At 67.7% G+C, this 192342-nt stretch carries 172 protein-coding genes and 3 tRNA genes (1 of these 175 running past the window's edge); 124 read left to right on the top strand and 51 right to left on the bottom strand.

The features are described from left to right. Positions 1-850: the 5' portion of a glycosyltransferase family 2 protein gene (locus tag ACIQK7_RS08850; protein WP_403023463.1), read on the bottom strand. The gene continues 29 nt to the left of window position 1, outside the view; 850 of the gene's 879 nt are visible here — the first part of the coding sequence; it begins with the start codon at positions 848-850; the stop codon falls past the left edge of the window. An 81-nt stretch (positions 851-931) separates the two neighbouring features. On the opposite strand from ACIQK7_RS08850, the gene ACIQK7_RS08855 reads away from it, so the two are divergent. From ACIQK7_RS08855 to ACIQK7_RS08890, 8 genes are all read left to right on the top strand, one after another. Further along, the gene (locus tag ACIQK7_RS08855; RefSeq protein ID WP_403023466.1) at positions 932-1768 is read left to right on the top strand and encodes an ABC transporter permease; all 837 of its coding nucleotides are present in this window, start codon (positions 932-934) and stop codon (positions 1766-1768) included. Beyond that, positions 1765-2499, top strand: a complete 735-nt coding sequence (locus ACIQK7_RS08860) for an ABC transporter ATP-binding protein (RefSeq protein WP_403023469.1) — start codon at positions 1765-1767, stop codon at positions 2497-2499. Before ACIQK7_RS08855 ends, ACIQK7_RS08860 begins: the two co-directional genes overlap by 4 nt. A 73-nt stretch (positions 2500-2572) precedes the next feature. Beyond that, positions 2573-3184, top strand: a complete 612-nt coding sequence (locus tag ACIQK7_RS08865; protein WP_403023472.1) for a dTDP-4-dehydrorhamnose 3,5-epimerase family protein — start codon at positions 2573-2575, stop codon at positions 3182-3184. Continuing rightward, positions 3184-4056, top strand: a complete 873-nt coding sequence (rfbA, locus tag ACIQK7_RS08870) for a glucose-1-phosphate thymidylyltransferase RfbA (protein ID WP_403023474.1) — start codon at positions 3184-3186, stop codon at positions 4054-4056. The genes ACIQK7_RS08865 and rfbA overlap by 1 nt, the downstream gene beginning before the upstream one ends. A 196-nt stretch (positions 4057-4252) precedes the next feature. Continuing rightward, entirely contained in the window at positions 4253-6127 is a 1875-nt protein-coding gene (locus ACIQK7_RS08875) for a hypothetical protein (protein WP_403023476.1), read from the top strand. Positions 6128-6176: 49 nt separating this feature from the next. Next, complete coding sequence (locus ACIQK7_RS08880) at positions 6177-7076, top strand: glycosyltransferase (RefSeq protein ID WP_403023478.1); 900 nt, start codon at positions 6177-6179, stop codon at positions 7074-7076. A gap of 8 nt (positions 7077-7084) precedes the next feature. Next, positions 7085-8185: a glycosyltransferase gene (locus ACIQK7_RS08885; protein ID WP_403023480.1), complete on the top strand. Its 1101-nt coding sequence runs from the start codon at positions 7085-7087 to the stop codon at positions 8183-8185. 23 nt (positions 8186-8208) lie between these two features. Beyond that, positions 8209-9711, top strand: coding sequence for a DUF2142 domain-containing protein (locus ACIQK7_RS08890; protein WP_403023483.1), 1503 nt, complete (start codon positions 8209-8211; stop codon positions 9709-9711). On the opposite strand, the gene ACIQK7_RS08895 is transcribed toward ACIQK7_RS08890, so the two are convergent. Then, a complete protein-coding gene (locus ACIQK7_RS08895; protein WP_403023486.1) occupies positions 9695-10984 on the bottom strand; it encodes a nucleotide sugar dehydrogenase in 1290 nt (429 codons plus the stop codon). The genes ACIQK7_RS08890 and ACIQK7_RS08895 overlap by 17 nt on opposite strands. A gap of 118 nt (positions 10985-11102) precedes the next feature. Here ACIQK7_RS08895 and ACIQK7_RS08900 point away from each other — a divergent pair, with 118 nt between their 5' ends. The 10 genes from ACIQK7_RS08900 (at position 11103) to ACIQK7_RS08945 (ending at position 22152) form a co-directional block, all read left to right on the top strand. Beyond that, entirely contained in the window at positions 11103-12263 is a 1161-nt protein-coding gene (locus ACIQK7_RS08900; RefSeq protein WP_403023488.1) for a glycosyltransferase, read from the top strand. After that, positions 12260-13444 (top strand): glycosyltransferase family 4 protein, encoded by a 1185-nt coding sequence (locus tag ACIQK7_RS08905; RefSeq protein ID WP_403023491.1) that lies wholly within the window; start codon positions 12260-12262, stop codon positions 13442-13444. The genes ACIQK7_RS08900 and ACIQK7_RS08905 overlap by 4 nt, the downstream gene beginning before the upstream one ends. A 22-nt stretch (positions 13445-13466) precedes the next feature. Continuing rightward, complete coding sequence (locus ACIQK7_RS08910) at positions 13467-14132, top strand: glycosyltransferase family 2 protein (RefSeq protein WP_403023493.1); 666 nt, start codon at positions 13467-13469, stop codon at positions 14130-14132. 5 nt (positions 14133-14137) lie between these two features. Beyond that, on the top strand, positions 14138-14518 hold the full coding sequence (locus ACIQK7_RS08915; protein WP_403024029.1) for a DUF2304 domain-containing protein: 381 nt from the start codon (positions 14138-14140) through the stop codon (positions 14516-14518). Continuing rightward, positions 14515-16293 (top strand): ABC transporter ATP-binding protein, encoded by a 1779-nt coding sequence (locus tag ACIQK7_RS08920; protein WP_403023496.1) that lies wholly within the window; start codon positions 14515-14517, stop codon positions 16291-16293. The genes ACIQK7_RS08915 and ACIQK7_RS08920 overlap by 4 nt, the downstream gene beginning before the upstream one ends. A gap of 97 nt (positions 16294-16390) precedes the next feature. Continuing rightward, entirely contained in the window at positions 16391-17563 is a 1173-nt protein-coding gene (locus ACIQK7_RS08925) for an N-acetyl sugar amidotransferase (RefSeq protein WP_403023498.1), read from the top strand. Continuing rightward, positions 17560-18165 carry an imidazole glycerol phosphate synthase subunit HisH gene (gene hisH, locus ACIQK7_RS08930; protein ID WP_403023501.1) on the top strand — a complete coding sequence of 202 codons (606 nt, stop codon included), beginning with the start codon at positions 17560-17562 and terminating at the stop codon, positions 18163-18165. Before ACIQK7_RS08925 ends, hisH begins: the two co-directional genes overlap by 4 nt. Continuing rightward, positions 18162-18950, top strand: a complete 789-nt coding sequence (locus tag ACIQK7_RS08935) for an AglZ/HisF2 family acetamidino modification protein (protein WP_403023503.1) — start codon at positions 18162-18164, stop codon at positions 18948-18950. The genes hisH and ACIQK7_RS08935 overlap by 4 nt, the downstream gene beginning before the upstream one ends. Further along, complete coding sequence (locus ACIQK7_RS08940) at positions 18947-20098, top strand: glycosyltransferase (RefSeq protein WP_403023505.1); 1152 nt, start codon at positions 18947-18949, stop codon at positions 20096-20098. The genes ACIQK7_RS08935 and ACIQK7_RS08940 overlap by 4 nt, the downstream gene beginning before the upstream one ends. A 23-nt stretch (positions 20099-20121) precedes the next feature. Beyond that, the gene (locus ACIQK7_RS08945; RefSeq protein ID WP_403024032.1) at positions 20122-22152 is read left to right on the top strand and encodes an acyltransferase family protein; all 2031 of its coding nucleotides are present in this window, start codon (positions 20122-20124) and stop codon (positions 22150-22152) included. A gap of 7 nt (positions 22153-22159) precedes the next feature. Here ACIQK7_RS08945 and ACIQK7_RS08950 read toward each other — a convergent pair whose 3' ends face one another. The 3 genes from ACIQK7_RS08950 to ACIQK7_RS08960 are packed head-to-tail and all read right to left on the bottom strand — an operon-like array spanning position 22160 to position 24854. Then, positions 22160-23137 (bottom strand): Gfo/Idh/MocA family protein, encoded by a 978-nt coding sequence (locus ACIQK7_RS08950; protein ID WP_403023508.1) that lies wholly within the window; start codon positions 23135-23137, stop codon positions 22160-22162. Continuing rightward, the gene (locus tag ACIQK7_RS08955; RefSeq protein WP_403023511.1) at positions 23137-24213 is read right to left on the bottom strand and encodes a DegT/DnrJ/EryC1/StrS family aminotransferase; all 1077 of its coding nucleotides are present in this window, start codon (positions 24211-24213) and stop codon (positions 23137-23139) included. Before ACIQK7_RS08955 ends, ACIQK7_RS08950 begins: the two co-directional genes overlap by 1 nt. Beyond that, complete coding sequence (locus ACIQK7_RS08960) at positions 24210-24854, bottom strand: acyltransferase (protein WP_403023514.1); 645 nt, start codon at positions 24852-24854, stop codon at positions 24210-24212. Before ACIQK7_RS08960 ends, ACIQK7_RS08955 begins: the two co-directional genes overlap by 4 nt. A 94-nt stretch (positions 24855-24948) precedes the next feature. On the opposite strand from ACIQK7_RS08960, the gene ACIQK7_RS08965 reads away from it, so the two are divergent. The 5 genes from ACIQK7_RS08965 (at position 24949) to ACIQK7_RS08985 (ending at position 32968) form a co-directional block, all read left to right on the top strand. After that, on the top strand, positions 24949-27429 hold the full coding sequence (locus ACIQK7_RS08965) for a glycosyltransferase (RefSeq protein ID WP_403023517.1): 2481 nt from the start codon (positions 24949-24951) through the stop codon (positions 27427-27429). Positions 27430-27509: 80 nt separating this feature from the next. Then, entirely contained in the window at positions 27510-28682 is a 1173-nt protein-coding gene (locus tag ACIQK7_RS08970; RefSeq protein ID WP_403023519.1) for an acyltransferase family protein, read from the top strand. Between the two features lie 62 nt (positions 28683-28744). Then, positions 28745-29809, top strand: coding sequence for an NAD-dependent epimerase/dehydratase family protein (locus tag ACIQK7_RS08975; protein ID WP_403023522.1), 1065 nt, complete (start codon positions 28745-28747; stop codon positions 29807-29809). 7 nt (positions 29810-29816) lie between these two features. After that, complete coding sequence (locus tag ACIQK7_RS08980) at positions 29817-31103, top strand: hypothetical protein (RefSeq protein WP_403023525.1); 1287 nt, start codon at positions 29817-29819, stop codon at positions 31101-31103. Next, complete coding sequence (locus tag ACIQK7_RS08985; protein WP_403023528.1) at positions 31100-32968, top strand: hypothetical protein; 1869 nt, start codon at positions 31100-31102, stop codon at positions 32966-32968. The genes ACIQK7_RS08980 and ACIQK7_RS08985 overlap by 4 nt, the downstream gene beginning before the upstream one ends. Here the strand turns inward: ACIQK7_RS08985 and ACIQK7_RS08990 are convergent. The 4 genes from ACIQK7_RS08990 to ACIQK7_RS09005 form a co-directional block, all read right to left on the bottom strand. Beyond that, positions 32958-34388 carry a DUF2142 domain-containing protein gene (locus ACIQK7_RS08990; RefSeq protein ID WP_403023530.1) on the bottom strand — a complete coding sequence of 477 codons (1431 nt, stop codon included), beginning with the start codon at positions 34386-34388 and terminating at the stop codon, positions 32958-32960. The two genes, ACIQK7_RS08985 and ACIQK7_RS08990, sit on opposite strands and share 11 nt — an antisense overlap. Positions 34389-34446: 58 nt before the next feature. Next, entirely contained in the window at positions 34447-34809 is a 363-nt protein-coding gene (locus tag ACIQK7_RS08995; protein ID WP_403023533.1) for a DUF2304 domain-containing protein, read from the bottom strand. Beyond that, positions 34806-35507, bottom strand: a complete 702-nt coding sequence (locus tag ACIQK7_RS09000; RefSeq protein WP_403024035.1) for a glycosyltransferase family 2 protein — start codon at positions 35505-35507, stop codon at positions 34806-34808. The genes ACIQK7_RS08995 and ACIQK7_RS09000 overlap by 4 nt, the downstream gene beginning before the upstream one ends. Positions 35508-35594: 87 nt before the next feature. Further along, entirely contained in the window at positions 35595-36515 is a 921-nt protein-coding gene (locus ACIQK7_RS09005) for a glycosyltransferase (RefSeq protein ID WP_403023535.1), read from the bottom strand. 115 nt (positions 36516-36630) lie between these two features. Between ACIQK7_RS09005 and ACIQK7_RS09010 the strand changes: the two genes are divergently transcribed. Next, on the top strand, positions 36631-37575 hold the full coding sequence (locus tag ACIQK7_RS09010; protein WP_403023538.1) for an NAD-dependent epimerase/dehydratase family protein: 945 nt from the start codon (positions 36631-36633) through the stop codon (positions 37573-37575). Beyond that, complete coding sequence (locus ACIQK7_RS09015) at positions 37572-38753, top strand: DegT/DnrJ/EryC1/StrS family aminotransferase (protein WP_403023541.1); 1182 nt, start codon at positions 37572-37574, stop codon at positions 38751-38753. The genes ACIQK7_RS09010 and ACIQK7_RS09015 overlap by 4 nt, the downstream gene beginning before the upstream one ends. A gap of 27 nt (positions 38754-38780) precedes the next feature. On the opposite strand, the gene ACIQK7_RS09020 is transcribed toward ACIQK7_RS09015, so the two are convergent. Next, the gene (locus tag ACIQK7_RS09020) at positions 38781-39878 is read right to left on the bottom strand and encodes a glycosyltransferase family 4 protein (protein WP_403023543.1); all 1098 of its coding nucleotides are present in this window, start codon (positions 39876-39878) and stop codon (positions 38781-38783) included. A gap of 44 nt (positions 39879-39922) precedes the next feature. Between ACIQK7_RS09020 and ACIQK7_RS09025 the strand changes: the two genes are divergently transcribed. Both ACIQK7_RS09025 and galE read left to right on the top strand, forming a co-directional pair. Further along, on the top strand, positions 39923-40912 hold the full coding sequence (locus ACIQK7_RS09025; RefSeq protein WP_403023546.1) for a glycosyltransferase family 2 protein: 990 nt from the start codon (positions 39923-39925) through the stop codon (positions 40910-40912). Between the two features lie 25 nt (positions 40913-40937). Continuing rightward, the gene (gene galE, locus ACIQK7_RS09030) at positions 40938-41918 is read left to right on the top strand and encodes a UDP-glucose 4-epimerase GalE (RefSeq protein WP_403023549.1); all 981 of its coding nucleotides are present in this window, start codon (positions 40938-40940) and stop codon (positions 41916-41918) included. Positions 41919-41926: 8 nt separating this feature from the next. On the opposite strand, the gene ACIQK7_RS09035 is transcribed toward galE, so the two are convergent. Further along, positions 41927-43219: an O-antigen ligase family protein gene (locus ACIQK7_RS09035; protein ID WP_403023552.1), complete on the bottom strand. Its 1293-nt coding sequence runs from the start codon at positions 43217-43219 to the stop codon at positions 41927-41929. Positions 43220-43315: 96 nt separating this feature from the next. Between ACIQK7_RS09035 and gmd the strand changes: the two genes are divergently transcribed. Next, complete coding sequence (gene gmd / locus ACIQK7_RS09040) at positions 43316-44299, top strand: GDP-mannose 4,6-dehydratase (protein WP_403023555.1); 984 nt, start codon at positions 43316-43318, stop codon at positions 44297-44299. Positions 44300-44302: 3 nt separating this feature from the next. Here the strand turns inward: gmd and ACIQK7_RS09045 are convergent, their stop codons facing one another. Then, positions 44303-45679, bottom strand: coding sequence for an O-antigen ligase family protein (locus tag ACIQK7_RS09045; RefSeq protein ID WP_403023558.1), 1377 nt, complete (start codon positions 45677-45679; stop codon positions 44303-44305). 95 nt (positions 45680-45774) lie between these two features. On the opposite strand from ACIQK7_RS09045, the gene manA reads away from it, so the two are divergent. Next, positions 45775-46899, top strand: coding sequence for a mannose-6-phosphate isomerase, class I (gene manA, locus ACIQK7_RS09050; RefSeq protein ID WP_403023561.1), 1125 nt, complete (start codon positions 45775-45777; stop codon positions 46897-46899). A 9-nt stretch (positions 46900-46908) separates the two neighbouring features. Here the strand turns inward: manA and ACIQK7_RS09055 are convergent, their stop codons facing one another. Then, positions 46909-47862, bottom strand: a complete 954-nt coding sequence (locus ACIQK7_RS09055) for a GlxA family transcriptional regulator (RefSeq protein WP_403023563.1) — start codon at positions 47860-47862, stop codon at positions 46909-46911. A gap of 380 nt (positions 47863-48242) precedes the next feature. Here ACIQK7_RS09055 and ACIQK7_RS09060 point away from each other — a divergent pair, with 380 nt between their 5' ends. From ACIQK7_RS09060 to ACIQK7_RS09070, 3 genes are all read left to right on the top strand, one after another. After that, positions 48243-48569: a WhiB family transcriptional regulator gene (locus ACIQK7_RS09060; protein WP_403023565.1), complete on the top strand. Its 327-nt coding sequence runs from the start codon at positions 48243-48245 to the stop codon at positions 48567-48569. Between the two features lie 71 nt (positions 48570-48640). After that, the gene (locus ACIQK7_RS09065; RefSeq protein ID WP_403023568.1) at positions 48641-51496 is read left to right on the top strand and encodes a glycosyltransferase; all 2856 of its coding nucleotides are present in this window, start codon (positions 48641-48643) and stop codon (positions 51494-51496) included. Continuing rightward, the gene (locus ACIQK7_RS09070; protein ID WP_403023569.1) at positions 51489-53072 is read left to right on the top strand and encodes a DUF5719 family protein; all 1584 of its coding nucleotides are present in this window, start codon (positions 51489-51491) and stop codon (positions 53070-53072) included. The genes ACIQK7_RS09065 and ACIQK7_RS09070 overlap by 8 nt, the downstream gene beginning before the upstream one ends. 29 nt (positions 53073-53101) lie before the next feature. Here the strand turns inward: ACIQK7_RS09070 and ACIQK7_RS09075 are convergent, their stop codons facing one another. Further along, a complete protein-coding gene (locus ACIQK7_RS09075; protein ID WP_403023572.1) occupies positions 53102-53536 on the bottom strand; it encodes a metallopeptidase family protein in 435 nt (144 codons plus the stop codon). A gap of 24 nt (positions 53537-53560) precedes the next feature. On the opposite strand from ACIQK7_RS09075, the gene ACIQK7_RS09080 reads away from it, so the two are divergent. The 3 genes from ACIQK7_RS09080 to ahcY are packed head-to-tail and all read left to right on the top strand — an operon-like array spanning position 53561 to position 56652. Continuing rightward, positions 53561-53767 (top strand): DUF3499 family protein, encoded by a 207-nt coding sequence (locus ACIQK7_RS09080; protein ID WP_147720613.1) that lies wholly within the window; start codon positions 53561-53563, stop codon positions 53765-53767. Next, positions 53764-55182 carry a phosphomannomutase/phosphoglucomutase gene (locus ACIQK7_RS09085; RefSeq protein WP_403023575.1) on the top strand — a complete coding sequence of 473 codons (1419 nt, stop codon included), beginning with the start codon at positions 53764-53766 and terminating at the stop codon, positions 55180-55182. Before ACIQK7_RS09080 ends, ACIQK7_RS09085 begins: the two co-directional genes overlap by 4 nt. A gap of 9 nt (positions 55183-55191) precedes the next feature. Next, a complete protein-coding gene (gene ahcY / locus ACIQK7_RS09090) occupies positions 55192-56652 on the top strand; it encodes an adenosylhomocysteinase (RefSeq protein WP_403023578.1) in 1461 nt (486 codons plus the stop codon). Here ahcY and ACIQK7_RS09095 read toward each other — a convergent pair. Further along, complete coding sequence (locus ACIQK7_RS09095) at positions 56649-57512, bottom strand: RDD family protein (RefSeq protein WP_403023581.1); 864 nt, start codon at positions 57510-57512, stop codon at positions 56649-56651. The genes ahcY and ACIQK7_RS09095 overlap by 4 nt on opposite strands. A 16-nt stretch (positions 57513-57528) precedes the next feature. Here ACIQK7_RS09095 and ACIQK7_RS09100 point away from each other — a divergent pair, with 16 nt between their 5' ends. Then, a complete protein-coding gene (locus ACIQK7_RS09100; RefSeq protein ID WP_403024038.1) occupies positions 57529-58524 on the top strand; it encodes a stage II sporulation protein M in 996 nt (331 codons plus the stop codon). A 27-nt stretch (positions 58525-58551) separates the two neighbouring features. Here the strand turns inward: ACIQK7_RS09100 and ACIQK7_RS09105 are convergent, their stop codons facing one another. The 8 genes from ACIQK7_RS09105 to ACIQK7_RS09140 form a co-directional block, all read right to left on the bottom strand. Continuing rightward, a complete protein-coding gene (locus tag ACIQK7_RS09105; RefSeq protein ID WP_403023584.1) occupies positions 58552-58812 on the bottom strand; it encodes a hypothetical protein in 261 nt (86 codons plus the stop codon). A gap of 544 nt (positions 58813-59356) precedes the next feature. Next, positions 59357-60034 (bottom strand): response regulator transcription factor, encoded by a 678-nt coding sequence (locus ACIQK7_RS09110; protein WP_403023587.1) that lies wholly within the window; start codon positions 60032-60034, stop codon positions 59357-59359. Continuing rightward, a complete protein-coding gene (locus ACIQK7_RS09115) occupies positions 60035-61492 on the bottom strand; it encodes a sensor histidine kinase (RefSeq protein WP_403023590.1) in 1458 nt (485 codons plus the stop codon). Positions 61493-61540: 48 nt separating this feature from the next. After that, positions 61541-62881 carry a DUF58 domain-containing protein gene (locus tag ACIQK7_RS09120; protein ID WP_403023592.1) on the bottom strand — a complete coding sequence of 447 codons (1341 nt, stop codon included), beginning with the start codon at positions 62879-62881 and terminating at the stop codon, positions 61541-61543. A gap of 34 nt (positions 62882-62915) precedes the next feature. Then, entirely contained in the window at positions 62916-63911 is a 996-nt protein-coding gene (locus ACIQK7_RS09125; RefSeq protein ID WP_403023595.1) for an AAA family ATPase, read from the bottom strand. 35 nt (positions 63912-63946) lie between these two features. Next, a complete protein-coding gene (locus ACIQK7_RS09130) occupies positions 63947-65122 on the bottom strand; it encodes a DUF4350 domain-containing protein (protein ID WP_403023598.1) in 1176 nt (391 codons plus the stop codon). Then, positions 65119-65769, bottom strand: coding sequence for a DUF4129 domain-containing protein (locus ACIQK7_RS09135; RefSeq protein WP_403023601.1), 651 nt, complete (start codon positions 65767-65769; stop codon positions 65119-65121). Before ACIQK7_RS09135 ends, ACIQK7_RS09130 begins: the two co-directional genes overlap by 4 nt. After that, on the bottom strand, positions 65766-66965 hold the full coding sequence (locus ACIQK7_RS09140) for a hypothetical protein (RefSeq protein WP_403023604.1): 1200 nt from the start codon (positions 66963-66965) through the stop codon (positions 65766-65768). Before ACIQK7_RS09140 ends, ACIQK7_RS09135 begins: the two co-directional genes overlap by 4 nt. Positions 66966-67083: 118 nt before the next feature. Between ACIQK7_RS09140 and mtrA the strand changes: the two genes are divergently transcribed. The 7 genes from mtrA (at position 67084) to ACIQK7_RS09175 (ending at position 76398) form a co-directional block, all read left to right on the top strand. After that, a complete protein-coding gene (gene mtrA / locus ACIQK7_RS09145) occupies positions 67084-67764 on the top strand; it encodes an MtrAB system response regulator MtrA (RefSeq protein ID WP_403023607.1) in 681 nt (226 codons plus the stop codon). Next, positions 67751-69379: an MtrAB system histidine kinase MtrB gene (gene mtrB / locus ACIQK7_RS09150; RefSeq protein WP_403023610.1), complete on the top strand. Its 1629-nt coding sequence runs from the start codon at positions 67751-67753 to the stop codon at positions 69377-69379. Before mtrA ends, mtrB begins: the two co-directional genes overlap by 14 nt. Next, positions 69372-71057, top strand: coding sequence for an LpqB family beta-propeller domain-containing protein (locus ACIQK7_RS09155; RefSeq protein WP_403023613.1), 1686 nt, complete (start codon positions 69372-69374; stop codon positions 71055-71057). Before mtrB ends, ACIQK7_RS09155 begins: the two co-directional genes overlap by 8 nt. A gap of 90 nt (positions 71058-71147) precedes the next feature. Then, positions 71148-71876 (top strand): ComF family protein, encoded by a 729-nt coding sequence (locus tag ACIQK7_RS09160; RefSeq protein ID WP_403023616.1) that lies wholly within the window; start codon positions 71148-71150, stop codon positions 71874-71876. A gap of 105 nt (positions 71877-71981) precedes the next feature. Beyond that, on the top strand, positions 71982-72665 hold the full coding sequence (gene hpf / locus ACIQK7_RS09165; protein WP_403023619.1) for a ribosome hibernation-promoting factor, HPF/YfiA family: 684 nt from the start codon (positions 71982-71984) through the stop codon (positions 72663-72665). Positions 72666-72835: 170 nt separating this feature from the next. Next, complete coding sequence (secA, locus tag ACIQK7_RS09170; RefSeq protein WP_403023621.1) at positions 72836-75658, top strand: preprotein translocase subunit SecA; 2823 nt, start codon at positions 72836-72838, stop codon at positions 75656-75658. A gap of 176 nt (positions 75659-75834) precedes the next feature. After that, complete coding sequence (locus ACIQK7_RS09175) at positions 75835-76398, top strand: hypothetical protein (protein ID WP_403023623.1); 564 nt, start codon at positions 75835-75837, stop codon at positions 76396-76398. Positions 76399-76404: 6 nt separating this feature from the next. Here ACIQK7_RS09175 and ACIQK7_RS09180 read toward each other — a convergent pair whose 3' ends face one another. Continuing rightward, positions 76405-76899 (bottom strand): Rv3235 family protein, encoded by a 495-nt coding sequence (locus ACIQK7_RS09180; protein ID WP_403023626.1) that lies wholly within the window; start codon positions 76897-76899, stop codon positions 76405-76407. 182 nt (positions 76900-77081) lie between these two features. Here ACIQK7_RS09180 and ACIQK7_RS09185 point away from each other — a divergent pair, with 182 nt between their 5' ends. After that, on the top strand, positions 77082-77681 hold the full coding sequence (locus tag ACIQK7_RS09185) for a hypothetical protein (protein WP_403023628.1): 600 nt from the start codon (positions 77082-77084) through the stop codon (positions 77679-77681). A 7-nt stretch (positions 77682-77688) separates the two neighbouring features. Here the strand turns inward: ACIQK7_RS09185 and ACIQK7_RS09190 are convergent, their stop codons facing one another. Further along, on the bottom strand, positions 77689-77967 hold the full coding sequence (locus tag ACIQK7_RS09190; RefSeq protein WP_403023631.1) for a helix-turn-helix domain-containing protein: 279 nt from the start codon (positions 77965-77967) through the stop codon (positions 77689-77691). Between the two features lie 114 nt (positions 77968-78081). On the opposite strand from ACIQK7_RS09190, the gene ACIQK7_RS09195 reads away from it, so the two are divergent. Together ACIQK7_RS09195 and ACIQK7_RS09200 are read left to right on the top strand one after the other, a co-directional pair. Further along, on the top strand, positions 78082-78717 hold the full coding sequence (locus ACIQK7_RS09195) for a hypothetical protein (protein WP_403023633.1): 636 nt from the start codon (positions 78082-78084) through the stop codon (positions 78715-78717). A gap of 1 nt (position 78718) precedes the next feature. After that, a complete protein-coding gene (locus tag ACIQK7_RS09200; RefSeq protein WP_403023635.1) occupies positions 78719-79960 on the top strand; it encodes a CpaE family protein in 1242 nt (413 codons plus the stop codon). A 9-nt stretch (positions 79961-79969) separates the two neighbouring features. On the opposite strand, the gene ACIQK7_RS09205 is transcribed toward ACIQK7_RS09200, so the two are convergent. After that, positions 79970-81529 (bottom strand): DUF5671 domain-containing protein, encoded by a 1560-nt coding sequence (locus ACIQK7_RS09205; protein WP_403024041.1) that lies wholly within the window; start codon positions 81527-81529, stop codon positions 79970-79972. A gap of 56 nt (positions 81530-81585) precedes the next feature. Further along, a complete protein-coding gene (locus ACIQK7_RS09210) occupies positions 81586-82104 on the bottom strand; it encodes a hypothetical protein (RefSeq protein WP_403023638.1) in 519 nt (172 codons plus the stop codon). 65 nt (positions 82105-82169) lie between these two features. Here ACIQK7_RS09210 and ACIQK7_RS09215 point away from each other — a divergent pair, with 65 nt between their 5' ends. Genes ACIQK7_RS09215 through ACIQK7_RS09230 form a run of 4 tightly spaced genes read left to right on the top strand, consistent with a single transcriptional unit; the run spans position 82170 to position 87043 of the window. Next, positions 82170-83396 (top strand): cytidylyltransferase domain-containing protein, encoded by a 1227-nt coding sequence (locus ACIQK7_RS09215; RefSeq protein WP_403023641.1) that lies wholly within the window; start codon positions 82170-82172, stop codon positions 83394-83396. Beyond that, positions 83393-84316, top strand: a complete 924-nt coding sequence (locus ACIQK7_RS09220; protein WP_403023642.1) for an N-acetylneuraminate synthase family protein — start codon at positions 83393-83395, stop codon at positions 84314-84316. The genes ACIQK7_RS09215 and ACIQK7_RS09220 overlap by 4 nt, the downstream gene beginning before the upstream one ends. Before the next feature lie 11 nt (positions 84317-84327). Beyond that, positions 84328-85545 carry a DUF6716 putative glycosyltransferase gene (locus tag ACIQK7_RS09225; protein WP_403023645.1) on the top strand — a complete coding sequence of 406 codons (1218 nt, stop codon included), beginning with the start codon at positions 84328-84330 and terminating at the stop codon, positions 85543-85545. Positions 85546-85549: 4 nt separating this feature from the next. Continuing rightward, complete coding sequence (locus ACIQK7_RS09230) at positions 85550-87043, top strand: sensor histidine kinase (RefSeq protein WP_403023648.1); 1494 nt, start codon at positions 85550-85552, stop codon at positions 87041-87043. Positions 87044-87108: 65 nt separating this feature from the next. On the opposite strand, the gene ACIQK7_RS09235 is transcribed toward ACIQK7_RS09230, so the two are convergent. After that, positions 87109-87357, bottom strand: a complete 249-nt coding sequence (locus ACIQK7_RS09235; RefSeq protein WP_147720661.1) for a WhiB family transcriptional regulator — start codon at positions 87355-87357, stop codon at positions 87109-87111. 231 nt (positions 87358-87588) lie between these two features. Between ACIQK7_RS09235 and ACIQK7_RS09240 the strand changes: the two genes are divergently transcribed. Then, on the top strand, positions 87589-87981 hold the full coding sequence (locus ACIQK7_RS09240) for a hypothetical protein (protein WP_403023652.1): 393 nt from the start codon (positions 87589-87591) through the stop codon (positions 87979-87981). Positions 87982-88010: 29 nt separating this feature from the next. Here ACIQK7_RS09240 and bcp read toward each other — a convergent pair whose 3' ends face one another. Next, the gene (bcp, locus tag ACIQK7_RS09245) at positions 88011-88481 is read right to left on the bottom strand and encodes a thioredoxin-dependent thiol peroxidase (protein ID WP_403023655.1); all 471 of its coding nucleotides are present in this window, start codon (positions 88479-88481) and stop codon (positions 88011-88013) included. Between the two features lie 101 nt (positions 88482-88582). Here bcp and ACIQK7_RS09250 point away from each other — a divergent pair. Then, positions 88583-88658 (top strand) — tRNA-Lys (locus ACIQK7_RS09250). 50 nt (positions 88659-88708) lie between these two features. On the opposite strand, the gene ACIQK7_RS09255 is transcribed toward ACIQK7_RS09250, so the two are convergent. The 3 genes from ACIQK7_RS09255 to ACIQK7_RS09265 all read right to left on the bottom strand — a co-directional run bounded on the left by ACIQK7_RS09255 (position 88709) and on the right by ACIQK7_RS09265 (position 90557). Further along, entirely contained in the window at positions 88709-89293 is a 585-nt protein-coding gene (locus ACIQK7_RS09255) for a flavin reductase family protein (RefSeq protein ID WP_403023658.1), read from the bottom strand. A 95-nt stretch (positions 89294-89388) separates the two neighbouring features. Further along, positions 89389-90372 (bottom strand): aldo/keto reductase, encoded by a 984-nt coding sequence (locus ACIQK7_RS09260; protein ID WP_403023661.1) that lies wholly within the window; start codon positions 90370-90372, stop codon positions 89389-89391. After that, the gene (locus tag ACIQK7_RS09265) at positions 90369-90557 is read right to left on the bottom strand and encodes a hypothetical protein (RefSeq protein WP_403023664.1); all 189 of its coding nucleotides are present in this window, start codon (positions 90555-90557) and stop codon (positions 90369-90371) included. Before ACIQK7_RS09265 ends, ACIQK7_RS09260 begins: the two co-directional genes overlap by 4 nt. A 158-nt stretch (positions 90558-90715) precedes the next feature. Between ACIQK7_RS09265 and ACIQK7_RS09270 the strand changes: the two genes are divergently transcribed. The 16 genes from ACIQK7_RS09270 to serA all read left to right on the top strand — a co-directional run bounded on the left by ACIQK7_RS09270 (position 90716) and on the right by serA (position 107873). After that, positions 90716-92200, top strand: coding sequence for a trehalose-6-phosphate synthase (locus tag ACIQK7_RS09270; protein ID WP_403023667.1), 1485 nt, complete (start codon positions 90716-90718; stop codon positions 92198-92200). Then, positions 92197-92979 carry a trehalose-phosphatase gene (otsB, locus tag ACIQK7_RS09275; protein ID WP_403023670.1) on the top strand — a complete coding sequence of 261 codons (783 nt, stop codon included), beginning with the start codon at positions 92197-92199 and terminating at the stop codon, positions 92977-92979. The genes ACIQK7_RS09270 and otsB overlap by 4 nt, the downstream gene beginning before the upstream one ends. Before the next feature lie 101 nt (positions 92980-93080). Next, complete coding sequence (locus tag ACIQK7_RS09280) at positions 93081-96014, top strand: Na+/H+ antiporter subunit A (protein ID WP_403023673.1); 2934 nt, start codon at positions 93081-93083, stop codon at positions 96012-96014. Then, positions 96011-96481, top strand: coding sequence for a Na(+)/H(+) antiporter subunit C (locus ACIQK7_RS09285; RefSeq protein ID WP_325211028.1), 471 nt, complete (start codon positions 96011-96013; stop codon positions 96479-96481). Before ACIQK7_RS09280 ends, ACIQK7_RS09285 begins: the two co-directional genes overlap by 4 nt. Continuing rightward, positions 96478-98073: a Na+/H+ antiporter subunit D gene (locus tag ACIQK7_RS09290; RefSeq protein ID WP_403023677.1), complete on the top strand. Its 1596-nt coding sequence runs from the start codon at positions 96478-96480 to the stop codon at positions 98071-98073. Before ACIQK7_RS09285 ends, ACIQK7_RS09290 begins: the two co-directional genes overlap by 4 nt. Beyond that, complete coding sequence (locus ACIQK7_RS09295; protein WP_403023679.1) at positions 98073-98636, top strand: Na+/H+ antiporter subunit E; 564 nt, start codon at positions 98073-98075, stop codon at positions 98634-98636. The genes ACIQK7_RS09290 and ACIQK7_RS09295 overlap by 1 nt, the downstream gene beginning before the upstream one ends. Next, entirely contained in the window at positions 98633-98944 is a 312-nt protein-coding gene (locus tag ACIQK7_RS09300; RefSeq protein WP_403023682.1) for a monovalent cation/H+ antiporter complex subunit F, read from the top strand. The genes ACIQK7_RS09295 and ACIQK7_RS09300 overlap by 4 nt, the downstream gene beginning before the upstream one ends. Continuing rightward, positions 98941-99327 carry a monovalent cation/H(+) antiporter subunit G gene (gene mnhG / locus ACIQK7_RS09305; RefSeq protein ID WP_403023685.1) on the top strand — a complete coding sequence of 129 codons (387 nt, stop codon included), beginning with the start codon at positions 98941-98943 and terminating at the stop codon, positions 99325-99327. The genes ACIQK7_RS09300 and mnhG overlap by 4 nt, the downstream gene beginning before the upstream one ends. A gap of 48 nt (positions 99328-99375) precedes the next feature. Beyond that, complete coding sequence (gene ilvD / locus ACIQK7_RS09310; protein WP_403023688.1) at positions 99376-101070, top strand: dihydroxy-acid dehydratase; 1695 nt, start codon at positions 99376-99378, stop codon at positions 101068-101070. 70 nt (positions 101071-101140) lie between these two features. After that, positions 101141-102931, top strand: a complete 1791-nt coding sequence (locus ACIQK7_RS09315) for an acetolactate synthase large subunit (protein ID WP_403023691.1) — start codon at positions 101141-101143, stop codon at positions 102929-102931. 4 nt (positions 102932-102935) lie between these two features. Further along, positions 102936-103442, top strand: a complete 507-nt coding sequence (gene ilvN / locus ACIQK7_RS09320) for an acetolactate synthase small subunit (RefSeq protein WP_147720690.1) — start codon at positions 102936-102938, stop codon at positions 103440-103442. A 65-nt stretch (positions 103443-103507) separates the two neighbouring features. Beyond that, positions 103508-104533 (top strand): ketol-acid reductoisomerase, encoded by a 1026-nt coding sequence (ilvC, locus tag ACIQK7_RS09325; RefSeq protein ID WP_325211035.1) that lies wholly within the window; start codon positions 103508-103510, stop codon positions 104531-104533. 115 nt (positions 104534-104648) lie between these two features. Continuing rightward, complete coding sequence (locus tag ACIQK7_RS09330; RefSeq protein WP_403023695.1) at positions 104649-105347, top strand: dienelactone hydrolase family protein; 699 nt, start codon at positions 104649-104651, stop codon at positions 105345-105347. 35 nt (positions 105348-105382) lie between these two features. Next, a complete protein-coding gene (locus ACIQK7_RS09335) occupies positions 105383-105772 on the top strand; it encodes a hypothetical protein (RefSeq protein ID WP_403023697.1) in 390 nt (129 codons plus the stop codon). Position 105773: 1 nt separating this feature from the next. After that, a complete protein-coding gene (locus ACIQK7_RS09340; RefSeq protein WP_403023700.1) occupies positions 105774-106148 on the top strand; it encodes a hypothetical protein in 375 nt (124 codons plus the stop codon). A 132-nt stretch (positions 106149-106280) separates the two neighbouring features. Beyond that, positions 106281-107873: a phosphoglycerate dehydrogenase gene (gene serA, locus ACIQK7_RS09345; RefSeq protein ID WP_403023703.1), complete on the top strand. Its 1593-nt coding sequence runs from the start codon at positions 106281-106283 to the stop codon at positions 107871-107873. Between the two features lie 65 nt (positions 107874-107938). On the opposite strand, the gene ACIQK7_RS09350 is transcribed toward serA, so the two are convergent. Then, a complete protein-coding gene (locus tag ACIQK7_RS09350; RefSeq protein ID WP_403023706.1) occupies positions 107939-108310 on the bottom strand; it encodes a hypothetical protein in 372 nt (123 codons plus the stop codon). 81 nt (positions 108311-108391) lie between these two features. Here ACIQK7_RS09350 and ACIQK7_RS09355 point away from each other — a divergent pair, with 81 nt between their 5' ends. From ACIQK7_RS09355 to ACIQK7_RS09365, 3 genes are read left to right on the top strand one after another with little or no spacing between them, the layout of a single operon-like run. Then, positions 108392-109495, top strand: a complete 1104-nt coding sequence (locus tag ACIQK7_RS09355) for an ABC transporter permease (protein WP_403023709.1) — start codon at positions 108392-108394, stop codon at positions 109493-109495. Beyond that, on the top strand, positions 109492-110187 hold the full coding sequence (locus ACIQK7_RS09360) for an ABC transporter ATP-binding protein (RefSeq protein ID WP_403023711.1): 696 nt from the start codon (positions 109492-109494) through the stop codon (positions 110185-110187). Before ACIQK7_RS09355 ends, ACIQK7_RS09360 begins: the two co-directional genes overlap by 4 nt. 7 nt (positions 110188-110194) lie before the next feature. After that, positions 110195-110767: a TetR/AcrR family transcriptional regulator gene (locus ACIQK7_RS09365; protein WP_403023714.1), complete on the top strand. Its 573-nt coding sequence runs from the start codon at positions 110195-110197 to the stop codon at positions 110765-110767. A 71-nt stretch (positions 110768-110838) separates the two neighbouring features. Here the strand turns inward: ACIQK7_RS09365 and ACIQK7_RS09370 are convergent, their stop codons facing one another. Continuing rightward, positions 110839-111099 (bottom strand): DUF6458 family protein, encoded by a 261-nt coding sequence (locus ACIQK7_RS09370; protein WP_325211044.1) that lies wholly within the window; start codon positions 111097-111099, stop codon positions 110839-110841. Between the two features lie 167 nt (positions 111100-111266). Here ACIQK7_RS09370 and ACIQK7_RS09375 point away from each other — a divergent pair, with 167 nt between their 5' ends. Both ACIQK7_RS09375 and ACIQK7_RS09380 read left to right on the top strand, forming a co-directional pair. After that, positions 111267-112328 carry a 3-isopropylmalate dehydrogenase gene (locus ACIQK7_RS09375; RefSeq protein ID WP_403023717.1) on the top strand — a complete coding sequence of 354 codons (1062 nt, stop codon included), beginning with the start codon at positions 111267-111269 and terminating at the stop codon, positions 112326-112328. Between the two features lie 20 nt (positions 112329-112348). Next, the gene (locus ACIQK7_RS09380; RefSeq protein ID WP_403023720.1) at positions 112349-113455 is read left to right on the top strand and encodes a branched-chain amino acid aminotransferase; all 1107 of its coding nucleotides are present in this window, start codon (positions 112349-112351) and stop codon (positions 113453-113455) included. 3 nt (positions 113456-113458) lie between these two features. Here ACIQK7_RS09380 and putP read toward each other — a convergent pair whose 3' ends face one another. Beyond that, positions 113459-114964: a sodium/proline symporter PutP gene (putP, locus tag ACIQK7_RS09385; RefSeq protein ID WP_403023723.1), complete on the bottom strand. Its 1506-nt coding sequence runs from the start codon at positions 114962-114964 to the stop codon at positions 113459-113461. Positions 114965-115090: 126 nt separating this feature from the next. On the opposite strand from putP, the gene ACIQK7_RS09390 reads away from it, so the two are divergent. Then, a complete protein-coding gene (locus tag ACIQK7_RS09390) occupies positions 115091-115864 on the top strand; it encodes a fumarylacetoacetate hydrolase family protein (RefSeq protein WP_403023726.1) in 774 nt (257 codons plus the stop codon). On the opposite strand, the gene ACIQK7_RS09395 is transcribed toward ACIQK7_RS09390, so the two are convergent. From ACIQK7_RS09395 to ACIQK7_RS09405, 3 genes are all read right to left on the bottom strand, one after another. Then, on the bottom strand, positions 115861-117060 hold the full coding sequence (locus tag ACIQK7_RS09395; RefSeq protein WP_403023729.1) for an MFS transporter: 1200 nt from the start codon (positions 117058-117060) through the stop codon (positions 115861-115863). The genes ACIQK7_RS09390 and ACIQK7_RS09395 overlap by 4 nt on opposite strands. A gap of 157 nt (positions 117061-117217) precedes the next feature. Next, complete coding sequence (locus ACIQK7_RS09400; protein WP_403023731.1) at positions 117218-117646, bottom strand: TA system VapC family ribonuclease toxin; 429 nt, start codon at positions 117644-117646, stop codon at positions 117218-117220. After that, positions 117643-117891 carry a hypothetical protein gene (locus tag ACIQK7_RS09405; protein ID WP_325211051.1) on the bottom strand — a complete coding sequence of 83 codons (249 nt, stop codon included), beginning with the start codon at positions 117889-117891 and terminating at the stop codon, positions 117643-117645. Before ACIQK7_RS09405 ends, ACIQK7_RS09400 begins: the two co-directional genes overlap by 4 nt. Positions 117892-117948: 57 nt before the next feature. Here ACIQK7_RS09405 and gltX point away from each other — a divergent pair, with 57 nt between their 5' ends. From gltX to ACIQK7_RS09440, 7 genes are all read left to right on the top strand, one after another. Then, a complete protein-coding gene (gene gltX / locus ACIQK7_RS09410; protein ID WP_403023736.1) occupies positions 117949-119424 on the top strand; it encodes a glutamate--tRNA ligase in 1476 nt (491 codons plus the stop codon). After that, on the top strand, positions 119421-120425 hold the full coding sequence (locus ACIQK7_RS09415) for an NAD(P)/FAD-dependent oxidoreductase (RefSeq protein ID WP_403023737.1): 1005 nt from the start codon (positions 119421-119423) through the stop codon (positions 120423-120425). The genes gltX and ACIQK7_RS09415 overlap by 4 nt, the downstream gene beginning before the upstream one ends. 73 nt (positions 120426-120498) lie before the next feature. After that, a tRNA-Gln gene (locus ACIQK7_RS09420) sits at positions 120499-120573 on the top strand. A gap of 252 nt (positions 120574-120825) precedes the next feature. Further along, a complete protein-coding gene (locus tag ACIQK7_RS09425; RefSeq protein WP_403023739.1) occupies positions 120826-122415 on the top strand; it encodes an ATP-binding cassette domain-containing protein in 1590 nt (529 codons plus the stop codon). Between the two features lie 246 nt (positions 122416-122661). Continuing rightward, positions 122662-123447, top strand: coding sequence for a hypothetical protein (locus ACIQK7_RS09430; protein WP_403023742.1), 786 nt, complete (start codon positions 122662-122664; stop codon positions 123445-123447). A gap of 101 nt (positions 123448-123548) precedes the next feature. Continuing rightward, positions 123549-123776, top strand: a complete 228-nt coding sequence (locus ACIQK7_RS09435) for a DUF2795 domain-containing protein (RefSeq protein WP_325211056.1) — start codon at positions 123549-123551, stop codon at positions 123774-123776. An 84-nt stretch (positions 123777-123860) separates the two neighbouring features. Further along, positions 123861-125144, top strand: a complete 1284-nt coding sequence (locus ACIQK7_RS09440) for an MFS transporter (protein ID WP_403023744.1) — start codon at positions 123861-123863, stop codon at positions 125142-125144. Between the two features lies 1 nt (position 125145). On the opposite strand, the gene ACIQK7_RS09445 is transcribed toward ACIQK7_RS09440, so the two are convergent. Further along, a complete protein-coding gene (locus tag ACIQK7_RS09445; protein ID WP_325211058.1) occupies positions 125146-125781 on the bottom strand; it encodes an MBL fold metallo-hydrolase in 636 nt (211 codons plus the stop codon). Positions 125782-125841: 60 nt separating this feature from the next. Here ACIQK7_RS09445 and ACIQK7_RS09450 point away from each other — a divergent pair, with 60 nt between their 5' ends. Both ACIQK7_RS09450 and ACIQK7_RS09455 read left to right on the top strand, forming a co-directional pair. Continuing rightward, the gene (locus tag ACIQK7_RS09450; RefSeq protein ID WP_403023747.1) at positions 125842-126774 is read left to right on the top strand and encodes a diacylglycerol kinase family protein; all 933 of its coding nucleotides are present in this window, start codon (positions 125842-125844) and stop codon (positions 126772-126774) included. 76 nt (positions 126775-126850) lie between these two features. Then, positions 126851-126923, top strand: a tRNA-Glu gene (locus ACIQK7_RS09455). Positions 126924-127021: 98 nt separating this feature from the next. On the opposite strand, the gene ACIQK7_RS09460 is transcribed toward ACIQK7_RS09455, so the two are convergent. Beyond that, the gene (locus tag ACIQK7_RS09460; protein WP_403023750.1) at positions 127022-127444 is read right to left on the bottom strand and encodes a GIY-YIG nuclease family protein; all 423 of its coding nucleotides are present in this window, start codon (positions 127442-127444) and stop codon (positions 127022-127024) included. A 53-nt stretch (positions 127445-127497) separates the two neighbouring features. Next, a complete protein-coding gene (locus ACIQK7_RS09465; RefSeq protein WP_403023752.1) occupies positions 127498-128193 on the bottom strand; it encodes a TIGR00645 family protein in 696 nt (231 codons plus the stop codon). Between the two features lie 15 nt (positions 128194-128208). Here ACIQK7_RS09465 and ACIQK7_RS09470 point away from each other — a divergent pair, with 15 nt between their 5' ends. From ACIQK7_RS09470 to ACIQK7_RS09545, 16 genes are all read left to right on the top strand, one after another. Next, complete coding sequence (locus ACIQK7_RS09470) at positions 128209-129414, top strand: MFS transporter (protein WP_403023753.1); 1206 nt, start codon at positions 128209-128211, stop codon at positions 129412-129414. A gap of 192 nt (positions 129415-129606) precedes the next feature. After that, positions 129607-130650, top strand: coding sequence for a TerC family protein (locus ACIQK7_RS09475; protein WP_403023755.1), 1044 nt, complete (start codon positions 129607-129609; stop codon positions 130648-130650). 60 nt (positions 130651-130710) lie between these two features. Then, positions 130711-131553 (top strand): PP2C family protein-serine/threonine phosphatase, encoded by an 843-nt coding sequence (locus ACIQK7_RS09480; protein WP_403023757.1) that lies wholly within the window; start codon positions 130711-130713, stop codon positions 131551-131553. Positions 131554-131562: 9 nt separating this feature from the next. Next, entirely contained in the window at positions 131563-132675 is a 1113-nt protein-coding gene (locus ACIQK7_RS09485) for an FHA domain-containing protein (protein WP_403023759.1), read from the top strand. Next, positions 132675-134333 (top strand): serine/threonine-protein kinase, encoded by a 1659-nt coding sequence (locus tag ACIQK7_RS09490; RefSeq protein WP_403023762.1) that lies wholly within the window; start codon positions 132675-132677, stop codon positions 134331-134333. Before ACIQK7_RS09485 ends, ACIQK7_RS09490 begins: the two co-directional genes overlap by 1 nt. Next, a complete protein-coding gene (locus tag ACIQK7_RS09495) occupies positions 134330-135046 on the top strand; it encodes a hypothetical protein (protein WP_403023765.1) in 717 nt (238 codons plus the stop codon). The genes ACIQK7_RS09490 and ACIQK7_RS09495 overlap by 4 nt, the downstream gene beginning before the upstream one ends. A gap of 116 nt (positions 135047-135162) precedes the next feature. Next, a complete protein-coding gene (locus ACIQK7_RS09500) occupies positions 135163-140748 on the top strand; it encodes an Ig-like domain-containing protein (RefSeq protein ID WP_403023767.1) in 5586 nt (1861 codons plus the stop codon). A gap of 38 nt (positions 140749-140786) precedes the next feature. Beyond that, complete coding sequence (locus ACIQK7_RS09505) at positions 140787-141755, top strand: AAA family ATPase (RefSeq protein WP_403023770.1); 969 nt, start codon at positions 140787-140789, stop codon at positions 141753-141755. Positions 141756-141760: 5 nt separating this feature from the next. Continuing rightward, positions 141761-142999: a DUF58 domain-containing protein gene (locus ACIQK7_RS09510; RefSeq protein ID WP_403023773.1), complete on the top strand. Its 1239-nt coding sequence runs from the start codon at positions 141761-141763 to the stop codon at positions 142997-142999. Then, the gene (locus tag ACIQK7_RS09515) at positions 142996-145347 is read left to right on the top strand and encodes a transglutaminase domain-containing protein (protein ID WP_403023776.1); all 2352 of its coding nucleotides are present in this window, start codon (positions 142996-142998) and stop codon (positions 145345-145347) included. Before ACIQK7_RS09510 ends, ACIQK7_RS09515 begins: the two co-directional genes overlap by 4 nt. Positions 145348-145494: 147 nt before the next feature. Continuing rightward, positions 145495-146079, top strand: coding sequence for an FHA domain-containing protein (locus ACIQK7_RS09520; RefSeq protein ID WP_403023779.1), 585 nt, complete (start codon positions 145495-145497; stop codon positions 146077-146079). Between the two features lie 92 nt (positions 146080-146171). Further along, positions 146172-147701, top strand: a complete 1530-nt coding sequence (gene leuC, locus ACIQK7_RS09525) for a 3-isopropylmalate dehydratase large subunit (protein ID WP_403023782.1) — start codon at positions 146172-146174, stop codon at positions 147699-147701. Continuing rightward, positions 147701-148315: a 3-isopropylmalate dehydratase small subunit gene (gene leuD, locus ACIQK7_RS09530; RefSeq protein WP_403023784.1), complete on the top strand. Its 615-nt coding sequence runs from the start codon at positions 147701-147703 to the stop codon at positions 148313-148315. Before leuC ends, leuD begins: the two co-directional genes overlap by 1 nt. A 38-nt stretch (positions 148316-148353) precedes the next feature. After that, positions 148354-149679, top strand: coding sequence for a UDP-N-acetylglucosamine 1-carboxyvinyltransferase (gene murA, locus ACIQK7_RS09535; RefSeq protein ID WP_403024044.1), 1326 nt, complete (start codon positions 148354-148356; stop codon positions 149677-149679). Positions 149680-149698: 19 nt separating this feature from the next. Then, positions 149699-150460: a lysophospholipid acyltransferase family protein gene (locus ACIQK7_RS09540; protein ID WP_403024046.1), complete on the top strand. Its 762-nt coding sequence runs from the start codon at positions 149699-149701 to the stop codon at positions 150458-150460. Next, positions 150457-151497 (top strand): NAD(P)H-dependent glycerol-3-phosphate dehydrogenase, encoded by a 1041-nt coding sequence (locus tag ACIQK7_RS09545; RefSeq protein ID WP_403023787.1) that lies wholly within the window; start codon positions 150457-150459, stop codon positions 151495-151497. The genes ACIQK7_RS09540 and ACIQK7_RS09545 overlap by 4 nt, the downstream gene beginning before the upstream one ends. A 6-nt stretch (positions 151498-151503) precedes the next feature. Here ACIQK7_RS09545 and ACIQK7_RS09550 read toward each other — a convergent pair whose 3' ends face one another. Further along, positions 151504-152349, bottom strand: coding sequence for an SMP-30/gluconolactonase/LRE family protein (locus tag ACIQK7_RS09550; protein WP_403023790.1), 846 nt, complete (start codon positions 152347-152349; stop codon positions 151504-151506). A gap of 126 nt (positions 152350-152475) precedes the next feature. On the opposite strand from ACIQK7_RS09550, the gene ACIQK7_RS09555 reads away from it, so the two are divergent. The 4 genes from ACIQK7_RS09555 to ACIQK7_RS09570 all read left to right on the top strand — a co-directional run bounded on the left by ACIQK7_RS09555 (position 152476) and on the right by ACIQK7_RS09570 (position 157482). Beyond that, positions 152476-153897 (top strand): glucose-6-phosphate dehydrogenase, encoded by a 1422-nt coding sequence (locus tag ACIQK7_RS09555; RefSeq protein ID WP_403023793.1) that lies wholly within the window; start codon positions 152476-152478, stop codon positions 153895-153897. Between the two features lie 39 nt (positions 153898-153936). Then, the gene (locus ACIQK7_RS09560) at positions 153937-154674 is read left to right on the top strand and encodes an alpha/beta fold hydrolase (RefSeq protein ID WP_403023796.1); all 738 of its coding nucleotides are present in this window, start codon (positions 153937-153939) and stop codon (positions 154672-154674) included. After that, positions 154671-156236 carry a Mur ligase family protein gene (locus ACIQK7_RS09565; protein WP_403023798.1) on the top strand — a complete coding sequence of 522 codons (1566 nt, stop codon included), beginning with the start codon at positions 154671-154673 and terminating at the stop codon, positions 156234-156236. The genes ACIQK7_RS09560 and ACIQK7_RS09565 overlap by 4 nt, the downstream gene beginning before the upstream one ends. A gap of 103 nt (positions 156237-156339) precedes the next feature. Next, positions 156340-157482 carry a hypothetical protein gene (locus ACIQK7_RS09570; RefSeq protein WP_403023801.1) on the top strand — a complete coding sequence of 381 codons (1143 nt, stop codon included), beginning with the start codon at positions 156340-156342 and terminating at the stop codon, positions 157480-157482. A gap of 62 nt (positions 157483-157544) precedes the next feature. On the opposite strand, the gene ACIQK7_RS09575 is transcribed toward ACIQK7_RS09570, so the two are convergent. Beyond that, complete coding sequence (locus ACIQK7_RS09575; protein WP_403023804.1) at positions 157545-158030, bottom strand: DUF3515 family protein; 486 nt, start codon at positions 158028-158030, stop codon at positions 157545-157547. Between the two features lie 24 nt (positions 158031-158054). Here ACIQK7_RS09575 and thiL point away from each other — a divergent pair, with 24 nt between their 5' ends. Next, complete coding sequence (gene thiL / locus ACIQK7_RS09580) at positions 158055-159023, top strand: thiamine-phosphate kinase (protein WP_403023807.1); 969 nt, start codon at positions 158055-158057, stop codon at positions 159021-159023. A 13-nt stretch (positions 159024-159036) separates the two neighbouring features. Here thiL and ACIQK7_RS09585 read toward each other — a convergent pair whose 3' ends face one another. Further along, positions 159037-161310, bottom strand: a complete 2274-nt coding sequence (locus ACIQK7_RS09585; RefSeq protein WP_403023810.1) for a hypothetical protein — start codon at positions 161308-161310, stop codon at positions 159037-159039. Positions 161311-161360: 50 nt separating this feature from the next. Continuing rightward, positions 161361-161918: a 16S rRNA (guanine(966)-N(2))-methyltransferase RsmD gene (rsmD, locus tag ACIQK7_RS09590; protein ID WP_403023812.1), complete on the bottom strand. Its 558-nt coding sequence runs from the start codon at positions 161916-161918 to the stop codon at positions 161361-161363. Between the two features lie 70 nt (positions 161919-161988). Between rsmD and ACIQK7_RS09595 the strand changes: the two genes are divergently transcribed. The 15 genes from ACIQK7_RS09595 (at position 161989) to mutM (ending at position 178157) form a co-directional block, all read left to right on the top strand. After that, the gene (locus ACIQK7_RS09595) at positions 161989-164151 is read left to right on the top strand and encodes an ATP-dependent DNA helicase RecG (RefSeq protein ID WP_403023815.1); all 2163 of its coding nucleotides are present in this window, start codon (positions 161989-161991) and stop codon (positions 164149-164151) included. Between the two features lie 27 nt (positions 164152-164178). Next, positions 164179-164670: a pantetheine-phosphate adenylyltransferase gene (gene coaD, locus ACIQK7_RS09600; protein ID WP_325211085.1), complete on the top strand. Its 492-nt coding sequence runs from the start codon at positions 164179-164181 to the stop codon at positions 164668-164670. Positions 164671-164721: 51 nt separating this feature from the next. After that, entirely contained in the window at positions 164722-165684 is a 963-nt protein-coding gene (locus ACIQK7_RS09605) for a siderophore-interacting protein (RefSeq protein WP_325211086.1), read from the top strand. 1 nt (position 165685) lies between these two features. Continuing rightward, entirely contained in the window at positions 165686-166753 is a 1068-nt protein-coding gene (locus ACIQK7_RS09610; protein WP_403023818.1) for a FecCD family ABC transporter permease, read from the top strand. Next, positions 166750-167799: a FecCD family ABC transporter permease gene (locus ACIQK7_RS09615; RefSeq protein ID WP_403023821.1), complete on the top strand. Its 1050-nt coding sequence runs from the start codon at positions 166750-166752 to the stop codon at positions 167797-167799. The genes ACIQK7_RS09610 and ACIQK7_RS09615 overlap by 4 nt, the downstream gene beginning before the upstream one ends. Next, on the top strand, positions 167796-168629 hold the full coding sequence (locus tag ACIQK7_RS09620) for an ABC transporter ATP-binding protein (protein WP_403023824.1): 834 nt from the start codon (positions 167796-167798) through the stop codon (positions 168627-168629). The genes ACIQK7_RS09615 and ACIQK7_RS09620 overlap by 4 nt, the downstream gene beginning before the upstream one ends. 61 nt (positions 168630-168690) lie before the next feature. Next, the gene (locus ACIQK7_RS09625; protein ID WP_403023827.1) at positions 168691-169683 is read left to right on the top strand and encodes an iron-siderophore ABC transporter substrate-binding protein; all 993 of its coding nucleotides are present in this window, start codon (positions 168691-168693) and stop codon (positions 169681-169683) included. A 73-nt stretch (positions 169684-169756) separates the two neighbouring features. After that, on the top strand, positions 169757-170755 hold the full coding sequence (locus tag ACIQK7_RS09630; RefSeq protein ID WP_403023830.1) for an AAA family ATPase: 999 nt from the start codon (positions 169757-169759) through the stop codon (positions 170753-170755). A 9-nt stretch (positions 170756-170764) separates the two neighbouring features. Beyond that, positions 170765-172048 (top strand): DUF58 domain-containing protein, encoded by a 1284-nt coding sequence (locus tag ACIQK7_RS09635; protein ID WP_403023833.1) that lies wholly within the window; start codon positions 170765-170767, stop codon positions 172046-172048. A gap of 31 nt (positions 172049-172079) precedes the next feature. Next, the gene (locus ACIQK7_RS09640) at positions 172080-174263 is read left to right on the top strand and encodes a transglutaminaseTgpA domain-containing protein (protein WP_403023836.1); all 2184 of its coding nucleotides are present in this window, start codon (positions 172080-172082) and stop codon (positions 174261-174263) included. Positions 174264-174315: 52 nt separating this feature from the next. Further along, a complete protein-coding gene (locus tag ACIQK7_RS09645; RefSeq protein ID WP_403023839.1) occupies positions 174316-175650 on the top strand; it encodes an aspartate aminotransferase family protein in 1335 nt (444 codons plus the stop codon). A gap of 81 nt (positions 175651-175731) precedes the next feature. After that, positions 175732-176280, top strand: a complete 549-nt coding sequence (locus tag ACIQK7_RS09650; RefSeq protein WP_403023842.1) for a YceD family protein — start codon at positions 175732-175734, stop codon at positions 176278-176280. 2 nt (positions 176281-176282) lie between these two features. After that, a complete protein-coding gene (gene rpmF, locus ACIQK7_RS09655; protein WP_147720795.1) occupies positions 176283-176486 on the top strand; it encodes a 50S ribosomal protein L32 in 204 nt (67 codons plus the stop codon). A 21-nt stretch (positions 176487-176507) separates the two neighbouring features. Then, positions 176508-177218, top strand: a complete 711-nt coding sequence (gene rnc / locus ACIQK7_RS09660) for a ribonuclease III (protein ID WP_403023845.1) — start codon at positions 176508-176510, stop codon at positions 177216-177218. Positions 177219-177224: 6 nt separating this feature from the next. Next, positions 177225-178157 carry a bifunctional DNA-formamidopyrimidine glycosylase/DNA-(apurinic or apyrimidinic site) lyase gene (gene mutM / locus ACIQK7_RS09665; protein WP_403023848.1) on the top strand — a complete coding sequence of 311 codons (933 nt, stop codon included), beginning with the start codon at positions 177225-177227 and terminating at the stop codon, positions 178155-178157. A gap of 79 nt (positions 178158-178236) precedes the next feature. Here the strand turns inward: mutM and ACIQK7_RS09670 are convergent, their stop codons facing one another. From ACIQK7_RS09670 to ACIQK7_RS09680, 3 genes are read right to left on the bottom strand one after another with little or no spacing between them, the layout of a single operon-like run. Then, positions 178237-178689: a MaoC family dehydratase gene (locus ACIQK7_RS09670; RefSeq protein ID WP_403023850.1), complete on the bottom strand. Its 453-nt coding sequence runs from the start codon at positions 178687-178689 to the stop codon at positions 178237-178239. A gap of 23 nt (positions 178690-178712) precedes the next feature. Continuing rightward, a complete protein-coding gene (locus tag ACIQK7_RS09675) occupies positions 178713-179591 on the bottom strand; it encodes an amidohydrolase family protein (RefSeq protein WP_403023853.1) in 879 nt (292 codons plus the stop codon). Between the two features lie 8 nt (positions 179592-179599). Beyond that, positions 179600-180508 carry an SDR family oxidoreductase gene (locus ACIQK7_RS09680; RefSeq protein WP_403023856.1) on the bottom strand — a complete coding sequence of 303 codons (909 nt, stop codon included), beginning with the start codon at positions 180506-180508 and terminating at the stop codon, positions 179600-179602. A 103-nt stretch (positions 180509-180611) separates the two neighbouring features. On the opposite strand from ACIQK7_RS09680, the gene ACIQK7_RS09685 reads away from it, so the two are divergent. Together ACIQK7_RS09685 and ACIQK7_RS09690 are read left to right on the top strand one after the other, a co-directional pair. Next, complete coding sequence (locus ACIQK7_RS09685) at positions 180612-181079, top strand: MarR family winged helix-turn-helix transcriptional regulator (RefSeq protein WP_403023859.1); 468 nt, start codon at positions 180612-180614, stop codon at positions 181077-181079. Between the two features lie 62 nt (positions 181080-181141). After that, positions 181142-182128, top strand: a complete 987-nt coding sequence (locus ACIQK7_RS09690; protein WP_403023862.1) for an ABC transporter substrate-binding protein — start codon at positions 181142-181144, stop codon at positions 182126-182128. Between the two features lie 71 nt (positions 182129-182199). On the opposite strand, the gene ACIQK7_RS09695 is transcribed toward ACIQK7_RS09690, so the two are convergent. Then, positions 182200-183255, bottom strand: a complete 1056-nt coding sequence (locus ACIQK7_RS09695; protein WP_403023865.1) for a GNAT family N-acetyltransferase — start codon at positions 183253-183255, stop codon at positions 182200-182202. A 161-nt stretch (positions 183256-183416) separates the two neighbouring features. Between ACIQK7_RS09695 and smc the strand changes: the two genes are divergently transcribed. Further along, positions 183417-187037, top strand: coding sequence for a chromosome segregation protein SMC (gene smc, locus ACIQK7_RS09700; protein WP_403023868.1), 3621 nt, complete (start codon positions 183417-183419; stop codon positions 187035-187037). Positions 187038-187069: 32 nt separating this feature from the next. Further along, on the top strand, positions 187070-188305 hold the full coding sequence (locus ACIQK7_RS09705; RefSeq protein ID WP_403023870.1) for an MFS transporter: 1236 nt from the start codon (positions 187070-187072) through the stop codon (positions 188303-188305). A gap of 1 nt (position 188306) precedes the next feature. On the opposite strand, the gene ACIQK7_RS09710 is transcribed toward ACIQK7_RS09705, so the two are convergent. Next, positions 188307-189983 carry an alpha-amylase family protein gene (locus tag ACIQK7_RS09710; protein ID WP_403023873.1) on the bottom strand — a complete coding sequence of 559 codons (1677 nt, stop codon included), beginning with the start codon at positions 189981-189983 and terminating at the stop codon, positions 188307-188309. Continuing rightward, positions 189980-190975 (bottom strand): TIGR03885 family FMN-dependent LLM class oxidoreductase, encoded by a 996-nt coding sequence (locus tag ACIQK7_RS09715; RefSeq protein ID WP_403023876.1) that lies wholly within the window; start codon positions 190973-190975, stop codon positions 189980-189982. The genes ACIQK7_RS09710 and ACIQK7_RS09715 overlap by 4 nt, the downstream gene beginning before the upstream one ends. Before the next feature lie 91 nt (positions 190976-191066). On the opposite strand from ACIQK7_RS09715, the gene ftsY reads away from it, so the two are divergent. Then, a complete protein-coding gene (gene ftsY, locus ACIQK7_RS09720; RefSeq protein WP_403023879.1) occupies positions 191067-191942 on the top strand; it encodes a signal recognition particle-docking protein FtsY in 876 nt (291 codons plus the stop codon). Positions 191943-192342: the final 400 nt, after the last annotated feature.

Consider the following 192342-nt stretch of genomic DNA (forward strand, 5'->3'; position numbering starts at 1 on the left):
GAGCGGAGCGCATGCTGAGCCCCGCGCGGAGCGCGAGCCGCACGGGCAGGAGGAGCGGCCCCGAGTACTTCTTGTCGAGGAAGCGGCGGGCGCTGTCGTGGTGCGCCTGGATCATCGCGCCGGAGTCTGAGGTTGTGGAGTGGGCGCCCGTGTGGGTGACGACTGCGGCGGGCTCGTAGACGTTGCGGTAGCCGTGGCGGCCCAGACGGTAGCCGAGGTCGACGTCCTCGAAGTACATGAAGAACTCGGGGTCGAAGCCACCGACCTCGTCCCAGGCGGAGCGGCGCACGAGCAGGCAGGAGCCGGAGAGCCAGCCGGCGTCCGAACGCACGCTCGTGTTGACAGTGTCGTCACGGTAGCGGCGTGTCCAGGGGTTGCCGACCCAGAGGTTCGCAAAGAGGGCGTGCCCAACTCCCGTGCGGAGTGACGGCACCGCTCGTGCCGAGGGATACAACTCGCCCTCCGCGGTCAAGGTCGCCGGGCCGACCGCGCCGATGCGGGCATCCTCGTCCGCTGTCGTGACGAGCGTGTCGATCGCGCCGGCGCTCATCACGAGGTCGGGGTTGCTCACGAGCACCCATTCGACGGATGCGTCGAGGGACTTCACCGCGGCGTTGATCGCCGCGCCGTACCCCACGTTGGTGGGGAGGGCGATATGACGGGCGCCGTGCTGCGCGACCAGCGCCGCGACATCCTCTGGTCCGTTCGCCTTGTTGTCCGCCACGACGACCTCGATGTCACCTGTGACCGCATCTGGAATGGAGTCAAGGAAGGCTGGAAGCACATCGGCCGAACCGTAGCTCACCGTCACGACGGCGACGCGGGGTCGGAAGGAGGGCGAGGTGGACATGACCGACCCATCCTAGACGGCTCCACGGCTGGCTTAGGCTAGATTGTTCGATGGCCGACCCGGGCCCTCAAGTGGGGATGCATGAACTATCTGAAGGAGATGCTCGCCTCTCGCGAGCTGCTCATCAACCTCACGATGCGCGAGGTGAAGGGCAAATACAAGCGCACCGTGTTCGGCCAGTTGTGGTCGCTCGCGAACCCGCTCGCGCTCATGCTCATCTACACCTTCGTGTTCGCGTTCATCATTCGCATCGAGTTGCCGCCTGGCGACCCGAGCGGACTCAACGTCTTTGCCATCTGGTTGCTCTGCGGCCTACTGCCGTGGATCTTCTTCGCCAACGTGCTGAACTCGGGCGTGACGTCACTCGTCTCCAATGCTGGCCTGATCCAGAAGGTTGCCTTTAGCCGGGTCGTGCTTCCGCTCTCGCAGGTGGCGTCGGCCGCCTACAACTGGCTCTTCGAGATTGCGGTGCTCGTCGTCGTGCTGAGCATCCTTGGCGCTTTCGTGTTGCCGTGGCTTCCGCTCGTGGTGGTGGCGATGGTGCTGCTCGCCGTGTTCGCCTCGGGCCTTGCGCTCATGCTTTCGATTGCGAACGTCTACTTCCGCGACACGCAGTGGTTCCTCTCGATCATCCTGCAGCTCGGCATGTACCTGAGCCCCGTCATCTACCCGGTGACGATGGTGGCGGATGCGTCGGCGGGCGTCGGCGGGATCTGGGGCACCCCCGTGACGATCCTCGATCTCTACCACCTGAACCCGATGGTCCACTTCCTCGAGGTGTTCCGTAATCTGCTCTACGACAACCGCTGGCCAGACCCGACGGCGTGGCTTGTCTGCCTCGCGTGGGCGGTCGGTGCGCTCGTCGTTGGACTCTGGGTGTTCCGGCGCAACGAGAAGAACCTGGCGGAGGCACTGTGAGCGACGTCGCGGTCCGCGTGGACCATGTCAGCAAGAGCTTCCGCATGTATCACGAGCGAAACCAGACGCTGAAGTCGGCCATCATGCGCGGGCGCACCTCGGTGCACGAGGACTTCTGGGCCCTGCAGGATGTGAGCTTCGATGTGCCCGAGGGCTCGACCTTCGGGCTCATCGGCAGCAACGGCTCGGGCAAGTCGACCCTGCTCAAGTGCCTCGCCAAGATCTACCACCCCAACAAGGGCACGATCACGCACTACGGCAAGCTCGCCGCCATGCTGGAGGTCGGTTCAGGCTTCCACCATGAGCTCTCCGGCCGCGAGAACATCTACCTCAACGGCTCAATCCTGGGGATGTCGCGCAAGGAGATCGACCGCAAGTTCGACGACATCGTGGGCTTCTCGGGCGTCGAGCAGTTCATCGACCAGCCCGTGAAGAACTACTCCTCGGGAATGTACGTGCGCCTCGGCTTCTCCGTCGCGATTAATGTCGACCCTGACATCCTCGTTGTCGACGAGGTCCTGGCCGTTGGTGACGCAGAGTTCCAGAAAAAGTGTTTCGACAAGTTCGCTGAGTTCAAGCGGTCGGGCAAGACGGTGATCCTGGTGAGCCACTCGATGGACTCGGTGCGCTCCATGTGTGATCACGCAGCCTGGCTCAACAAGGGAACGCTCGAGGCCGTCGGTGAGGCGCAGCCGACGATCGAGGCATACGAGGCGTCACTCAACGACTGAGCGGATCGAGCTCGTTTTCTGCGGGGTGCGCCCGTCGAAGTCCCCCGGGGCCGCCTCTGGGTAGGATCGTCGGGTGCAGATCCGAGAACTCTCCGTGCCCGACTCCTACGAGATCACCCCCAAACAGTTCGGCGACGACCGCGGCGTGTTCCTCGAGTGGTACCGCTTCGACCGTCTCGAGGAGGCGATCGGTCACCCCATCGACCTGCGGCAGGCCAACACCTCCGTCTCCAAGCGCGGGGTCGTTCGCGGCATCCATTTCGCGGATGTTCCGCGCGGCCAGGCCAAGTACGTGACGGCCACTCACGGGGCAGTGCTCGACTATGTCATTGACATCCGTGTCGGGTCGCCGACGTTCGGGCAGTGGGATTCAGTGCTGCTCGACGACAAGGATCGTCGCGCCATCTACATCGCTGAGGGTCTCGGTCACTGCTTTGTCGCGCTGACGGATGATGCGACGGTGAGTTATCTCGTGAGCGACGTGTTCAACCCCAGCAAGGAGCACGGCATCAACCCGCTCGATGAGCAGGTCGGCCTTGTCTTCCCGCCTGAGGCGGGGGAGCCCCTCCTTTCGCCCAAGGACACGGATGCCCCAACCCTCGCCCAGGCTGCCGGGCAGGGGCTCCTACCCCAGTACGACGACATCCGTCGCTACTACGACCTCCTCAACCAGAAGGACGCGTGATGCGCGGAATCATTCTCGCCGGCGGTTCCGGCACCAGGCTCTGGCCCATCACCAAGGGCATCTCGAAGCAGCTCATGCCGATCTTCGACAAGCCCATGATCTACTACCCGCTGTCGACGCTCATGATGGCGGGCATCAACGAGATCCTCATCATCACGACACCCGAGTACAACGCGCAGTTCAAAGCGCTCCTCGGCGATGGCAGCGAGCTGGGCATCCGTCTCGAATACGCCGTGCAGCCTTCCCCGGACGGTCTCGCGCAGGCGTTCATCATTGGCGAGGAGTTCATCGGCGACGAGAGCGTGGCCCTCGTGCTCGGTGACAACATCTTCCACGGTGCGGGCCTCGGCTCGTCGCTGCGCAACCACGGCGAGGTCGAGGGCGGCCTGATCTTCGCGTACCACGTGTCAAACCCGACCGCGTATGGCGTCGTCGAGTTCGATGACGCCATGAAAGCCGTCTCGATCGAGGAGAAGCCGGCAAAGCCGAAGAGCAACTACGCGGTGCCGGGCCTCTACTTCTATGACAACGATGTGGTCGAGATCGCGAAGACGATTGAGCCGAGCGCGCGCGGCGAACTCGAGATCTCGACCGTCAACGAGAGGTACCTCGAGGCGGGCAGACTGCAGGTGCAGGTGCTTGACCGGGGTACAGCGTGGCTCGACACGGGCACGTTCGAGTCGATGATGCAGGCATCCGAGTACGTGCGCGTAATCGAAGATCGCCAGGGCTTCAAGATCGGATGCATCGAGGAGATCGCATGGCGCGCCGGTTGGATCGATGATGCCCAGTTGCGGGCGCTGGGGGAGTCGCTCGTGAAGAGCGGTTACGGCACGTATCTGCTGGGACTGCTCGGCGAGAACGAGGGGTAGCTTCAGTCGGAAAAACCGGCGTTCTTGTTGCCTGCGATTCGGGCGCGAGTCCGTTACCCTTGTAAATCGATGCCCTCGAATGGGCGCGGTAGGGGTGTGTTACGTGCGTAGGTTTGCGGCGGGTTTTCGTTCTCGGGCGGTGACGGTTCTTGCCGTCTTGGCAGTGGTCGCATCTGGCCTCACAGTTGGAGCGGTATTGACTCCCGCTCAGCCGGCTGACGCAGCGAGCGGTTCCCTCTTCAACCCGGGGTACATCATCAGCGACGCGGAGTTCTTCAACCCGAACGGGATGACCGAGGCGCAGATCCAGAACTTCCTCAACTCGGCCGCTCCTGGCGCCTGCGGGCCGAACGGTTGCCTCAAACAACTCGTGATGGATACGACGAACAAGCCGCAGTACTTCTCCGACTCGTCCGGCAAGGTGGAGTGCACCGCCTATCCGGGTGCACTTGGCGAGTCGGCGGCACGCATCATCTTCAAGGTGCAGCAAGCCTGCGGCATCAGCGCGAAGGTGTTGCTGGTCACCCTGCAGAAGGAGCGCGGCCTCGTCGGCAAGACCAACCCGATCCCTGCCGATTTCACGGTGGCGATGGGCTACGGCTGCCCCGACACTGCAGCCTGCGACGTCAACTACTACGGTTTCTTTAATCAGGTCTGGTCGGCTTCGCGTCAGTTCAAGGCCTACAAGGCCTCGCCGCAGTCGTTCAACTTCCGTGCCGGTGTTACCCGCAACGTTCAGTGGCATCCGAATGCTGCATGCGGTTCTGCCCCGGTCTATATCGCCAACGCCGCAACGGCAGCGCTCTACAACTACACCCCGTATCAGCCCAACCGCGCGGCGCTTGCAAACATCTACGGCACCGGCGACGGGTGCAGCTCCTACGGCAACCGCAACTTCTTTGCGTACTACAGCGACTGGTTCGGTTCCACTGGGGCGCCGGCCAACCTCAACCCCGTCGGCGACGTGAACGCCGTGACGTCCCGCGCTGGAGGCGTCACCATTCGTGGCTGGGCCTTCGACCCTGAGACGACCGACCCCATCTGGGTCGACGTGTACGCCAACGGCGTGTACAAGAAGTCCCTGCGAGCTAACCAGTCGCGGCCCGATGTGAAGGTCGCATATCCCTACCAGTCGGCAAGTCACGGCTACCTGGGCGACATCGACCTGCCGGCGGGCGCCCACAATGTGTGCGCCTATGCGATCAACATCGGCGGCGGCTCGGTGAACCCCCTGCTCGGGTGCCGCACGGCGACCGCCGGAGCCGCGACGACTCCGACGCCAACCCCGACTCCGACGCCAACCCCGACGCCAACCCCGACGCCGACACCAACGCCCACGCCGACGCCTGACCCCAGCGTGCCGGTCCAGCCGAAGCCCTCCCCAGACCGGGGATACGTGCCGCGGGGGGACGTCAACGACATCAAGCTCTCGGGAACCTCTGCAACCGTGCGGGGTTGGGCATTCGACGCTGACACCCCCCTCCCGATCTTCGTGGACGTCTGGGTGAACGGAAAGTGGAAGTCGTCGATCTTCGCGAACGTCGCTCGCCCAGACGTGAAGGCGGTGTTCCCCGCCCAGGGCAACAACCACGGATTCTCGTCCGCAGTGACCCTCGGGGCAGGCTCGAACAAGGTCTGCGTCTATGCGATCAACGCGGGCGCGGGCGTGAACCCGCTCATCGAGTGCCAGACGGTCACGGTGGGAGCAGCGACGCCGACACCCACCCCGACGCCGACGCCGAACACTGGGACTGCGGTGCCACGCAGCGACCTCAACCATGTCCGTTCCGCTGGCGCGGGCGTCGTGAACATCAAGGGGTGGGCGTTCGATCCCGACACGACGGCTCCCATCTACGTCGACATGTGGGTGGACGGTGCCTGGAAGGCGAGCATCCTCGCCAACGTGGCACGCCCAGATGTGAAGGCGGCGTTCCCGGCTCAGGGCGACAATCACGGGTTCCTCCAGAACGTGGCAGTGCCGAGCGGTGCTCGCTCGATCTGCCTCTATGCCATCAACACCGGCGTGGGTGGACACCCGTTGATCGGGTGCCAGACCGTCAGCGTCCCCTGACGCTGCGCCCCCGGCGGGCGCAGAAAGTTGGGTCGGTAGGATGTTCTCCGTGCATCCCCCGAGCCTTGTGATCCAATCCGTCCTGTACGGCAACGAGAGCGCACTCATCGAGCGGGCGGTCGAAGCCGTGGCCAATTCGGCCCGCACTGCAGTGGCGTCAGGCGCCCTTGGCGAATGGGGCGTGAGGCTCGGCGACGCGTCGCCGGAGCCCGTGCTCGACGCCGATCTCGCGGCGCGGTTGGGTGATGCCGTCGAGGCAGCCGGGGGCACATTCGACTACGTCCTGTTCGGCTTCAACAGTGGGCACGGCCAGGGACACAACCTGCTGGCGGCCGACTCGACGTCAGACCTGCTGCTGTTCCTCAACCCCGACTCCCTCATCGCTCCCGAGACGCTCGCCGAACTCATCGCAGTCGCCTCCGCCGAGGGGGTCGGGGTGGTCGATGGCCGGCAGCTGCCCCTCGAGCACCCTAAGGACTTCGACACGGTGACCGGCGAGACGAGCTGGTCCTCTGGGGCCTGCTCCATGACGCGACGCAGCGTCTTCGTCGAGGTGGGCGGCTTCGACCACGAGACATTCTTCCTGTACTGCGACGACGTCGACTACTCCTGGCGGGTGAAGCTGGCCGGCCACGGGGTTCGGCACGCCCCGGCTGCACGACTTTTCCATGACAAGCGCCTCACCCGCCACGGCGACATGGTGGCGAGCGAGGCCGAGCACTACTACTCCGCTGAGGCCGCGCTGCTACTCGCATACAAGTACTCCCGCGACGACATCGTTGAAAACATCGTCGCCGCATTCCGGCGCGAGCCAGCCGACAGCCATGTAGGGCGCGCACTCGTGGAATTCACGCGTCGACGGCAGGCGGGCCTGCTGCCACAGCGGCTCGACCCGAGCCATTCCGTTGGCCAGTTCATCAACGGCAACTACGCCGTCCACCGGTTCTAGGGGCATCCATGATCACCGCAAATTCCGGATCGGCATCCACGCCGCCGACGCGAAGCTCCTTCTCACAGCTGCTCGACCAGCTGCTGGCGGAGCCGGCGATCACGCCGTCGATCGCCGAGCATCTCGCAGCCGTCCGGGCCGAACTCGACGCACCTCCACAAGCAGACGCGCCGTTCCTCTCAGTGCTGATGCGCACGCAGGGAAAGCGTATCGAGCCCATCAAGGACGCGATGCTCTGCCTCGCGGCGCAGGTCGATGAAGATTTTGAGCTGATCCTGCTGGCTCACAACGTCGACGCGGACACCATCTCGCAGCTCGAGCAGATCGTCGCCGCCTACCCGGCGAGGTTCTCGAACCGCGTCCGGGTGATCGACGTGCAGGGCGGTGGCCGTGGACGGCCGTTGAATGTCGGCCTCGAAGAGGCCCGGGGCGACTATGTCGTGGTGTTCGACGACGACGACATCGTCATGGCCGACTGGGTGGAGCGTTTCCACGAGGCCGCCACGATCAGTCGCGGCCGTGTTCTCAGGGCGGATGCCGCGCTTCAGAAGGTCAATGAGACGAGCTGGCCCGACGGGCGCTCCGGGTTCCTCACACACTCCCGGGCGGATGCCGCCTACCGCAAGGATTTCGATTTCGCGCGGAACTACGAGGCCAACCAGACCCCGTTCATGGCCCTCGCGTTCCCGGCATCATTGTTCAAGAAGCTCGGCAGCAGGGTGGACGAATCGCTGCCGGTGTGCGAGGACTGGGACCTCATCGTGCGCGCGTCGTCGACCTGCGGGGTCACCGAGGTTCATGCGCTCACGTCGGTCTATCGACGCTGGGATTCGGTGGGGCACTCCTCCTACACCGTGCATGCGGCGGAGGAGTGGCAGGATGCTGAGGCCCGCATCATCGAGAAGGCCAACTCCTCGGTGCAACTGTTCCCCCCGGGGATCGTGGTTCGGTTGAGTTCGATGCTCAAGCATGAGGGTGCCGCTCCCGTGCTCGACCAGCTCACCTCGACGCTCAGCTGGCGCGTTACCAAGCCACTGCGCACCGTGCGCGGTGCGCTCGGGCGTGCGCTCGGGCGTGCTCGCGGGCGGCTCCGCAGGTTCAGCCTGTGACGGCCCGCGATCGTTCGCCTCGGATGACCCGCGTCATCCGGCGCATCCGCCCCCTGCACCTAGCGCCGCTGCTGGCACTGCTCGTGCTGGGCGCGTGGGTGTTCGCCTCGCCGCTCGGTTCGAGCCCCGACGACGACTACCACCTCACGAGCGCGTGGTGTGCTGATAGCCCGAGCGCTGACTGTGAAGCGGGCGACAACACCGCTGTGCGCGTGGCACCCGAAGAGGTCGTGGAGGCGGGGCACTGCTTCCGCTGGGACGCCACCGACAGTGCCGCCTGCCAAGACCAACTGCTCGATGGCGACGTCACGGCGGACACGGTGACGACGCGCGGCAACTTCAATCCCAGCTATCCGCCCGTCTATTACTCGGTCATGAACGTCTTCGTCGGGGATGACGTGGAGGCCGCCGCACTCACCATGCGCTTCGTCTCAGTGGCGGTGTTCATCACCTTGACATCGGCCCTCTTCGCGCTGCTGCGCCCCGAGCGTCGTCCCATGCTGTTGTTGGCCTGGGTCGTCACCACGATGCCCCTAGGCCTGTTCCTCATCGCGTCGAACAACCCGAGCGGGTGGGCGGTGATCGGTCTCGGCACCGTGTGGATCTCGCTGCTGGGGTTCTTCGAGAGCCACGGCTGGCGGAAGGTCGCGCTCGGCGCGATCACCGTGATCGCCGCCGTGATGAGTGCGGGTTCCCGCGGTGATGCGGCGATGTACACGATCATCGCGCTGGGCGTCGGCAGTGTGCTCGGCTTCGCGCGCACCCGTCGCTACGCTCTCGGCCTAATTCTGCCGGGCGTGCTCGCGGCGCTCTCTGTGGCGTTCTTCTTATCGGCGCGCCAGGTGCGATCGGGGATATCCGGCTTCACTGGAGCGGTCAGCGCGGAAGCCATCGTTGAGCGCCACGCTTCGGTCGACAAGGTCCAGCTCGCCATCTCGAACTTCTTGGAGGTGCCGTCCCTGTGGGCGGGGATCTTCGGGGGCGACTACGGCCTCGGCTGGCTCGACACGAAGTTCCCGGCGATCGTGACGTTCGCGGGCATCCTTGCTTTCCTCGTTGTGATCGTCGCCGGCCTGGGTCGAATGACCTGGCGCAAGGGGCTCATGCTGTTGGGGCTCGTCGCCGTGCTGTGGCTGCTGCCGGTATGGGTGCTCACGCAGGGGGCGTTCCCCGTCGGCGAGCAGGTGCAACCGCGGTACCTGCTGCCGCTCATCGTCGTGTTTGCAGGCGTCGCCGCATATGGGGCGGGCGATCTGCGCCTGACCCGGCTGCAGATGTGGCTGCTAGTGGGTGCGCTGTCGTTCGCGCACGCGATCGCTCTGCATAACAACATGCGCCGGTACATCTCGGGCGACGCGAACTTCGGCTGGAATCTCAACACGGCGGTGGAGTGGTGGTGGAGCTTCATGCCCTCGCCCATGATCGTGCTCATGGTCGGCGCGCTGGCCTACCCGTTGCTGTTGGCGATGCTCATGCAGGCCATCGCCCGCACATCGCAGGCTGTCGCCGTCACGGCTGCCCGATAGTGCGATAACCGACGCCGGCCCACACGGCGGGGTTGGTCACCCTGCGCCCGTCGACGAGAGTACGAATGCCTGGGATCGTCGATGGTGCGAGCGTGCGGTATTCGACGTGGTCGGCCTGGATGACGGCCGCGTCTGCGGCCTCACCCGGCGTGTAGGGCGCGAAGCCCAGCGCGGCGAGCTCCTCGTCGCTGTAGAGCGGGTCGTGCACCCTCACCTCTGCCCCGCGGGCCTTCAGCGCGTCGACGGTGGCGAAGACCCCGGAGAACGCGGTCTCCTTGACCCCGCCGCGGTATGCCGCACCGAGCACGACGACGGATGCCCCCGCGAGCGGACCGTGTTCCTGTTCGAGCAGGTTGACGGCGTACTCGGGCATGCCGGCGTTGGCCTCACGGGCCGCGCGCACCACCGTCGCATCCGGGTCGTTCCACAGGTAGAGACGGGGGTACACGGGAATGCAGTGGCCGCCGACGGCGATTCCGGGCTGGTGGATGTAGCTGTACGGTTGCGAGTTCGTCGCCTGGATCACTTGGTAGATGTCGATGCCCTGGGTCGCTGCATAGCGGGCGAACTGGTTGGCGAGGCCGATGTTGACGTCGCGATACGTCGTCTCGGCCAGCTTCGCCATCTCGGAAGCCTCGGCGCTGCCCAGGTCCCAGACGCCATTGGGCTGAGGGAGGTCGGTGCGGTCGTCGAAGTCGAGCACGGCGTTGTAGAACTCGACCGCCTTTGCGGCGCCCTCGGGGCTGAGCCCGCCGACGAGCTTCGGGTACTTGCGCAGGTCTTCGAAGACCCGGCCGGTGAGCACCCGCTCCGGCGAGAACACGAGGTGGAAGTCGGCGCCCTCGGTGAGGCCGGAGACCTCTTCGAGCATGGGCTTCCAGCGCGTGCGGGTGGTGCCGACGGGAAGCGTGGTCTCGTAGGAGACGAGCGTGCCGGGGGTGAGGTGCTCGCCGAGCGAGCGTGTCGCGGCATCCATCCACCCGAAGTCAGGGCGCGCCTCGTCGTCGACGAAGAGCGGCACGACGAGCACGACCGCGTCGGCGCCGGGCACGGCAGCCGCGTAATCGGTGGTGGCCCGCAGCCGTCCGGCCGGGACGAGCTCCTCGAGCTTCTGCTGCAGGTGGGCCTCGCCCGGGAACGGCTCCTGTGCCGCATTCACCATGTCGACGGCCCGTGGGTTGACGTCGACGCCGACCACCTCGTGGCCCTTCGATGCGAACTGGACGGCGAGCGGCAGGCCGATCTTGCCGAGGGCGATGACAGCGATCTTCACGATGGGTATATTCCTCGTAGGCTCGGGCGACGCGACGTAGCTCGCGTACTCCCTAGATTCTAGACGGGGCTCGTCGAAGCAGCCTGGGCACAGGCGCACGCGCCGTAGCATGGGGAATATGTCTGCTCGCCCACGGATCCTGTGCATCTCGTTCTCCGAGTTCGTGGCAGATGCCCGTGTTCTGCGCCAGCTCGATGTTCTTGCGCAGTACGGCGATGTGGTCACAGTCGGCTATGGCCCTTCTCCCGAGCGCGCTTCCGCTCATCTCGAAATCCCCGTGGAGCAGGCTTCGCTACCCCAGACACCAGCCGGCGTGATGCGCCTGATTCTGCGACGTTTCCGAGCCGTCGAACTCACCGCTCCTGCGGTCCGCACGGCGCGGGAGCTCATCGGCAACCGAGACTTCGACCTCGTGGTAGCTAACGAGGCAAGGGCCCTGCCGCTTGCTTTCGCAGTCGCCAATGGCGCTCCCGTCTGGGGCGACATGCATGAGTGGGCGCCCGGTGAGCGCACTCATGTGCTCTCGTGGCGACTCCTCGTCGCCCCCTTCATGCGCAATGTGTGCCGCGTCTACCTGCGGAAGTGCGGAGCGGTCTCAACCGTGAACAGGTCGATCGCCGATCTCTACGAGCGAGAGTTCGGTGTGACAACCGCAGTGGTCAGGAATGCGCTCGCGCTCCAAGACCTCGTGCCCTGCGGCGTGAAGGAGGATCGAATAAGGCTGGTCCACTCGGGAGCCGCAGTGCCGGGGCGCAATATCGAGACGCTGATCGACGCTGCTCTCCTTGCGGGCGAGCGGTTCACACTCGATCTCTACCTTGTTCCCGCGCGCGACGGTGGCCGGTACCTCCGTGAGCTTCGCGCTCGATCACGCGGGAGCGAACGCATCACCTTCCATGCGGCCGTCGATCCCTCCGCCCTGCCAGCGACCCTCAACGCCTACGACGTGGGAGTGTTCTCGCTTCCTCCGCGCACCATCAACCACCGCTACATGTTGCCGAACAAGTTCTTTGACTTCGTGCAGGCGCGGGTCGCGATCGTCTTCGGGACATCCTTCGAGACGGATCGTCTCATCACCGACCACTCATTGGGCCTCATCGCGCGCGATTTCCATGCTGAGACACTCGCGGAGGTGCTGCGCGGTCTGAACGCGGAGTCGGTGCGCCGATTCAAGGCCTCAGTCCACGCGGCCGCACAACTACTCTCTTCTGAGCAAGACGAGGCGGCCCAGCGTTCGATCATCGAGGGACTCCTGTCGAGTACGGGGGAGGCTCGATGACTGGACTTCGGGTGGCGATCGTATCCCGCATTTTCACGCCGGAGCCTGCGGCCGCGAGTTTTCGCCTGGCTGCGCTGGCTCGCCGGCTCAGTCATGCGGGTGCAGCCGTCCGCGTCGTGACTTCTACCCCGCCGAAGGGTCTCGCGGTGGACGGCGCCGACCTGCCCCAGATCTCCATCCGTCGTGCCCCCGTGCTTCGTGATCGCGACGGCTACGTCAGGGGTTATCTGAATTATCTCAGTTTCGACATCCCGGCCTTCTTCAGGATTCTTTGCGGCCCTAAAGCTGATGTCGTTGTCGTTGAGCCGCCGCCCACGACGGGCGTGCTGATGCGTGTTGCCTGCGCACTCCGTCGAGTTCCCTACGTCTATTACGCGGCGGATGTCTGGGCCGACGCCGTCGTGGCGGTAGGTGTCCCCAGCATCGTCTCCACGACACTTCGCGTCATGGAGAGGTTCGCTGTGAACGGGGCGAGCGCCGTGCTTTCGGTGTCCGAATCCGTCACTTCGCGCCTGCGTGACCTCGGTTCGCGCAGTGACGTCGTCACGATCGGCAACGGCGTCGACACGAGCGTATTCGCAGCCTCCGGCAGGGCGATTGACCTGGGCGCCCCCTACTTGCTCTACGCGGGGACGGCGTCGGAGGTCCACGGTGCCACGATCTTTCTCGACGCATTCGAGATCGTGCTGGCGACACATCCAAATGCGCGGCTGGTATTCATTGGGCAAGGGGCCGACTTCGATGCGCTTCGAGATCGGGCTGCGTCGTTGCCGGAGGATGCCGTGCGGTTCCACGCGCGCATGCCGGGCGCTGAGGTTGGCGAGTGGATGCGAGGCGCAAAAGCGACCCTCGCGAGTGTTCGTCCCGACGTGTATGCGATCGCGTTCCCGACCAAGCTCTACGCGTCCATCGCCTGCGGAACACCCGTCGTATACGCGGGCGAGGGGGAGGCGAGGAGTTTCGCAGCAGCCAACGGAGTCGGATGGTCGGTCGACTATTCGACAGATTCGGTCGCTCGCGCGATGTCGGCTGCGCTGGATGCCGCGTCCGTTCCGGAGTCCCGTGCACAACTCGCCGCGTGGGCTGCGCGCGAGGTATCACTTGACGGTGTGGCCGATCGCGCCGCCGCCGCGGTGCTCTCCCGCTGCTCCGACGAAAGCCGTTCGGAGCCGCGCCAGTGATTCATGTGGGAAACTGAACTCCATGTCTCGCGCGTGGGTGGTGATCCCGATGTACAACGAGGCCGGGATGATCGCTTCGGTCATCTCCTCGGTGCGTGGAACATTTCCGCATATCGTCTGTGTCGATGACGGTTCCTCTGACGGCACGGCGGAGGCGGCGGCCGCTGCGGGCGCCGTGGTCGTCAGGCACCCGATCAATCTGGGCCAGGGCGCGAGCCTACAGACCGGCATCGACTACGCCCTACGGGATCCGCAGATGACGGAGATCATCACCTTCGATGCCGACGGTCAGCATCAGGTGGGTGATGCGGCCGCGATGGTCGAACGAATGCGCAAGGATGCTCTCGACATCGTCGTCGGTTCCCGTTTCCTCGACGACCGCACGCAGATAGGGCGCGCCAAGCGACTGGTCCTCAAGACGGCTGCCTTCTACTCTCGCCTCGCCACAGGCATGGCCCTCACCGATGCGCACAACGGCCTGCGAGTGATTTCTCGCTCGCTCGCAGAGCGCATCGAATTGCGCCAGAACCGGATGGCTCACGCCTCTGAGCTGATCGACCAGGTGGGCGCGCTCAAGGTGCCCTGGGCGGAGCATCCAACACACATCATCTACTCGGACTATTCACGGGCGAAGGGGCAATCCCTGCTCAACTCCGTCAACATCCTCGTGGACCTACTCTTCAGGTGACCGACATGCAGATCTTCTTCCAAATCACAGCGGCGGCCGTCATCGTCATCGCTGCCGTATTCACGCTGCGCGGCGGTGGCGACCGGCATCAAGCGATCCGGCGGGTCGCCCTCATGCTGTTCATCCTCGCGGCAGCCTCGTCGGTGTTCGTTCCGGGCATTTGGACATGGATGGCGCAGCTCGTCGGAGTCGGCCGGGGCGCTGACCTGCTCTTGTACCTGCTCGTGCTCACGTTCCTCGGTTTCGTGGCGACCACGTACCGCCACTTCCGCTCGCTCGAAACTCGGGTGACTCTGCTTGCGAGGGAGCTCGCGCTCAGTCAGTCCCCGCCGCCCCATGATGCGGGTGCCAGCACCGAGTCTCCTGGCAGCGAGCCTCGACAGTGAAGACGGTGCTTGAGGTATACCGCGACTTCATCGCTGTGCTTCCCTCGAATGCACGGCGTTTCGTCAACTTCTACTCCGTCGCGCAGGCGTTGCTCGCGCTGCTGGACGCTGCGGCACTCGGGTTACTGGCGCTCGTGATCGCACCTCTCAGCACGGGCGCCGCGGTGACACTGCCGCTGATCGGTGCACTCGACGATACCGGCGCGATCATGGCCATCGGTTCGGTCTGCGTTCTCATCATCGCCAAGGGGGTGCTTTCGTCACTTCTCCTCTGGTGGGCCACACGTCGCCTCGCGCGGTACGAGCTGGAGATCGGGACGCGCCTGTTCAGGTCGTACATGGCGGCGCCGTGGACAGAGCGGCTGAAGAAGAACTCCTCCGACATCGTCCGGCTTGCCGACTCGAGCGTTAACGCCGCGGTCATCAGCTTCATCCTGCCGGGAGCGACGATACTTGGCGAGATCGCCAGTCTCGTCGCAGTGCTGACCGTACTCGCGATCGTGCAGCCGGTCATTGCCGCCGTGACATTCGTGTACCTGGGCATCATCGGCGTGGTGTTGTACTTCTGGATCGCCCAGCGTGCCCGAGTGGCTGGGCGAGTCAATCTCCAGTACACGCTCCAGACCGGCCGTTTCATCACTGAGATGGTCGGGGCGATGAAGGAGATCACGCTTCGGAACAAGAACGCTGAGGTCGTCGAAGTTGTCGAGGATTCGCGGATCCACAGCACGAGGGCCCGCGCCAACGCATATTTCCTCGGCCAGGTGCCGCGCTTCGTGCTCGAGTCCGGCATCATCGGTGGCTTCGTGCTCGTGGGAGTTGTGAGCTATTTCATGGGAGGCGCGCCCATGGCGATCAGCGCAGTCGCCCTGTTCGGACTCGCTGGCTTCCGCATGGCTCCCTCCGTGATCAGGCTCCAGTCCGTGTTGTCGCAGATGCTCTCGGCTGCACCACACCCCAAGGCAGTGATCGAAGAGATCCACTCGGCCGAACGCGCGGCGCGATCGGTGACTTCATCGGCGAGCTCGACCCTGCCACAGGATCCCAGAGGTCTCGAACTCGACAGCGTCACCTTCCGCTATTCAGATGATGCCCCGAGCGCCGTGGAGTCCGTCTCCCTCATCGTGCCATTCGGCTCGACTGTCGCGCTCGTCGGCCAGTCCGGGTCAGGCAAGTCGACGCTCGTCGACCTGATGCTGGGCCTCATCGAGCCGAGCGACGGGCGCATCTCGATCTCAGGCGTCGATTTGAACGAGCTCACTGCTGCCTGGCGTTCGCGCATCGGGTATGTCCCGCAAGACGTGATCCTGTTCGACGGCACGATCGCCCAGAACGTGGCGCTGAGCTGGAAGGGCGAAATCGACAGGGACCGTGTGCGCCGCGTGCTGGACCAGGCGCAGCTCCTCGACCTGGTCGAGCGTCGCGAAGGTGGAATCGACGCCCGAGTGGGGGAGCGAGGGCTGGCGCTTTCCGGTGGGCAGAGACAGCGGCTTGGCATCGCCCGTGCACTTTACGGCGAGCCGCTCGTGCTTGTGATGGATGAGGCGACCAGTGCGCTCGATACCCAGACGGAAGCGGCCGTGATCGAGGCCATCGGCGCTCTCGACGATGACCTCACCATCATCCTGGTGGCGCATCGCTTGGCCACCGTGCAGGAGGCCGAACATGTCGTTTATCTCGAGGACGGACGCGTCGTGGGGGCAGGCACGTTCCGTGAGGTCGTCGCTGCGGTTCCGAAGTTCGCGCAGCAGGCGGCCCTTGCAGGCCTGCTCTGACGTCGACCATGACCCGGCGCGCAGACGTCCATCTTGCGGGTGTTATGTTGGGTGGTTGAAACGCGCGCCTCACTGAAATAAAACGGTGGGGCCGGCAATGATCTCCCGGAAGGCAGGCCGCATGGTCACGGAGCAGCGGCACTATCAGATGTGCGTCCGCACCGTTATGGACACGACGGACCCGGAGATCAGCTTCGACGAAGACGGCGTCTCCTCCCACGCGCTGCGGTACGACCGAGAGTTTGCACCGATTGTCCAAGCTGCGATGCGTGGTGATCGGCTGAGTGAGCTCGATGCCGTCGTCGCCGAGATCAAGAAGGCGGGGGAGGGCAAGCCCTATGACTGCATCGTCGGCGTGAGCGGCGGTGTCGACAGCACGTACTTGATCCTCCAGGCCGTCAAGCGCGGACTGCGCCCGCTCGCCGTCCACTTCGACAGCGGCTGGAACTCCGAGCTGGCGGTCAGCAACATCCACAACATCGTCAGCAAGCTGGAGCTTGACCTCCACACAGACGTTGTCGACTGGCGTGAGATGCGGGACCTTCAGCTCGCGTTCTTCAAAGCATCAGTGCCCAACTGTGACATCCCGACCGATCATGCGTTCTCCCGCGTTGCGTTTCAGCAGGCCGAGAAGTACGGCATCAAATACATCCTCGGCGGAAGCAATCTTGCGAGCGAGTCGATCCTTCCGCAGTCGTGGGGATACAACGCGGCCGACGCCCGCCACCTCAAAGCCATCCATCGTCGCTTCGGTAGCGTGCGCTTGAAGACATACCCCGTGCTCGGGCTCTTCAAGCGTCACATCTGGTACGAGGCCATCCGCGGGATCAAGACGGTGAAGTTCTTGAACTACCTACCGTACGAGTACAAGGAAGCCAAGATCGCGATCACGCAGGAGCTGGGCTGGCGTGACTACGGCGGCAAGCACTACGAGTCGGTCTTCACTCGGTACTTCCAGGGCTACTACCTGCCGATGAAGTTCGGATTCGACAAGCGACTCGCGCATTATTCCTCCCTCATTCTTTCGGGGCAGATGTCCCGCGATGAGGCGCTGGCGCTGCTCGAAACCAGCAACTATCCAGAGGACCTGCGTCGTCAGGATCATGAGTTCATCGCGAAGAAGCTCGGCCTGTCGACGACGCAACTTGAAGAGATCTACGCGCGTCCCAAGGTGGACCACATGGAGTATCCGAACTCCAAGTGGGCGTGGGACCAGACGCTGAAGCTCGCGCGTTTCGCAGCGCGCATTGTCAAGAGATTCCGCCGATGACCGTCACCGTGATCGACTATGGCGGCGGCAACATCGGGTCCGTGGTGAACATGCTGAAGCGGGTGGGTTCCGACGTCGCGGTCGTGCGCGAGCCGGCGGAGATCGCCTCGAGCGAGCGCATCCTCCTGCCGGGGGTCGGAGCATTCGACCGGGGCGTGTCGCTCCTGAAGGAGACCGGATTCTTCGAACCGATCCGTGCTTTCGCCGTGTCTGGCCGCCCGGTACTGGGCATCTGCCTGGGCATGCAACTTCTCGCTGACTCCAGCGAAGAGGGCGAGCTGAGGGGCCTCGGTCTGATACCCGGCGCTGCGCGGCGCTTCGCGGCAAAGCCCGGACTGCGCATCCCCCACATGGGCTGGAACGCCGTCGTGCCGCGCGATCATGAGCCGCTCCTCGACGGCATCGCCGAGGAGAACCGCTTCTACTTTGTGCACAGCTACCATGTTGAGCCGGCAGACGAGTCGCACGTCGCAGCGACGACCGGTTACGGGTCAAGCTTCGTGTCGATGATCCGCCGCGACAACGTGGTCGGAGCACAGTTCCATCCAGAGAAGAGCCATGATTTCGGCAAGACTCTTCTCAAGAATTTCGCGGCAGCATGAACGTATTCCCGCGGGTCATCCCTGTCCTCCTCGTCAGTGACGGCTATCTCGTGAAGCCCGTCAAGTTCGGGGCGGCGAAGTACATCGGCGATCCGATCAATGCCGTCCGCATTTTCAATGAGAAGCAGGTCGATGAGCTGGTCATTTGCGACATCGATGCGTCTCCCAAGGGCAATGGCGTCAACTTCTCCCTCATAGAGGAGGTTGCGAGCGAAGCCTTCATGCCGGTCAGTTACGGCGGCGGAGTCGCGTCCGTCGCGGATGCTCGTCGAATCGTCGAGATCGGCATCGAGAAGGTTGTGGTGAACTCTGTGCTGGGGCGCCATCCCGAGGTGGTCACCGAGATCGCCGAAGCCCTCGGTAGCTCGAGCACCGTCGTGAGTATCGATGGCAAGAAGAAGCTACTGGGCGGTTACGAGGCGTTCGTGTCGAGGGGCTCACGCAAGCTGGGGATGACGCCCGTCGAGGCAGCGCAACGCGCGGAGGCTCTCGGCGCCGGCGAGGTGATCATCTCGTCGATCGACCGTGAGGGGACTTTCTCTGGGTATGACATCCCATTGATCTCCGCAGTGACAGAGTCCGTATCGATACCCGTCACCGCTCTCGGAGGGGCCTCGGGCATCTCCGACCTCGCGCAGGCATTCGAGGCGGGAGCATCCGCCGCTGCCGCGGGCAGCATGTTCGTGCTCAACGGACGGCATCGTGCAGTGCTCATCAGCTATCCCCAGCAGTCGGAAGTGCGTGGGCTGGCCGAGCACCTGCCTGGCGATGGTGGCCGCGCATGACCTCGACCCGTGCACGTGTGCTCGTGCTCACCTACACTCCCATCGCCCGTGAGCCCAGGGCACTCAAGCAGATCAATCACTTGGCAGAGCGGTTCGAGGTGACGAGCGCGGGGTTCGGCGAAGCACCAGTCGACGGGGTTGAGCACCTGGAACTCGAATCGTCTCCGCGCGCCCGAGGCATCGCCGCCCTGCCCGGTCTCTACACGCTCCTGCTCGCGTTCCGCATCTACCCCCTCCTGCAGCGGTGGAACTCTCGCAACCAAGCCGCTTTGCGGCGTCTCGCCGGCCGCGAGTGGGACGTCATCATCGCCCACGATGTTCATACACTCTGGCTCGCCAACCAACTGCGTCCTCGGCGGGGGATCCTGGTCGATCTGCACGAGTATGCGCCACGGCAGAACGAGCATTCCTTCCTCTGGCGCCTGCTGATCGGGCCGTATTTTCGCTGGATTTGTCGCCACCAAGTGACGAAGGCATCTGCGGTCACGACGGTGGGACAGGGCATCGTCGACGAGTACCGTCGCGAGTTCGGCTTCAATGCCTCACTCGTCGTCAATGCGACTCCGTTCCAGCCGCTGTCCCCGGTTCCCACGGCGCATCCGATCCGCCTCGTGCATAGCGGCATCCCAGGGCGTGCCCGCAAGCTCGAGATCATGATCGAGGCGGTGCGCTCCACCACGGCGGATGTCACCCTGGATCTCTTCCTGATCAAGGACGGGTCCGAGTACTACGACGAGCTTGTGGAACTCGCTGGCGACAGCGACCGCATCCGCTTCATGGATCCCGTCCCCTATGCAGACCTCGTCACGACTCTGAACGGATATGACCTGGGGCTCAGCGTCATTGCCCCGACAACCTTCAACCTCACGTGGTGCCTGCCCAACAAGTTCTTCGACTTCGTCCAGGCGCGACTCGGGGTCATCATCGGCCCGTCGGCGGAGATGGTCAGCTTCGTCGAGAGGTATGAGATCGGCGCAGTGGCCGATGACTTCACGGCCCAGTCATTAGGTCGCCTGCTGGAGACGATCACCCCCGCCCAGATCGAGGCGTGGAAGTCCAACTCCGACCGCTACGCGCGTGAGCTCTCGAGCGAGGAACAAGTGAAGATCTGGGGACGGATCGTCGAGGACATCGTGTCGTCCCGATAGATATGGTGACGCTGAGCCAAGGTATCCCACAGGGGGCGCCGAGAAGTCGCGATGCGTCGCGGACCCACCGCACCGACATCCAGGGGCTGCGCGCGATCGCTGTGCTCTCTGTCGTGCTGTACCACTCCGGAGTCGCCACCCTTTCGGGCGGGTACGTCGGCGTTGACGTGTTCTTCGTGATCTCGGGCTTCTTGATCACGGGCCACCTTCTCACCAACCTCGAGAGGCAAGGGCGGATCGACTTCGCACGCTTCTACGCGCGCAGGATTCGCCGAATCATTCCCGCGTCGATGGCTGTCATGGTGCTCACCGCCGTGGCGGCCTGGTTCTTCGTCCCCTCCGCGCTGCTTCCGAAGGTGCTCGGCGACGCGGCAGCCACGGCGATGTATGTCCCGAACGTCGCCTTTGCGATCCAAGGTACCGACTACCTCGCTGAGACCGCACCGTCTCCGTTCCAGCACTACTGGTCCCTCGGAATCGAAGAACAGTTCTATCTGTTCTGGCCGCTGGTCCTGTTGCTCCTGTGGACGATACTTGCCCGCGGGCATCGACCCCGCGCCCTGGCGGTTGTCGTCGCAATCCTCGTGGGCCTTTCCCTCATCGCGGGTGCGGTGTTGACGCTCCGATCCCAGCCATGGGCGTTCTTCAGCCTGCCAACGCGGGCGTGGGAGCTCGGGGTGGGAGCCTTGATCGCACTCATCGGTCCGACGATTGCGAAGAGACTGCCGCGTCCGGCGGCAACCGCCGGAGCCTGGCTCGGGTTGGCGCTGATTCTCGTGTCGGTACTCCGCTTCGACGCTGGCACGCATTTCCCGGGCGTGGCCGCCCTTGTCCCCGTCTCGGGAGCGGCTCTCGTGATCTTCTGCGGCCAGGCTCCGACGGGCAGGGCCCTCACCCTGGTGCTCGGCAACCAGGTCATGCAGTGGATAGGGCGGATCTCCTACTCCCTGTATCTCGTTCATTGGCCGCTGCTTGTCCTGCCCGCCCTCGCTGCGCCTCAGGGACTCCTCCCACTCGAGGCCACCCTCGCCCTGGGTGCGCTCTCAGTGCCGCTCGCCTGGCTGCTTCACCACGCTGTCGAGGAGCCCTTCCGGGAACGCCGGGGCGGGTGGCGCCTTCAACCCAGAGTCGTCATCGGAAGCGCCATCGTGCTTGCTCTGATCGTCTCTGCTGGTGCGATCGGGCTCGCGCGAGTGGTGGAAGCCCGCCCGACCCATACCGATTCAGCCGTCACGTCGGCCGGAGAGCTGACTTCACCGCCTGATTTCACCGGTTTCGTGCCCTCCAACCTCAGCCCGAACCTGCAGGAGGCAGACGGAGACCTGCCCGCGGTCTACGCGAATGGGTGCCACCTCGACGCAGGTGCCGCGCAACCGCAATCGTGCAGCTTCGGAGACATCGGTTCGGACACACGCGTCGCGCTCTTCGGAGACTCGCACGCGGCATCCTGGTTTCCCGCTCTCAACGCATTGGCCGAGAATGAGGGATTCCGGCTCGATGTGTACACGAAGTCATCGTGTCCCTCTGCCGAGGTGCCCATTCTGCGCGACGGCAACCCCTACGCGGACTGTGCGGATTGGCGCAGCGCCGTGATCGACAGGCTGGTCGAGAGCCCGCCGGACACCGTCATCATGTCCAACCTCGCCAACTATCCGGGCCAGGGTGAGGGGTTCACGCGGAAAGTTTGGTCGGACGGCGTTGGGCTCACTGTCGCCCGCCTGGCCGATTTGTCGCGGGTCGTGGTCATCTCAGACACTCCTGCCTTCCCGCAGACCCCTGCCATCTGCCTGTCCTCGCATCTCACCGACGCGACGGCGTGTGACACAGCCGTGGGTGAGGCGATCGACCCTGAGTGGCTGGACGCAGAGGCCGCGGCCGCGACGGCGGCAGGCGGACGGGTCGTGACCCTCAACGACTATTTCTGCGACGAGGAACGGTGCGGCGCCATCATCGGCTCGACGCTCGTCTATCGCGACGCCACACACTTCACGGCGACATTCAGCAGGCAGATGGCAGACCCTCTCTGGGAGCGGCTGAGCCCTCTCCTGCGCTGACGCGGCCTCAGAGCTTGTAGTTCATCCCGTCCAGCGCCATGCGCTCCGCGATCTCGACGACGCGCGAACCCTCCTCGAGCGTCACGATGCCCTGCGGGTCACCGGCGAGCACGGCATCGCGGAACGCCTCATGCTCTGCGAGGAGGGGCTCCTTGCGGTTGAGCGCGAAGCGGGTCATGTCACCTTCGGTGACCCCGCGGAACGTCGACGCCTGCTCCCACGTGTTCTCGATAACCCCGTTCTGGTAGTGCGTGAGGTCGGCGGTGAGGGTGTCCGCGACGAGCGCACCCTTCTCACCCGTGATGATCGTGGTGCGCTCCTTGAACGGCGTCAGCCAGTTCACGGTGTGCGAGGCGATCGTGCCACGGCTCAGCGTGCCGATCGCGATCACCATGTCCTCGTGGTCCCTGCCGCTGCGGTGCGCCGTGCGGGCATTCACCGACACGTACTCCTGCTGGGCCACCCACGCGGTGAGGTCGATGTCGTGCGAGGCGAGGTCCTTGATGACCCCGACATCCGCGATCCGTCCCGGGAAGGGCCCCTGCCGACGCGTGGCGATCTGGTAGATCTCACCGATCAGGCCATCTTCGATGCGCGCTCTCGCCGACTGCAGGGCGGGGTTGTAGCGCTCGATGTGGCCCACGCCGCCGATCAGGCCCGCCGCGGCGAAGAGCGCCCGCAGCTCAGTCGCCTCGTCAGACGTCGAGGCGACCGGCTTCTCGATGAGGGCGTGGATGCCGCGTTCCGCGAGCGAGCGCGCGATGTCGAGGTGGTACACGGTGGGAGCAGCGACGACGCAGTAGTCGAAGCCCATGTCGAGGAACTCGTGCAGGTCTTTCACGACCGGCTTACGCTCGATCGTCGCTGGCACGGAGTCAGCGGGGTCGTAGACGCCCACGAAGTCGACGCCTTCGAGCCCGTTGAGCACCCGACTGTGGTGGCGGCCCATCACTCCGAGGCCGAGTACGCCTGCGCGCAGCGCCATCAGGCACCCGCCTTGGCAACGTCGTTGACTGCAGAGACGATCGTCTCGAGGTCGCCCTGCGAGAGACTCGGATGCACCGGCAGCGAGATCACCTCGGCCGCCGCCTTCTCGGTCTGCGGCAAGTCCAGCTCAAGTTCGAACGACGGCAGGCGGTGGATCGGGGTGGGGTAGTAGACACCGTTGCCGACTCCACGCTCCGTGAGTTCGGCGGCGAAGGCGTCGCGGTCGCGGCCGTCCACTCGGATCGTGTACTGGTGGTAGACGTGCACGGCGCCGTCAGCCACGCTCGGCGTGATCACGCCCGTGATGTGCTCGGTGAGGAAGGCGGCATTCGACTGACGCTTGGCCGTCCATCCGGCCAGCTTCGTGAGCTGGACGCGGCCGATCGCGGCGTGCAGGTCGGTCATGCGGGTATTGAAGCCGACGATCTCGTTCGCGTAGCGCTTCTCCATTCCCTGGTTGCGCAGCAGTCGGATCACGCGTGCTGTCTCCTCCGACGGGGTCGTGACCATTCCGCCCTCGCCGGAGGTCATGTTCTTCGTCGGATAGAAGGAGAAGCACGCGGCGTCGCCCCAGGCCCCAACTGAGACGCCGTCGAGTGCCGCCGCGTGAGCCTGCGCGGCGTCCTCGATGAGCTTGAGGCCGTGCTTCTTTGCGAGCTTGGCGAACTGCACCATCGCGGCTGGATGTCCGTAGAGATGCACGGGCATGATCGCGCGGGTGCGTGGAGTGATGGCGGCCTCAGCGGCGCGCGGGTCGAGGCAGAACGAGTCGATGTCGATGTCGGCGAAGATGGCCGTAGCGCCAGCGAGATGCACCGCGTTCGCAGTTGCGGCGAAACTGAACGACGGCACGATTACTTCGTCGCCCGCGCCGACCCCCGCCGCGATGAGAGCCATGTGCAGCGCGGAAGTGCCCGAGTTGACCGCCACCGAGTACCGGCCGTCGACGATACGCGAGAACTCGTCTTCAAACGCCGCGACCTCCGGGCCCTGTGCGAGCATGCCGGAACGCATGACCCGATCGACGGCCTCCCGCTCTTCGTCACCGATGATGGGCTTCGCTGCAGGGATCATGCGTCAACTTCCGTGAGGGTGTTTGCTTCGGTCTGCCGGTACTTCGCGCCGGTCTTAGGGCAGGTCCACTCGCCAGCGCCGGCATCGACCAGGGGGTGGCCGGCCCGCCCCACCCAGCCGATGCGACGAGCGGGATTACCGACGACGAGTGCGAATGCCGGGACATCTTTCACCACAGTCGAGCCCGAGCCGACGAGCGCCCATTCGCCGATGGTGAGCGGGGCGATGCACACGCTCTTTGCGCCGATGGAGGCGCCGCGGCGCACCGTGACACCCACCGCGTCCCAATCCGACGCCGACTTGGGGGATCCGTCTTCGTTGATCGCCCGCGGGAACTGGTCGTTCGTGAACACGACGGCTGGTCCAACGAAGACCCCGTCCTCAAGCACAGCCGGTTCGTAGACGAGGGCGTGGTTCTGAACCTTGCAGTTGTCGCCCATGGTGACGCCGGATCCGATATAGGCGGCGCGCCCGACGATGCAGTTCTCGCCGATCTGAGCATTCTCGCGCACCTGCGCGTAGTGCCAGATTTTCGCGGAAGGAGCAATGCGCGCGGAGTCGGCGACGTCCGCCGTCTCATTGATGAGGCCGGTGCTCGAAGACATGGAACTCCACTGGGAAAGGGAAAACGTCGTGCCCATGGTATCCGCAGAGTCAGAGAGAGGCTTCAGGTGCTCGGCGAAACCAGCGTTGCTAGACTCCGGAGGTCCCTTTTCTTCTCCCCGAAAGGCGCCCATGCCCAAGCTCCGACCGGGTGTCGTCTCTGTTGTCCTCGTGAACTTCCGAGGCGCTGACGATACGATCGAGGCCATCGGGCACCTCGGCAGGCTCGACTGGCCGCAGGAGCGGCTTGAGATCGTTGTCGTGGAGAACGGTTCCGGCGACGACAGCGCCGAGCGCATCCGGGCCGCCGCACCCCACGTAAACCTGGTCGTCTCGAAGACGAACGACGGCTTCGCCGGGGGATGCAACAGGGGAGTGGCCGCCTCAAGCGGCGAGTACATCGCACTCTTGAACAACGACGCACGCCCGGACGAGAAGTGGGTGCGCGCCGCCGTCGAGAAGTTCGAGACATCCGACAAGATCGGTGCCGTCGCGAGCCGCGTGCTCGACTGGGAGGGCGAGAAGGTCGACTTCATCGGCTCCGCCATGACCTGGTACGGCATGGGCTACAAGCCGTTCACGGCCGAGCCGATCCCCAAGACCCCGGATGTGCCGCAGGACGTGCTCTTCGGCACCGGCTCCGCGATGTTCGTTCGGCGCGACGTCTATGACGCACTCGGCGGCTTCGACGAGCGCTACTTCATGTTCTTCGAAGACGTCGACCTTGGCTGGCGTCTCAACCTGCGCGGATGGCGTTACGCATACGAGCCCACCTCCCTCGCGTACCACAAGCACCACGCGTCGATGGCGGAGTTCGGCCCCTACAAGGAGACCTACCTCCTCGAACGAAACGCACTCTTTACCCTCTATAAGAACCTCGAAGAGGACGGCCTGCGCGAAGCGCTACCCGCCGCGACGATGCTCGCCATCCGTCGGGGCATCACGCGCGCGGGACTCGACTCCACCGCATACGACCTGCGGAAGCCCGGGGGCGACGACACCGACACCGACACCGTCTCCAAGCAGGCGGTCGCAGCGATGTTCGCGATCGACCAGCTCGTCGAGAACCTGCCGTCACTGCGCAAGAGCCGCGACGAGATCCAGACCACGCGCACCGTCAGCGACGGCATGCTCTGGCGCCTCTTCGGCCAAGTGGATGCTCCGGTGTACCAAGAGGAGAAGTACCTCGACGGCTACACCGACATCGTCAGTGCCTTCGACGTCCTCGAACCCACCGAGCGCACCCGCGTCGTGATCGTCACCGGCGACCCGATCGGCAAGAAGCTCGCCGGCCCCGCCATCCGTGCCTGGAACATGGCCGAGCTACTCTCCCGTGACAACGACGTCTGTCTCGTCACCCTTTCGGGCGCGGAGGAGATGGACGCTCCCTTCCGCATCGAGCACGTGCGCCCGGGTGACGACGGCAAGTTCGGGCCGCTCGAGAAGTGGGCGGATGTCATCGTCTTCCAAGGGCACGCGATGGCCGTCTTCGAGTCGATCCGCACGAGCTCCAAGATCCTCGTCGTCGACATTTACGACCCCATGCACCTCGAACAGCTTGAGCAGGGGAGGGAGCTGCCGGCCGCCCAGTGGACGCAGCAGGTGGCCGAGGCGACGGAGGTGCTCAACGAGCAGTTGCAGCGGGGAGACTTCTTCCTCTGCGCATCCGATCGGCAGAAGATGTTCTGGCTCGGCCAGCTCGCCGCACTCGGGCGCATCAACCCGCTCAACTACGACGGTGACCCCGATCTTGATGGGCTCATCAGCATCGCTCCGTTCGGGCTTTCCGCGACGCCGCCCACGCACGAACGCGAGGTGCTCAAGGGTGTCATGCCGGGCATCGACCGTGACGACAAGGTGCTGCTGTGGAGCGGCGGCCTCTACAACTGGTTCGACCCCAAGACGCTGATCCGCGCCGTTGCCGATCTCTCCCAGCGCCGCGAGGGCGTGCGTCTCTTCTTCCAGGGCACCAAGCATCCGCACCCCGGCGTGCCCGAGATGCGCATCGTGAAGGAGTCCCGCGCGCTCGCCGAGGAGCTTGGCGCACTCGACACCTCAGTCTTCTTTAACCCCTCGTGGGTCGACTACGCCGACCGGCAGAACTACCTCACCGAGGCGGATGCCGGCGTCAGCACGCACTTCTCGCACATCGAGACCACCTTCTCGTTCCGCACCCGCATCCTCGACTACCTCTGGGCTGAGCTGCCCATGGTCGTCACCGAGGGCGACCACTTCGCCGAACTGATCGCCGCCGAGAACCTCGGTGTCGTCGTCAAGGCAGAGGATGTCGCGGGGCTGTCGGCCGCGCTTGAACGGGTGCTCTTCGACGAGGAGTTCATTGCCGAGGCGAAGGCTAACATCCGCCGGGTGCGCGAGCGGTACTTCTGGGAGGCGGCCCTCGCCCCGCTCGTCGACTTCGTCGCTGACGCAGAGCACGCGGCCGACCACCGCGGCCTGACCGCCGCCCAACTCGCCGCGGCGGCCCAGGGGCGCAAGCAGCGTCGCCGCTCCGGGCTCATGCACGACATCGGTCGCGCCGCCTTCTACCTGCGTACGGCGGGTCCCTCCGCGGTCGCAGGCAAGGTCGCGAAGCGCCTGAAGAGGCGCGGATGACTTCTTCCAGCCCGGCCGAACAGCTTCCGGAGTCCACACCGCGACCACGCGTTCGCGTGCGCCAATCGCTGTCTGGGGGTATGGCTGGTCACCACAACTCTTTGGGATTGCTGCGCCTAGTTCTTGCCTCGGCCGTGATTTTCTCCCACGCCTTCCCGCTTGGAGGCTGGGGCAACGACCCCATGCCGCTCATCGTGAGGAATCAGGAGACGATCGGCGGAATCGCCGTCGTCGGCTTCTTCGCCATCAGCGGCTACCTCATCGCCAAGAGCGGTGCGGGCTCCGACATCGTGCAGTTCCTGTGGCGACGCGTGTTGCGCATCTTCCCGGCCTTCTGGCTGGTGCTCGCCGTTGGCGCCTTCGTCGTCGGCCCGATCGTATGGCTGCTGGATGGCAACCCGCTTCGTGCGTACTTCACGGTTGGGGGTGGCGGTCCGGTGAGCTACATCGTTGCCAACGCCGACCTCACCATGCGGGCCTGGGGGGTGCAGGACGTCTTCGCCGCGACGACGCCCTACGGCGAACTCGCCGGAACCAGCGTGCTCAACGGCTCCCTCTGGACCCTGGCCTACGAATGGTCCTGCTACCTGCTCATCGCCCTCTTCTTGGTCATCGGCGCGCTGAGGCACGCACGTTGGTTGGTTGTGCTCGCGACCCTCGGTTTCCTTGCCGTCTCACTCTCGAACACCTTCTTGCCAACTCTCGTGCCCTCGATCATTCCGATGCTGGGCGATCCATACCGAGTCAATCTCACCTACATCTTCCTGATCGGGGCCTGCCTGGGTCTCTACTCCAAGGCGATCCCGCTCAATAACGTGCTGGGCATCACCAGCGGTGCCGTCGTCATCCTTACGCTCGCCTTTGGCGGGTGGGTGCTGATCGGTTACCCAGCCTTCGCTTATCTTCTGCTGTGGGCCGCGGCGAAGCTGCCGGCGCGTGTGCAGTGGATCGGCGCCAAGAATGACTACTCCTACGGCATCTACGTCTACGGCTTCCTTGTGCAACAGTTCACCGCCTACCTGGGCTGGCACAATTGGGGATACGTCGGATGGGTCGCCACGACGCTCATCGTCACCTTCGGGTGCGCGTGGCTGAGCTGGCATGGCCTCGAGAAGCGCGCCATGACGCTCAAGGACCTCGGGCCGGGACGGGGCATCCGCTGGTGGTTCCGCTGGGCACGTGACCGCCTCCGCGGCCCGCAACCCCCTGCGGAAACCGGTGCAGAGCATCCGGCACCCGCACGCGCCGAATAGCGCTGACCCGCTGCGCGCTCGCTAGAGTCGAACAATCCCTTATTACCGCAAGGAGACACCTCTTGGCCGCCACTGACATCGGCACCGTCCTGGTCACAGGAGGGGCAGGCTTCATCGGCTGCGCCCTTTCGCAGCGTCTTGCCGCACGCGCGGACCGCTGGGTCGTGCTCGACAACCTTCACCCTCAGGTGCACCCGAGTGCCGAGCGTCCGGCCGAGCTGCACGCGGCCGCCGAACTCGTCAAGGGCGACGTCACGAGCCCCGACGACTGGAACGCCCTGCTCGCCGACGTGAAGCCTGACATCATCATCCACCTCGCGGCGGAGACGGGCACGGCACAGTCGCTGCACGAGGCGACCCGCCACGCTGAAGTGAATGTCGTCGGCACCACGCAGATGTTGGATGCGCTGGGCCGGGCCGGGCACACGCCACGCCAGTTCTTGCTGAGCAGCAGCCGCGCCGTCTACGGCGAGGGCGAGTGGCGTCGCGAAGACGGCACGGTGTTTGCGCCCGGTCAGCGATCGCACGCACAGTTCGAGCGTCACGAGTGGGACTTCGAAGGAGCGCGGCCACTGCCGAGCGAGGGCTCGCGGACCCGTCCCGCCCCCACGAGCGTTTACGGCGCAACGAAGCTGGCCCAGGAGAACATCCTGTCGGCCTGGACCTCCTCGCACGACGTGGCCCTCACCATACTGCGGTTCCAGAACGTCTACGGGCCCGGCCAGTCGCTCATCAATCCCTACACGGGTATCGTCTCCCTCTTCTCGCAGATGGCGATGCGCGGCGAATCGATCCCCGTGTACGAGGACGGTCTCATCACGCGAGACTTCGTCTACATCGAGGATGTCGCGGCATCGCTCGAGAGCGTGATCGGCGACCTCGAGACCGGCTCGACTCCCTTCGACGTCGGTTCGGGTGTCGGCACGACCATCATGCAACTCGCACAGCACATCGCCGACTTCCACGGCGCACCTGCACCCCATGTGACGGAGCAGTTCCGCGACGGAGACGTGCGCCACGCGGAGTGCACGATCGAACGGACCACGGCCGAGCTCGACTGGGAACCCGAATGGTCAGTGGAGCGCGGCATCGCGAGCCTGCAGCAGTGGATCGCCGCCCGGGTCTGACCCCACGATGAGCGAGGGGGCGGGCGCGCCGGCGCACGAGAACAGGGGAACGGGCGGGGGCGCGACGCAGATCGTCGCCGCAACCGTCGTCGCTGGCGTCGCTGGCTACCTTGTCACCTGGCTCGTCTACCGGGTGGTCGGCCCGGCGCCGTACGCCCTCTTCGCGATCTTCTGGGCGACCATCTATCTCGTAGTGGGCGCGCTCTCCGGTATCCAGCAGGAGGTGACGAGGGCGACGCATGCCATCGCTCCCGGCAGCCGACACCGCGCGAGTCGGTCGCGCGACTTCGGCGTGCTCGCGGCCAGTCTCGTGGTGATTCTCACGGTTGCGACAGCGCCCCTTTGGGTCGACGCTGTGTTCCCGGCCCAGGGGTGGGCGCTCGTGTGGCCGCTCGCCGTGGGAACGGGAGCCTATGTGCTTGTCGCCACCCTGAGTGGCACCCTCTACGGCGTCAGCCAGTGGCGGTCGCTCGCCCTCATGATCTCAATCGACGGTGTGCTGCGCCTCCTGCTCGTCGGAGTAATGCTGACGGTCGCAGACGATATCGTGGCACTCGCGTGGGCGGTGGCTCTCCCTTTCCCTCTTGCCATCATGCTGCTGTGGCCAGTGATCCGCCGGGGGGTCGTCGGCCGCACCGACATCGACGTAGGGTTCGGGCGACTCTCGTGGAACGTGGCGCGCACGATGCTCGCTGCGGTCTCGACCGCTGTGCTCGTGAGCGCGTTTCCCCTCCTGCTCGGGGTCACGTCGCGCGGTGCCGATGCCGCGCTGATCGGTGAACTCGTGTTCACCATGACTCTCACCCGCGCGCCACTCGTCGTCTCGGTCATGGCACTTCAGGGCTACTTCATCGTGCAGTTCCGCGAGAGGCTCGAAGGCTGGGTGCGCTTCCTCCTCATCATCCTGGGCGTGCTGCTGCTCGGGGGCCTCCTGCTGGCCTTGGCCGGCTGGTGGCTCGGACCCGCCGTGTTCCAATTCGTCTCCGGCGCCCCCGTCACCCTTGACGGCGGCGTGATCGCCATCATGGTGGCCTCCTCCGTGCTCGTCGGTGCGCTCAGCGTGAGCGGCTCGGCGGTGCTCGGCAGGGGCGGCCACCTCGCCTACTCGACCGGATGGCTTCTCGCTGCCCTCGCGACGGTCGTGATCATGGCGCTTCCGATCGACGACATCATTCTCCGTGTGTGCGCGGCGACCCTCGTGGCGCCGCTTGTGGGCCTCGCAACGCACGCGGCCTGGCTGCTCGCGACAGCGGGACGGATGCCGCGCCGCACCTCCAGCGAGGTCCTGCCGTGACCCGCACGCAGCGACTGCGCTCAGGTCGCAGCGTCTGGCCCTCGGTGATTCCGGCGGTCTTCGCGTTCCTCGTCGTGGCCGCAGCAGCGGGGACCCTTTTCGGCCTTCCCCTGTGGCCCCTTCTCGCGGCGGCTGCCGTGCCGTGGACAGTCGCGGCATCCGCCCGCATGGGATCCTTCGCGGCGATCATGGGTGCGGTCGTCGTCACCCTGTGGCTCGTCGTCGGGGTACTGATGCTCTCGCCGCTCACCCCCGTGCCGATGCACATCACGGTGACCGCCGTGTGGACCCTGGTCGGTCTTGCGGGCGCCGCCATGCATCTTGGCCGGGACATCGTGATCGCCCGCCCGCGTCATACCACGGTCGTCACCTGGGCGCCTGCCGCAGTCGGCGGCGCCTTCTGGATCGTCCTGTCCCAGGTGAGCGCCCAGCTGCCGGGGGCCTCACGATTGTCTCTCGTCGTGCACGGCGATTCCGCCAACAACGTGCTGTTTGCCCGGAGGGTGCTCTCGGACAACGGGATCGCGGCCGGGCCGGAGGAGAACCCCGTTCCTCTGCCAGCGGCGCTCCTCGCCCTCGCGATGGCGCCCGGTCGCTCGGCCGTCGAACCGGGGGAGCTCCTCCGCCACGACCTCACCGCGTTCACGGGTGTGTGGGCCATGGTCATCGCTGGAGTCTGCCTGCTGGCCGGTGTGCTTGCCGCCGCGATCACCTCCAGGGCGGGTGGCGGCGACCTGACCGTGGCGGCGGTCGGAGCGGTTGTCTCCTTCGTGCCGCTCAGTTGGATCGTGACGGGGTATCCGCTCGAGTTCGGCTTCTTCAACGCCCACATCGCACTGCTCGTCGTCCTGGCAGCGTTTGCGGGATATCTCGTCGAGGAGCGAAGTCCAGCCCACTCCCTCGCGCTCCTGTGCCTGACCGCGACGCTCCTTCTCACGGTGTGGAGCCCCTTCGTGCTGCTTCCCGCCGCACTCGCGCTCGTCGTCTTTCTCAGGCACCGCCGCACCCTGCCCTCGGTGCGGGGCTGGTCTGCAGTCTTTCTCCTCGGTTCTTTCGCGCAACTCATGCTCTACGGCCTGTTGGTCGTGCTTCCCAGCTTCCTGGCCCTCTCCGGCTTCCTCTCCGCGCCCGGCGGTGCCCACTCGGTGCCCCGATGGATTCTCGGCGCCGTCATCATCTGCACGATCGTGCTGGCGATCGCTGCCTTCAGGAGCCCGCGGCATCCGGTCGTCTTCGGCGTCGTCGCCGTCTCCGGGGGTGGCCTGCTCGGCTTGGCCCTGCTGCTGTTCATCTCGCGGAACGAGTCGACACCGTGGACGTATTACCCGCTCAAGTACATGTGGCTGATCACGGTGGTCATGGTGCTCCTCTTGCTCGGCGTCGTCGCGGCGGCGATCGTGCATCGCATCCCACAGCGGCCGTTTCGCATCGTCGCATTCCTGGCGGCGGCTGGGATGCTGTTCGTCTTCCTCGATTGGGTTCCGGTGGGGACTACACGTGAGCGGCAGGCCGGGCCAGTCGTCAAGCTTCTGCGTGGCGAGTTCCTGGGCCACGGCGACGACGTGGTCGATGAGATCACGAGCCTCGCTGACCCCGGGCAGTCCCACGTGCTGTGGCGTTCCGGTTCGGCACACGAAAGCACCATCAACTTCTGGCTGATGCAGATGTGGGCCGATTCCCTCGAAGGTGACGACGAGCTTCGCAACGCCGCCTATGGCCTGTATGACACCAATCAGGTTGCCGACCTTTGCAGCATCGTCGATCTCATGGGCGGCGGCACCATCGTGCATTCGGCCGACACCAGGCTCGGTGCGGAACTCGCTGGAGCCTGTCCCGAGGTTGAGGCGGTTGTCGTCAGGCGCTGAGCGCGCGGGTTCGGGATACCGCGACTATCCACGCGGCGCCGCCAGCCACCACGGCTGCGAAGCCAAGCAGCGACAGCCAGAGCCCGCCCGGGGGAACCCAGTCGGCGGCCGTGAGCATGTCCGCCCAGCTGGCGTCGAGTCCCACGCTGTAGCGACGCAATGCTGTTGCGAAGGCGTGCAATTGCGCGGCACCCCATAACACCGCGATGGTGACGGTGAGTCGCCTCAGCGGCGAACCGGCCGCGGGCAGCACGTCCGAGAGCACGGCGGCCACGCCGAGCACCGCGCAGACGAGGACCGGCAGGATGTAGCGGCCCTGCCAGATGATCCCCCCGCCCGTGATGTAGACGGCCTGCATGAGGGGAGGCAGCGCGATGGTGGCTCCCACGAGCAGCACCGCGAAGACGAGGGCACGTCCCCTGAGCAAGGCCGCTGCGAGCAGGAGCAGCCCGCCCATGAGAGTGGCCCATACGGCGAAGACGAAGAGGGGGGAGGGGGTGTCGAGCCAGCCGAAGATCCCGATGGCGCCCTGCAGGTAGTCGATGGTGGCCTGGAAGGTCCACCAGGCGCCGTAATACCAGGGCGCGCCGACCCCTGGGGCGATCGTCTCGGTGAGGGGATCGTCGACGGCGGCGCCGAGCGAGTTGGTGCCGAACAGCCACGCCGCAGCCGCGATGAAGGCGATGGCGGCGCCCGCGATCACCACCAGCACAGCTCGGCGGCGAAGGAGTGCCGTGAGTTCGTCGAGTCGCAATAGGACGAGGGGTACCAGTAGCGCTACGACCAGCCACAGGATCGACAGCCCGCGCATGTTGCCCGCGACGGCCGCTCCCGCGAGCACGATGGCCGCGCTGGGCGCGATCGGCAGGTGTCTCTCTCGAATGATGGTCAGCATCCCCGTGAAGGCGGCCAGGGTTGCGGTGATCTCCAGAGCGTTCGGATTGACGGTGCCGCCGAGGAAGAGCACCATCGGGGTCGTCGCGACCGCGAGTCCGATCAGAGGCAGCACGCGACGGCGCCACGACCAGACAAGCCCGAACGCGAGAGCCAGGAAGCCGGACACGACCACAGCGCTCGCCAGGCGCATCCCATAGATGCCCGTGCTATCGCCGAAGAGCAGTGAGGGCCATCCGCTCAGCAGGTAGTAAAGAGGGTTGTAGAGTCCTGCCGTCGTCGAGCCTTCGACAACCTCGTCCGTCGGCACAGGCACTTCGGGGGCGCAGTCTGCTTCTTCGCGACCGTCGAAGGCGTAGCAGGTCTGGGCATGTGTATGAGAGACGTAGCGAGGGACGTCGACGATGTGGCCGAAGCTTCCCTGGTCACCGATGAACTCGCCTCTCACGACCGACGCCGCCTTGACCAGGTGGGCGGGCTCATCGGGTGCCGCACCGATCGGAGTCGCGATCGCCCACAGCGACATGAGAAGACCGATGACTACCCATGCGGCAGTGAACGGCCGCCAGAGGCGAGGCCGCGGTTCAGCGGCCGTCACTGTTGCCCGACTTCGATGCCAACTCCATCTCGATGAGGGCGACGCGCTCGGCGAGGGTGCGGGTGCGGGCCTCGAGCTTGGTGAGTTCGGCGGATGCCTGCAAGCACACGAAGAAGAGGATCGTAATGCTCACGAAGAACACCAGGTTGATGGGCACCTCGATGCCGATGACATCCGCCGCCCACTCGAGTGTCGAGGGGAAGATGCCGGCGATGAGAGCCATGACGCCCGCGACGAACCACCAGATGGCGTGGCGTTCCCGAAGCAGATGTCTGCGCAGCATCTCGATGACCACCACAAGGATGAGGAGCGCGGAGGCGATGCCGAAGATGTAGCTGGTGACTGTCACAGTGCGCTCCCGACACGGTAGGTGGAACGGGGGCGGATGAAGGCGACAACGAGCGCGACGGCGGCCCTGCCGAGGTATGCGGCCGCCTTGAAGGGATTGTGGGAGGGCACGCCGCCAGCACGAACGCGCATGGCAACAGGAACCTGTCGCACGACGAGGCCGGAGCGGGATGCGATCACGAGCGCCTCGATTGTGTCTCCGAGGTATTCGGCGGGGTAGTGCTGGGCGAAGAGACGGATGGCTCGGGGGCCCGATGCGCGGAATCCCGAGGTGGTGTCGGTGAGCTTCGTGCGTGAGGTCCGGCTGAGTACGAGGGCGAGCACCTTCATCGCCCACTGGCGGGGACCACGCACGCGATAGTCGCCTTCGCCCGCGAACCGGGCGCCCAGGACGAGGTCGGCGTGCTGGAGTTCACGCAGAAGCGCGGGCACTCCGTCTGGGTCGTGCTGGCCATCCGAGTCCACCTGCACGACGGCGTCAAAGCCGCGCTCGAGGGCGTAGCGGAATCCGACGCGCATAGCGCCCCCGACGCCGAGGTTGTAGGGAAGCGTGGCCACGAGCGCGCCGGCCTCGCGGGCGACGGTGCTCGTCGCATCCCGCGATCCGTCGTCCACGACGAGGACGGTGGCTCCGGGCAGCTTCGCCTGCACCTCGCGTACGACGTCGCCGACGGACTCCTCCTCGTTGAAGGCGGGCATCACGATGAGCGTGCGCGGGTGATCTGGGGACACGCCCACGATTCTATCGACGCGCCGGTGGTCGGCTTTGCGCTACGCCGTTCGCCGTCAGTAGGGAAGCCCGAGCACGTGCCGGGTGAGCGTGCGGATGCCCGTCTTGTTCTGCTTGGCGACCGCGCCTGGCAGTTCGGTGAGCGCGTGCAGGCGTGAGGTCAGGTGATTGCGTGCCGCCCGCGCCGCCCTCGGCCAGCCGAGAGACTTGGCCGTCTCCTCAGCCTCGCGGAACAGCGTGCGCTCCTGTCGGAACTTGGAACCATCCGGGCCGGTCACGGCCGAGACGCTCGCTGAGTGCCGACGGTAGGCGAAGACGACCTCATCATCGAGCACGAGCGAGCCACCCTGAGCAGCGATCTGGAACATCATGGCGAGATCCTGCGTCACGTCGAGGTCCGTGCGGAATCCGGATGCCACGCGAGAGACCCGCCAGGTGACGCTCGGAAAGTACGGCCAGAAGCCCCGCAGCAGACTGGTCGCCAGCTCTTCGCCCCGGTACTGCCGTGCTCCCGTGCCACGGAAACGGTAGAGCGCCTTGACGCGGTCGGCGAGCGGCTCGACCGGCTTGCCGTTCTCGTCGATGACGGTAACCCCCGGTTGGATGATGTCGGCATCCGGGAACTCGGCGATGAGTTGCCGGATGCGACCCACGTATCCGGGAAGCATGACGTCGTCGCAGCCCATGATCGTCACGAACTCGCTCTCGGCCAGCCCCACGCTCTTGTTGTAGTTGCGGCTGGGGCGCAGGTTCTCCTCGTTTCGAATGTAGGAGACTCGGGGGTCATCGATCGACTTCGCCCACTCGCCGGCCGACAGGTCCGGATAGACGTCGTCGACGATTGTCAAGCGCCAGTTGGGGTCCTCTTGGCGCAGCACGCTCTCGACGGCGATCATGAAGTGGTCGACGCTGCCCCAGAAGGGCATCATGATGTCGAGTGGCTCACCGGCTGCTGGACTCTGCTGGGCTGCGTTCACGGTCACCCAGCCTACCCAGCCATCAGGTCTGGCGACGCTGCTCGACTAAGCTCAGTGGCATGTGTGTTGGCGCTCCAGACCTCCGCGTGCTCCGCCCGATCGGGCGGGCCCACTGATGCGCGTCGTCGTCACGGGCGCGGCAGGCATGCTCGGTTCGAGCATCGTGCAGCAGTGGCCGAGCCTGCGCCCCGATGACGAGTTGGTCGCACTCACACGGGCCGAGGTCGACCTTCGCGATGCTTCCGCGACCGCCGAGGTGATCGCACAGCTCCGGCCCGACGCCATCATCCACGCTGCTGCAAGGGTGGCGGGCATCGCCGACAAGCTCGAGCGACCGGCAACGTTCCTGCAGGAGAACATCCAGCTCGACAGCAGCATCATCTCGGCGGCGATCGCCGCTGAGGTGCCCGAGTTCCTCTACGTTTCAAGCGGAGCAATTTATCCGGCGGATGTGCGCCAGCCCATCGTTGAGGATGACCTCCTGGGCGGGCCCCTCGAGGGGGCGAACGAGGGCTATGCGCTCGCGAAGATCACCGGCACGAAACTCTGCGAGTACGCGAGTCGACAGTACGGCTGGGCGTATCGCGCTGCTGTTCCCAGCAACCTCTACGGGCCCGGTGACGACTTCCGCCCTGGTCGTTCGCACCTTGTTGCCTCTACGATCGCGAAGGCCTATGACGCAGTGCGCGCCGGCGACAAGTCACTACCGGTGTGGGGCGACGGCACGGCGCGGCGGGAGTTCACCTACGCTCCGGACCTGGCGGCGTGGCTCGTCACCGAAGTGGGCGAGCTGGAAGCATGGCCCGCCATGCTCAATCTCGGCGTCGGCGTCGACCACTCGATTCGTGATTACTATGAGGCAGCCGCACGGGCGGTCGGGTTCACGGGCGAGTTCGACTACGACACTTCCAAGCCGTCTGGCGTCATGCAGCGGCTCCTCGATTCGAGCAGGGCGCGAGCCCTCGGCTGGAACCCGACGACCACTCTCGACGAGGGCTATGCCGCGACGACCGCGGCATACCTCGCGTCGCACAACCCCGAGCAAGGATCCACGCAATGACCGAAGCATCCCAGGGTTTCCCCCTCGCTACCTCCAGCTGGGACGAGGCGGAATATGCCGCCATCCAGCGCGTCGTTGACAGCGGCCGCTTCACGATGGGCCCGCTGGTCAAGCAATTCGAGGCAGAGTTCGCCGCACACTTCGGCGCGGGTTTCGGCGTCATGGTCAACTCCGGAAGCAGCGCAAACCTCTTGGCGGTGGCAGCAGCCGTGCTCGACCCTCGGATCGACCTGAACGCTGGAGACGAGGTGCTCGTGCCGGCTGTGTCGTGGGCGACGACGTACTACCCGCTCCACCAGTACGGCTTGATCCCGCGTTTCGTTGACATCGACATCGACACCCTCAATATGGACCTCGACCTCGCCGAGGCAGCGGTTGGGCCGAAGACCAAGGCGATCTTCGCGGTCAACCTCCTTGGCAACCCGAACGACTTCACGCGCTTGACGGCTCTCGCCGAGAACCGCGGCCTCGTTCTGCTCGAAGACAACTGCGAGTCCCTCGGCGCGCGCCACGAGGGCACATGGGCGGGCGCGGCGGGGCTCATGGGCACGTTCAGCGCCTTCTTCTCGCACCACATCTCCACCATGGAGGGCGGCGTCATCCTCACCGATGATGAGCAGCTATACCAGGAGCTCACGTCGCTCCGCGCTCACGGCTGGACCCGCGAACTGCCCGAAAAGAACTTCGTGCACGACAAGACGGGCGACCGCTTCGACGACCTCTTCCGCTTCGTGTTGCCCGGCTACAACGTGCGGCCGCTCGAGATGTCTGGGGCGATCGGCATCGAGCAGCTGAAAAAGGTTCCGTCCTTGGTCGAAGGCCGCCGACGCAACGCAGAATACTTCGTCTCCAAGTTCGCCGGCCTCGACACGGTGCGCCTGCAGCGTGAGACCGGCGAGAGCAGCTGGTTCGGATTCTCCCTCGTGCTTGAAGGCGCTCTCGCGGGACGTCGGGCCGATGTGGCGCGCGCCCTTGAAGCTGCCGGTGTTGAGGCGCGGCCGATTGTGGCCGGCAACTTCGCGAGGAACCCAGTGATGCGCTACCTTGACGCGGTCGTGCCCGAGGAGCTACCCGCTGCAGACAAGGTGCACGTGGACGGGCTGTTCGTCGGCAATCATCACTACCCGGTCGAGCCGGGCATCGACCTCGTGTTCGAGACCCTCTCCGCCCTCTCCTGAGCGCCTTCAGGAGTCGGATGCTGCGGCTCAGCCGCGCTGAAGGGCCTTCCTGAACGACTCAAGGGTCTGCTCTGCGACCTTCTCCCACGAGAACTGCGCTGACCGCTCGAGACCGAGCCTCGTCAGTTCCCGCTGACGCTCGGGGCGAGAGGCGAGGCTCCGTACTGCCCGCGCCAGGTCGGCGGGATCTCCCGCGGCGAAGTAGTCGGCCGCATCCGCCCCCACCTCGCGGAAGACCTCGGTGTCGGCGAGGATCACGGGCAGGCCGATTCCCATGGCCTCGAGGGTCGGGAGCGAGAAGCCTGTCGCGAGTGTCGAGTCGATCAGCGCCGTTGCGGTGGCGAACAGTTCAGTGAGCTCCTCGGTCGGCACCCACGACTTGAGTTCGACCCAGCGCTCTAGGCCGAGTTCGCGCACGAGCGGAATGAGTGGGTCGTCTCCGTGGCTTCCGGTGATGACGAGGCGAGGTCGCTCGTTCTCGGGAATCTGTGCCCACGCCCGCACCACGGTCCCGAAGTCCTTATAGGGGCTGCGCTGGCCGATCGCAAGGAAGAGGTCTGACGCCCGGGTGAGACCGACGCCCACGGAGGGGTCCGGTGCGCGCCCCGCGAGAGGGATGACATCGATCCGGTCGTCATCGAATCGGAGGTATCGGCGGATGGCGCTCGCCGAGTACTCGCTGATCGTGATGAGCCGCGAGGCTGCCGCGGCACCCCGCTTCTCCATCCACTTGACGGGCTCGGTGAAGAGCTTCGTCTGCATGAGTTCCGGGTGCGAGAAATACAGCAGGTCATGCACGGAGATGACGAGCGGCGCGGGCGGACGAAGCGGCCCGAACATCGCGGGGCCGTGGATGAGGTCGGCGCCCGCCCGCTTGGCTGCCCGCGCGACGCTGAACAGTTCGCCGAAGGCCCAAGTGACTCGGTTCTCGCCGCTGATGCCAGAGTCGATGACCTCGCCGGGGAACCACGAGTGATCGCGCTCCATGAGTTCGGTGCTCGCGTATCCCACGAACGTGAACTCGCCCGGCTGTTCGCCGAGCCTGCGGTAGAGCTCACGAGCATAGATCTCAATACCGCCCTTCGTGCCGGTCGACTGCAGGAGGTTCACGAACACGAGAGGCATGCGCCCATGCTAGCGAGCGTGCTGGCGCCGCTAGGCTCGACGGCGTGACGACCATCTCCGTGGCTCTTGCGACCTACAACGGCGAGCGTTTCGTCGCTGAGCAGGTGGAAAGCATCCTTGCCCAGTCGCGGCGCCCCGACGAGCTGGTCGTTGCTGACGACGGGTCGACGGATGCGACGCTCGACATCATCCGCGCCACCCACGAGGCCGCGCGAAGCGGGGTGAGCCTCCGAGTTCTCGACCCCGGAGGGCGCCGCGGCGTGACGAAGAACTTCGAGCGCGCCGTCAGCGCCTGCGAGGGCGAGCTCATCGTGCTCAGCGATCAAGATGACAGGTGGCATCCCGATCGGCTCGAGCGGGCCGCAGCATCCTTCGAGGCCCGACCAGGTCTCCTGCTGCAGCACTCGGATGCCCGACTCGTCGACGCCGCCGGCCGACCACTCGACGTGGGACTGTTCGAAGCGCTCTGGGTGTCGCCTGCTGAACGTCAGGCGATCCATGGGGGAGAGGCGTTCTCGGCGTATCTCCGCCGCAATCTGGTGACGGGGGCGACAGTCGCGTTCCGCGCAACGCTGCTGGAGTACGCCATGCCGTTTCCCTCGACATGGGTGCATGATGAGTGGCTCGCGGCGATCGCCGCCGCTATTGGCGAGGTTGAGCTCGTCGAGGAACCGCTCATCGATTACCGACAGCACGGGGCCAACCAGATCGGGGCCACCAAACCCACGCTCCGTTACCGCATCTCGCGCATGCTGGAGGAGCGTGGCGATCGCTACGAGATACTCGCGGTGCGTGCTGAGGCGCTCGCCGACCGGCTTGCTCAACTTCCCGTGCCCGAGGCGATCCTCGCGGCGGCGCGCGACCGTGCGCGCTTCGACCGCGTGCGGGCGGGACTGCCGCGGCGGCGCCTCGCCCGGCTCGGCACCGTGCTGGACGAGCACAGGGCGGGTTCCTATCGGCGCCTGTCGAGCCAGGGCGCCCTCGACGTGTTCCGGGACATCCTGCAGCCCGCCCGTGATGGAATGAAGCCATGAACGTCACGATCCGGGAGTGTGCGGCATGACGGTACTGGTCACCGGTGGAGCCGGCTACATCGGATCGCACGTCGTGCGCCTCCTGCGTGAACGAGGCACTTCGGTGGTGATCGCCGACGACGTCAGCAACGGCGTCCGCGCGCGCACAGAGGGAATCCCCACGCTCGAGATCGATCTCGCGACGGATGTGACGCCCAAGGTCCTGCGCGACTTCGTCACCGAACACTCGGTCGACTCCGTCATCCATTTCGCCGCCCGCAAGCAGGTCGGCGAGTCCGTGCAGCGCCCGGCCTGGTACTACTCGCAGAACGTCGGCTCCCTCGCAAACGTGCTGATGGCGATTGAACAAACCTCCGTCGAGCGCGTCGTTTTCTCCTCGTCCGCTGCCGTCTACGGCGAACCCGACACGGGGGCGGTTGCAGAAGACGCTCCCACGAGGCCCATCAACCCCTACGGTGAGACCAAGCTTGCCGGTGAGCAACTCCTTGCCGATTCGGTCACGGCACTTGGCATTTCCGTCACGTCCCTGCGGTACTTCAACGTCGCGGGCGCTGGATGGCCGGACCTCGGTGACACAGCGGTGCAGAACCTCGTGCCCATGGTCTTCGAGCGTCTGGATGCGGGCGACCAGCCGAAGATCTTCGGCGACGACTACCCGACGCCGGACGGCACCTGCATTCGCGACTACATCCATGTGCTCGACCTCGCCGAAGCGCATCTCGCCGCCTTGGACCACCTGGATGCCCGTCGGGGCGCGGGCGAGCGGCCTGCAGCATCCGCGTTCAATGTCGGAACCGGGGAGGGCAGCAGTGTGCGTGAGGTTGTCGACGCGATTGCCCGTGCCTCGGGTATGGCCCTTGAGCCCGAGGTGCTGCCTCGGCGCGCGGGCGACCCGCCCAAGCTCATTGCGGACCCCACACGGATCCGGGAGGTGCTCGGCTGGCAGGCGCGTCACGGGCTCGATGAGATCGTCGCCTCCGCCTGGCGAGCACACATCGCGGGCTAAATTTTCGCTTAGGCGACCGTGCTGGCGTCCCTCGGGAGTCGCGTGCGCCAACTGAGGTTTCGTGATGCCATGACGCAGCAGATCACCAGCGTGAGCCAGCCGAAGCCGACCAACAGGGAGCTCTCTGCGAGCGAGGTCACGGCCAGCACCAGGAGCACCAGCGCGGGCCAGACATAGATGATGGTGCGGCGACGGGTCGCGAGCAGCCACGACCTGACGAGCGCGAGACCCAGGAGGGCAACGAAAGCAGCGAGGCCCACGAGCCCGAGCTGGAGCGCGGCGTCGACGAATCCGTTGAGTGCCGAGGCGTGTCCGCGCCCGGCCACGAGGAACCACGAATACGGCGGCACATCGCGAGGCCAGATCCCGACCCATCCGAAACCCTCGATCGGGTGCAGGCGACTCAGCCCCAGCACCTGCATCCAAAGCGTGTACCGCAGCTCGAACTCGCTCCCCGCGTTGAGCAGGTCGATGATGCGCTGGCGTGCGACCCATACGATCACGAGTGTCGCGCCCACCACGACGACGAGCGCGATGTTGAGCGCCTGCCGCAGCGGCACGCTCGCACGACGGATGCCGAAGAGCACGGCGGTCGCGACCGCCAGGACGGCGAGCACTCCAATGGTGACAGGGGACTGTGTCAGCACGACGACGAGGAGCGCTCCCGCGAGGGAGGTCGCCGAGACCCAACGGCTCACCGAGCGGGTGGCCACCTCGACGAAGAAGGTCATGACGGCGATCGCGGCCACGACTCCGAACTGGTTGCGGGTCTCCATGAGCCCCTCGAGCGGACCCCCGAGGGGCAGATTGCCCGAGATGCCCAGGAACGGGATCGGCATGTCGATGAGGAGTCCGGAGAAGACCTCCATCGCCAGCGAGAGGATGAGCACCACTCTCAAGACGTCGCCCACGGCTCGCACGAGCTGGAGGAGGTCACGACTCAGCGCGATATAGACGCCGAGGAACGCGACGGCCACCTGGTAGGCGACTCCGCCGAGGGACGCCCAGTTGTACTGGCTCCACACGACCGAGGCCGCGCTCCAACCGACGAACACGAGCAGTGAGATCGGCAGCATCCCCTGCCACTCGATCTCACCCCGTCTTCCGTAGAGCGAGACGCCGCAGAACATGGCGAGGGTGGCGAGCATGGCTCCGTAGCCCCACCATCCGATGATTGCCGTGATCGGGTGCGCGAGAAAGACGATGCCGAGAGCGGTGAGCGTCGCCGTCTTTGTGAAGGCCGCCGATGCAAAGAAGGCCCACCCCGCATCGGGGATCAGTCGCGTGCCTGGGGTTGCCATGGGGCCTTCAGGCTACGGCATGGCGGTCGGCCTCGCGTGTAGAGTTAGGCGACCCAATCCAGCCCCTCACCCTTTTATCCCGTGGAGGAAACACCGATGAAGCGCGCACTCATCACAGGAATCACGGGCCAGGACGGCCTCTACCTGGGTGAGTTGCTCATCTCGAAGGGCTACGAGGTCTACGGCCTGGTGCGGGGGCAGAACAACCCCAAGCTCGACACGGTGCGTCGCATCCTTCCCGAGGTCAAGCTCATCTTTGGTGATCTCACCGATCTTCCGAGCCTTCTCCGTGCCCTCGAGACAGCGCGGCCCCATGAGGTCTACAACCTTGGCGCGATCTCCTTCGTCGCCTACTCGTGGGAGAACGCCTCCATGACATCGGATGTCACAGGCAAGGGCGCCTTCAACATGCTCGAGGCCACGCGCCTATGGGCTGGCTCAAAGCTCGACGATGTCCGCTTCTACCAGGCGTCGAGCTCCGAGATGTTCGGCAAGGTGCAGGAGGTTCCCCAGCGGGAGTCGACCCTCCTGTGGCCGCGCTCGCCGTATGGCGTCGCGAAGGTCTTCGCGCACTACATGACGATCAACTACCGCGAGTCCTATGGCATGCACGCGTCGTCGGGCATCCTCTTCAACCATGAGTCGCCGCGACGCGGCCCGGAGTTCGTGACCCGCAAGATCACGCAGGCTGTCGCGCGCATCTCGCTAGGGCTGCAAGAGACGGTCGCGCTCGGCAACCTGGACGCGAGCCGCGACTGGGGCTTCGCTGGTGACTACGTCGAGGCGATGTGGCTCATGCTGCAGCAGGAGCAGGCCGATGACTATGTGATTGCCACGGGGGAGACCCAGACTATCCGGGAGCTGCTCGAGGTTGCCTTCGGGCACGTGGGCATCACCGACTGGGAACGCCACGTCACGCAGGATCCGCGCTTCATGCGCCCTGCCGAGGTCGACCTGCTGGTCGGTGACCCGGCGAAGGCCCGCGAGACCCTCGGCTGGAAGCCCAAGGTCGATTTCCGTGAGCTCGTGCAGATGATGGTCGACTCCGATATCGAGGACCAGCGGCAGACGAGCCGCTGAAGGCTACCGCCGCACGGGCATCCAGCGCACCGGCGCATCCGGGCTGACGTGCACGCGCCGCGTGGCGAAGGCGAGGTAGGCGAGTAGAAGCCATCCGTACTCCAACAGGAGACGGCTCTCGACGAGGCTCTGCACGAGCAGGGCGGTCAACAGCAGGATCGGCAGGAGCGAGAGTGCGCGGTCGCCGCGGTGGGTCGCGGATGCGCCATCCAGCGCGATGAACCAGGTGCGTGTCGCGACCGACAGCACGAGGGCGCCGAAGACCATGAGCCCGATGATGCCGAGCTGCAGCCAGACATCGAGCCAGGCGTTGTGGGCGTGGAGTTGTTCCGTGTCGTTGCGGATGACGAGCCCGTCAAAGGGCTCCACCCACGGCACCCAGTAGCTGACCCAGCCCCAGCCCGCGACGGGGCGTTCGGATGCGAGGCCGGTGACGATGCGCCAGTTGTCGAGGCGGCCCGTCAAGTCGCCGCTCTTGCCGAGTAGGCCGAGCAGGCTGTCGCGGAAGAGGATCGCCACGGTCACGATCGCTCCGGCGACGAGGAACGCGGCAGCGCCCGCCGCGAGGCGTGGCGGCCCCGAGGGGATGCGGTGCATGAGGCGCACGAGCGCGAGCACGAGCAGGCACGCCACGATCGCGACCGTGATGGTGGCGGATGCCGTCAGCACGACCGTCACGGCGGCGACGACGAACCACACGGTCGTGTCGAGGCTGCGACGCTTCGGCGTGGTGGCGTCGGCGGCCCGGGCATCCGCATAGGTGACGGTGTCGCGGTCGACGAACCAGCCGATGCCGAAGACGATGAGCCCGAGCAGGGCGATGAAGCCGAGCGTGCTGGAGTTGCCGACGATGCCCTGGATCGGCCCGCCCGTAAAGAGCTCGGCGCGCGACCACGCGTACATGATCGGCACCTCGCCGACCTTCCAGTCGGTGAAGAACGCGAACACGGGCTGCCGCACGAAGATCGCGACGACCAGTTCGAAGAGGAGGGAGAACGCCAGGATCGCCGCGACCGCCCTGCGCAGCACTCGAAGGAGCGCTCGCCAGTCGAGCGCGAGCGCGAGGAGCCCAGCGCCCGCCGTCGTGACCCATTGCGCGGTGGCGCCGAGTGCGGTCCACTGCGGGTAGGCCGACCAGGCGATTGAGGCGGTCGCGAGCACGAGGAACGCGAGCAGGGGGTAGGGGAAACTGTCCGGACGAATGTCCCTCCAGCGACGCACGAGCATGACGGCGCCGATGACGCCGAGCACGGCGATGAGGATGCCCCAGCCGAGCCAGCTGATCGAGTTGCGCCAGGCATCGCCGGCAAGGAGGGTGAAGAGCACGAGCGTGGCGTATGCCTCGACGCCGCGCTGCGGTGAGGAAACGGTCCGGGGCATGCCCATGATCCTACGGCCCCTCCGTAACACGTCGGGGGCGAGCCAGGCACGGTACTTTGGTAAGTCCCGACCCGTCGTGCAAGTCCCCTTGGAGTGTGCCGTTGTTCCGCATCACGAATGACCCCCGGCCTTATGCGTGGGGGTCTCGCACGGCGATCGCCGAGCTTCGAGGTGTCGAACCCTCGGGTGAGCCTGAGGCGGAGTTGTGGCTTGGCACGCATCCGGGGAGCCCGGCGCGGGTCGTGGGGGCGGATGCCACGCTCACCGAGGCCATCGCGGCCGAGGGTGGCGAGAACCTCCCGTATCTTCTCAAGCTGCTTGCAGCCGCCAGCCCGCTCTCGCTGCAGGCACACCCGACGGCGGAACAGGCTCAGCGGGGGTTCGAGCGGGAGGAGGCGGCAGGCATCCCCGTCGATGCCCCGCACCGCAACTACCGCGACCGTTCGCCGAAACCCGAGGTCATCCTCGCCGTCAGCGAGCGCTTCGAGGCGCTGTGCGGCTTCCGCGACCCGGTCGAGTCGTCGGCGGCGATCCGCGAGCTCGCCGATGGCGACCCGTCGCTTGAAGACCTGGCCGCTCGTGTCGAACGCGGTCCGCTCCGTGATGTCTTCGAGTGGCTCATCACGAGGGGCGATGGCGTGCAGGAGCTTGTCGCCACGGCGCAGCGACTCGCCGAGGCAGGGGATGGTGCTGCGGCCGACACGGTACGCCTGCTCGCAGCCAAGTATCCGGGGGATCCCGGCGTTGTGATCGCCCTACTGCTGAACAGGGTGGCGCTGCGGCGAGGCGAGGCGCTCTTCCTACCCGCCGGCAACATCCATGCCTACCTGAACGGCCTGGGCATCGAGTTGATGACGGCATCGGACAACGTGCTGCGCGGTGGGCTCACGCCCAAGCACGTGGATGTCGCCGAGCTCCTGGGTGTGCTCGACTTCACGCCGGGCCCGCCCCCGCGCATCGTCCCCGAGCAGGTCGACACAGGGGTCGATGCGTTCCGACCCGATGGCGTCGAGTTCGAGCTCGTGCGGGCGCGCGAGGGAGGGACGTTCGTCGCCCCAGGTGGCTCGGTAGCGCTGTGCATCGCTGGGAACGCCGAAGTGCGAACGGATGCCACGGAGCTCACACTCTCCCAGGGAGAAGCGGTCTACCTCTCCCGCGGTGAGTCGGCGCGGGTGCATGCTGCGCCACACGGGGAGGTTGTGGTCGCCTCGAAGAGGTGACCGGCCCGCTCAGCCCGCTTCGCGTGGCGCGAACATCTTGCGGTAGGCGGTCGGGGTCGTCTTCAGTGTCTTCGCGAAGTGGTGGCGCATGACGGATGCTGCGCCGAAGCCGCACTCTGCCGCGATCGTCTCGAGGCTCTCCTCGCTTGCCTCGAGCAACTGTTGGGCCCGCAGGAGCCGTTGCCTGTTGAGCCAGGCCGCCGGGGTTGCGCCCATCTCGGCGCGGAAGCGTCGTGCGAAGGTGCGGGGGGACATGAGGGCCCGCCGTGCCAGGTCGGCGATGGAGAGCTCCTCGCTCAAATTCTCGAGCATCCAGTCGGCGATCGGGGCGAAGGAGTCGCTCGCGCACTCGGGCACCGGGTTGCCGATGAACTGCGCCTGGCCGCCGTCACGCTGGGGCGGCACGACCATGCGTCGCGCCACGACGTTGGCTTTGGCGGCGCCGAGCTCCGTGCGAACGATGTGCAGGGCAGCATCGATGCCAGCGGCGGTGCCTGCGCCCGTGACGACCTTGCCGTCGGAGACGAAGAGCACATCGCGGTCGACCGTGGTGGAGGGGAAGTCCCGCGCTAGCCGTTCCGTGTACATCCAGTGGGTCGTGCTGCGGCGACCGTCGAGGATGCCCGCCTCGGCCAACATGAACGCGCCGGAGCAGACGCTGAGCACCCAGGCGCCCCGTTGCTCGGCCGCGCGCAGCACGTCGAGGTAGGCGGGGTCGTAGTCGCCGAAGGCGTGGGCGGGAACCGCGATCAGGTCGGCCTCGGCGGCGACGGAGAGGTCCTGCTCGATGAGCATCTCGAAGCCGAGGCTCGTACGCACGGGGCCCGGCCGCGCGGTCGCGATGGCGAAGTCGAAACTGGGGCCGCCCGTCTCACTGCGATCGATGCCGAAGACCTCGCAGATGACCCCGAACTCAAAGGGGGTTGTGCCGGGCGGGACGAGGAGGACGACCTTCTTCAACATGGCGGTTCCTGACGCTTGGCGTGATTTCGATGATCATTGGCATTCTGCCGCTCGTGGCGGAATTTGTCCATACATAGCGTTACTGCCATGGAGATTGTGATGGCAGGATTGGGTGTCATAGTCGCAGCCAGCATTGCTGCGACCGTACGAGCGCTCGGGAGCGATGGTTACCACCGCATTCCGCCCCGGCGATGGGGCGCGAGACGGGGGAGCGAGCACATCCGGTGACGGATCGTGACAATCCCGTGGCGCGCCGTAAACTCTCTAGGAGCACTTGAGGCTTTACGATTTGCGACTTGACTCACGCGAACTACACGGGTGTAATTACTGCAGTGCGTTTTTCGCGCACGTCGCACGCAGGGCCGAGGGGAGAGTGTGATATGGCGCCGGACCTACAGCGGAGGGGAGTCCCCGACGACTGGTTCGTGGACCCGGTGTCACTCGGGGTCCCCGGAGTGCGTCGTCCCACGGCGGATGACGAAGACAACGCGCTCGCCTGGCAGGCAGACTCGCTCTGCGCCCAGACCGACCCCGAAGCCTTCTTCCCGGAGAAGGGCGGCTCGACCCGCGACGCCAAGAAGATCTGCACGTCGTGCGAGGTTCGCGTGCAGTGCCTCGAATACGCGCTCGCCAACGACGAGCGCTTCGGTATCTGGGGCGGTCTCTCCGAGCGTGAGCGGCGCAAGCTCCGCAAGCGTGCGGTCTGACGAACTGACGCGCCCCGCCGCTCCTGCGTGTCTTGACGCCGGGTTCCCGGTCAACACGTAGTCTCGAACAGATGCGCCAGAGAGTCACCGCCGTGCTTGTCGCCCGTGATGGGAGCGACACCCTCGAGCGAACCCTCGCCGCACTCAAGGCGCAGACTCGCGCCCCCGACGTGGTCGTCGCGGTCGATGCGGGGTCGCAGGACTCGAGCGAAGCCATGCTCGCCGCCTTCGGGCCGACCAGACTCACGGCGCTTCCGCTGAAGGCGCCGACCACCTTCGGTGCAGCGGTGGGACACGCCGTGGGGGCAGAGCAGTCCGAAGACCCCGAGGCCGAGTGGCTCTGGCTACTCGCCCACGACAGTGCGCCGCGCCCGGAGACGCTCGAGCGACTCCTCGCCGCAGTCGAGATCGCCCCCTCCGTCGCGGTGGCCGGCCCCAAGGTCATGGATTGGTCACGACCGGATGTCATCGCCGACTTCGGCCAGTCGATGACCTCGCTCGGCGCATCCGTCTCCCTCGTGCAGGGCGAGCTCGACCAGGCGCAGCATGACGTGTCGGAGGACGTGCTCGGTGTTGCCGCGACCGGCATGCTCGTGCGTCGTAGCGTCTTCGAACAGCTGGGCGGCTTCGACCCGGGACTCCCCGGGATCGACTCCGGCCTCGATCTGTGCGTGCGCGCGAGACTGGCCGGGCATCGCGTCATTGTCGTGCCGGCCGCCAAGGTCTCGTCGATCGGCGCTCCCGAGATCCTCGGGAACGAGGTGCTCTCGCCCGCCCGACGCGCTCGCCTGGCGCGGGTCGCGCAGCTGCATCGCCGGCTGGTGTACGCCCCCGCTCCCGCGATACCGATCCACTGGCTGAGTCTGCTGCCCCTCGCGCTGCTGCGCAGCGTCTGGCACCTGCTCGCCAAGCGGCCGGGGCGCATCCCGGGAGAATTCGCGGCCGCGTTCACGGCGGCCTTCGACGGCAGGGTCGCGGGTGCTCGTCGCAACCTGGCACGCGGCAAGCGTCTCGGCTGGTCGGCGATCGCACCCCTGCGCGTGACGGTGGCCGAGGTGCGCGAACGCCGTGGGCAGGCGCGCGAGGCCTTCTCGGCCTCGGGCGCCACCGTGGATGACCCCCGCATCGGCTATCTCGGCGGGGGAGGCCTCTGGGTGGCCGTGTTCGCGGCGATCGCGGGCGTCATCATGTTCATGCCGCTCCTCGGCGCGCAGGCGGTCATGGGTGGCGGGCTCCTGCCGCTCAGCCCGACCATCGGCGACCTCTGGTCGAACGTCGGGGTGGGCTGGCGCGACATCGGCACGGGCTTCTTCGGCCCTGCTGACCCCTTCGCCGCCGTGCTCACGGTAATCGCGTCCCTCACCTTCTGGAACCCCTCCCTCAGCATCCTTGCGCTGCACGTGCTGGCGCTGCCTCTGGCCTCCGCGACGGCCTGGTTCGCCGCGCGACGTCTCACCCGCTCGCCCTGGATCCCCCTCGTCGCCTCCGTGCTGTGGGCGATCGCGCCGCCATTCGTCGCATCGCTCATGAGCGGCCACCTCGGCGCCGTGATCTCCCACATCCTCCTGCCCTGGTTCGTGCTCGCGCTGCTTAAAGGCGCGCGCTCGATCTCGGCGTCGGCCACCGCGACACTGCTCTTCGCCGTCATCGCCGCGTGCACGCCCGTGCTGGCACCGGGTCTCCTGCTCGGCTGGATCGCCTGGATGGTCGGCAACCCCCGCAGCATCCCGCGGCTCATCGGCGTGCCGGTGCTCGCCGTCGTGCTCTTCGCACCGCTCGCGATCGAGCAGTTCCTGCGCGGCACCCCGCTGGCACTGTTCGCCGACCCCGGTGCGCCGACGATTGCCGGCGCCACCTCGGGTTGGCACCTGGCCCTCTTCAGCCCGAGCGAGGGACTCGGCGGCTGGGCCGACGCAGTGTCGAGGCTTTCGCTTCCCGGCACGGCGGCCCACATCACCGTCGCCGCGCTCCTGGCCCCCATCGCGGTGCTCGCGCTGCTCTCGCTCATGCTGCCCGGAACGCGCCGTTCGGTGCCGGCCCTCGCGGTCGCGCTCCTCGGCCTCGTCACGGCCGTCGCGGGGTCTCGCGTCATGGTCACGGGTCTCGGCGACACCGCCGTGCCGATCTGGCCCGGAAGCGGGCTGTCCCTCTTCTGGTTGGGCCTGCTCGGAGCCGTCGTAGTGGCACTCGAGGGGCTGGCGGTGGCCGAGCGCAGGGGTCGCCTCGCGGGGGTCGCCGGCGTGGTGGCATCCGTCGCCGTGCTCGCCGTGGCGATGCCGCAACTGCTCGCGATGCATCTCGGCACGGCGCGCATCCACGCGAGTGACGGTCGTCTCGTGCCCGCCGTCGTCGACGCCGAGGCGCGCACGTCCCCCCAGATCGGCACGCTCGTGCTGACGCCCACGGCTGAGGGAGCCCTGCTGGCGAACCTCCAGCGCGGCACGGGCGCGACACTCGACGCGCAGTCGACACTCGCATCCACGGCACAGGAGGTCACGAGCGACGAGGAGACCCTCGCCGAGCTCGCGGGCAACCTTGCCTCCCGCGGTGACTACGAGCCGCAGTCAGACTTCGAGCGCCTCTTCATCGGCTTCGTCGTGCTCGCCGCGGGGGAGTCGAGTGAGCATGCGGCCACGGCGGTCGCGCAGCGCACGAGTGATTCCCTCGACGGACGAGCGGACGTCACGGCGGTCGGCCAGACCGATGTGGGCCTGCTCTGGCGAGTCACCGAACGGCCCTCCGCCGAGCCGGAGACGCGTGTCGGCAACCTCGACACGCTTGAGGGGCGCGTCGTGCTCGGCGTGCAGGGCGGCGTCGCGCTCATCGTGTTGCTGCTCGCCGTGCCGACGCGGCGACACGCGAAGCCGCGGATGCAAACGCTCGACGAGGGCCCGGCCACGACCTTCGATGAGGATCTCGATGACTGAGCGACACGACGAGACGACACCGGGCACAGGCGCTGACGACAGCGGCGACATCGACCTCAGCGCAAGCCCGCGAGGCGACTGGCGGATGCCCGTGCACGAGGACCTCGACGAGCCGACCCCGACGGCGCCCACTCCGCGCGCCCCTCGCACGGTCAAGGGTGCCGCGATCGCCTCGGCGCGCATCGCGACGGGCGTGATCGGCATCGCGGCGGCCGCCGTCGTGCTTACCGCGACCGTCGCGCTGCCCCTCCCGGCCCTCACGGCGGAGCCACGTTCGCTCCTCGTCACCCCCGTCGCGGCGCATCAGGAGCGGGTCTGCGCTGGCCCCCTGCTGCGGCTCGGTGACGACACGGGAGCCCAGGCGACCACGGCGTCGGCGCTCGGCGAGCCCGTCGTCACAAGCGGCACCACGGGCGGCGACGCCGACGAGCTCTTCTCGCGGGATGCGCTCGGCCAGGGTGCCGGGTCAAGCATCGTCTCGCTCGAGACGGGCGAGGGCGAGCAGGAGCTCCTTGCCGCGAGCCAGTCCCAGTCCGTCGCGCGCGGCGACTTCGTGGGCGCGGCGGCGGCCGAATGCCTCGAGCCGAGTGATGACATCTGGCTCGTCGGCGGCGCGACGACGACGGGCCGCACGACCCTGCTCACGATCGTCAACCCCGGCGAGGTGGCGGCGACCGTCGAGATCACGGTCCACTCGGATGCCGGCATCGTGACGGCTCCCGGCACCGCCGGCATCGCGATCGCGCCGGGGGAGCACCGCGTCTACTCGCTCGCAGGCCTCACGCCCGGCCTGTCATCTCCTGTTGTGCGAGTGCAGAGCGAGGGCGCGCTCGTCTCGGCCAGCCTGCAGCAGTCCACCGTGCGCACCCTCGAGCCGGGCGGCCTCGACTTCATCACGGCCTCGGCGGCGCCATCCACCGAACTCGCCATCCCCGGCATCGTGTTCCCCGACCACGAGGAACTCGAGGAAGCCATCGCGGGCGAGGACTACCTCGATCTCAACGCGGCCCTGCGGATGTTCGTGCCCGGCGATGAGCAGGCGCACGCCGTCGTGACCATGGTCCCCGTCGGCCGGGACGGCGCTGCGAGCAAGGAGGATCCGGTCGACGTGACCGTGACCCTTGACCCCGGACGCGTCACCGAGCTTCCCATGAGCGAGTTCGAGGCGGGCCGCTTCGTCGCCGTCATCACCTCCGACGTGCCGCTGGTCGCGGGCGTACGGGTCGCGACGGTGGATGAGGACGGCGCGAACGACTTCTCCTGGCTGTCCAGCGTCGAGGCCCTCGAGGAACGCGCCCTGGTCGCGGTCGCTCGCGGCGTCAATCCCGTCATGAGCCTGTACAACCCGAGCGATGAGGAGGTGGAGGTGCTGCTCAAGCGGGGTGACAACGAGCGCACCATCACGGTTGCCGCCCGGTCGGCGACCTCAGTGCCGGTCGCCCAGCAGGCGACCTACGCGCTCGAGGGATTTGAGCAACTGCAGGTCGGCATCGACTACAGCGGTTCCGGCACGATCACTGCGCAGACCGTGAGCCCGAGGGCCCCAGGGTCGACACCCATCGTCGTCTACCCCTAGCCACGGGGCATCCGCCCGCCTCTCCCGCTTCAGAAGTGGCGGAAGCGGTCGGGGGCGAGGTCCCACGGATCCTTGCCCAGCAGCTCCGCGACGGCGCGGAAGACGCAGCTCTCGATCGCCATGCGGCGGTGGGCCTCGTCGTCGCGGTGCAGCCGCGCCATCCGCTCGATCGGCAGCCGGTAGAGCACGATGCGCTGCTGAGAGGGAAAGACCGACCAGCGGGCCACCGCGTCGCCGCTCGCCTCGCCAGGCACGGAGGCCACCTCGAAGCGGGTGTGTGCCAGCTCCTCGGGCCAGAGCTCGCGAAGGTAGCCAGCCGCGGATGCGACGGTCATGTCGAAGACATCGATGCGCGTGTGCAGCGGCGGCAGGTATGGGCCGGCAACCGATGAGCGCATGCCGCGGCCGTGGCGATCGCGCCACCCTCCGCGCTTCGATGCGCGTGTGCTGCGGGTCCTGGCCATGACGCCAGTCTAGGCTGGTGCCAAATGAATGGACGGCCCTGCAGCAAGGTCGCGTGCACGAGCGCGGCGATCTCCACGCTCACCTATGACTATCGCGACTCGATGGCGGTGCTCGGGCCCCTCAGCCAGAAGTCGGAACCGCACACCTACGACCTCTGCGAGAAGCACTCCGAGCGGCTCTCTGCGCCGCAGGGGTGGCAGGTCATCCGTCATGTAGCTTTGGGAGCATGAGCGCCGCACAGCCCGTTGACCTCTCCCCGTTCATCAAGGCCTACGACGTTCGCGGCCTGGTGGGCAGCCAGTTGACGGATGAGGTTGTCGAGGCGCTCGGTGCTGCGTTCGTCGACGAGGTGGATGCCGCGGGTGGCGACGTCATCGTCGGCCACGACATGCGCGACTCCTCGCCCCGCTTCGCGGCGGCCTTCTCGGCGGGTGCGCGCGCCCGCGGCGGCAACGTCGTGCTGATCGGACTCTGCTCGACCGACCAGACCTACTTCGCCTCCGGTGCCCTCGATGCGCCCGCCGCGATGTTCACAGCGAGCCACAACCCGGCGACCTACAACGGCATCAAGTTCAGCCGGGCTGGCGCGCAGGGCATCAGCTTCGACACGGGCCTGCGTGGCATCCGTGACCGGGCGACGGCCTACCTCGAGTCGGGCATCACCCCAGTCTCGCAGCCGGGATCGCAGCGGGAGCAGGACGTGCTCGCCGACTATGCCGCCTACCTCCGTTCGCTCGTCGACCTCTCATCGACCCGGCCCCTGCGCGTCGTCGTCGACGCTGGCAACGGCATGGGCGGCCTCACGGTGCCGGCCGTGCTGGGCACTGCCGCCGGGCTTCCTGAACTGCCAATCGAGGTCATCCCGCTCTACTTCGAGCTCGATGGCACGTTCCCCAACCACGAGGCGAACCCGCTCGAGCCCGCCAACCTCGTTGACCTCCAGGCGGCCGTCGTCGCGGAGCAGGCCGACCTCGGCCTCGCCTTCGACGGCGACGCCGACCGCTGCTTCGTCGTCGACGAGAAGGGCGCGCCCGTCACGCCCTCGGCGGTGGCCGCGGTCGTCGCGCTCCGCGAGATCGACCGCGTGCGGGCGGCGAACCCAGACGAGCACGTCACGGTCATCCACAACCTCATCACCTCGCGCTTCGTGAAGGAAACGATCGAGGATGCCGGTGCCACGGCCGTGCGCACGCGCGTCGGCCACTCGCTCATCAAGGACGAGATGGCCGCGACGGGCGCCGTCTTCGGCGGCGAGCACTCGGCGCACTACTACTTCAGGGACTTCTGGGGCGCCGACAACGGCATGCTCGCGGCGATGCACCTCCTCGCGGAGTTCGGGGCGCAGGACGCCCCGCTGTCGCAGTTCGCCCGCCGCTTCAACCCCTACTTCCAGAGCGGCGAGATCAACTCGACCGTCACCGACGTGCCGGGCGCATACACGCGCGTCGTCGACGCCTTCACCAACGTGGGCGACTTCGACGAACTCGACGGGCTCACCGTCAGTGGGGCATCCGACGCTGGCTTCTGGTGGTTCAACGTGCGTCCCTCCAACACGGAGCCGCTCCTGCGCCTCAACGTCGAAGCCGAGACGGAGCCCGAGATGGAGCGCATCCGCGACCAGGTGCTCGCGCTCATTCGCCAGTAGAATCGGCGGATGCCTTCTTTCGACTTCAAGGTCGCCGACCTGAGCCTCGCCGAGGCCGGCCGACACCAGCTCCGCCTCGCCGAGAACGAGATGCCCGGCCTCATGGCCCTCCGCGAGGAGTTCGGAGAGAGCAAGCCGCTCGCGGGCGCGCGCATCGCCGGCAGCCTCCACATGACGGTGCAGACCGCGGTGCTGATCGAGACGCTCGTGGCCCTCGGTGCCCAGGTGCGGTGGGCGAGTTGCAACATCTTCTCGACGCAGGATGAGGCGGCCGCCGCGATCGTCGTCGGCGACGGCACTGTCGAGTCGCCGAACGGGGTCCCCGTCTTCGCGTGGAAGGGCGAGACGCTTGAGGAGTACTGGGCGTGCACGGAGCGCATCTTCGACTGGTCGGCCGAGGCATCCGCCGCGGGCGCCGACTGGATCGGCCCCAACATGATCCTCGACGACGGGGGTGACGCCACCCTCCTCGTGCACAAGGGCCGCGAGTTCGAGCTCGCGGGCGCGGTTCCGGATGCCGCGGCGGGCGACCCCCACGAGTGGACCGTCATCCTCGACACCCTGCGCCGCTCCCTCGCGTCGAGCGGCGACCGCTGGACCCGCATCGCGGCCGAGATCCAGGGCGTGACGGAGGAGACGACGACGGGCGTGCACCGCCTCTACGAGCTCGCCCGTGACGGCGAGCTGCAGTTCGCGGCCATCAACGTCAACGACTCCGTCACAAAGTCGAAGTTCGACAACAAGTACGGCATCCGCCACTCCCTGCCCGACGGCCTCAACCGGGCGACGGATGTGCTGATCGGCGGCAAGGTCGCCTTCGTCTGCGGCTATGGCGACGTCGGCAAGGGTGCCGCCGAGGCGCTCCGCGGCCAGGGGGCCCGCGTCATCGTGAGTGAGGTCGACCCCATCTGCGCGCTCCAGGCCGCGATGGACGGCTACCAGGTCACGACGCTTGACTCGGTCATCGACCAGGTCGACATCGTCGTGACGGGCACCGGCAACAAGGATGTCGTGACGGTCGAGCACCTGCAGGGGCTCAAGCACCTTGCGATCGTCGCCAATGTCGGCCACTTCGACAACGAGATCGACATGGCGGGCCTCGAGCGACTCGACGGCGCCGAGCGGGTCGAGATCAAGCCGCAGGTGCACGAGTGGCGCATGCCGAGCGGGCGCAGCATCCTGATCCTCAGCGAGGGGCGACTCATGAACCTCGGCAACGCCACGGGGCATCCGTCGTTCGTCATGAGCAACTCCTTCACCAACCAGGTGCTGGCGCAGATCGAGCTCTTCGCGCACGCGGAGCGCTACGAGAAGCAGGTGTATGTGCTGCCCAAGCACCTCGACGAGAAGGTCGCGCGGCTGCACCTCGACGCGCTCGGGGTGAAGCTCACGGCGCTGACGCCCGAACAGGCGGCGTACATCGGCGTGAGCGTCGAGGGCCCCTACAAGGTCGACCACTACCGCTACTAGCGGTCGGGGAATCCGTTCGGGAGCCCCTTCAGTACGGGGTCGAGCGCGGCCATGCGCTCGCGCTCGGCCTGCAGCGCACGGTACTCGCGATCGCGACGCACGGCCGCCACCCCCGCGAGGAAGACCTCCGCGTCGCACTCCGGCATCGGTGAGACGAAGCGGCTCGCTTCGCGCGCAAGGTCGGCGGCGATGCGGCGGCGCGACTGCTCGGAGTGCCCGGCCGCCTGGCGCAGGAACTGGGCGATGCGTCGGGAGAGTCCTCCTGGCATCCGCGCGACGTCCGCGGTACGTGCCCAGTCGGCGAGCTCGAGCGGCACGCCGTAGACGGGAGGCGTCTCCTTCGACACGCGTTCGTGCTGGCTGTAGGTGCCCGCGAGCAGGTCGCCGAGCCGCTTGGATCGCGGGTGCAGGATGGCGACAATCGTGGCGATGCCGCCGAAGGTGAGGAACAGTTCGACGACGCCAACGAGCGAGCGGGTGAGGGCGTGGCGAAAGCTGATCGATCCGCCATCGTCACGCACGATGCGCGCGCCGACCGCGAGCTTGCCGAGGGAGCGCCCCTGCGTGAGCGTCTCGACCGTCGTCGGAATCCCGACGACGCACACGACGAGCAGCACGATCGAGATCGCGGTGCGCGTGGCCTCGTCGAGGAGATCGCCGACGACGGGCATCGACACGACGAGGGTGACCCCGAGGAAGACGAGGAGGTAGGTGACCCAGTCGATGATCGCGCCGGCAGCGCGCAGGATGAAGTCGGCGGGGCGCAGGTCAAGCGCGACGGCTTCGCCCGTGATGAGTTCCTCGTCGAGGTGGGGTTCCACGACCGTGGTGGCGGATGCTGCAGCGGGCTCCGTCGACATGCCAGTATCTAAGCAGATGGATATCGACGCCTATGCCGCAGCGCACCGCGACGAGTGGGACGAGCTCACCCGCCTCGGTGCGAAACGTCGATTCTCGGGGCCCGAGGCGGATGCGCTCATCGAGGGTTACCAGTCGGGCGCAACCCACCTCTCGGCCATGCGCACTTCCGCAGGGTCGTCCGTGCAGGCGGATCGACTGTCGGTGGCGCTGTCGCGGGCGCGCCTGCGTTTCACGGGGGCGAGCAACAATGTGCTCCGCCAGCTGCCCACCTTCTTCGGCGCGCAGTTGCCGGCGGCGCTCTACCGCATCCGCTGGCTCTCGCTCGCGGTGACGGCCGCGACCGTGCTGATCGGCGTGTTCTTCGCATGGTGGGCGCTCGAGACGCCCGGCGTGCTGCCGGCCTTCGGTACGGAGGAGTTCCGCCGGCGGTATGCCGAGGAGGACTTCGTCGACTACTACTCCGAGTACGCGTCGTCGTCGTTCGCCGGCCTCGTCTGGACGAACAATGCGTGGATCGCGGTGCAGTGCATCGCCTTTGGCATCCTCGGCGTCTATGTGCCCTACCTCATCATCGCGAATGCGCAGAGCCTCGGCTTCGCGGCGGCGGTCATGGCGGAGCAGGGCGAGCTCGACACCTTCTTCCTCTACATCGCGCCGCACGGCCAGCTTGAGTTGTACGCGATCTTCCTCGCGGCGGCGGCGGGACTGAAGATCTTCTGGTCGTGGGTCGCCCCCGGCGCCCGCACGCGCGGGGCGGCGCTCGCGCAGGAGGGGAGGGCCCTCATGACGGCGGCGGTCGGCGTCACCATTGCGCTGCTGCTCTCGGGAATCGTCGAGGGCTACATCACCCGTCTGGATTGGCCGTGGGCCATCAAGATCGGCATCGGCACCCTCGTGCTCGCCGTCGTGCTCGGCTACCAATGGATCGTGGGCGGGCGTGCCCACCGTGCGGGGCAGACGGGCGACCTCGACGAGTTCGAGGCGGGAGCCCGCCAACTCGTCGCGGGCTGAACACCCCGCTCAAAGATGAGAGTTCTCTCATCTGGCGACGCTGTAGTTCTCATTCGCGGCCGCGAGCATGGAACGCCACGCACACCCGACCCGACGCGACGGCGCGAGAGGAACCCCTGTGCAGTCCCAGGACAAGACCCTGACCATCGTCGGCGGCGCGATGCTGAGCACCTGCCTCATCGTCGGCGGCGTCGCGGCGGTCTCGGGGAACACGCCCACGAGGCCCTCGGAGGTCGTGGGGATCGACGGCGTGCGCGGGGCGTCGGAGGAGATCGCCCGCGTCGACAAGACCAAGCGATTCCCGCACCCCGCCGTCGCCTCGGACGAGCAGGAGGCCCCGTCGACAACCCCGCTCCCGGCGCCCGGCCCTGCACCGGCACCGCCCACTTCAGACAATGGGCCGGTGCGGGTTCCTCCTGCGGCACCGACCCCGACGGATGCCCGGCAACAGGCCCTTCCGCAGCCCGCAGATGGCGGCGATGCCCGACGGGCTCCCGCGCCGCCGCCCGCGTCCCCGTCTATTGAGCTACGCGAGTCGCGCGGCAAGCACGAGCAAGCGCCCTGGCATGGTGACCGACGGGATGGGGGCCACGGCGACGGCGACCGTCGCGGTCACGAAGATCGTGGGGACGATCGCCGGGGAGGCCCGCACGGGGGGCGATGGCCGGGACCGGCACGGGCCCGGCGGGCATGGACACGGCGGGCACGATCGTGGCGGAGGCCGCTGGTAGCCGCCGCCATGGCGCGGCATCCCACGGGGTGGCTGCTGCGTCCGGGGCCGGTGGTTCGGGATCACCGGCCCCGATTCTCATAAGCCCCTGACGAGGGCGTTCTAGCCGGGCTGGCGGCTCGTCAGCCGGTAGCCCATGCCGCGCACCGTCTCAAGGCGATGGCGACCGATCTTCTGCCGCAGGTAGCGAACGTAGACATCCACGACGTTCGACCCCGGGTCGAAGTCGAAACCCCACACGCGACTGAGCAGTTGCTCCCGGCTCAGCACCTGCTCGGGGTGCAGCATGAACTCCTCAAGAAGCGCGAACTCCCGGGCAGAGAGGTCGACCTCGACGCCGCCGGAGCGCACTCGCCGTGTCTTGAGGTCGAGTTCGAGGTCGACGAAGCTCAGGTTGTCCTTGCGGGGCGCATCCGTCTGGGTGTCCTGCAGCCGCACGCGCACGCGGGCGAGCAGCTCGTCGAAGCGGAAGGGTTTGGAGACGTAGTCGTTGGCGCCGCCCTCGAAGCCGGCGACGGCATCCTGCGCTGAGTCCCGTGCCGTGAGGATGATGACGGCCATCGAGTTGCCCTCGGCGCGCAGCTGCTGCAGCACGTCGAAGCCGTCGTAGCCCGGCAGGCCGATGTCGAGCACCATGAGGTCGAACTGTCCCGTGCGTGCGGCCGTGAGGGCCCCGGGCCCGTCGCGTTCGATCGAGACACCGAACCCGGCCGCGCGCAGCCCCTTCTCGACGAAGGACGAGATGCGGTCCTCATCTTCGGCCACGAGGATGCGTGCCATTCAGTTCTTCCTTCCCCTGGGACGCCGCGAGTCACGCGGCAAACGGATGACGACGCGGGTGCCCACCCCGCCGCTGACGGCGAATGCCGTTCCTCCGTGGGCCTCGGAGATGGCCGCGACGATCGAGAGGCCGAGCCCCGAGCCTTCGACACCGCGCCCCTCGTCGACACGAGTGAAGCGCTCGAACACCCGGTCGAGCTGTTCCGGGTCGATTCCGGGGCCGTAGTCGCGCACCCAGAGGTCGACGGTCGCGCGGCCCTCGTCGTCGGCGGATGTCGCGCTTCCGATCTCGATGGCGGTGCCCGCGGGTGAGTACTTGGCGGCGTTCTCGGCGAGCTGCAGCCACGCCTGGGTCACGCGGCGGCTGTCGAGTTCCGCCCTCGCGTCGGCGCGGGCGGTGAGCGCCCATTCGTGCGCTCCCGACAGCATCCGTGCCTTCGCGAACACCGTGGCGGTCAGCTCGGCGACCGCCACCTCGTCGGCGTTGACGAAGCCGGGCACGCGGCTCTTCGCGAGCAGCGCGATGTCGCCCACGAGCGTCGTGAGGCGGTCGAGTTCTTCGATCGCGATTGCCCGCGTGGCCCCGAGGCCTTCCGGATGCTCTGGGTCGAGCAGTTCGAGGTGCCCCCGCATGATCGTGAGCGGCGTCTTGAGCTCGTGGCCGACATCGTCGAGCAGGCGGCGCTGGCTGAGGAAGCCGGCCTCAAGTCGCTCGAGCATGCCGTTGACGGTGCGGGCGAGATCACTCACATCGTCGCGGCCGACCACCGTGATGCGCCGCGAGAGATCGGTGTCGGTGATGCTGTTGGCGGTCTCGCGGAGCGAGCGGATGGGGCGCAGGAGCCGGCCGGCGACCATCCAGCCGACGAGGCCGACGAGGAGGAGCATGGTCGCGGCGACGACCGCGTAGGTGCGGAACGCCTGTGTGATGGGGCGCAGCTCAGCATCGAGATTGTAGGCACTGACGTAGAGCCCGGAGGTGGCGTCGCCGTCGATCGTGATGGGGATGATCGCGTAGCGGAGCGTGCCCGGTTCTGAGCGCACTGTTCCAAGCACGACCCGCTCGGGGTGTGACTCGGCGACGACACGCTCGATGAACTCCTCATCCCGGTCGAGCCTGAACGACAGGTCCGACGACGGCACGAGCGCGGCCCGGCCGTCGACGATGCCGACGGTGCTCTCGTTGTGGGCGGGGAGCACGCGCTGCATTGCCTGCGTCAGGAAGTCGATGACGGTGGTGGGGCTGTCCTGCCCCGCCTCGCCGCCGTCAGCGATGAACTGGAGCCCCTCGACTGTCTGCGTGAGCCGGTCGTCGATGCTCGAGACGACCCGCTCCCGCTGGAGCAGGTAGGCGGTGCTGCCCGCGACCGTCATGCCGAGGGCCGTCACGAGCAGGATCGAGGTCAGGATGCGGGAGCGCACGGATCGCAGTGCGTCGACAACCCGATGCAAGCTCACGTGCCCATTATGGGGGGCATACGTGGTGTTCTGCAGGGCTCCTTGCGGTTACAGTCGGCCAGCCGCCTTGAGCGCGAGATAGCGGTCGGCGACGGCTGGAGGCAGTTCCTGCGGTGTGCCCGTGACGACGTCGCCGCCCAGCCTGCGGATTGCCGCCGAGACCCGTGCCGTGTCGAGCATTGCCCGCTCAGCCGCGGCCGCCCTGAAGACGCTGTCGCGATCCTGGCGCTCGCGCGAGGCCTCCTTCACCGTCGGGTCGGTCACGGAGCACACGAGCACCCGGTGGCGTTGGGTGAGCTGGGGGAGCACGCCCAGGAGGGCCCGCGAGTTGCCGGGTGAGTCGATCGACGTCATGAGCACGACGAGCGCCTGTCGGTTCGTCACGGAGGTGACGAGCGCGGGCACCGCGGTCCAGTCCATCTCGATGAGCTCCGGATCGACGGGCGCCATCGCGGTGACCATGCGCGCGAGGAGCTCGCTGCCCGTCGTTCCCTGCACTCGGGCGCGCACCCTCCGGTCATAGATGACGGTGTCGATGCGGTCGCCCGCGCGCGAGGCGAGGGCCGCGAGCAGCAGCGACGACTCGAAGGCCGTGTCGATGCGGAGCTCATTGTCGATGCGCGCAGCGGATGTGCGGCCGCTGTCGATCACGATGACGATGCGACGGTCACGTTCCGGTCGCCAGGTGCGCACGACGACGCGCTGTCCCGTGCCGGTCGCTGGGTCCCGCCGGCGTGCCGTGGCACGCCAGTCGATCGAGCGCACATCGTCGCCGCGCACGTAGTCGCGCAGCGAGTCGAACTCGGAGCCCTGGCCGCGGATCATGATGCTCGTGCGCCCGTCGAGTTCGCGCAGGCGGGCGAGGCGCGAGGGCAGGTGCCGGCGCGAAGCGAAGGGCGGGAGCACGCGGATGGCGGCAGGCTCGGCCAGGGTGGCCTGTCGTGCCGCGATCCCGAGCGGCCCGAAGGAGCGCACCGTCACGTGGTGGCTGCGCCGCTCACCGCGCCTGAAGGGTGTGAGGGTCATCGTGACCGCGCGGCGTTCACCCGCGGGCACGACGAGCCGGTGGCGACTCGGCTGTGCGCCCGCCGAGGGCTCCCAGCCGTCACGCACGAGGGCACGGATGCTGCGGCTCCCGTGATTCGTCAGCAGCAGTGTCGCGGTGGCGGGCTCCCCGAGTCGCACGCGGTCGGGCAGCTCGCGTTTGATGCGCACGGCTCGGGGCGAGCCAGCGACTGCGATGTCCAGTGCGGCGAGCGAGAGCACGAGGGCGATCCAGGCGAGCATTGTCGCCGTCGGGCTCACGGCACCGCCGGTGACGATCGGCACCATGATGACGGGGAGAGCACCGAGGGCGAGGAGGGCGGCGAGACGCCAGGAGATCGCCATCAGGGTGCCGCCCCCGCCTGCGAAGCCGTGCGCATCAGATGGGCACCCGCACCTGCTGCAGCACGGCACGGAGGATCGAGTCTGCTGTCACGCCCTCGAGCTCCGCCTCGGGACGCAGCTGGAGGCGGTGTCGCCAGACGGGCAGCACCATGGCCTGCACGTGGTCGGGCGTGATGGCGTCGAAACCGCTCAGCCAGGCCCACGCCTTGGCGGCGCCGAGGAGTGCCGTCGTGCCTCGCGGGCTCACGCCGAGCTTGACTGAGGGGCTCTCGCGCGTGCCCCGCGCAAGGTCGACGATGTAGGAGATCACATCGCTCGTGGCGCCGACGGTTGCCACCTCCCGCTGCGCGGCGATGAGCCGTTCCGGCGTCAGCACTGCCGTGACACCCGCGGAGGAGAGGTCGCGGGGGCTGAAGCCGGCGGCACTGCGCGCGAGCACCTCGATCTCGTTGTCCCGTTCGGGCACGTCGAGCACGAGCTTGAGCAGGAAGCGGTCGAGTTGCGCCTCCGGCAGCGTGTACGTGCCCTCGTACTCGACGGGGTTCATGGTCGCGGCGACGAGGAAGGGCGAGGGCAGGGGGAGGGTCCGGCCGTCGACGCTGACCTGCCGTTCCTCCATCGCCTCGAGGAGTGCCGACTGCGTCTTGGGAGGGGTGCGGTTGATCTCGTCCGCGAGCAGGAGGTTCGTGAAGACGGGCCCCTCCCTGAAGTCGAAGTCCCCCGACTTGGCGTCGTAGATGAGTGAGCCCGTCACGTCGCCAGGCATGAGGTCGGGCGTGAACTGGATGCGCTTCGTGTCGAGCGCGAGGGTGCGGCTGAGGGTGCGCACGAGGAGGGTCTTGGCAACGCCCGGCACGCCCTCGAGCAGCACGTGCCCGCCCGCGAGCAGCGCGATGATGAGTCCTGTGACGGCGCCGTCTTGCCCGACGACCGCCTTGCCGACCTCGGAGCGCACACGCGCGAAGTCGTCACGCGGGCTGGCGGGTGCTGCTGCGTGCGCGGCCGGGGCTGCACTGGTCTCGTTGGTCATCTGGCGATGCTCCTTCTCGGATGGTCGTGGTCAGGTCAGGGTCTCGTGGCTTCCGCCACGGCGCGCTCAAGTTCGAGCAGGCGGTCGGAGAGTTCGATCAGTTCCCGGTCGCTGTGGGGGATCGTGCCGACGAGCAGCGCTCTCACGTTCTGGGGTGCCTGGCCCACGAGTGCCGCCACGAGGTCGGCGACCTGCTCGACGGGGGCCGAGGCGGGCAGTTTCACCATGCCCGCGAGCCGCTGCACTGTGCCGACGCGGAGCGCATCGAGCGCGCGCAGGCGGGCGGATGATCGCTGGTAGAGCCGGGCGCGACCCTCCATCGTCTCGGTCGCCCGCACGGTGACGGGCAGCCGTTCGACCACGAGCGGCCCGAGTCGCCGACCCTGGGCAACCCCCGCGGCCACGACGACGAGGATGAGCAGCACGGCAACGGGCGTGATCCACGGCGGCGTGAGCTCCGCGATGTCTGGCGCATCCCCTGAGATGTCACCCAGCCCGGGCACATACCAGACGAGGTTCGGATGCTCGCCGAGCAGTCCGAGCGCGAGGGCCGCATTTCCGTGCTCGGCGATGCGCTCGTTGGAGAAGGCCGCCGTCGTGCCGATGACACTCACGGTGCGGCCGCCCTCGCGCACTTGAACGAGCGATGCGATCGAGTCGCCGCTGTCGAGGCACGTGGTCACGTCCTGCGAGTCCCCGATGTGCCGGTAGCCCTGCCCGTCGCCGAGGACGCGCTCGGCGCGCTGCACAGGGGCGAGCGAGCAGTCCGCATCGAGCACGCCCTCGACGGCGCCCGCATGGGCGACCTCCGGGGCAAGGCCAGACAGCACGTCGTAGGTGGGGTCGATCACGACGAGGTGTTCGGCGAGGCGAGCAACGGATGCCGCTGCATCCGCATCGAGGATTCCGGCGCGGTCATGCAGCACGAGGGTGGTGGCATCCGCCTCCGCGGCCTCGCGGGTGTCGGCCATCGACTCCGTGAGGGTCACGGTGACGCCGCGGTCGCGCAGCACCTCGACGAGCGCCTTCGCCCCTGCCGGCCCCGGGCCCTGTGGGTCGAGCGGCACGCCGAGGGGACGGCCGGCACCCGCGCCGATGAACGCGACCAGTGCGAGCGTGATCGCGGCCACCGCGAAAATGACCCAGTAGACCCAGCGGCGGGCGGTCGCCCGCACCGTCGGCGTGGCAACGCTCGAGGGGGAGGCCGTCACGAGCGGCTCCCTTCGGAGCCTGCGCCGACCGCGTCCAGCCTGGGGCGCGCGGTTCGGAGTGCCGATTCGAGGGCTGCGACGCGCTCATACTCCGAGCGCGTGGCATCCCTCTCCAGATATCTGACCGAGTCGAAGTCGTCGGCCGAGGCGGTGAGGGCCGTGCGGTGCTCGGGGAACGCGCGGCTCGCCCGCTCCGCGAAGTCCTGCGCGGTCGTGCCAGGCAGGGTCGTCACGACGGTGCGCTCCGCGAGGCCTCGGGCGATCGCGCGGAACATGTCGGTCACCGCGTCATTCCACAGGCCCGCGCTCGCGCTGCGCTCCGCGGCGCGACGCATTGCGGCTGCGTCACGCGCGTCGTCGTCGCCGAAGAGCTCGCCCGTGACCCGGCTGCGCCGCGAGAGCGCGGGCCGCCCGAAGATGAAGAAGGCCGCGACGAGGAGCGCGACGAGCAGCAGCACGACGAGCAGCACGCCGAGGCCCTGCCCGCCGGCGCCCGGCTCGAAGCGAAGGGAACTCAGCCACTCCCAGAGCGCCGAGGCGAGCCGATCGAACCAGTTCGGTTGTGCCTCCGCGTATTCACGCTTCGAGAGCTCGCGAATCAGCCACTCCCTGGCCTCCGGCGCGTCCGGGTCGACGGGCACCGTCATTGCCAGGGAGACCCTGTCGGCGTCGCGCTCCACGCCGCGCCCTGCGGCGCCGCCCGCTGCGGCAGGTATGGGTCGTCGAGGCTGGTCGCCCCCGCCTCGCGCTCCTCGACGAAGCGCGAGAGATCGAGTTCGAGGCCCTCCTTGCGCATCCGGAGGTCAATGTAGATGAGCCCGTTCGTCGCCGACTGCACGACCGTCGCGAAGGCAGTGAGCACGGTCGTGAGGGCCATGATGACGACATAGCTGCCGAGGAACACGCTCAACACGAGGTCTTCGTTGGTGCCGTTGGGGTCGATGATGAAGACGAGCATCGGCAACAGGAACGAGATGGGCGTCATGACGATCTGCATCGCGACGCTGAGGATGACGGCGACGAGTGCCTGCACGCCGAAGGTGCGCCAGAAGTAGCGGTCGGTGAGCCGCCACGAGCGGGCGATCGCAGCTCTCAGTCGCAGCCGTTCGACCATGAGGGCGCTGGGGACGAGCGAGAGCTTGGTGCCGAGCCAGACGGCGACCACGAGCAGTCCGAGCCCGCAGAGCACGGCGACAGCGACCGCGAGGGCAACACCGACTGCTCCCATCGTGACGGCGAAGAGCACGGCGATCGCTGCGATGACCGTGAGCACGACGCTGACCGCGCCGAAGATCAGCAGCGTCCAGCCGATGAGCGCCCAGAACCGCCCGCGCCCGCGCCGCCAGAGCCGCCGAAGGGTGAGCTTCTCACCGAGCACCGCGCGCGACACGTCGAGCACGACGACGCCCTGCAGGAAGGCCACGACCGCGACGCCCACGAGGCCCGGCACGAAGGTGGAGAGCACGAGGGCGAGGATCGTGCCGGCCTCGATCTCGGCGGCGTTTTCGGCGCTGACCGTCTCGAGGCGCATGGCGGAGAGGAAGAGTGAGGCGACCAACACGCCGGCGGAGAGCAGCACGACGAGGAACTGGGTGCTGAGCGCGAGGCCGAGGAGCGGGCGCGGGTTGCGCCGCACCGCCCGGAAGGAGGCGCTGAGCAGCGTGCCCAATGTCATGGGACGGAGGGGCACAAGGCCCGGCTGGGAGGGCTTCGTCCAGGCCGTGTTCGACGCGGCCGGCGCGGAAGGTTGCCCATACTGCGGCTGAGCCTGCCCGAGCGGCTCGACGGGCGGCTGCCAGGAGGTCGTCGCGTGCCCACCGGCGTCGCCGCTGTCTCCGCTCACCATGACCCCCTCGAATGTGTGCCGCAGCCTTCCGCAATCATGCTGGCATACTCGACTACTCTTGTGCGAAAGCCTCACCATCCCGTGAAATATGGGGTGCCGACACTGAGACGGGACGATGAACGCTCGCATCCTGGTGGTTGACGATGACACCGCGCTCGCAGAGATGATCGGCATCGTCCTGCAGTCCGAGGGCTTCACGCCGACCTTCTGCGCCGATGGTGCCGGTGCCCTCGAGGCCTTCCGCTCCTCCCGACCCGACCTCGTGCTCCTCGACCTCATGTTGCCCGGCAAGGACGGCATCGAGGTGTGCGCCGAGATTCGCGCCGAGTCGGGCACGCCCATCATCATGCTGACCGCCAAGTCGGATACGACGGATGTCGTGCGCGGGCTCGAGAGCGGAGCCGACGACTACGTCGTCAAGCCCTTCAACCCGAAGGAACTCGTGGCGCGCATCCGCACGCGCCTGCGACCCTCGCCGGAGTCGACGAGCGACGTGCTGCGCATCGGCGACCTGACGATCGATGTCGCCGGGCACGAGGTGCGCCGGGGCGACACCGCCATCAACCTGACCCCCCTCGAGTTCGAACTGCTCCTCGCCCTCGCGCTCAAGCCGCAGCAGGTCTTCACGCGCGAGATGCTGCTCGAGCAGGTCTGGGGCTACCACTACAAGGCCGACACGCGCCTCGTGAACGTACACGTGCAGCGCCTCCGCGCGAAGGTGGAACTCGACCCAGACAACCCGTCGATCGTGACGACAGTGCGAGGGGTCGGATACCGGGCCGGTGCCGGCCGCTGAGACCTCCGCGTCACTGCCGGCAATGCAGTGGCGGATGCTGCGGGGCGCCGTCCTGAGCACGTGGCGGTCATCTCTGCAGTTCCGCACCGTCGCGATCACGGTCGTGCTCTCGGGGCTCGCCGTCATGGTCATCGGCACCTATATGTCCACCGTGATCGCGGGCAACCTCTTCAACTCCCGCAAGGATCAGGTCGAGGCGGAGCACGCACGGGCCACCCTGCTCGCGCAGGACTACTTCGCGAGCGCGCTCGCGGCCGACGAGGCCGGGCGCGTGGACTTCGATGAACTCAGTCGCGACGTGCGCAACCGCATCCTCTCGTCCACGACGAGCCCCGGCAGCACGGGCTTCGCGATGCTGCGGGCGCCGGGGCAGAGCACCCAGTTCACGATGCCGTCGACCGTCAGCCGGGGCTTCGAGTCGAGCATCCTGAGTCGCGACCTCCGCAGCGTCGTGCGGCAGGACACGGGCAGGGTCTACCTCCAGTCGGTCGAGTTGCCGGAGGGTACCCCGGGGCTCATCGCCGGCTCCCTCGTGACCGTGCCCTCCGCGGGAGGCTACGAGTTCTACCTCATCTTCGACCTCGGCGAGACGCAGCGCACATTGGACTCGGTGCAGCAGACCCTCGTGATCGGCCTCGCCTCGCTCGTGCTGCTGATCGGGGGAGTCACCTGGATCGTCGTACGGCTCGTGGTCGCTCCCGTGCGACTCGCCGCGGCAGCGAGTGAACGCCTCGCGGCAGGCCAGCTCGAGGAGCGCATCCCCGAGCGGGGCGAAGACGTCATCGCGACCCTCGCGAGGTCGTTCAACGGCATGGCAGACAGCCTCCAGCAGAAGATCACGCGGCTCGCCGAGGTGTCCCGGATGCAGCAGCGATTCGTCTCCGACGTCTCCCACGAGTTGCGCACCCCCCTCACGACCATCCGCCTCGCGGGCGACGTGCTCTACGACCAGCGGGCCGATTTCAGCCCCACGACCGCGCGCACGGCGGAACTGCTCCACACGCAGGTCCAGCGCTTCGAGCTCCTTCTCGCCGACCTCCTCGAGATCAGTCGCTATGACGCTGGCGCGGTCGAAATCGAACTCGAGCCCACCAACCTCGTGCGCCTCGCGGAGGAGGTCGCCGAAACCATGAGCCCCATCGCGGAGGAGCATGGTTCCGACATCACGGTCGTCGCACCGGGCGGGCATGTCGAGGCGGAGCTCGACCCCCGTCGCATCCGTCGCATCCTGCGCAACCTGCTCGGCAACGCGGTGGAGCACGGCGAGGGGCGGCCCATCGTGGTCACGGTCGACAGCAACGAGACGGCGATTGGCCTCACGGTCCGCGACCACGGCGTCGGGATGTCGGAGGCGCAGCTCGCGCGTGTCTTCGACCGATTCTGGCGGGCAGACCCGTCGCGCAAGCGCACGATCGGCGGCACGGGGCTGGGCCTCGCGATCGCCCAGGAGGACGCGGCACTCCACGGCGGGCAGCTCGACGCCTGGTCACGACCCGGCGAGGGAACCTGCTTCCGGCTCACGCTCCCGCGCCACCAGGGTGAGCCGCTCGGCGAGTCGCCGGTCGAGCTTCCCGAAGACATCGACCTTCCCGAGGGCGGTGAGACGGATGCGTGAGCGCGGCTCCCGGCGTCGGCTCGCGGCGGCCCTCGCCCTCCTCGGCATGGTCATCCCGCTCGCGGCCTGCAGCGGCATCCCGTCGAGTGGCGACGTCGTGACGGGCTCCGAGGTGAGCCAGCAGGATCCCGGCGGTGCCGAGTACATCGTCGAGGGCCCGGCAGAGGGCGACAACATGGAGCAAATCCTGCGCGGCTTCATCAGTGCGTTCAGGGGCTCAGGCAACTACGACATCGCGCGACAATTCCTCTCTTCCGGCTTCGTCAACGAGTGGGAGCCACGCGAGAGCGTGCTCGTGCACTCCGGCAGCCTCAACTATGTCGCGGCCTCTGAGGACACGATGGATGTCGTGGTCGGCTCGGCCACCGCATCCGTCGACGCGGCCGGCTCCTACCGACGGTTCGCCGCCGCCCCCTCGACGCTTCACTACGAGTTCGTGCGCGAGGCGGGGGAGTGGCGCATCAGCGCGGCCCCCAACGGCATCCTGCTCTCAGAGAGCCAGTTCGACATCGTCTTCAGCGAGCACGTGCTCTACTTCGTCGACCCTGGCGGCACCGCCCTCGTTCCCGACCTGCGCTGGTTCCCGGCCGGGCCGACGGCGGCAACGCGCGTCATGTCCGCCCTCCTCGCCGGCCCACCCGCGTGGCTCGAAGGGGCCGCGACGACGGCGTTCCCCGCCGGCACCCAGCTGACCTCACCGAAGCGCGTCGCGGTCGAGGGTTCCGTCGCATCCGTCGACCTCACGAGCGAGGCGCTCGCGGCGCCGGTTGGGCAGCGCCAACTCATGCGGTTGCAGGTCGAGTCGAGCCTCGACCTCGTCACGGCCGTCAACATCTCGGTCGAGGGCAGCTTTTTCGACATTCCAGACCCCTCGCCCGGGATGCCGCAACCCCGCTACCAGGTCGACAACCGGCCGCTCGTGCTCGACGACGGGAAATTCGGTTACTCGGCCAACGGGCAGATCTCGCCGATCGACGGGCTCAGCGAGCAGGTCGAAGCGCTGTCGCCGCGCGCCGTGACGCTCGCGCGAGGAGGCGGCACGGCCGCGGTGTTGCACCAGGATGGCGTCGCTGTGGTCCGCCGCAACTCAGCACCCGTGCTGCTCGACACCCGGCCCGGCCTCGTCGCGCCCGGCCTCGACGGCTATGGCTACGTGTGGAGCGTGCCCGCCGCCGCCCCCACAGCGCTCCGAGCGCTCGCCTTCGACGGCACCGTGCACGAGGTCACGAGCAATCTGCCGGCGGATGCCCGCGTCGCCGGCATGGAGGTCTCCCGCGACGGTGCCCGCATCGCGATCCTCCTTGCGACCCCGGCGGGTCCGCGCCTCCTCGTCTCGGCCATCGTGCGCGGCACGGGGGGTTCGAATGTGCCGACCGCTCTCGGGGTGCCGGTCATCGACACGACGGTGCCAGGCACGGATGCCCGCGACCTTGCCTGGATCGACGGCACGACGGTCGCCACACTGACCGCGACCGGTGCCGACGTCTCGGTCGTCGCACACCAGGTGGGCGGCAGCAGCGAATCGCTCGGTGCGCCCGATGATGCTGTGCAGATCGTCGGCGGCAACGGCGAGGCCGGACTGCGTGTGCTCGGCGCGGAGGGCTTGCTCTCCGCTCGCCGGCCGAGCGGCTGGCAGACGACGCAGATCACGGCAGACGTGCTCGCGGTGCAGCGCTGAGCGTCCCCTCACAGGGCGTGATCGTGGCCGCAGTCCCCACTGGCTGGGCCGGAAGTCTCGCACGGGTCGCGGTCGCGGCAGGCTGGCGCAGTGCCAGATCGAACGCTCGTCGACCTCGCGCGCATGGCTGCGCTGGACGCGCTCGCTGTGCTGCTGCCGGTCACGTGCGCCGGTTGCGGGGTGCCTGACCGCGCGCTGTGCCCGGAGTGTCGCACGACACTCGACGGGCCCCTCATTCGCGGGCGACTGGGGGCGTCCAGCAACGAGCATCCGTCGTCGCCTCCACCGTTCGACACCGTTGCGGCCGTGGCCTACGAGAGCACGGTGCGCAACGCGCTCCTCGCCTTCAAGGAGCAGGGTCGCACCGACGTTGCACGGGCGCTCGCCGTGCCGTTCGGTCGTGCCGCCGAGGTGGCCCTCGACGATCATCGCGATCGCGTCCCGAGCGCGAGCGGCATCGTGCTCTGCCCCGTGCCGCAGGGAACGGCGTCAGCGCGGGCACGCGGCTATGACCCCGTGCGGATGCTCGCGAGACGCTTCACGGGACATCACGTGCCGCCCCTCCTGCGTCGCGTCGGCCCTGCGAGAACGCAGAAGCTTCTGGGGGTCGAGGAGCGGCTGCGCAACGCACGCGGGACGCTCCAGGCGCGGCATCCGCTGCACGGGGTCGACGTGCTGCTCATCGACGATGTCGTGACCTCGGGAGCCACTCTGCTCGAGGCGGCCCGCGCCGTGCGGGAGGCGGGCGGTGCGGTCATCGGCGCCGCCGCGCTCGCCGCGACACCGCTGCGACATCCTGAGAATCGACCCCCGTCGTGATGTTCTCGTGACTTCCACAGCGCCCCGGGGCTACGGTGTGTGAAAGAGGCGCGCTTGATCGCCTGGTTCGCGGTCGGTGCGTCGCCACAGAACCGGGAGGATGCCATGGAAATTTCCATCAACGGACGCAATGTGGGGATCACGGATCGTTTCCGTGAATACGCGACGGAGAAGGCGGAGAAGGTTTCCACTCTGCTGCCCAAGGCGATGGACTTCGAGATCAAGGTCAGCCGCCACAGCGACAGGAATGGGCAGCCCGGCGACGACAGGGTCGAGCTCATGATCATCGGGCCTGGACCGCTCGTGCGGGCCGAGGCGTCAGGCTCGGACAAGTACGTTGCCTTCGATGTCGCGCTCGGCAAGATCCTCGAGCAGGTTCGCCGCGCGAAGGATCGCCGCAAGGTGCACCGCGGCCAGCACCGCCCCACCTCACTGCAGGAAGCGTCCGCTGCGGGATTCAATGTCATCGACATCACCCCCGCGAGTCCCGAGGTGATCGAGAAGGTCACGACGGGATCCGTGCCCGTGGCGGCCGAGCCGGAGCCGGGCGATGACGATTGGAGCCCCGTCGTCATCCGCCGCAAGGTGTTCCCCTCGGTCACCATGAAGGTCGACGAGGCGGTCGACCACATGGAGCTGGTCGGCCACGACTTCTACCTCTTCGTGGATGCGGAGACCGACCGGCCGAGCGTCGTGTACCGGCGCAAGGGCTGGGACTACGGCGTCATCTCCCTTGAGGAGGAGGCAGAGGCGACGGAGGTGCGGGGCAAGCGGCGCGCACGCGCCTGAGTGATGGACGGGCGGGCATCCGATACACGGATGCCCGCCCGTGTCGTCCCCAGAATCGTGACGACTAGGATTGCTACGGTTAACGGTGCTGTGCGTGCGCGCCATCAGCCGGCGAGGGAGCCGGCTCGGGGCCGCTGGCACAACCCGACACAATCCTGAGGAGCAGATCCGTGGCTAATGTTCTAGAGCGCGTCCTGCGCGTCGGCGAGGGACGCACGATGCGCAGGCTGCAGCGGTATGCCGCCGCGGTCAATGATCTTGAAGCCGACTTCAAGGAGCTCACCGACGACGAGCTCCGCAACGAGACGACCGAGCTACGCACCCGCTATGGCAATGGCGAGTCCCTCGATGACCTGCTGCCGGAGGCCTTCGCCGCGGTTCGTGAGGCGGCAGTGCGCACGCTCGGCATGCGTCACTTCGACGTGCAGCTCATGGGTGGTGCGGCGCTCCATCTCGGCAACATCGCCGAGATGAAGACCGGTGAGGGCAAGACCCTCGTGGCGACCCTCGCCGCCTACCTCAATGCCATCCCCTCGCGCGGCGTTCACGTCATCACGGTCAACGACTACCTGGCGAGCTACCAGTCGGAGCTCATGGGCCGCATCTTCCGCGCGCTCGGCATGACCACCGGATGCATCGTGTCCGGCCAGACTCCCGCCGTGCGGCGTGAGCAGTACGAGGCCGACATCACCTACGGCACCAACAACGAGTTCGGCTTCGACTACCTGCGCGACAACATGGCGTGGCAGGCATCCGACATGGTGCAGCGCGGCCACCACTTCGCGGTCGTCGACGAAGTCGACTCGATCCTGATCGACGAGGCCCGCACGCCGCTCATCATCTCCGGCCCCTCCTCGGGCGAGGCCAACCGCTGGTTCACGGAGTTCGCCGGCTTGGCCAAGCGACTCGTGCCCGGTGTCGACTACGAGGTCGACGAGAAGAAGCGCACCGTCGGCGTGCTCGAGCCCGGCATCGAGAAGGTCGAGGACTACCTCGGCATCGACAACCTCTACGAGTCGGCCAACACGCCCCTGATCTCGTTCCTCAACAACTCCATCAAGGCTGCCGCGCTCTTCAAGAAGGACAAGGACTACGTCGTCATGAACGGCGAGGTGCTCATCGTCGACGAGCACACGGGCCGCATCCTGATGGGCCGCCGCTACAACGAGGGCATCCACCAGGCGATCGAGGCCAAGGAGGGCGTCGCGGTCAAGGCCGAGAACCAGACCCTCGCCACGATCACGCTGCAGAACTACTTCCGCCTCTACAGCAAGCTCTCGGGCATGACCGGAACGGCCGAGACCGAGGCCGCCGAGTTCATGAGCACCTACAAGCTCGGCGTCGTCGCGATCCCGACCAACAAGCCCATGCTGCGCATCGACCAGCCCGACCTCGTCTACAAGAACGAGCAGGTCAAGTTCGAGCAGGTCGCTGAAGACATCGTCGAGCGGCACAAGAAGGGCCAGCCCGTGCTCGTCGGCACGACGAGCGTCGAGAAGAGCGAATACCTCTCCAAGCTGCTCGCCAAGCGCGGCGTCAAGCATGAGGTGCTCAACGCCAAGAACCACGCACGTGAGGCTGCGATCGTCGCGCAGGCGGGTCGGCTCGGATCGGTCACCGTCGCGACCAACATGGCCGGCCGAGGCACCGACATCATGCTCGGTGGCAACGCCGAGTTCCTCGCTGTCGCGGAGATGAACAAGCGCGGCCTCAGCCCCGTCGACACGCCGGAGGAGTACGAGGCGGCGTGGGATGAGGTCTACGAGCGGGTCAGCGCCGAGGTCAAGTCGGAGGCCGACAAGGTCATCGAGGTCGGCGGTCTCTACGTGCTCGGCACAGAGCGCCATGAGTCGCGTCGCATCGACAACCAGCTTCGCGGTCGTTCCGGCCGTCAGGGCGACCCCGGCGAGAGCCGCTTCTACCTGTCGCTGACCGACGACCTCATGCGCCTGTTCAACTCGCAGGCCGCCGAGTCGCTCATGGGGCGCGGCAATGTGCCCGACGACATCGCGATCGAGTCGAAGCTTGTCAGCAAGGCGATCCGCAGTGCGCAGGCGCAGGTCGAGGGGCGCAACGCCGAGATCCGCAAGAACGTGCTCAAGTATGACGACGTGCTCAACCGCCAGCGCGAGGCGATCTACAACGACCGCCGGCGCATCCTGGAGGGTGACGACCTGCATGAGCGCGCCCAGCGCTTCCTTGAAGACGTCATCACCGACATCGTCAATGTGCACACGGCCGAGGGCCACGCCGACGACTGGGACCTCGACGCGCTCTGGACTGAGCTGCGGCCGCTGTTCCCCATCTCGATCACGCCCGACGAGGTCATCGAGGAGGCGGGCACGCGCGGCAAGGTCACGCACGACCTCCTGCTCGGCGAGATCCTCTCGGATGCCAAGCTCGCCTACCAGAAGCGCGAGGAGTCGCTCGGTTCGCCCGCCATGCGGGAACTCGAGCGTCGCGTCGTGCTCTCCGTCATCGACCGCCGCTGGCGGGACCACCTCTATGAGATGGACTATCTCAAGGACGGCATCGGCCTGCGCGCGATGGCCCAGCGCGACCCGCTCGTCGAGTACCAGCGGGAGGGTTTCGCGCTCTTCCAGACGATGATGGACCAGATCCGCGAGGAATCCGTCGGGTTCCTCTTCAACCTCGAGGTCGAGGTCACGCAGTCGGGCGCGACCGCCTCGGCTCCCGTCGTCGCCGCCAAGGGGCTCAGCGCAGGCACACCGCCCGTGCAGGGACTCAAGTATTCGGCTCCCAGTGCCGACAGCTCGGGCGAGGTCGAGGTGCGCAACGAGCGCGGGCAGGTCGACGCCGCCTCGACGGCTCGCCAGCGTGCCCAGCAGTCGGTCGCGACCGCGCCGCGTGCCGCCGCAGCGGCCGGCACCCCTGCGCAGCCGGCGCAGCGCGGCGCCTTCGGGCAGACGCAGGCGTCGAGCACGCCTCCCGTCAACCGTGCTCAACGGCGCGCCCAGGGCAAGAAGAAGTAGAGGGCACCACGCTGCCCCGCCGTGCGGCCCCGTTCCGAGCACCAGCCTCGGGCGGGGCCGCACTCGTGTTGATCCTGCTATGTGCGTCGTGCAGTGCGGCTCCTGCCGCGCAGCCGCGCCCGGAGTCGCCGACGCCGTCGCCCACTCCGCAGGCGGCGTGTCCAATCGGCAAACCGTTGGGAAGCGCTGATGTCGTCGCGCGGGAGATCACCACTGACGCACTCGGTAGCTACTGCGCTGTATCCCCCTCGCCCGATTCGCCCGCGATGCAGCTCGATGAGGAGCGCTTCCGGCTGGATGCGCTCGAGACGTGGGCCTTCACGCGGCAGGAGGCACACGCAGCGCAGAAGACGGCCGTGACGTTCCTCATCGAGGAGGTGCTCGACTCACCGATCCTCGACACGCAGCAGAACGGCACGGTGGATGACTGGTATGCCGCGACGCCCTACCGCTTCGTTGACTTCACGCCGTCGGACGGCGTCGTGCTCCACGACCGCCTGCCTCCGCTCGTGCGGGATGGTGCGCCCCGAGCATCCGACATTCGTGTGACGGTCACAAGGGTCACGGCGCAGGGCGGCAAGGCGGGCCCGCGCTCGCTCCTCGTCGTACTGGAGGCGGATGCGAGCTACCGGGCGCAGGATGCGGCCTCAGCCGTCGAGGCGCACGTCGACTACCAGCTCTCGTTCACTCCCGAGGGCGGCATCATCGGCTACTCCTACCGCTACGACATCGCCGCCTGACGCGCCTCAGAGCACGTTGATCGCGGTGGCGCGCCAGCGTGAATCGAGCCCCTCCAGACGGATCGCGACCGCCCTGCTGCGCGCGCGTCCATGCACGATGACGGTCGCCTCGACGACGCCGTCTCGCGGTTCATCGGTCACGACGGTGCCGATCGTGAAGGTGGGACGGGTGACCTGCTGGCCGCGTGCCCTGCGTGCGCGGTCGGAGAGCACGACGCGCTTCAGGAGGTTGCGGTAGACGTCATCCGTCACCCAGCGGGCGATCTGCTGGAGGTCTCTCGCGCCGGCGAGGATCTCGACGACGCAGCGGGTGAGGTTTTCGAGCAGGGGCCGCGGGTCGGGGAGAGCGGCGGATGCCGTCGGCTGGTGGCCGAAGAAGCTCTCCGGCTCGAAGGGAGCCCTGATGACCTTGCTTGGCAGGCGCTCGGTCGTGGCGCGGAGTCTCGGCGTCGCCCGAGCGGCGGGTTCGTTCATCGCGGCTGCGTGCATGGCTTGCGTCATGGGGGGGGCTCCGTCGGGCTTCGTCGCCCGGCGGCGACTCATGGGGGTATGTCGGATGCGGTCTACCCCCGTTCGGGGGTACGGAGAGACTCAAGCAGACAAGTGAGAAATAGTCCACGCCCCCGATTCGGGGCTGTGGAAAACTCCGGCTCGGGGGCTCCGCCTGGCCCTAGCGTCACTGCATGCGCTGGGACAACCTCTTCGATGACTTGGAGAGCCAGCTGGAGGGTGGACTGAGGGCCGACGAAGCAGACCTCCTCGTCGAGGAGGAACGACTGCGGCTCGCGCGGCTCTCGCTTCGGGAGAGGCTCTCGGCCCTCGTCCATGAAGGCGCCGCCGTGCGACTTCTCCTCGTCTCCGGGCAGACGGCCGACCTGACGCCGGCGACCCTGGGCCGGGACTGGATCTCGGGCGAGCTCGCCACGGTTGGTGCCGCTCGTCACCACGCGATCGTGCCATTCACCGCGCTGCAGGGTGTCGCGCTCACGAGGGCACAGGTGTCGAACAGCATCGTGCCTTCCGCGCGCGCGGCCACGGCGGAAGGGGAAGGTCTCTCAGCGCGGCTCGGCCTCGGCTACGTGCTGCGAGACCTCTGTCGGCGCCGCTCGGCTGTCACAGTCTCATTCACCGCGGGAGGGACTGCGCACGGGACGGTCGACAGGGTGGGTCGCGACCACCTCGACCTCGCGGTGCACGATGCCGGCATCCCGCGCAGGGAGTCGTCGGTCTCGTACTACCGGGTCATCCCGCTCACGGTCGTCGAAATGGTGCGCACGGGCTAGCGCCGGATCAGCGCGGGCCGATCGAGAGTTCCGGGATATCGGCGAACTCGGACTGGTTCCAGAGCCCGTGCCTGCGGTTCTCCTCGTACTTCGCGTCGATGTATGACTCCAGCACAGTGCGTTCGACGCGCCAATGCCCTGCGGCCCCGACCTTGATGGCAGGAAGCTCCCCAGAACGCACCAGGCCGTACGCCTGGCTCGCCGAGATGTTGAGGGTCTCAGCGATGTCGGCGATCGTGAGGAACCGACCGAGCGGCGCTGCCTCGTGCGCTCCGGAGCCATTCATAGATCGATTATGCGCCCGCACCCCTGCGAGATGGGTCCTTGTGGATAACTTCACTCGTGCGCGGCGGTCCCGCCGCACGATGGGTTCGCACGTTGCTCAGAACAAAGGAGACGCATGAGTCCACTGAGTGCCAGCGACCAGGCCAGACGGCCGTCGCGGCCGCGCTGGTTCGATCCACGCCTGGCCGTCGGCATCGCGCTCGTCGTCGCATCCGTCGCCGGGGTCGTCATGTTGGTTGGCGCTGCCGATCGCACGGACACCGCGTATGCGGCGGGGTCTGCGCTCGCGATCGGAGACGTGGTCACGGTCGATGACCTGGTCGAGACCGAGGTGCGCCTGGGCGCCGCGATCGAGCACTACCTCACCCCGTCGCGCATGCCGGACGGCGAGATCGTCGTCACGCGCACGATCAGCGCTGGCGAACTGGTGCCCGCGAGCGCGGTCGGGCAGGCGAAGAGCACGGACTGGGCGTCCCTCGTCGTCTCGGTGAGCGGCGACCTGCCGCGATCCGTCGGTGCGGGCACGGCGGTGGATGTCTGGGCGACGGGCGAGGAGAGCGAGACGCCCGGCATCGTCGCCTCTGAGGCCACCGTCGTGGCGATCTTGAGCGAGGAGAGCATGGTTGCCGGTGCAGCCGTGTCGAGCGTCGAACTCGTCGTACCGCGAGACCGCGTCGCGCGGCTCCTGCAGGCGAAGGCGGCGGGGGACTTCCTCTCGCTCGTGCCAGCCGTCATTCCCTTGGAGCGCTGACATGGCCCGGCTTGCCTTCGCGCTCCCACACAACCTCGAGAGCGTGCTCGTGGATGACGCGCGAGACCATGGGCACGACGTCGTCGCGCGATGTGCGAGCGCGGGTGAACTTGCCTCCATGCTCGATCCGTCCTCGGCGGAGTTCGTCGTCGTGTCGTCGGCCGAGCGCTACCTCACCGCGCGCCTGCTCACCGAGGCAGACCGCGCCGGTGTGCGCGTTGTCGCGATCAACGACACGGATGCCGGCCGCAGGAATGCCATCACGGTTGGCCTGCACGAGGTCGTCGAAGACGGAGCGACCTGGCCCGTGATCGAAGCGGTGTTGCTTGCGAACCCGCTCAAGGCATCCGCGCCGCTCGCACCTGCTGGCGACCGCGGCAGGGTCATTGCCGTGTGGGGTCCTGCGGGGTCGCCGGGCCGCACGAGTCTCGCGATCAATATCGCCGCAGAGCTCGCCTCGGCCGGTCACACGGTCGCGCTGGCGGATGTCGACACCTACAGCGGTTCGGTTGCGCCCACGCTGGGGCTGCTCGACGAGGCGCCCGGTTTCGCCGCCGCATGCCGGCTCGCGGGCACGGGTTCGCTCACGCAGCTCGAACTTGAGCGCATCGCCCAGCGCTACGTCTCTTCGCACGGCAGCTTCTGGGTGCTGACGGGCATTGGCAGGCCGAGCCGGTGGCCCGAACTCTCGGCTAGCCGCGTCGAGGGCGCCCTCGAGTTGTGCCGCGAATGGGTCGACTACACAGTCGTCGACACGGGCTTCAACCTCGAGAATGACGAGGAGATCAGCAGCGACATGTTCGCGCCACGACGGAATGCCGCGACGATCGAGGCGCTTCGGGCCGCGGACCAGGTGGTCGCCGTCGGCTCGGCAGATCCCGTCGGGCTCTCGCGTTTCCTGCGCGCACACGTCGATCTGCTGGAGACGATCGTCACCGAGCGCGTGGTCGTCGTCATGAACCGATTGCGGGCCGCAGTCGTGGGAGCGTCGCCGGCCCGCCAGGTGGCGCAGTCCCTCGAACGCTTCGGCGGTATCGTCGCCCCCGTCATGATCCCCCATGACCAGGCGGCCTTCGACGCCGCCGTCCTGGAGGGGGCCACGCTCTATGACGTCGCGGTCAAGTCCCCGGCGCGCGCGGCCATCACGACGCTCGTGAACGAGCGCATCCTTCCGCCGGGTGCCGCGAAGCGGGCACGGCGCGGTCGTCCCCGACGAGCGAAAGCACAGCCGACGCCGATCTAGTCGGCCAGTTCACTCCGCCAGGGGGATCGTCTCGACTCCTTCGGCACGCGCGATGACCAGGACATGTGACGCGGTCTCGTCCTGTAGCGCGCGCACGATCGCCGTGACATCCGGTGCTGGTCGCGCATCGTGCGTTGGCCACACGGTCACGCTGGCACCCGCCTGGTCCCGAAGCGTCGCGACGAGGGCATCCGTCACGCCAGATGCGACGAGGGTGACCCGGGTGACGGGATGTCGCGGGTCGGTCGACGGGGTCGCGGGCGTTCGCCGCCACACGAGGTAGTGGTAGATCGCCACGAGCGCCGTCGCCGTGAGGAGGCCGAGGGGTGCGCGGATCGACTCGACGATACTGCCGGACCACGGCACCCCGAGGATCGACTCAAGCACCCCGTAGGCGATCACGAGGAGGGTAACGACGGCAGTGACGGCGCTCGCGCCGAAGATGACGACGAGGTACGCGCGCCGGCCAGCGAAGCTGTTCCACCCCGCTCCCGGTTCGGCAGGAATGGCGTCCTGCGGCCGCCAGAGCACGACCCAGGCGACAGCGCCCACGACAAGGGTCGAGAGACCGCCGACAAGGAGCGAGCGGCTGTCGCCCGCCACGGTGTCGACGGTGCTCGCGAGGAGGGCGTTGACGACGACGCCGAGACCGGATGCCGCGGCGATGAGCGCGACCCCCGATGCGACCAGGCGCACCGACCAGCCGACGCGCTCGGGCTGCTCGCGCACGGGTGCGCGGTGCGCCGCCCACACGAGAGCGCCGATGCTGGCTGCACCGAGCGAGGTGGCGAGTTGGTCGAGCAGGACGCCGACGCTGTCGAGGTGCAGCACGAGTGCCGTCCCGCTGTAGATGGCGCTCGCACACCCGCCGATGGTGACGCCGACGGCGATCAGCCCGGCGATGACGACGAGCACGAAGCGCACAAACGGCGCGCTCGAACGGTCGACGCCCCGCTGGCGCCAGTGCCACCACCACACCGAAGCACCGGCGAGCGCCCACGTGAGTTGTTGCAGAAGCGGGATCCACCAGCGGTCCGCGCCGACAAGGGCTGATTCCGGGGAGGCGAGCGCCGTGGAAAAGAGCACCGAAAGCACGCCGATGCCGCCCGCGATCGCGACACCGATGCCGACGAGCACTCCCAGGGCGGGGGCGACGTCGGCCAGCCGGCGCGGCGCGTGCGAGGGGGTCTGCCACATCCACGCGTGCCAGGCCCAGATGGCGGTCCAGACGAGGCCGAGTGCGAGCGAGGAGGGCGACCAGCGTCCCGCGATGCCGTCAGCCGCGGCGGAGATGAGTGCGAAGATGCCGATGAGGAGTGCGGTCGTGCCGAACGCGGCAAGGTAGACGGGCCACAGCACCGAGCCCCGATCGTTGAAGGTCGCCAGCCATCGGCGTGTCAGCCAGTAGACGATCGCACCGAGCGGCCCGGCGACGACGACGGATGCGACGGACTGCGCGAGACGCGAGCCCGTGTCGTCGATCACCCGTCCGCTTTCGAGTACGAGGTGGAGCAGGCCTGTGATTCCCGATGCCGCGACGCTGACGAGGATCGCAAGGAGCGCCAACATGATCACGCGACGCAGCGTGTGGATGCCTCCCGGTGCGCGCCCTCGCGCCGTTACACTCACCGCACACCCCGCAGGCCGCACGGGTCGAACTGCCACGGCGCACCCGTGACGAGCCACTCGCCATCGGCCCGATCGAGGGTGAACTCGTCGTGGCTCACGTAGCTGTTGCCGAAGACGCCGCCGTCGTAGCCGGTTGAGATGCCGACGCGCACGACCGCGGAGGAACCGCTCACAGTGCTGCCCTCGAGCGTCACCCGCGTCTCGCGCTCGCGCTGGTAGTCGCTGTAGTAGTCGCAGCGTTCGAATGCCGAGTCCGCGACGAGCTCGCGGGCTGATTCGAGGTCCGCATCGATCATGGCGCCCGTGTACTGCTGCACGACGCCTTCTGGCGACGCTGGGTCGAGATCGGCGCGGTGGTCTCGCGTCAGCACGGCAATGAGCGCGACAACGACGAGCACGACGACGATCGCGGCGATGACGATGAGTGCGCGGTCTGGCCTGCGCGAGGTCGGGTCCATGCTGTCATCTTGGCGCAGCGGTGCCGTCGTGTCACTGTCTGGCCCCATGTCGTTCACGTGCCGTCAACGATGCGGATGCTCGCGCTGCATAGCGTCCGATGAACGAGACGAGGAGGCGACCTGTGGCCGTTGTCGCAGTGGTACCGGCGCGCGGTGGTTCCAAGGGGATCCCCGGCAAGAACCTGCGGAAGGTCGGCGGTGTTCCTCTTGTGGCGCGCGCAGTGCTCGCTGCGCTCTCAGCGGAGCGGATCGACCGCGTCATCGTGACGACGGACGACGACGAGATCGACCGCGTGGCATCCGCCGCTGGCGCCGAGGTCATCGACCGGCCAGCCGATCTTGCGGGAGACACCGCGAGCTCCGAGTCGGCGGTGCTCCACGCCATACACGAACTGGGTGAGGTGCCGGAGGTCGTGATCCTGGTGCAGCCGACCTCGCCGTTCATCGACCCCGGTGACCTGGATGCGGCCGTGGCGGAGGTCGCCGGCGGGGTGCGCGACGCCGTGTTCTCGGCGGTCGAGACGCACGAGTTCCTCTGGACACTCGGCCCGGACGGCGCCCGCGGTGTCAATCACGACCCGGCGGTGCGGCTCCCTCGGCAACAGCGGCAACCCCAGTACCGCGAGACGGGTGCCTTCTACGTCATGCGGGGGAGTGGTTTCGTGACCCACCGCCACCGCTTCTTCGGCCGGATCGGCATCGTGCCCGTCGACGAGCGCGGCGCGATCGAGATCGACACGGTGGAGGAACTTGAACTCGCCTGCGCGATCGCGCCCATGTGGGAGCACCACCCCCTCCCGCCCGTTGATGTCGATGCGGTCGTCACCGACTTCGATGGGGTGCACACCGACGACAGCGTGCTCATCTCGGCAGACGGGGTCGAACGGGTATCCGTGACCCGCACCGACGGCATGGGAGTCGACCTGTTGCGCCGTGCTGGCGTGCCCATGCTCATCCTGTCGACCGAGCGAAACCCCGTTGTCTCGGCTCGTGCCCGCAAGCTCGACGTTGACGTCGTTCAGGGTGCGCAGGACAAGGCGGTGGCCCTATGGGAGTGGATCACCGCCAAGGGGCTCGATCCCGACCGCGTCGCCTACCTCGGCAACGACGTCAACGATCTCGGATGCCTCGAATCCGTCGGTTGGCCCATTGCGGTCGCCGATTCCCACCCCGATGTGCTCGCGGCTGCACGACTCGTGCTCACCACCAGGGGCGGCGAGGGCGCCGTGCGCGAACTCGCCGACCTCGTGCTGCTCGCGGCGGAGCGCCGCGCGGCGGCCACCCCGCCGGCCACCCCGCCGGCAGGGATCCGGCATGCAACATCCGATCACCTTCTGGAGGCACTGTGACTGTCAGCATCGCCCACACACCGATCGGTGCACCCGCGCCGGTCTACGTGATCGCCGAGATCGGCCTCAACCACAACGGCGACGTAGAGATCGCGAAGCGGCTCATCGACGTCGCAGCGGATGCGGGAGCGCAGGCCGTCAAGTTTCAGAAGCGCACTCCTGAGATCTCGACACCCGAGCACATGAAGGATGTGGCGCGGGATACGCCGTGGGGCACCATGAGCTACCTCGAGTATCGCCACCGAGTCGAATTCGATCGCGAACAGTACATCGAGATCGGTGACTATGCGACGATGCGGGGACTCCAGTGGTTCGCGTCTCCGTGGGATGTGCCTTCGGTCGCGTTCCTCGAGGACCTCGGTGTCGTTGCGCACAAGGTCGCGTCAGCATCCGTGACCGACCATGAGCTGCTGCAGGCGCTCGCCGCGACGGGCAAGCCGATCATCCTCTCGACTGGCATGTCGACGATCGATGAGATCGACGACGCCGTCTCGCACTTCGACCGCGAGCGGCTCGTGCTGTTGCATGCGACCTCGACCTACCCGATGCCCCCAGAGGAGGCGAACCTGCACGTCATCGCGACGTTGCGCCGCCGGTACCCCGGCGTGCCCGTTGGATACTCGGGCCACGAGCGCGGGCTGCAGATCTCCCTTGCGGCCGTCGCCTTGGGCGCGGCTGTCGTCGAACGACACATCACGCTGGACCGCACGATGTGGGGTTCCGACCACGCCGCCTCCCTCGAGCCGAAAGGCTTCGAACACCTCGTGCGCGACATCCGCATCATCGAGCAGGCCATGGGCGACGGCATCAAGCGCGTCTTCCCGGGTGAACTGGCGCCGCTCGCCAAGTTGCGCCGCGTGATGGGGAGCCCGGATGCGAGGGTCGCCGCCCTCGCGTCGGCTCCCGCGGTGACGGGCTGACTCCTGTGCGGATGCTCGTCATCGGCGACTCCGATTCGTACATCAAGTGGGGAGCTGCCCTCGCGTCACGGCTGCCTCCCCACTGGCGACGCAGCCTCATCGTGTTGCGCTCGCCCGTGCAGCCGAGTGCCCGACAGCTTGAGGCAGCGCTGGCCGACACCGACTTCGCGCCTGACGACGTCACGGTCGCCGAGCTCGACGAGCTGCCAAGCCTGATCGACACGCACGGGCCAGATGCGGTGCTCGCGGCCGTGCGCGGCCCCGTCGTGCGGGTCGTTGCGCGGGCGGCACGCAGGGCGCAGTGGCGTCCCGTGTTCGTGACTGGACTTCCCGGCATCACCATCCCTGCCGTGCGCAAGGCCATCGTCTATCGGGCGCACGCCGACCTCATCGTGTTGCACAGTCGGCGCGAGGTGCGCGACTTCACCGCACTCACCTGCGACATGGGGCACGAGCAACGCTTCGCCCTCGCCACCCTGCCGTTCGTGCCCGATGACCCGACGCCCGGTGACCCCGACGGCGACATCATCTTCGCGGCCCAGGCGATCGTGCCGCGCGAACGGGAAGAGCGGATGCTGCTGCTCGGGTGGCTCGCCGAGTGCGCTCGTCGACACCCCGGGCGCCGCGTCGTCATCAAGGTGCGCGCGGCACAGGGGGAGCCGCAGACCCATGCGGAGCTGCACGACTTCGCGTCGCTGATGCCCGAACTCGACCCGCCTGCCCCCGCCAACCTCGTGGTCGAGGACGGACCGATGTCGTCACACCTTGCACGGGCGAGCGCCCTCGTCACGGTGAGCTCCACAGCGGCGGTCGAGGCGGTCGCAGCGGGAATCCCTGCACTCCTCATCGACGACTTCGGGGTCTCGCCCGCGCTCATCAACACCGTCTTTGAGGGCAGCGGCCTCTTCGGTAGCAGCGACGACCTCATCGCGGGTCGCTTTGCTCTCGCCGACCCCGCGTGGGTGCACGACAACTACCTGCACGGCCGCGAGCACAACGACTGGGTCGAACAGCTCGAGGGCCTCGTTGACCTGCGTGACCGAGGGCAACTGCCTCTGCGCATCCCGAGTGACAGGGTCGTCGGCGGTTCCCTCCGTCTCGCCTGGGACCGCCGCCGGGCCCTCGGGGAATATGACCGCTCACTGTCGGGGGCCGTCGCGGCTGCCGTCGGCACTCCCGCGCGCTGGGCGGTGCGACGCGGGCGCAGGCTCGCGCGCCGACTACCCTAGAGGGGTGTCGACGCTCTCCGATCTCGTCAGTGCCCAGGGACGCTTCAGCGAAGCGGACATCGAGTGGCTCCATCTGCTGATCGGCGACTGGCAGCTGCTCGCAGATCTCGCCTTCGCCGACATCGTGTTGTGGGTGCCCTCGGCCGACGGCAGTTTCATCGCTGTCTCGCACGCGCGCCCGTCGAGCTCGGCGACCCTCTTCTACCGCGACTTCGTGGGCCAGCCGATCAAGCCTGAGTGGAAGAAGCAGGTGACGGATGCCTTCGAGAGCGGGCAGATCGTCGACTCCTCCGCCCCGGACTGGTTTGAGGAGACCCCGACTCGGGTGCGCGCCGTGCCCGTGTTCCGAAGGCTCGCTGCCAACGCGCCTGAGACCACCGAGCATCCGATCGCCGTGATCACCAAGCACACGAACCTCAGCGAGGCGCGCACGCCGAGCCGACAGGAACTTACCTTCAACGAGTGTGCGAACGAACTGTTCCGGATGATCGCGAGCGGCGACTTTCCGGACCTCGCGGCACCCGCGGGTCCGCGGCGCGGCGCCCCACGAGCATCCGATGGTCTCGTTCGTCTCGACGTCGATGGCACCGTGACCTTCGCGAGCCCCAATGGCCTCTCGGCCTTCAACCGCATGGGCTTCTCGGGCGAGCTCGAGGGGGAGTCGCTGGCCGAGGTCACGACGCAGCTGCTCGCGGGCAAGCTCATCGTCGACGAGTCGCTGCCGCTGGTGGTGACGGGGCGCGCCCCGTGGCGCACCGACATTGAGGCGCGCGGCGTGACAGTCACCCTCCGCGCCATCCCCATCAGGGAGCGGGGGGAGCGGGTCGGGGCGATCGTGCTCTGCCGTGACGTGACCGAGCTGCGACACCAGGAGCGCGAGCTGATCACGAAGGATGCCACGATCCGCGAGATCCACCACCGGGTCAAGAACAACCTGCAGACCGTGGCATCCCTGCTGCGCATCCAGGCGCGCCGCTCGCACAGCGAGGAGGCACGCGAATCCCTCAGTCAGGCAATGCGCCGTGTCGAGGCGATCGCCGTCGTGCACGACACCCTCAGCGAGGGCCTCACGCAGAGCGTCAACTTCGACACCGTCTTCGACCGCGTGCTGCGGCTCATTGCCGAGGTCGCCTCGAATCACGGCACGAAGGCCACCGCGAAGTTCACGGGAAGCTTCGGCGAGCTGCCCAGCGCCTACGCGACGCCGCTCGCCCTCGCGCTCACCGAGCTCGTCACGAATGCCGTTGAGCACGGCCTCGCCGATCGGGAGGGCCAGGTCGAGATCGAGGTCGAACGCACGACGGATGCGCTGAGAGTGCAGGTGCGCGACAACGGCAGCGGACTCCCCGAGGGGCGAGTGGGGGCGGGCCTCGGCACGCAGATTGTGCGCACCCTCATCCAGGGGGAGCTGAGCGGCACGATCGACTGGCACACACTCATGGGCAGCGGCACCGAGGTGACGATCGAGATCCCGCTCGGCTGGATCAACCGGGACTGAGCCGCGCTCGCAGCAACGAGAAAGCACCGGCGCCCTTGCGGGGCCGGTGCTTTCGACGTGTTCGGCTAGGAGGCGCGGCGGGCGCGAGCGGCGCGGCGCTTGAGGGCGCGACGCTCGTCTTCGCTCAGGCCTCCCCAGACGCCCGAGTCCTGGTTGGTCTCGAGGGCGTACTGAAGGCACATCTCGGTGACGCTGCAGCGAGCGCACACCGCCTTTGCCTTCTCGATCTGGTCAACCGCGGGGCCTGTATTGCCGACGGGGAAGAAGAGTTCCGGGTCAGCCGTGAGACATGCGGCGTTATCGCGCCAATCCATTGAGTAGTGCTCCTTAGGTGAGCGCGACCCATTCACAAGGTCGCGCAGGGATACAGAAAAACCTCGGTGAAAGGATTCGTTGGGTTTCTCGGCAACTGCTCACGGCTTTGTGAGGGCTGAATTTGCCTCCAATAGACTCTCATACCGCGTGTCGAAGATCAACGATTTTTTCCCTAAGGAAACACTGTGAACACGGAGCGAAATATGGATGTGCTAGGCGATGAACGCCAGATGAACGCTCCGCGACGCAGCCCGGCCCTCCTGCTCCTGGCCTTCATCCTGTCCCTCGAGTTCTTGCTCCTCGCGGCCGCCTCGGTCTTCCTCATGATCGAACTGATCGTCGAGGTGCCCGTCTCATACCCCTCCGCGATCGCGCTCCTCGTGCTCGCGCTCGTCGCGACCGCGTGGCTCGCCGCCCTGACCGTGAACCTGCTGCGCGGCGCACCGTGGTCCCGCGCAGGCATTGTTGTCTGGCAGTTGATGCAGATCGCCGTCGCCGTCGGTCTCTTCCAGGGAGAGACGGCGCGGCCCGACCTCGGCTGGGCACTCCTCGTGCCCTCGCTCATCGCAATCCTGCTGACGTTCACCAAATCGGTGATCGAGGCGACGGCGCGCAGGGACTGAGCCCCGCGGCATCCGTCGACTCTTCGCTCCTAGACGCCGAGGAGCTTGCGCACGCGCTGCACGTGCCCCGTCGCCTTGACGTTGCGCAGGGCGTGCTCGATCTCCCCGACCTCGCCGATCACGAAGGTCGAGCGGATCGTGCCCTGGATGGTCTTGCCGTAGTTCTGCTTGTCGCCCCAGGCGCCATAGGCCTTGTGCACCTCGAGCTCTGGGTCACTCAGCAGTGGGAAGGTGAGCCCTTCCGCATCCTTGAACTTGCGCAGCTTCTCCGGCTGGTCCTTCGAGACGCCGAGCACGACATACCCGCCGGATGCCAGCGGCTCGAGGCTGTCGCGGAAGTCGCACGCCTGCGTGGTGCAGCCGGGGGTGCTCGCCGCGGGGTAGAAGTACAGGATGACCTTGCGGCCGGCGAAGTCGGAGAGCGAAACCTGGGTGCCGTCCTGGTCGGGGAGGGTGAACGCGGGGGCGGTGTCGCCGACGGCGAGCAGGGTCTCAGGCATGGTTCTCCTAGGAAGATCAACGGGGTTGAGGGCCGGTTTCAGATGCGCCCCAAACCCATGCTAATCTTGTTCCTCGGCGCCGAAGTCAGCTTCGACACCGAGCACCTCTAGCTCAATTGGCAGAGCAACTGACTCTTAATCAGTGGGTTCCGGGTTCAAGTCCCGGGGGGTGTACCAAGAAAAGCCCCGCACTCTCAGAGTGCGGGGCTTCTTCGTTTGAGTGGGCGTCAGATCGTCGTCTGTTCTCCAAGCGCGTGCCACGTGCGGTTGTGGTAGACGAGGGGCGCCGACGGCTCCTCGGCCGCGTAGGACTGCAGCGCGTGCACCGCGATGACGGTCGAGTTGCCGGCCTCCATGCGCTCGACCACGCGGCCGCGGATCCAGCTGTCGGTGCCCACGTAGTAGGGCTCGCCCGTGATGAGGCGACTCCAGCGGCTCGGGTCGGCGAAGCGGTCGATTCCGCTCGTGGAGCAAAGCGTTGCGAGGCCAAGCTGCTCGGCACCGAGGAGGTGCACGACGAGCGTTTCGGCCTTGAGGATCGTGGGCGTTGCCGACGAGAGCGATGACACCGAGAAGACGAGGAGGGGCGGCTCGACGCTGACGGAGAAGACGGATGTCGCGGTCAGCCCGACCGGCCCGTCACCGGCATCCGCCGTGATGACGGCAACGCCCGCGGGGTGGTTGCGGAAGACGGCCTTGAACTCCTCAGCGCTGAGGCCGTCGGCGGCAGAATTCTCGTGCCGTGCGTCGCTGATGCGTGCGACAGCGTGCTGCGAGGGCGTCGCGTGGGTTCTGGTCGCGTGGTGCGTCATGAAGCGTTCTCCAGTCGAGGTGTCTGCCCCCAGTCTGTCGCGGGCACCTGGATGTGATGAACGGTGTTGCGCTGTGTGACATTCCCGCGCTGGCGTCAGAGGAGGCCCTCGCGCCCGCCTGACACCCAGGACGGAGTGGCCGTGCGCGCTCCAGCGACCCGGGCAGCGATGCCATCGAGGACTGCCAGGTCGTCGGCGCTGAGTTCGAGGCTTCCTGCGCCGAGGTTGCTGCGCAGGTGTTCGATGCTCCGTGTGCCCGGAATGACCGAGACGGATGCCCCGAACTCCCGTGCCTTCGCGAGCAGCCAGGCGATCGCGACCTGCTCCGTCGCGGCACCGAGTCGCCGTGCGACAGCCCGCACCTCCTCGGCGAGCGCCCGGTTGTGCGGCAGGTTCTCGGGACGGAACCGCGGGAACGCCTTGCGCATGTCGTGCGCCGCGACATCCGCATCGAAGGCGTCGGTGAGGAGGCCGCGCGAGACGGGGGAGTAGGGCACGACCGTGATGCCAAGTTCGGCGGCGGTCGGCACGACGTGCACCTCGACGTCGCGGCTGAGGATGCTCCACTCGGACTGCACGGCGGCGATGGGGTGCACCGCGTGCGCTCGCCGCAATTCATCCCCCGTGGCCTCCGACAGGCCGATGTGATGAATCTTGCCAGCGGCCACCAGCTCCGCGAAGGCGCCGACGGTCTCCTCAACCGGCACCCCCGGATCGATGCGGTGCTGGTAGTAGAGGTCGAGGTGGTCGACGCCGAGGCGGCTCAGCGATTCGTCGATGTTGGCTCGGATCGTCTCGGGGCGCCCGCTGATGCTGCGCGTGCCGACGCCCGCCCCCATTGAGAGCCCGGTCTTCGATGCGAGGAAGACCGCATCGCGCGGGCGTCCGTGCAGGAATCGCCCGATGATCTCCTCGCTGGAGCCATCGCCGTAGATGTTGGCCGTGTCGAGGTGGCGCACACCGGCATCCACGACCGCGGCGAGCAGGCGCTGGGCGGATGCCTCGTCGATCGGGCCGTAGGAACCCCCGAGCGACATCGCACCATAGCCGACGGGGTTCAGGTGGAGCGCCGGGCTCACCGCTCGAGCTCGTGGGTCTCCGTGTTCTTGATCACCGTGCCAACGGCGATCCCGACGGCGCACGCCCAACTGACCCACATGAGGATGAGGCGCCAGTCGCGCGGTCCATTGAGGGTCGTGCGCACCGCGCCCATTCCGCCGAAGACGGCGGAGAGCACGCTGCCGCTGAAGATGAATTTGCGCATTGAGACTCCCGTTCTCGTCGCTGCCCACGCTACCCCGGCGTGGGGGAGACGCCCAGTCCTCTGCCCCGCGCTTGGGGGTAATCTGGCCTCTGGGATCCCCTTCCCACCATCCCGGCTCCCGTTTCGAGGGGCCAGCTACAGACACGGAGCACGCCTTCATGACTGCCCCAGATGCCGCCGAGACCGAACTGCATTCCTTCGTCGTCGTTTCGAACCGTCTCCCCGTCGACCGGGTCGTCGAGCCCGACGGCTCCGCCTACTGGAGCCATTCTCCCGGCGGCCTCGTGACGGCGCTCGAGCCCGTCATGCGCCGCAACGACGGGGCCTGGGTCGGGTGGGCCGGCCTGCCGGACCTCGACATCGAGCCCTTCGACAGTGACGGCATCCACATCGTGCCGGTGCCGCTCTCTGTCGAGGAGGTGAGGGACTACTACGAGGGCTTCTCGAACGACACGCTGTGGCCGCTCTACCATGACGTGATCTCGCATCCGCAGTACCACCGGGAGTGGTGGGACGCCTACGTGCGGGTCAACCAGCGGTTCGCGGATGCCGCTGCCGCCGCGAGCGCGCAGGACGCGGTGGTGTGGGTGCAGGACTACCAGTTGCAGCTCGTGCCGAAGATGCTTCGCGAGACGAGGCCCGACCTGACGATCGGATTCTTCAACCACATCCCGTTCCCGCCCTACGGCATCTACTCGCAGCTCCCGTGGCGCACGCAGATCATCGAAGGCCTCCTGGGTGCCGACGTCATCGGGTTCCAGAGGCTCGCCGACGCCAACAACTTCTCTCGCGCGGTGCGCCGGCTGAAGGGTTTCCCGACCCGCGGCACGACGATCGATGTGCCGCTCATCGACGAGTCGCAGGGGGTGCGCGCGCACGGCCCGATCAAGGGCGGTAAGCCGTTCCGCACGGTCATCGCGCGGCAGTTCCCGATCTCGATCGACGCGAGTGACTTCGAGGAGCTGGCTCGCAGGCCAGAGATTCAGGAGCGTGCGCGAGAGATCCGTGAGGAACTCGGCAATCCGAAGACGGTCATCCTCGGCGTCGACCGCCTCGACTACACGAAGGGCATCGGCCACCGACTCAAGGCATTCGGCGAGCTCGTGGCGGAGGGCAAGGTGCCCGTCGAGGAGGTGACGCTCGTGCAGGTCGCGAGCCCGAGCCGCGAGCGGGTCGATGCCTACCGGCAGCTTCGCGACGAGATCGAACTCATGGTGGGTCGCATCAACGGCGACCATGGCACGATCGGCCACGCGCCCATCAGCTACCACCACACGAGTTACCCGCGCGAGGAGATGATCGCGCTCTACCTTGCGGCCGACGTCATGCTCGTGACGGCCCTGCGCGATGGCATGAACCTCGTTGCGAAGGAGTATGCGGCGACCCGCTTCGACGAAGACGGGGTGCTCGTGCTGAGCGAGTTCGCTGGCGCCTCGGATGAGCTCAAGCGCGCGCTGCTCATCAATCCGCACGATATCGACGGCCTGAAGGACTCGATCATGCGAGCGGTGCAGATGCCCCGCTCGGAACGCCGCACGCGCATGCGTGCCATGCGCAGGCGCGTGTTCGACAACGACGTGGCGAAATGGTCGTCGGCATTCCTCGAGGTGCTCACGGCGAACGGACGCAAGGCCTCCTCGTGACGCAGGACATCGCGCCGGAACTGGATGCCGCGCTGCACGAGATCGCCGCGACCCCGCGGCTGCTGGTCGCCCTCGACTTCGATGGCACGCTGGCCCCGCTTGTCGACCGGCCGGAGGATGCCAGGGCGCTCCCCGAAGCGGCACGTGCCGTCGCCCAGCTCGTCGAGCTGCCCGACACGCGCGTCGCCTACATCTCGGGTCGCGCGCTTGAGAGCCTGATCGAGGTCGCGTCCCCGCCCGAGGCGGCGCTGCTGAGCGGCTCGCACGGGGTCGAGACTCGTCTCGATGCGGCGCCCGGCGTCGAGCTGACGGAGGAGGAGCGCGCGGCGGTCATCGAATTGCGGCGACTGCTCGAGGGCGTCTCGGAGCAGCATCCGGGCACCTGGGTCGAGGTGAAACCGGCTGGGTTCGCGCTACACAGCCGGGCTGCGTCGGCGGATGTCGCGGCGTCCGCCCAGGCGCAGGCACACGAGCTCGTCGTGGCCGAGTTGCCGGCCATCACGGAACGACACGGCAACAACGTGCTCGAGTTCTCGGTGCGCTCCACCACGAAGGGCGATGCCGTGCGCATGTTGCGCGAGTTCAGCCACGCCACGGCGGTGGTCTTCGTGGGCGACGATGTCACCGACGAAGACGGCTTCCGGGCCCTCGGCGAGGCAGACCTCTCCCTCAAATGCGGAGACGGTGAGACCTCCGCCCGTCACAGGGTGCCGGCGCCGCAGGATGTCGCCCGCGTGCTGCAGCGACTCGCGCAGATTCGCTCCGCAAAATATGCCTGAATCGGAATTCTCAGCGTTGGCGGCCGTTAGAATGTGATGGTTCCGCCGCATCTCACGACTCCCGTGTACGCGCGCCACCCGCCCACCGAGACGGAGGTCACGTGCTGATTTCGCTGGGCTTCTTCGCGCTTGCGGCGATCCTCGCCCCCGCGCTCACGAAGATGCTCGGCCCGCGGGTCTTCTACGTCTTGGCGCTGGTTCCGCTTGGCGCCCTCGCGGTGTCTCTGGCGGTCGCGCAACGCATCCTCAACGGCGAGATCGTCACGGAGTTCCTGCCGTGGATTCCCGAGATCGACCTCGGCCTCTCGCTGCGACTCGACACTCTCTCCTGGGTGCTCACGCTCGTCGTGCTGGGGGTCGGCGCCCTCGTGCTCGTGTACTGCGAGCGCTACTTCCCGGCGGATGAGCCCGGCCTCGGTCGCTTCGCCGGGTTCTTCATTGCCTTCAGCGGCAGCATGTACGGCCTCGTCGTGGCTGACGACATCTTCCTGCTCTTCATGTTCTGGGAGGCGACGACCGTCTTCTCCTACCTCCTGATCGGCCATTACACCGATCGTAAGGCGAGCCGAGGAGCCGCGCTGCAGGCGCTCCTCGTGACGACGGCCGGCGGGCTCACGATGCTGGTGGGTCTCGTCATCCTTGCGGCCGAGACGGGCACGACGAGCCTCACGGCGATCGTGGCGGAGCCGCCACCCGAGGGTGCCGCTGTCATCACGGCCGTCTATCTGCTGCTCGTGGGAGCCGTCTCCAAGTCTGCGCTCGTGCCCTTCCACTTCTGGCTGCCCGCCGCCATGGCTGCCCCGACGCCGGTCAGCGCCTACCTGCACGCGGCCGCCATGGTGAAGGCCGGTATCTACCTCATCGCGGCGCTCGCGCCCGCGTTCTCGACAGTTCCGGGATGGCGCGAGGTGCTCGTGATCCTCGGTGTCGCGACCATGCTGGTCGGGGGATGGCGGGCCCTCCGCCAGACCGACATCAAGCTGCTGCTCGCCTACGGCACCGTGAGCCAACTCGGCTTCCTCACGGTCATCGCGGGCTTCGGCTCCCGCACGGCGGCCCTCGCGGCACTCGCACTGCTGCTCGCCCACGCCCTCTTCAAGTCGTCGCTCTTCCTCGTCGTCGGCCTCATCGACCACTCGACAGGCACACGCGACCTTCGCAAGCTCAGCGGTCTCGGCCGGTCGCGCCCCGTGCTCGCCGTCATCGCGATCGTGGCGACGGCATCCATGGTGGGCCTGCCTCCGACATTCGGCTTCGTGGCCAAGGAAGCCGTCTTCACTGCGCTGCTCGACGGTTCGGCCATCGGCCTCGTTGGCCTCGTCGGTGTCGCGCTCGGCTCCGTGCTCACGGTCGCCTATGGGGCTCGGTTCCTCTGGGGAGCCTTCGGGCGCAAGCGCGACGTCGACGACATTCCCGTGCATGCGGAGCGAGCGGATGCCCTCGCATCCCCGCTCATCCTGTCGCTCGCCGGCATCGTCCTCGGCTTTGCTGCTTCCGCCCTCGACCCTTGGCTCGCGGGCTACTCGATCGTGTTCCCGGCAGGGGACGAGGAGTACCACATCGCGCTCTGGCACGGGCTCGAGCCCGCCCTCGGTATCTCAGCCGTATCGCTGCTCCTCGGAATCCTCCTGTTCTGGAAGCGGACGGGGGTCGCGCGGGCACAGGCGGCGGTCCCGGCACTCGTCAACGCAGCTGACGGTTACTGGAAGGTGCTTCGCTTCGTCGATCGCACCGCAGCCCGCGTGACCTCGACGACGCAGCGTGGTTCGCTGCCGTTCTACCTCGGCGTCATCCTGCTCGTTTTCGTGCTGGCCACAGGCACCTCGCTCGCGCTCAACTCGACGTGGCCGACAACGTGGAAGCTCTGGGACTACCCGGCGCAGGCCGCGATCGGCATCATCATGATCATCGCGGCGCTCGCCGCAGTGCGCGCCGACAAGCGCTTCACCGCCGTCGTGCTGGTCGGTGTTACGGGTTACGGACTCGCGACGCTCTTCGCGCTGCAGGGGGCGCCCGACCTCGCGTTCACCCAGCTCCTCGTCGAGACCGTGACGCTCGTTGCATTCGTGCTCGTGCTGCGCCGGCTCCCCGGCCGGATCGGCGTCGCGCACGGCCGACCACAGCACCGCCTGCTGCGCGCGATCCTTGCGATCGCGGTGGGCCTCACGATGGCCGTCGTCGCCGTCACCGCGCTTGCCGCCCGCTCCACCGAACCGATCTTCCACGAGTTCGCACAGCTCGCCAAGGACATCGGACACGGCGCCAACGTCGTCAATGTCGCGCTGGTCGACGTCCGAGCCTGGGACACCATGGGCGAGCTCTCGGTCGTCATCGTTGCCGCGACCGGTGTCGCGAGCCTGATCTTCCTCGACCGTCGCACCGATGACCTTGCGCGGCCGAAGCTCGCGCGGGGTCGCCGGGGCTTCCTCCTTCGCCAGCGTCCCATCACCGAACCGGCCCGGCCTGTCGCGCGGATGCGCACCGATCGCGAACCTGAGCCCGACGAAAAGCGGCTCGCCTGGTTGCTGGCCGGGCGCACGCTCGCCCCCGAGAACCGCTCGATCCTGCTCGAGATCGCCGTGCGCCTCGTCTTCCACTCGATCATGGTGGTCTCGCTCTTCGTGCTGTTCAGCGGCCACAACGCGCCTGGTGGCGGCTTCGCGGCTGGCCTCGTCGCGGGTATGGCCCTGGTGGCCCGCTATCTCGCGGGCGGCCGCTACGAGTTGGGTGCCGCCGTCACGATCGATGCCGGCCGACTCCTCGGCACGGGCATGCTCCTCGCGGCGGGCACGGCGGCGGCCTCCCTCCTCTTCGGTGCGAATGCCCTCACCTCGGCGTTCTTCGAGACGACGCTCCCCGTCTTCGGCCACGTCGAGTTCATCACCTCGACGATCTTCGATGTCGGCGTCTACCTCGTCGTGATCGGGCTCGTGCTCGACGTGCTCAGGAGCCTCGGTGGCGAGGTTGACCGGCAGCAGGAGGAAGAGGATCCCCGCACCCCCAACGAGCGGCTTGAAGAGAGGAGAGGCGCATGACAGCATCCCTCACTCTCATCGCCGTCATGACGGTGCTCTATGCCACGGGCGTGTACCTCATGCTTGAGCGCAGCCTCACGCGCGTGCTGCTTGGCTTCCTGCTCGTCGCGAACGCCACGAGCCTGCTGCTCCTCACGATGGCCGGGCCAAACGGGGTCGCGCCGATCCTCAATGACGGCACGACGACCGACGACATCGCCGACCCGCTGCCGCAGGCGTTCGTGCTCACAGCGATCGTCATCACCTTCGGTGTCTCGGCATTCCTCATGGCGCTCATCTACCGCTCGTGGCGCCTTTCGAAGGCGGATGAGGTCATCGATGACGCCGAAGACCTGGCGATCGCACAGCGCGACGCCGAGGTCGAGGCCGAACTCGCAGACCCCGACCACATTGACCAGGAGGTCGACCACCTGGACGAGCTGACCGCCGCCCACGATCTCGCCGAGACAGGGGAGGAGCAGCCGTGACCGCGCTCGTGCCCCTCGTCGTGATCCTGCCCCTGCTGGGTGCTGCCGGCGCACTCATCGCGGGTCGCCGACGCCGCCTCCAGGTCATGGTGACGATCGCCGCGCTCGTCGCCGTGCTGGTCGTGAGCGTCTTCCTCCTCATCGAGGTCGACGCCCAGGGGGCACTCGTGATGGCCGTCGGAGGCTGGGACGCGCCCTTCGGTATCTCGCTCGTCGTCGACCGGCTGTCAGCCCTCATGCTGATCGTCTCGGCCGCCGTGCTCCTCGCCGTCCTCATCTTCTCGGTCGGCCAGGGCATGGCCGATGGTGACGATGAGACCCCGGTCTCGATCTACCACCCGACGTACATGGTGCTCGCGGCCGGCGTCTTCAACGCCTTCATCGCCGGCGACCTCTTCAATCTCTACGTCGGCTTCGAGATTCTCCTCGTCGCGAGCTACGTGCTCCTCACGCTGGGTGGCACGGGAGCCCGCATCCGGGCCGGCGTCACCTACATCGTCGTGAGCCTCGTCTCATCGCTCCTGTTCCTTGCGGCGATCGCGGTCATCTACGGGGCGCTCGGCACCGTCAACATCGCGCACATCTCACTGCGGATGGCCGAGCTCTCGCCGGATATCCAGATGATCCTGCACATCATGCTGCTCATCGCGTTCGGCATCAAGGCAGCCGTCTTCCCGCTCTCCTTCTGGCTGCCGGACTCCTACCCGACGGCCCCCGCGCCTGTCACAGCCGTCTTCGCCGGCCTCCTCACGAAAGTCGGTGTCTACGCGATCATCCGCACCGAAACGGTGCTCTTCGCCGAGAGTGACATCAATACCGCGCTCATGGTCGTCGCCCTTCTCACGATGGTCGTCGGAATCCTCGGCGCCGTAGCACAGGCCGATATCAAGCGACTCCTGTCGTTCACACTCGTGAGCCACATCGGCTACATGATCTTCGGCATCGCGATGGGCACGGTCGCGGGCCTCGGCGCCACGATCTTCTACATCGTGCACCACATCATCGTGCAGACGACCCTGTTCCTCGCGACGGGGCTCATCGAGCGCCACGGTGGCTCGACGTCGATCAACCGCCTGGGTGGCCTCCTCAAGAGTGCTCCCATCATCGCGGTGCTGTTCTTCATCCCCGCACTCAATCTCGGCGGCATCCCGCCCTTCTCTGGTTTCATCGGCAAGCTCGCCCTCTTCACTGCGGGTGCACAGGAGCCGAACCCGCTCATCTGGGTGCTGATCGGCGCCGGCGTGCTCACCTCGCTGTTGACCCTCTACGCGCTCGCCCGGGTGTGGAACATGGCGTTTTGGCGGCCGCAGTCTGAGGTCGAGACCTACGAGTCGTCGCTCCTCACGGAACTGACAGAGGCACCCGGAGGCTCCGCGCCCCAGCAGGAGTCGCGCAACTCGCCGCGGCTCATGACCGGCTCGACGGCGGCGCTCGTGGCGCTATCGGTCGCCCTTACGGTCTTCGCTGGACCGCTCTACGCGATCTCGTCCCGAGCGGGTGAGAACCTCGGCAACCCGCTCACCTACACGAACCTCGTCTTCCCCGACGTCGAAGACGAATCAGAGGTCGATGTCAGGGGTGAGGACCGCTGATGCCTGAGTACACACCAAGTCGTCTGCGACGAAACTTCTTCAACCAGCTGCCGCTCCTCGTCTGGCTCGTCGTGCTGTGGATGCTCCTGTGGGGTTCGCTGTCATGGCTCAACCTGGTCACGGGCATCCTCGTCGCCCTCATCGTCATGCGGGTCTTCTACCTGCCGCCCGTCGAACTCTCTGGACGCTTCAACCTGCTGTGGGCGGTCGTCTTCGTCGTGGTCTTCCTGTGGGATGTCATCCGCGGTTCCTTCCACGTCGCCTGGATCGCCATCAGCCCCCGCCGCCGTGCCGCCAGTTCCGTGATGGCGGTGCACCTCAACAGCCGCTCCGACCTTGTGATGTTGCTCGTGTCGCTCTACATCTCGCTCGTGCCGGGATCGCTCGTGGTCGAGGCCGACCGTTATCGCTCAGTGCTCTACATCCATGCACTCGACGTGCACGACGATGCCTCGCTCGAGAGGATGCGAGCGACCGTCCTCGTGGCTGAGCGGCGTATCGTGCGGGTCATCGGTTCGCGCGACGACCAACGGCGGAGTGAGAATGCGGGGAAGGAATCATGATTGACGTGGTGTTTCTCGGCATCGGCGTCCTGTTCGCCGCGGCGTCACTCGCGGCCCTCTACCGCATCGTGCGGGGGCCAGCGATCCTCGACCGCATGATCGCATCCGACATGCTGGTCACGACGATCATCTGCGTGCTCGGCGTCGAGATGGTCTACAACGGCCACACCCGCACGGTGCCGATCATGGTGGTGCTGGCGGTCGTCGCGGTGTTCGCGAGCATGACGGTCGCGCGTTACGTCTCGAAGCAGTCGGCCGAGCGCAGGCCCCCCGACCGCAGCCCGATCGCCCGGGAGAGGAAGCCGTGACCCTCGATTCCTTCCTCGACCAGCTCGCCGCGATCTTCCTCGTGGGGAGTGGCCTCTTCTCGCTTGCCGCGGGCATCGGCCTTTTGCGCTTTCCCGACGTGCTCGCCCGCATGCACGCCGCGACGAAGCCCCAGGTTGTGGGCCTCATGCTCGTGCTCGGCGCGATTGCCCTGGCTGAGCGCAGCTGGACTGTGCTGCTCACCCTCCTGCCGGTGTTGCTCTTCCAGATGTTGACCGCGCCCATCTCTGCCCACATGATCGGCCGGGCGGGCTACCGGGCTGGCAACATCGACGACGACCACCTCTATGTCGACGAACTCGACGAGGCCATCGATGAGGCACAGGAGGAGCGGGCCCGGCACGAGCGCGAGAGCGGCGGCTGACGAGCGGATGTCGCGGGGCCACCGTTGCGCTGGCACTAAACTTGGCGCATGCCAGAGTTCGACATGAAACCTCGTAGCCGTGTTGTCACCGATGGGATCGAGGCGACGACGTCGCGCGGAATGCTCCGTGCGGTCGGTATGGGCGACGCCGACTGGGAGAAGCCTCAGATCGGCATCGCAAGCTCCTGGAACGAGATCACTCCCTGCAACCTGAGCCTCGGGCGCCTCGCGCAGGCCGCCAAGGAGGGTGTGCATTCGGGCGGCGGGTACCCGCTGCAGTTCGGCACGGTCTCCGTCTCCGACGGCATCTCGATGGGTCACGAGGGCATGCACTTCTCGCTCGTCTCCCGTGAGGTCATCGCCGACTCGGTCGAGACGGTCATGATGGCGGAGCGCCTCGACGGCTCGGTCGTGCTGGCGGGCTGTGACAAGTCGATCCCAGGCATGCTCATGGCGGCCGCCCGTCTCGACCTCGCATCCGTCTTCCTCTACGCCGGCTCGATCGCGCCCGGATGGGTCAGGCTGAGCGACGGCACCGAGAAGGACATCACGATCATCGACTCCTTCGAGGCGGTCGGCGCCGTCAAGGCGGGCAAGATGTCCGAGGCGGATGCCAAGCGCATCGAGTGCGCCTTCGCCCCGGGCGAGGGCGCCTGCGGCGGTATGTACACCGCCAACACGATGGCGAGCGTGGCGGAGGCGCTCGGCATGAGCCTTCCGGGTTCGGCGTCTCCCGCATCCGCTGACCGTCGCCGTGACTACTACGCGCACCGCAGCGGCGAGGCGGTCGTCAACATGCTGCGCCTCGGCATCACGACGGGCGACATCCTCACGAAGAAGGCCTTCGAGAACGCCATCGCGGTCGGCATGGCGCTCGGCGGCTCGACCAACATCATCCTGCACCTCCTGGCGATCGCGAATGAGGCCGGCGTCGACCTCACGCTCGACGACTTCAACCGCATCGGCGACAAGGTGCCCCACGTCGGTGACCTCAAGCCCTTCGGCAAGTACGTCATGAACGACGTCGACCGGCACGGCGGCCTGCCCGTGCTCATGAAGGCGCTGCTCGACGCTGGCCTCATGCACGGTGATGCACTCACCGTGACGGGCAAGACCCTCGCCGAGAACCTGGCCGAGATGGACATCGACCCGCTCGACGGGGAGGTGCTTCGCACGCTCGACAACCCGATCCACGCGACGGGCGGGCTCGCCGTGCTGAAGGGTTCGCTCGCACCCGAGGGTGCCGTCGTGAAGACGGCCGGTTTTGACGCCGCGGTCTTCGAGGGGCCCGCACGCGTGTTCGAGCGCGAGCGCGCCGCGATGGATGCCCTCACCGAGGGGTCGATCAAGGCGGGCGACATTGTCGTGATCCGCTACGAGGGCCCCAAGGGTGGCCCTGGGATGCGCGAGATGCTCGCGATCACGGCCGCCATCAAGGGCGCGGGGCTCGGAAAAGATGTACTACTCTTGACGGACGGACGATTCTCAGGCGGCACAACCGGCCTGTGCATCGGCCACATAGCACCCGAAGCGGTCGACGCAGGTCCGATTGCCTTCGTGCGCGATGGTGATCTGATTCGGGTCGATATCGCAGCCCGCTCTCTCGACCTACTCGTCGACGAGTCCGAGCTGGCAGCCCGCCGTGAAGGCTGGGCTCCACTTCCCCCGCGCTATACCCGTGGCGTTCTCGCAAAGTACTCCAAGCTCGTCCACTCCGCCTCGGAGGGTGCGATCACGGGGTAGTCGCCCACCAGACCGTGCGGACTCGCAGTCCCGCACGACCATTCGTGTACACGATGCAAGGAACTCAGTGATGTCAGCGGATGCACCGCCCACTCCCAGTAGCGCCCTCAATGTTCCTGAGGTGCTGACCGGTTCGGGGGCGATCCTTCGTTCCCTCGAACACCTCGGCGTCAAAGACGTCTTCGGCTTGCCCGGCGGCGCGATCATGCCGTTCTATGACGAGCTCATGTCGTCGGAGAAGATCCGGCACATCCTCGTGCGCCACGAGCAGGGGGCGGGCCACGCCGCCGAAGGCTACGCCTCGTCGAGCGGCAAGGTCGGGGTCGCCATCGCGACATCCGGCCCCGGCGCCACCAACCTGGTGACGGCGATCGCCGACGCCTACATGGACTCGGTGCCGCTGCTCGCGATCACCGGCCAGGTGTTCTCGACCTCGATGGGCACGGACGCCTTCCAGGAGATCGACATCGTGGGCATCACGATGCCCATCACCAAGCACTCCTTCCTCGTGACGAAGGCGGAGGACATCCCCAAGACACTCGCTGCCGCGTACCAGATCGCGTCGACCGGCCGGCCTGGCCCGGTGCTCGTCGATGTGACGAAGGATGCGCAGCAGGGCTCGGCGCCCTTCGTGTGGCCGAGCTCGGTCGACCTCCCGGGTTACCGTCCCGTCGTGAAGGCGCATGGCAAGCAGATCCAGGCGGCGGCGCAGCTGCTCGCCGAGGCGAAGCGGCCCGTGCTCTACGTCGGCGGCGGCGTCGTGCGTGCTGGCGCATCGGCCGAACTGCTCGCGCTGGCCGAGGCAGTGGGCGCACCAGTTGTCACGACACTCATGGCTCGCGGCGCCTTCCCTGACTCGCACGAGCAGCACCTCGGGATGCCCGGCATGCACGGCACCGTTCCAGCCGTGCTCGCGATCCAGGAGTCTGACCTCCTCGTCTCCCTGGGCGCTCGTTTTGACGACCGCGTCACGGGCAAAGCGAGCGAGTTCGCCCCCCACGCCAAGGTCATTCACGTCGACATCGACCCCGCTGAGATCTCCAAGATCCGCACGGCAGATGTCCCCATCGTCGGCGATGCCAAGGACGTCATCGCCGATCTGTCCTCCGCCTTCGCCACGGCGAGCGCGGGTGCCAAGCCCGACCTCAGCGAATGGTGGGCGCGTCTCAACAACCTGCGCAAGCAGTACCCGCTCGGCTACGACGAGCCTGACGACGGCCTTCTCTCGCCGCAGTACGTGATCGAGCGCATCGGCAAGATCACCGGTCCAGAGGGGGTCTACGCTGCCGGCGTCGGGCAGCACCAGATGTGGGCGGCCCAGTTCATCCAGTACGAGCGCCCAGGCGCCTGGCTCAACTCGGGCGGCGCAGGCACGATGGGCTACAGCGTGCCCGCAGCCATGGGGGCGAAGGTTGCGAACCCCGAGCGCACCGTGTGGGCGATCGACGGCGACGGATGCTTCCAGATGACCAACCAGGAACTCGCGACCTGCACGATCAACGAGATTCCGATCAAGGTCGCCGTCATCAACAACTCCTCGCTCGGCATGGTGCGGCAGTGGCAGACGCTCGTCTACAACGGCCGCTACTCCTTCACCGACCTGAACACGGGGCACGACACCGCCATGATCCCCGACTTCGTCAAGCTCGCGGAGGCCTACGGCGCCCTCGCGATCCGCGTGACGAAGAAGGAGGAGGTTGACGACGCCATCCGGCTCGCGAACGAGACCAATGATCGACCCGTCGTGATCGACTTCGTCGTGAGCCGCGACGCCATGGTGTGGCCGATGGTGCAACAGGGCCTCGGCAACTCGTCGGTGCAGTACGCGCGTGACCACGCGCCCGCTTGGGAAGAGGAGTAGGTCGATGAGCCACGTTCTTTCGCTCCTCGTTGAGGACAAGCCGGGTCTGCTGACCCGGGTCGCCGGACTCTTTGCACGTCGCGGCTTCAACATCGAGAGCCTCGCGGTCGGCAAGAGTGAGATCGCCGGCCTGTCGCGCATCACGGTCGTCGTCGATGTCGAGGAACTGCCGCTCGAGCAGGTCACGAAACAGCTCAACAAGCTCGTCAACGTCATCAAGGTCGTCGAACTCGACCCGGCGCAGACGGTGCAACGCGAGCACATGCTCATCAAGGTGCGGGTCGACAACACGACGCGCAGCCAGATCCTCGAGGCAGCCACCCTCTTCCGCGCCCGCATCGTCGATGTGTCGACGGATGCCGTCGTGATCGAGGTCACGGGCGACACCGCGAAGACGCAGGCGCTCCTGCGGGTGCTCGAGCCCTACGGCGTGAAGGAGATCGCGCAGTCGGGTCTCCTCGCCATCGGCCGTGGATCCAAGAGCATCACGGAACGAATCTTCAAGAACTAACCCCGCGGGTTGAGTAAGCCCGCCTGGGCTGTATCGAAACCTCAAAGAACACAAGGAGAAACACAGTGACCGAGATCTTCTACGACAAGGACGCCGACCTGTCGATCATCCAGGGCAAGAAGGTTGCCATCGTCGGCTACGGCTCGCAGGGCCACGCGCACGCGCAGAACCTTCGCGACTCCGGCGTCGAGGTTGCCATCGCGCTCAAGGACGGCTCGAAGTCGGCGCCCAAGGCGACCGAGGCGGGCTTCGACGTCAAGAACGTCGCTGACGCGACCGAGTGGGCCGACGTCATCATGATCCTCGCGCCTGACCAGCACCAGCGCTCGATCTACAACGACCACATCAAGGGCAAGCTTGCCGCGGGCAAGACGCTCGCCTTCGCGCACGGCTTCAACATCCGCTTCGGCTACATCGAGGCGCCCGAGGGTGTCGACGTGATCCTGGTCGCACCGAAGGCCCCCGGCCACACGGTTCGTCGCGAGTTCGTCGCGGGCCGTGGCATCCCCGACATCATCGCGGTCGAGAACGACGCCTCGGGCCAGGCCTGGGACCTCGCGCTCTCCTACGCGAAGGCCATCGGTGGCACGCGCGCCGGCGTCATCAAGACGACCTTCACCGAGGAGACCGAGACCGACCTCTTCGGCGAGCAGGCCGTGCTCTGTGGCGGTATGTCGCACCTCGTGCAGTACGGCTTCGAGACCCTCACCGAGGCCGGTTACCAGCCGCAGATCGCCTACTTCGAGGTGCTCCACGAGCTCAAGCTCATTGTCGACCTCATGTGGGAGGGCGGCATCGCCAAGCAGCGCTGGTCGATCTCCGACACGGCCGAGTACGGCGACTACGTCTCTGGCCCCCGCGTCATCACCCCCGAGGTCAAGGAGAACATGAAGGCCGTGCTCGCGGACATCCAGTCGGGTGCCTTCGCGAAGCGCTTCATCGACGACCAGGACAACGGTGGCCAGGAGTTCCTCTCGCTGCGCGCCAAGGAGCAGGAGCACCCCATCGAGGCGACGGGCAAGGAGCTCCGCGCCCTCTTCGCCTGGAAGCAGCAGGACGAGGACTACGTCGACGGCAGCGCCGCGCGCTGACGTCTGAGCTAGACCCGCCGCGCACATACGGCGAGCACGGGCCGGTACCTCACAAGGGTGCCGGCCCTTCGCCGTTGAATAGACTCGAAGATGTCCGTGTGTGAGAGGAGACAATGTGGTTGAGCAGGCACCGTTCCAGAACGTGACGTTCCCGTCGGGTGGGGGAGAGGCGCACGGGTATCTCGCGCTTCCAGAGTCTGGCTCCGGCCCGGCCCTGATCGTCATCCAGGAGTGGTGGGGTCTCGTCGACCACATCAAGGACATGGCTGACCGCTTTGCGGCCCAGGGTTTCGTTGTGCTCGCCCCTGACCTCTACGGCGGGCGTGTTGCGCACGACGGCAAGGAGGCTGCGCAACTCATGTCGGAGCTGCCGGAGGAGAAGGGCGCCGAGATGCTTTCGGGCGCTGTCGACTACCTGCTCGAGCAGGAGGCTGTCTCCAGTTCGACCGTCGGCGCGATCGGCTTCTGCATGGGCGGCGGATTCGTCTTGGCGCTCGCCGCTCAGCAGGGGGAGCGCGTCAGCGCTGCGGTGCCGTTCTACGGTGTCGGGCAGGCCCTTCCTGAGTCATACGCGGGCATCCGTGCGGCGGTGCAGGGCCACTATGGGGAGCAGGACTCGCTGTATCCGGCCGATAAGGCTCGCGAGCAGGAGCAGCAGATCCGCGACGAGTCCGGGGCCGACGTCGAGTACTTCTACTACGACGCCCCGCACGCCTTCGCGAACGACTCGAACCCCTCGGGCAACTACCGGCCGGATGCCGCGAAGCTGGCGCTCTCGCGCGCGACCGAGTTCCTTCAGGCGCGGGTCCGCTGAGTTCCTCGGCCGCCCGTCAGCGTTAGAGTCAGAGCATGCGCGTGGATCCCGACGACGATGCCCTCAGCTGGGGTGATGACGACCCGAGCCATGTGGCAGGACCGTCGACGAGGGCCGCCCCTCGGCAGGCATCCGACGAGCCCGTTCGGGCCAGCTCGGCGATCCTCGTCGCATACGGCGTCATCGCCGGCATCTTCCTGATCTACAGCGTCGCTTGGTTCATCGCGGTGCAGCGTGACGACTTCACGCAGCCGGGCCTTTTCGCCGAGATCATGTTCCAGCTCGGCGAGTTCCTCGCGATCGCTTCGCCGCTGATCTGGATGGCCGCCGTGCTCGCGCTCGTCGCACGACCGAGCCATCGGCTCGCGTGGCTTGGACTCGGGGTGCTCGTGCTGGTGCCATGGCCCTTCGTGATGGGAGCCTGACATGACGACGGATGCTGCAGCCACGACCCCAGAGGCCGCCCGGCCCGGGCCCAGGTGGCTCTCGCTCGCGGTGGCGATCGGCTTCGGCCTGTTCTTCGCCTTCGACCTCTTCGAGGCGCTCACGAACCTGTTCGGCGCGCTCGAGCTCAACGAGGCGCGCAACCAGTTCCGTGCCTCGCAGGAGCTTGCCCCCATCGGTGCGCCGTGGGCCGTGCTGCTGGCCAACGTCGCGGCCCCCGTGCTGGGCTTCGGCGTGGCCTGGTGGCTCGGTCGGCGCCGTAGGGCGGGAGCGCAGGCGGTCATCTACCTCGTTGCGCTCGCCGTGGTGGCGGCCTGCAGCCTCACGCTCATCGCGGTCGCCCGCGGCCTCCTCTGACGGCTCCGCGCGCACCCGGGACGCCGGGCACGGGGCGAAGAGGCTGCTCATCCGTGCACTAAACTGACCGAGCCGCCGCCCCCGAAAGCGTCGTGGCACACCCCACCCCACACGAGGAATGGAAACAGCTACGTGTCAAAGCCGGTCGTGCTGATCGCAGAAGAACTCTCTCCCGCCACAGTTGAGGCCCTGGGCCCCGACTTCGAGATCCGCAATGTCGACGGCACTGACCGTCCGGCGCTCCTTGCGGCCCTCGCCGACGCATCCGCCGTGCTGATCCGTTCCGCCACCAAGATGGACGCCGAGGCGATCGCCGCGGGCAAGCAGCTCAAGGTCATCGCCCGTGCGGGCGTGGGCCTCGACAACGTCGACATCAAGGCCGCGACCACGGCGGGCGTCATGGTCGTCAACGCGCCGACCTCCAACGTCATCTCGGCGGCCGAACTCGCGGTGGGGCACATCCTCTCGCTCGCCCGTTTTATTCCCGAGGCGAACCAGTCGATGAAGGCGGGGGAGTGGAAGCGCTCCAAGTACACCGGCATCGAACTCTTCGAGAAGACGATCGGCATCGTCGGCCTCGGTCGCATCGGCACGCTCGTGGCGCAGCGCCTGGCGGGCTTCGGCGCCAACCTCATCGCCTATGACCCCTACGTCACCCCGACTCGCGCCCAGCAGCTTGGCGTGCAGGTCGTGAGCCTCGACGAGCTGATCGAGCAGTCCGACTTCATCACGATCCACATCCCGAAGACCCCTGAGACGACGGGCCTCTTCGGTGCGGCGGAATTCGCCAAGGCGAAGCCCGAGCTGCGCATCGTCAACTGCAGCCGCGGCGGCATCATCGACGAAGACGCCCTCTACGAGGCGCTGTCGACCAAGCGCATCGCGGCGGCCGGCCTCGATGTCTTCGTGAGCGAGCCGCCCAAGGATTCCCCGCTGGCGACGCTCGACAACATCGTCTTGACTCCCCACCTGGGCGCGTCGACTGATGAGGCGCAGGAGAAGGCGGGCGTCTCGGTTGCCAAGTCGGTGCGTCTCGCGCTCGGCGGCGAGCTTGTTCCCGACGCGGTCAACGTCGCCGGCGGTGTCATCGATGAGGTCGTGCGGCCGGGCATCCCGCTGATGGAGAAGTTGGGCCAGATCTTCAGCGCCATCGCGAGCGGCCCCGTGTCGAGCGTCGATGTCGAGGTGCGGGGCGAGATCGCCGAGCTCGACGTCAAGGTGCTCAAGCTGGCCGCGCTCAAGGGCATCTTCACCAACGTCGTGAGCGAGACGGTGTCGTACGTCAACGCGCCCCTCCTGGCGGAGCAGCGCGGCATCGAGGTGCGCCTGATCACGGATGCTGTGAGCGATGAATACCGCAACCTTCTGACGATCCGCGGCGGGCTTACCGACGGCACCCAGGTCTCGGTGTCGGGCACCCTCACCGGCACGAAGCAGATCGAGAAGCTCGTCGAGGTCAACGGACATGACGTCGAGGTGCCGATCGAGCAGCACCACATCGTGATGCTCTACACCGACCGCCCCGGCATCGTGGCCGTCTACGGCAAGGAGTTCGGCGACGCCGGCATCAACATTGCTGGGATGCAGATCAGCCGCCGCGAGGCGGGTGGCCAGGCCCTCAGCGTCCTGACGATCGACTCGCCCGCCCCCGAGGAACTCCTCGAGTCGGTTCGGGTTGCGATCGACGCGGACATCATGCGCGAGATCGACATCACCGAGGCATAGTCCCAACAACGAAGAACGCCCCGCCGGTGCTGTCCGGCGGGGCGTTCCTGTGTGTGGGGTGAGGTCTAGCTCATGCCCGGGACGACCACCGCGACAATGACGTTGACGAGCGTGAGCGTTCCGATGATTCCGAGGACTGCGCTCGAGACGGGCTTCTTCTTGCGGTTGACGAGGGCGATGACGTAGATCGCGAGGGCGACGGCGAGCTTGATGCCGATCTTCATGTGGTTGACGTCGCCCTCTCCCATCTCCGCGACGGTCACCAAGAGGAGACCCGTGACGAGCTGGGTCAGTGCGCCGTGCAGGATCGCCGGGTTGATGACGACCGACTTGGTCTTGAAGGCGGACATCTGGGTGAGGAACCCGCCGAGCAGTGAGGCGAGGCCGATGAAGTGCAGGATGACGAGGATGTTGCGTGCGAGGTCAAGGAATTCCATGGTCTGAGTCTAGTCCGACACGGTGTCGGCATGGTGCTAACCTTGGTCTGACCGACACCGTGTCGGCAAGATTGGGTCGTAATGTTCCTAGCACTACGCGAGCTGCGTTTCGCTCGCGGTCGCTTCCTCCTCATGGGTGCGGTGGTCGCGCTCATGGCCGCACTCTCTGTCATCCTCTCGGGCCTGTCCTCCGGCCTCGTCGATCACGGTGTCTCAGGACTGCGTGATATGAAAGCTGACTCCTTCGCCTTCGATGAAGCAGTCACGAGTGACCAGTTCTCCCGTTCGACCGTGGATGTCTCCGCAGCCGGTGACTGGAGGGCGATTGACGGGGTGACCGACGCCACTCCCGTCGGCAGCGCACTCGTCCACGCTGAGAGCGATGCAGGGGTGCAGTTCAGCGCGGCGCTCTTCGGCATCGCAGAGGGGGGCTTCCTCGCCCCTGAACTCCTCGACGGTGACCCTGTCGCCTCCGCTGAGAACGGGGTCGTGATCTCCGAGGGCATCGCAAACGAAGGCCTCGCGATCGGCGATGTCATCACGATCGATCGCATCGGCACCGAGCTGACGGTCGTCGGGACAACAGGCAGCGCGTCATACGGGCACGTCGCCATCGTCTACCTGCCGCTGGCGACTTGGCAGGAGGTCGCATACGGCATTCCGGGCGAGGTGCCGAGCAGCGCCTATGAGATCGCGACGGCGATCGCCCTGCAGCACGACGGTGAGCTGGCGGACACGGAGGTTGCCGGCACGGCGGCCATCTCGAAGCAGGAGTCGTTCAATGCCTCGCCCGGCTATGAGGCGGAGACCTCAACGATGCTCCTCATCCAGGTCTTCCTCTACGTGATCTCGGCACTCGTGGTCGGGGCATTCTTCACCGTCTGGACGGTGCAGCGCCAGCCCGAGATCGCCCTGCTCAAGGCCATGGGCGCATCCAGCGGCTATGTCGTGAGGGATGCGCTCGCGCAGGTGCTCGTCGTGCTCCTGGGCGCAACCGCCCTGGGAGGCGCCGCCGGATGGGCGCTCGGCGCCGCCATGCCGGAGGGGATGCCCTTCGTGCTCGAGACGATTCCCGTGCTCACGGGCTTCGCCCTCATCATCGTCCTCGGCGCTGCCGGGGCACTCGTCGCCATCCGCCAGATCACGAGGGTCGACCCCCTCACCGCGCTGGGAGGCGCACGATGACCGCTGCACTCACACTCACCAACGTCACGCTCACCTTGCCCGCGGGCGACGAGACCGTCACGGCCCTCGACCACGTCTCGCTTGAGGTCGCGAAGGGCGAGCTCCTCGCTATCGTGGGCCCGTCCGGCTCGGGCAAGTCGAGCCTCCTGGCCGTCGCGGGGGCGCTCATGCCGCCCACCTCCGGGTCTGTCGTCGTCGGAGGCCAGGAGCTCACGGGTGCATCGCGCACGCGGCTCTCCCGCATCCGTCGCGACCTCATCGGCTTCGTCTTCCAGTCGACCAACCTGCTGCCGTCGCTGACCGCGCGGGACCAGCTGCTGATGGTGCCCCACATGGCGAGCGGCATCCGAGCCGAACACCGCGCGAAGGCTGACGAGCTCCTCGCCTCCGTGGGCATGTCGCATCGTGCCGACCGGCGTCCCGCGCAGCTCTCAGGCGGCGAACGCCAGCGGGTCGGAATCGCCCGCGCCCTCATGGGTGACCCGCAGGTGCTGCTGGTCGACGAGCCCACGAGTGCGCTCGACCACGCGCGCGCCGACGAGGTCGTCGCCCTGCTCGCCGAGCGCGCCCACGCGACCGGCACGGCCTGCGTCATGGTGACCCACGATCTCGAGGTGCTCACGCACACGGATCGCGTGCTCCGCATGCACGACGGCGTGCTTGGGGCGCTTCCGGCGGCAGTGCTTGGATAATGGGCGAATGCCGAAGATCACTGCGCCCTCGGTTGCGGAGCACCGCAACCAGCAGCGCGAAGCCCTCATCAGGGAGGCCACGCGCATCCTGCTGAGCGAGGGTCCCACGGCGATCACACCGCGAGCGGTCGGTTCGGCCGTCGGCCTCGCGCGCAGCAGCGTGTACGAGTACTTCCCGTCGTCAGGCGACCTGCTGGCGGAGGTCGCGATCCGCGCCATCCTCGAGTGGTCGACCGAGCTGAGCTCGGCGATCGAGCCCGCCGCGCCGGGTTGGCCACGACTCGAGGCCTACGTGCGCTCGACGCTCCTCATGGTCAAGGAGGGCAAGCACGAGATCGCCGACCGACTGGAGGGCGTGAGCTTCAGCGAAGAGCAGGTTCAGCGTTTCATGGGGCACCACGACGCGCTCAGCTCGCCGCTCCCCGACATCATGGCCGAGCTCGAGGTGCAGCGTCCCGAGCTCGCGGGGGCACTCGCGCAGGGCATGGTGGATGCCGCCGTCAAGCGCATCGCGCAGGGGGAGGACGTCGAGGTTGTGACGGACGCCGTGCTCGACTCCCTGCGACACGGCTTCGCCTGAGACAGCGAAAGGGGCTGGCATCCGAGTGGATGCCAGCCCCTCCTTGACTGTTGCGAGCCGCGCGCGCCGTATCAGGCGACCGGGTCGATGGGGTCGCTGCGGGTCTCGCGCTGCGTGACGCGCTCGCCGGTGCCATCCACCTGGCGCACGGTGGACGTGGAGGAGCGCTTGCGCATCATCAACACGAGGGAGATGAGGAACACGACGACTCCGGCACCCATGAGGAGGTAGCCGATGAGGTCGAGGTTGACGACACCGCCGAGGTCGACGTTGACGGCGAAGGCCAGGATGGCCCCGATGACGAAGAGTGCAATTCCTGAACCGATACCCATGAGCTGAGTCCTTTCGTTCACGTGTGTGACATCGGACGGCCGGGTGACCTGAGTCGATGTCTCGTTTGACGGTAGTCCCGGTCCAGCCGTAGCGGGGGAAAAACTTCGGGGAGCCCGGCCGGTACGCTGGAACCTGACAATGTTCTGTGCCGAACCAGGAGTGCCGAATGCCCCGTGATCTCAAGCTCGCCGTCATCGCAGGAGACGGGATTGGCCCCGAAGTCACGGCAGAGGCTGTCAAGGTGCTGAAGGCGGCGGTGGGCGATTCGGCTGTCGTCGGCACGACTGACTTTCCCTTCGGCGCGACGCACTACCTGGAGACCGGTCGCATCCTGGAACAGGAAGACCTCGACGCGCTCGCACAGCACGACGCGATCCTGCTCGGCGCCGTCGGGGGAGACCCGCGCGACCCGCGACTGGCGGGCGGCATCATCGAGCGCGGCATGCTGCTGAAGCTCCGCTTCGCCTTCGACCACTACGTCAACCTGAGGCCGACCAAGCTCTACCCCTCGGTCACGTCGCCGCTCGCGAACCCCGGCGAGGTCGACTTCGTCGTCGTCCGTGAGGGCACCGAGGGGCCCTACGTGGGCAACGGTGGCAGCATTCGCAAGGGCACGCCGCACGAGATCGCCAACGAGGTGAGCGTCAACACGGCATTCGGCGTGGAGCGGCTCGTGCGATTCGGATTCGAGACGGCGCAGTCCCGCCCGGCGAAGAAGCTCACGCTCGTGCACAAGACCAACGTGCTCGTGCACGCGGGCGGCCTCTGGCAGCGCACAGTCGACGCGCTCTCGGCCGAGTACCCCGACGTGTCGGTCGATTACCAGCACATCGACGCGGCGACGATTCACATGGTCGCGAACCCGAGTCGCTTCGATACGATCGTCACAGACAACCTCTTCGGTGACATCATCACCGACCTGGCCGCCGCGATCAGCGGCGGAATCGGGTTGGCGGCCTCGGGCAACATCAATCCGGACGGCACCTTCCCCAGCATGTTCGAGCCCGTTCACGGTTCGGCACCGGACATCGCAGGCCAGCAGCTCGCTGACCCGACCGCCGCGATCCTCTCGGCGGCGCTCCTCCTCCAGCATGTGGGGCTCACGGATGCCTCGGCTCGGGTCATCTCGGCGGTCGAGTCCGACCTCGCATCCCGCGGCGATGCCCGCCGCAGCACGAGCGAGGTGGGCGACGCGATTGCCGCGGCGGCTACGCAGGCGCAGAATTAGACACGACCAAAGGACTCCCAATGAAGAATCTCCTCGCTCCCGCGACACTCGACTTCGCTGTCACGCGCAATGACGTTCCCCGCAGCGTCGAGGAGCGAGAGCAGATTTTGGCCAACCCGGGCTTCGGCAAGCACTTCACCGACCACATGGTCGACATCTGCTGGTCGGAGCAGGGCGGATGGCATCGGCCGCGCGTGCAGCCGTATGGCCCCATCAGCCTCGACCCTGCCGCCGCCGTGCTGCACTACGGGCAGGAGATCTTCGAGGGCATGAAGGCCTACCGGCACGCGGATGGCTCCATCTGGACGTTCCGCCCCGAGGCGAACGCAGAGCGGATGCAGCGTTCCGCCCGTCGGCTCGCCCTGCCGGAGCTGCCCACCGAGTACTTCATCGAGTCGCTCCGCCAGCTCATCGCGGTCGACGGGGACTGGGTTCCCGCGGCAGACGAGACGTGCCTCTACCTGCGCCCCTTCATGTTCGCCAAGGAGGCCTTCCTCGGTGTTCGCCCGGCTCACAAGGTGGCCTACTACGTGATCGCGAGCCCGGCGGGCTCCTACTTCGCCGGGGGAGTGTCTCCCGTCAGCATCTGGCTCTCGACCGAGTACACGCGCGCGGCGCACGGCGGCACGGGCGCAGCGAAGACGGGCGGCAACTACGCTGCATCCCTTCTGGCCCAGGCCCAGGCCTACGAGAACGGCTGCGACCAGGTGCTCTTCCTTGACTCATCTGAGGGCAAGTATGTCGAGGAGCTTGGTGGCATGAACGTCGTGCTCGTCTACAAGGACGGCACCCTTGTCACCCCCGACTCGGAGAGCATCCTCGAGGGCATCACGCGCGACAGCGTGCTGCAGCTCGCCGAAGATCGCGGGCACCGGGTGGAGCGGCGCCGCGTCGCGATCGACGAGTGGCGTGAGGGTGTGGCATCCGGCGACATCGTCGAGGTGTTCGCGTGCGGTACCGCTGCGGTCATCACCCCGATCGGCCTCGTCAAGGGCAAGGACTTCGAGATCGGCTCGGCGGATGCCGTCGCGGGCGAACTCACGATGTCACTTCGCAAGGAGCTCACCGACATCCAGTACGGCCGCGGCGAGGACCGCCACGGCTGGCTCACGCGCCTCGACGCCTGAGACTCAGTCGTTGCGGCGATCCACCCGCGCGGTCGGCACCGGTCCCGTCATGGCGATCGCCTCGTCGTACTCGCGCTCGATGTCGTCGTTGCGCTTGTAGGTCGCGAGGCTCACGACGATGGCGGCAATGAGTGCGAGCACGAAGCCCGGGATGATCTCGTAGAGCACATCGCCGATGGGCAGGTTGCCCCACACGAAGACCGTGATGGCACCGACCGCCATGCCCGCGATGGCGCCCCAGTTGGTGAGCTTGCGCCAGAAGAGCGACAGCAGGATGACGGGGCCGAAGGATGCGCCGAAGCCGGCCCACGCGAAGCCGACGAGGTCGAGGATCGTCGACGTGCGGTCGAGGGCGATGAGGATCGCGACGATTGCGACGACGAGCACGCCGGTTCGGCCGAGGAGCACTAGGCGCCTGTCTGAGGCGTCCTTCTTCGTCACCATCTTGTAGAGGTCTTCAACGAGCGCAGAGGAGGTCACGATGAGCTGCGAGGAGATGGTGCTCATGATCGCGGCGAGCACGGCCGCGAGCACGAGGCCCGCGATGAAGGGGTGGAAGAGAATCTGTGAGAGCCGCAGGAACACCGTCTCGGGGTCGGCCAGCTCTTCGCCGCTGCGGGCGAAGTACCCGATGCCGATAAGGCCGGTCGCGATGGCGCCGAGTGAGGTGAGCACCATCCAGCTGATGCCGATGCGCCGGGCGGCCTTCGCCTCCTGTGGCGTGCGCAGGGCCATGAACCGCACGATGATGTGCGGCTGCCCGAAGTAGCCGAGGCCCCACGCGGCGGCCGAGATGATGCCGACGACCGTGCCGCCCGTCAGGAGGTTGAGCCGCGCCGGGTCGACCTCCTCGATCGCCGTGATGGTCTCACCGAGACCGCCCATCGTGACGACCGCGACGATGGGAACGAAGATGAGCGCCGCGAACATCAGGAGGCCCTGCGCGACGTCGGTGAGGGAGGCGCCGAGGAATCCGCCGAAGAGCGTGTAGAGCACCGTGATGCCGCCGACGAGGAGCATGCCGAGCAGGTAGGGGGCTCCGAAGGACGACTCGAAGAAGACGCCGGCGGCAACCATGCCCGATGAGACGTAGAAGGTGAAGAACGCGAGGATGATCACGCCGCCGACGACCCGCAGCACGCGCGTCTTATCGCGCACTCGCCGCTCGATGAAGCTCGGGATCGTGATGGAGTTGCCCGCAACCTCGGTGTAGGCGCGAAGCTTGGGCGCCACGAACTTCCAGTTGAGCCAGGCGCCGATCGTGAGTCCAATCGCGATCCATGCCTCGACGAGGCCCGCGACGTAGATGGCGCCGGGGAGGCCCATGAGCAGCCAGCCCGACATGTCGGATGCTCCCGCGCTGAGGGCGGCGACGCCGGGCTTGAGCCCGCGCCCGGCCAGCATGTAGTCGTTGAGGTTCTTGGTGCGCCGGAAGGCGAACCATCCGATCATCAGCATCAACGCGAAGTAGAGAGCAATCGCGATGATCTCGAACACCCGGTCGTCCATGTCTCGCTCCATTCCGCGCCATTGCTTGTGAAGTCGTGGTCACAGCATGGCAAAGACCGCAGGGATGCGCCAGTACCTGCACCGGATCCGGGTCTGCAAGCGTTTGCAGAGGGTTAGACTCGATAGGTGAAAATCGCGCGTTTCAGCTCTGCAGACAATGACCCCCGCTACGGAATCGTCGATGACGGAGAACTCGTCGTACTGGCGGGCGACCCCATGTTCGCAGGCTACGAGACGACGGGGGAGCGCGTTCCGCTCGCCGATGTGCGCCTGCTCGCACCCGTGATCCCGCGCTCGAAGGTCGTCTGTGTCGGCCTCAACTATGCGGAGCACAAGGCTGAGATGGACACGATCTCCGCCCCGAGCAACCCGCTCATCTTCCTCAAGCCCAACACCTCCATCATCGGCCCGGGTGAGACGATCCAGATCCCGCCCGTCGAGGGTCGCATCGTGCACGAGGGCGAGCTGGCGGTCGTGATCGGCCGCATCGCCAAGCAGGTCAAGGCAGAGAACGCCAAGGACTACATCTTCGGGTACACGATCGCGAACGACATCTCCGCGCGCGACCAGATGTTCGCCGACGGCCAGTGGGCCCGCGCGAAGGGCTACGACACCTTCTGCCCCATCGGCCCGGTCATCGAGACCGAGATCGACCCCTCGAACCTCCAGATCGAGACCTTCGTCGACGGTGAGCCGCGCCGCAACGGCAACACCCGCGACCTGCTGCACGGCATCCCGGAACTGATCGAATACATCTCGGATGTCTGGACCCTGCTGCCAGGCGACCTCATCCTCACGGGCACCCCGGCTGGTCTCGGCGGCTTCGTCGACGGTCAGACGGTCGACATCACGATCGAGGGCATCGGCACCCTCAGCAACCCGGCGCGCAACCGCGCCTAGCGGTCTCGAGTCGCCCGCAGCCGCAGCACGGTCAGCGGGAGGGTCAGGAGCGAAAAGCCTGCCGCGACCACGAGTGCGACGCTGAAGGATGCGCCCGCAGCGATCATGCCGATGAGCACGGACCCCACGCCGGTGCCGAGATCGAAGCCGATGTTCCAGACGGCACTCGCGGACCCATAGTGGGGGCGGCTCACGGCCTGGAACGAGAGCACGAGCGTGAGGTTCTGCAGCCCGCCGTAGCTGATGCCGACGAGCGCCGCACCGAGGAGCAGGGCGGCGGCGTGCGTCGCGTTCGCGTCACGCACCGACCAGGCGATCACGAGGAGTCCGGCGATCGTCACCAGCACGAATGGGCTGAGGAAGCGAGCTGCTCCGAATCGGTCGGAGAGCGCGCCGACGCGCCAGCGGGAGACCGCGGCGGCGAGGGTCAGCACGAGGAGCGCGACGGCGCTCAAGGCCGCACTGTCACTCATCTGCGCCATGAAGGTGATGAGTGCGCCGCCGGCGAGGGTGACCGCGAGCAGGAGTGCCATGGGGCGAAGGAGGAGATGGTAAGGGGCGCGCTCCGTCGCATCCGGAACGTGGTCGAGGCGCCGCCCGAGGAGCACGGCGGGGAGCGCGCTGAGCACGGGGACGAGCCCGAGCGCGAAGATCGGTGCGAAGCCGAACTGCTCCACTATCCACGGGCCGGCGGAGACGAAGAGCACCTGCGGCCCGGCGATCGCGAGGCCGTAGGCGCCGATGGCTGCGCCGCGACGGGCCGGTTCGACCAGCTCGGCGACGAGGGCGCTGCCCGTCACGGTCGCGACCCCGAAGCCCACACCGCGCAGTGCGGAGACGGCGAGGATGGGCAGCAGTTGGTCGCTCAGGAGGAAGGCGGCGGTGGGCAGTCCGAGGAAGAGTGCGCCGGTGACGAGCACGGGCGTCCAGCCGAATCGCCGGAGCGCTCGCGGAACGAGCAGCTGTGTGAGCACGGTGAAGAGCATCAGCACGCCGTTGACGAGACCGGCCCCCACGGAGTCCGCGCCGCCGTGGGTCGCCCACAGTGGGGCGACGGGGAGCAATGCGGCGAAGCCCGTGAAGCTGAACACCGTCATCGCCAGGAGGAGCAGCATCCCTGGGACGCGCAAGACGGATTCGGAGTTCGAGCGTGGCCTGCGTCGATTGGCGCCGGAGCGGCCGATTGGGAGGAGCATCCAAGGAAGGCTAGCGCTTCCGCTCGCGGCTCCTGGCAGTCGGAGGTTTCGTATTGCCCGCGGTGGCCGACCTGTTCCTCGGCATCTGGCTCTTGATGCGAGCGCATCGTCGGGACTACGCCCGCCAGCCCCGTGGAGGCGCAAGGTCATAGGTGGATCAGGCGGCCGGGATGATGATCTCCAGCCCGTCGAAGCGACGGAAGTCGCGATCGAAACTCGCGACCGGTGCGGCATGGCTGGTGGCCAACGCTGCGATGTAGGCATCTGGAATCAGGTTGCCCCAGGAGTCTGACTCCAGCACGGTCTGGCGGAAGACACTGAGGTCGCCGTCCATGCCTGCGACGGGCGTGTAGGACGGAGCGGAACACAGCGCGTCGATGAACTCGAACGCCTCAGCGGGCGTGGATGGAACCTCGAAGATGTGGGTGTTGGTGACAAGCCTGACGAAGCCGACCCACACCAGGTCGGGGACCACAAGAGTGGTCCCTGCAGAGAGTTCTTTCTCGAGCCATGGGCGGGCGGCGTCGTGGTGCGGGTGGTCGGCACGGAATGCCGCGAGCACAACGTTGACGTCGAGGACGATCACGCGGTGTCGCCGCTCGCGTCGAGCGCGTCATAGAGCGCACGGTTCGAGGACGGGTTGAGCCCCCGGCGAAGGCCAGTGCCCCGGGTGAAGGTCGGCAGTGTGGGCGCGGGAGAGGGCTGCTCCACCGACACAAGGTCTCGACGTACCGCCTCTTCGACATACTGCCCAAGGGTCTGGCCCCGCTGGGCAGCGCGCCGTTTGGCTCTCGTGAGGAGAGCGTCGTCGATTGAGAGCGTGGTGCGCATGATGTCAATTCTAGCGCATCACCTGCATCACCCCGGAGTGGGCCTAGAATTGCCGCAATGTCTGCTCTCTTCTCCACCGCATCCGGCGCCGATGTGCGCGTTCGCTTCTGCCCGTCCCCGACGGGCACGCCCCACGTCGGCCTGATTCGCACGGCGCTCTTCAACTGGGCATTCGCGCGGCACCACGGCGGCAAGCTGATCTTCCGCATCGAAGACACGGATGCCTCGCGCGACAGCGAGGAGAGCTACCTGCAGCTCCTTGACGCCCTGAGGTGGCTCAAGATCGACTGGGACGAGGGCATCGACGTCGGCGGGCCGCACGAGCCGTACCGCCAGTCCCAGCGCAGTGAGATCTACCAGGGGATCATCGAGAAGCTGAAGGAGTCGGGCCACCTCTACGAGTCCTTTGCGACGGGGGAGGAGATCGAGGCGCGCAACATCGCGAACGGCCGCGACCCCAAGCAGGGCTACGACAACTTCGAGCGCGACCTGACGGAGGAGCAGCGTGCGGCCTACCGCGCGGAGGGCCGCCAGCCCGCCCTGCGCCTGCGCGTGCCCGACCACGACCTCGGCTTCCACGACCTGGTGCGCGGCGACATCCTCTTCCCGGCGGGCAGCTTCACCGACTTCGTCGTGGTGCGGCCCAACGGAATCCCGCTCTACACCTTCGTCAACCCGGTCGATGACGCCCTCATGGGCATCACGCACGTGCTGCGCGGTGAAGACCTGCTGAGCAGCACGCCGCGACAGATCGCCCTCTACTCGGCGCTGATCGAGATCGGCGTGACAGACGCGATCCCGCAGTTCGGCCACCTGCCCTTCGTCATGGGGGAGGGCAACAAGAAGCTCTCGAAGCGCGACCCGGAGTCGAACCTGTTCCACCACCGCGACCGCGGCTTCATCCCCGAGGGTCTGCTCAACTACCTCGCCCTCCTCGGCTGGTCGCTGTCGCACGACCGCGATGTGTTCACGATCGACGAGATGGTGGCGGCGTTCGACGTGACCCAGGTGAACCCCAACCCGGCCCGCTTCGACCAGAAGAAGGCCGAGTCGATCAACGGCGACCACATCCGGATGCTCGAGCCGCACGATTTCGCGGAGCGACTGCTGCCCTACCTCACCGACCTCGTCAACAGCGGCGAGGACCGCGTCATGCTCTCCAAGGCGGCCCCGCTCGTGCAGGAGCGGATGCAGCTGCTGGGCGAGGCTCGCGGACTGCTCGCGTTTCTCTTCACGGCGGACGACGCGATCGAGTACGACGCGAACGCGATGCCCGGCGATGAGGGCGCGGCCGTGCTCGCGGCATCCATCGAGGCGCTCACTGCCCTCGGGACCTGGACGCACGAGCCGATCGAGGCCGCCCTGCGCGCAGCCTTGATCGACGGCATGGGCCTCAAGCCCCGCAACGCCTTCGGCGCCCTGCGCACGGCGATCTCGGGTCGCCGCATCAGTCCGCCGCTCTTCGAGTCGATGGAACTGCTCGGCAAGCAGAGCACGCTGGCGCGCCTGCAGAGGCTCGCCGCACGGCTGTGAACGCCGTGCTGGAGCGCCAGCCCGACGACTACGACGTCGTCGTTATCGGCGCGGGCCCTGCGGGGCTCAGCGCAGCACTCAACCTCATCCGGGCGCGTCGGCGCGTGCTCGTGCTCGACGGCAACCGTCCCCGGCACTCGGCGACCCTCATCTCGCACGGCTTCCTCACCCGCGACAACACGCCCCCGCACGAGCTGCGCCGCATGGGGCGCGAGGAGTACCTGTCGTACCCGGAGGCGGAGCACCAGCTCGCGCGCGTGACATCCGTGACCGCCCTCGCCGAGCCGGGGGAGCACGTCTTCAGTACCGAGACCCACACGACGGGGTCGACCGGCCTCTTCGAAGTCACGGCGAAGGGCATCAATGGCGCACCGGATCGCCAGGTGCGCACCGCGACCGTGCTGATTGCGACGGGGCTGCGCGAGGAGTTGCCGGCGCTGCCGAGCATCCGTTCCTTCTATGGCATGGGCCTCTTCAGCTGCGTCGCGTGCGATGGCTACGAATACAGCGATCGGCCCATCGCGCTCATCGGCGAGACCTCGGATGTCGCGTGGCGGGCCATGCTCATCGCGCAATGGAGCGACCACCTCACGGTCTTCACGAACGGTTCCGACGCGATCACGCCCGGGCAGGAGGCGGCGCTCTCCGAGCGGGGCGTGCGCATCGATCGTCGCCCCATCGCGGATGTCGAGGGGGGCCGCGACGGCGTGACGGGCGTGAGGCTGCAGGATGGTGAGGTCGTGCCGGTCTCGGGCGGCTTCGTGCGGCCCAAGTGGCACGCACAGCTTGAGTTCGCGGCGTCCCTCGACCTCGCGGCCGACGGGTGGGGCCTGCTCGAGGTGGATCGCGGCGGACGCACGAGCCACGCGGGCGTGTACGCCGCCGGTGACATCACGTCGCCGGGGCCCCAGCAGCTCATCGTGGCGGCGGGGGCCGGGGGCCGGGTTGCGGCAACCATCAACCGCGACCTCATCGGCATCCCGACCGCGCACCGTCGCTGAGTCCCGCTCGGTTCGTGCCACGGCCCGGAGTAGGGTAAAGTGGTCCCTCGGTGCCGGCTTCGGTTGGAACCATTGGGGTATGGTGTAATTGGCAACACGACGGTTTCTGGTACCGTTGTTCTTGGTTCGAGTCCAGGTACCCCAGCCATACGAAACCCGCGGAGTTCCGCGGGTTTTTTGTTTTCCCGACGACTCCTGGGCCGGGGCGCACCTGCCTCGCGATGCTGGAAGTTTCGACGCCCCCTGTGCGAGACTGTCGGAGCCCTGCGGGCCCATCCGCACGTGAGAGGGGCATGACGAGAAGGATCACGCGATGAGGAACCGGGTCTCCACCCACCCCCGCTGACCTCGTCGCGCGTGCGCGCCTGTGTCAGCGATCCCACTGACACCGGAGACCCGCATGCCCTCACCAATTCCTTCCGTCGCGCTGCACGAACTGAGCTTCGCGTGGCCCGACGGCACACGCATCCTTGACGCCCTGAATGGTGCCTTCGGCAGTGGCCGCACGGGCCTGACCGGCCTCAATGGCGCCGGCAAGTCCACGCTCCTGCGGCTCATCGCCGGCGAGCTCGCGCCGACGGGCGGCAGCATCAGCACCGTCGGCGATGTCGCCTACCTCCCACAGCGGATCACGGATGCCGCGGGCACGACGGTCGCGCAACTCCTCGGCGTCGATCGTCCGCTGGCAGCGCTGCGTGCCCTCGAGGGCGGTGACGCGAGCGCCGAGGTGTTCGAGGCGATCGGCGACGACTGGGACATCGAGGAGCGCGCACTCGCGGAGCTCTCGGCCCGCGGCCTCGGCATCCGCTCGTTGGATCGCTCCGCCGACACACTCTCGGGAGGGGAGGCGGTCGCGGCCGCGCTTGCCGGCGTGACCCTCCGGCGCGCCGCCATCACCCTGCTCGACGAGCCCACGAACAACCTCGACGAGGCGGCCCGCGAGATCGTCTATGACGCGGTCACTGGCTGGCGAGGCGCGCTCATTGTCGTGAGCCACGATGTCGGGCTGCTCGAGCTCATGGATGCGACGGCCGAGCTTCGGGCGGGCACCATCACGACGTTCGGCGGGCCGTGGTCCGCCTACCGCGCCCACGTCGAGGCCGAACAGCTCGCCGCCCAGCGTGCCCTCGCGAGTGCCGAACAGGACTTGCGCCGAGAGAGGCTGCAGCGCATCCGCGTGGAGGAGCGCATCGCCCACAGCGAGCGACAGGGGCGCAAGGACAAGCGCGACCGTAAGTTCGTCGGGGCCGTCATCAACGATCGACGGAACTCCGCCGAGAAGTCGCAGGGTGCCCGGCGCAACCTCCACGCGGCGAAGGTCGCCGAGGCGCGGGGTGGAGTCGAGGCGGCGGGGCGACTCGTGCGCGACGACGACCGCATCCGCATCGAGCTGCCAGACCCCGGCGTCGCGAACGGCCGTCAACTCGCGACCCTCCGCAGCAGCGATGGCCGGGAGTTCATCGTGCAAGGCCCGGAACGCATCGCACTCACGGGAGCAAACGGCGTGGGCAAGTCGACGCTCGCGCGTGCGCTGCTCACGGGCGATGCGGATGCCGCGCTCGCGCACACTCAGCGCATCGCGCTCCTGGGGCAGGGCCTTGACGATCTCAAGGAAGACGCCTCCGTGCTTCAGGCCGTCGCTGCCGCGGCTCCCAGCGTGCCAGAGGCAGAGCTGCGCAACCGCCTCGCCCGCCTGCTGCTCCGCGGCGACACGGTCGACCGGCCCGTCGCCACGCTGTCGGGTGGTGAGCGCTTCAGGGCGGCGATCGCGCGCATCCTGCTCGCCGAACCGCCGCCGCAGCTGATCGTGCTGGATGAGCCGAGCAACAATCTCGACCTGCACAGCGTGGGTCAACTCGTGGACGCGCTCGCCGCCTATCGGGGCGCGCTCCTGGTGATCAGCCACGACCGGGACTTCCTCGGTCGTGCCGCGGTGCAGCGAGAACTGCGGCTCGAACACGGGGGAGTGCTGAGGGAAATCGCGCTATAAGCACACCGTGCTGGCCGTTCCGTGTGAATCCCCGGGTTGTTTCCTGAGGTCGGCGTGCCTCGGTGGACCGCCATTCGGCGAGTTGGTGGGCGTGCGGCGGCACTCGGGGGGTGGACCGGTCGGGGAACCCGAGGTGGACTCACGGGGAACACCCAGCCTCGTTTCCGACGGTAGATCGTCCGTATGCGCCCATCTGACGGCGCCACCCGATCTCTCGAACGCCCCGCGTTCCCACCCGAAAGAACTATGCCTCTCAACACTGCGCAGATCTCTGACCGCGTTCCCTCCCGCACCCGCCCCGGCCTGATCATCACGGGCGCCGTCCTCGCGCTCGGCGCCATGCTCGGCACGGGCGCGACCATCCAGGCCTCGGCAGCCGAGTTCGAGGAGCGCATCGCCGCAGGTGAGAAGGCGGCTAACGAGCTCAAGGCCTCACTCCGCGATGAGAAGATCGACGCCGTCGTTGAACAGCGCCTGGCTGAGGAGGCGCAGCAGGCGATCGAATCGGCCACTCCCGTGATCGCCGCCGCCGATGGAAAGGCGGATGCCTCGGCGCTCGCCGCATCCGTCGCCTCCCTCGCCCAGCACGAGGTGCTCGAGACCGTCGAGGTCGTGAGCCTCGTCGGTTCGGTCGAAGCCACGATTCCCGCAGTGCAGGCTGCCGTCGCCGAGGCGGACCGCCTCGCGGCCGAGCGGGCAGCGCAGGCTGCTGCGGCGCTTGCGACCCCCGCTGGCGCCCAGGCGCACGCACGCGAGGTCATGGCGCAGCGCTACGGCTGGGGCGCCGACCAGGCGAGCTGCCTCGTGAACCTCTGGCAGAAGGAGTCGGGCTGGCGCTGGGACGCGCTCAACCCCTCGAGCGGGGCCACGGGCATCCCGCAGTCGCTTCCTGGCTCGAAGATGGCGACGCACGGCGCCGACTGGCAGACCAACCCGGCGACGCAGATCAGCTGGGGCCTCGACTACATCAAGCGCGCGTACGGAACACCGTGCGGGGCCTGGGGCAAGTCGCAGGCGGTCGGCTGGTACTGATCCGCTTTTCTTTGGCCGGAGGGCTACCCGTTTCGCAGTTTCGTGCCTAACTTCATCAGTACGGGCACCGGTCCAGCCCGTCCGTCGAGAAAGGCAGACTGATGAACTCGATCCACACCCTCACGGGCGTCCTCTCGGCCATCGATTTCCCGGCAACTCGCGACGACATCGTGCGCCTCGCGCGCACCGACTTCGTTGACCGTCGCCTCGGCCGCTGGCTTGAGAACCTGCCCGACGGCTCATACGACGGTGCGTGGCAGGTGTGCCAGGCGCTCGCATCCGCTTCGGGGCATTCGACCGCGAAGGATCGCGTGCCCGTCACCGCCTGAGCCAGGTTGCGGCCGACGGGATTCGCGAAGAATTTCGTCGGCCGAAACTATCGCTGCCGTGCCGTGAGGCGGATAATCGCTCGCATGGATTCCGCGCAGGAGGGCACGACCTCCCAGGCACAGCACGACGACATACCGGCTGAACGGCCGGGATGGAAGCGCGACGTCGCGATCTTCCTCTCGGGGCAGACGATCTCGCTGCTCGGCTCGATGCTCGTCATGTACGCGGTCATGTGGCATCTCACGATCCTCACCGGGTCGGGCACGGTGCTCATGCTGAGCCTCGTGTTCGGGATGCTGCCGCAGGCGGTCGTGTCGATCTTTGGCGGCGTGTGGGCCGACCGGCACAATCGCAAACTGCTCATCATGGGCGCGGATACGGCCATCGCGGTCGCGACGCTCGGCCTTGCATTCCTCATGGTGAGCGGCGTGGACTCGCTGTGGGTCATCTACACGGCCCTCGCGGTGCGCTCGTTCTTCGCTGGCATCCAGACGCCGGCCGTGACCGCGATGATTCCGCAGATCACTCCCACCTCGCAGCTCATGCGGGTCAATGGCATGTTCCAGACGGTGCAGGCGGGGATGATGCTGCTCGCGCCCGCGATGGCCGCCGTCATCTACGCGAGCATGGACATCGTCGCCGTCTTCTTCATCGACGCGACGACGGCGCTCATCGGGGTCGGCCTGCTGGCGTTCATCCGCGTTCCGACGATCACGCGCAGCGAGGAGGAGAAGGTCAGCTACTTGGGCGACCTGGTCGCGGGTGTGCGCTACATCGCCTCGAACCCCTCGGTGAAGTGGCTCACGGCCCTGTTCGCGCTCGTCATGCTCCTGACGGGCGCCCCCGGCTACCTCACGCCCCTGCTCGTCGTGCGGGAGTTTGGTGATGAGGTGTGGAAGCTCACGGTGAACGAGCTCGCCTGGGGAGTCGGCTTCCTGGCCGCGGGCGCATTGGTGTCGGTGCTCGGGCCGCGCATCCGTCGCCGTGTGCTCTTCGTCGTGCTCTCCCTGCTTGCATCAGCAGTACTGACGGCAGCACTCGGCATCGCGCCGAACCTCCTGCTGCTCTGCATCGTCGGTGCCCTCGTCGCAGCCACCTACAGCCTCATGAACGCGCCCACCATGACGATCCTGCAGGAGCGCGTCGAACCCGAGATGCAGGGTCGCGTCTTCGGCTTCGTCGGCATCGTCATGGCGACGGCGATGCCCCTGTCCATGGTGATTTTCGGCCCCCTCGCCGACGTCTGGTCGGAGCGGGTCGTCATCGTGTTCGCAGGGCTGCTGCTCGTGGCGACGCTGCTCGCGATCTTCTCGATCCCGTCATCGAGGCGCTCGCTGGCGGCGGTCGACGCTCCCGTGGAGGCGTGAGTCAGGCGTCGAGCGTGTCGCCCGGCTCCAGCACGTGGTAGGTGCCGCCGCCCTCTTCTGTGACGCCAGACAGCCGCTGGTTCGCCATGTTCTGGCCGATCGTCGAGAGCGGCACTTGGTGTGTCGGGAATGCGTGCTTGGGTGCGACCTCCGCGAGGTAGTCCATCGCCTCGCCGATCTTCAGCCAGGGCGCGCCCGCCGGTGCCGCGAGCACCTCGACGGGCTTGGGCGGCACCGTGTACGAGTCCCCGCCGTAGTAAAGGGTGTCGTTGACGAAGACGCCGACGTTGTCGACGATCGGCAGCGAGCGATGGATGACGGCGTGCTCCTTGCCGTGAAAGCTCAGGGTGAAGTTGCCGACCGTGACCTCGTCGCCGTCGGCGACGACCTGCACGTCGAAGCCCTCCGCCGCGGCAGCCACGCCGGCGGGCCCGTAGATCGGCACATCGGCTCTCATGGAGCGAAGGCGTTCGAGGTGTTCGGGCGTCCAGTGGTCTGGATGCTCGTGCGTGACAACGACCGCGACGAGCGAGTCGAGTCCCTCGAGTGGGGCAGTGAAGCTGCCCGGGTCGATGACGAGCTGTTCACCCTGATCCTCGACGACGAGGCATGCGTGTTCGCGTTTCGTGATGCGCATGCTGCGAGCCTAAGGCGTTGCATGCGTGCACGGGAGTGCCGTTCCGCTATCGTCAGTAAAATGACGACGCCTCGTCGACGCGTGGTCGTCGCCATCAATCCAAGCGCAGACTATGGTGCTGCGGCCAGCGCGGCCCCAGGCATTGTCGCAGCACTCTTCGCGGCGGGTCATGACGTGTTCCCGCTCATCGCGGAGTCCTTCGAGGCCCTGCGCTTGGCCGCGGGTGCGGAACTCGCCGCCGGTGCCGACGCGCTCGTAGTGGTGGGCGGCGATGGGATGGTGAGTCTCGGTGCCAACCTGGTCGCGGGGACGGGCATCCCGATGGCTGTCATCCCTGCAGGCACCGGCAACGACACCGCGCGCGGACTCGGCATCCCGGTCGACGACAGCGACGCGGCGGTGCGGATGCTCGTGGACGCCCTTGATCGCGATCCGCGCACGATCGACGCTGGTCGTGTCACGCGGGCCGACGGTTCCGAGCGCTGGTTCGTCGGGGTGCTGTCTGCCGGCTTCGATGCGATCGTGAATGAGCGCGCAAATCGCATGCGTTGGCCGCGAGGCCCCCGCCGCTACACGCTCGCGATCGCGTGGGAGCTGCTGCGGTTCAGGCCGATCGCCTACCGGTTGGTGGTCGACGGGGTGGTGCTGTCTCGAAGGGCGATGTTGGCAGCAGTCGCCAACGGCACCTCGTTCGGCGGCGGGATGAAGATCACACCGCAGGCGGAGCTCGATGACGGAATGCTTGACCTCTTCCTCGTCGCTCCGATGACGAAAGCGCGTTTCGTGCGGCTGTTTCCGCGGGTGTTCGCGGGGAACCATGTGACGAACGACGCCGTGACCATAGTGCGCGCCAAGCGGCTACGACTCGATGCCGAGGCGGGGCCCGGCGCGGTCATTGCCTACGCGGACGGCGAACGGCTAGGGCATCTGCCCCTCGACGTGGAGGTGGTGCCGGGCGCGCTTCGGGTCTTCGCCCCGCATCCCGCAAAGTGATGCGATCTCGGTTTGGCGACGGCCCCGCCGTATGCCATACTCTTTGAGGCCCGGACAGGAATGCCCGAGCTGACACGGCCCCATCGTATAGCGGCCTAGTACGCCGCCCTCTCACGGCGGTAACGCGGGTTCGAATCCCGCTGGGGTCACAGGCAAGAAACCCCCGGTCTCAAGCCGGGGGTTTCTTCTTGTTAAGGCGGCCGGTGTCAGCCTGCTCCAGGCGGCGCGATGCCATGTCTTGTGCCCGTCAGCCGCGCAGCTCCGCGCTGAACCACCGGGCGTACAGGGTCCATGGCTCGCCTTCCGTGCGCAGCCGGTCGATGTGCGCGGCGAGCTCCGGCGTCAGCGTGAACCACTCGCCACCTTCGCGGCATCCGGCGAACTCGCGGTGCCGCTGCTGCTCGAGTCGGCGGTCTCCTCGCTCAAAGGCGAGCAGTTCCTCATGGCGGATGGCGGCGAGGCGTCGCCGCGGATGCGCGCTGGTGCCGATCTTCACCCTGCGGTCGAAGCGCAGGTAATAGACGACATCGATGCGGGGGAGCGGGAGCTCAGGGTCCGGAGCGTCTCCGTAGCGCCACCCGCACACCAGGCAGAACCAGGCGCCGTCCGCCTGTTCCCCGCTGTCGGCGCCGCAGAGGTTGCACGGGCCGGGCATCGTCCCTCGGGTCATCACCGGGCGAGCCTACGCTCAGCTGGCGACACCGATGCGCGGCGAGCGCTTGCTCAGCTCTGTCGCAGTTCTCGCGCCAGTTCCTCGTAGCGACGGGCCTGGGCTTCGCGCTCCTCGACCATGGTCGGGCCGACCGGTTCCAGCGTGCCAGGGCGCTGCTGCGACGACGGGGTCAGGTGCCCGTGCGAGATCTTGTCGATCCACGCGAGGGCGACGGCCGACACGATGAACACCATGTGGATGACGACCTGCCACAGCACGCCTGACTCCGTGTAGACGTTGCCCGTGACGCTCTCGGTGTCGCTGCCGAGGTCGGCGACCTCGATGAAGGTCTTGAGGAGGTGGATCGACGAGATGCCGATGATGGCCATGGCGAGCTTGACCTTGAGCACGTTCGCGTTGACGTGCGAGAGCCACTCCGGCTGGTCGGGGTGCCCGTCGAGCTTGATCTTTGAGACGAAGGTCTCGTAGCCGCCGATGATCACCATGATGAGCAGGTTCGCGATCATGACCACGTCGATCAGGCCCAGCACGCCGAGCATGATGATGGCCTCATCGATGTGCGCCATGTCGCTGAGTACGTGGTCGGCGAGATGCCACAGCTCGACCATGAACACGATCACGTAGACGACCTGGGCGATGATGAGCCCGAGGTAGAGCGGGGCCTGCAGCCAACGGCTGAAGAAGATGAGGTACCCGACTCCCGAAACCCATGGACTCTGCGGGCGGAAGTTTCGGGGTTCTGTCATGCGACGATTCTAAATGTGCAACAACTCTCTCCCGCGCGCCGTAGGCTCGCGCTCCTCTCCCTTGCGCTCGGCGGTTTCGGCATCGGCGCGACCGAATTCGTGGCCATGGGCCTGCTGCCGAACCTCGCAGCAGATCTGCTCCCCGAGCTCTATGCGGCCTCGCCTGAGGAGGGAATCGCGCAGGCGGGGTGGCTCATCAGCGCCTACGCCCTCGGCGTCGTCGTCGGGGCTCCCACGATCGCGGCCTCGACAGCGCACCTGCCGCGCAAACGGCTGTTGCTGTTCCTGCTGGCCGCATTCACCATCGGCACCGTCGCATCCGCCCTCCTCTCGAGCTTCGGGCTCGTGCTCGTGGCACGCTTCGTCGCCGCGCTGCCCCACGGCGCCTACTTCGGCATCGCCTCGATCGTTGCCGCCGACATCATGGGGCCGGGCAACAGGGGCAAGGGTGTCGCACTCGTGCTGAGCGGTCTCACGATCGCGAACGTCGTGGGCGTGCCCTCGATCACCTGGCTCGGGCAGGTCGCTGGCTGGCGCAGCGCCTACCTCGTGGTCGCGCTCATCTTCGCGGCGACGTTCCTCGCCGTCGCGGCGACCGTGCCGCTGCAGCCGGGCGACGAGCAGGCATCGTTCCGGCGCGAACTCGGCGCGTTCCGGCGCCCGCAATTGTGGATGACGATCGCGCTCGCGGCGATCGGCTTCGGCGGTTTCTTCGCCGTCTATTCCTACATTGCGCCGGTCGTGACGGATGTCGCTGGCCTCGACGCCGGGGTAGTCCCCTGGGTGCTCGTGGGCGTCGGCATCGGCATGACGGTCGGCAACATGCTGGGAGGCTGGCTCGCCGACATCGACCTGCGCAAGACGCTCTATGCGGGTTTCGCGCTCCTGATCGTGTCGCTCCTTGGCTTCGCTCTCACGGCGGGCAGTGTGATCGGCTTGGTGGTGTTCTCGCTTCTCGTCGGGCTGGCGTCATCCGCGATCTCTCCTGCCGTGCAATCACGACTCATGGATGTCGCGGGGGAGGCGAAATCCCTCGCCGCCGCCCTCAACCATTCGGCCCTCAACATCGGAAACAGCCTCGGGGCATTCATCGGCGGCGCGACGATCGCGGCCGGGTTCGGCTACCTCTCGCCCGCGTGGGCCGGGCTCGTGCTCGCGCTCATCGGCGTTGCGATCGCGGCGGTGAGCTTCGGGCGGGAACGGCGCAGGCTGCGGCGGTGACATCCGTCACTTGCTCACTGCTGTGATCAAGTAGCATTGACGCCGCGAAGGGGAGTATCCCTGGGGGGCCATCGCCCCTGTATCGCGCTCGTCAATACGGTCACCACTTACGCTGGCCCGGGCGCGGTGGCACGGTATGAGTGCGGGAGAGACTTTCGGGCTTTGTCGTACCCTCCCCACGAATGGAACTCCATGGAAACCGCCCTGCCTGTCTGGTTCGAAGTCGGCTCGCTCGTCGTGCTCTCGGCGATCATCGTCTTCGACCTGATCCTCGCCTACAAGCGCCCCCACGTGCCCTCCGTCAAGGAGTCATCGCTCTGGGTCGGCTTCTACGTGAGCCTCGCGCTCATCTTCGCGGCGCTCATGTTCATGCTGGGTGACGCCGAGCACGGTGGGCAGTTCATCGCCGGTTGGCTCACGGAATACAGCCTGAGCATCGACAACCTCTTCGTCTTCCTCATCATCATGTCTCGCTTCAAGGTGCCGAGGAAGTACCAGCAGGAGGTGCTCATGGTGGGCATCATCATTGCGCTCGTGCTGCGCGCGATCTTCATCCTCATCGGCGCTGCGCTGATCGAGAACTTCAGCTGGATCTTCTACATCTTCGGCATCTTCCTGCTCTACACGGCCTGGCAGCAGGCCTTCACCGGGCACGAAGAAGAGGAGGAGTCTGAGAACAAGATCATCGCCTTCCTTCGCAAGCGCATCCGCATCACGGAGGAGTTCGACGGCGGCAAGGTGCGCACGGTCGTCGACGGCAAGAAGGTCTTCACGCCGATCATCATCGTCTTCCTCGCCCTCGGAACGACCGACCTGGTCTTCGCGATCGACTCGATCCCCGCGATCTTCGGCATCACCCAGAGCCCATTCATCGTCTTCGCGGCCAACGTCTTCGCGCTCATGGGCCTGCGCCAGCTGTACTTCCTCCTCGGCGACCTGATCGACCGCCTCGTCTACCTCAAGTACGGCATCGCGTTCATCCTCGCGTTCATCGGCGTCAAGCTGGTCTTCCACGCGCTCCACGAGAACGAGGTGCCGTTCATCAACGGCGGTGAGCACATCGAGTGGATCCCCGTGATCAACACGTGGATGTCGCTTGGCGTGATCGTCGGCGCTATGGCGATCGCGACGATCGCGAGCCTCATCAAGCTGCGCCGCAGCCCACTTGCAATGCCGATCGGCGCGCCGAACTTCCACGGCGACGACGAGGACGACAGCGACGATCGACGCGGATAGGCGTGCGCGCGCGAACGTTGCTACCGTATGGTGACCGGTCGCGGGAGGTGTGGGAGCAGGGTGGATGACGACGTGACGCTCCCCGAGGGTGAGCTCGCCCTGGACTTCAGCTTTGCGAGCGACGTCGGCAACGTTCGTCGCCTCAACGAAGACAGCCTGCTCGCTGCTCCGCCCGTCTTTCTTGTGGCAGACGGCATGGGAGGGCACTCCTTCGGTGACCGTGCCAGTCAGTCCGTCGTCGCGACCTTCCGTTCGACACTCGGCACGGTCGACGCCCCAAGCCCCGAGAGCGTCGTGGCCACGATCGCCTCGGCCAACGAAGCGCTCATGGCCATGCGGGAGCCCGGGAACGACAGCGTCTCCGGCACGACCCTGACGGGGCTCGCCCTTGTGTCGACCGTGTCGGGCTATCGCTGGATGGTATTCAACGTTGGTGACAGCCGCGTCTACCGCTGGGATGGCCGCGCGCTCGAACAGGTGACCGTCGACCACTCGGCCGTGCAGGAACTCCTGGATGCGGGGCAGATCACGGCCCTCGAAGCCCTCAACCACCCACACCGCAATGTCGTCACGCGCGCGATCGGCGTGCACGACGAGGTCGACGCCGACGTGTGGCTCCTGCCCGTCACGGGCAAACAGACGTTTCTGGTGTGCTCCGACGGGCTCAGCCGCGAACTCGCCGACGACCAGATCGCCCAGATTCTCGCGGGCCATGATCCGGAAGGGTCCGGCAGCACCATCGCGGAGCGCCTCGTGGAGGCGGCACTTGCCGCGGGCGGACGCGACAATGTGTCGGTCATCGTCGTGGACTCGCAGATGCTTGCGGCGGTGTCGACAGACCACGACGACACGAACGAGAGCGGGCTCGCCCAGCACCTCGAAGATACGCGGCCCAGAAAGTAGGAGCGACGAGTGAGAGAGCACTGGTACCGACCGGGAGGCGATGGGTGGATCACCCTCGCCGCGTCTGGCACCCTTCTCGCTGTCGAGCCGAGCGAGCACTTCCCCGTGGCCGCTCTCTGGCGTGCGCTCGAGGGCGGGTTTCAGAGCACCCTCGATAGCCTGACGCAGCGGGGTTTCTCGGCCACGCCGTCCTTCGCGCTTCTCGCATGGTCGGATGCCAGCGAACTGCGCGCGATCGTGCGTGGCCCGGCGAAGCTGCGGGTGGCCTCGCAGGAGGGCGAACGCTCGCTCGACGGCACGGGCGTCTCGACCTGGAGCGAGATGCTTTTCGGGCGCGACACTCGGTTCGAACTTGAGCTGCCCGGCGCCCCCGAGGGGGACGCGCTTCCCCTCGTCGCGGGCGCAGTGACGGCGGTTCGGGTCAGTTCCGATGCTCAGGACGACGCCGAACGCGCCTCCGCGAACGCCTCAGCGGCGCCGGCACCCGCACCGACGTCCGCCCCGCCGCCACCCGCGGCGCTCCCCGAGACCACGGTCGCCGATGTGTGGGACGACGAGAGCGACAATATGCTCGGCGACGCCTCGGAGCCGCAGGATCTCGATCAACTGCTCGGGGCGACGATCCACCGCAGCGACGCCGCGGAGCATTCGGCGGTTGCGGGCGAGGTGCAGGCGGCGGGCGATCACGACGGAATGACGATCGTGGCGGGAGACCTGCGGCGCCTGCGCGCGGAACGCCGCGCCTCAGCATCCGCGACCCCGCCGGAGGCACCGCCGCAGCAGGTGACGCTGCAGCTCGAACTCTCCAACGGCACGGTCGAGACGCTCGACCAGACCGTCATCGTTGGGCGCTCGCCGAGCGCCAACAAGGTGTCGGGCGGTGCACTGCCGCGACTCGTCACGATTCCGGGCGACAAGGACATCTCGCGCAACCACGTGCAGTTCGCGGTCGAGGGTGACACGGTCGTCGTGACCGACCTGCACTCGCGCAACGGCACCCAGGTCATCCTGCCGGGCCGCGCCCCCCAGCAGCTTCGGCAGGGCGAACCGACGACCATCATCGTCGGCACGGTCGTCGATCTCGGGGGAGGCGTCACCCTGACCCTGCGTGAGGGAGCCTGATGCGGCGCGCCCCATCGACGCCCCCCGAGCTGCCCGGATACACCTTCGTCAAGCTGCTCGGTTCGGGCGGCTTCAGCGACGTGTTCCTGTATGAACAGCACCTGCCGAAGCGCCGCGTCGCCGTCAAGGTATTGCTGACCGAGGAGCTGACCGCCGCCAACCGTGCCGCATTCGTCGCCGAGGCGAACCTCATGGCGCAGCTCTCGGCGCATCCGTACATCGTGTCGATCTTCCACGCGGATGTCGCGTCTGATGACCGTCCCTACTTTGTCATGGAGTACTGCTCGGGCCCGAGCCTCGCGGAACGCTACAAGCGCGAACCGCTCTCCGTCGTCGACGTGCTGCGCACCGGCATCCGCGTGTCGGGTGCCGTCGCGACGGCCCACGGCGCGGGCATCCTGCACCGCGACATCAAGCCGGCGAACATCCTGACGAACGACTTCGGCTGGCCCGCCCTCACCGACTTCGGCATCTCCTCGGCCCTCGACGACGGGCTGCCGCTCAGCACGGCGACGCTCGACTCGCTCACGGGTGACACCTCGGGCACGACCGGCAGCGCCTCCGTCGGCATGTCAGTGCCGTGGTCGCCAGCCGAGATGTTCGAGGACGACCCGGAGCCGGATGTCAGGGCCGACGTCTTCTCGCTCGCCGCGACGCTCTACACGCTTCTCGCGGGGCACACCCCCTTCGAGATCCGCGGGCGCTCCAACGGCGCCCTCGACCTCATCGGCCGGATCGAACGCGGTGCCGTGACGCCGCTGGCCCGAGATGACGTGCCGCGCTCCCTCGTCGCCGTGCTCATGAAGGGCATGGCAACGCGCAGGGAGGACCGCTTCGCGAGCGCGATCGAGTTCGCCCGCGCCCTCCAGCGCGTCGAACTCGAGCTCGGCTATACGCCGACCACGATCGACGTGCCCAACCTCCACCTCGAGGAGGCGGTGCGCGAGGTCGACGACGATGCGGATGCGACCCGGGCGCGGGGCGTGGCGACGATCGAGGCGCAGCCGGTCGCTCCCATCGAGCCTCCGTTCGTCGACGACGATGCCACCGTCGCGAGGGGGGCGACGACTGTCCACGCCCAGGCGCCGACGGCCCATGTGCCGGCCGCACCGGCGCCGGTCGCCGAGGACGCGCCGCTCGAGACCGTTGTGCGGCGTCCCCAGCAGGCGACGCCCCAGGCCGCGCCGCCTGCGGCTCAAACGACGGCGACGGCATCCGAGGTGCCACCACAGCCGAAGGCGTCGAAGGCCAACCGCATCGCGCTCTGGGCAGGGGCCGCCGCCCTCGTACTCGTCGCGGCCGCCGTGACGGCGGGGATCGTGCTCGGAGGGCCGCCCGCTCCCGTCGAGCCGACGACGTCGCCGAGCCCGGGCGGAGGGTCCGCGATCGTCGTCGATCGTGTGCCGACCCCCGAGCTCGTGTCGGCGCAGGCGACCGATGGTGCCGTCGTCTTCACGGTCAAGAACCCAGACGAGGAAGACGGCGACAGGATGATCTGGCGTCGCACCGACCGAGGTGACGATGTGCCGATGCGCCAGGTGCAGGGGGAGACGTTCACCGTCGAGCGGACGTCGGATGCGCCCGTCTGCGTCGAGGTCAGCGTCGTGCGCGCTGGCAAGGGTTCGCCCAACCCGCTGGCGGGGTGTTACCCCTCATGACGGTCTCGCTCCTCCGCGTCGAGTTCTGCGGCGAGTGGTACGACATCGCCCCCGGCTCCGACTTTCACGTCGGCCGCGAGTCCGATCTCGTCATTGACGACAACCCCTACCTGCACCGTCGCTTCCTGCGCATCCACGAGGACTTCGGCCTGTGGTGGCTCTCGAACGTCGGCACGCTGCTCTCTGCGACGGTGACGGATGCCTCGGGGCAGGTGCAGGCCTGGCTCGCGCCCGGGGCGCGGCTCCCGATCGTGTTTCCGCAGCTCTCGGTGCTCTTCAGCGCCGGCTCGACGACCTACGAGTTCTCGGTCCACGGGCCGTCGGACTACTTCGACACCTCCTCGGCCATCGCTGGCTCGGGCGGTTCCACGACGATCGCGCCGGTTCCCCTGACGAGTTCGCAGCGCCTCCTGGTCGTCGCGCTCGCCGAGCAGGTGCTGCGGCAGTCCTCGCCCGGGCGGGGCGAGATCCCATCGTCGGCGGAAGCCGCGGCGCGCCTCCACTGGTCGATCACGACCTTCAACCGCAAGCTCGACAACGTCTGCGAGAAGCTTGACAAGGTCGGCGTCGCGGGGCTCCGGGGCGGGCGAGGCAAGCTCGCAACCAACCGCAGGCAGCGCCTCGTGGAGTACGCGGTGGCCACACGGCTCGTGAGCGCCGACGACCTCTACCTCCTCGATCGCAACGACCAGGAGCACACGGCGAGCCAGTAGGGGAGAGGTACCCATCGCTCTGCCCCACTTCGGGGGTGCATCTGCTGTACATTGTTTCTCGGACTCAGGTCAGGATTCAGCGCATCGGCTGGCGTGATCACAGTGGGGATGGTTACTTGGTTCGGCCACGACTCGCGACTCGTACCCGAAAGACGGTCGCATCAACGCTCGTCTTTGCGATCATCGCGGGCGTTCCCCTTGCCGTCGCGGCATTGCATCCTGGTTTCCCTGTCTCCGACGTTGAACTCGCGTCGCGTGACGTCTGGGTCACGAACGGCGAGCAGCTCATGGGCGGCCGTCTCAACCGGCAGATCGATGAGCTCAACGGCTCGGTCGTCGCGTCGACCTCCGACTTCGACGTCATGCAGCACGGCGACACCCTCTTCATGCACGACCCTGTCGCGGGCCGCGTCGAGTCGGTCGACCCCGCCTCCACCCAGGTGACCTCGGCGATCGAGGTGCCGAAGGGTGCCGAGGTGGCATTCGGTGGCGAGGTACTCGCGATCCTTGCGCCCTCCGGTGAGCTCTGGGCAATCCCCGCGATCGGCGACCTGCAGTTCAACCAGGTCTCGCAGCCGCCCATCGCAGAACTGGGCGAGGACTCCCACGTCACGGTCAGCCGTGAAGGAGTCGTGCTCGCGGTCTCATCGTCGCAGAAGACGCTGTATCGACTCGAGTCGATCGCCGAGCTGCCCGTCGAGAGCGAGTTCCCCCAGATGGGCGAGTTCCAGCTCACGGCCGTGGGCGACCGAGCCATCGCGTTCGACCAGACCACGAATGAACTCGTGACGGATGACGGCAAGGTCTTCGACCTCGGGGAGGAGGACGGGCTTCGCCTTCAGCAGGTGAGTGCGGCATCCGATCACGCGCTCGTCGCGACGGGAAAGTCACTCCTGCGGGTCAACCTCGGCTCGGGCGAGGTCGAGGAGATCGCGGCGGACGTTGAGAGCACCGTGACCTCGCCAGAGCAGGTCGCCGCGCCCGTTTCGCTCGACGGATGCGCCCACGGCGCGTGGGCGGGACCCGGACGCTACCTTCTGGCCTGCGATGGCGAGGAACCCGCTCCCGCGCAGATCGATGAGCCGACGAGCGGCAGCCGGCTCGAGTTCCGGGTCAACAAGAGCGTCATCGCGCTCAACGACCTCGACAACGGCAACGTGTGGCTCGTCGACGAGAACATGCGCCTCGTCAACAACTGGGACGACGTGACGCCTCCCGAGGAGGAGGAGACGGAGGAGATCGGCGACGAGAAGTCGGCCATTCAATCCTTCGAAGACACGCTCGCGGAGCGGACGGAGAACAACCGGCCGCCGACGGCGAATGATGACGACTTCGGCATCCGGCCAGGGCGCACGACCATCCTTCCCCTTCTCGACAACGACACCGACCCCGATGGCGACGTGCTCGTCATCTCGCAGTACGACCAGATCTCGGAGTCAACGGGGCGCATTGACCCGATCGATGGCTCCAGGGCGCTCCAGTTCACGCCGGCCGCTGGCTTCGTGGGCAGCGTCGCCATCAACTACACGGTGGATGACGGTCGGCAAGGCACCGATACCGCCCGCGTGACCCTTCGGGTTGTTCCCGACGAGTCGAACGAGGTGCCGATCGAGGTGCGCCGCGGCGGCGTGAGCGTCGAAGCCAACCAGGATGTCGAATACAACGTCCTGACCAACTGGCGTGACCCTGACGGTGACGACCTCTTCCTCATCGGGGCGTCGCCGAAATCGGGCGACCTTGTGCGCTTCACGCCCGACGGCATCATCACCTTCACGCACCAGACCTCCGAGCTGGGCGAGAAGGAAATTGTCTTCCAGGTCACCGATGGCCGGGATGCCGCTGTCACCGGCACGCTCGTCGTCACGGTTGAACCTCCCGGCACACTGAACCCGGTCGGCACCCCGGACTTCGCCGAGACATTCGTGGGCGAGACGGTCGAGGTGAAGCCGACCGACAACGACATCTCTCCCTCCGGGGCTCCGCTCACGCTCGTCGCGATCGAAGAACCGGGCGGTTCGACCACGGCCAGCTTCTCCTCCGACACCGGGACCCTGTCGTTCTCAGCGTCGAACCCGGGCATCCACTATGTGAAGTACACGGTCGCAGCAGGCAGCACCACGAGCGTCGGCATCGTGCGTTTCAACGTGATCGAGCGGCCAGCCGACGACAAGCTGCCGCCGATCGCGGTCAAGGACGTCGCCTACCTGCGCGGCGAGGAGCCGACGACCGTGTCAGTGCTCTCCAACGATGTCTCGCCGTCGGGTCGGGTGCTCGCGGTGCAGAGCGTCAACGTTCCTGCCGAGTACCGGGCGAAGGGTCTCGTCGTGGAGCTCCTCGCATCCACGAGCATCAGGGTGACCTCGCCGGCAGCGCTCACGACCCAGGCCTCCTTCACCTACACCGTCTCCGACGGGGTCTCGACCGCCTCCGCGGGAGTCTCGGTCGTCCCCGTGCCGGCCCTGACCAAGCATCAGCCACCCGTGGCAGTCAATGACACGGCACGCGTGCGGGTCGGCGACATCGTGACCGTCGACGTGCTTGGCAACGACAGGCATCCGGACGACTCGTCGATGTTCCTCGCGAAGGACCTCATCTCGCAGCCTGAGGCTGGCATCGCCTTCGTGAGCCAGGACACTGTTCGGTTCCAGGCGCCGCGCGAGCCGGGGGAGTACCGCGCTGACTATCGGGTACTCGACCCCTTCGGCGAGACGGCCGCCGCAACCGTCATCTTCACGGTCGTTGCCGAAGACGAGGCCAACAACCAAGACCCCGAACCGCGCCCGCTCGTGGCGCGGGTGCTGGCAGGCAACGCCGTCCGCGTCGATATTCCGCTCAGCCACATCGACCCGGATGGCGATTCGACGCAGCTGTTGAACTTCCCCCGCAGTCCTCAGCTTGGTGCCGTGACTGAGACCGGTGCCGACTACTTCTATTACGAGGCGTCGTCGGCAGCGGCGGGCACGGATGTCTTCAGCTACGAGGTCTACGACGCCTTCGGTGCGACCGGGGTGGCGGAGATCAAGATCGGCGTGATTCCGCAGCCCGATGCGTTGCAGGATCCGACGGCGGTGCCCGATAGTGTCTCGATCCGACCGGGACGCCTCGCCCAGGTCGACCTGATGGCCAACGACTCCGACCCCCAGGGTGCCCCGATCAAGGTGTCTGAGGAACTCACGGATGTGCCGGAGGGTATCGAAGCCGAGGTGCTGCAGGAGCGCTACCTCGTCGTCAAGGCGCCCGAGGAGGAACAGTCCTTCACCATTCGCTATGAGCTGAGCAATGACCGCGGCGGGTCTGTCATGAGTTACGTGCTCGTGCAGGTCACGCCTGACGCGCCGCTGCTCCCGCCGACCGCGCTCGATGTGCCACTCCTCACCAAGGACATTGCGGGTGAGGCGAGCATCACGGTCGATGTTCTCGACGGTTTCGCATTCAATCCCGCAGGGCCGAACGCTGACCTTGTCGTGTCGGTCGAGGGCCCCAACGCTGCTTCGGCGGAGCTCCTCGAGCGGAACGGCCAGATCAGGGTCACCCCGGGCGAAAAGCGGCAGGCCATCGCCTACCGCGTGACCAATGAGACCGACGAGCTCAGCGCGCTCGCGTTCATCCTCGTGCCGGCCGCGGTCGACGAGGGCTATGACGACCCGCCCTACATCGACCCCAATCTGCCGGTGCAGTATGTCTCGATGAACGAGACGGGAGAGTGGGATCTCGCCGACATCGTCAAGGTGCCCTCGGGGCGCGACGCCTGGATTCCGGATGCTGGCACGGTGACTTCGATCCAGTCGAACGGCCAGTCGAGCTTTGTCGACAAGGACACACTGCGCTTCACGCCTGCACTCGACTATCGCGGGCCCGCATCCATCAACTTCACCGTCACAGACGGGGCATCCGTCAATGACCCCAAGGGCAATACTGCGAACCTGACGCTGCCCATTGTGGTCGGCGACCCGGAGTTCCGTGACATGCCGCCGGAGTTCACGACGCCGAGCCCGCAGGTTGAGGTTGGCGAGGTGACCACGATCGATCTTCGTGCATCGACTGGGCACCCCAACCCGCAGATCGTGCAGGAGGTCACGTACTCCGGCATCGCGGGTGAGCGCGCGGGTCTCGAGGCGACACTGCGGGGCAGCGAGTTAAGCCTCACGGTGCCGAGAAACACGCCAAAGGGCACGACGATGACGCTCGACGTGACCCTGCGGTGGGACAAGTTCGAGGTCCCGGGCACCATCAACGTGACGGTTGTCGGCTCGTCGAAGCCGCTGGCTGTCGCGGTCAGCGACGTGCTCGAGATGAGGCGCGGCGGCGGTGACGGGGGAGGGTCCATCACCTCCCAGCCGCTCGCGAATGACGCCAACCCATTCGCATCGACCGATGAGCCGCTCACGATCGTCGATGCCCGGGTGTCGAACACTGGTGAGCCCGCGACCATCTCGCCCACCCGCAACGCAGTGAAGATCACTCCGTCCCCGTCGCTCAAGAGCGGCGTCGTCGAGGTCATCTACACGGTCGAGGATGCGACAGAGGACAGTGATCGCCGAGTCAACGGCACTATCACCCTCACGGTGAGCGATGTGCCCGACGCGGTGCAGAAGCCGACCGTGCCGACGCAGGGAGATGAGGGAACCGTGACAATCGGCTTCACGGCGCCTGCGTCGAACGGCAAGCCGATCACGGGTTACGAGGTCTCGTCGTCGCCGGCGGTATCGACGCCGAGCACCTGCGCGCCGCCCTCGTGCACCATCTCGGGCCTCAACAACGGCACGAGCTACACCTTCTCAGTTCGCGCGATCAACGAGCACGGTCCGGGCGCGTGGTCTGCGCCGAGTAACCCGGTCATCCCCTACGGCACCCCCTCGACGCCGAGCGTGACGATGGCGGTTGGTGAGCGGTGGGCTCCTGGCGGATCGGTTTCCGCATCCTGGGGCAACGTGACGCCGAACGGCGGCAGCGTGAACTACAACTGGCAGCTGTTGCGCAATGGCAGCGCAGAGGGTCGGCCGTGGAACAACACGCTCGGTACCTCGACTGGCACGATCACGGGGCTCCCCGCGGGGAACTACACCGTGCAGGTCTTCGCGACCAACTCGGGCGGCAAGACGGGCCAGACCGGCACCTCGGCGCCCGTGACGCTCGAGGCCCAGGGAAAGCCGCCTGCTCCCGGCGGGCTGGGTGCACGCGTCTCTGACAGTGTCGCTCCGGGCAGTATCACCTGGTACTGGAACGCTGTGAGCGCGAGCCCCGGTGGGCAAGCCCATCTCACCTACGAAGTGAACTTCAACAACACGGGGTGGACGGGCGTCGGCGCTCGCACGGAGTACACGAGGAACAACCTCAACGAGGGCAACTACAACCTGCGGGTCCGCGCCGTGAACAAGGCGGGTGCTGGTGACGTCGCGGGTCCGGTCGGCGGTCGGATCGACTCACCGCCGCCCCCGCCTGCACCTGACGTCACCCTGAGGAAGGGGGCGAACGTGCGTTGTCAGGACAGTGGGTCGATGAACTGCTGGCAGCTCCACATCACGCTGAAGCACTTCACCAACAACAGCCACCGTGTCGAGTACTGGTGCAACAACTCCAAGTCGAGCATCACCGCGAGCTTCACTGGCAACACTTTTGAGGGAGGGTTCCACTGTGGTTGGCCCAATACGTGGGTTGAGGTCGATGGTGTCAAGAGCAACGTGGTCGACTTCAGACGATGAGCTGACGGCCGCCGGGAACCAGTGAGAGAAGAGAGAGAATGCCAGTAACCCAGGAGCAGGCGACGTGGTTCGCGGATGCCTTCGACAAGCTGATCGCCAATGTCGACAAGGCGATCATGGGCAAGGATCACGTGATCCGTCTCGTCTTGACGGCGCTGGTCAGTGACGGCCACGTGCTGCTCGAGGACTACCCGGGCACGGGCAAGACGGTCCTGGCGAAGGCGCTCGCGAACACGCTTGACGGCACGACGTCGCGTATCCAGTTCACGCCAGACCTCCTGCCCTCTGACGTGAGCGGCGTGCAGATCTTCGACCAGTCGAAGGGACGCTTCGAGTTCCACAAGGGCCCGATCTTCGCGTCGATTGTGCTTGCCGACGAGATCAACCGGGCGAGTCCCAAGACCCAGAGTGCGCTCCTCGAGGTCATGGAGGAGGGGATCGTCACGATCGACGGCGAGGGGCATCCTGTCGGCGCGCCGTTCCTGGTGATCGCAACGCAGAACCCTGTGGAGCAGGCGGGCACCTACAAGCTGCCCGAGGCGCAGCTTGACCGCTTTCTCATCAAGACGACGCTCGGCTACCCCGACCGGGCGACCTCGGTTGCCCTGCTGATGGATTCCGCGACGAGGGCGCGCGCATCCCTCGTGTCACCCATCATCAAGCCCGAGTCGATCGTCGCGATGACGGCGCTCGCCAATGAGGTGCACGTCGATGAGTCGGTCATGGCCTACCTGAGCGACATCGTCGAGGCGACCCGCGCCGACCGTGACGTGATCCTCGGCGTCAGCATGCGTGGGGCGATGGCCCTCGCGCGGGCCATCAAGACCTGGGCGATCAGCAACGGCCGCACCTACGCGACGCCGGATGACGTGCGTGATCTCGCGGTTCCCGTGCTCGCGCACCGCGTCATCCTCGACCCGGAGTCGGAGTTCGCGGGCGTCAAGGCCGAGGCGGTCATCGAGCGGATCCTCGTGGGCATCGAGCCGCCCGCCTATCGCGCAGCGTGAACCCAGTGCTCCTGAAGGTCCGGCGCTTCTGGCGCGCGGTGGTCGCCGTCATGGCGCCCGTCGTGCGCGCCGTTTGGCGGTTCCTCGGGCCCATCCTCAGGGTCGTGACCTCCGCGGGGTGGATCGTGCTGGGGCTCGCCATCCTCGCCCTCGTGCTGAGTGCGACGTTCGGATGGCAGGAGTTCACCTTCCTCGGCACCGTCCTGCTCGCAGCGCTGCTCGTGAGCACCGTCTTCCTCTTTGGACGAGCCTCCTACGGCGTGCACATTGAGCTCAACCCCCGCCGCGTGGTCGTGGGGCAGCGGGCGATGGGGCGGATGCTCGTCACCAACACGGGCGCGAAGAACCTCCCGGCGACGCGCATGGAGCTTCCGGTCGGTCGCGGTGTTGCGGAGTTCCAACTGCCGGCCATGCAGCCGCGCGAGGAGCACGAGGAGCTGTTCGCCGTGCCGACCCACAAGCGCGCCGTGATCGTTGCGGGGCCTGCCGAATCGGTCAAGGGTGACCAGCTCGGACTCATGCGTCGCGCGCTGCGCTGGGCCGACCCTGTCGACCTCTTCGTGCATCCGAGGACCGTGCGGCTCGCCCCCACGGCGGCGGGCCTCGTGCGCGACCTTGAGGGCCAGGTCTCCAAGAAGATCACGAGCAACGACATCGCGTTCCACGCGCTGCGTCCCTATGTGCCTGGGGATGATCGCCGCTACGTGCACTGGCGCACCTCCGCGCGCATCGGCCAGCTCATGGTGCGCCAGTTCGAGGAGACCAGGCGCTCGCAGCTGACCATGATCCACGCGACCCGGCGTGACCTCTTCGCCTCAGAGGAGGAGTTCGAGCTCGCCGTGTCGGTCACGGCGTCGATCGCCTCGCAGGTGATCGCGGATGGCACGCAGATGAATGTCGTGAGCGAGTCCGGCGTCTGGCGCACGCAGACCGTCACGAGCATGCTCGACGCCTCGAGTCGCATCGAACCGGTCGGCGACGCGTTCGAGACCATGCGCGAGTTCGCACGGGAGATGACCAAGCGGCTCCCCGCACCCAGTGTCGTCATGGTCATCGCAGGGTCGCGCATGACGACGGCGGACTTCCGCAGCATCCAGTCGCTCTTCGGCAGTGACACGAGCCAAGTCGCCTTCCGCGTGGAGGTGGGCGCAGAACCGAAGTTCGCGGCCGTCGCGGGCCTCACCCTCATCACGATCGGTGACCTCGACGACCTGCCCAAGATCGTGAGGGGGATGACGCCATGACGACGCCGACCCCAAACGACAGCAAGGGGCTGCGGATGCCGAGCCCCCGCACGTGGTTCGACATCGCCGTGCTCGTCGTGCTCATGGCGCTGGGGCTCATGGGCTTCGAGCCGTCATTCGGCAGCTACAACTTCCTCCTGCCGGCCATCGGTGGGCTCGTGCTGGGCGCGGCGACCGCGATCGGCACCTCACTCTTCCGGCTCGGACTCATCCCGACGACGCTCGTCGCGCTCGCGGCCTACTTCCTCATCGCCTCGCCGCTCGCGGTGCCGCAGCAGGCGATCATCGGGGTGCTACCAAGCCTCCAGTCGCTCGGCAGCGTCGCGGTCGGCTCCGTCTATGGCTGGGCAGACATCCTGACCCTCGCCACCCCGGTCGGCGCACCGCAGTACATCGCGGTGGTGCCCTACGCGGCCACGTGGATCGTGTCGATCGTGTCGGTGACCCTCGCCTGCCGGTGGCTCTCGACACGTCCTCGCGCGCCATGGCGCTTCGCGGTCGCCCTCATCGGCCCGCTCGCGCTCTATCTCGCGAGCATCCTGATCGGCACCGAGCAGCCCTTCCAGGCCGGCGCGCGCGGTGTCGTCTTCGCGGCGCTCGCCCTCATCTGGCTCGGCTGGCGGCGCGAGGGGAGCGCGAGCGTCGCGGCCGAGGGAGCGGCGCGGCTGCGCAAGCGAAAGCTCGCCGGCACGGCGATCGTCGTCGGGGCCGCGATCCTGCTGGGCGGCGGTGCGGGGTTCTGGATCGCGCCGCCCAACGACCAGCGCTTCGTGCTCCGCGAGGAGATCGAACCGCCCTTTGACCCGCTCGAATACCCGAGCCCCCTCTCCGGCTACCGGCACTACACCAAGCAGGTCACCGACGATGTGATGTTCACGGTCGAGGGCCTGCAGCAGGGTGACCGCATCCGCTTGGCCACCATGGATTCCTTCACGGGCAAGCTCTGGAACGTCACAGGGCCCGACACGGCGGCCGACGGCTCGGGCGCCTTCCAGCTGGTGGGTCGCACGCTTCCGCAACAGCGGTTCGTGACCCCCGACGCGCGCAACGACGTCGTCTTCACGATCGCCGGCTACGACGACGTCTGGATGCCCAGCCTTGGCTACGCAGAGGACCTCGAGTTCCTCGGCGGCGACGCTGTCGAGGAGCGCGACAACCTGCGCTACAACGCGGCGACCGGCACGGCGGTCCTGACCTCGGGTCTCGACGCGGGGGACTCCTACCGCATCGACGCGACCGTGCAGCAGCCCCTGTCGGCGGAGGAGTTGCGCGACGTGGGCGCGGCCTCCGTGGAGCTGCCGCCCGTGCTGGGCGTGCCCGATGTCGTCACGACCAAGGCGCAGGAGTTCGCCGCATCGGCGGCGACGCCCGCCCAACAACTCGAGGCCATCCGCTCGGCCCTCGCCCTGCAGGGTTTCCTGAGCCACGGTCGTGCTTCGGATACGGTCCCGTCGCGCGCCGGGCATGGTGCCGACCGCATCACCGACCTGCTGGAGCGCAACCAGATGGTGGGCGATGAGGAGCAGTACGCCTCCGCCTTCGCGCTCATGGCGCGCAGTTTCGGTTACCCCGCCCGCGTTGTCATGGGCTTCGCGCCGGAGATCACGGGTGATGAGGAGCTCGTCGAGGTGACGGGCGATGACGTGACGGCGTGGGTCGAGGTGGCGTTCGATGGCGTCGGCTGGGTGTCGTTCGACCCCACGCCCGAGGAGACCGACATCCCGCAGGACCAGACGCCGAAGCCGCGCAGCGAGCCGCAGCCGCAGGTGCGCCAGCCTCCCCGCATGGACAACGACGATGAAGACCTGCTCTCGCCCGTCGAGCTGGAGGAGAACGACGAGGAAGACGACGAGCTTCCCTTCGAGCTGCCCGGCTGGGTCTACGTGCTCGCGGTGAGCCTGCTCGTCCCCGCCCTGATCGTCTTCGTGCCAATGCTGATCGTCGCGCTCATCAAGGCGCGACGGATGCGACGTCGACGCTCCGCTGCAGCGCCGCATGATGCCGTGGCGGGCGCGTGGGACGAGATGATCGACCGCTTCTCGGAGCTCGGTTTCTCGGTGCCGCGGGCGAGCACGCGCCTGCGGATGGCGGAGGCGCTCGAACGACAGGCCCCGACAGAGGAACCGCTCAAGCTCAGGCAGCTCGCCGTCGCGACTGACGCCGCCGTGTTCTCCGGCGACGAGGTCGAGCCCGAACGCTCCGAGCGCTCGTGGAGCGAGGCAGAAGCCGCCGTCGCAGCTGTGCGGGCCGGGGTCTCGCGGATGCGTCGCTTCCTCAGCCGATACCGCGTCCGGTCAGCACGTGACTGGGCCAAGAAGATGGCGGATGGCGGCACCGAGCGCCGGTGAGCGCTCGGCAGTCGGCCCCCTGCTGTTGCATTAGCATGGCTCCGTTACCCGGAGGGAGTTGCTGTGGCGAGCGAGCACGATGACCCGGCCGTCGCGCCCCCGCCACCGGGGACGCCGCGGCGTCCCGAGCCCGTGGAGGCGCCGTCCGTGACCGACGAGTCCGGGTTCATCAGCCTTCCCCCGGGCATGGCGAACTTCGACTCGGGCACCTACCGCATGGAGGCGCGCAGGCCCGAGCCCGCCGTCGCCGAACGGCCTCCCGTCTTCATGCCGACCGCCGTGCCAGGGCTTCCCGTGACTCCACCAGCAGCCGCCGCTGCGGCGCCGGTCGACGAAGCGACCCGCGTGACGGGTGCCCCCGTCGATGATGCGACCCGTGTCGTGCCGAGTCGCCGGGCCGCGTGGACCTTGACGCTCCCGGCAGGCGAGAGCAGGGCACTCCGGGCGGGGGTGGTGTTGCTCGGGCGGGGCCCCGCAGCATCCGAAGCCTGGCCCGGTGCCGAACTGCTGCCGCTCGACGACCCGCGAAAGTCGGTCTCCAAGACCCACGCGGCGCTCGAACTCGATGGCGCGGGCACGCTCAGGGTGCACGACCTCGATTCCACGAATGGCGTGTGGCTCAGCTACGCCAATGGCGATGAGGTGGATGTGGTTCCGGGTTCCCCGGGAATTGTCGAGGATGGCGCGGTGCTGCATCTCGGTGAGTTCGGGATTCGCCTGCAGCGAGGCTGATTCCGCACGCTCGGAGCATGGCCGACGTAGAATGTCGAGATTGGGCGCGTGCGATCTCGCGCGCTCGCGTAACGGAGAAGGAAGGCACCACTGTGGGCAGGACGCTGGCAGAGAAAGTCTGGGATGACCACATTGTGGTCAAGGGCGAAGACGGCAATCCGGATCTCCTCTACATCGACCTCCACCTCGTGCATGAGGTGACGAGCCCTCAGGCCTTCGACGGCCTGCGCCTGGCCGACCGCCCCGTGCGCCGCCCCGACCTCACGATCGCGACCGAGGACCACAACACCCCGACGCTCAACATCGACAAGCAGATCGAAGACGTCACGAGCCGCACGCAGATCGAGACCCTCCGTCGCAACTGTGAGGAGTTCGGTGTGCGCCTGCACCCGCTCGGCGATGTCGAGCAGGGCATCGTGCACGTGGTGGGTCCCCAGCTCGGCCTCACGATGCCGGGCATCACGGTCGTCTGCGGCGACAGCCACACATCGACGCACGGCGCCTTCGGTGCGATGGCCTTCGGCATCGGCACGAGCGAGGTCGAGCATGTGCTCGCGACCCAGACGCTGCCGCTCAAGCCCTTCAAGACGATGGCGATCACGGTCGAGGGCGAGCTGCGCCCCGGCGTGACCGCGAAGGACATCATCCTCGCCGTCATCGCCAAGATCGGCACGGGTGGTGGCCAGGGCTACGTGCTCGAGTACCGTGGCAGCGCCATCCGCTCGCTCTCGATGGAGGGCCGCATGACGATCTGCAACATGTCGATCGAGGCGGGCGCCCGCGCCGGCATGGTCGCCCCCGACCAGACGACCTACGACTACCTCAAGGGCCGCCCGCACGCGCCGGAGGGCGAAGCCTGGGATGAGGCCGTCGCCTACTGGGAGACCCTCACGACTGACGACGACGCCGTATTCGACGCCGAGGTCTTCCTCGACGCCAACGAGCTCGAGCCCTTCGTCACGTGGGGCACGAACCCCGGCCAGGGTGTCTCGCTGAGCGAGTCGGTGCCCGACCCCTCCACGATCGTCGACGTCAACGAGCGTGCCGCCGCGGAGCGCGCCCTCGAGTACATGGCGCTCGAAGCGGGCACGCCCATGAAGCAGATCCCTGTCGACGCCGTGTTCATGGGCTCGTGCACCAACAGCCGCATCGAAGACCTTCGTGCCTTCGCCTCCGTCATCAAGGGCCGCAAGAAGGCCGACAACGTTCGCGTCATGGTCGTTCCCGGTTCCGCGCGCGTGCGCCTGGAGGCCGAGGCCGAGGGCATCGACAAGATCGTGACGGAGTTCGGCGCCGAATGGCGCTTCGCCGGATGCTCGATGTGCCTCGGCATGAACCCCGACCAGCTCGCTCCAGGCGAGCGGTGCGCCTCGACCTCGAACCGCAACTTCGAGGGTCGCCAGGGCAAGGGCGGCCGCACGCACCTCGTGTCGCCGCTTGTCGCCGCAGCGACGGCGGTGCGCGGCACTCTCGCGAGCCCGTGGGACCTTGAGGGCGACGACACGGATGCCGCGGCATCCGATAGCGCTTCCGACCCCGTCTCGTCCGCCGCTGGCGACACCCCGATCTACGACGCGATCGCGCGCCAGTTTCCTTCCGCTATGAGTGAGGTCAACGCCTGATGGACAAAGTCACGACGATCACGGGAGTTGCAGCGCCCCTCAAGCGTTCCAACGTCGACACCGACCAGATCATCCCCGCCGTGTTCCTCAAGCGGGTCACCAAGACCGGCTTCGAGGATGCGCTCTTCCACGGTTGGCGGCAGGACGAAGACTTCGTGCTCAACCGCCCCGAGTTCCAGGGTGCCCGCGTGCTCATCGCGGGTTCGGACTTCGGCACGGGTTCGAGCCGCGAGCATGCCGTCTGGGCGCTGCGCGACTTCGGTTTCGCCGCCGTGCTGAGCCCCCGCTTCGGTGACATCTTCCGTGGAAATGCGGGCAAGCAGGGCCTGCTCGCCGGGCAGATCTCCGAGGAGGACGCCGAGACGATCTGGGCGCGCATCGACGAGGAGCCCGGCATAGAGGCCACCGTTGACCTGGAAGCGCGCACCGTGACGGTGGGGGACTTCACGACGTCGTTCCAGATCGACGACTACACGCGGTGGCGTCTCTTGGAAGGGTTCGATGACATCGGACTGACCCTTCGCGATGAGCCAGCCATCACGGACTTCGAGTCTCGCCGCGCAGGGTGGCGCCCCACAACGTTGCCCGCACGCACGGCGGCGGTTGCGGAGTGAACGCGCTCACGAAGGACTCACAGAAGGCCGCAGCGCGGGTGGGGCTCACGGCTGACGAGATCATCGTCAATGGCGGTAAGCCACTCACCGGCCGAATCCAGGTGCGCGGAGCCAAGAATCTTGTGACCAAGGCCATGGTCGCCGCCCTCCTGGGGGAGACGCCCAGCGTGCTGCGCGGTGTCCCCGACATCAGCGATGTGCAGGTCGTGCGCGGGCTCCTCGAGGTCTACGGGGTCGGCGTCACGAGCCCGACCGCTGGCGAGCTGCACTTCGACACCGCGAGCGTTGAGAAGGCGCACTTCGCCGAGATCGACGCGCACGCGGGTGCGAGCCGCATCCCTATCCTGTTCTGTGGACCTCTCCTGCACCGCCTGGGCGAGGCCCGCATCCCCGACCTCGGGGGTTGCCGCATCGGTGACCGGCCCATCAACTATCACCTGGATGCGCTCCGCGCCTTCGGGGCGGTCGTCGACAAGAGCTACGAGGGCATCGTGCTGACGGCGCCCGACGGTCTGCACGGCGCCGACATCGAGCTGCCCTACCCGAGTGTGGGCGCGACCGAGCAGGTGCTGCTCACGGCCGTGCGCGCCAAGGGCATCACCGAGCTCAAGAACGCGGCGATCGAGCCCGAGATCATGGACCTCATCGCGATCCTGCAGAAGATGGGCGCGATCATCTCGGTCGAGCCCAACCGTGTCATCCTCATCGAGGGTGTCGACCGTCTGGATGGCTACAAGCACAGCGCGCTGTTCGACCGCAACGAGGTCGCCAGCTGGGCGTGCGCGGCCCTCGTCACCAAGGGCGACATCTTCGTCGAGGGTGCCCGCCAGTCCGAGATGATGACCTTCCTCAACGTCTTCCGCAAGGTGGGCGGCGCATTCGATGTGCAGGAAGACGGCATCCGGTTCTGGCACCCCGGTGGAGCGCTCAAGCCCGTCACGATCGAGACGGATGTGCACCCCGGCTTCATGACCGACTGGCAGCAGCCGCTCATCGTCGCGCTGACGCAGGCGGAGGGCACCTCGATCGTGCACGAGACCGTGTATGAGAACCGCTTCGGCTTCACGGAGGCGCTCGGCAAGATGGGCGCCAACATCGTGGTGCACGAGCAGGGCCTGCCCGACCACCCGCGCAGGGTCGCCCGCCGCGACTTCGAACAGGCGGCGACGATTGTCGGGCCGACGCCGTTGCACGGAGCCGACCTGCACGTGCCAGACCTGCGCGGTGGCTTCAGTCACCTCATCGCCGCGCTCAGCGCCGAGGGACGGTCGACCATCAGCAACATCGGCATCATCAGCCGCGGTTATGAGCACATCATCGAGAAGCTCGGTGCCCTCGGCGCCGACTTCGTCTACGAAGGGTGAGCGGGCAACCGTGAGCGATATTTCCCAGCCGGCAGCGTCGCCGGGAACGCCGGCGCGGTCGGAGAAGACGCCCGTCTTCCGCCTCCTCGCCTTCCTGCTGCTGCCGCCCATGCACATGCTGGCGCGGTATCGCATCATCGACGGTGACAAGATGCCCAAGCAGGGCTCCTTCGTCTTCGCTCCGAACCACTACAGCGAGATCGACCCCGTCGTGATCGGCGTCATCATGTGGAAGCTCGGGCGCATGCCCCGCTTCCTCGCGAAGGCCTCGGTGTTCAAGAACCCCATCGTCGCGAAGCTCCTGCACGCCTCTGGGCAGATCCCCGTCGAGCGTTCGAGCAACGCGCGCGGCTCTGAGCCGCTCAAGGCGGCGGGCACGCTCGTCGAGAAGGGCCTCGCGGTCGTCATCTACCCGGAGGGTTCGCTCACGCGCGATCCCGCGCTCTGGCCCATGCGCGGCAAGACGGGGGCAGTGCGGATGGCGCTCGAGGCGGGCGTTCCCCTCATCCCGGCGGCGCACTGGGGCACCCAGAAGGTCATGCCGCGGTACGGGCGCAAGATCAGCCTCTTCCCGCGCAAGACCATCAAGGTCAAGATCGGCGACCCCGTCGACCTCTCGGCTTACCGCGGCAAGCCGATCACCTCGACCGTGCTGAGCGAGGCGACCGAGCTGCTCATGGACGCCATCACGGAGCTCCTGGCCGACCTCCGCGACGAGCAGCCGCCCGCCGAACGCTGGGATCCGGCCAAGAAGAACCAGAAGGAGACCGGGCGCTTTTGACGAGCACACGACCCATCCGTATTCCCGTGCCGGGGGCGACTCGCGTCGCCGTGCTCGGGGCGGGCAGCTGGGGCACGACCTTCGCCAAGATCCTCGCTGACGGAGGTGCCGACGTGGCGTTGTGGGCGCGCCGGCCCGAACTCGCTCGCGAGATCGCGGAGAGCAAGCGCAACAGCGACTACCTGCCGGGCATCAACCTGCCCCGCAGCCTCTGGGCCACTCACGTCATCGAGGAGGCCCTCGAAGGTGCCGAGGTCGTCTTCCTCTCGGTCCCAAGCCAGACCCTGCGCGGCAACCTCCGCGAGTTCGGCTCGATGATCCCGCGGGATGCCGTCGTTGTGAGCCTCATGAAGGGTGTCGAGAAGGGCACCCGCTCACGCATGAGCGAGGTGATCACGGAAGAGCTCGACATCGACGTGAACCGGATCGCCGTGGCATCCGGCCCCAACCTCGCCCTCGAGATCGCGAAGGAGCAGCCGACGGCCGCGGTCGTCGCCTCCGCCAGCCTCGACACAGCCACCAAGGTCGCGCTCCTGGCCACAACGCCGTACTTTCGCGCCTTCGTTAACAGGGACATCATCGGCACCGAGTTCGGCGGCGTGCTCAAGAACCTCATCGCCGTCGCGATCGGCATCGTCGACGGCGTCGGCTACGGCGAGAACACCAAGGCCTCGATCATCACGCGCGGGCTTGTCGAGATGACCGACTTCGCGGTCGCCTACGGCGGCAAGGCCTCGACGCTCTCGGGGCTCGCGGGCCTCGGCGACCTCATCGCGACGTGCGAGTCCTCGCTCTCGCGCAACAACACGGCCGGACGGCTGCTCGGGCAGGGCTTCGCGCTGCCTGACGTGCTCAAGCAGATGAACCAGACCGCGGAGGGCCTTGCATCGGTTGCCCCGATCCTCGAGCTCGCACAGGCCAAGGACATCGTCATGCCGATCGTCTCGCAGGTCGCGGAGGTGCTCGCCGGCACGATGGACCCGCGCGACATCGCGCCTCACCTCACGACCGACTCGGGCCTGCCGCAGGGGGAGTAGGGCGACTCAGCCTGCGAAGGTGCGAGCGGGCATGCCGACCACCCCGGCGTCGACGACGAAGAGGGCGCCGGCGAGCGGATCGTCCCCTGGCTCGAGGTTCTCCCGCGAGGTCGTGATGAACAGCCGGTCGAGCTTCGCGCCGCCGAAGGTGCAGGCGGTCGTCTGGCGCGCGTCGACGGTGATGACCTCGTCGAGTGCGCCATTCGGTGTGTAGCGGCGCACCTCGCCCGCGCCGTGCATCGCGACCCAGATGCCGCCATCCGCGTCGACCGTGAGGCCGTCGGGGTTCTCCTCGTCTGACATGACGACGAAGGGGCGCCGCCCGGTGAGCCCCGTGTCGGGGTCGTGGTCGAAGACCGAGATGGTGTGGGTGTCAGTGTCGTTGTAGTAGGCGAGGGAACCGTCGGGGCTCCACTCGAGGCCATTCGAGATCGTCGCCCCCTCCAGCACGGTGTGCACGCTGAGGTCGGGGTCGATGCGGTAGAGCTTCGCCGCACCGGGGCTCGCGTCGTAGGCCATCGTGCCGCAGTAGAAGCGGCCCTGCGGGTCGCATCCGCCGTCGTTCATGCGGATGCCGGCATCCGACCACACCTCGGGCAGCTGGGTGAGGGCGCCGTCGGGCGCTTCGAGGCAGAACCCGCGTTCGACGGCAATGATCGCCCCACCGTCCGCGCGCGGGCGCAGCGCCGCGGCCACCAAGCCGACGTGGCGGCGTGAGGTCGCGCCAGCCTCATCAGTCAAGAGCACGTCGCCCGCCAGCATGTCGACCCAGCGCAGGCCACCCCACGACTCAGCCCAGACGGGCCCTTCGCCGTGATACGCGAGGGGGTCGGTGAACTGCTCTGCCTGCATGGCGAGGCTCCTTTGCGGTGTCGGTGTCGTCCCAGCGTTGCACAGTGCTCTGCGGGGTGAGAAAGTTCGGCGAGCGAGCCTACAGTGACGCCTGAGGCCGACCTCACCGGCCACCGAGGAGGGAACGTGGCAGAGCCGAACGAGGCAGAGTCGAGCGCAGCGGATGCCACGGGCATCCGTACCCTGATCATCCTGGGCGCGACGGGCGACCTGGCGGGCCGCCTGCTCCTGCCGGGGCTCGCGAGCCTCGTCGCACGCGACCACCTCGACGCCCTGACGGTCGTGGGGGTCGGGTCGAGCGACTGGTCGGACGAGCAGTGGCAGCAGCGAGTGGAGGAATCCTTCGCGGAGACCGCGGGGGAGAGCGACGAGGAGACCCGGGGCCTGCTGCAGGCGATCGTGGAGCGCGCGAGATTCCATCGGGCGGATGTCACGGCATCCGGTGCGCTCGCCGAGGTGATCGCCGCCACAGAGGCGCCGGTCGCCGTGTACTTCGCCCTGCCGCCCTCCGTCACGATCGAGGCCTGCGCGGGGCTCACCCCCGACGACCTTCCGGAGGGCACGAGACTCGTGCTTGAGAAGCCCTTCGGACATGACCACGAGTCCGCTCGCGCCCTCAACCGCACCCTGGCTGCGCTCGTGCCGGAGGAGCAGATCTTTCGGGTCGACCACTGGCTCGCCGCGCCCACCGCCGTGAACCTCCTCGGACTGCGCTTCGCCAACCTGATGCTCGAACCCGTGTGGAACAGCCGCTACATCGACCGCGTCGACATCATCTTCGATGAGGACCTCACCCTTGAGGGTCGTGCCGGGTACTACGACGCGACCGGCGCGCTCGGCGACATGATCCAGAGCCACCTCCTGCTCGTGATGGGCCTCGTCGCCCTTGAGCCACCGGCGAGCCTCGGCGAGCGGGATGTTCGGGAGGCGATCGCGACCGTGCTGCGGGCGAGCGCGATCGACAGCGACTTCGCGAGCAGCACGAGGCGTGCCCGCTACACGGCCGGCGACATCGAGGGCCGCGAGGTGCCGAACTATGTGGACGAACCGGGAGTCGACCCCGAGCGCGGCACCGAGACCCTCGCGGAGGTGCGCGTCTCTATCAACAACTGGCGTTGGTCGGGAGTGCCCTTCGTGCTGCGCTCGGGCAAGTCGCTGGCCAGTCGGCGCCGCGAGATCATCGTGACCTTCAAGCCCGTGCCCCACCTTCCCAAGGGCTTCGGCGGTCGCGAGTCGCCGACTCGTGTGCGCATTGGGCTGTCGCCCGAGACGCTCGAGATCGAGTTCGACGTCAACAGTCCGGGCGACGTCTTCACGCTCGACCGCGCGGTGCTGGGGACCAAGCTTCCCGAGTCGGAACTTCGACCCTACGGGCAGGTGCTCGAGGGTGTCTTCGCGGGCGATCCGCTCCTGTTCGTTCGCGATGACGCGGCCGTCGAGTGCTGGCGCATCGTCGAACCGGCGCTCGACGCCTGGGAGCGCGACGAGGTGCCCCTCGAGGAGTACCCCGCCGGGTCGCTCGGTCCGGAGCGCTGGGCGACGAAGTAGCCACCTGTCCGGGCCGCACCCCCGGTGTACTGTGGCTAGGTGATCACGGCGTTGGCGGATGGGCGGCTCCTCGCCGAGAAGACGGGCGGCACCCCCGTACAGGTCGTCGCCCTCCATGGGTGGGGCCGCACGGGCGCCGATTTCGGCGCCATCGTCGCGGGCCTCAACGCCCTCGCGATCCACCTTCCCGGCTTCGGCATCACCCCGGAACCCTCGGATGCCTGGGGCAGCGAGCACTATGCGGATGACCTCGTCGAGGCCCTCCGCGAGCTCGGGCCGACCGTCATCGTCGCCCACTCCTTCGGCGGTCGCGTCGCCGTGCGACTTGCGGCGAAGCATCCGGAACTCGTCAAGGGCCTCGTGCTCACAGGCGTGCCGCTCCTGCGCCTTCAGGCGGCGCCCAAGGCCGCCCTCGGCTATCGCATCATCAGGGCCCTCGCGAAGCGTGGCCTCGTCTCGCAGAAGACGTTTGAGGCCCAGCGCCGCAAGCACGGCTCGGCCGACTATCGCAACGCGCAGGGGGTCATGCGCGACGTCATGGTGCGGGTCGTCGGCGAGGACTACCGCGATGACCTCGCGCGCATCACGGTGCCCGTGCGCATGGTGTGGGGCGAGAACGACACCGCCGCCCCGGCCGACGCGGGCAGGGCGGCGAGCGAACTGCTCGCGGATGCCCGGTTCCGCCTGGTGCCGGGCAGCGGGCACCTGCTGGAAGGCGGCCTCGTGCCCGCCGTACGCGAAGAACTCATGACACTGTTGGAGGACGTGGCGCAGTGACTGCCCTCATCATCGTGACCCTCATCGCGGGACTCGCCGCAGGCGCGCTCGCCGTGTTGCGCTGGCTGCGTGTCGCACAGCGCGAGCACTACATCGCCGGCTGGGTCTCCCGCATCGGTGCGCTCTGGGTCGTGCGCCGCCCCGTCAACGCGGTAATCGCGAGCCTCGTGGTGCTCCTGGTCGCTGCCGCCGTGTTGCTCGCTCTCACGGGCGCCGGGCTTGCAAGCGGCATCACGAGCATCCTTGCCGTCATCGCTGCCGCTCTCCTTCCGGTCGGGCTCGGCGTGCGCGGCAGAAGTACCCCCCTCAACTGGACCCAGCGAGCCCGCCGTCTCGCGGCCGCCTATGCCGTCGCACTCCTCGCGGTCGGCGCCCTGCTCTGGTGGCTCGTCGGGCTGCCGGGCGTCGCACTCACGGTGCTCCTCGCGCCGGTGATCATGGACGGCGTGCTCGTGCCCATGAACGCCCTCGAGAAGCGCCTCTCGCACAAATATCTGGTCAGCGCGCGCAAGCGTCTCGGCCAGGTTCGCCCGACGGTCGTGGCGATCACCGGCTCCTACGGCAAGACCTCGACCAAGGGCTACGTCGCGCACGTGCTCGCGGGTGCCTTCTCGGTCGTCGCGAGCCCCGCGAGCTTCAACAACCTCATGGGACTCTCGCGCGCCGTCAACGACCGTGTCGTGCCGGGCACGGAGGTCTTCGTGGCCGAGATGGGTGTCTATGGCCCCGGTGAGATCCGCGAGCTGAGCGAGAGCTTCCCGCCGGATGTCGCGGCCATCACGACGATCGGCGAGGCACACCTCGCACGCATGAAGACCAAGGAGACGATCGCTCGCGCGAAGGGCGAGATCACGGAGCGGGCCAAGACGGTCGTGCTGCCCGTCGATGAGCCGGAACTGCGCGCGCTCGTGGAGCGCTGCCGCACGGAGGGCAAGCGGGTCGTCACGGTCTCGACCGTGCCGGGAACGGATGCCGACGTGGTCGTGGATGCCGCGGCATCCGTTGTCACGATGCGCACCGCCGAGGGCGCGACGACCGTCCCCGTCGAGATCCCCGGCACGGGCCACGCCGTCAACATCGCCGTCACGGTCGGCGTCGCCCTCGCGCTCGACGTCGACGCCGCGGCGATCGCGCCGCGCCTCACGGCGCTTCCCGGCTCGCAGCACCGCGCCGAGGTGCAGAAGGCGCCGAACGGCACCCTCATCATCGACGACACCTACAACTCCAACCCCGTCGGCTCCGAGCGTGCGCTCGAGGGTGCCGCCGCCCTCGCGGGGGAGCGGGGCGGGCAGCTCGTCGTCGTGACGCCCGGCATGGTCGAGCTGGGGCCGGTGCAGTTCGAGCGCAACCGCGCCTTCGCGGCATCCGTGACGGCTCGCGGCGGCAGGCTCCTTATCGTCGGGCGCACGAACCGCGCGGCGCTCCTTGCAGGATCGGCCGGCGCCGAGCATCCGTCGCTCGTCTTCGACCGCCGCGAAGACGCGGTGCAGGTGGCGCTCGATCAGGCCGCAGACAGAGGCGTTATCCTCTATGAGAACGACCTGCCAGACCACTACCCCTGATCGCTGAGCGTGACGGGACGCATCGGGACTGGCGGGTGACGCGGCCGGATGCGGGCCACACGGCCATGCGCACAGCGCCTGGGCAAGCGAGCACCGGAGGATCATGAGCAGCACGTGGGCGGTCGTTTTCGGAGGCCCCTCTCCCGAGCACGAGATCTCGATCCTGACTGGGCTCCAGTCGGAGCGGGTGCTGCTCGACGCGGGTGACACCGTGCTGCCGCTGTACTGGGCGCCCGCGGGCGGCTGGTTCCTCGTGCCGAACAAGACCGAGGCGAAGGACTACCTCGAGGGCGTGCCGAAGGGCTCCAAGCCCGTTGACCTGCGCCTCGGTGAGAACGCCGGGCTGTTCATCAAGAAGCGCTTCGGCGAAGACGAACTCTCGCCGGAGGCGGCGCTGCTCTGCCTCCACGGCGGCGTGGGCGAGGGCGGCGGCGCGGCCGCGCTCTTCAGCCTGCTCGGCATCCCCGCGACGGGGTCGAGCCTCTTCGCCGGCGCCGTCGGCATGGACAAGCTGGCCTTCGGCGGGCTCATGACCTCTGCCGGCATCGCCTCGCTGCCGCGCGAGCCGCTCTCCGCGCTGCGCGAGCCCGGCTTCGCGGGGCCCTACATCGTCAAGCCGCGCTTCGGTGGCTCCTCGATCGGCATCGAGATCGTGGATGACATCGCGGCGGCCCGCGCGATCGGCAAGGCCTCCAGCCACCTGCGCGCTGGCGCCGTGCTCGAGCCCTACCGGCCCGAGTTGATCGACCTCAACATCAGTTTCCGCACCGCGCCAAAGCTCGAGCTGACGCAGCTCGAGAAGCCGTTGCGCGGCGGCGGCGAGTCTGGCCTCTACTCCTACGCCGAGAAGTACCTCGCGGGCGGTGCGGGTCAGGATGCCGGACTCACGAGCGCACCTAGAGAGTTCCCGGCGGTCGTCCCCGAGGGCGTCGCCGAGAAGGCCGCTGAACTCGCAACCCTCGTCGCAGAGACGACGGGACTCACGGGCATCGTGCGCGTCGACCTGCTCCTCGACGAGACGACCGGTGAGCTCTTCGTCAACGAGGTCAACTCGATCCCCGGTGCCATGTCGCTCTACCTGTGGGCGCCGCAGCAGCCGGCCGCGGTCGTGCTCCGCGACGCCCTCGCGGAGGCGCGCGACAAGCCGTTCACCCTTCCTGCGGGCGGCTTCGGCTCGGGTGCGGCACTCCGCGCGGCCGGCGGCATCGCGGGCAAGCTCGTGGGGCTCGACGGCCCGCGCGCCTGATCCTCCGCACCTGATCCTCCGGGCCTGTTCGTCGGGCTGAGGCTCGGCGAATGGCGCTGCGGCTACTCCTCGGTGCCCAGCACGTCTTCCGCGGCCGTGCAGAAGCGGTCGGCGGGGATCGTGCCGACGGCATTCGCGACCGCGACAAGTGCTGCCGTGCCCGAGGATGCCGTGCTGTCGACCGTGACACGCACGGCGGGCTCGCGGCCGTAGGTCGTGAAGACGAAGGTTGGGGCATCCGCGTCGTCGCGCAGCCAGTCGATGCCGCGCACGGTGAAGCAGGGGAGCGTCGAGGGCCCCGTCTGCTCGACCCCGCAGTGGAGGAAGACGGATGCCGGTGAACCCCACGCGCCCGTCGCCTGCGCGTCGGTGTCGCGGCGTTCGAGCTCGTCGATCGCGGCGGGAAGGCGCACGGTGACGTCGGCGCATTCGACGGCCGCGGCATCCGGTGCTGCCGTCATGGGGACGGCCGCGCTGCAGCCCGTGAGAGCGAGGAGGAGGGCTGTCGCAGCGATCGCTGCGCGTGCCGGTCGAGTCGTGGTGCCCATCACTGTCAGGCTACCGTGTCAAGCATGAGCGCCCCCGACACCCTCGCGTCGGTGGGGGAGTCCGCGGCACTGCAGCGCATCTTTCCCCGCCTCCCGCACGCCAACGCGACCCTGCTCGGTCCGGGCGACGACGCCGCCGTCATCGCGGCCCCTGACGGTCGCTTCGTCGTCACGACCGACATGATGATCCACGGCCCGGATTTTCGTCTCGCATGGTCGAGCCCCTTCGACCTCGGCTGGAAGGCGGCCGCCTCGAACCTCTCGGATGTCGCCGCCATGGGTGCCGTGCCGAGCGCGCTCGTTGTCGCCCTTGCCCTCCCAGACGACACGCGCATCGCCGTGCTGGAGGAGATTGCCGACGGTCTCCGCGAGGCGTGTGAGGCACTCGCGCCTGGTTGCGGGGTTGTCGGTGGTGACATGTCGGTGTCGCCGACCATGACCTTCGCGGTGACGGCATTCGGTGATCTCGAGGGTCGCGCGCCCGTGACCCGCTCGGGTGCAAGGGTTGGCGACACGGTGGCCGTTTCTGGCGCACTCGGTGCGGCCGCCCGCGGACTCGCGGTGCTGTTCACCGAGGCGGTCAACGCCGACGGCGCTCCGGATGCCGCACTCGCCGCCGCGGTCGGTGACAGAACGCTCGCCCAACGTCGCCCCTCTCCGCCGATCGCCGACGGAAAGCTCGCGTCACTCGCCGGCGCCACGGCCATGCTCGACCTCAGCGACGGTCTCGCGAAGGATGCGGCGCGCATCGCCTCGGCGAGTGATGTCGCCATCGACTTCGACTCGGCGGCGCTGGGACCGGACGTCGCGCTCGCCCTCGGCGGCGGCGAGGACCACTCCCTGCTCGCCAGCTTCCCGGCTGGCGCGACGCTCCCCGGTGGTTTCCGCGCTGTCGGTGCGGTTCGCGCTGGCTCGGGCGTGTTGCTTGACGGCGCTCCGCTCACGGCTGCGGGGTGGGACCCGTACCGCGGTTGGGACGGGCTCGCAGGCTGAGCCGCAGCCGGCGTTACTCGGCGTGCTCGGCGACCACCTCGGCGATGTCCCGGATGACGAGGAGTGGATGCCCCACGAGCGCCGGCATTGCCACGACCAGGTCGCTGCCAACGGCAGCGACCACGGACGTGGTGCCTGCCGTGCGGCTCGGAACTGCGAGCGGGCTCCACGAGCCGCCGTCCTTGGAGACCCAGACGACGGGGCCAGAGCGTTCCGAGTTCGACCAGCCGCCCGCGGCCGCGAATCCGCCCTCGACCGCGACGGGCGAATGCAGTGAGACCCCGTCTTCGGCCTCGAACACGGTCTCCCATGCGCTGCCGTTCTCGGTTCGGAGGAGGAGGTCGCGACCGCCGATGGTGGCGGACGCCACGAGCCCCTCGGGGCTGTCCGCGCAGCTTGAGAACCACCCCCGTCGCTGGTCGAGATCGCCGACATCGAGACGCGTCCAGCTGGTCCAGTCGTAGCTCCAGGCGACCGCGCGGGAGTTGCCGTTCTGCGCCTCAGCGCTGCCGAGTGCGATCGGGGTGCCGTCCGGAAGTTGGCATACGTCGCTGATGCTGGTCTCGAGCTCCCCGCTGCCGAAGTATCCCAGGGCGGGCGCCCAGCTGATGCCGTCGGCCGAAGTCCAGATGGCGCCGTGGTTCGGCGAACTCACGAGAGTATCGACGCGGTGCTCACCGACCGCGATCCAGCCGCTCTCGGTATGGGTGAGGCCCGTAATCCAGGTTGAGCCGTCGGCGGGGAAGCCGCTCATCGGCACCCATTCGGCGTCGGACGAGGGTCTGAAATACCCCTCGAGGAGGATGGCGTCGGCGTCTGCCGGGAAGGATGAGCCGATGACGAGTTCTCCGGCGTCAGGGTCGCTCGAGCGCACGATGCTCGAGAGCTCGTCGAGTCGCGCGGGGTCGGCCGGGACGGTTTCGACTGTGTCGCCGAGGTCGTAGCGCGCGGTGGATGACGTCGACCAGTTGCGCCACAGGCCACCAGCCTGGATGGCGAAGTGCGACAGGCCCAGGCTCACGAGCGCCCCGTCGGACTGATCGAGCACCTCACGCACCCAGAGCAGATCTTCGCGCTCGCTGAGCACGGCGGAGTCGGTCCAGTTGCCCCCAGCCAGCGTGCCGGCGCGGACGGCGCCGGCGCTTCCGACGAGTCCGATCGTCGAGCCGTCGCCCACCGACACGGATCGTCCATCGTCCCCGTTCCGGGAGTGGAGCGAGGTGTAGCCGGTGACGCTCCATTGTCCGTTCGCGCTGCGTTCGTAGGCGGCGCTGTATGCCTGGTTGTCGTTGCCGCCGATCGTGCTGACCACCCCGTTTGCGACGCTCGGCTCGCCCAGCCACACGTCATCGTTCGACGTGTAGTACTCCTCGGGCTCGGGCACCGTCTCTGCCGTCCAGGTGGCTCCGTCGGGGGATGACCAGGCGGCCGGCGCGGACTGTGCTGCGGGGGTGCTGTTGGCGGGGGTGTAGCCGGTTGCGACGAAGTGCTGGCCGGTCCACACGACGTTGTATACGCCGGACCTCTCGGGGGCGACCTCGTTCGCTGCCTGCCAGGTCGCGCCCTCGTCGGCCGAGCGGTAGGCGACGAGGGGCGCGATCTCCCCCTCGGCTGCGGGCATTGCGATCATCACGGCGCTCTCGCCGCCCGCAGCGATGCTGCCGGGGTTGAGGTGTTCCTCGCCGGTTTCGGGCAGCTCCATCTCGGTGACGTCGCCGTCGTCGATGACGATGCCGCGGGGCTTGTGCTGGTAGTCGGTGCCGACGAGCAGGATTCGGCCGCTGGCATCCACCGTCACACCGGTGACGCGGATGCTCGCGGCGAAGTCCTTGGGCAGCTCGACCCGCTCCCAGTTCTCTCGATCCTCAGAGGTCCAGAGGACTGTGGTCAGCGTGCCCTCATGCCAGAGCGTGCCGACAAGTGCGGCGAGGGTGTCGGTGCCTGCGAGTGAACCGCTGAAGGCGCCTTGGGCGTCGGGGTCGACCTCGACCGCGTCCCAGTCCTGCCCATCACGTGAGAGCCACACGGTGGCAGTGCCGCCGGCTCCCGGCTCGGCCGCGGCTCCTCCGGCGGCGTAGGGGAGCGCATCGGTCGCCGGGAGAATGCCTCCCGAGAGCTGGACCCAGCTCTTTGACGCGAGCATGTCCTCCGGTACGGCCAACTCCTCGACGGTCACCGTCGGAAGAGGGGCTGTCGCCGGGTCATCGGCGGTGCACGCGGCGAGCGTGAGCGCCGAGGTGGCGGCGATGAGGAAGGCGAGTCGACGCGGGAGTAGCGATCGTGTCATGAGGGAGGAATCCAATCACCACCCCCGTTCAGGGGTGAACATTCCCCACCTTATTGCAGTGCGGATGCCCACCACAGGGTTGTGTCGCCGTAGACCTTGCTGCGGTCCAGGGTGAGGCCCGCTGGCCAGGTCGGCTCCGGTGAGCGGCTGGACCGCTCCACCAGTACGACCGCGTTGGGCGCGAGATGGAGGGCCGCCAGGTCTGCCGCGAGCTCGTCATCGCCAAGCTCGTACGGCGGGTCGATGAAGACGAGGTCAACCGTGCCGACAGCGCCCGCGAGGAACGACCGCACCGACACGGGCGCAACCGTGATGCGGGCGCCCTTGGGCAGCTTCGATTGCACGAGCGCGGCGTTGCGGCGGCAGACCGCGGCGGCGGGCGGATTCCGTTCGACGAGCGTCACGCTCACGGCACCCCGGCTTGCGGCTTCGAGCCCCAATGCGCCGGAACCCGCGTAGAGGTCGAACACGGTCGCGCCTCGGATCGCATCCCGTGCCTCCAGCGCGGAGAAGATCGCCTCGCGGACGCGATCGCTCGTGGGACGCGTGCCCTTGGGCGGCACGGCGATCGAGAGCGATCCGGCAATCCCGGCGATGATGCGCGTCATCCTTCGAGGGTAGCGGCGCGCATGGCTGCCAGGACGCGGTGTTGACGGGGGTCGACGGTACGCTCGTTGCGTGGGATCGCCGCTCGACGCCAAGCTCTCGTCCGCGCTGGGTGGACGCACAGCGCAGTCGTTCGCGCGCAACCTGGGGCTCGAGACCGTCGGTGACCTGCTTGCGCACTACCCGAGGCGCTACGCCCTCCGCGGCGAGCTCACCGAGCTTGGTGCCCTTCCCGTCGACGAGAACGTCACGATCGTCGCCGAGGTGCTCGACGCCCGGGAGCGCTCGATGCGCAACCGTCGCGGCTCGATCCTCGAGGTGCGCATCAGCGATGGCAAGGGCATCCTCTCGCTGACGTTCTTCAACCAGGCGTGGCGGGCCAAAGACCTGCGGCCCGGCGTGCGTGGCATCTTCACGGGCAAGGTCGGCGACTATCGGGGCAGCCTGCAGCTCGCGCATCCCGACTATGAACTCTTCGACGCGGATGCCCCGGGTGGCGACACGGAGGCATATCGCGCGTGGGCGGAACAGCCCGTGCCGATCTACCCGGCGACCGCGACCGTGCCGTCGTGGCAGATCGGCAAGGCGGTCGGCGTCGTGCTCGACACGTTGCCGCCCATTGCCGACCCGGTGCCGGCATCCGTGCGCAAGGAGCGCACGTTGATGGACTACCGTCGGGCGCTCGAACTCATCCATCGCCCCACGAAGGACATCGAGTGGCGGGCCGCGCGCAAGGCGCTCCGCTTCCAAGAGGCGTTCGTGCTGCAGGCCGCGCTGCTCGAGCAGCGGGCGGCCCTGCGCTCACGGCAGGCGACAGCCCGCAGTGCCGAGCCGGGCGGCCTCCTCGAGCGTTTCGACGCCGCGCTGCCCTTCCAGCGCACGGATGACCAGGTGACGGTGGGCGAGGCGATCTCAGCAGACCTTGCGCAGCCCGTTCCCATGAACCGTCTCGTGCAGGGTGAGGTCGGCTCCGGCAAGACCCTGGTGGCCCTGCGGGCCATGCTCGCCGTCGCCGAATCCGGCGGGCAGTCGGCCCTTCTGGCGCCAACCGAGGTGCTTGCGGCCCAGCACCTGCGCTCGATCGTCGCATCCCTCGGCCCGGACCTCGCCGCGAAGCTTCGGCCGACGCTCATCACGGGGCAGATGCCCGCGGCCGACCGTCGCCGGGCCACGCTCGCGGCCGTCTCGGGGAGCGCCCACATCATCGTGGGCACACACGCCCTCATGAGCGGTTCGGTCGAGTTCTTCGACCTCGGCCTCGTCGTGGTCGACGAGCAGCACCGCTTCGGGGTCGCCCAGCGCGAGGCCCTGCGTCGCAAGGGCGCCGTGCCGCCGCACGTGCTCGTGCTCACCGCAACGCCGATCCCGCGCACGGTCGCGATGACGGTCTTCGGCGACCTCGACGTGTCGACGATCGCGCAGCTGCCCTCGGGTCGCGTGCCGATCGAGTCACACGTCGTTCCCGTCGCGGAGAAGCCGGGATGGATGGCACGCGTCTGGCAGCGCGTGGCAGAGGAGCTCGCGCAGGGCCGGCAGGCCTTCGTCGTGTGCCCGGCCATCGATGCGGCATCGCGCGAGGAATCCGAGGAGGAACCCGAGGCCCAGGAAGGGCCGGCGTCGAAGCCGGCAACGGTCGCGGGAGTCTCGGAGGAGCTCAGCGCCAACCCCGTCCTCGCCTCGGCCCGCATCGCGGCGCTGCACGGCAGGATGCCAGGGGAGGAGAAGGACTCCATCATGCGCGCCTTCGCCGCGGGTGACATCGACGTGCTGGTCGCGACGACCGTCATCGAGGTCGGCGTGGATGTGCCGAATGCCTCCACCATGGTCATCCTCGACGCCGACCGCTTCGGCGTCTCCCAGCTCCACCAGCTGCGCGGGCGGGTCGGCCGCGGCGGCCTGCCCGGCCTCTGCCTCATGGTCACCTCGGCGGAGACGGGCTCGCTCGCTCGCGACCGGGTCGAGGCCGTCGCATCCACCCTCGACGGCTTCGAGCTTGCCGAGAAGGACCTCGAGCTGCGCCAGGAGGGCGATGTGCTCGGTAGTGTGCAGTCGGGCGGGCGTTCGAGCCTGCGGCTCCTGCGCGTGGCGAAGGATGCCGGCCTCATCACGGAGGCGCGCGCGGTGGCCGAGCAGACGCTGGCGCAGGATCCGACCCTGGTCGGGCATCCGGCGCTGAGAGAGGCGCTCGATCGCCGACTCGACGAGAGCGCACGGGAGTTCATGTCTCAGGGCTGAGGCATCGTGCCCACTAGGCTTGTTCGTATGCCCAGGATCGCCGTCGTCCCCGGATCATTCGACCCCGTCACGAGGGGGCACCTCGATGTCATCGAGCGTGCCGCGGGTCTCTTTGACGAGATACACGTGCTTGTCGTGCACAACCCCGACAAGACGGCGCTGCTGCCCGTCGCGCAGCGCGTCAGCCTGATAGAGAAGTCGATCGCCGATGCCGGACTGCCGAGCAACATCCGGGTTACCTCCTGGATGGTCGGCCTCCTCGTCGACTACTGCACGGATGTCGGTGCGAGCGTGCTCGTCAAGGGCGTGCGCTCGAGCGTCGATGTCTCCTACGAGACCCCCATGGCGATCGTCAACCGCAATCTCGCGGGCGTCGAGACGGTCTTCCTGCTGCCCGACCCGGCGCACGCGCACGTGTCGAGCTCGCTCGTGCGGCAGGTCGCCGCCCTCGGTGGCGACGTTGCCCCCTACGTGCCGAAGGCCGTCGCCGAGTTCCTGCAGACTCCGCGCTCGCAGTAGGCCGCGAAAAAACCTCTCGCGTCGAGGAGTTAGGCATGCCATACTTAGGTAATGCTTACCTTGCCTCTCGCGGTCGAGAAGGATGCGCGTCCCGCCTACCGCCCCTATGTGGTCGCGGTGTCCGCGCTCGAGCGACTCAGCCCGCACTTCGTGCGAGTCACGTTCTCAGGTGAGGCGCTCAGTGACTTCGGCACTGACGGGCTTGACCAACGCATCAAGCTGCTCTTCCCCCTCGAAGCTGGCCCTGCCAGCGGCGAGCACTGCGACGTCGGCGCCCAAGACCCCTCGGTCATCGCCGATGGCAGCTGGTATTCCCGGTGGCGCGAGCTTCCGGATGAGGTGCGCGCACCCTTCCGCACCTACACGATCCGCGCATCCCGGCCCGAGCTGCGCGAGATCGACGTCGACATGGTGCTTCACCCCGACGGCGGTCCCGCATCCAGGTGGCTCTCGCGCGCATCCGTGGGCGACTCCCTCATCATCGTGGGGCCCGACCGTTTCAGCATCGACTCGGCAGTCGGCATCGACTGGCACCCCGGCGATGCGAGCGAGTACCTGCTGATCGGTGACGAGACAGCCACACCCGCCATCTGCAGCATCCTGGAGTCCCTGCCCGTCGGCGCGCGCGCTCGTGCCTTCATCGAGGTGCCGGATGCGGCCGACATGCTTCCCATCGACGCCCACGACGGCGTCACAGTCACCTGGCTGCCCCGAGACGGGCGTGCACACGGCAGCCTTCTCGACCCGGCCGTGCGCGCCTGGGTGGCCGAGAACCCACTCGTCATCGAGCGTGCCCGCGCGGCGGTCGCGCAGGCGGTCAACGAGGTCGACGTCGACTCCGAGCTGCTGTGGGAGTCTCCCGAGCGCGCCGAGGCGGGATTCTACGGCTGGCTCGCCGGTGAATCATCCGTCATCAAGTCCCTGCGGCGCTTCCTCGTGAGCGAGACGGGCATCGACCGCAAGCGCATCGCATTCATGGGGTACTGGCGCCTCGGTCTCTCCGAGCGGCAGTAGCGTGACCACGACGGCCAGGACGCCCGCCGCGGGGGCGTCCGACGCGATGGAGCCCGTTCGCGGGCGCTCACGCGGGCCGCGGCGCATCGTCGGTCTCGCGGCGAGCCTCGTCGCGCTGCTCCTCGTGATCGTGGCGAGCCTTGCCCTCGGCACGCGGGGGACTCCGCTCGTCGAGGTGTTCGCAGCGCTCACGCAGCCAGACCCCACGAATCCCCTCCACACGGTCGTGCGCGAACTTCGCGTGCCCCGCACCGTGATCGGTGCGCTCGTCGGGCTGGCCCTCGCGGTGGCCGGATGCCTCATGCAAGGGGTGACCCGCAACCCCCTCGCCGACCCGGGGCTCCTCGGCATCAATGCGGGCGCCTCGCTCTTCGTCGTCATCGCGATCGCGCTCTTCGGCGTGACCTCGCCCTTCGGCTTCATCTGGTTCGCGTTCGCGGGGGCGGCGGCGACGGCAGCGCTCGTGTACTTCATCGGCACGCTCGCGCGCGACGGCGCGACTCCCGTGACGCTCGCGCTGGCCGGCATGGCGATCGCGGCCGTCTCGACGTCGATCGTGACCCTGCTCATCATCACCGATGTGCAGACCCTGAACACCTTCCGCTTCTGGCAGGTCGGTTCGCTCGCGGGGCGCGGCATCGACATGCTCGGGATGCTGTGGCCCTTCATTCTCATCGGGCTCCTGCTCGCCCTGTTCGTGGGTCGGGACCTCACGCTCCTCGCCTTCGGCGACGACGTCGCGAAGGGACTTGGCCACAACGCGGCGCTCACGCGTGGGCTTTCCGCCGTCGCGATCGTGCTCCTGTGCGGCACCGCGACGGCGCTTGCCGGGCCGCTCGTCTTTGTGGGACTCGTCGTGCCGCACATCGCACGCGCGATCGTCGGCACCGACTACCGGTGGATGCTGGCCTACGCGGTCGTCTTGGGGCCACTCCTCGTGCTGCTCGCCGATGTCGTCGGACGTCTCATCGTGCAACCCTCCGAGCTTGAGGTCGGGCTCGTGATCGCCGTCATCGGGGTGCCCGTCCTGGTCGCGCTCGTGCGCCGAGTGAAGGGACGCGCACTGTGACAACCGCGCTCGCCCGTCCGATCGCTCCCACGCTGCCGGCGGGCCGCCGCCGGCTCGCGCGCAGGGTGGCCCTCGTGAGCGGCGTGCTCGCGGTGCTGTTGGCCGTGATCGTCGCGATCTCGCTCGGCACGGGCGCCTACCCGATCGGCCCGGAGCGCGTCCTGCCGACGCTGTTGGGCGCAGGAGAGTCGAAGGATGCCTTCGTGCTCTTCCGCCTCCGGCTGCCGCGCATCGTGCTGGGCGTGCTCGCGGGGGTCGCGTTCGGCATCGCGGGCGCCCTCTTCCAGACGCTGTTGCGAAACCCGCTCGCGAGCCCCGACATCATCGGCATCAGTGGCGGGGCGAGCGCCGCCGCTGCGTTCGGCATCCTCATCCTCGGCGTGAGCGGGGCGATGGTCTCGCTGCTGGCCTTCGGCGGCGCCGTCGCGGTTGCGCTCGCGATCACGCTGCTCGCCTCGAGGGAGGGGCTCTCCGGCTACCGCTTCGTGCTGGTCGGGGTCGGCTTCGCGTTCCTTGCGCAGTCCGTCATCGGCTATCTCCTCACGCGCGCCGACGAGCAGGAGGCTGTCGCGGCCCTCGCCTGGACGGTGGGCGGTGTCGCGGGGGCACGCTGGGACGGCATCGGGGTCATCGCCGTGACGCTCCTGCCGCTGCTGGTGTTCCTCGCGCCGCTCGTGCCGCGCATCCGCACCCTCCAGCTCGGTGACGACACGGCGACGGGCCTCGGGCTCCGGGTCGCCTCCGCCCGTTACAGCGTGCTCGCTGTTGCCGTCGCCCTCACGGCGGTCGCCACCGCCTACGCCGGCCCCCTCGCATTTGTGGCCTTCGTCTCCGCCCCCATCGCGCGCAGGCTCGTGGGAGGTGCGCACCTCGCCATCATCCCGGCGGCGCTGATCGGCGCGATCGTCGTGACCTTCGCTGACTTCGCCGCGTCGACCCTCATCCCCGGCGTGGTGGTGCCCGCCGGCATCGTGACAGGCATCATCGGCGCCCCCTACCTCCTGTGGCTGCTCGCCACATCACACCGCGGAAGGCGAAACGCATGACCCGCACCCCCGACCACAGCTTCCGCGCGGAGGGGCTCCGCGTCGCCTACGACTCGCATGTCGTCATCGACGGGCTGGACATCGAGATCCCCGCTGGACAGGTGACGGTCATCGTCGGCGCGAATGCCAGCGGCAAGTCGACCCTGCTGCGCACGCTCGCGCGCATCCTCGCCCCGGCGCAAGGGCGGGTGCTGCTCGATGAGCGCGACATCCGCTCCTACTCGGGGCGTGAGTTTGCGAGGGTCGTCGGCATCCTCCCGCAGTCTCCGATCGCACCCGAGGGCATCACGGTCGCCGAGCTCGTCGCCCGCGGCCGCTATCCGCACCAGGGCTGGTTCGGCCGCCGCTCGAGCGACGACGACCGCATCGCGCTCGAGGCGCTCACGGCCACCGACTGCATCGAGCTCGCCGATCGTCCCGTCGAGTCCCTCTCGGGTGGCCAGCGGCAGCGCGCCTGGATCGCCATGGCCCTCGCGCAGGACCCCGACATCCTGCTGCTCGACGAACCCACGACCTACCTCGACGTCACGCACCAGCTCGAAGTGCTCGACCTGTTGCACTCGCTCAACCGGACGAAGGGCACGACGGTCGTCATGGTGCTCCACGACCTCAACATGGCGGCACGCTACGCCGACCACGTCGTCGTCATGGCGGGCGGTGCAGTCGTCGCCTCCGGTGTGCCCCCGGAGGTCATCACAGCCGAGACCGTGCGCCTCGCGTTCGCGCTCGACGCGCACATCATGGTTGACCCCGTCGCGGGCTCGCCCATGGTCGTGCCGCTGAGCCGCGCGCATCCGCTCACCGAGGCCTCCGTGCCGCAGGCCCACTGAACCATTGGCCAGCACTGAACCATCCATCCACCACCACCCCCACCACCCAGGAGACCCCCACGTGAAGAGAACGACTCTCGCCCTGCTCACCGTCGCAGCGCTCACCCTCACCGGCTGCGCCACGGGTGGGGGCGACAATGGCGGCGATGCTGCCGACGGCAACACCATCACGCACGCCTTCGGCGAGACGACGGTTCCCGAGGGTGTCGAGCGCATCGTGACGATCGGATGGGGCAGCACCGAGGCGGTGCTCTCCCTGGGCCTCGTGCCCGTCGGCATCGAGGAACAGGTCTACGGCGGCAATGAGGATCGCGTCGTGCCGTGGGTCGCCGAGGAGATCGAGCGGATGGGCGCCGAGATGCCGACCGTCTTCCCGACAAGCGCGGAGGAGCCCGCCTACGAGGAGATCCTCGAGCTCGAGCCCGAGGTCATCCTCGCGCCCTACTCCGGCATCACCCAGGAACAGTACGAGCTCCTCTCCGACATCGCGCCGACCGTCGTATACCCCGAGGAGGCGTGGACCACCCCGTGGCGCGACGTCGTGCGCATCGTCGGCGAGTCGCTCGGCCTCGCCGAGGAGGCGGAGGAGGTCATCGCTGACGCCGAGAAGGCTGTCGCGGAGCAGGCCGCCGCGCATCCGGAACTCAAGGGCCGCACCGTGGCCGCCATCTGGGACGGCGCCGGAGTCTTCTACGTCTACCGCGCCGCCGACCCGCGCGTTGAGTTCCTCTTCGACCTGGGCCTCGAGAACGCCCCGGCGGTCGACGAACTCGCGAACGGCGAATCGACCTTCTACTACACACTCAGCTACGAACAGCTCGACCTGCTCGAGGCCGACATCGTCGTGAACTACGCGACGACGCAAGAGGAGGCCGATGCCTTCCTCGCCCAGCCCTACGCCCAGTCGATTCCCGCCGTCGCGCGCGGTTCCGTCGCGACCATCGTCGGGGAATCCCTCATCTCCTCGGTGTCGCCGCCGAGCCCGCTCTCGCTCGCCTGGGGCGTCGAGGACTACGTCACCCTGATCTCGGAAGCCGCCTCGAACCTCGAGTAACAATCCCCAGGAATGGGACCGTGCGCGGCGTCGGCAGCGTGTGCGAGACTCACCTGAGAAGAGGTGATGCTCGATGCTGAACGACGCCGCGCCGGTTCCCGCCATCATGCCCGCTGGCCGATTCGAAGAACTTGGTGAGCAGATCCTGTCGAGTATCGAGCGGGTCATCGACGGCAAGCGCAGCGCGGTGGAGTTGGCACTCGCGACGCTGCTCGCGGAGGGGCACCTCCTGATCGAGGATGTGCCGGGCGTCGGCAAGACGATGCTGGCGCGAGCGCTCGCCCGCTCGGTCGACTGCTCGGTCAGTCGCATCCAGTTCACGCCAGACCTGCTGCCCTCAGACATCACCGGCGTCTCCGTCTACAACCAGACTGACCACAGTTTTGAGTTCACGCCCGGGCCCATCTTCGCCAACATCGTGATCGGCGATGAGATCAACCGCGCGAGCCCCAAGACCCAGTCGGCGATGCTCGAGAGCATGGAGGAGCGCCAGGTCACGGTCGATGGCCACTCGCATCCGCTTCGGCAACCGTTCACCGTCGTCGCCACCCAGAACCCGATCGAGATGGATGGCACCTACCCGCTTCCCGAGGCGCAGCGCGACCGCTTCATGGTGCGCATCTCGATGGGTTACCCGGATGAGGCGGCCGAGCAGGCGATGCTGCGCACGCGGGAGACCTCGAGCCCGCTCGACCTCCTCGCGCCCGTCGTCTCGCTTGACGACTTGCTGCAGATGATCGCGACCGTGCGGGCCGTCTACGTCGCGCCCGCCGTGGAGCGTTACACCGTCGCGATCGCCCAGGCGACGCGGCTCGACTCCGAACTCCGCCTCGGGGCGAGCCCGCGCGGCACCCTTCACCTCGTGCGCGCAGCGAAGTCAAGAGCCGCACTCGACGGCCGGGACTTCGTGCTTCCCGACGACATCGACGCACTCGCGGTGCCGGTGCTGGCCCACAGGGTCATCCCCTCCGGGCAGGCCTCGGGCTCCTCCTCGGTCTCCGTCTCTGAGGCGATCGTTCGCCGCATTGTCAGCGCGACGCCGGTGCCCATCGCATCCGACACTCGGCTCTAAGGGAGCCCCATGCGCCGTCGACCGCCGAGAGAGGGAGTGTCGCTGACCTGGCGGGGAAGGGCCCTGCTCGCTGCCGGAGTCGTGGGGCTTGTGGTGGCGTACTCGGTCGGCATCGACGCCCTGTTCCTCGTGTCGATCCTGCTCCTCGCCGCGGTCGTGGCATCCGCCCTCGCCGCACGGCACCGTCGGCCGTCACTTGCCGTGCACCGCTCCTTCGGCGCCGAGCGGGCCATGCCGGGGCATCCCGTGCCGGTGCAGATCGACGTCGCCAATCGTGCGCTGCAGGCGGTGGGGCAGGCCACCTGGACAGACGAATGGTCGTGGCACTCGCCCGCGGGGATGCTCGCCCGACGGGTTGCAGGTGCCAGCTCGCCGGCCGAGTTGCCCCTGCTCCGAGGCCGCTGGGGTGACGTGCACCGCAGCGTCACGGTCACGTGGGACTTCGTGCCGCCGCGCAGGGGCGATTTCGAGATCGGACCCGCCCGCGTCACGGTCATGGATCCCTTCGGTCTCGCATCGGCGACGGTCGTCGCGGGCGACTCGACCGCGCTCACGGTGTTCCCTCGCGTCGCGGAGCTGGAGGAGTCGCTGTCGACACCACGACGCGCCGACGGGCAGGCACACCGAGCCGACCACCGGGCGACGGGCGGCGAGCACGAACTCACGACCCGCGTCTACCGGGTCGGCGACCCCCTGCGGCGCGTGCACTGGAGGGCCTCGGCACGGCACGGCGAGCTCATGGTGCGCCAGGAGGAGCAGCGCAGCGCCGCCGAGGTGACAGTGCTGCTCGAAACGCGGCGTAGCGGGCATCCGGATGTCGACTCGGGCGATTCCGACCGCAGCGAATCCTTTGAATGGTGCGTGTCGATGGCAGCCTCGCTCGCCGTGCACCTCGATGCCCAGGGCTTCCGCGTGCACCTCCTGGAGACGGGGGTGCCGCAGCTGCCGGTGGCTGCCGGCCCTTCGCTCGCCGGCCTCGCGCGCGTCGCCCTGACGCCCTTCGCGCGCACGACGGGAGTGACCCTCGTGCCGTCCGGCCGCCAGGCGAGCGCGCGTCTCGGCTCGGCCTTCGCTGTGCTCGGCGACCTCGACGACGACACGATTGCCGACCTCATCGCCGCCCGCTCGGCGTACGACGAGGCGATCGCCTGGCTGCCGACATCCGTCCCCGGCTTCGCCCTCGAGCGCCTGGCCGCAGCGGGGTGGCTGTGCATCCCAGTATCGGCGCGCACCCCGGTCGAGGAGGCGTGGCGGCTCGCCCAGAACCAGAGGATGCATCGTGACGCGGGCTGAGCGCCCGGGGCGACACGCGCCACCATGGCGGGTGTCCTCCGCGCTTGCGCTCGCGATTCCGCTCGCATTCGCGTCGTACAACGCGGTGTTGCGCGGCAACGACTGGTGGTTGGCGATCGCCCTCACCTCGACGATCGTGCTGGGTGCCGCGGCTGCGACCCGTGGGCTGCTCGAGACCACCCCGCGCGTCCGTCTGATTCGCGCGCTCCCGACCGCCGCCGCGGCGTTCGCCGCTCTCGTAACGGTGTCGATCGGCTCCGTGGCGGGGACGACCTTCTTCGGCCTGCCGACATTCGACACCTTCCGTGCCCTGTTCGACCTCGGTGCCGAGGGGGTCGGCTCCCTCGCCGCGCAGGAGGCGCCGGCGCTCGCTGATCCCGGAGTGATCCTCCTCTTCAGCGCCGGCAGTGCCGTCGCCGCGCTGCTGTGCGATCTCGTGGCAGTGGCACTGAGACGCCCCGCGCTGACCGGCCTACTCCTCGTGCCAGTCGCCGTCGTACCGGCGTTCATCGTTCCACTCGACGACGTCTCCTGGGTCATCGTGGCGGCCATCTCGTGGCTGCTCGTGTTGGCGGCATCGCGGCCTGGGCGAGGCAGGCGGGGCTGGGATGTCGTTGCTGTGCTCGCCGCGAGCATCGCTGCCGCGCTTGTCGCCGCGGTCGTCCTGCCGCTGCCATCGGCCCGCGAGATCACCGGCTCCGGGCCGGGCAACTCGATCCGCTCTGGAGTCAATCCGGTCGTGACGCTGGGTGAGGACCTTCGACGCGAGGAGACCATCACGGCCCTGCGCTACTCGTCCCGCTCCGGCAAGGGGCACTACTTCCGCCTCACCGCGCTCGACAGTCTCACGGAGGATGGGTGGTCGGTTGCCGACCCGCCCGAGTTGGGCGACGGCCCAGACGAGGCGCCCGCCCCACCCGGGCTGAGCCCTGACGTCCTGCGTGAGCGCGAGGTCACGACCGTGAGCGTGGATTCTCTCGGTGGCGGCTGGGTGCCGGTGCCCTATCCTGCGGTGTCGGTCGACGGCCTCAGGGCGAACGCGGTCTGGGACACGCGCGCCCAGGCGCTCCGTACGGAGGGTCGCAGCGTGAGGGGCGAGCAGTACGAGGTCGAGTCGATGCTCCTGCGGCCGACGCCGCAGCAACTGCAAGACGCCGGCACGGTGGTGCCCGAGGAGATCGCCGCACTGGCCATTCCGGATGCCTCGTGGCCCTCGCTCATCACCGAGACCGCGGTATCCGTCACGGCGGGCACCGCGACCAACTACGAGCGCGCGCTCGCGCTGCAGGAGTTCCTGCGCGAGGAAGGCGACTTCGAGTACTCGGAGTTCGCGCCCCAGCGGGAGGGCTACGACGACACGAGCGCGGGCGCGGTCGCCGCGTTCCTCGAGGTGCGGAGCGGCTACTGCGTGCAGTTCGCTTCGGCGATGGCGTTCATGGCCCGCACCCTTGGCATCCCGTCACGCATCGCACTCGGCTTCCTCCCGGGGGAGGAGACCGGCCAGAGGGTCTCGGATGCCTCGCGCCAGTGGGTCGTGACCTCAGACGAGTTGCATGCGTGGCCTGAACTCTATTTCGAGGGCATCGGCTGGGTTCCCTTCGAGCCGACGACGACCCGCGGTGAGCCCGCCGACTATGCCGAGCCCGCTGCGCTCGAGGAGCTCGACGATGCCCCCGATGAGGCGCCGGATGTCGCGGCGCCGATCCCGAGCGCGAGTGCACCGGCCGCGCCCGACCGTGGCGACGTGGGCGGTCTCGGCGCCGGCCCAGAGGAGACCCGCATCTCCATCCCGCCGGTCGTCTACGTGCTGGCGGCGCTGCTGGTGCTCGCACTCGTCCCGGCGATTGTGCGCGCCTTGCAACGCTCCCGTCGCCTTGCGCGGGTGCGTCGCGGCGGCAGTGCCGCCGTCGCCTGGCGGGAGGTCATGGAGTTCTCGCGCGACCTCGGGCTCGAGGTCGCCTCGACGTCGACACCTCGCGAGAATGCCGCGGTCCTCGGGTCGAGCGCGGGCGCTCCGCGCGCGCTCTCGGCCCTGCTCGACGCGCTCGAGCGGGAGAGCTACGCGCCCGCTGGCGCTCGTGCCGAGGCATCCGTGTCATCCGAGGCGCAGAGCGTCGTGTCGGCGCTCTGGCGCTCGGCGCCGCCCGCCCAGCGTCTTGCCGCGGTGCTGTGGCCGCGCACGCTCGTGGAGCGGATCATCGGCGCCATCTCCTGAGTGACGGATGCGCCTCGTCCCGCGCTCGGCCGCGTGCCGATAGCGTGGCGTCATGAGCGCCCGTACGAATTCCCAGGTTGTCGGTCTTGACCGAGCGCACGTGTTCCACTCGTGGAGCACCCAAGGCTCGCTGGCCCCGCTCGCGATCGCGGGCGGCGAGGGCAGCACGGTGTGGGACTACGAGGGTCGTCGCTATCTCGACTTCTCGAGCCAGCTCGTCAACACCAACATCGGACACCAGCATCCGGCCGTCGTCGAGGCGATCACCCGCCAGGCCCAGGAACTCGCGACCGTCGCGCCACAGCACGCGACCCTTGCGAGAGGCGAGGCGGCAAAGCGCATCCTCGACGTTGCGGGTGGCGCGTTCAGCAAGGTCTTCTTCACGAACGCTGGCGCGGATGCCGTCGAGAATGCGATCCGCCTCGCCCGCCTCACGACGGGTCGCGACAAGGTCCTGTCGGCGTATCGCTCCTACCATGGCAATACGGGCGCCGCGATCGCCGCAACGGGGGACTGGCGGCGCCTCCCCAACGAGTACTCACGCGGCCACGTGCACTTCTTCGGCCCGTACCTCTATCGCAGTGAGTTCTGGGCGTCGAGCCCCGAGGAGGAGTCGGAGCGTGCGCTCCAACACCTGCGGCGCGTCATCGAGAGCGAGGGGCCCGGCACGATCGCGGCCGTGCTGCTCGAGACCGTCCCCGGCGGGGCGGGTGTGCTCGTGCCGCCTCCCGGCTACCTGCGCGGCGTGCGCGAACTGACTGAGAAGCACGGAATCGCCCTCATCCTCGATGAGGTCATGTGTGGCTTCGGACGCGCGGGCGAGTGGCTCGCCTTCCGCGGCGATTTCGGTGACGGGCGCGACTCGGTCGTGCCAGACCTCGTGACCTTCGCCAAGGGAGTGAACTCCGGCTACGTTCCCGCGGGCGGCGTCATGATGACGGATGCCATCGCCTCAGCCTTCGACGAGCGGGTATTCCCCGGCGGGCTCACCTACTCGGGGCATCCGCTCGCCATGGGCGCGATCGTCGCGACGATCGACGCCATGAAGGCCGAGCGGATCGTCGAGCACGCTCGGGAGGTCGGGGATGAGCACCTGCGCCCGGGCCTGCAGGCCCTGCAGGACGCGCACCCCATGATCGGGGAGGTGCGCGGTCGCGGCGTGTTCTGGGCGATCGAGCTCGTGCGTGACCGCGGCACACGGGAGCCCGTCTCGCCACAGGTCATGGCGTCGCTCAAGTCGACGCTCCTCGATCGCGGCCTGCTGCCGTTCACGGTCGACAATCGCATCCACGTCGTGCCACCGTGCATCGTGACCCCCGCCGAGGTGGCACGAGGCCTGGCGCTGCTCGATGAGGCGCTCACCGCCGTGGGGCAGGCCGCAGACTGAGCCCCTGCTCAGGGGCCATGCCGCCCCGGGCGGTAGACTCTTCGGGTGATACACCACAACCGTTCCCCCCTGAGCATCAGCGTGCTCGACCTGGCGCGCCGTCCCGGCGAGATGCGCGAGGTCTCGCGTGAGGCGCCCGTCACCGAGCGCCTCGGCAATGCCGTCATCGCTGTCGAACCGGGGGAGACCATCCACGCCGAGGCGCGACTCGAGTCGCTCCACGACGGCATCCTCGTCACGGCCGAGGTCGACTCGGTGGCCAAGGGCGAGTGCGTGCGGTGCCTCACGGAGGTGTCCCTCCCGGTCGAAGTCGAAATCCAAGAGGTTTTCGCCTACGATGAAGATGAAGCTTTCGAGTACCAGGTTCAAGATGATCACGTGGATCTTGAACCGGTCGTCAGGGACGCGGTGGTCTTGTCACTGCCGTTCCAACCGGTCTGTCAAGAAGATTGCCTCGGCCTGTGCCCCCAGTGTGGGGTGCGGCTCCTCGACAACCCGGGTCATGAGCATGAAGAACCCATCGATCCCCGGTGGGCGAAGCTTGCCGCGCTCGAAGGCCTGACCGAGGCCACCACCAATGACGCACTCAGCGACAGCCCGGATGGCGACGCTGACAGAGAGAAGAGATAGCCATGGCAGTACCCAAGCGGAAGATGTCCCGTGCGAGCACCCGTGCCCGCCGTGCCCAGTGGAAGGCCACCGCGCCTGCGCTCGTGAAGACGATCGAGGGTGGCAAGGTTGTCTACAGCCTCCCGCACCGCGCCAAGGTCGTTGAGGACTCCGCCGGCACCGCGCTCTACATGGAGTACAAGGGCCGCAAGGTCGCCGACGTCTGATCGCGTCGTGAGTGACGCGTCGTGAGTGACGGAGCATCGGCAACTCGCCGCGATCCGGCCGACCTCGCGCGAATCCTGGCGGTGGATGTCAGCAGCGAGCTTTTGGAGCTCGCGCTGACCCACCGCTCTTTCGCGTACGAGAACGGTGGCATCGCCCACAACGAGCGACTCGAGTTCCTCGGCGATTCAATTCTTGGGCAGGCCGTCACGGTCATGCTCTACACCTCGCATCCGGACCGCGACGAGGGTGACCTCGCGAAGCGACGGTCGAGCCTCGTCAGCAGCGCCGCGCTTGCGGAGATCGCGCGCGGCATCGGCCTCGGCGACTACCTCCGCCTGGGGCGGGGCGAGGAACTGACGGGCGGGCGCGACAAGTCGTCGATCCTCGCCGACACGGTCGAAGCGGTCATCGGTGCGGTCTACCTGAGCGCTGGCCACGATGATGCGACGGCGCTCGTGCTGCGCCTGATCGAGCCGCTGCTCGCTGACCCCGACCGTTTCGGGGCTGCCATGGATCCCAAGACGAGCCTGCAGGAGCTTGCCGCTCGGCTCGGCCGCGGTGCCCCCGCCTATCGGATCGTCGACAGCGGCCCAGACCACCTGAAGCGATTCCACGCGACCGTCACCCTCGATGACGAAGACGTTGCCACTGGTGAAGGCAGCAGCAAGAAGCAGGCCGAGATGGCCGCCGCACTCGAGGCGTGGACGCGCCTCCAGGCCTCGGCCGGCTGATTCCGCATGCCCGAACTGCCCGAGGTCGAGGTGGTGCGCGCGGGACTTGAACCCGCAGTGAACGGCGCCACAATCGAGTCTGTCGTCGTGCTCGACACTCGTTCGCTCCGCCGCCACGAGGGCCCGTCAGAGGACTTCATCTACCGGCTCACGGGCCAGCGTCTGCTCACACCGCAGCGACGGGGCAAGTTCCTCTGGATCCCACTCGAGGTACTCTCCTCTTCCGACTCACGCCCACCTGCCCCCATGGCACCCGCGATACGGCCAACTGGCGCGAGTGAGCAAGCCCTCATGGTGCATCTCGGTATGAGCGGCCAGGTGCTGCTGCGAGAGAGGGCGACGGATGACCGGCTCACGCGCATCCGTCTCGACATCGTCCACCCGGAGCACGGCCCGCTGCGACTCAATTTCGTTGACCAGCGCATCTTCGGTTCGATGGCGATCGACTCGCTTGTGCCCGCAGCCGACGGGCTCGGCGGCATCATCCCGTCGCAGGTCTCGCACATCGCCCGCGACCCGCTCGACGACCACTTCGACGACCGCCGCTTCCTGGCCCGGCTCGCGGCTCGCCGCACGGGCATCAAGCGCGCCCTGCTTGACCAGACGCTCATCAGCGGCATCGGCAACATCTACGCCGACGAGGCGCTGTGGGCGGCTCGCATCCATTATGACGAGCGGGCCGACACCCTCAGCCGGATGCGGGCGCGACGGCTGCTCGACGAGGTGCGGCTCGTGCTGCGCAAGGCCCTCGCGGAGGGTGGCACGAGCTTCGACACCCAGTACCTCAACGTGAACGGCGAGTCAGGCTACTTCGCGCACTCCCTCAACGCCTATGGCCAGCAGGGCAAGCCCTGCCCGCGCTGCGGCACGACCATCGTGCGCGAGCAGTTCATGAACCGCGGCAGCCACTTCTGCCCCCGCTGCCAGCGCCCCCGCTAGCGTCGGCCGCTGTGGACCGGCTCGGATCCACTCAACGACGAAGGGCCGCCCCAGCGGGACGGCCCTTCGTCGCGTACGCCTACGCGTAGAAGCGGTGGATGGCCTGCGCCGCAGCGGCGGGCTTCTCGGCGCCCTCGATCTCGACGGTCATGTCAACGGTGATCTGGTATCCGCCCTTGACTTCCTCGACCGACGCGATGGTCGCCTGCAGGCGGATGCGCGAGCCGACCTTGACGGGGGAGAGGAAGCGCACCTTGTTGAGGCCGTAGTTGACCTTGGTGGGGGCATCCGGAACGTCGAGGAGCTCGGTCCACATCGGGATGGTGAGCGAGAGCGTGAGGAAGCCGTGGGCGATCGCCGCACCGAACGGGCCGTCCTTGGCGCGCTCGGGGTCAACGTGGATCCACTGGTGGTCCTCGGTCGCATCGGCGAAGGTGTTGACGCGCTCCTGCGTGATCTCGATCCACGAGCTCGTGCCGAGGTCCTTGCCGACGAGGCTGGGCAGGTCGGCGATGTTGATGGTGGTGGCCATTGTGTGTCTCCTGACGGTGGGGGTTAGAGCCCGAGAAGGCGAATTGCGTTCTCGCGCATGATCTTGGGGCGCACGGTGTCCTTCAGCTCGAGCTGCTCGAAGTCCGACATCCACCGGTCGGGGTGGATCATGGGGAAATCGGATGCGAAGAGCACCTGGTTCTGCAGTCGCGAGTTCATCTGCTTCACCAGCTGGGCCGGGAAGTACTTCGGTGACCAGCCCGAGAGGTCGATCCAGGTGTTCGCCTTGTGGGTCGCGACCGAGATCGCCTCGTCCTGCCACGGCACCGAGGGATGCGCCATGACGATCTGCAGGTTGCGAAACTCCGCGGCGACGTCGTCGAGAAGGATTGGGTTCGACAGGCCAAGGCGCAGGCCCCGGCCGCCGGGCGTGCCCGCTCCGATCCCGGTCTGGCCCGTGTGGAACACCGCGGGCACGCCGAGCTCCTCGATGAGCGCAAAGAGGTCCCAGTGTGCCCGGTCGCTCGGGTCGAAGCCCTGCACGGTCGGGTGAAACTTGAACCCGCGGGCACCGCGCTCGGTCACGAGACGGCGTGCCTCGTCGATCGCGACCGCGCCGCGGTTGGGGTCGACGCTCACGAACGGGATGAGCACATCCGAGTGGCGCATGGCGCCGTCGATGACGTCATCGTTGCTGATGCCCTTGTGCTTGAGGTTGGCCTCGGCATCGACCGTGAAGACCACCGCTGCCATGCTGCGCTCGCGGTACATCTCCGCGATCGCGTCGACACCCGGGAACTCACCGTCGTTGCCGAAGTACTTGACGGCGGCGTTGTAGAGGTCGTCGGGAAGCGCGTGATCGTGGCCATGGGTCTCGACGTGCACGTGGGTGTCGATCGCGACGCGCGAGGCGGCGTCGATCTTCGGCTCGTAGCGACTCATCGGGGGCCTCAGTTGGCGGGGGGCTCGGGGAGCTTCTCGCCGACCTGCTGGAGGGAGGGTGCGAACTTCTCCTGCCACGCTGAGGCGATGTCCTCGGCGCTCCAACCGCCCTCCTTGACCTCCTTCACGATCATGCTCGGGTGTGAGTAGACCGCGAGGCGGTCGCCGCCGACGCTGATGGCCTGGCCCGTGACATCCGCCGCTTCCTTGGAGGCGAGGAAGGCGATGAGGCCCGCGACGTCCTGGGGCGTGCCGAAGCCGAGCTCCTGGCGCGCGAAGGGCGGCATCTCTTCGCCCGCGTGCATCGCGTCGGCGAACTGCTTGAAGAAGGGAACCGTCTCGGTCATGGCGGTCGCCGCGACGGGAACGACCGTGTTGGCGGTGATGCCGGCGCGCGCGAGCTCGAGTGCCCACGTGCGGGTCATGCCGACGATGCCGGCCTTGGCGGCGGCGTAGTTGGTCTGGCCGAAGTTGCCGACCTGGCCGGTGGGGGAGCCGATCGTGATGATGCGGCCGCCCTCGCCCTGTTCGCGCATCTTTGCCGCGGCGGCGCGCACGCAGGTGAAGGTGCCGCGCAGGTGCACGTTGATGACGAGGTCGAAGTCCTCGTCGCTCATCTTCCACAGCACGGTGTCACGAAGCACCCCCGCGTTGGTCACGAGGATGTCGAGGCGACCCCACGTGTCGACGGCCTTGGCGACGAGCGCCTCGGCGGTCTCGGTCGGGCCGACGGCGCCGACGAGCGCGACCGCTTCGCCGCCTGCCGAGGTGATCGTGTCCACTGCGGCCTGGGCGGTGTCTGCGTCGATATCGTTGACGACGACTTTCGCGCCACGGCGGGCGAGCTCCTGGGCGTAGGCAAGCCCAAGGCCCCGTCCGCTGCCGGTGACGATTGCAACATTTCCTTGAAGATCCATCGGTCCCTCTCCTCATCGAGTCTGCGACCGACTCTAAATGATCTTGTGAATAGTTGACAACGTCAATTAGTATCCCAATCAACCTTTCAGAAAGGTCCACCCAATGACGGATGCGACGGCCACCCGGCCTTCGATTGCAGGCGACCAGCGCATAGATGGTTCCGACCTGCTCGGAGACGTTGAGTTTCTCGTGGCCAGAGTGCGCGCGATTGGCTCGGGCAATGCGCGCGAGGCGCTCGCACCGTTTGGGCTCCGGGTGCGCGCGTACGCGGTCCTTTCACTCGCGTGCGGGTCGGTCAGCCCCACCCAGCGCGACATTGCCGACTTTCTGCAACTCGACCCGAGCCAGGTGGTCGCCGTGATCGACTCGCTCGAAGCATCCGGGTTCGTTCGCAGGGCCCAAGACCCGCGCGACCGCCGCGTCAACATCGTCGAGGCCACCGAGGAAGGGCTGGCGACGTATGCCAAGGCCCGCGACGCCGTCAGCAAGTCCCGCGAACGCTCGCTCAAGAGCCTCTCGTCCGAAGAGCGAGAGACACTGACGAACCTCCTCTTGAAAGTGGCCTTTTAGACCACAGCACAGACCCGAAATCCCACCACCCGAAATAACAGCACCAAGAGAAAGAGGAAACAATGAAGTTCTCCCTTAAGCGCGCGGGCAGCATTGCGGCGCTCGCGACCGTCACCGCTCTCGTCGCCACTGGCTGCGCGGGCGGCGGTGACACGACGACCGACCCCAGCGCGGCCGAAGAGCTCACCGAGATGACCAAGATCTCGGTGGCCGCGCTGCCGATTGCGCCTACCGCGGCACTCCTCCTCGGAATCGAGGAGGGCATCTTCGAGAAGCACAACCTCGAGGTCGACCTCACGACCGGTCAGGGTGGCGCCGCCATCCTCCCGGCCGTCGCGCAGGGTCAGGTCAACTTCGCGATCGGCCAGCCGCTGCCCATCATCCTCGCGGCAAGCAAGGGCATCGATGTAAAGATCATCGGCAACTACTCGGCGTCCTACGCCGAGGGTGACGACATCAACGGCGTCGCAGCCCTTGACCCCTCGATCGCCTCGCCCAAGGACCTCGAGGGCAAGCGCGTCGCGGTCAACACGCTCAAGGCTGCCGGTGACCTCACCATCATGGAGGCCATCGAGCAGGACGGTGGCGACCCCAGCAACGTTGAGTGGGTCGAGGTGCCGTTCCCCGAGATGCAGGCGCAGCTCGTCGCCGGCGAGCTCGACGCGGCATGGCTGCCCGAGCCGTTCCTCAGCAAGACGATCCGTGAGGGCGGCCAGCTGGTCACCTACAACAACCAGGACACGATCCCCGGCCTCACGACTCTCGTCGGCTTCACGAGCGGCGCCTACATGGATGAGAACCCCGCGGTCGTGAAGGCCTTCCAGGAGGCCCTCGCCGAGACGCGCGCCCTCGCGAATGACGACGTCGACGCGGCCCGCTCGGTGCTGCCCGAGTTCCTCGGTATGCCTGAGGAGGCCGCCGCGAACCTCCTGATGGAGGACTTCGGTCCCGAACTGAACGTCGACTCGATCCAGAAGCTCCAGGAGCTCATGGTCAAGTTCGAGTTCATGGAGGAGGAGATCAACCTCGACGACCTGATCGTCGAGTAGTTCGGCAGTGAGTCGACGGCCCCGGTGCGTGAGCGCCGGGGCCGTCGGTCATTTGCGCTGCGGCGCAGCGATCATCCGTCGCGGCGCCAGGAGCTCTCGTAGCCGAATGCGACGAATCCGACCGCTTCGTTGACGTCGAGCATGTGCCGGTTCTCCTCGGCGTTCCAGGTGTAGATGGCCGGACGCCCGGGCGCCAGTCGGTCGAGCGCATGCAGGTTGGCGAGCTTGAGCAGCATGCCGAGCCGGTGCCCCCGGTACTCAGCGGCGACGATCGTGTCCATCTGCATGGCGGGCCGGTCTGTCTCCGGCGGCACCGAGAGGTCGGTGAATCCGGCGAGGGCTCCGGATGCCACGTGGCGCACGGCGGCCGTCAGCCATAGCCTGCCGTCCCCGCCGCGGCGTGTGTCGTTCTCCCGCACGCGTTCGGCGTCCCACTCCTCCGGGTTCCAGTCGACCTCACCGAGTGGGGGGTCCGTGCTCATGCGGGCATGCAGGGTGGCCATCCCCTCGAGCAGATCCTCCGGGGTGGGCCCCTCCCACCGCAGCAGCTCGTAGCCGGGCGGGGGCGTGGGCTCTTCGGCGTCCGAGGGAAGCGCAAGTCGGCTCATCCGGTCGACCTGGGCGAGCCGGAAGCCGCGCTTGCTCAGGAATGTCGCTGCTGCGTCATCCGCCGGAACCGTGCCGAAACCCGTGGGGGAGTGCAGTTGCGGGCCGTCGTCGCTCCCGGTGAGGTGGTACGCGGATGCCTGCAGCACGGTGCGCCCCTCAGCCTCGGCCATCGCGGCGAGGGTGTCGAAGAGGGCAGTGCCCACGCCGCGACGGCGGGCCTGCGGAAGCACCTCGATCGTGAGCCAGGCAGACTCGGACTCGTCGCCCCCCTGCACCTCGTAGAGGCCGCGAGCGACGAGTTGCCCGTCGACCCGCGCGACGAGGCAGCGCCATGTCTCGTAGGGGTTGCGCGCGATCGCGAGCAACTCGGCCGGCGTGACGGCCAGGTCGAAGGAGCCGATGACGGCCCGCTCGATATCGTTGCGCACCCTCACCATCTCGCTGAAGGCATCCGCTTCGGGGCTTCCGTCGATGGTCTCGGGGAGGACGAGCTCTTCGATATCGATCTTGGCGCTCACGGGGGTTCCCTTCGAGAAGACGGCGGTTCCGGGGCGTAAAGCATAGGGCGCGGCGGTCGCGTCGCACCAGAGTTGGCGGCACCTCTAGCGGTACCGTTGTGCGAGAGTCTCGCGCGGCCGGCGCGCGTGCACTCACCCGGCAAGCAGGGAGGGGCTGGCGCGTGTACCTCAAGAGCCTCACGATCAAGGGCTTCAAATCATTCGCGCAGCCGACCACCTTCGCCTTCGAACCCGGCGTGACCTGCGTCGTCGGGCCCAATGGTTCGGGCAAGTCCAACGTCGTCGATGCACTCGCCTGGGTCATGGGTGAGCAGGGGGCGAAGACCCTCCGCGGCGGCAAGATGGAAGACGTCATCTTCGCGGGCACGGCGACGCGCGGGCCGCTCGGCCGCGCCGAGGTGACGCTCACGATCGACAACTCGGATGGCGCCCTGCCGATCGAGTACTCCGAGGTCACAATCCGCCGCACCCTTTTCCGCAACGGCGGCAGCGAGTATGCGATCAACGGCGAGAACTGCCGGTTGCTCGATGTGCAGGAACTCTTGAGCGACTCGGGGCTCGGCCGCGAGATGCACGTCATCGTCGGCCAGGGCCAGCTCGACGCGGTGCTCCACGCGAGTCCCGAGGACCGTCGCGGCTTCATCGAGGAGGCCGCGGGCATCCTGAAGCACCGTCGCCGCAAGGAGAAGACGCTTCGCAAGCTCGACGCGATGCAGGCGAACCTGACCCGCCTGAGCGACCTTGCGGGCGAGATCCGCCGCCAGCTCAAGCCGCTCGGTCGCCAGGCGGAGATCGCGCGTGAGGCACAGTCCATCGCAGCGATCGTGCGCGACGCCCGTGCCCGACTGCTCGCTGATGAGGTCGTCGAACTGCGCGAGGCCCTCTCGCTGCACAGCCGCAGCGAGTCGGAGCGCAAGACGGAACGCATCGTGCTGCAGGAGCAGCTCGACCAGGCGAAGCTTCGCGAGGCCCGCATCGAGCAGGAGCAGGTCGGCGACGCGGTCGACCAGGCACGCCAGGTGGCCTTCGGGCTCGAGTCGGTGCAGGAGCGGCTCCGCAGCCTCTACAGCCTCGCGAACCAGAAGCTCGCGCTGCTCAGCAGCCAGAACGAGGCGACGGATGTCACGCCCGGCGTCACCCCGCAGATGGTCGCGGACGCCCACGATGAGGCCGCACGCATCGCCGACACGATCGCCGAGGCCGAGGAGGCGTGGCGTGAGGCGCAGTCGCGCACGGCGGAGGCCCGTGCCGCGCTCGACGCCCTCGACGAGGAGATCGCCCTCCAGAGTTCGCTCGTCTCCAAGCACGACCTCGAGATCTCCAAGCTCACCGGCCAGGCAGACACTGCGGCGTCCCGCCTGGCCGCCGTGCGCGGCGAGGTGCTCCGGCAGCAGAACGCGCTTGATTCCGCCAGGGCTCGGCGCGACCAGGCCCGCGCAACACTGGAGCAGGTCGAGGGGGAGTCGACCCTCGACGACACGAGCGAGACGGACCTCGACCTCGCGTACCAGGCCGCGCAGGCCGAGGTTGTCTCCGCCGAGGCGGAGATCGACACACTCCGCGAACAACTCCACGACCTGGAGCGCGAGCGGGATGCCCTCGCCGCGAGGCAGAGTGCGCTGTCGAGTGCGCTCGACCAGAAGGACGGCTCGAGTGCCCTCGTCGCGGCCCAGCGCCGCGGCATCCGCGGTCTCGTCGCCGAGCATGTGCAGGTGCAGCCGGGATACGAGGCGGCCATTGCGGCGGCCCTCGGCTCCCTCGCTGATGCGGTGCTGGCCGACGATCGAGAGGCGGCCGTCGATGCTCTCGGGCACGCCCACGCTGAGCAGCTCGGCCGCGTCGAGCTCGTGCTTGCCGATGGGGGAGTCTCTGCATTCGCCAGCGGTTCCTTCGACGGCGGCGCGGTGCTGGCGCAGAGTGTCGTGACGGCGCCTTCCGGAGTCATGGGCCTGCTCGGCCGCACCATCATCGCCGACGACCTGACGGCTGCTCGCCGGGTGTGGGACGCACTCGGCGCTGAGGCCGCGGGCCCGAGCGACACCACGATCATCACCAAGGCGGGCGATGTCCTCAGCCGCTACGTGCTCCGCGGCGGGTCCGGTGCGAAACGTTCGCGTCTCGAGTTGGTCGCCGACCGTGACGCCGCGACGGAGCGCCTCGGCGAGGTCACGTCGCTCATCGAGCGCGCGCAGTTCGCGTTGGCAGAGCAGCGCGGCGTCGTGAAGGTCGCCAAGGAACAGTCGACCAGGGCGCTCACCGCGCTTCGCGAGTTCGACTCGCAGCTCGCGGCGCAGTCCGAGCGGCTCAACCGGGCGCGCGTGCAGGCCGAGGCGGCCGAGGCCGAGGCGCAGCGCATCGAGAAGGGCCTCGCGCTCGCGCAGGAGACGGTGGCGGATGCCGAGTCGGCGGCAGAGCGCGCGAAGTCCGAACTCGAGGCGGCCAAGTCGCGACCCCGCCCGATCCTCGACGTGAGTGCGCGCGATGAGCTCGCCGACGAATTGGACGCGTGCCGCGAGCGCGAGGTGGAGGCACGGCTCCAGGTCGAGACGGCCCGCGAGCGGGTGCGCGCGCAGGAGCAGCGGGCCCGCCAGCTCGAGCAGCAGCTCGAGGCCGAGCGGGCGGCCGCGGAGCTCGCGGCCCGCAGGGCCGTCATCCGTCGTCGCCAGATGGAGAGCGCCCAGCGCGTGCTCGACGCCCTGCCTGCCGTGCTTAATTCGGTCGACCGTTCCGTCTCGGAGGCTCGCGTCAAGCTCGCTGCCGCTGAGGCTGACCGCGCCCAGCAGAACGAGGAGCTCGCGGAGTTGCGGCGCACGGAGGCGTCGCTGCGTGAGCGCCTGCACGCCGTGAGCGAGACGGTGCACGGCCTCGAGATGCAGATCTACGAAAAGAAGCTGCACCTGTCGACCCTGCTTGAGCGCGCGGGCGAGGAGCTCGGCCTGGTCGAGGATGTCCTCATTGCGGAGTATGGCCCCGCCGTTCCCGTGCCGCCAGACGCCCTCCCGGCCGAGGGCGTCGCTTCGGAAACTCCGGAGGCGGCGGCGGTCGACCCGGAATCCGCTGATTATGAGGCGACGGATGCCGCGGCTCCTGAACCCCCGGCGGGCGTCCCCTTCGTCCGCGCCGAGCAGGAGGCGCGCCTTGCCCGTGCCGAGCGCAAGCTCGGCCAGTTGGGTCGAGTCAACCCCCTCGCGTTGGAAGAGTTCTCCGCCCTCGAGCAGCGACACAAGTTCCTCACGGAGCAGCTGACAGACCTCACGAACACCCGCAAGGACCTCCTCACGATCATCGAGGAGCTCGACGAGAAGATGCGCGACATCTTCTCGGCGGCATTCGAAGACACAAGGGCGGCCTTCGACGAGGTCTTCCCCGTGCTCTTCCCAGGCGGGGCGGGCAGCATCCGCCTCACCGACCCCGATGACCTGCTCACGACTGGCATCGAGGTGTCGGTCAAGCCCGCGGGCAAGAAGATCGAGCGGCTCTCGCTCCTGAGCGGCGGTGAGCGTTCCCTGGCCGCAGTGGCGCTCCTGATCGCGATTTTCAAGGCGCGGCCGAGCCCGTTTTACATCATGGACGAGGTCGAGGCGGCCCTCGACGATTCGAACCTCGGCCGGCTGCTCCAGATCTTCGAGGACCTCCGCGAGACGAGCCAGCTGATCGTCATCACGCACCAGAAGCGCACCATGGAGATCGCGGATGCCCTCTACGGCGTCTCGATGCGGCAGGACGGCGTGAGTGCGGTAGTCGGGCAGCGGGTGGTTGCCCCGGAGGAGCGCGCCAGCTGAGCTGTCGCCCCGCGGCTCCCTAGACTTGCCGCGTGACCACGACCGAACCCGCAGCGGATGCCCAGGCCCTCCAGCGACGGATCGTCTGGGTGCTCGTAGCCGCCCAGGTGGTGGGCGGCCTCGGCATCGGCGCAACGGTCTCGGTCGGGGCGCTGCTCGCGGCCGAGGTATCCGGCTCCGACTCGTGGTCGGGCATGGCGTCGACCATGTCGACCCTGGGCGCTGCCTTGCTCGCACTCCCGCTGGCCAGGTACGCGCGGGCGAGGGGACGCCGCGTCGCGCTGGCGACCGGCTCCGCGCTTGCCGCGTCGTCCGCCGTGCTGCTCATCGTGGCGGCGGCGCTCTCCTCGTTCCCGCTGCTCCTGCTCGCCTTCGCGCTCGCCGGGGCGGGTTCCGCCACCAACCTCCAGGCTCGGTTTGCGGCGACTGACCTTGCCTCGCCGCGCCACCGCGGTCGCGACCTCTCGCTCGTCGTGTGGTCGACGACGGTCGGCTCGGTGCTCGGCCCCAACCTCATCGAACCGGGCGAGGCGGTCGGGCGGATGCTCGGCCTGCCGAGCCTCACGGGCCCCTTCCTGTTCGCGCTCGCGGCCCAGGCCGTGACGGTGCTCGTCTACGCGATCTTCCTGCGTCCCGATCCGCTCCTGAAAGCGCGTGAGGCACTCGGGGTGACGCCGGGTGAGCCGCCGCGGCTCGGTTTCGCGACGCTGCGGGTCAATGCGCGTGCGCGCTTCGCCGTGGCATCCGTCGCCCTCAGCCACGCAACCATGGTCGCGCTCATGGCGATGACGCCCGTGCACCTCTACGGGCACGGGGCATCCCTCGCGATCGTCGGGCTCACGATCAGCCTCCACGTGGCCGGCATGTTCGCCCTCTCGCCCGTCTTTGGCTGGCTCTCCGACCGGCTCGGCCGTCTTCCCGTGCTCCTTGGCGGCCAGACGCTCCTGCTCGCGGCACTCGTCACGGCGTGGTTCGGCAGTGAGTCCCATGAGCTCGTCGCCGTGAGCCTCGTGCTGCTCGGCCTGGGCTGGTCGGCCTCGACCATCTCCGGCTCTGCAATGGTCGTCGATGCGGTGCCGGCGGGCGACCGGCCCGGGGTGCAGGGTGTCTCAGACCTGCTCATGAACCTCGCGGGTGCCGCGGGCGGGGCGCTCGCGGGCCCCGTGCTCACCGCGATCGGGTATCCCGGCCTCGGGCTCGCGACGACGACGCTCGTCGCCGTCGTGTTCGTCTGGGCAGCGCTCCGGATGGCGCGGCGACCGCGCTAACTCAGCCGATCCTCCGAGTGCCGGGGTCCGTGACGCGCAGCCAGCGGTAGCCGTAGGGCCCGAGCGTGAACTCGGCGGTGCCGCGAGCCGACACCTCGGTGATGCCGTTCTCGAGCAGGTCGACGAGGCGCGTGTCCTCGTTCCCACCCTCGACCGGGATCTCGATCGTGAGGGACTCACCCGCGAAGTTGTGCAGCGCGATCATGCTGCCGAGGGGCCCGCTCACGCGGTGGGCGAGCAGGCTGGTGTGTGGCTGTTCGATGATCGTGAGCTCGCCCCATCCGATCTCCGGCGACGTGCGGTAACGGCTGACCAGCAGCCGGATGAAGTGCACGAGCGAATCGGGGTTACGCACCTGGTCGTCGGCGTTCACGAACTCGGGCCCATAGGCGCCCTCGGTGACGGGTGCCGTGAGGGAACTCCGACGCGCGGTCGAGAAGCCGCCGTTCTTGCTGTTGTTCCACTGCATGGGGGTGCGCACGGCGTTGCGTCCCCCGGCATCCAGGTTCTCGCCCATGCCGATCTCCTCGCCGTAGAACAGCACGGGCGTGCCCGGCAGGGAGAAGAGCAGGCTGTAGGCCATGCGGATGCGACGGGGATCCCCGTCGAGCATGGGAGGCAGACGGCGCGTGATGCCCCGGCCGAAGGCGCGCATCCGTTCCTCGGGGCCGAATGCCGCGAAGACCTCCTCGCGTTCCTTGTCGCTCAGCTTGTCGAGGGTCAGCTCGTCGTGGTTGCGCAGGAAGTTCGCCCACTGCGAGCGCTGCGCGAGCGCCGGTCGCTTCGCGAGCATCTTGGCGAGGGGCCGGGCGTCGCGCCGGGCGAATGACAGGTAGGTGCGCTGCATCGCCTCGAAGTCGAACTGCATCGCGAGCTCGTCACCCTTGTCGCCGCCGAAGAATCGCACCTGTTCGCGGTAGGGGAGGTTGACCTCGCCGAGGAGCACGGCGTCACCTTTGCGTCGCTTGACCATCTCGGAGAGCTGGCGGAGGTATTCGTGCCCGTCCCCGTCGCCGTAATCGCTGTTGACCCCGCCGTCGTCGCCGTCGATGAAGAACGGCACGGCGTCGACGCGGAACCCGGAGAGGCCGAGCTCCAGCCAGAAGCCGATGACCTTGCCGATCTCCTCGCGCACGCGCGGGTTGGTGACGTTGAGGTCCGGCTGGTGACGGTAGAAGCGGTGGAGGTAGTACTGGCCCGTGCGCTCATCGAGCGTCCATACGCCGTCCTCCTTGTCGGGGAAGATCGGTTCGGGCGCATCCTTGGGCGGCTCGTCGCGCCACACGTAGTAGTCGCGGTAGGGCGAGCGGCGGCTCGACCGCGCCGCCACGAACCACGGATGCTTCTCCGAGGTGTGGTTGACGACGAGGTCCGCGATGACGCGCATGCCGCGGTCCCTCGCCGAGCGGATCACCTCGACGAGGTCGCCGTGCGTGCCGAAGCGCTTGTCGACACCGTAGAAGTCGGCGACATCGTAGCCATCGTCTTTGTCCGGGGTCGGGTAGAAGGGCATGAGCCAGATGCAGGTCACACCGAGCTCCGCCAGATAGTCGAGGCGATGCGCGAGCCCGTCGAAGTCGCCCGTGCCGTCCCCGTTCCAGTCCATGAAGGTCTCGACGTCGAGGCAGTAGACGACCGCGTTCTTCCACCAGAGGTCGCTCGTGTCGGTGATCCTCATGCCACGACCTCGCTCGCGGCATCCGTCTTGCTCGTCACGCCGAGCCTCGGCAGCACGCGCTCGCCGAAGGCCTCGATGAAGTCGCGCTGCTGCTGGCCGACGTGGTGCAGATACACCTCGTCGAACCCGATCTCGATCAACTCCCGCAGCCGCTCGACGTGCTCCTCCAGGTCGGCCGAGATGACAACCGAGCCGTGCACGTCCTCGGGACGCACATGAGCGGATGCCACGTCGAAGGCCTCCACCGTGTCGAGGTCCCAGCACAGCGGTGGCGAGAAGACGTTGCTGCGCCACTGGTCGTGGGCGATCGCGAGGGCTTGGTCAGCGGATGCCGCGTAGCTGACGTGCACCTGCAGCACGAGCGGTCCCGTGCCGCCCGCCCCGCGGTAGGCGTCCACGACCCGACGCAGTGCCTCGGGCGACTGGTTCACGGTAGCGAGCCCATCCGCCCACCCGGCCGCCCACTCGGCCGTCCTGGGTGTGACCGCGGCGGCGAGAAGGGGAGGCGGGGCATCCGGCCTCGTCCAGAGCTTCGCCTGGTCGACTCGCACGTGCCCATCGTGGCTGATGGTCTCACCCGCGAGCAGAGCGCGCATGACCTGCGCGCTCTCGAGCAGCCGTTCGTTGCGATGCTCCTTGCGGGGCCACGCATCACCCGTGATGTGCTCGTTCATGTTCTCGCCGCTGCCGAGGGCGGCCCAGAACCGGCCCGGGTACATCGCCTCGAGCGTTCCCACCGCCTGCGCGATGATCGCCGGGTGGTAGCGCTGGCCGGGGGCTGTCACGACCCCGATGGGCAGCTCGGTCACCTGCAGCGCCGCACCGAGCCACGCCCAGGCGAAGCCAGAGTGGCCCTGCCGTTCGCTCCACGGGGCGAAATGGTCGCTGCACATGGCCGCCGTGAAGCCGGCGCGCTCGGCGTGCTGCAGCGAGGCGAGGAGGTCCTTGGGGTGGATCTGTTCGTGCGAGGCGTGCCAGCCGATCACGGTCACGGTTGTCCCTTCCGTCGGAGTAGCTGTGACGTAAGCACGCGAGCCTGCGCGGTCCCTGTGCGCAGACAGGTCCTGCAATACCCTTGGAGCCATGGCTCAACGCACCCCCTGGTCTCTCTCCGGCACCCTTCGCGGGATGTTCGCGAAGCCCGCGATCGACGACGACACGTGGGACGACCTCGAGACGGCCCTCATCACGGCCGACTTCGGCCCCGACATCACGGATGCCGTGATCGACGAGCTCCGGGAACAGGTGCGGCGCTACAACACGACCGACCCGACGGACCTCAAACGGATGCTGCGCGAGAACCTCGAGGAACGTCTCGCGCGCCTCGACCCGACGCTGCGGCTCACGGCACGACCGGCGGTCGTGCTCGTGGTGGGCGTGAACGGTGTCGGCAAGACCACGACGATCGGCAAGTTCGCCAAGTTCCTCGGCAACTACGGCCGGAGTGTGGTGGTCGGTGCTGCCGACACCTTCCGCGCGGCGGCCGTCGAACAGTTGGCAACCTGGGCCGAACGAGGGGGAGCGCAGATCGTGCGCCCGCAGCAGCCGGGGCAGGACCCGGCTTCCGTCGCCTTCCAGACGGTCGAGAAGGCCGTGCGTGAGGGCATCGAGATCGCGATCATCGACACCGCCGGCCGCCTGCAGACCAAGAGCGGGCTCATGGACGAGCTCGCCAAGATCCGCCGTGTGATCGAGAAGCAGACCGAGATCGCCGAGGTGCTCCTTGTGCTCGATGCGACGACGGGCCAGAACGGTCTGGCGCAGGCCGAGGCATTCATTGAGCACGCGGGGGTGACGGGCCTTGTGCTCACGAAGCTCGACGGCTCAGCGAAGGGCGGCTTCGTACTCGCGGTGCAAGAGCGCACGGGCATCCCGATCAAGCTTGTCGGGCAGGGCGAGGGCATCGGCGACCTGACCGGATTCACGCCGCACGTCTTCGTGCAGAACCTCGTGGGCTGAGTCCCAGCGCGGGCTGCTCAGCGGGCGAGTTATCGTCCGCATGCGCACGACACGCCCGGGATGCAATCATGATTTGCCGCCGCCCCCGGCGCCACGTAAAGTATTCACTTGTCACCCCAAAGGTGCGGAAAGCCGCAGAGCTTCCCGGCCTCACGTGGGACCAACATCCTCCAGGCGAGAGCCGACCGCAACGCATCGCGTTGAGGCCGATGCTCCCAAGCAGGATGGTTATCACTCCAGCAAACCCTGACTCAGTCAGACTGGCCGGGTAAACACCGGCTGCAGGATGTGGTAACTTTGGGAAGTTGCCTCGGCAGCTGCCACCGGAAGGTGGGGCACCGGGAGCGTCCGTTCCTTGAGAACTCAACAGCGTGCACAATGTCAAATGCCAAAAACCTCG

Source organism: Salinibacterium sp. GXW1014 (genome assembly GCF_044769865.1).
Taxonomy (GTDB): domain Bacteria; phylum Actinomycetota; class Actinomycetes; order Actinomycetales; family Microbacteriaceae; genus Homoserinimonas.

What these genes read in the sequence shown, in the direction of transcription:
- ACIQK7_RS08855 (WP_403023466.1), top strand. Translation starts at nt 932, where the DNA reads ATGAACTATCTGAAGGAGATGCTCGCCTCTCGCGAGCTGCTCATCAAC.
- rfbA (WP_403023474.1), top strand. Translation starts at nt 3,184, where the DNA reads ATGCGCGGAATCATTCTCGCCGGCGGTTCCGGCACCAGGCTCTGGCCC.
- ACIQK7_RS08885 (WP_403023480.1), top strand. Translation starts at nt 7,085, where the DNA reads ATGATCACCGCAAATTCCGGATCGGCATCCACGCCGCCGACGCGAAGC.
- ACIQK7_RS08890 (WP_403023483.1), top strand. Translation starts at nt 8,209, where the DNA reads ATGACCCGCGTCATCCGGCGCATCCGCCCCCTGCACCTAGCGCCGCTG.
- ACIQK7_RS08900 (WP_403023488.1), top strand. Translation starts at nt 11,103, where the DNA reads ATGTCTGCTCGCCCACGGATCCTGTGCATCTCGTTCTCCGAGTTCGTG.
- ACIQK7_RS08905 (WP_403023491.1), top strand. Translation starts at nt 12,260, where the DNA reads ATGACTGGACTTCGGGTGGCGATCGTATCCCGCATTTTCACGCCGGAG.
- ACIQK7_RS08910 (WP_403023493.1), top strand. Translation starts at nt 13,467, where the DNA reads ATGTCTCGCGCGTGGGTGGTGATCCCGATGTACAACGAGGCCGGGATG.
- ACIQK7_RS08915 (WP_403024029.1), top strand. Translation starts at nt 14,138, where the DNA reads ATGCAGATCTTCTTCCAAATCACAGCGGCGGCCGTCATCGTCATCGCT.
- ACIQK7_RS08925 (WP_403023498.1), top strand. Translation starts at nt 16,391, where the DNA reads ATGATCTCCCGGAAGGCAGGCCGCATGGTCACGGAGCAGCGGCACTAT.
- hisH (WP_403023501.1), top strand. Translation starts at nt 17,560, where the DNA reads ATGACCGTCACCGTGATCGACTATGGCGGCGGCAACATCGGGTCCGTG.
- ACIQK7_RS08935 (WP_403023503.1), top strand. Translation starts at nt 18,162, where the DNA reads ATGAACGTATTCCCGCGGGTCATCCCTGTCCTCCTCGTCAGTGACGGC.
- ACIQK7_RS08940 (WP_403023505.1), top strand. Translation starts at nt 18,947, where the DNA reads ATGACCTCGACCCGTGCACGTGTGCTCGTGCTCACCTACACTCCCATC.
- ACIQK7_RS08950 (WP_403023508.1), bottom strand. Translation starts at nt 23,137, where the DNA reads ATGGCGCTGCGCGCAGGCGTACTCGGCCTCGGAGTGATGGGCCGCCAC.
- ACIQK7_RS08955 (WP_403023511.1), bottom strand. Translation starts at nt 24,213, where the DNA reads ATGATCCCTGCAGCGAAGCCCATCATCGGTGACGAAGAGCGGGAGGCC.
- ACIQK7_RS08960 (WP_403023514.1), bottom strand. Translation starts at nt 24,854, where the DNA reads ATGGGCACGACGTTTTCCCTTTCCCAGTGGAGTTCCATGTCTTCGAGC.
- ACIQK7_RS08965 (WP_403023517.1), top strand. Translation starts at nt 24,949, where the DNA reads ATGCCCAAGCTCCGACCGGGTGTCGTCTCTGTTGTCCTCGTGAACTTC.
- ACIQK7_RS08970 (WP_403023519.1), top strand. Translation starts at nt 27,510, where the DNA reads ATGGCTGGTCACCACAACTCTTTGGGATTGCTGCGCCTAGTTCTTGCC.
- ACIQK7_RS08980 (WP_403023525.1), top strand. Translation starts at nt 29,817, where the DNA reads ATGAGCGAGGGGGCGGGCGCGCCGGCGCACGAGAACAGGGGAACGGGC.
- ACIQK7_RS08990 (WP_403023530.1), bottom strand. Translation starts at nt 34,388, where the DNA reads ATGTCGCTGTGGGCGATCGCGACTCCGATCGGTGCGGCACCCGATGAG.
- ACIQK7_RS09000 (WP_403024035.1), bottom strand. Translation starts at nt 35,507, where the DNA reads ATGCCCGCCTTCAACGAGGAGGAGTCCGTCGGCGACGTCGTACGCGAG.
- ACIQK7_RS09010 (WP_403023538.1), top strand. Translation starts at nt 36,631, where the DNA reads ATGCGCGTCGTCGTCACGGGCGCGGCAGGCATGCTCGGTTCGAGCATC.
- ACIQK7_RS09015 (WP_403023541.1), top strand. Translation starts at nt 37,572, where the DNA reads ATGACCGAAGCATCCCAGGGTTTCCCCCTCGCTACCTCCAGCTGGGAC.
- ACIQK7_RS09020 (WP_403023543.1), bottom strand. Translation starts at nt 39,878, where the DNA reads ATGCCTCTCGTGTTCGTGAACCTCCTGCAGTCGACCGGCACGAAGGGC.
- galE (WP_403023549.1), top strand. Translation starts at nt 40,938, where the DNA reads ATGACGGTACTGGTCACCGGTGGAGCCGGCTACATCGGATCGCACGTC.
- ACIQK7_RS09035 (WP_403023552.1), bottom strand. Translation starts at nt 43,219, where the DNA reads ATGGCAACCCCAGGCACGCGACTGATCCCCGATGCGGGGTGGGCCTTC.
- gmd (WP_403023555.1), top strand. Translation starts at nt 43,316, where the DNA reads ATGAAGCGCGCACTCATCACAGGAATCACGGGCCAGGACGGCCTCTAC.
- ACIQK7_RS09045 (WP_403023558.1), bottom strand. Translation starts at nt 45,679, where the DNA reads ATGCCCCGGACCGTTTCCTCACCGCAGCGCGGCGTCGAGGCATACGCC.
- ACIQK7_RS09055 (WP_403023563.1), bottom strand. Translation starts at nt 47,862, where the DNA reads ATGTTGAAGAAGGTCGTCCTCCTCGTCCCGCCCGGCACAACCCCCTTT.
- ACIQK7_RS09060 (WP_403023565.1), top strand. Translation starts at nt 48,243, where the DNA reads ATGGCGCCGGACCTACAGCGGAGGGGAGTCCCCGACGACTGGTTCGTG.
- ACIQK7_RS09065 (WP_403023568.1), top strand. Translation starts at nt 48,641, where the DNA reads ATGCGCCAGAGAGTCACCGCCGTGCTTGTCGCCCGTGATGGGAGCGAC.
- ACIQK7_RS09070 (WP_403023569.1), top strand. Translation starts at nt 51,489, where the DNA reads ATGACTGAGCGACACGACGAGACGACACCGGGCACAGGCGCTGACGAC.
- ACIQK7_RS09075 (WP_403023572.1), bottom strand. Translation starts at nt 53,536, where the DNA reads ATGGCCAGGACCCGCAGCACACGCGCATCGAAGCGCGGAGGGTGGCGC.
- ACIQK7_RS09080 (WP_147720613.1), top strand. Translation starts at nt 53,561, where the DNA reads ATGAATGGACGGCCCTGCAGCAAGGTCGCGTGCACGAGCGCGGCGATC.
- ACIQK7_RS09085 (WP_403023575.1), top strand. Translation starts at nt 53,764, where the DNA reads ATGAGCGCCGCACAGCCCGTTGACCTCTCCCCGTTCATCAAGGCCTAC.
- ahcY (WP_403023578.1), top strand. Translation starts at nt 55,192, where the DNA reads ATGCCTTCTTTCGACTTCAAGGTCGCCGACCTGAGCCTCGCCGAGGCC.
- ACIQK7_RS09095 (WP_403023581.1), bottom strand. Translation starts at nt 57,512, where the DNA reads ATGTCGACGGAGCCCGCTGCAGCATCCGCCACCACGGTCGTGGAACCC.
- ACIQK7_RS09100 (WP_403024038.1), top strand. Translation starts at nt 57,529, where the DNA reads ATGGATATCGACGCCTATGCCGCAGCGCACCGCGACGAGTGGGACGAG.
- ACIQK7_RS09110 (WP_403023587.1), bottom strand. Translation starts at nt 60,034, where the DNA reads ATGGCACGCATCCTCGTGGCCGAAGATGAGGACCGCATCTCGTCCTTC.
- ACIQK7_RS09120 (WP_403023592.1), bottom strand. Translation starts at nt 62,881, where the DNA reads ATGGCGATCTCCTGGCGTCTCGCCGCCCTCCTCGCCCTCGGTGCTCTC.
- ACIQK7_RS09125 (WP_403023595.1), bottom strand. Translation starts at nt 63,911, where the DNA reads ATGACCAACGAGACCAGTGCAGCCCCGGCCGCGCACGCAGCAGCACCC.
- ACIQK7_RS09135 (WP_403023601.1), bottom strand. Translation starts at nt 65,769, where the DNA reads ATGACGGTGCCCGTCGACCCGGACGCGCCGGAGGCCAGGGAGTGGCTG.
- mtrA (WP_403023607.1), top strand. Translation starts at nt 67,084, where the DNA reads ATGAACGCTCGCATCCTGGTGGTTGACGATGACACCGCGCTCGCAGAG.
- ACIQK7_RS09155 (WP_403023613.1), top strand. Translation starts at nt 69,372, where the DNA reads ATGCGTGAGCGCGGCTCCCGGCGTCGGCTCGCGGCGGCCCTCGCCCTC.
- hpf (WP_403023619.1), top strand. Translation starts at nt 71,982, where the DNA reads ATGGAAATTTCCATCAACGGACGCAATGTGGGGATCACGGATCGTTTC.
- ACIQK7_RS09180 (WP_403023626.1), bottom strand. Translation starts at nt 76,899, where the DNA reads ATGACGCAAGCCATGCACGCAGCCGCGATGAACGAACCCGCCGCTCGG.
- ACIQK7_RS09185 (WP_403023628.1), top strand. Translation starts at nt 77,082, where the DNA reads ATGCGCTGGGACAACCTCTTCGATGACTTGGAGAGCCAGCTGGAGGGT.
- ACIQK7_RS09190 (WP_403023631.1), bottom strand. Translation starts at nt 77,967, where the DNA reads ATGAATGGCTCCGGAGCGCACGAGGCAGCGCCGCTCGGTCGGTTCCTC.
- ACIQK7_RS09195 (WP_403023633.1), top strand. Translation starts at nt 78,082, where the DNA reads ATGAGTCCACTGAGTGCCAGCGACCAGGCCAGACGGCCGTCGCGGCCG.
- ACIQK7_RS09200 (WP_403023635.1), top strand. Translation starts at nt 78,719, where the DNA reads ATGGCCCGGCTTGCCTTCGCGCTCCCACACAACCTCGAGAGCGTGCTC.
- ACIQK7_RS09205 (WP_403024041.1), bottom strand. Translation starts at nt 81,529, where the DNA reads ATGTTGGCGCTCCTTGCGATCCTCGTCAGCGTCGCGGCATCGGGAATC.
- ACIQK7_RS09225 (WP_403023645.1), top strand. Translation starts at nt 84,328, where the DNA reads ATGCTCGTCATCGGCGACTCCGATTCGTACATCAAGTGGGGAGCTGCC.
- ACIQK7_RS09235 (WP_147720661.1), bottom strand. Translation starts at nt 87,357, where the DNA reads ATGGATTGGCGCGATAACGCCGCATGTCTCACGGCTGACCCGGAACTC.
- ACIQK7_RS09240 (WP_403023652.1), top strand. Translation starts at nt 87,589, where the DNA reads ATGAACGCTCCGCGACGCAGCCCGGCCCTCCTGCTCCTGGCCTTCATC.
- bcp (WP_403023655.1), bottom strand. Translation starts at nt 88,481, where the DNA reads ATGCCTGAGACCCTGCTCGCCGTCGGCGACACCGCCCCCGCGTTCACC.
- ACIQK7_RS09255 (WP_403023658.1), bottom strand. Translation starts at nt 89,293, where the DNA reads ATGACGCACCACGCGACCAGAACCCACGCGACGCCCTCGCAGCACGCT.
- ACIQK7_RS09265 (WP_403023664.1), bottom strand. Translation starts at nt 90,557, where the DNA reads ATGCGCAAATTCATCTTCAGCGGCAGCGTGCTCTCCGCCGTCTTCGGC.
- ACIQK7_RS09270 (WP_403023667.1), top strand. Translation starts at nt 90,716, where the DNA reads ATGACTGCCCCAGATGCCGCCGAGACCGAACTGCATTCCTTCGTCGTC.
- ACIQK7_RS09285 (WP_325211028.1), top strand. Translation starts at nt 96,011, where the DNA reads ATGACAGCATCCCTCACTCTCATCGCCGTCATGACGGTGCTCTATGCC.
- ACIQK7_RS09295 (WP_403023679.1), top strand. Translation starts at nt 98,073, where the DNA reads ATGCCTGAGTACACACCAAGTCGTCTGCGACGAAACTTCTTCAACCAG.
- ACIQK7_RS09300 (WP_403023682.1), top strand. Translation starts at nt 98,633, where the DNA reads ATGATTGACGTGGTGTTTCTCGGCATCGGCGTCCTGTTCGCCGCGGCG.
- ilvD (WP_403023688.1), top strand. Translation starts at nt 99,376, where the DNA reads ATGCCAGAGTTCGACATGAAACCTCGTAGCCGTGTTGTCACCGATGGG.
- ACIQK7_RS09315 (WP_403023691.1), top strand. Translation starts at nt 101,141, where the DNA reads ATGTCAGCGGATGCACCGCCCACTCCCAGTAGCGCCCTCAATGTTCCT.
- ilvN (WP_147720690.1), top strand. Translation starts at nt 102,936, where the DNA reads ATGAGCCACGTTCTTTCGCTCCTCGTTGAGGACAAGCCGGGTCTGCTG.
- ACIQK7_RS09335 (WP_403023697.1), top strand. Translation starts at nt 105,383, where the DNA reads ATGCGCGTGGATCCCGACGACGATGCCCTCAGCTGGGGTGATGACGAC.
- ACIQK7_RS09340 (WP_403023700.1), top strand. Translation starts at nt 105,774, where the DNA reads ATGACGACGGATGCTGCAGCCACGACCCCAGAGGCCGCCCGGCCCGGG.
- ACIQK7_RS09350 (WP_403023706.1), bottom strand. Translation starts at nt 108,310, where the DNA reads ATGGAATTCCTTGACCTCGCACGCAACATCCTCGTCATCCTGCACTTC.
- ACIQK7_RS09355 (WP_403023709.1), top strand. Translation starts at nt 108,392, where the DNA reads ATGTTCCTAGCACTACGCGAGCTGCGTTTCGCTCGCGGTCGCTTCCTC.
- ACIQK7_RS09360 (WP_403023711.1), top strand. Translation starts at nt 109,492, where the DNA reads ATGACCGCTGCACTCACACTCACCAACGTCACGCTCACCTTGCCCGCG.
- ACIQK7_RS09365 (WP_403023714.1), top strand. Translation starts at nt 110,195, where the DNA reads ATGCCGAAGATCACTGCGCCCTCGGTTGCGGAGCACCGCAACCAGCAG.
- ACIQK7_RS09370 (WP_325211044.1), bottom strand. Translation starts at nt 111,099, where the DNA reads ATGGGTATCGGTTCAGGAATTGCACTCTTCGTCATCGGGGCCATCCTG.
- ACIQK7_RS09375 (WP_403023717.1), top strand. Translation starts at nt 111,267, where the DNA reads ATGCCCCGTGATCTCAAGCTCGCCGTCATCGCAGGAGACGGGATTGGC.
- ACIQK7_RS09380 (WP_403023720.1), top strand. Translation starts at nt 112,349, where the DNA reads ATGAAGAATCTCCTCGCTCCCGCGACACTCGACTTCGCTGTCACGCGC.
- putP (WP_403023723.1), bottom strand. Translation starts at nt 114,964, where the DNA reads ATGGACGACCGGGTGTTCGAGATCATCGCGATTGCTCTCTACTTCGCG.
- ACIQK7_RS09395 (WP_403023729.1), bottom strand. Translation starts at nt 117,060, where the DNA reads ATGCTCCTCCCAATCGGCCGCTCCGGCGCCAATCGACGCAGGCCACGC.
- ACIQK7_RS09405 (WP_325211051.1), bottom strand. Translation starts at nt 117,891, where the DNA reads ATGCGCACCACGCTCTCAATCGACGACGCTCTCCTCACGAGAGCCAAA.
- gltX (WP_403023736.1), top strand. Translation starts at nt 117,949, where the DNA reads ATGTCTGCTCTCTTCTCCACCGCATCCGGCGCCGATGTGCGCGTTCGC.
- ACIQK7_RS09425 (WP_403023739.1), top strand. Translation starts at nt 120,826, where the DNA reads ATGCCCTCACCAATTCCTTCCGTCGCGCTGCACGAACTGAGCTTCGCG.
- ACIQK7_RS09430 (WP_403023742.1), top strand. Translation starts at nt 122,662, where the DNA reads ATGCCTCTCAACACTGCGCAGATCTCTGACCGCGTTCCCTCCCGCACC.
- ACIQK7_RS09435 (WP_325211056.1), top strand. Translation starts at nt 123,549, where the DNA reads ATGAACTCGATCCACACCCTCACGGGCGTCCTCTCGGCCATCGATTTC.
- ACIQK7_RS09440 (WP_403023744.1), top strand. Translation starts at nt 123,861, where the DNA reads ATGGATTCCGCGCAGGAGGGCACGACCTCCCAGGCACAGCACGACGAC.
- ACIQK7_RS09445 (WP_325211058.1), bottom strand. Translation starts at nt 125,781, where the DNA reads ATGCGCATCACGAAACGCGAACACGCATGCCTCGTCGTCGAGGATCAG.
- ACIQK7_RS09450 (WP_403023747.1), top strand. Translation starts at nt 125,842, where the DNA reads ATGACGACGCCTCGTCGACGCGTGGTCGTCGCCATCAATCCAAGCGCA.
- ACIQK7_RS09460 (WP_403023750.1), bottom strand. Translation starts at nt 127,444, where the DNA reads ATGACCCGAGGGACGATGCCCGGCCCGTGCAACCTCTGCGGCGCCGAC.
- ACIQK7_RS09465 (WP_403023752.1), bottom strand. Translation starts at nt 128,193, where the DNA reads ATGACAGAACCCCGAAACTTCCGCCCGCAGAGTCCATGGGTTTCGGGA.
- ACIQK7_RS09475 (WP_403023755.1), top strand. Translation starts at nt 129,607, where the DNA reads ATGGAAACCGCCCTGCCTGTCTGGTTCGAAGTCGGCTCGCTCGTCGTG.
- ACIQK7_RS09490 (WP_403023762.1), top strand. Translation starts at nt 132,675, where the DNA reads ATGCGGCGCGCCCCATCGACGCCCCCCGAGCTGCCCGGATACACCTTC.
- ACIQK7_RS09495 (WP_403023765.1), top strand. Translation starts at nt 134,330, where the DNA reads ATGACGGTCTCGCTCCTCCGCGTCGAGTTCTGCGGCGAGTGGTACGAC.
- ACIQK7_RS09505 (WP_403023770.1), top strand. Translation starts at nt 140,787, where the DNA reads ATGCCAGTAACCCAGGAGCAGGCGACGTGGTTCGCGGATGCCTTCGAC.
- ACIQK7_RS09515 (WP_403023776.1), top strand. Translation starts at nt 142,996, where the DNA reads ATGACGACGCCGACCCCAAACGACAGCAAGGGGCTGCGGATGCCGAGC.
- leuD (WP_403023784.1), top strand. Translation starts at nt 147,701, where the DNA reads ATGGACAAAGTCACGACGATCACGGGAGTTGCAGCGCCCCTCAAGCGT.
- ACIQK7_RS09550 (WP_403023790.1), bottom strand. Translation starts at nt 152,349, where the DNA reads ATGCAGGCAGAGCAGTTCACCGACCCCCTCGCGTATCACGGCGAAGGG.
- ACIQK7_RS09570 (WP_403023801.1), top strand. Translation starts at nt 156,340, where the DNA reads ATGAGCAGCACGTGGGCGGTCGTTTTCGGAGGCCCCTCTCCCGAGCAC.
- ACIQK7_RS09575 (WP_403023804.1), bottom strand. Translation starts at nt 158,030, where the DNA reads ATGGGCACCACGACTCGACCGGCACGCGCAGCGATCGCTGCGACAGCC.
- thiL (WP_403023807.1), top strand. Translation starts at nt 158,055, where the DNA reads ATGAGCGCCCCCGACACCCTCGCGTCGGTGGGGGAGTCCGCGGCACTG.
- ACIQK7_RS09585 (WP_403023810.1), bottom strand. Translation starts at nt 161,310, where the DNA reads ATGACACGATCGCTACTCCCGCGTCGACTCGCCTTCCTCATCGCCGCC.
- rsmD (WP_403023812.1), bottom strand. Translation starts at nt 161,918, where the DNA reads ATGACGCGCATCATCGCCGGGATTGCCGGATCGCTCTCGATCGCCGTG.
- coaD (WP_325211085.1), top strand. Translation starts at nt 164,179, where the DNA reads ATGCCCAGGATCGCCGTCGTCCCCGGATCATTCGACCCCGTCACGAGG.
- ACIQK7_RS09605 (WP_325211086.1), top strand. Translation starts at nt 164,722, where the DNA reads ATGCTTACCTTGCCTCTCGCGGTCGAGAAGGATGCGCGTCCCGCCTAC.
- ACIQK7_RS09620 (WP_403023824.1), top strand. Translation starts at nt 167,796, where the DNA reads ATGACCCGCACCCCCGACCACAGCTTCCGCGCGGAGGGGCTCCGCGTC.
- ACIQK7_RS09630 (WP_403023830.1), top strand. Translation starts at nt 169,757, where the DNA reads ATGCTGAACGACGCCGCGCCGGTTCCCGCCATCATGCCCGCTGGCCGA.
- ACIQK7_RS09635 (WP_403023833.1), top strand. Translation starts at nt 170,765, where the DNA reads ATGCGCCGTCGACCGCCGAGAGAGGGAGTGTCGCTGACCTGGCGGGGA.
- ACIQK7_RS09645 (WP_403023839.1), top strand. Translation starts at nt 174,316, where the DNA reads ATGAGCGCCCGTACGAATTCCCAGGTTGTCGGTCTTGACCGAGCGCAC.
- rpmF (WP_147720795.1), top strand. Translation starts at nt 176,283, where the DNA reads ATGGCAGTACCCAAGCGGAAGATGTCCCGTGCGAGCACCCGTGCCCGC.
- mutM (WP_403023848.1), top strand. Translation starts at nt 177,225, where the DNA reads ATGCCCGAACTGCCCGAGGTCGAGGTGGTGCGCGCGGGACTTGAACCC.
- ACIQK7_RS09670 (WP_403023850.1), bottom strand. Translation starts at nt 178,689, where the DNA reads ATGGCCACCACCATCAACATCGCCGACCTGCCCAGCCTCGTCGGCAAG.
- ACIQK7_RS09675 (WP_403023853.1), bottom strand. Translation starts at nt 179,591, where the DNA reads ATGAGTCGCTACGAGCCGAAGATCGACGCCGCCTCGCGCGTCGCGATC.
- ACIQK7_RS09680 (WP_403023856.1), bottom strand. Translation starts at nt 180,508, where the DNA reads ATGGATCTTCAAGGAAATGTTGCAATCGTCACCGGCAGCGGACGGGGC.
- ACIQK7_RS09685 (WP_403023859.1), top strand. Translation starts at nt 180,612, where the DNA reads ATGACGGATGCGACGGCCACCCGGCCTTCGATTGCAGGCGACCAGCGC.
- ACIQK7_RS09690 (WP_403023862.1), top strand. Translation starts at nt 181,142, where the DNA reads ATGAAGTTCTCCCTTAAGCGCGCGGGCAGCATTGCGGCGCTCGCGACC.
- ACIQK7_RS09710 (WP_403023873.1), bottom strand. Translation starts at nt 189,983, where the DNA reads ATGAGGATCACCGACACGAGCGACCTCTGGTGGAAGAACGCGGTCGTC.
- ftsY (WP_403023879.1), top strand. Translation starts at nt 191,067, where the DNA reads ATGGCTCAACGCACCCCCTGGTCTCTCTCCGGCACCCTTCGCGGGATG.